Raw genomic sequence first — 227,625 nt, 5'->3', positions numbered from 1 at the left:
GGAGGCGGCCAGAAGATGGTTGCGGGGCGCATTAAATCTCACGCCGGCTTCCTGCGAAACGAGGATTTTTGTTGCCGCTGAGCAACGAAATTTGTGGGCGTGAACCCTCGCGTCGAACAGCACGAGCAGGGGAACGCGGATTTCGCCGAGGAGCGCTCGGCTTGAGGTAACATGTGGCGCCGTCGACCCCTCTGGCCGCCCATGTCCTCCAACGCGCTGTACACCGACCTCTCCGCCTACTACGACCTGATGTGCGCCGACATCGACTACCAGGCGCAGAGCCATTGCGTGCGCCGGCTGCACCAGCTGTTCGGCAACCAGGGGCGCAGGCACCTGGACCTCGCTTGCGGCACCGGCCCACACGTGCGCCACTTCCTCGACTTCGGCTACCGCAGTGCCGGCCTGGACATCAATCAGCCCATGCTGGACATCGCCCAGCAGCGCTGCCCCGAGGCACGTTTCAGTCGGCAGGACATGGCGGACTTCCAGGTGGACGAGCCGCTGGACCTGATCACCTGCTTCCTCTACTCGATCCACTACAACGCAGGGCTTGCGCAGTTGCGGGCGTGCCTGGCCAGCGTGCACGAAGCGCTCGCGGACAACGGCGTGTTCTGCTTCAACAGCGTGGACAAGCGGCAGATCGACAACCGCTCGTTCGTGCGCCATAGCGTGGAGCACGAGGGCAGCCACTTCACCTTCGGTTCCGGCTGGTACTACAGCGGCGAAGGCGAGCGGCAGGCGCTGCGCCTGAGCATCGAGAAGACCACCGCGGGCGTGACCCAGGCCTGGCAGGACGAACACGCCATGGTCGCCCTGAGCTTCACCGAACTGCAGGAGCTGCTGCAGCCGAACTTCGAAGTGCAGGTCTTCGAGCATGACTACGAACGGATCACGCCCTGGGGCGGTACGTCCGGGAATGCGTTGTTTGTCTGCGTGAAGCGCTGAGAACCGGCCCGCACCTCTCCTGCTCGTCAGCCATGCTTGCTGCCCGTGAAGGGGCAGAAGCCGGCTGGAGACGAGCACGATTCCAATGTGCTTGCGCCAAACATATGGAAATTCGTATATTCGATTATCCATATGTGAAGGTGAAGCCATGATCACTCCGCCTGAAGTCTTCAAGAGCCTGGCTGACGAGACCCGCGCCCGCGCCACCCTGCTCATCGCCAGCCTGGGCGAACTCTGCGTCTGCGAGCTGATGTGCGCCCTGGACGACAGCCAGCCGAAGATCAGCCGCCACCTGGCGCAACTGCGCAGCAATGGCCTGCTGCTGGATCGACGCCAGGGCCAGTGGGTGTATTACCGCCTCAATCCGGAGCTGCCCGCCTGGGTACTCGAGATGCTGCAGGTAACCCTGCAGGCCAACGCGCAATGGTTGGCCGACAACACCCTCCGCCTGCAGAACATGGACGGCCGCCCCGTCCGTGATGCCGCCTGCTGCTGATCTTCATCGAGCGAGTTCTTCATGCTGGTCGCCATTGCTGTCTTCGTTTTCACCCTCACTCTGGTCATCTGGCAACCCAAGGGCCTTGGCGTTGGCTGGAGCGCCGCCCTGGGCGCGATCATCGCCCTGGCTGCCGGCGCGGTTTCCCTGCAGGACATCCCGACCGTGTGGGCCATCGTCTGGAACGCCACTGCCACCTTCATCGCGGTCATCATCATCAGCCTGCTGCTGGATGAAGCCGGTTTCTTCGAGTGGGCCGCGCTGCACGTGGCGCGCTGGGCCAACGGCAGCGGCTACCGCTTGTTCGCCTTCTGCGTGTTGCTCGGTGCGGCCGTCTCGGCGCTGTTCGCCAATGATGGTGCGGCGCTGATCCTCACGCCCATCGTCATGTCGATGCTGCTCGCGCTGCGCTTCTCACCCGCCGCGACCCTGGCCTTCGTCATGGCTGCCGGCTTCATCGCCGATACCGCGAGCCTGCCGCTGGTGGTTTCCAATCTCGTGAACATCGTCTCCGCCGACTACTTCGGCCTGGGCTTCGCCGAATACGCCTCGGTGATGGTGCCGGTGAACCTCGCCAGCGTCGCCACCACGCTGCTGGTGCTGTTCCTGTTCTTCCGTCGCGACATCCCACGGCAGTACGCGCTCGATGCGCTGAAGGAGCCGAAAGCGGCCATTCACGATCGCGCGACCTTCATCGTCGGCGGGTGGACGCTGCTGGTGCTGCTGGTCGGCCTGTTTGCGCTGGAACCGCTGGGCATCCCGGTCAGCGCCGTGGCCGCCGTCTGCGCGGCGATTCTCTTTGCCGTCGCCGCTCGCGGCCACCGCATCTCCACCCGCCGCGTGCTGCGCGAGGCTCCCTGGCAGGTGGTGATCTTCTCCCTCGGCATGTACCTGGTGGTGTATGGCCTGAAGAACGCCGGCCTCACGGACTCCCTGACCCAGTTGCTCGATCGCCTCGCCGAGCATGGCCTGTGGAGCGCCGCCATTGGTACGGGCCTGCTGTCGGCGCTGCTGTCCTCGGTGATGAACAACATGCCCAGCGTGCTGGTCGGTGCCCTGTCGATCCAGGCCAGCGGCGCGGAGGGGCTGGTGCGCGAGGCGATGATCTACGCCAACGTGATCGGCTGCGACCTCGGACCGAAGATCACCCCCATCGGCAGCCTCGCCACGCTGCTCTGGCTGCATGTGCTGGATCGCAAGGGCATGCACATTACCTGGGGTTACTACTTCAAGGTCGGCATCCTCCTGACGCTGCCTGTTCTACTGATCACCCTTTCGGCCCTGGCGCTGCGCCTGAGCCTCTGACGTCCGCCAACAAGCGGAGGAGACCTCCATGCGAGTCCTGTTCATGTGCACGGCCAACAGCTGCCGCAGCATCCTTTCCGAAGCGCTGTTCAACCATCTGGCTCCGGAAGGCTTCGAGGCGATCAGCTCCGGCAGCTTTCCCAAGGGCAAGGTGCTGCCGCGCAGCCTCACCACCCTGGAGCAGGCCGGCATTTCCACCGAGGGCCTGAGCAGCAAGGGCAATGAAGCCTTCGAAGGCAATCCGCCGGATATCGTCATCACCGTCTGCGACAAGGCCGCCGGGGAAGCCTGCCCCCTGTACTTCGGCCCCGCGCTGAAGTCCCACTGGGGACTGGAAGACCCATCCGATGTCGTAGGCGACGAGGCGTCCATCGACGCAGCCTTCCGCGCCACGCTGAGCCGGATCGAACTGCGCTGCAAAGCCTTCTTCGCACTTCCCTTCGACACCCTGGGCCGTGACGAACTCAAGCGCGAGCTGGATCGCATTGGCGCTCTCTGAGCAGGAGGACCCCATGTCAGAGCAACTGCCCAATCTCGACCTTTCGCTGTTCGACCTGCCGCCGGCGGCAACCCGTACCAGCGAGCACAAACCGCGCATCCTGTTGCTGTACGGATCGACCCGCGAGCGCTCCTTCAGCCGTCTGCTGGTGGAAGAAGCCGCGCGCCTGCTCGAGCACTTCGGCGCCGAGACGCGCCTCTTCAATCCGTCCGGCCTGCCGCTGCCCGACGACGTGCCCGTGGAGCATCCCAAGGTGCAGGAGCTGCGTGACCTGGTGCAGTGGTCGGAAGGCCAGGTCTGGTGCTCCCCGGAGCGCCACGGTGCCCTTTCCGCTGTCTTCAAGGCGCAGATCGACTGGATTCCCCTGGCACTCGGCGCCGTCCGTCCCACCCAGGGCAAGACCCTGGCGGTGATGCAGGTCTGCGGCGGCTCGCAGTCGTTCAACGTGGTCAACCAGCTGCGCGTGCTCGGCCGCTGGATGCGCATGTTCACCATCCCCAACCAGTCCTCGGTACCCAAGGCCTACCTGGAATTCGACGACGCGGGACGCATGAAGCCGTCGCCGTACTACGATCGAGTGGTCGACGTCATGGAAGAGCTGGTGAAGTTCACCCTGCTGCTGCGTGATCGCCAGGAGTTCCTGGTGGATCGTTATTCGGAGCGCAAGGAAAGCGCCGAACAACTCTCCGCCCGCGTCAATCAACGCTCGATCTGAGGTCTCCATGCCCATCGAAATCAGGGAAGCTCGCCCCGAGGACGCCTCGGCGATCCAGGCCATCTACGCCCCGGTCGTGACCGGCACGGCGATCTCCTTCGAGGAAGTGCCGCCGACCGTGGAAGAGATGCGGCAGAGGATAGTCTCGACCCTGCGGACCTATCCGTATCTCGTTGCCGTGCGGGACGGCCACCTGGTCGGCTACGCCTACGCGAGCCAGCATCGGGCACGGGCCGCCTATCGATGGGCAGTGGACGTCACCGTCTACATCGCGGAGAGCGAGCGCCGCACGGGCGTTGGCCGCAGCCTCTATGCCGAGCTGCTTCCCATCCTCGCCCGGCAAGGATTCAACGCCGCCTATGCCGGCATCGCCCTGCCCAACGCCGGCAGCGTCGGTCTGCACGAGCAGCTGGGCTTCAGGCACATCGGCACCTTCCCGCAGGTTGGCTTCAAGCTGGGCCGCTGGCACGACGTGGGCTACTGGCGCCTGGAGCTCGGTACCCAGAGCAACTCGCCCAGTGAGCCTCGCCTATACGCGGACATCACTGGCTGAACGTTTGCTTTGGGTCGGTAGAGCCGCTCGGAAAATGAGGCCCGCCACGCGCACAACTGCAGGCGAGTCGTCACCAGGCCACTTCGCCCGCTCCAGTCCCGGCGGACCTGCGCACAGGGCCGATCCTTCACAAGCGATCGGCCACCTCGCCTCAGGGCTCCCCGCGTTTACGCCGCGACGATCCACTCCGCGGCGCGCTCCGCGATCATGATGGAGGGAGCGTTGGTGTTGCCTCCGATCAGCGTGGGCATGATGGAGGCGTCAACGACCCGGAGCCCCTCGATCCCGCGTACGCGCAACTGCTGGTCGACCACCGCCATCTCGTCGCTCCCCATCTTGCAGGTGCCGACCGGGTGGTAGACGGTGTCGGTTCGGTTGCGCAGCAGCTCGATCAATTGCTCGTCGCTGGAAAGATCCCGGCTATAGATGTCCTTCAAGCCGTACCTTGCCAACGGGGCCTGGCCGGCAATGTCCCGCACCATGCGGTAGCCCTTGAGCAAGGTGCTGACGTCGTCGTCGTGGCCGAGGAAGTTCGGGTCGATGCGCGGCGCTGCAAAGGGATCTGCCGACAGCAGGCCAACGCTGCCGATGCTTTTCGGCCGCAGCACGCAGACGTGGCAGCTGAAGCCGTGCCCCCAGTGCAGTTTGCGGCCGTGGTCATCGATCGGCCCGATGACGGCGTGCAGTTGAATATCCGGGCGTGACAGGTCCGCAGAGGTCTTCAGGAACCCTCCGCTTTCGGCGCAGTTGCTCGCGAACGTGCCGGTCTTGTGCCGGACATAGTCGCTGAATGCCTTGCCCATCCGCACCGAGCCTCTGGCGGAGATACCCAGCAAGGACGTGTCGTGGCTCTTGTAGCAGGCGATGATGTCCGGGTGATCCTGGAGGTTCTGCCCTACCCCTGGCAGCTCGTGCTGCAGCGCAATGCCGTGAGGCTTGAGCTCCGCCTCCGCGCCGATGCCCGAGAGCATCAGCAAGTGCGGACTTCCGAAGGCTCCGGCGCTCAGCAGAACTTCCTTGCGGGCCTTGATCTCCAGGCGTTCGCCCTTGACGGAGACCTGCATGCCCACGGCACGCTTGCCTTGCAGCAGGATGCGCTGGGCGTGGGCTCCGGTGATGACGGTCAGGTTGCCGCGAAGCTCGCGAATGGGCTTGAGGAACGCGCTGGCAGTGCTCCAGCGGCGGCCGTCTCGGATGGTCACATCGTAGTGCCCCACCCCTTCCTGCTCGATGCCATTGAAGTCCGGGTTACGCGGGTGCCCTGCTTGCTCGGCCGCGTCCAGGAAGGCATTGGTGACCGGATGCGCCTTCACGCGACCGACGTACAGCTCTCCGTCGGCGCCATGAAAGTCGCTCCCGCCCCGATGGTTCCCCTCGCTCTTGCGGAAGTAAGGCAACACATCGTCGTACGACCAGCCGGGGTTTCCGAGGGCTTGCCAGTCGTCATAGTCGCTGCGGTGGCCGCGGATGTAGATCATCCCGTTGATCGAGCTGCTGCCCCCCAGGGTCTTTCCGCGCGGCTGGTATCCGGTGCGGCCATTCAGGCCGGGCTGGGGGACGGTCTGCAGCGCCCAGTTGACGTGCCGGGTCGGGAGGATCGCCGCGACACCAATCGGAGTATGGATGAGCGGCGAGGTATCTTCGCCGCCGGATTCCAGCAGACACACCCGCACCGATGGATCGGCGCTCAGACGATTAGCCAGGACGCAGCCGGCCGAGCCGGCGCCAACGATGATGTAGTCGAATTCCATAATTGTTCTTCTCGGAATGCGCGCCGGGCAGACGGACTCAGCGCAGAGATCTGGAATTCTTCTCCGGCAAGGCGCACATTAATTGATCTTTGACGACTTTATTTTGACTTTCAACGACTGTGACTGCCCTCATCCGTACCACCTCGTTCATTGGTCTGCCGCAACTGGTCGAGCAGTTGGGCGGGGACATCGATCAACTGCTCCGGCGCTTCCAGATCGATCCGCGCGCACTTGAAGACGACGAGGCACGGGTCCCGCTGCGCTCCCTGGTCGATATCCTCGAATGTGCTGCAAACGAGCTGGGCTGCCCCGATCTGGGCCTGCGCATGGCCGAATATCAGGACTTGCAGGTGCTTGGCCCGGTGGCACTGATCGCCCGCAACTCGGCGACGGTCGGCCAGGCGCTGGAGGAGGTTTCCAGGTTCATCGGCTACCACAGCCCTGGCATCGATGTGCAGCTCGAACGCGCCGACCGCGATGCACCGCGGCTCGTGATCGAGATCCGCCTGCCCGGCCCCGCGCGACGGCGGCAGATGCAGGAACTGGCGCTGGGCGTGGGATACAACACCATGAAGCTGCTGTGCGGCAGCCAGTTCGGCGCGCGCTCCGTGCTGCTCACTGGCGCGGGCTCGTTGCCACCGGCGCGATACCGGCGCTACTTCAAGACAGCGGCGTACTTCAGCCAGGAATGCAACGCCCTGGTCCTCAGCGAAGAACAACTCGAAATGCGGGTGCAACAGCAGGATCCACAGTTGCACCGTGTGCTGCTGGACTACCTCCGGCCCTTCGATGCCCAGACTCCGGAGGGCCTGGTGCGCCAGGTGGAGAATCTTGTCCTGCGGACGTTGCCGACCCAGCGCTGCCGCATTGCGCTGATCGCCGAGCAGCTCGGCCTCCACGAGCGGGTACTGCAACGGCGCTTGGCCGAACTGGGAACCGGTTTCGAGGAACTGCTCGAACAGGCTCGGCGCTCATGTGCGGAGCGTTATCTTGCCGAGCGCCACATGCCGATGTCCCAGGTGGCGGGCCTGCTGGGGTACAGCGAACAGAGCGTCTTCAATCGCGCCTGCCGCCGCTGGTTCAACGACACGCCGCGCGCTGTGCGCCGCCGGCTACTCGACGGCACCGACGCACCCAGCTCCCCTCGCCGCTAGCGCACCAGCCCCAGCTCCTTGGCCCGGACGATGGCCTGGGTGCGCCGCATCACGCCCAGCTTGGCGTTGATCTTCTGCGCATGGCTCTTGACCGTGTGCAGCGAGATGAACAATTGCTCGGCGATGTCCTGGTTGGACAGCCCTTGCGCGATCATCTTCAGAACCGACAGCTCGCGCGGGCTGAGCAGCACCGCGCCGGCCTGCTGGTCGTCGGCCCTCAAGGTTTCCTTGCCCCAGCGCACCAGGCCAGGATTGCGGAGGCTGCAGCCATACTCCGCGCTGGCCATGCCGATCTGCCGGGACAGCGCCATGGCGTCGAGCAGCGCTCGCTGCGCGCGGCCCTGCTGGCCTTTGGCGTAGAGCGCCTCCGCCAGACCGAAGCACAGCTCCACGGCCAAGGCGCGACGCTCCTGCCGCTGCGCCTCCCCGAGCATGGCCTCGAAGATTTCGCTGACCTCTTCGCCCGCCGCCAGACGTGCATGGACCAATGCCAGTTGCAGGTGTTGAACCAGTTCGGGATTGCCATAGGGAGGCCGTTTGGGTTCGGCGCCGGAATATTGCAACAGACAGCCCTCCAGCACCGTGCGAGCGCGGCTGGCCTGGCCTTCCTGGATCCACAAGCGGGCGTAGCCAAGCAACAGGAGGCTCTGATACAGCGGCTCGGTGATATTGCGGAATTGCAGCAGCCGTTCGGCATCGGCCAGGCGCAGATGGGCCCGCGCGGGGACATTGTGCATCGCGTCCAGCTCAGCCAGGCCGATGTATCCCCAGGAGGCTGCCGGGTCTTCGCAGTCCAGGCACTCCTGCAGCCCGGCCTCATAGTGTCCACGGGCGTCAGCATAGTGTCCCAGGCGGGTCAGCAAGGCGCCGAGCCGCAGCCGTGTCCGGCCACTCAGGGGGTTGGCCTCCCCCTTGCCTTCCGCGCTCAGTTCCTGGTGCAACTGCTCGGCCAGGCGCAGCGCTTCCCGGAGCTCGCCACGCATTTCCAGCAGCTGTACCTGTTGCAGGAGCAGCACGGCTTCCAGCACGCGGCTGCCGTGGCGGCGAGCCAGCTTGATGGCATTGCGATGGAACTGCTGCGCGGTCTCGATCCTGCCGTCGACTATCTCCACCTCGATCAGCGCCGTCAGCAGGATGACGTGCTGGGCCCAGGCGGACTCCGGCAAGTGCTCCAGGGCCTCGCGCATGTGCGGCGTCTCGAACTTGCCTCGGTGATATTCGAGCTTGCCGGTCAGGGCCTGGCACTGGGCAAGCAGCTCACGCTGACGCCGCGCCGTCGGCTGTGGCAGGAAGCGTTGCAACTGCGCGGCACACACCTCGGCCTCATCGAGCCTGCCGCTGATGAGCAGCGCCCAGGAGTTGAGAATCAGCAGGCGTGGCGTGCTGGAAATCAGCTCGTCGGGCAGCAGGCTCCGCCAACGCAGTACCCGCGCCATCTGGCTGCCGTGCAGCAGCCGGTCGCGGGTGAAGTGCTGCAACAGACTCGCGGCGATCTCCGGCTGGTCGGCGAGCAGCGCATAGTCGATGGCCTGGCGCACCTGCTCACGTCCGGCGGCCCACTGGCAGGCATGGCGGTACAGCGCGCGCTTGAGGCTCTGCGCGACTTCCGCCGCCAGGATGCTGCCCACGGCGGGCCGCACCCGGTGCAGGCCCTGGTCGCCATCCAGGGTTTCGATGAACACGCCGGCATCCAGCAGTTGCAGCAGCAGTTGCTTGCCTTCGCCGACGCCGAGCACGTGCTCGCACAACGACGCATCGAAGTCCTGCAGGCAGGACAGCTTGCACAGCGCCTGGCGCAACTCGTCCGGAAGCTCGGCGAGGACTTCCTGCTCCAGATAGCGACGCACCAGTGCATTGCCCTGGGCGGCTTCCGGCGGCTGGCCGGGGTCGCGCCCGTGCAGGCGCAGGCGAATGCCGGCGAACCAGCCATCGGTCTGCGACATCAATGACTGCACCGTGGCGAGCGGTACCTCGCCGTAGAGACTGCCCAGCAATTCGCTCAGCTCGGTGGCAGTCATGGCGAGGTCGTCGGCGCCCAGCTCGAAGAGTTCCCCTTCCAGCAGGAGCCGCTCCAGCTTGCAGGCGGGACGGCGGCGGCTCGCGATCCACCAGGACACAGCAGGCGGCGAAGCGCGCAAGAGGAGATCGAGGAGCCGGTCGAGCAGTACGTCCGCCACCCGCGACAGGTCATCGAGCATGATCCACAGTGGGCCTTGCTGCCGCGCCAGGCAGGCGAGCACGGCGCTTGTCTCGCTGCTCTCCAGTCCCAGCGCGGTCGCCAGCAGCCTGAGCAGCGCGGGCTCATCCAGCGTCAGCCCCTTCAGGTCGAGCCACAACAGGCGCACGCCCTCGGGACGGGCCAGGGCGCACTCGCGCAGCAGCACGCTCTTGCCGCTACCGGCGGGAGCACAGACCAGCCGCAAACGGCAGGGAGCGAGAAGAAGGGCCTGACTCAGGCGGGGGCGTGGCAGAAAGCCGGAGGGCAACGCGGGAGCGCGGCACGGGTCGGTGTGGAAATTCGCCGTGGGCATGGCGTTACTCGCAGGATTCCGTAAATGCAAAGGCGGCCATGTTACGGCTTGTGTCTGGGGCTGTATCGGGTTTGCCGACGATCTGGCAGAAAAAAGGGCGGCCGACTGGCCGCCCAACACGGAGTTGCTCGGTGAAACAACGGCTCAGCGGACGCCGGTCTGGCGCAGCGCCGCCGGGGTGTAGTCCGCGGCGATGGCCTTGGCGCCGAACACGATGCTCTGTTTCTCTTCGTTCTTCAGGCCCATGACCGAATAGCGGCCGGAGATGATGTCGTAGAGCGCCTCGGCGGTGTAGCCCGGCACCTTTTGGTCGTAGTACTGCTGGGCGTGCCCTTCCCCGACGCGCCACAGCTGGCCGCGGCCATCGTAGTGATCGACTTCCGCCAGTTGCCAGGTGTCCTCGTCGAAGAACATGTGGCGCTTGGCATAGATGTGGCGCTCACCGCTCCTGAGCGTGCCGACCACTTCCCACACGCGGTGCAGCTCGTAGCGGGTCAGGTCCTGGTTGATGTGCCCCGCCTTGATGATGTCGTCGTACTTCAGCGACGGCGAGTCGAGCTTGTAGCTGTTGTAGGGGATATACAGCTCCTTCTTGCCGACCAGTTTCCAGTCGTAACGGTCGGGCGAGCCGTTGTACATGTCGTAGTTGTCGGAGGTGGCCAGGCCGTCGGCCGCGGTTGCCGGGCCGTCGTAGGCGACCTGCGGGGCACGGCGCACACGACGCTGACCGGCGTTGTAGAGCCATGCCTGGCGCGGCTCCTTCACCTGGTCGATGGTTTCGTGCACCAGCAGGACGTTACCCGCCAGGCGCGCCGGCGCTGTTACGCGCTGGATGAAGTAGAAGAGGATGTTGTCGCCCTTGGCCTTGTCGAAGTCCGGCAGGTTCGACGGGTAGGACACCTCGTCCTCGAAGTGAACCATGGAGAACGAGCCGTCGGTCTGCGGCTGTACGCGGGTGATGTAACGGTGGATGTTACCGCCGCGGTAACGCGTCTCGTGGTTCCACACCAGCTCGACACCGGTTTTGGGAATCGGGAAGGCGTAGTAGTGGCTGTCGAAGTTCTGCAGGCCGTTGCCGCCGCCCACCAGTTCGGTGCGCGCCGCGCTGGTCTTGATCGCCGCGTAGATGTCGTCCGGCAGCGCTGCCGTACGGTGCGTCGGATACACCGGAATCCGATAGCTGTCCGGATAGCGCTTGAACATCGCCATCTGGCCATCGGTCAGCTTGGCCTTGTACTGCTCGGCATTGGCCGCGGTGATGATGAACAGCGGTTTCTCGTTGGCGAACGGATCGGCCAGGAAGCCCTTGCCGTCGACTGCGCCGGCATTCACCGGCAGGCCACCGGTCCAGGCCGGAATACTGCCATCGGCGTTGCCCGCCTTTTCCGCGCCCATCGGCGTGAGGGTGCCGCCGAGCTGCGCCACTTCCGCCGCCGGGACTGCGGCCAGCACGCTGCCGGCGAGCAACGACAAGGCCAGCACGCCGGATTTCAAGCCTATTTTCTGAGTCTGCATTGCATGGTCCTCTGCGTTAGAAATTCACGCCAAAGCTGAGTGCGACGAAGTCCCTGTCGACCGACGTGTTGAAGTCGCCGCCAAAGAAGTCCGTATAGGAAAGGCTGGTGGTGTAGGTGTTGGCGTAGTCGGCATCCAGGCCGAAGCTGATGGCCTTGCTGCCCTCGTTGAACAGGCCGTTGGGACCGTAGCCGTCGACGTCGTGCGACCAACTGATGTTCGGCCGCAGGTTCACCCCGGCGAACACGCTGTTGTAGTCCCAGATCGCGCGGGCGCGATAACCCCAGGACGTGGCGGTGACGTAGCCGTCGTCCACGCAGTTGGACGTCAGGTTGGTGTAGTCGTTGTTGCCGACGGCACCGGAGATGGTGGTCTGGTTGAGCGCACGGCAGGTATTGACCGAGCCCGTGGCGGGCAGCGGGCCGGGGCCATACACCGGGTCGCGACCATAACGGGCGTCGCGGGTCGACTCGAGCCCGCCGACATGCACCACGCCGACCTCTCCCACGAGGGTCAGGCGTTCAGCGCCCATGACCTGGTCGAAGAAGTGCGTCAGGGTCGTCTGGAACTGCGTGATCTCCTTGCGGCGGTAGCCGTGCAGATCGCCGCCCGGAGTGGCCTGCAGCACCGACGCATTGCCATATGCCGCATAAGCCTTCGGGTTGATGTCCGCCAGCGGACCAACGCCGGAAAACAGCAGGTCGGTCGTGTTGAGCTGGACCGGCGCATTGGGTCGGTAGCTGATCTCGCCGCTCCACGCCGTTCCGGTGGGCAGCGTCGTCGAGAAGCTCAGGCCATACAGGTGAATGTCTTCCGGGTACTCCATGAAGTAGCTGGAGTTCCCGGCAACCACCAGGGGCGCGGCGGCGCCGGTTCGTCCCGCCACGTTGTAGACGCTCTGCGAGGGAGCGCTGACGCTGAGGAACGGCGCACGGCTGTGATAGTTGATGAAGTAGGCGCCGAACTCGGTGTTCAGCGGGTCGAACATGTAGCGCAGGGCCATGCCCCACTGGCCGCCGTCCCGCGCGTCGCGGTCCGCCCTACGGTGGACGAGAGTGCCTTCGCCGTTCTGGTCGATATCCATCGTCGTACCAGGCAGCGCGGCATTCACCGCCTTGCCTGCGGCGAGGTTGTTGGTGAGCAGGCGCAGATTGTTGCTGCAGCCATCCGCTACGACATCGACCTGGGAGAAGAAGGTGCCGCAGTTATCGACGACGGTCTGGTCCCACTCCAGTTGGTAGAAGGCCTCGGCGGAAAGACTGTCGGTCAGGCTCTGCGACAGATAGAACATGTTCACCGGGATCAGGCCTTCCTTGATCTCGGCTCCGGGGCGCCGGAACGCGGCAACGTCGATCGGGTTGATCGAGTTGATGCTGTTCAGGATGAAGGTGCTCTCCCCCCAGCTGACCACCTGCTTGCCCAGGCGGACCGCTCCCGGTTGGTTGGCGATCGTGTAGTTGTGGTAGATGAACGCGTCCAGCATCTGGGCGCCCGAGGACTTCGCACCTTCCTTGCGTCCACTATCGTCGATGTCCTTGAACGGACGGCTTTCATCCTTGAGTTCGAAGTCATACCAGTACTTGCCGCGCAGGAACACGCCGGTGTCTTCGTACTTGAGTTCGAGGTCGTGGATGCCCTTGAATATCTTCGAGAAGGTTTCGCCCTTCTTGAAGTTGAGGTGGCCGTCATCGGTGGTCTGCGACAGCCCCTTGCCGCCATTGTTGACCCCGATGAGGTCGGGATCGCCACCGCGTAGCGCCCAACTGGCCCCCACGGACAGCGAGGAGTCGAACGTCCCTTCGATCTCTCCGATATTGAATGTTGCGGCCTGGGCCTGAGCGACGCAGCCAAATGCGATGGCCAGCGCAAGAGCATTAGGTCTGAATCCGGCGCGCGCTGTTGTTGTTGTCATGCGGCTTTCCCGTGGTTGGTGTTGGCCCGGGAAAACTAATCAGAGCGCGCGAATCGCGTAAGCGACGAAGTAGGGATTCAAAAACTCATACTTAGGTATGAGCGGCAGTTTTTTCAGTGTCGGAACGCCCCGAAACCGGGGCTGACAGACCGGGGGATCGCGGTGATGAACGGAAGCCGCGCGACTACCTCCCGCCATCAACGGCAGTAACGGTAGTTGCGCAACGACGATCCCGGTAGGCCGCTAAATCGGGTCTCAGTGTCCTGTTCCGTGAACGCCGAATCCGCGCTTTACCGTGGTAAAAACATCGCAATCGACAACGGATATCGCCAGCGAGCGGCCGGCACGAATGCCCATCACGGCGCCGCTGAAGACAACTGGAAAGACATCGAATAGCTGAAGCGGCTCGCCGGATGCACCCCGGTGGTCACTTCGATGACCCGGTCGCGAACGAAATAGGTCCGGACGATACGCAACCCCGGCGAACCGTCGGGCACCTGCAGCACGTCCGCTTCCGCGCCCTCAATCAGCACACCCTGGATCTCCTGTTCGACACGGGTGACCTTGATGCCGTAGCGCTCCTCGATCAGCGTGTAGACCGGCACATCCATGGTCGGGCTGATTCCCGGCAGATCGCGATAAGCCGCATCGACATAGATATCGACCAGCGCAATCGGCTCACCCGCGTCATCAGCGCTCAAGCGCGTGCCGCTCAGGTGCAGCCACTGCCCCCCGGCCGCACCGCGCAGGAGCTGGGCGTGCTCGGCCCCGGCCTTGAGGTCCTGACGGCCAGTCAGGCGAAAACGGGTGCCCTGAGCATAACGAACCAGATCGGAAAGGTTGTCCATCGACTGCGTGTAGCGCGACTGCGGACGGCTCGCCACCACGGTGGTCCCCACCCCGGCCTGCCGCGTCACCAGTCCCAGCGCGCAGAGTTTCTGAATCGCCTGGCGCACCGTGTAGCGGCTCAGCCCCCATTTGGCGCACAACTCCGCCTCGGTCGGCAGCAGTTCGCCGACTGCCGGCTGGCCGTTGCGGATGTCCTGCATCAGCGTGCGGGCAAGGTCGAGGTGGCGTGGCGCGGGCGCGCTCAACACGTCGTCGTCGAGGTCGTGCGAGGTCTTCATGGCGTGGTCATGGCCTTTCGGAGGGCAATCGAATGCCTCCGATGATAACGCGGCAAAAGGGCATTGACATGAATATTCGAATGTTCGAACATTTGAACCAACGAAGCCCTTCCGGCTTTCGCCCTGGGATCACCAGCCGCCACCCGCAGGAGCCCGCATGTACCCGATTCACTTTCTCTGGCGCTCGGCCGAGCGTTTCCCTCACCGCACCGCGCTGATCGGCGCAAGCGGCTCGCTGACCTTTCGCGAACTGGCCGATACCGTGCTGGCCCGTGCTTCGGCGCTGACCGCCCTCGATCCGCTGCCCGGCAGCCGGGTCGGCATTGCCGCGGCCAACAGCGTGGACCATCTGCTCGCCCTGCTCGCCGTACTGGCTGCAGGCAAGGTCTGGGTGCCGCTCAACCCGCGCAATGGCGATCCGGAACTGCGCCGCATCGTCGAGTTCGCCGAGCCGAGCCTGGTACTCGCCGACGAAGCGATGGCCCCACGCCTGACCGGCATCCCGGCACGCCTGGAACTGCTCGATGCGCTGCGCCGCAACACCCCTGCGACCATCGAACCCGCCATGGGGCCGCGCTCGCGGGCCGGGGTTTCCCTGGAATACGCCCAGGCCATCAAGTTCACCGGAGGCACCACCGGCACGCCCAAGGGCGTCATCCAACCGCTACGGGCCTGGAACACCAACATCGTCACGCAGATCCATGAGCTCGGCCTGACGCCGGACGACCGCTATCTGGTCGCCGCGCCGATCACCCACGGCACCGGCACCTACATGCTGCCGCTGCTCGGCGCCGGCGGTGCGCTGGTCTTCCCCGACGGCAGCGGCCCTGCCGCGCTGCTGGATGCGGCGGCGCAGCACCGGGCAACGATCTTCTTCGCTCCGCCAACGCTGATCCAATCCCTGGCCGAGGAGCAGCGCCACGCACCGCGCAACCTTTCCAGCCTGCGCTACCTGGTCTACGGCGGCGCCCCCATGCGGCCGGAACAGATCTGCGCCGCGCAGGCGGTATTCGGGCCGGTGCTGTGCACCTCGTATGGGCAAACCGAAGCACCGCAGATCATCACCTTCATGCCGCCGCAGGAGATGCACGGCGACAACCTCACCTCCATCGGCCGCCCGTCACTGCTGACCCAGGTGGCCATCGTCGATGCCGAGGGCAATCCGCTGCCAGCGGGCGAGGAAGGCGAAATCGCCGTACGTGGCGACCTGGTGATGGGCGGTTACCTCAACGCCGAGGAGGAAACCCGCAAGACCCTGGTGAACGGCTGGCTCCGCACCGGCGACGCCGGAGTGTTCGACGAGCGCGGATTCCTGTTCCTGCGCGACCGCCTGCGCGACGTGATCATCACCGGTGGCTTCAACGTGTATCCCAGCGACGTCGAGGTCGTGCTCTCCTCGCACCCGGCGGTGGCCGACTGCGCGGTGGTGGGCATCGCCGATCCCAAGTGGGGTGAGGCGGTGCACGCAGCGGTCCGCCTGCGCAACGGCATGCAGGCCAGCGCCGAAGAGCTGATCGGCCTGGTCAAGCGCGAACTGGGCTCGGTAAAAACGCCCAAGCACATCCACTTCTTCGACGTGCTGCCGCAGAGCGCCGTTGCCAAGGTACTCAAGCCCGCAGTACGCGAAGCCATCCTGAAAGCGAGCCAGGCATCATGAGCAGCCAGCACACCCCCACCCCACGCACCCGCCTGTGCAGCCACGGACCGGACGCCATCCACTATCGCGACGCCAACCTGGTCACTGAGCTGATCGGCAAGGCCAGCTTCGTTGAAGTGTTCCTGCGCCAGACCTTCGGCCGGCACCCCAGCGCCGCCGAGCTGACCATTGTCGACGCCGTGCTGGTGACCCTGATGGAGCACGGCCTGACGCCCAGCGTAATCGCAGCACGAATGGTCTACTCGAGCTCCCCGGAAAATCTCCAGGCTGGCGTAGCCGCCGGGCTGCTGGCCGTGGCCAGCCGTTTCGTCGGGACCATGGAGCCGGCCGCCGGATTGTTGCGCAGGATCGTGGAAGCCGGCGAGCAGGGGGCCGCCGAAGCTCGGCGCATCGCCGCCGAACACCGTGCCCGGCGCGAGCCCGTCCCCGGCTTCGGCCACCACCTGCACCGGCCGGATGACCCGCGTGCCGTAGCGTTGCTCGAACTGGCCGTCCAGGCCGGTACCTTCGGCCAGCATTGCCAGGCGCTAACGCTACTGGCCAGCGCCATCGACGAGGCCGCCGGGCGACACATCACCATCAATGCCACCGGCGCGGTGGCCGCCCTGCTCGGCGACATCGGCGTGCCAGCGGAACTGATGCGCGGCTTCGCCGTACTCAGCCGCGCCGCCGGACTGGTCGCACACATCGCCGAAGAGCAGCGCGATCCCTCGGGCCGCTTCATCTGGGACCTGGTCGACCAGGCGATGAGCGCCGCAGAACACCCCACCGATCACTGAGGAAAACCGCCAAGCCCTCGTGTGCAGTACCAACCTGACTTGGCCACCGACAACAATAAAATCATGAGGAACCCCATCATGAACCAGGCAATTCAGCGTCATCACCACATCACCCTGAGCGTGGGTACTGCCCAGCAGGACTATGACTTCCACACCAAGGTCCTGTCCCTCAAGAGCGTCAAGAAGACCCTGATCTACGACGGATCCAAACCCTTCTACCACCTCTACTACGGCAACGACGTCGGCGAGGAAAGCACCCTGCTGACCTGCTTCCCGGTCGCCCACTTCGGCCGCAAGGGCCAGCGCGGCAACGGCCAGATCAACACCATCAGCCTGTCGGTTCCGGTATCCAGCATCGGTTTCTGGGCCAAGCGTCTCGCCGATCACGGCTTCGACGTCCAGCGCAGCGAGCGCTTCGGCGAGCAAGTGCTGAGCTTCGCCCACCCCTGTGGCATTCCCTATGAGCTGATCGGCATCGCCGACGATGACCGCAAGCCCTACTCCAACGGCCAGGTCCCGGCCGAACTGGCGATCCGCGGCCTGCACACCATCGTCATCAACGCCCCGGCGATGGAGTCCTCCCAGGAGTTCATGATCGACGCCTGGACTGCCAGAGAAACCGCACGCGACGGCAAGTTCACCCGCTTCCAGTTCGGCGAGGGCGGTTCCGGCCGGTATGTCGACTTCGCCCTGGAGTCCCGCCTTCCGCAGGCCAGTTGGTCCTATGGTGAAGGCACGGTGCACCACTGCGCGTTCCAGGTCGCCGACCATCAGGTGCAGGACAGCGTCAAGCGCCGCCTGGAGGGCCTTGGCTTCACCGACACATCCGAACGCAAGGACCGTGGGTACTTCGAGTCGATCTACGTGCGTACGCCCAGTGGCGCGATGTTCGAAGCCACCGTGTCGAAGCCGGAAGCGTTCCTGATCGACGAGAGCTACGAGAACCTCGGCTCGGAAATCATGATCGCTCCGCAATTCCGCCATCAGCGTGACGAAATCCTCGCCTCGCTGGAATCGCTGAAATACGACTGACGGTCCGACCTGCGGCCGCCGCGCTGGCGGCCATGCCACGGCTGATCGGCAACCCGGAGACGCGCAATGGCACTACCCAACCCTCACCTCGAACCACCCGTCAGGGTCTTTGGCGCCGCACCGCACGAGGCGCGGCTGGCGGTCATCCTCGTGCATGACCGCGGCCAGTCGGCTGAGCTGATGCAGCAACTGGTCGTCGAGCGCTTCGGCCGCGCCGACCTGACCTGGTTCGCCCCTACCGCGGACAGCGGCAGCTGGTACCCGGAGCGCTTCATTGCGCCGCTGGAGGCCAACGAGCCGCGCCTGTCCCAGGCCCTGGAACGCCTCGAACAGCTCTCCGCGCAGTTGGTGGAGCAGGGTTTTCCCTATTCGTCCCAGGTGCTGATGGGCTTCTCCCAGGGCGGCTGCCTGTGCTGCGAGTTCGCCTGGCGCAGCGCTCATCGCTACCGCGCGCTGGTGAGCTTCACCGGCGGCCTGGTCGGCCCGCCCGGCATGCCGCGCGACACCCGGCGACCTGCCCTGCGCGACCTGCCGGTATTGCTGTCGAGCTGGGATGACGACCCGTATGTGCCGCCGGAAAGCGTGCAGGAAAGCGCGGCGCTGCTGCGCGCTGCCGGCGCCGAAGTGCATCTGCATATCGAGCCGGCCTTCGAGCACGGCATTCGTGACACCGAGATCGGCTACGCACGCAACCTGCTGGACGCCGAGCCACTGCATCAGGAAACCAGACCATGAGTATCCAGGCCTTCCTTCATGACGAGCCCGCTTCGCGAGTGATCTTCGGCCGCGGCAGCCGCGAGCAGGTCACCACTGAACTCGAGGCACTCGGCGCTCACCGCGCCCTGGTGCTGACCACCCCGGACCAGACCGCCCTGGGCGATCGTATCGCCGTTCTGCTCGGCGAACGCAGCGCCGGAGTGTATGGCGGCGCAGTGATGCACGTGCCGCTGGACGCCGCCCGCAAGGCCATCGAGGTAGCCCGCGAGATCGGGGCCGATGCCTGCGTGGCGGTCGGTGGCGGCTCCACCATCGGTCTGGCCAAGGCTATCGCCCTGGAGTCGTCGTTGCCGATCCTCGCCCTGCCGACCACCTACGCAGGCTCGGAAATGACCCCGCTGTACGGCATTACCGTCGACGGCGAGAAGAAGACCGGCCGCGACTGGAAGGTCGCTCCGCGCACCGTGATCTACGATCCCGAGCTGAGCGTTGGCCTGCCCCTGGCGATCAGCATCAGCAGCGGCATGAATGCCATCGCCCACGCCGCCGAAGGTCTCTATGCACACAACGCCAGCCCGGTGCACAAGCTGATGGCGGAGGAAGGCATCCGCGCCCTGGCCGCCGCGCTGCCGGCACTGCAGCGCGACCCCGGCGACCTCGACGCGCGCGGCGACGCGCTGTACGGCGCCTGGCTCTGCGGCGCCGTACTCGGCCGGGTACAGATGGGCCTGCACCACAAGCTTTGCCATGTGCTGGGCGGGAGCTTCAACCTGCCCCACGCCGAGCTGCACACGGTGATCCTGCCCCACTCGCTGGCCTACAACGCCGAGGCTGCGCCACAGGCAATGCAGGCGCTGGCCCGCGCGCTGGGCAGCACGGATGGCATCGCCCGACTGGTCACCCTTGGCCGCCAGTTGGAGGCCCCCCGCTCTCTGCGCGAGATCGGCATGCCCGCCGATGGTCTGGACCACGCTGCCGACCTCGCCGTGGCCGCGCCCTACCCCAACCCACGCCCACTCGACCGTACGGCGCTGCGCGCGCTGCTGCAACGCGCCTTCGACGGCGCCGAACCCCGCTGAGTGCAGAGGCTGCCATGCTGATCGAGTACCGTGCCTATACCCTGCACCTGGGTGCCGAGGAGTTGTTCTGGGAGGCCCAACGGGAACGCGGCGAACAGGGCCTGCGACCGATCTTCGAACGGTTGATCGGTGCCTTTGCCACACGCAGCGGCCCCACGGACCAGATCGTCAGCCTGTATCGCTACGACAGTTTCGAGGACTGGCACAGCCGGCTCTACGGCATCTATGGGCAGACTCGCCTGCAGCCGTATTTCCGGGTGATCCGTCCGCTGATCGCGCGCCAGGAGAGCAAGTTCCTGCTCCCCGCGCCGCTGCCGGAGCTGACCCCGCACTGGGGCAACGGTCAGGACTGGTTGCCGGCCCTGGGCGCCTTGTTCCGCGCCGACAACCTCGTCGAGCAGACCACCCTGAGCTTCTCCGCCGGCGGTGTGCCTGCCTGCTGGGATGCATTCCGCCAGCACGCCCTCGGCGATGATCCGGTAGCACTGAACGGCCTGTTCGCCGCCTTCAGCTCCATCGCCGGCACACTCAACGAGGTGCTGATCTACCGCCGATTTCCCAACCTCTCGGCGCTCATGGAACACCGCCAGCAGCTACGTCACTCCCCCGCGTGGACCAGCTTCCTGCGCAGCCTGGCGCCCCTGACCGTCGCCAGTGACGTGCGCCTGCTGGAGCCATCCCCGGTGGCGGACATGTCGCCGCTGTTCACCCACTGACCCAGCCACCACCGCTGCCGCTGCCACCGTACCGGCCGACGCCGTACGGAGGGACGCGCTCGTCCCGAACATCGACCCACCGCCAGGAGACAACAACAATGAAAACCTGCACCCTCGTTCGTTCCACCCTGCTGCTCGGCACCCTCGGCATTGCGCCTCACGTTCTCGCCACTGAAGGCGGCGGCAGCGTCTATGCGCCGGGCGTCAACGGCTTCGGCTGCTGCGCCCTGCCGCCGCCGGGCACCTACATGATGGTCGATGCCCAGCACTACCGCAGTGACGAACTGAAGGGCAACGATGGGCGCAGCGTGCCGGTCCAGGGCTTCAAGGTACGCGCAGAGGCCGTCGCGCCGCGCTTCATCTGGGTCACCCCACAGGAACTGCTGGGCGGAACGCTGGCGCTGCACACCATCGTTCCGGTGGTGTCGCTGGACGTTTCAGCCGGTGGGCGCTCGCAGCGCAAGACGGGCGTCGGCGACATCGTCTTCGGTCCGGCGATCGGCTGGCACCTGTCACCGAACCTGCACACCGTGGCGGCCATCGACTTCTTCGCGCCAACCGGCGAATACGACAAGAACGACCTGGCCAACATCGGCCGCAACTATTGGGCGACTCACCTGGTCGGCGGCATCTCGTACATCAACGCAACGGGGTTCAACGCCGACGCCAAGGTTATGTACGGCATCAACGCGCGCAACCACGACACCGACTACCGCTCCGGCGACGAATTCATCATCGACTATGCCGCGGGCTGGGCCTTCGGCAACGGCTGGACGGTGGGTGTGGGCGGTTACTTCTACCAGCAGATCACCGACGACGAAGTAGACGGCGACCGGTACCCCGACAACAAGGGCGCCTCCCGCGCCCTCGGCCCGGCGCTGCGCTACGACAGCGGCCAGGGCTGGTTCCTCACCGCCAAGGGCTACCACGAGACCGGCGTGCGCAACCGCGCCGAAGGCGACGCGCTGTGGCTGCGCGCAGTCTTCCCGCTCTAGGAGCCGGACCATGCATGACGCCGTGACCCTGCTCATCCGCCACCAGGTGGCGCCGCAATACCAGAGCGACTACGAAGCCTGGATCCGCGACATCTCCAACGCCTCCCGCCAGTATCCCGGACATATGGGCGTGGCGATCATTCGCCCACACGGCACGCAGGCCCCCTATTCCCTGGTTCTGCGTTTCGACACCCACGAGCACCTGAGGGACTGGATCGAATCTCCCACCCGCCAGCGATTGCTGGAGCGCGCGCGGCCGTGGCTGCAGTCCATCGAGGAAGGCGAGATCGAGACGGGCCTGGAGTTCTGGTTCACACCTTCTCGACTGGCGCCGCTGCACGCCAGGCCATTCAAGCAGTTCCTGATAACCCTGTCGGCCATCTACCCGCTGACCCAACTGCTGCACTGGATATTGCATCCGTTGCAGAACTGGATCGCTCCGCTGCGGGAACCCTGGCTGTTCGGCCTGCTGGTCGCGGCGGTGCTGGTTTTCCTGATGGTCTATCTCGTGATGCCCAGATATACGCGGCTAGCCGCAAAGTGGCTGTTCAGTTGACAGGGGGAGCGCAGCTTCGGGCTACTGAAATGTCATGGTGGAAAGTGGTCGGAGATCGTGGCTCGTTTGGGACAACGAACCACGGTCCGCTGCCGCTTGCAAACGGCATCTATCCGTAAGCCCGGACCGCACGCACAGCGGATCCGTCAACGGGATGAGCTGGTAAGGCTTTGCTATGAGTGCGTGCTGGACGCGGGCAAATGGCGCGAGCTGTTGACCAATTTCATGCAGGCATCCGGTCAGCAGCAAGGCGGAATCCTGCATGAATTCGAGCATCCCTCCCGGAGAGATTTCCTTCCTGATTGGCTATCAAGATGCCAACTCGTTTTTACGTGCCTTAAAGGCTGAACGTCCACTTCAGGTCGGACGCGGACGATCGCCGGAACAACCATCAGTCTGACGCACGCTGTCGTCTCCCTTGAGCCCGACGTCAACGCAGCACCCCCAGCATGACCCAGACCCGGCGGGCCTCGGGGTCCGCGTGGACGAGTTCGTCCATCAGCGCGCTCAAGGGCATGGCGCCCCACTCCACGGCACGGCGAATGATGTACGGTACCGGGCTGTGGGGTTCGGTGCGCGCCAGGTACTCCGCAATGGCGGTGAGCTGACGGTAGGCCTCTTCACGGCTCTGCGGAGGACCGCCGGCGGGCAACGGAGCCGGAGCTTCTGCCGCGACGGATGCGGGCTCCGCGTGGGTTTCCGACACGGCAACGGGTGCGAACTCTTGTGGTGCCATGGCCTTGCATCCCTGAATGACGTTGACGAAGGCGTCCATGGACGCAGCGAGTTGATGCAGGCTCGGCGCTGCATCGCCGAGTTGGCGATCGCACCAGGCGTCCAGCCGCTGGAGGTGCCCGGCCGCCACTTCCAGTTGGGCCAGTGTGGCAGCCCAGCCGTTCACCGCACCGCTGCGAACCGACTCATCCAGTCGCTTCTGTTCCTGCCGTGCGTTTTCCGCCGCCACCTTGTCGGTCTTGTTGTCGCTGACCTGAACCTGTCTTCGCTGCAGCTCCTGCCAGCCATGCAGGGTGGTCTGCGGCCAGCCGCTGCATAGCGGCACGCGGGTGAGCAACAGTTCGGTGTAGCGGCGGGCCAGCCACGCCACCGGTGCAGCGCGCCACTCCTGATCACCATCGGCGGCCTGCGGGTGCAGTTGCTCGGGGTAGGCGTCACAGAGATCGGCCAGCAAGCCGAGTGCGGCAGCGAGGCCGGACGGCCCCTCCATGACGATCCAAGCCTCGCCCAGGTAAGCGGCGATGGTCAGGTCCTTGCTGCGTCGCAGCAACAGCTCTTCGGCCAGAGCTGCCAGCGCTACCCAGTCGGCGCGTTTGGGCTCGGCCTGCCAGACCCCGGTCGGCAGTTGCGTATCTTCCTCGCGACGCAGCTCGCGCAAGCGGTCCATCAAGGGGTCGTAGCGCAGCGATTCGCCGCACGGTGCATCACCCGACAAAGGTTGCAACAGCGCCTGTAGCGCCTGCTCTGAAATCATGGCAACTCCTGGGTGCCGGCAACGGTCGCGACACCCATACCGCTGAAGGGCGTGCGCGGCGCACGTACGGGAAGCGGCTGGACCGACAGCGGCTGCTTGGCGTCCTGGGTCATCAGGGAGACGCGCAGGAACATCCGTGCCTCGGGCTCGTGGCTGTTGGGGGCGCGGATAGGCACCTGCAGCGCCAGCGGGAAGTCGGTGTAGTCGGCGCTGGGCTGGCGTTGCAGGATCAGGTGCGAGCGCAGCATGCGTATCAGCGCCCAGGGGCCAGCGTACTCCCAACCCACTTCCAGGTCGGCCACCGCCATGCTTGCCTGCTGCGGGTCGATGTCCGGCCGCTGCGGGCTGTCCTTGGCCCAGCGCAACAGCACCTTCACCGGCTCGCCGACATTCCAGTGCAGGCGCTGGCCATCGCCACCCGGGAAGCTCAGCGGCCGGTCGGCCGCATAGAGCGTCCAGGCGATGACCTGGTCAGCGCCGCGCTCGGCTTCACGGTCGGTGCGCCAGCGCACGTCGAGATCGACGCCCTGCGCCCCGCCCTTGTCGCGCTGGAACAGCGGGCCCATCCAGGCCCGGGCCAGTTGCAGGCGCTGGAGGAAATCCGCTGCGGCAGCGCGATCCACCGACTGGCTGAGTTTCAGGCCCTCCTGCGCCCGCGCGAGGTTCTGGTCGAGCAGCTCGACCAGGTGCTGCACCCGTGCCGGGTCCGCGTCTTCGGCCTGCAGGCTGTAGGCGAAGGGGAAACGATTGGCCAGATACTGGTTGAAATAGTCGGCAATGGCGGACCAGGCCGCGGCGGCATCCTTCTGCTGCAACTCCAGGCAACGCTGCTGCGCCTGGCTGTGCAAGCCGCGAGTGAACCGCGCCACGTCGCCCTGCCCGGGGACCAGCGCCGAGGTGCGCAGGATATTGGCGCAACTTGCCGCGTCCATTTCCACGAAGTCGCGGGTGACCAACTGGTCCAGCAGCATGGGCGAGCTCGTCGGGTTCTGTGCCTTGTACTTGGTCAGCTCATCGCTGAGGTCGGCGAAGCGCCGCACCTTGTCCTGGTCGGCGAAGCCGAGGTTGCCCCGGTCCCTCAGCCAGGTCAGTGCGGGCGCGTGGTCCTCGCTCAGGGCGAGCATGGTCTCGAACTGCTGGGCCAGGTTGCGCTTGAGATCCTGGGTGTCGGTGGAGCGATAGAGCTGCAGGCCGAAATTGCGCGAGCCGTCCCAGCCGGAGGGCTCCGAACGCACGCGGAACAAGGGCAAGGCGTCGATCGACTTCAGCACGGTGTCGACGTCGGCCAGCGCACCACGGGTGAGGTGGATGTCCAGCGCATTGGCCAGATCATTGCGCTGCAGGGTTTCCAGGGCCTGGCGCACCTGCTCCGCCGGCTCCAGCGGGACGTCGAAGGTGATTTGCGCAGCAGCCCCGTTCGATGGCACGGACTGGGTCAGGCTGCTCCACATGGCGCCGGCCGCGGCGGCGGCGGTACTTTCGGCGAGTGCGTCACGGTATTCGGCCGGTATCCGCGCCTGCTCCTGCTCGCTGTACTTGCGATAGCTGTCGTAGTACGCCAGCGCGGCATTCAGCGCGTGGGCGTCGAGGTTGCCCAGACGCCGCGGATCGGCATCCTGCGCCTGCTGGCGCAGGGCGGTACCGGCGAAATCCTGGCGCATCAGCGATTCGATGGCGCTGCCCAGTGCCACCACGTGATCCTGCAAGGCCAGGGTTCCGCCGGGTTGCAGTTGCAGCAGGTTGTCGCGGGAGCCGGCGGCGGCAATCCACTGGTCATGGAAGGCACGCTGCAGCTTGCTCGCCTGACTGGTCACCGCCGCTTCCGCAGTGGGTCCGAGCAGGTAGGACTGGCGCACGTCATCCAGCAACGCACGGTAGCCGGGAACTATCTCCTGGGCATTGCCATGGCTCCAGGCGGCGTTGGTCAGGGCCACCATATTGCGCAGGGCATCGATCTGCGCGGCGGTTTCCTCCAGCTCCTCCAGGCTGTTGCCTTGTCGCGCCTTGAGTTCGTTCAGGTGCAGACGCAGGAAGCCGGCCGGGCGTACGAAGTTATCGGAGAGGAAGAACTGGTCGAGCCAGAGGTTCATCAGGTCGTCGAAATTGCGCGCCAGCGGACCATCCCGCGGGCCGGGATCGACCGGCGCCGGAGCCTCGGGAATGCCCTGGCCGAGTACCGACTGCAGGTAGCCGGCGTTGCGCAGCGCGCCCGGTTCGAGCGTCAGGCCGTAAGCTTGCTCCCCCAGCTTGGCGATGCTTTCCAGGGGATTTTTCGAGGTGCCGGTGCGTAGCTCGTTGTACCAGCGGTTGCGCTGTTCGAACGCCAGGACACCGCCAGCCAGCTCCCGGGCGGCGACGAAATTGGGCCATTGTTCCGGGCTGTCGCTCTGCACGTTGGCGCGACGCTCGCTGCTGCGGATGGCGCGCAGCCGAACCAGGTCAGCCGCTTGCGCCTGCTGCAGGGGTGCCAGCACTTCGCGCCGGGTCAGGTCCCTGAGCAGTTCGTCCATCTGGCCGTCGAAGCCGGAGAACCAGGAGCTGGGGTACACCAGGGACCGGTAATGCCAGCGCGGCGCCCCCTGCAGCAGTGCCCAGTAGGCTTGCAGGCGAAGCCGTGCGCTATCGCCCGGCGCCGCAGAGCTCGCCGCGCCTTCGCCCTGCCCGTGCTGCATGGCCTGGATACGCTGGCCCAGGGCTTGCGCCTCGCGCGAATCCTCGTGCCAGACCCAGAGCATCCCCAGCAGCCAGCAGACCCCGACGACACCGGCGACGGCGCCCAGCAGACGCTGCGAACGCTGGCGCAGGCGCAGCACCCGTGGCACCGCCTGCGCCAGCCCGCGCTCGGCCAGCAGGCGCGATTGCCAGAGGTGCTGGGTGAACAGCAACTGGGCGGGGGCCTCGTCCCGAGCCGAGAGCGACCAATCATCGTCACTGGCCGCCCCCCGGAACGCGCCGCTGAAATACAGACCCCGCAGGCGCGGTGCCTCACCTAGCGCATTGCCCTGGAAGACCGGCTCCAAGCGTTGCCTTAATCCTTCGCGCAGGCTCTCCAGCGTCTGCGGGAAGCGATACAGCTCCTCGCTCAACTGTCCTTTCAGCACGCCGGCTTCGAGAATTGCCGCCTGCAAGGCCTGCAGCACCTGGTCGAAGCCTCGCTCCAGATGTTCGCCCTGCCAGGCCGCATCCGCCTGCAGGGGCGAGGCCCAGCCCAGCGGCCGCTCGCGAACCTCAACCGGCAGCGCGGCACGCAGTTCGGCGAATCCGCCGAGTTCCTCCAAACCGGTGACGACCATGTAGACCGGCAGGCTCAGCCCCAGCCGTTGCAGCAGGTCATTGAAACGCCGGCGCAGCTGGATGCTCTCCTGGGCCAGGCTGGCCGGGTCCAGCAGGCGCTCCGCCGGCACGGCCCAGATCACCCCGTCCAGCGGGCGACGTGGGCGCAGGCGCAACAGCAGGCTAAGCAACCGCCGCCAGGGTTGCAGTGACGATGGCGCGCCCTCTTCCGGCAGGAACAGCCCCTGCGGCACCGCCAGCACGGCGCCATCCTGATCGGCCCACCAGCGGCCGAACCAGGCCGGCCGGCCAGCGGGTGTCAGGCTCCAGTCGGTAGCCAGGCGCTCACCCAACAAGGGATCGCCCAGCAGGAGGAACCAGGGCACGTCGTAGCGATCGGCGACGTCCTGGTCCTGCTCCATCTGCCGTACGGTCAGGTAGAACGCGCGAACCGCCTCGCCGCCTTTGCTGCGCAGCCAGAGAAAGCCCCCCGCTGCCAGCAGCACCAGCAGCAGCAAGAGCAGCGCCAGTACCAGCCAGCCGCTCACCCCGCCAGCTCCGAGACAGTGGCCACACAGGCCAGGTCCAGCAGCGGCGTCAGTTCACCGCGAAGGTCGCTCCACAACCCATGCCCGAGGATGATGAGGAGCAAGGCGCCGGCAGCCACCATCAGCATCAGCCGCAAGCCATCGGGCAAGGTGCGGCGCAACGGCAGGCGCAGGGCCGCGGCGCTTGCCGGGCGCGCCAGGGTATCCAGCAGCGCCTGGACTTCGGCATCGCGCTGCCAGGCATGGGCGAACAGCGCGTGCCGCCACTTCTCATGCAGGGCTTCGCCCTTCGGGCCGCGCAGCCGTCCGTGGAACCCCAGCAGCAGGCATTGCAGGTAAACATTGGCGAGGTCGCGCGTGCCCGGCGCGCGCGTTTCCAGCAAACGGTGGATGGCCTGGGGAACGCGCTCCCCGGCATTGCGCGTGCCGTAAAGGCGGGATTCAAGCGGCCGCTCCTGCCAGGCCGTCTGACCGCTCCAGGGATCGAACAGCAGGCTTTCGTCGAGCAGCGCGACGAAGGCGTAGACCATGCTCTTGACCTGCTCGCCGGCCGCCTCGCCGACGCTACTGAAGGCGCTGCGCCACAGACGGCGAACTACCGCCTGGGCCTCCTCGGAAACCCGCTCGATCACCACGTCCTGCTCGCCGGTCGACTCCCGCAGGTCCTCCCAGCGCTGCCGCCAATCCAGCCAGGCGACCTGGAAGGCCTGGCTCAAGGGGGCTTCGCCGAACGATGGGGGGTAGATCGCCTGATTCCCTTCGGGCATTTCGCTTACCTGCCTCAGGCGCCGCCGGCGCCGTCCACGATGAACAGCACCACCTGCCATGGACTGCCACCACTGCCGCTACCCTGGGCAGCCGCCCGCAGGCACAGGCGCTGCGCGGGATCGAACCAGTCGCCCTCGGCCTGCACGACGAACAGGTGGGTGTCCTCACCCACGCTGTAGGCGATCTGTTCGGCGCGGCTCATGGGCAGGTGTTCGAGCCCCGACATGCGCTGCCGGCCCAGTATCGCCAGGCTCGCTTCGGAAGCGACGATGCAGCGCGACAACCATTCGTGCGCCTGGTCCTCACCGCAGCCCGGCGGCATGCGCAGGCCGATGACCAGGCGCTGGACCGGCGAACGAAGGTCCGGCAAGGCCAGGCTGAAGTCATTACCCGTGCGCTCGAAGGCCAGGCTGCGGTACCCGGCGCGCACTCGCCCGAGGGTGACTTCCAGCCACTCGATCACGGGATTGAAGGTGCGCAGCAGTTCGTTGAAATCGAAGGTCGGGAAGGCCGGCACACCGCCCAGCGGATCAAGCACGCTCCAGCTGCCGGCCATGCCGCACAGCAGACCATGCAACTGCGCCGGGCTCGCCGCGCCGCTGTACAGCGCTGCCTCCAGCTCCGGCAGGCGCGCCCAGAGCGCCGCCAACTGGCGGCGGATTTCCTGGCTGTCCTCGGTATTCTCCGCTTGCTGCGCCTGGCGCAGGCGACCCGCGAGGAACACGCATTTTTCCCGCGCATGGGCGCACAGCGCCACCAGCGCCTGCCCCAGCATCGAGGCTGGAGCGATTCGCGGCGTGGGCGCCACGTAGGGCAGGCAAACGAAGCCGCCGGCATCCTTGCCGATGCGCAACAGCGGCAGGCATACCGAATCGGCACGTTGCGCCTCGGTCACCAGGCGCAATGCCGGGCGCCAAACGACGATGGGTTCGGGATTTTCGCCGCTGGCCAGATCCGGAACGGCCGGCCCGCTGGAGGATTGCAGGCGCCCCTTGAGCGGCAGCACCTGGCCGCCACGGGCGAGCGGGCTGAGCGCGAGGTATAGGGTGATGCTGGCATCCGGAGAGGCGGCGATGGCGGCCGTGGCGTCGATGACCAGGGTATCGCCCTGGCCGAGGCTGACCGGCAAGCCATCGGGCAGGATCGCCTCCAGCGCGAGGACACGCACCACGCCGGTACTCAGGGCGGAAGGGTCCAGCTCCAGGTGCTCGAGCCCCCAGAACCAGGGGTTGGCCGCATGGGCCAGGCGCGCGGACAACACTTCGGCGCGCAGTCCCTGGAGCTGGAAGTGCTGGGGAAGCAGTTGCATCCCTTCGTGCCAACAAACTGCGTCAGGCAGAACTCTCACACCACTCCCCCTTCGACATCCTGGCTTGTCATGGGCCGCCTCGCAGGGCGGTGGTTCAGTGCTCCTCGGCACTCAGCAGGCGCATCTCCCTGCTGTCGAAACGCAGCCATACGCTGGGCTGCTGATCCAGGCGCATGCGATGGGCGCCGGGAGTGTTATAGCCGGCAAAGACCAAAAGTCCAGAAGCCGGCTTGCCGGCCAGGGGGAAGTCCCGGGCCTCCATGAACTGCCCCGGCACCAGCTCCAGGCTCCACACGGAAAGCTGTTTCTGGTAGTCGCGGCGGTACTGTTCACGGTCGCTGAACCACTGCTTGGCGCTCATCGCCGAGAGCAGCTTGAGCAGGTCCGCATCCTGTACCGCGACGAAGTCCACGGCGATGGGCGAATCGCCGTTGGCCTTGCTTGCGACATCGAGGGTCAGACGGTCGACATCGACCTTCGGACCGAACCAGGAACAGCCTCCGAGAACTGCCAGGAGCACAGCACAGAGGCAGGCTTTCGTCGACTTCATGAAACATCCTTGTGAAATGTCTGTCAGAGATTATTTTCCGATTTGCGTTTTTAGCAACCTGATCTAGCGTGCTTGATTAGCTCGTGGACAAACGAGCCAGATGGGATCGCCAAGGACAGGCCTGTATCGCATTTTTCTTTCCCTGTCGCGTGATCCAGCCAAGGAGCGCGACGACAGCGAGCCCCGCTGCGGCGTGCCCGTCTCCTACGCAGTGGAGTTCGCCAGCATGGCAGAAAGCACGCAGCACAAACTGGACCGGGTGCGCCCTCCCCGGGTCCAGATCACCTACGACGTGGAAATCGGTAACGCCATCGAGAAGAAGGAGCTGCCGCTTGTCGTGGGCATCCTCGCCGACCTCTCGGGCAAGCCGGTCACTCCCCTGCCCAAGCTTGGCGAGCGCCGCTTCACCGAGATCGATCGCGACAATTTCAACGACGTGCTCTCATCCATCGGACCGCGCGTGGCGCTGCAGGTCGACAACACCCTGAGCAACGACGGCAGCCGCCTCAACGTCGAGCTGAACTTCAAGCACATCGACGACTTCGACCCGGTGAGTATCGTCAACCAGGTGGTGCCATTGCGCCGACTGTTCGAAGCCCGCCAGCGCCTGCGCGACCTGCTCACCAAGCTCGACGGCAACGATGAGCTGGACCAGTTGCTGCAGGACGTGGTGAGCAACACCGAGGGCCTGCAGGAAATCCGTGCGACCCATCCGGTGACCGCCGACGCCGGCACCGCCAACGACACCGCCCAGGCCGCCGCCGACGAAGGCGAAGCGCCCGCCGAACCACAAGCCTGATCCCGCCGCCAGGAGAGCACAGCAATGGCCAAACCCAGCTCCGCCGCGGCGCAAGGCGCCGAAGGCAGCACCCAGACCCTCGACCTGCTCGATCGCATCATCGCCGACGGCCGCATGGCCCACGACGACAGCCAGCAGGAATACGCCCGCGACATGCTCGCGGAGTTCGCCACCCAGGTCCTCGACGAAGGCATGACCGTCAGCAAGGACACCGTGGCCATGATCAACGAGCGCATCGGTCGCATCGACGAACTGATCAGCGCCCAGCTCAACCAGATCCTGCACCACCCCGAGGTGCAGCAGCTCGAATCCTCCTGGCGCGGTCTGCACCAGTTGGTGCAGAACAGCGAGACCGGCACGCGCCTCAAGCTGCGCCTGCTCAACGTCAGCCAGCAGGACCTGCAGAACGACCTGGAGAAGGCCGTCGAGTTCGACCAAAGCGCACTGTTCAAGAAGATCTACGAAGAGGAGTACGGCACCTTTGGCGGGCACCCCTTCAGCCTGCTGGTGGGCGACTACTCCTTTGGCCGTCACCCGCAGGACATCGCCCTGCTGGAAAAACTCTCCAACGTCGCCGCGGCAGCCCACGCGCCCTTCGTCGCCGCGGCCAGCCCGCGCCTGTTCGACATGGGCAGCTTCACCGAACTGGCGGTGCCCCGCGACCTGAGCAAGGTGTTCGAGAGCCTGGAGCTGATCAAGTGGCGCTCCTTCCGCGAGAGCGAGGATTCCCGCTACGTTTCCCTGGCCCTGCCGCGCTACCTGGTACGCCTGCCGTACGGCCCGGAAACCCTGCCGGTGGAAGGGATGAACTTCATCGAGGACGTGGACGGCACCGACCACGCCAAGTACCTCTGGGGCAACGCCGCGTGGGTCCTGGCCCAGCGCATCACCGAAGCCTTCAGCAAGTACGGCTGGTGCGCGGCGATCCGCGGCAGCGAAGGCGGCGGCGCCGTCGAAGGCCTGCCGGCGCATACCTTCCGCACCCAGGCAGGCGACCTGTCGCTCAAGTGTCCCACCGAAGTGGCGATCACCGACCGCCGCGAGAAAGAGCTCAACGACCTGGGCTTCATCGCCTTGTGCCACAAGAAGAACACCGACCTCGCCGTGTTCTTCGGCGGCCAGTCCACCAACAAGCCGCGCCAGTACAACACCAACGAAGCCAACGCCAACGCGCGGCTCTCGGCGATGCTGCCGTACGTGCTCGCAGCCTCGCGCTTCGCCCACTACCTGAAGGTAATCATGCGCGACAAGGTGGGCAGCTTCATGACCCGCGACAACGTGCAGACCTACCTCAACAACTGGATCGCCGACTACGTGCTGATCAACGACAACGCCCCGCAGGAGATCAAGGCGCAGTACCCACTGCGCGAGGCACGCGTGGATGTCAGCGAGGTTGCCGGCAAGCCCGGAGTCTACCGCGCCACGGTGTTCCTGCGGCCGCACTTCCAGTTGGAAGAGCTGACCGCCTCGATCCGCCTGGTGGCCAGCCTGCCACCGCCGGTCGCCGCCTGACCCAGGGGGCCGCCCTCGCGGGCGGCCCCTTCGACCTCCATTTCTTTTTCATGCAGCGGAGATATCCACCATGGATGCGATACTTCTCGACCTGGGCGACGACATCAAGGGCGACAGCCTGCTGGCCGGCTTCGAAGACAAGATCGAAATCATGTCGTACAGCCACAACGTCGCCATGCAGGTGACCAACGACGTCAGCAACTCGGAGCGCACCTCCGGCAAGCCGCACATCGGCGAGTTCACCCTGACCAAGTTCGTCGACACTGCAACCCCGACGCTCAACGAATACTGCTGCGCCGGCAAGGCCATCCCCACCGCGACACTCACCGTCGGCCGCAACGCCGCCGAGGGCGACGGCAAAGTCATGCCCTTCATCACCTACACCCTGAGCAACGTGGTGCTGTCCAACGTCAGCGTCAGCGGCGGCGCGGGTGGCAAGCCGGTGGAGACCGTCTCGCTGAACTTCACCAAGATCAAATGGGAACTCACGGCGCAGAAGGACGACGGCAGCAAGGAAGGCACCGCCGCCTCGACCTGGGACATGGCCGCCAACAAGCTGGCCAGCTAAGGACACCGGGCCGTGCAAGGCATCGGTCGGCCACCGCTGCTGGACCGCCTCGCCGACGACGGAGAGGCGGAGCCGGTCTTCGACAGCCGCGCATTGGCGGCCTCGGTCGCGCAGGAGCTATCGCGCCTGCTCAACAGCCGCAGCCCGGCCGGCAACGGCGTCGGCATCCTCGCCTACGGCATCGCCGACTGGACGGCCCTGCAGGCCCGCCGCGAAGCCGACCGGCTGCACCTGGCGCGGGAGATCCGCCGCGCGGTGACCCGCTTCGAACCGCGCCTGGGGCTGAGCGAGGTGGTGGTCGACGCCGATCCGCTCCAGCCACAACGCCTGCGCGTCCGCCTGCTCGGCAACCTGCGCCAGGATGCCAGCCGCGCACCGCTGCTGTTCGAACTCATCCCCGTTGGCGGAACACTGGAAGTACGCCATGAGCGACTCGATTGACGCCGAACTGCTGGACTACTACCAGCGCGAGCTGACCTGGCTGCGCCACGCCGGCGCGGGCTTCGCCGCGCGCTATCCCAAGGTGGCGCGGCGGCTGGAACTGGGCCCCGGCGAATGCGGCGACCCCCATGTCGAACGCCTGCTGGAAGGCTTCGCGCTGTTGGCTGCGCGTCTGCAGCGCCGCCTGGACGACGACTACGCACAGTTCAGCGATGCCCTGCTGGAACAGCTCTACCCCCTTGCCCTGCGCCCCCTGCCTTCCTGCGCCGTGGTGCGCTTCGAGCCGGACCCGGCCAAGGGCAACCTGAGCGCCGGCTACCGGCTGCCGCGCGGCACCCCGCTGTTCGTCAGCGTGCCGGGCCAGGAGCGCATCGACCTGCCCGAGGAACTGCGTGGCCAGACCCTGCACTGGCGCACCACCGATGAAGTCACGCTGTGGCCGCTGCGCATCGCCGAAGCCGTGCTGCTGGGGGCCGAAGAAGCCCAGGCCGCCACCGGCGCCGCCGGCATCCGCGCCGCCCTGCGTCTGGACCTGCGCTGCCTCGACAAGGGCGGCTGGGCCGCGCTGGCAATCGACAGTCTGCGCATCCATCTGACCGCCAACGCGGTGGCCAACGCCGCGCTGTTCGACCTGCTCGGCGCCCATGCCTGCGGCCTCATGGCCGAAGCCGAAGGCGCCGAGCCGCAGCGACTGGGAGGCTTGCCGCAACTGGTCGGCTTCGATGCCGAACAGGCCCTGCTGCCCGAGGACGACCGCGTCCACCCCGGCTTGCGTCTGCTCGCCGAGTACTTCGCCTTCCCCGACAAATTCGCCTTCTTCGATCTGCCGCTCCACGGACTGCGCGCCAGCGGCGAGCAACTGTTTCTCTACATCCTCTTCGACCACCCCGCATCCACTCGCCTGAACTTGCAGGCCAGCGACCTGGCCTTGGGCTGCGTACCGGCAATCAACCTGTTTCCGCGCACCTCCGAACCACTACGACCAAATGGCACGTGCAGCGAGTACAGACTGGTCGCCGATGCCCATCGCGAGAATTCGGTGGAGATCCACAGCATCCGCTCTCTGCGCGCCAGCACCCCGCAAGGTGTGGCGGAGGTCGCGGCTTACCACGGCACCCAGCATCGCCCCGGCGCGCCGGGGCTCTACTGGCACGCGCGCCGGGTCGAAGGCATGACGCCCAACCGACGCGGCAGCGACCTGCTGCTGAGTCTGGTCGACGCCGCTCTGCAACCGCTGGAAGACATGCCGCAATACAGCCTGAGCGCCGAGCTGCTGTGCACCAACCGCAGCCTCGCCGAGCGCCTGCCGGCCGGGACTGAACTGTCCTTCGAACGCCCCGGCTCGGTGGCCCGCGCCACCCTGCTGCGTGCGCCGAGCCGGCAATGCCAGCCAGGCCTGGACGGCCCGTCGCGCTGGCAACTGGTCTCGCAACTGACGCTCAACCACCTGTCCCTGGTGGAAGGTCCGCAGGCCCTGGACGCCCTGCGGGAAATCCTCTCGCTGCACGACTTCAGCGAAGACAAGCTCGCCGCCCGCCAGATCGAGGGACTGATTGCGCTGGACTGCGCACGTGTGGTCGACCACGTCGGCAGCGATGCCTGGCGCGGCTGGCGCAACGGCCTGGAGGTTCGCGTGCACCTGGAGCGCCAGGCCTTCGTCGGCGGCAGCGCGGTGCTGTTCAGCGCCGTGCTCGCGCAGTTCTTCTCGTTGTACGCCAACGCCAACCGCTTCGTGCGTACGGTGCTGGTGCAATCGGACCAGGAGACTTGCCGATGGCAACCCCAGGCCGGCCAGCCCATCACTCTCTGAGCCGGCGCCTGCGCGCCGAGCCGCATCGTTTCGAGTGGCTGCAGGCCCTGCTGCTGCTCGAACACGAACAGCCCCAGGCTACGCCCCTGGGCCACGGCAGCCGTCCGGACGCGGAAGCGCTGCGCCTGCGCGGCCCGCTGACGCCGGTGTTCGCCCCCAGCCAGATCGACGCCTTGGAAGACGAGGACGGCCGGCCGCTGCTGCGCACCTCCATCTTTGGCCTGGGCGGTGCCGATGGCGCCCTGCCCTACGCCTACCAGGAGTGGCTGCAGCAACGCGCACGGCAGAAGGATCACGCCCCCGCCGAGTTCCTCGACCTGTTCCAGCACCGCCTGCTCAGCCTGCTCTATCGCGTACTGCGCAAGCACCGTCTGGCCGTGGGCTTCCAGGCACCTTCCGCAGCGCCCGTGCGGCGGCCATTGCGCGCCCTGGTCGGCCTGTTGCCGGCGGGCCTTCAGGAACGCGGCCCGCTGCCCGACGCCAGCGTGCTCGCCCGCAGCGCGCACTTCTCCGGCAATCGCCGCTCGCTGGTCGGCTTCGCCGCCATGCTCCGCGAACAGTTCGGCATCCCCGCCCAGTGCGAAGCCTACGCCGGCGCCTGGCGCGAGATTCCCCCGGCCCGGCGCAGCGTGCTGAAGCGCGGCGGCGCCAACCTCGGGCTCGGCCGCGACGCCATCGCCGGCACCCGCGTCTGGGATGAGCATGCCGGCTTCCACCTGCGCCTCGGCCCGCTGGACGAAGCGACCGCCCGACACTTCCTGCCAGACGGCGTCGCCTATCCGCTGCTGACCCATCTCTGCGCGCTGTACTTCGGTCCCGACCTCGACTGCCGGCTGCGCCTGCTGGTGCGCGCCAGCGGACCGCTCGCCCTGGGGCGAGGCAACGCCCCGCGACTGAACTGGAACACCGGCCTGCGCCGCAAGGGCGGTGCCGTGCAACCCATCGACCTGACCCTGCGCCACGCGGAGATGCCCTGATGGACCTCGCCAGCCTGATCGGCCGCCTCAACCCGGAATCCCGCCGCGCCCTGGAGCGCGCCGCGCAGCGCTGCCTGCAACGCACCCACCACTATGTCGAGATCGAGCACCTGCTGCTGGAGCTGCTGGATATCGACGGCGGCGACCTCGCCCGGCTGCTGCCGCGCTTCGGCCTGGAGCGCGACCAACTGGTGGGCGAGATCAACACGGCGCTGGAGCTGTTCCGCATCGGCAGCACGCGCACCCCGGCGCTCTCGCCGCAGACCATCGGCCTGCTGGAGGACGCAGTGGTACAAGCCAGCGTGCTCGGTCAGCCGGCGATCCGCTCGGGACTGCTGCTGCTCGCCCTGCTCGACCGCGAGGAGCGCCGCGCCCTGCTGCTCAACAGCGCATCCTCGCTGCTGCGCATTCCCCACGAAACGCTGCGGGAAAAGCTTCTGGAATGGACCGAAGGCTCCCGCGAACAGCCACCCGGCGCACGCGCTCCGACCAAGGCCGCAGCCGCCAGCGCAGCGGCCCAGGACAGCCTGCTTGACCAATACACCCAGGACCTCACAGCCGACGCCCACGCCGGGCGCATCGACCCCATCGTCGGGCGCGACGGCGAGATCCGCCAGTGCGTGGACATCCTCCTGCGCCGCCGGCAGAACAACCCGATCCTGGTCGGCGCGCCCGGCGTCGGCAAGACCGCCGTAGTGGAAGGCCTCGCCCTGCGCATCGCCGCCGGAGAAGTGCCGCCGCCCCTGCAAGGCGTGATCCTGCGCGTACTCGACCTCGGATTGCTGCAGGCCGGCGCCGGGGTCAAGGGCGAGTTCGAACAACGCCTGAAGGGCGTGATCGATGCGGTGCGCAGCAGCGAGCAGCCGATCATCCTGTTCATCGACGAGGCCCATACCCTGATCGGCGCCGGCGGCGCGGAAGGCGGCAGCGACGCCGCCAACCTGCTCAAGCCGGCCCTGGCCCGTGGCGAGCTGCGCACCCTGGCCGCCACCACCTGGCTGGAATACAAGAAGTACTTCGAGAAGGACCCCGCGCTGGCCCGGCGCTTCCAACTGGTACAGGTGGAAGAACCCGACGAGGCCACCGCCGTGGACATGCTGCGCGGCGTCGCCGCCAAGCTCGAACAGCACCACGGCGTGCAGGTGCTGGACGTGGCCATCCAGGACGCAGTGAAACTCTCACACCGCTACATCTCCGGCCGTCAGCTGCCGGACAAGGCCATCAGCGTGCTGGACACCGCCTGCGCCCGCGTCGCCCTCGCCCAACACGACGTGCCTCCGGCCCTGGAGAACCTGCGCCACCGTGAACTGGCGGTGGAAGAAGAGCTGCAGCGCCTGCGCCGTGAACAAGCCACCGGCCTGGACCACAGCGCACGCATCACCGGCCTGGAGCAGGAGTCAGCCGGCAACCTGGCGGCCATCCGCGCCCTGGAAAAACGTTGGGGCGAAGAACGCGAGGCGGTACGCGAACTGCTGCAGTCACGCCGCGAACTGCTGACCCTGAGCGAGAGCGCCGACGCCGCCAAACCCGACGAGGAACTCGACGGCCGCATCGATCATCTGGCCGCCGAACTGGCGCGCCTGGAAGCCGGCCTCGACGCCATCCGCGAAGACGACCCGCTGGTACCCGAACAGGTCGACTCCAAGACCGTGGCCGCGGTGATCGCCGGCTGGACCGGCATCCCGGTGGGCAAGATGCTCGCCGACGAAGCCCATGCCATCCGCACCCTGGCCCAGCGCATGGGCCAGCGCGTAATGGGCCAGGAAGCGGCGCTGGGCACCATCGCCCAGCGCATCCAGGCCTACCGCGCCGGCCTCACCGACCCGGCCAAGCCGGTGGGCGTATTCCTCCTGCTCGGCCCCACCGGCGTGGGCAAGACCGAGACCGCCTACGCCCTGGCCGACGCCCTCTATGGCGGCGAGCGCAACCTCATCAGCATCAACCTTTCCGAGTACCAGGAAGCCCACACCGTCAGCCAACTCAAGGGCGCCCCGCCCGGCTACGTCGGCTACGGCAGCGGTGGCGTACTCACCGAAGCCGTGCGCCGCCGCCCCTACTCGGTGGTGCTGCTGGACGAAATCGAAAAGGCCCATCCGGATGTGCTGGAGGCCTTCTACAACGTCTTCGACAAGGGCGTGATGGAAGACGGCACCGGCCTGGTGGTGGACTTCAAGAACACCGTGATCCTCGCCACCAGCAACGTCGGCGCCGAACTGCTGCTGGACACCCCGCCCGAGCAGATCGCCACGCCCGTCTTCGACGAGCGCCTGCGCAAGGTACTGCTGCAAGCCTTCCGCGCCGCCTTCCTCGCGCGCATGACGGTGGTGCCCTACCGGCCGCTGGAGGAAGCGACGCTGGAAGGCATCGTCGTCGCCAAGCTGGAAAAGCTGCGTGAGCGCTACAAGGCGGCCACCGGCAAGCAGTTCGATTTCGATCCGGTGATTGTGAAAGCGGTGCTCGCCAAGTGCAGTTCGGCGGGAGCACGGGATATCGAGAATGTTTTGATGGCGGAAGTGACAGGGAAGTTGGCGGAGTGGGTGCTGGAATGAAAGAGGACGGGCAACCCGACCACTTTCATGCAGCCACAGCCCCGCTCGAATACGGCAACCGAAAGAGCCTGGCGACAGGTCGAACCTTCGCCCCGGCCCCATAACAACAGTAGAGGAGTCGTCATTCATGAAAGACACAATCATCACGTACATAGACAGCGACGGAAAACGCGCGGCAAAAAGCTTGTGGAACAAATACTCCAATATCGCCAGTCTAGTTCCCTTCGATAACCTTAAGTGGATGGAAGACTTTGGCGGAATATTGATCATCATTGGCCACGGAAGCACGATGGTCAAAATGGGAAGATACACTGGCCTGAACAACTCACTGGGTAGATGTGGCAGTTTGTTCATTGTGCTGGCCGCCTGCGAAGTTGGCGAGGTCCACCAGAATATTGGCGAATTGCAATCAATCGCTCAGGGCCTGGCTAATAGCCGCAAGGATTGCATTGTCTGGGGTACGACTAGAGATCTGCCGCAACACGCGGTGGCGGATGGAACCTGCTTCCACAAAAGCCCGATATTCAATTGGCTACAGCCAGCCAACGACAACTTTCCCGGGATGTGGAGACAATTCAGAAAGCAAGCGGAGCAAGACGAAGTCCTTTCCATGATATCGAATCTCAATCTCCGCTCCGTATAGAGCATGCCCTCCAGGCACTATGCACGGTATCGATCGAAACCAACCCGGATGGACACTGATCGGACAAGTAGGGACACTCCTCCCAAGGAGGGAAAAATGAAAATCGGGCGATTCCAATCGGAAGAAGAGTTCTCCGTGGAAGTCATGAAGCAAGCGATCGGACAACGATTATCCGACAGACAAAAATCGGAAAAGGGACGACCTTCGGTTAAATTTCGAAAGCAGTCGGATATGTGTCTGGCGTACAGCATCTCCGACGATCATTTTTATATCGGCTATAGTGCGATCTCAGGCGGTATCATCGGTGGAAAAGGGGCCAGGAAAAAAGTCTATGCCAACTTTGAGGACCCAGACCAACCCAACCGCCGGTTCCAACGCATCAGGAACTTTGTCGGCATCAGCGAACCACTGCAAGTGGGCGTACTGAACAGACCCATTATCAATTGCGCGGAAGCCTGTGCCCTGTCCATTGCAATAAGCTGGGAGCAGTCCGGTTTGAATCTGGTTTTTGTCACCTTCTATCCCGAAGCGGGCGATGGCGCTTCGGTCGGGTCAAAGGGTGAACCCGTACCCAAGCCTCCTTGCGAAAACTGCCAAACCTGGATGAAACAATCCTTTGGTTATTGGGGCGAGCAGGGGCTCGTCTTCAGAGACCCCGGATAAATCCGCTCACTCAACGATAGCCAAGCGTTCACCCGCATCATTAAAACGTTAACTGGCCAGGAGCAGCGATCCAGACTCTTTCAGGCCCTGAGAGCGTATTTCATGCCGCGAGACTCAGCCCCCGATCCCTCCATCTCCCTGACTGCCAGAAAGCTCCTGCTACCTGATCCACAGGCGCTTTCCTCCACGGAGCGCCTGAATGACCTTTGCCTATCGTCGGTCGCCTGTATCTGCAATTCGGCTACTGACCTGGCGGCGGCAATTTGCAGTTCTGCGACGATCAGCCTGATCCACGACAGCTTGCAACGCCCCCTAGACGCCCTGATCTCCGAACTCCACCAACTCCCCGCCGACGCCACCGCCGACCGCTACCAACTCGTACTCAGACCATGGCTCTGGTGGCTGACCCTGGCCAGCAACAACCGGGTATTCCAGAACCTCGCCACCAGCGACATCGTCACGACGATTTTCAAGGCCCACGGTTTCACCGACTTCAATCTGTCGCTGAGCGGCAGCTACGAGCCCCGCGAGTATTGCGTGCAGTACGGCGAAAGCGATTTCGCCTTCGTCTCGCGGCTGCTGGAGGAGGAAGGCATCTTCTGGTTCTTCACCCACGAAGAGGGCAAGCACACGCTGGTGCTGGCGGACAACAACGATGCCTTCCCGCCCATCCCCAACGGGCCGAAGGTGGCTTACCTCGGCCAGGAGATCGGCGTGCGCGAACTGCACGGCATCCGTTCGGCGCAATATTGCCTGCAGGCGGTGGCCGGAACCTACAGCGCCACCGACTACGAGTTCACCACACCCACCACTTCGCTCTATTCCCAGGCGCAGGCGGAGGCCGGGCCGCGCGCGCAGTACGAACACCCCGGCAGCTACACCGCCAAGGCACGGGGTGATGCGCTGACCAAGCAGCGTGTGGACGGTCTGCGCAGCCAGGAGAAGCGGCTGATCGGCGAGAGCGACTGCCGCTGGCTGGTACCGGGGCACTGGTTCACCCTGACCGGGCATGACGACGCCGCGCTGAACATCGACTGGGTGCTCACCTCGGTGACCCACGAGGCCGACCACGAGCATTACCGCAATCGCTTCGAGGCCATCCCCAAAACCACCGCCTACCGCCCTCCCCGCACCACGCCCAAGCCTCGCATGCACACCCAGACCGCCAAGGTGGTGGGCAAGGCCGGCGAGGAAATCTGGACCGACCAGTACGGCCGCATCAAGATCCAGTTCCCCTGGGACCTGCAGGGCAAGAACGACGAGGCATCCTCCTGCTGGGTGCGCGTGGTGCTGCCCTGGAGCGGCAAGGGCTTCGGCATGCAGTTCATCCCGCGCATCGGCCAGGAGGTGATCGTCACCTTCATCGACGGCGACCCGGACCGTCCGCTGGTCACCGGCTGTGTCTACAACGGCGACAACGCCCTGCCCTATGCCCTGCCGGACAACCAGACGCAGTCCGGCATCAAGACCAACTCGTCCAAGGGTGGCGGCGGCTTCAACGAGCTGCGTTTCGAGGACAAGAAGGACGCCGAGGAAGTCTTCCTGCAGGCGCAGAAGGACATGAAGGTGAACGTGCTCAACGACAGCACCGCCACCATCGGCCACGACGAGACGCTCACCGTGCAGAACGCCCGCACGCGTACGGTGAAGGAAGGCGACGAGACCGTCACCCTGGAAAAGGGCAAACGCAGCGTGACCATCCAGACCGGCAGCGACACGCTGGACGTGAAGGACACCCGCACGGTGAAGGTCGGCGCCGACCAGACCCACAGCACCGGCGGCAACTACAGCCACCAGGTCAACGGCAACTTCGAGCTGACGGTGGACGGCAACCTCACCATCAAGGTCAGCGGCACCCTCACCCTGCAGAGCGGCGGCAGCCTGACGCTGAAGACCGACGCCGATCTCGCCGCCCAGGCCGGCACCTCGGTGACCAGCAAGGCGGGCACGTCCCTGACCAACCAGGCGGGAACTTCCCTGACCAACAAGGCAGGCACCACCCTGACCAACGACGCTGGCGTCAGCCTCACCAACAAGGGCGGCGCGGAGCAGACAGTGGATGGCGGCGGCATGCTGACCATCAAGGGCGGCCTGGTGAAGGTCAACTGAGGACAACGACATGGCCAACAGCGGAACCCTGGACCTCAAACGTGGCGACAGCACCCTGCAAGGCCGTCTGCAGGATGGCGCCCTGGAAGGCCCGCTACGCATCAGCGAGCACGGCCGCCCACAAGCCAGCCTCGACTACCGCGATGGCGAACTGCACGGCACCAGCACGCTCTACCACCCCAACGGGCGCATCAGCGCACAGTTGCCCTACGTCCGTGGACGGCTGCATGGCGAGGCGCGCTTCTTCGCCGCCGAGGGCTGGTTGCAACGCAAAGTCAGCTACCGCGATGGGCTGATGCATGGCGAGGCGTCCAGCTACCTTGCCGACGGCACTCTCGCCGAACAGGCCTTCTATCGCGATGGTGTGCAGGAAGGCCCGTTCCGCCGCTTCCACGCCAGCGGTCAGTTGGCCCAGGAAGCGCGATACGCCAAGGGTGTGCCCGTGGAGCAACCACGCGCCTATGCCGAAGACGGTCGACCGCTGGACGAGAACGGCAAGCCGGTCTCGCGACTGCGCTGGTGGCTGGGCAGTCGCGGCGAGCCCAGCGAGGCCTGAGCGGCCTCAGGGAATCAGCATCTGCACCTGGCCGGGCATCAACACCTTGATCACCCCACCCCAGTTGCACATCAACGTTCCATTCGAATCCAGCGCCGGCATGCCGCCCAGCAATACCGTAGGCGGGCCGCCGGGTATCCAGGGCGAGGCCGTGGCCGGCACGCACGGCATGGGCGTCAGCACACCAAGTGCCGCCGCCGTGGCCGCAGCCACCGTCGGGTTGGCCGGACTGCTGCACAGACCAAAAGGCAGGATGTTCACCAACGGAATGTGATCCTGCAGGTTGGCCGCCGGCATGCCACTCGACAGTGTTCGGTTGACCGGCAATACGTTGAGCATCGACGGTGCTACGCCGAAGCTGCACTGCAGGGTTGCACCGCTACAAACCTGGGGACAGCCCATGGAATCACCTCACTCGACGAAGTCCGACGCCAGCTTTCCCGGCCGCCATACCAAGCGCTCCGAACAGGACGTTACTGCCAGGAGTGGATGCTTGAGCACGGACGCGCTGCTGGCAGGATGACCACTCAAACCTTGGCCTCTTCCTTCGCTCCGGCGGCTAGAAGTGCACGCTCCCGGCTCAGGAGTTTCACTATACCGGGGTGACCCGAGATGTATTGATAGAAGTAATACTGCCCCTTGTCGTCATGGAAAATACGGTAAACCTCGGAGACTCTCGTGGAGTGCCCGTGGGACGTTCGCTCGACCAAGACTTCGTAGGAGCCAATCTGGAACTCTTCCAGAACGCTCTGGAAGTCCCGCTTCAAGTCGATCTTCATCTGCTTGCTGGCACGATAGTCTGCCCGCACCGCGAGGTAGATCAGTATCGGTAGAGCAATGATCGTCGCTGCGCAAAGCAACAACAGGAGCATCCCTTTCATGGCGCATCTCCCTGTTACGGGCCTACCGACGATTGAAATCTGTAGCAGTGGGCGCTCAACCAGCTATCCATTCGCCTCACCGCCCCACTATCGTCAAATGTGTGTAGATGGTTTTAAGCAAGGCTGCATAGCGATCTACCGTTAACGTCATACCGGCTGCCCTCGGACGTTACAATGGCACCCGCGCCGATTCCCTCCGATCGGGCACGCCCGGAGCCAGTTTCAGATGTTCACCCTTGTAAACCTCGACACCCCGCCGCCCGAGTCCCTGAAGAGTCAGGTTCTGCAAATGGTGGTGGACTACTTCAGCGACGTCAGCCCGGTGCCGCTGACGCCCAGCAATCCGCTCTATCAGTTGTACCAGTACGTGATCGGCTACGAGGTACATCTGTATCTGCAGGCCATGGACAGCGACGTGGAAAGCACGGCACGGTTGATCCTGGCCCTGGATGATGAGGATCCCTCCCAGGTGCTGGGTTTTGCCCTGTACCTGCCGAGCCAGGACGATGCCGAGGCCTGCACGCTGGCCTATATGGCGGTCAGGGCCAGCCACCGTCGACGCGGGATTGGCCGGGCCCTGGTGCAGCAGATGCTCAAGCATCGTCCCCACGCCGAGTTGGCCTGCGCGGCGAACAAGGTGCCGACCTTCGAGTCGATGGGATTTCAGGTACTGGCAGCGCAGGGGCCGCAGGTGCTGCTGAACACCCGTGATCACCGTTCGGACGGCATGGTGGCGGTGCAGGACCTGGCCCCGATCTACCAATCCAAGGAAGTACGGCAGATCCACGCCTACCTGCTGCAGCAATACGGCAGGAAGGCCATGAGCGAGGCCGAGAAAAAACGCGACCGCCTGCTCGACCAGATGGCCCACCAGGCGCAAGCCTTGGTGAAAGAGCGTTTCCCTACGATTCACTGACGGCCAACTGCCGACGCGATCATCCGGGCATACAGCAGCCGCTCAAGCGATGGTGGTGCCGTGCAAAGGCCTGGCGATCAGGGGCCCAGGCTCTGCCGAATCACTCTGCCGCCATATCCATCTCAGGACTCAATGTGCCAAGCCAGGCAACGATGCTGATAATGGCAACCGCCACCGCAAGTTCCAGGATGATGCTGCGTCGCAGCGCCTTGATGGCAGGCGCATGACGACCCGTTTGCAAGGACCGGTCAAGCAGCGGACTGAGGTGGAAACGATTCGCCGCTGCCAGGATCAGCATTCCCACGAAGAGTGCGATCTTGAGCGCCAGTAACAAGCCGTAGGTGCTTTTCATCACTCCGCTGATTTCCGGGCCAACGATGAGAACGTAGTTGGCGATACCGGTAATGGACAAGCTGATGACGATCAATGCCCCTGCCGACTCGAAACCCGTCAAGGTTCGCGACAGCAAGCGCAGACGCTGCTCCCCATCGAGCCGATTGGAGCGAAGCAGCAGCACGAATGCGATCAATGCTCCGAGCCAGCCACCCGCACCAAGAAGATGTGCGATATCACTGGTGAAGTGGACATAGCGCAAGAGGCCTTCATCCATCGCGCCGTGTCCTGTCCAGGCCAAAGTGGAAAGGGCTGTGGCTCCCAACAGTGAAGACAAGACCAGGCTCAGGGTCGGGGCGCGCCTGCCGAAAATCGCGACCACCGCAATCAGTAGCAGCGCCGCTATTCTGACCATCCAGGTCAGACCTGCATCTGTATCCGTCACGATCATTTGCAGGATGTGGTGATGAAGCTCGAAAAAGCTGGACACTCCACTCATCACCTTCGCCATCTGCAGCATCGCTGCCACAGACAGCAAGGTGCCGATCAAGGCGGCCCATAACAATATCGATTCAAAGTTGAATACAACTCCGCTGACCCGCTCTTGTCCCTTGAGGCTGTATAGCCCGAACAACGCCAGACCAAAAAGCAGAATCAAGTCGATATACAAGGCGAAACGCAGAGCGACAGTTATGGGGTCACCCATGGCTTACTTCACCTTGAAGGTTACAGCGCCAGTAATCGGATGCGTATCAGAGGAAACGGCCCGCCATTGGACCTTATAAGTTCCGGTGGTGAGAGGAGCTGCCGGCGTGATGAGCATCACTTTCGGATCGCTACTGCCTGAGACGGCCGTCTTCACGCCCATGGGCGAGGAATGGGACATGCCCGGCATTTCAGTCATGACGAGCTTGGCGCCGGAGAGCTGTGTCAGCAACGTTTCCGAGAAGTGCAGTTCGATCTTGGCTGGAGCCTCGACGACACTCCCCTCAGCAGGCGAGGAGGAAAGCAGTTTGGGGTGTGCCTGGGCGGCGGCACTCAGCAGCATTCCGGCACCGAGCACCGCCGTGGCGGCAAGCGTTTTCAGGTTTTGCATGCAAGACTCCTCGCGATTCATACCGCTCTACTTGTTTGTTTATCTTGGAAGGAACGAAGAAGGCTGGAAGCGGCCGGTTAGAACCACATGCGCACGCCGAGGACCAGGCGCGTTTCGCTGGAGTCCTCGCCCTCGTCACTGGCGTAGTCCGCTGTCTTTCCATAGAGATGGTTCCAAGTGACGCCGACGTACGGCGCGAACTCTCGGTAGATCTCATAACGCAGCCGCAGTCCAACCTCCGCATCGGAGATGCCGGACCCGGTGCCACGCTGCGGGTCATTCCGGCCATAGAGGTTCACTTCGGCCGTCGGCTGAAGGATCAGGCGATTGGTCAGGAGGATGTCGTAATCCCCTTCGAGCCTGAGAGCGCTTTGGCCGCCCTCCCCCAGGAACGCAGTTGCCTGGGTTTCGAAGTCATACAGGGCCATCCCCTGGACACCAACGGCTGCCCAGGTTTGTGGCGAGCCAGGTTTGAAGTCCTGCCGCACGCCGCCAACCACGTCCCACCAGGGGCCGATGGAGTGCCCCCACAGGGCCTGCAGCTCGGCACTCTCGGTAACCCCATTGAGTCGCTCCCCTTCGGAGCGCAACCACAGGCGATCAACATTGCCGCCAACCCAGCCGTTGGCCTCCCAACTGAGGGCACTACCTTGATCGGCGTCCTGCCACTCCAACTTATCAATGACGAATAGGGAGTTGAGTGCTTGTCCCATATGGTGGTCCATGCCGCCCTTGTACACAGCGGCACGATCAGCATCGGTCAACACAGGAATTGGCGTGCGGCTTTCCGTTGGTGCAGCCGGTTGCATCCCTTGCATGTCGGAGTAGTCCGCATCCTGCATCTGGGAGTGATCCATTCCTTGCATCTGGGAATGATCCATCCCCTGCATCTGGGAGCCATCCATGCCTTGCATCGGCTCTTCAGCGTGGGCACCAGCCAAAGGAAGCAAACTCACCCCAAGGACTGCGATGCGGGCCAAAACGGAGTGACGGGTCTGTTCGAGGTCCATGCTGTTCTCCTATTCCTGCACTCGCACTTCACGGAACATGCCCAGTTCCATGTGATACATCAGGTGGCAGTGATAGGCCCATCGACCAAGCGCATCAGCCGTCACGCGATAGCTGCGCTTCGACCCCGGCGGCATGTCGATGGTGTGCTTTCTCACCATGAAGTTGCCCTGTTCATCCTCCAAATCACTCCACATGCCATGCAAATGGATGGGGTGCGTCATCATGGTGTCGTTAACCAGGGTGATACGAACACGTTCGCCGTACGTGAGGAGCAGCGGCTTGGCATCGGCAAACTCGATACCATCGAACGACCAGGAGAACTTCTCCATGTGGCCGGTCAGGTGGAGCTCGATGGTTCGGGATGGGACTCGTCCGTCAGGATCTTCGAACGTGCTCTTGAGGTCGGCATAGGTCAGCACGCGCCGGCCATTGTTACGCAAGCCAATACCTGGATCGTTGAGCTTCGCCGTAGGGGTCATGGTCTGCATGTCGACCAAGGGGTTATCGGCCTCGGACGCAGGGTGCGATTGCATCTGTGCGCCCATTCCCTGCATCTGGCTGTGATCCATGCCAGTCATGCTGCCATGGTCCATACCGGTCATATCCATGCCGGCCATGTCGCCGTGGTCCATGCCAGACATATCCATGCCCGCCATGCTTCCATGATCCATTCCGCCCATGCCCATATCGTCCATGGTGATTTGCGGACGGGGATCCAGCGCCGGCACTGGAGCACTGACACCTTCCCTTACGGCCAGGGTGCCCCGGGCGTAGCCCGTACGGTCCATGGACTGGGCAAAAATGGTGTACGCGGCCTGGTCTGTCGGCTCGACAATGACGTCATAGGTTTCAGCAACGGCAATGCGGAACTCTTCAACACTCACTGGCTGGACGGGCTGCCCGTCGGCAGCCACCACTGTCATCTTCAGTCCGGGAATCCGAACATCGAAGTAGGTCATAGCAGAGGCATTGATGAAGCGCAGTCGGACCTTCTCGCCCGGCTTGAAGAGGCCGGTCCAGTTGCTATCAGGAGCGTGACCGTTGACGAGGTAGGTATAGGTATAACCACTTACATCAGCGAGATCGGTAGGGCTCATCTTCATTTCTGCCCACATCTTGCGATCTGCAACGGTCTGCGACCACCCCTTCTCGCTTACATCATCAATGAAGTCGCCAACCGTGCGCTTGTGAAAATTATAATAACCAGAGTCTTTCTTCAGTTTCGCAAGGACACGACTGGGACTCTCATCAGACCAATCGCTGAGCATGACGACATAATCACGATCGCAAGAGAATTTCTCTGGTTCCTTGGGATCGATAATCAAAGGCCCGAAAACGCCAAGCTGCTCTTGGAAACCGGAGTGGCTATGGTACCAGTAGGTACCATGCTGATTGACCTTGAATTTGTATTCGTACATTCCATCGGGCGCGATTCCCTGGAAACTTAAACCTGGCACACCATCCATGTTGGCGGGGAGGATAATTCCGTGCCAATGAATGGAGGTATCTTCCTTCAGGCGGTTGCGAACGCGGAGCGTAATCGTGTCACCCTCGCGCCAACGCAAAGTTGGCCCGGGAAGCGATCCATTGATGGTCATTGCCGTACGAACTGCGCCAGTCAGGTTGACTGGAGTTTCACCAATGAACAGATCGAACTCCGTTCCGGCAAGCACTGTCGGTTGCCCCGGACTGGCAAGGGCCCAGACTGGAGTGCGCCACAAACCAAGCCCGCCGAGAATACCTGTCGCCGCAAGGCCCTTAACGAAAGTCCGTCTTGACGTTTTGTTCTGCATTCCGCTACGACCCTGCCAGGAGAGAGTTCTTATGAGCCATTCCGAGCCATTAATGAAATTGACTTCGTTCCGATCCTGATCGATCGGCGACCCAGATGTCGTTGAAAAATTTGCCATATTCAGGCAATCGCGATGATTACATTTCTGTAAGGATGTGATCTTGCCGCTACCAGCCTGGCTTTCCGGGCCGTACAGGCCTGCCGCCATCATCTTGCTCAGCCGCCTGCCGTTGCTGAATCGCTCCCACGAGCCTACGACTCTGGCAAAACAAACAGCACCACTATCACTGGTTTATTTCAATCCGCCCCAACATCCCTCTCTGGTAATGCCTAGGGCATACTGCACGCAAACTGCAACCCCGATACTTTTTCTAAAAGTCCAAACCAGTTCCCTGGCCTCACCTGATTCAATCAGAACACTGCTGGCATCATTGTGATTCATGCCGGCCATATCATGCTCGACACCACTCACTTTCATGGCCGCGAGATAACCACTTCTGAACATCTCAACCATTTCCTTCTGATGTTCCAGGTGCGCCGCTGGTTTACACAGATTGAACTCATGAAGAACCAGCCCTTCATTTTTCAATACAGACCTGACGCTTTCGCCACTCGTCACGTCTCAGCGAGACGGTTCAAAATAGAGATCCCCATCTTGATCTCAATCTTCCGATCTACCTTCTCCGGCGCGCCACGACTTCCAAAATCGAAACCCGATCCAAAGCCAAGAAATCAAAAATCAATCTATTGGCATCAACCAGCCAGGGAACATGGGTAAGGCCTTAAGGGGATATGGCCAATCGATGCACTCGCTCTAACAACCATCTCGACCTTAGCGATACCCGCCTTACCCTCGGCTTATGCCCGGATTACTTTTTTGTCAGCGCTGAAGTATGTAATGACCTGATCGACTTCCATCTGGAGTTCACACATCGCATTCGATGCTGTACGAGCCGACGCAAGCGGCGCGTCTCGCTGAGCTCAATACCTGCCAGTTGAACGCCATCGACAAGGAAATCCGCACGATTATTGGGTCGCCGGGTAGTCGGCGATAACCTCATCGGTGCCGTCCCGGGTAAGTCCAATGACTTGGTATGCCTGCCGGGCGGAGCCCATTTCCATGCCAGGCGAGCCGGCAGGCATACCGGGAGCCGCGATGCCGAGCAGTTCCGGATGCTTTTCCAGCTCACGGATCTGCGCCACCGGAACGTGCCCTTCGACGAATTTTCCACCGATCACCGCGGTATGGCAGGAGGACAGGCGCGGTGCCACGCCAAGGCGCTGCTTGACCGCACTCATGTTCGGCTCGACGTGGTCGTTCACGCTGAAGCCGTTGGCCTCCAGGTATTTGATCCAGCTCTTGCAGCAACCGCAGTTGGGATCGCGGTAGACATCGATGGTTGTGGCGGCCTGGGCGATGGATGCCATGAACAGCCCGGCCAGGGCGGTCAAGCGAAGTGCCTTGCGCATGATGGTCCCTCCTCAGTGACAGCAGCAGGAGTTGCCGCCGCAGCCGCGCGCCTGGCCACCGACCTGGGCCGGAGCCGATGCTTCGACCTTGGCCGGATAACCGGCGCCCTGCAGCGCGACCAGCACTGCCTGGGCATCGGCGTCACCGCTGACGCGCACCCGGCCCGACTCGAGGTCGACCGATACCTCGGCAACCCCGGCAACCGGCGCCAATGCGGCATTCACGTGGCGGACGCAGGACGCGCAACTCATACCTTCAACTCGCAGATCGATACTTTTCATCGTGATGACTCCTCGGCAGGAAAATCTTTCTGCCCGGAACGCTGACTGAACCGCTCCGAGCCCTGGGACCATCCTCAACCTTGCCATCGTGGCAAGGTCAAGCCCATCAAACCTGTCCCTCGAGCGAGGCCTTGCGCAGACGCAAGGCGTTGAAGACAACCGACGCCGAACTCACGCTCATGGCCAGCGCCGCGACCATCGGCGACAGCAGGTGTCCGGTCAGCGGGTAGAACAGCCCGGCGGCCAGGGGGATGCCCATGGCGTTGTAGGCGAAGGCGAAGGTGAGGTTCTGGTGCATGTTGCGCACGGTCGCCATGGACAGGCTGCGGGCGCGCAGGATGCCGAGCAGATCGCCCTTGACCAAGGTGACCTGCGCGCTGTTCATCGCCACATCGGTGCCAGTGCCCATGGCAATGCCAACATCGGCGCGCGCCAGCGCGGGCGCGTCGTTGATGCCGTCGCCGGCCATCGCCACGCGGCGGCCGGCTTGTTGCAGGTCAGCCACCAGGCGCTCCTTGTCCTGCGGCCTGACCTCGCCATGCACTTCCTCGATGCCCAACTGGCGGGCTACTGCGCGCGCCGTCGTCGGCCCGTCACCCGTGGCCATGATGACCCGCACGCCAACGGCCCGCAGGCGTTCCAAGGCTTGCCGGGAGGTCGGCTTGATCGGGTCGGCCACTGCCAGCAGGCCAACTGCGCTGCCGTCCACTGCCAGGTACATGATGCTCGCCCCTTCACTGCGCCACTGTTCGGCCCGCGTCTTCAGGGCTTCGCAGGAGACCCCCGCATCCTCCAGCAGAGCCGTGTTGCCCAATAGCAGGCGACGCCCCTCGACCTGGCCGCGCACACCGATGCCCGAGGCGCTTTCGAACGCCTCCGCCGGACTCAATGCCAGCCCCTGGGCCCTGGCCTGCTCGACGATGGCATGCGCCAGAGGATGCTCGCTGCCCTGGTCCAGGCTGGCAGCCAGCCGCAGCACATCGTCGGTGCTGAAGCCGGGAGCCGCCTCAAGCCCCTGAAAGACAGGCCGACCTTCGGTGAGGGTTCCAGTCTTGTCGACGATCAGCGTGTCGATACGGCGCAGGTTCTCGATGGCCGCCGCATCACGGAACAGCACCCCGCTGCCGGCGGCCTTGCCACTGGCCACCATCACCGACATGGGCGTCGCCAGCCCAAGTGCGCAGGGACAGGCAATGATCAGCACCGCCACCGCATTGATCAGGCCGAACACCCAGCCGGGTTGTGGCCCCCAGAGGCCCCAGCCGAACAAGGTCAGGACCGCGATGGCGATGACGACCAGCACGAAGTAACCGGCGATCACGTCGGCCAGACGCTGCATCGGCGCCTTCGAACGTTGCGCCTGCACGACCATCTGCACGATCTGCGCAAGCACGGTCGCCGAGCCGACCTTCTGCGCCTGCATCACCAGGCTGCCGTGGGTGTTCAGGGTGGCGCCGATCAATGCGTCCCCGGCCCGCTTCAGCACCGGAATGGGCTCGCCGGTCAGCATCGACTCGTCGACGGCGCTTTCCCCCTGTTCGACCAAGCCGTCGACCGGAACCTTCTCGCCGGGACGGACACGCAGTCGGTCGCCCGGATGCACGTGGCTCAGCGGGATGTCCTCCTCGCTGCCATCGGAGTTGATACGTCGCGCCGTCCTGGGCGCCAGGCCAAGCAGGGACTTGATCGCCGCCGAGGTCTGCGAGCGCGCCTTGAGTTCGAGCATCTGGCCCAGCAGGGTGAGCGAGATGATGACCGCCGCAGCTTCGAAGTAGACACCGATGCGACCATCCATCATGAAGTTCGCCGGAAAGGCCCCCGGCGCCAGCGTAGCCACGACGCTGTAGAGATAGGCGGCGGAAGTGCCGAGGCCGATCAGCGTCCACATGTTGGGGCTGCGCTGGAGCACCGAGTGCACCCCGCGCACGTAGAACGGCCAGCCCGCCCAGAGCACGACCGGGCTGGCGATCAGCAGTTCGACCCAGTTCTGCGTGGCGCCATGGAACAGGTTCAGGGCATGGCCGCCCATGGCCAGCAGCGTGACGATGACGGTCAACGGCAGCGTCCACCAGAAGCGGCGGGAGAAGTCCCTGAGCTCGGGGTTCTCTTCCTGTTCCAGTTCCGGGAGCACCGGCTCCAGGGTCATGCCGCACTTCGGACAGTTCCCGGGGCCCAGCTGGCGCACTTCAGGGTGCATCGGGCAGGTGTACCAGGTACCGCTTGCAACCGACGGAGCGTCGGCTGCTTCATCGCGCACGACGTCCTCATAGCGTTCCGGCGCTGCCTTGAACGTCGACAGGCACTTTTCGCTGCAGAACCAGTAGGCCTTCCCCGCGTGCTCCAGGTGGTAGGGACTGTCAGTCCTGATCTTCATCCCACAAACCGGATCTTTCACTTCGCCGAGGGCGGCTTTGTTCCCGGGTGATGGCCGTGCATGTTCGTGACCGTGCATGAGTCAGCCTCTTTCGTCGTCCTTGGGGGCGTTGTTCGTTCCACTCCGATGACCGTGACCGCCGTGGTGATGGCCAAACAGGTGCATCAGAGGGCACAGCAACAGGATTGCGTACGGCAACAGCAACGAGATATGCCCGTAGTGCTCACGAGCAAAATAGAACAGGGCAATCACCAGCAACATGCCCAGGACAATGCCCGGCTTGCTGCGCCAGAAGGACCGCAACGGCTGATGGGATGGATGCGAAGTGTTCATGACCATTCTCCAGGGGCAAACGCGGGCTACCCCGCCAAGGCCTGGTGAGTGCCTGCACCTACCAGGCCAGGACTGAGGCCGCGCCGCGCGATTACTGGGCCGGCTGCTCCATGGGGTGCTGCATGGGCATATCCTTCATGCCCGACTGCGGCCCCATCATGTCGGCCTGCTGATCCATCATCTGCATCATCATTCCCATCATCTTCGAGTCCATCATCTTCATGTGCTGGCCCATGCCCTTGCCGGCGCAGCCGTTCTGCATCATGCCAAGGCCTTCCTTCATCGCCTGCATACCGTCACGCATGGCGGCCTGGCGCTCTTCCGGGGTCTTGGCAACAGCGAGGCGGTCATGAATGGCCTGCATCTTCGTCATCTGTTCGGCCATGGCATTTTCCTGCCCCTGGGCCGGCACCGACTTGCTCTCGGCTTTCACCGGGGCCGGGTCTGGATGATGTTCGTCGACAGCCACGGCAAGGAGGGGGCTGCTGATCAGTAGTGCTGCGACAAGCGATTTGAGGGTGATGTGCATGGCGATCTCCAGGTATTTCAACGGGTGAAATGAAGCGGCGCCGCGCCTGGTCTTGCAGGCGCAGCAGGACTGTGCGCCCGGTGAGCCGGGCGCACGGACGGCGAGTCAATCGTTGAAGCGGACGAAACGCAGGCGTGCCGGCGGCCGGGGCGGCGCAGGCCGGTGCATGACGAGTGCGCCGAAGCGCACGGGGATGACAGCAGGCAGGAAGAGGACGGGAAGCGTAAGCAGGAGAACCCAGAAGACCAGATCAAGCGAAAGGTGGCCCGGCGCCGCATTGAGCGCGGACGCGCTGTCGTCGCAGAACTGCAGACAGCCGCTGGCATGAAGCTGGTGCTCAGGAGCATCCAGGCTGGTCGAAAGGTCGGCATGGGCGAGTGCGGGATCATGCGCAGGGTACGACAGGCAACCATGGCTTGCGGCAACCCCGAACGCCAGCACCCACAGCACCAAGGCCATGCGTAGCAACGCGCGTTGACGGTTCCGGAACCAGATCATCTGCTCAGCCCGTAGCAAAGATAAGCCAGACACTAACGCCGGCAGCGTAGCGGAACTTGATCCGCATCAAGCAAAGCTGCGGGCTTCGCGACAGTCCGGCGACTCGCTCGGACGTCCATCCCGAGATCGGCAGCCGTTGCCCTCCGACGGCCGCAATCAGCCGCCTGCGTTGGTTGAACCTGGTTTCCGGCCTTTCTCCAGACCGGGCATCGATGCGGACTTACTGCCTTCCCCGGCGTCCGCTACATTGACCGTACCATAGAGACAGCGCGGAGCGGACTCGCCGTGAAAGCGGACGCTTGCACGCGACTCAATCCGTCAGCAGGTCCGAACGCCGGCGTCCCGCCAGGCGGGGAAACGGAGGCAAACGATGACACGGGTTCGCGTTGAAGGCTTCACCCTCTCACTCGACGGATACGGGGCAGGCCCGGATCAGGACATCGACAATCCGCTCGGCATTGGCGGGACTGAGCTGCACCAGTGGCTGGTCCCGACCCGCACGTTCCAGCAGGCCTTGTTCGGCAAGGACGACGGTACGACCGGAGTTGACGATGATTTCGCCGCCCGAGGCTTTCGGAATGTCGGCGCCTGGATTCTCGGGCGGAACATGTTCGGGCCCATTCGCGGGGATTGGCCGGACATGAACTGGAAAGGCTGGTGGGGAGACAACCCGCCGTATCACGTTCCCGTCTTCGTCCTGACCCACCATGCCCGTCCCCCCATCGAACTGGAAGGCGGCACGACCTTCCACTTCATCACAGGCGGCATTCACGAGGCGCTCGACCGTGCACGCGCGGCCGCTGCCGGAAAGGACGTGCGAATCGGTGGTGGGCCGGACACGATCCGGCAGTACCTGCGTGAAGGCCTTATCGATGAACTGCACATTGCGATCTCGCCAGTCCTGCTCGGCCGGGGGGAATCCCTGTTCGGAGGGGTCGATTTGCGAACGCTGGGCTACGAGTGCGTTGAATTCGTAGCCACGGAGAAGGCCACGCACATTGTCCTGCGGCGCCAGGGGCGCACGGACGCCTGACGGCCAGCGATCACACGCAGGACCGCTCCACGCCCAGCGCCCGATTGCAACCCATGGCAGGGCCGAGCCAACCTCGGCCCCGGGCTCGTCCCGCTACATCCTGAATCACCGCCCTCCCCGTTTATCCCTCCCGAAATCACGCACGGCCTGCTGAGTACCCATCGGCACGACCTGCCTCGATTTGCGTCGAGACATTTACAGACGATTCGTATTTGCGAATAATTACTATTTATTCTTCACAAAAACAACGAGTCGTAAATAATGGTAAAAAAGTCTGTCGCCCCAGCATCCCTCTCGATGCTGGGTCTGCTGGTCGTTCCCACCGTTCACGCTGAGTCCCAGGACACCCTGGCGCTGCCGGAAACCTCCGTCACCGCCGCTTACGACCAGCAAAGCTACAACCCCGGCGATAGCAAAAGCGCGCTGAAGATCGACGCTCCCCTGCGAGACATCCCCCAGACGGTAAACGTCGTGCCGCAGAGCGTGATCAAGGACCAGGGCGCCCAGTCCATGGAAGACGTGCTGAAGAACGTACCCGGCATCGGCTTCTCCAATGGCGATGGGCAACGCGACCAGGTCACCATCCGTGGCTTCAGCGCCATCGGCGATATGTACATCGACGGCGTCCGCGACGATGCCCTGTACTTCCGCGACCTTTCCAACATCGAGCGCGTCGAGGTCATCAAGGGCCCCGCCGCCGTGCTCTATGGCCGGGGTTCCTCCGGCGGCCTGATCAACAGCATCTCCAAGACCCCGGGCTTCGCACCCAAGCACGAAGTGGGCATGACCGTCGATTCCGAGGGCAAGCGCCGCACGCAGTTCGACACCGGCTGGGCCGACCAGCAGACCAACCAGGCGTATCGCGTCACGGGCGCCTTCGAGGACAGCGACACCTACCGCGACGATGGCTACATCGACCGCAAGGCCATCGCACCCTCCGCCTACTTCCGGCTCACCGACGACCTGGAACTGAACCTCGGCGCCAGCTACCTGTACGACAAGCGCCTGATCGACTTCGGCATCCCCGCCCTGGGTGACCGCCCGGTGGATGTCGACCGGGACAAGCGCTTCGGCTCCGGCGACCCGGATCAGGACTACGCCCGCAGCGAAGTGTTCTCGCTCACCAGCGCCCTGAACTACCAGATCAACGACAACCTCAGCCTGACCAACACCAGCCGCTTCTACCGCTACGACCTGGACCGCAACAACACCCTGGCCGATACCAGCCCGACCCGCTTCGTCACCTCGCCCGACGGCGAACTGCTGGTGAAGCTCAACCGCGGCAACGTGGCACGCGACGAGTACGGCGTGTTCAACCAGACCGAACTCAAGCAGCACGCGCAACTGGCCGGCATGCAGCACAACCTGCTGTATGGCGTCGAGGTGGGCGTCCAGGACAAGCACCAGCGCGTGTTCAGCCAGAACAACGTGGCGCAGGTCCCGGTGTTCAGCGATGGCCTGGTTCCGGTCCCGGAGCACGCCGCCAACCTGTCGTCCAAGGGCACCAACACCCAGGACACCACCGGCTTCTACGTGCAGGACCTGATCGAACTGAATGAGCAGTGGAAAGCGCTGCTGGGCGTGCGCTACGACATCTTCGGCCAGGAGTACGACGACGAGCGCGTGCAGAACGTCGACCTTGACCGCACCGACAAGACCTGGAGCCCGCGCGCCGGCCTGGTCTACCAACCGGACCAGATCCAGTCCTACTACGTGTCCGTCAGCCGCAGCTATCAGCCGTCAGGCGAAGTGTTCGCGGTGAGCCCGTCCAACCAGAACCTCGAACCCGAGGAAACCACCAACTACGAGATCGGTACCAAGTGGGACCTGCTGGACAACCGCCTCTCGATCACCGCCGCGATCTTCCGTCTCGAACGCACCAACATGAAGACCGCCGACCCGACCAACCCGAACCTGACCGTACTGGCCGGCGAGCAACGCACCGACGGCTTCGAGACCACGATCAGCGGGCAGTTGACGGACAAGTGGCAGATCTATGCCGGCTACGCCTACCTCGATGCGGAGATCACCAAGTCCAACAGCAAAACCAACGGCGTGCCCAACGAAGGCCAGGTGCCCACCCTCACCCCGCGCAACAGTGCCAACCTCTGGCTGGTGCGTACCCTCACCCCGCAATGGCGTGCCGCTGCGGGCGCCAACTACGTTGACGACCGCTACACGGCGCTGGACAACAACGTGGTGATGCCGAGCTACACCACCTTCGATACCGCCCTCTTCTACAGCGTGCCGCACTGGGACATGGCACTGCGCCTGAAGAACGTTTTCGATCGTGATTACTACGTCTCCGCACACGGCTCGGTGGACCTCATCACCCCCGGTGCACCACGGACCCTCGAAGCGAGCCTGAACTATCGCTTCTAGGGAAATGCTGGTGACGATCTGAAATAGTGCTCGTCGTCATGACGTGAATGGCTGCTTCTGGTCGACTTCTGTTGGTCACGACTGGCAGAAGTCGGCTAGGAGCGGACGTTTAGAGTACGGAAAATAAATCCCCTTTTTCCCTTTCATGCAATCGGATAACGCTTGAACAGATCGGTCTGTTCCAGGCGGGCCGCATGGGCCTTGATGGCCGGAAAATCGCCGGCCTTGACTACGTCGGGCAGCATCAACTGCATGAACGACCAGGCCACTGCACAAGTGACCTCAGCCTGGTCGGGGCGTACGCCTTGTGACGGTTGTGTCGCCAATTGCTTGTCCAGCTCAGCGCATGCCGCCAGCAGCTGCCGGGTGACGCGCTCGACCCAGGGCTGATGAAGCTTTTCCGCCGGACGAAGATTGTGTTCATAGACGATCTGGACGGTCTTCTCGCATGCCGCCAACGCCAGGCCCAAAGTACGCAAGGCACTGGCCAATGCCTGCGGTTGGGCCGGCAACAGCTTCCTGTCGGGTGCGCTGAGGGTCTCGAAATAATCGATGATCAGCGTCGAGTCCATCAGTACGGACCCGTCATCGAGCAGCAGGGTCGGTGCCTTGACTACCGGGTTGATCCTGGAAAACTCCTCGAAGGTGCTGAACACCGACAGTGGGTCATGTTCGAACTCGATGCCTAGAAGGTCCAGGGATATGGCCACCCGGCGAACATAAGGTGAATCCAGCATGCCAATGAGCTTCATCCATCACTCTCCTTGATTGATATTGATCTCTAATGCGGTAGTCCGGCGCTTGAACACTTGGGGCAAGGGCCAGGGGAGCGGATACGGTTGGCGCTCGTTCCCTGACTTGGCTGGAGCCAATTGCAGAACTCCTTCGCCGTCAATCAGCGCCAGCCCGGCTGACAGTTTCACGCGCTCGCCGGGGCCGATCGAGAAGTCGACACCATTGGCGCTGATCCAATGCGTGCCGCTCACCACACGCGTGTAGATGTCGCAGGCAAAACGCACCGAGAGCAATTGCGCTCTGGTCAATGAAACCTGTAACCACGGGTGATCGTCATCGTCGGAACCGCCCGTGGTCATTTGCCGTGCTCTCCATACATCGCCCATGGCAGCCATCCTCTTGCAGTCCAAGACTTTACCGTTCCTTACATTAGTGAGAGCCTTTGCACTTATATATCGATATTTTTTTTCGCTACCGGTAAGAAATACTTACATGTCGAATATTCCTCCAATCACTTGCCTGCGCAGTTTCGAAGCGGTTGCAAGGCTGGGAAGCGTCACCGCCGCCGCCAGGGAACTGCATGTGACCCATTCGGCCATCAGCCAGCAGATCAAGGTGTTGGAGGAGATGATCGGCGTCATCCTGTTCGTCCGTGAGGGACGGGGGCTGCGGGTGAGCGAGGATGGGCGGCTGTATGCCTTGCAGGTCCGTGAATCATTGAGCCGAATCGCCGAAGCCACACAGCTGATCAAGACCCAACCCAAGTCAACGGAACTGGTGGTCGCTGTTCTCCCTTCGTTCGGCTTCAGCTGGCTGTTGCCGCGCTTGCCACGCTTCCAGCAATTGCAGCCGCACATAAGCATCAGGTTGCAGGCCAACCTGACGGTATCGAACCTGAGCCGGGAATCCGTCGATGTCGGAATCCGCATGGGCAAGGGCGACTGGGAGGGGGTGGAAAAACGTCTGTTGTTCCATGACGAGGCGCTGGTGGTTGCCGCTCCGCACTTCAATGGTGGGGAACTGCCGCGAACCCCGGAAGATATCCTCAGCAGCAGGATCATCTTCAACATGGAGTCATGGCGACCGTGGTGCCAGGCCGCAGGGCTGGATATCGACGTCCCACGCATCGGCCTGTGCAGCAATGACTCCAACCTGGTACTTCAAGCCGTGCGCCTGGGCCAGGGCATAGCCCTGGAGCGCCGCAGCCTCGTGCACGACGCGATCCAACGAGGGGAGTTGGTGCAACTCTCCCCGGTGATCGCTCCCTATCCCTACCCGTATTGGCTGGTATTACCCAACCGCGAGCGTTCGGAAACAAAGCAGCGGGTGTTCTCAAGTTGGCTGACGGATGAGGTCGCTGAATACCTGAACACACTGGATAACGGCAGCAAGGAAACGAAGTGCATATGAACCTGCATCTGGACGGCAAGCGCGTGTTCATCACCGGAGGCATCGAGGTTTTGCCCTGGAGCTCGACGTTCCTGCTTCCAGACGGCTGCCTCTGGCCTGCTTCTGCCTGATGCAATTGGCCGCGTTGAATCGGTCGCTGAGCGGTCGCTCCTACAGGTAGGGATTGGCTTGGTGAATGGCCGCTATGAACAGTCGGCAGAATCGTACGCTGGTGAGACCTGTTTCATTCCGTCAGCAATGTCCTGATGTTCCGTCGCAGCTTTCAAGCGAAAGGTCTTACGTTCCTTTAGCCTTGCGGGCCTACAAGCGCCGTCTCTAGCCTCTTGGTCGCCGCAGCAACATCGCGGCCGGGCGTAGGACCCCGAGCAACGAGCAAACGACAGCGATAGCGCCAAAGCCAAAAATGCGGGAGCAGTCCGTCCTGCAAATATGGTGTTCTATGGCGGTCCGTGTAGGGAGGCTTCGGCCTGCCGGTTCTTGCTCCTCTGTTCCGGGTTCCTACCCCTGCACGGACCGCCTCTCCACCCGTAGGACGGTTGACTGGCGGTTCCTCATCCATAGAGGAGCACAGCCAATGCACAACCCCCCTTTTACCCCCGCGCACCTCCCTTCCCCACCGCCAGTCCCTGCCCTCCATCCGGAGGCACACCATGCTTGAACTGGAGCTCGTTCCACTGGCGACACAGCCCGGCGACGGCGTGTTCTTCATCAACGCCCTGGCGCCGCCCCAGCAGCTGCATGAAGCCGCACTACGGCGCCTGACGGCGGTCGAGGACCTGTTGCGGCTGATGGAAGACGACGCTGATCGCGGCCTGATCCACGCCACCGCGCGGCTCGCGTCGGCGCTCGCTCCACTGGTGGTCGAGGCCCGCCAGCTCTGTGAACTGGCGCTGGAGCATCCACGGAACAGGCCGGATGGGAAGGTCGATGAACGCAGGCCCTGATCCGGCGATGGCGCACTACGCGATCACCCCGCAGGGCTGACCCGGCGACAGGTCGCACGGAGGGCCGGAGGGAGCTGCCCTTCCGGCCTCCGCACGAGCCTTGCCCTCTGGCGCGCGTTACTTGTTCGCGGTCAGCAGGCTGTAGCTGGTGATCAGGTTGCGGTAGTCCGGAATGTGCGCGGAGAACAGCGCGGCCAGGCCTTCGATGTCGTTGCGCCAGTCGCGGTGCAGCTCACAGGCCACGCCGAACCAGGTCATCATCTGCGCGCCGGCGGCTTCCATACGGCGCCAGGCGGCGTCGCGGGTGACTTCGTTGAAGGTGCCCGAAGCATCGGCCACCACGAAGACGTCGAAGCCTTCGGCCAGGGCCGACAGCGCCGGGAAGGCCACGCACACTTCGGTCACTACGCCGGCGATGATCAGTTGCTTCTTGCCGGTGGCCTTGACCGCCTTGACGAAGTCTTCGTTGTCCCAGGCATTGATGTTGCCCGGACGGGCGATGTAGGGCGCGTCGGGGAACAGGTCTTTCAGCTCCGGCACCAGCGGGCCGTTGGGGCCGGTTTCGAAGCTGGTGGTGAGGATGGTCGGCAGCTTGAAATACTTGGCCAGGTCGGCCAGGGCCAGGACGTTGTTCTTGAACTTGTCCGGTTCGATGTCGCGTACCAGCGAGAGCAGACCGGCCTGGTGATCGACCAGCAGTACGGCGGCCTGGGACTTGTCGAGACGGACGTAAGGCTTGCTCATGGCGTTTCCTCGTTTGCAGGTGGAAAGCCCGGCACAGGGCCGGGCTGGGGTGAGTCAGCGTTGCGAGTCCAGTACTTCGTGCTCGGTCACTACCTGCTGCGCCTTGGTGTAGCTTTCGATCAGCAGACGGTAGTGAGGGAAGATTAGGCTATAGGCTTCGGCCCATTGAGCCGCGTCCGGACGATTCCAGGTGCGCTGGATTTCCGAGGCGACCGCGGCGGTGTCCATCGGCACCACGCCGGCCTGTACCACGCGGGCCAGGGTGATTTCCTGGGCCATCTTCGAATAGGTACCGGAGGCGTCGATCACGGCAAATACCCGATAGCCGGCATTGACCGCGGCGATGGCGGGGAACGCCATGCACACGCTGGTGATGGTGCCGGCGATGATCAGGGTCTTCTTGCCGGTCTTCTCCACGGCGGCGACGAACTCGGGGTTGTCCCAGGCATTGATCTCGCCCTTGCGCGCCACGTACTGGGCGTGCGGCGCGGCTTCGTGGATCTCCGGAATCAGCGGGCCGTTGGGGCCCTGCGGCACCGAGGCGGTGGTGATGACTGGGATCTTGGCCAGGGTGGCGATCCGCGCCAGGGTGATGGCGTTGTTGCGCAGCTCGGTCATGGGCATGTCCTTGACCGTCTGGAACAGGCCGCTCTGGTGGTCGATGAGCAGCATGGCGGTGTCGTCGGGATCGATCACCGGACGCTGACCGTTGAAGTTGGCGATCTGAGAGAAGTTGCTCATGGTGGTTCTCCTCGTTAGGGCCGTGTCGGCCCACGCTGACCCACGCACTTCGGCGTGGGAGATGATCCAGACTAGGCACCCGCCAAGTCCGGGATATGACAGTCAGTGACTCAGTTGGCCGAAGCGGCCTTCACGGAAGTCGTCGATGGCTTCGCGGATTTCGCGGTCGCTGTTCATCACGAAGGGGCCATAGCCGACGATCGGCTCGTTCAGCGGTTCGCCGCTGAGCAGCAGGACCAGGGCGTCGCTGTCGGCTTGCAGCAGCAGGCTGTCGCCGCGCCGGTCGAAGAGCGCCAGTTGCCCTTCGCGCAGGCTTTCGCCGCTGCCCAGGCTGAGGTTGCCGCGCAGGACCACCAGGGCGGTGTTGCGCCCCGGGGTGACCCGCAGGTCCAGCGTGTGGCCCGCATTCAGGCGCATGTCCCAGACATCCAGCGGACTGAAGGTGTGGGCCGGCCCTGCCGCGGCGCCGTAGCGGCCGGCAATCACCCGCAGGGTGCCGGCACCGTCGGGCAGCGCGACCTGCGGAATGTCCGCCGCCAGCAACGTCTGGTAGGCCGGCGCGGTGCGCTTGTCGCGCGCCGGCAGGTTCACCCAGAGCTGCGCCATGTGCAGCGTGCCGCCACTGCGGCTGAAGTCCGGCGAGTGGAATTCCTCGTGGAGGATGCCGTCGCCGGCGGTCATCCACTGCACGTCGCCGGGGCCGATGCGCCCGCCGCCGCCACTGGAGTCGCGGTGTTCCAGTTCGCCCTGGTAGACGATGGTCACCGTCTCGAAGCCGCGGTGCGGGTGCTGGCCGACGCCGCGTGGGCTGGTGCTGGGGGTGAAGTCATGGGGACCCGCGTGGTCCAGCAGCAGGAAGGGGCTCAGGTGCTCGCCCAGGTTGTCGTAGGAGAACAGCGAGCGAACCGGGAAGCCATCGCCGACCCAATGCGGCCGAGGTGCGCTGTAGATACCGAGAATCTGTTTCATGGGGTGCCTCCTGTAGTGCATGGAGACACAATAAATCTGCAACACTGAGGCCAGTAGATGGCGATAATTCACCTCAGAGTTCCATCTGGAGAACACTGATATGGAAGACCTCAACGATCTCTATTACTTTGCCCAGGTCGTCGAACACGGCGGCTTCGCCCCCGCCGGGCGCGCCCTGGACCAGCCCAAGTCGAAACTCAGCCGGCGCATCGCCTCGCTGGAGGAACGCCTGGGCGTACGCCTGATCCAGCGCTCCACCCGGCACTTCTCGGTGACCGAGATCGGCCAGGAGTACTACCGCCACTGCCTGGCGATGCTGGTGGAAGCCGAAGGCGCGGCCGAGGTAATCGAACGCCACCGCTCCGAGCCGCAGGGCGTGGTACGGCTGAGCTGCCCCACTGCCCTGCTGAACTTCTGGGTCGGCCCGATGCTGGCGCGCTTCATGGTCGAGCACCCGCTGGTGGCGCTGCACGTGGAGGCGACCAACCGCCATGTGGACCTGATCCAGGAGGGCATCGACGTCGCCTTGCGGGTGCGCTTCCCGCCACTGGAAAGCACTGACCTGGTGATGAAGGTGCTGGGCGAGAGCGGCCAGCGCGTGGTGGGTGCGCCGTCGCTGCGCGAGCGGCTGACGGCGCGGCCGATCCCGGCCGACGTGGCGGCGTTGCCGACGCTGCACTGGGGTTCGGTGCAACGCGAATACCACTGGCAACTGGACGGCCCCAAGGGCGCCAGCGCCCAGGTACGCCACCATCCGCGGCTGGTCACCGACGACCTGATGGCGCTGCGTCAGGCCGCCCTGGCCGGGGTCGGCGCGGTGCACCTGCCGGCGGTGGTAGTGTGCGAGGACCTCAACAACGGCAGCCTGGTCAACCTGCTGCCGGACTGGGCGCCGCGCACCGGGGTGGTCCATGCGGTGTTTCCCTCGCGGCGTGGGCTGCTGCCATCGGTGCGGGCACTGCTGGACTTTCTTGCCGAGGAGTTCGCGCGCAGCGACATGGCCTGAGCGGCGCACCTCTTAAGACTGCATTCAGATTCGCGGCAAATACTCCCCCCAACGAATTATCACCATCGTGGGGGGAGTCATGACGCAATCCGAATGGGAGTCGTTGTTTCCGTTCCGCTTCGGCCCGCGCGGCACGCACCTGGCGAGCCTGTGCCTGATCGGCCGGGACGACCCGCAGCGACAAGAGATCGAAGCCTTCGTGCATGAGCGCTTCGACCGCGTCCACCACGCCGACGTGCACCACTATCTGCCCGAGTTGCTCAGCCTGCGCGACCGCCACGGCGCGCTGGTGGCGGTGGCCGGTATTCGTCTGGCACTGGAGGAGCCGCTGTTCCTCGAACGCTACCTGGATGAGCCGCTGGAGGCCCCGGTCTCACGCATTGCCGGTTATGCCGTGCCGCGCCAGGAACTGGTGGAAGTGGGCAACCTCGCCGCCCGCAATGCCGGCAGCGCACGCCTGATCATCGCCGCGGTGACCTGGCTGCTGGCGGCACGCGGGCTACGCTGGGTCGCGTTCACCGGCGCAGCGACACTGATCAACAGTTTCCATCGCCTGGGCCTGGAGCCGACGGTACTGGCGACGGCCGACCCGACGCGGCTGAATGGCGAACTGGCCGACTGGGGCAGCTACTACGACCAACATCCCCAGGTGTTCACCGGCAGCATCCGCTACGGCCATGAGCAGCTCGAGCACAGCGGGGCTTACCAGCGTCTGGGATTCCCAGTGCTGCTCTACCGCGCGAGGCAAGAAGATGCGGCCTGAGCTGGAAGACTTTCTGCACCATCTGCGCCACCACGCTCGTGACCATGGCGAGCGCCTGGCACTGCGGGGCGCGACCCAGCGCTACAGCTACGCGCAGATGCTGGAAGCCGTGGAGCAGCGCGCCGCGCATCTCGCCGCACAACCCAGCGGCGCCTTTGCCCTGGCACTGGACAATGGTCCGGAGGCGCTGATCTGGGACCTGGCCGCGCTGTTCAGCGAACGCCCCTGCCTGATCCTGCCGCCCTTCTTCAGCCCGTCCCAGCGCGCCCATTGCCTGATGCAGAGCCAGGCCAGCCTGGCCCTGGTGGAACCCAGCATGGAGGGCGAGTTGCGCAGCAACGGCTTCAGCCGTGGCGAAACCTTCTGGTACCGCCCGGCCATAGTAGACGCCGGCCTGCCCCTGGGGACGGCGAAGATCACCTACACCTCCGGCAGCACCGGCGCGCCCAAGGGCGTGTGCCTGGATGCCGGCGCCATGCTGCGCGTTGCCCGCGAGCTGGAAGCCGCCAGCCGGCCCGCCGAGCCCAGCCGCTACCTGGCCATCCTGCCGCTGGCGGTGCTGCTGGAAAACCTTGGCCTGTACGCCGCCCTGTGCGCCGGCGCCACGCTGACCCTGCTGCCCAGCGAGCAGATCGGCCTGGCGGGATCGAGCAGCGTGGACTGGAAGCGACTGCTCGGTGCCATCGCTTTGAGCGGTGCGCAAAGCCTGATCCTGGTGCCGCAGTTGCTGCTCGGCCTGGTCACCGCCATCGAGCGCGGCGTGATGCGCGTCGGCCCGCTGAAGTTCGTCGCCGTGGGCGGCGCGCGGGTGGCGCCCTCGCTGCTGCAGCGCGCCGCCGCCGTCGGGCTGCCGGTGTTCGAGGGCTACGGACTCTCCGAGTGCGCCTCGGTGGTCTGCCTGAATCGCCCTGGCGCGATGCGCCCGGGCAGCGTAGGCAGGCCCCTGCCCCACGTACAGGTGAAGCTGGCCGACGACGGCGAGGTGCTGGTCAGCGGCTCGGCCCTGCTCGGCTACCTCGGCGAGCCACCGCACCTCGGGCAGTGGTGGCCGACCGGCGATATCGGCCGCTTCGACGACGACGGCTACCTGTACCTCGCCGGCCGCAAGAAGAACCAGTTCATCACCAGTTTCGGCCGTAACGTCAATCCGGAATGGATCGAAGCCGAGCTGACGCAGAACGGCGTGGTGCTCCAGGCCTTCGTCCACGGCGAAGGCCTGCACCAGAACCTGGCGCTGCTCTGGCCGGTGGACCCGTCCTGTACCGACCTGGCACTGGAGCAGGCGGTGCAGCAGTGCAACGAGCTGCTGCCGGACTACGCCCGCGTGCACCGCTGGGCGCGCCTGCCCGAGCCCTTCAGCAGCGCCAGCGGCCTGCTCACCGCCAACGGCCGCCCGCGCCGCGCGGCCATCCTTGAGCGATACCGCGAAACCCTTTCCGAAATGGTCACTGAGTGAGGTAGTGCCCTATGTCCTTCTTCGACACCCTGCAATCAGCCACGGCCCAGGAGCGCGAGGCGTTGTTCAACGTCCCTGTGATCCGCGAGGCGCTGGCCGGAAACGTCAGCCTGGAGGGTTACATCGCCTTCCTGAGCCAGGCCTACCATCATGTCCGCCACACCGTGCCGCTGATGATGTCCTGCGGCGCGCGCCTGCCCTCGCGCCTGGAGTGGCTGCGCGGTGCGGTATGCGAGTACATCGACGAGGAGTACGGCCACGAGCGCTGGATTCTCGATGACATCGCGGCCTGCGGTGGAGATGCGGAAGCGGTACGAACCGGCCGCCCATCGCTGCCCATCGAGCTGATGGTGGCTTTCCTTTATGACCTCATCCAGCGCGGCAACCCGGTGGGGCTGTTCGGCATGGTCAACGTGCTCGAAGGCACCAGCATCGCCCTGGCCACCCAGGCCGCCGGCACTATCGCCCATAGCCTCGGCCTGCCCCAGGAGGCCTTCAGCTACCTGAGCTCCCATGGCGCGCTGGACCAGGACCACATGCAGACCTACCGCGGCCTGATGAACCGCCTGGAAGACCCGACCGACCAGGAGGCAGTGATCCACGCGTCGAAAGTCGTCTACCGCCTGTATGCCGACATGTTCCGTGGCCTGCCGCGTGCCCCGGCACAGCAGGACGAGGTGCAGCATGCGCCTCTCTGAGTGCCACGTAGTGCTCACCGGCGCCAGCGGTGGCATCGGCCTGCAGCTTGCCGAGCAGCTCTGCGCGGCCGGCGCCCAGGTTCTGGCGGTGAGCCGTCACGCCGGGGCGCTGGACGAGTTGATGCAGCGCTACCCGGAACACCTGCGCTGGCAGGCCGCCAACCTGCGCAACGGCACCGATCGCCATGCGCTGCTGGACACCGTGCGGCGCGGCGGCGGCATCAACCTGCTGATCAATGCCGCCGGGGTCAACCAGTTCGCCATGCTCGACCAGCTGGAAGAATCGTGCCTGGACGACATGATCGAGCTGAACATCGCCGCCACCCTGCACCTCACCCGCCTGTTGCTGCCGACGCTGCGCGAGCAGCGCCAGGCACTGGTGGTCAACCTCGGATCCACCTACGGCTCCATCGGCTATCCGGGCTACGCGGTCTACTGCGCCAGCAAGTTCGCCCTGCGCGGCTTCTCCGAGGCCTTGCGCCGCGAACTGGCGGACACCTCGGTGGACGTGCTCTATGTCGCCCCGCGCGCCACCCGCACCAGCATGAACAGCGCGGCGGCGATGGCGCTCAACGAAGCGCTGAAGGCCAGCACCGACGATCCCCGCGACGTCGCCCGGTCCGTGCTCGCGGCCATCGAAGGAAGGCGCAGCGAGCTGTACCTGGGCTGGCCGGAAAAACTCTTCGTGCGCATCAACGGCATGCTGCCCGGCATCGTCGACCGCGCGCTGCGCAAGCAACTGCCGCTGATCCGCCGCCACAGCCGCCATGAGGAGCAATCCCGATGAAGCACATACTGGCCTTCGCCGCCCTGCTGCTTGCCGCGCCGCTGAGCTGGGCGCTCGACCCCGCCGCAGCCCAGCGCCTGGCGGACATCCAGCAACGCTGGGCGCAGATCCAGTACCGCACGCCGGAAACCCAGCGCGCCGCCGCCTTCGAAAAGCTGGCAGGAGACAGCGAGCGCTTCACCCGGGAGTCGCCGCAGGCCGCCGAAGCCTGGATCTGGAACGGCATCGTCACCAGCAGCTGGGCCGGCGCCACCGGCGGCCTGGGGGCGCTGAGCAAAGTGAAGGACGCCCGCGCCAGCCTGGAAAAAGCCCTGGCGCTGGACCCGAGCGCACTGCAGGGTTCGGCCTACACCAGCCTCGGTGCACTCTATGATCGCGTGCCGGGCTGGCCGATCGGCTTCGGCGATAGCGACAAGGCGGCCGAGATGCTGCTCAAGGCCCTGCAGCTGAACCCGAACGGCATCGACCCCCTGTATTTCTGGGGCGATCACCTGTTCCGCGAAAAACGCTACGGAGAAGCCCGCGCGGCACTGCAGAAAGCCCTGCAGGCACCCGCGCGCCCCGGTCGCGAAGTGGCCGATCAGGGACGACGCGCCGAGATCGATGCTTTACTCAGGGAAATCCAGGCAAAACAGGACTGAGCATGCGTTTGCTGTTGGTGGAGGATGACCAGGCCCTGGGCGAAGGCGTACGCACCGGCCTGCGCCAGGAGGGCTACACCATCGACTGGTTGCAGGATGGCGCCAGCGCGTTGCACGCTTTGCAGACCGAGGAGTTCGACCTGGTGGTGCTCGACCTCGGGCTGCCCAGGCTCGACGGCCTGCAGGTGCTCGGCCGCGTGCGCGCTTCCGGCTCGACGGTCCCGGTGCTCATCCTCACCGCCCGCGACGCCACCGACGACCGCATCGCCGGGCTGGACGCGGGCGCCGACGATTACCTGGTCAAGCCCTTCGACCTCGACGAACTGCGGGCCCGCCTGCGCGCGCTGCTGCGCCGCAGCAGCGGCCGGGCACGGGTGCTGATCGAGCACGCCGGGGTCAGCCTCGACCCGTCGACCCAGCAAGTCCACTTCCAGGGCCAGCTCGTGGTGCTCACGCCCAAGGAGTACCAGTTGCTGCACGAGCTGCTGGCGCAACCGGGCAAGGTCTTCACCCGCGACCGCCTGACCCAGTTGCTCTACGGCTGGGATGAAAGCGCCGAAAGCAACACCCTGGAAGTGCACATCTCGCACCTGCGCAAGAAGCTGTTCAGCGGCCTGATCCGCACCGTGCGCGGCATCGGTTATCTGGTGGAAGCCTGATGCGATCGTTGCGCAGCCGCACGCTCTGGCGGGTGACGCTCCTGTTGCTGGTGGGCACCGGCCTGCTGGCGCTGTACAACCACCACGACAGCAGCCACGAGATCGCCGAAATCTACGACGCCCACCTGGCGCAGAACGCCCGCCTGCTGCAGGGCGTGATGAGCATGCCGCTGGCCGGCCCCCAGCGGCAGACGCTGTACCGCTCGTTCAATGAGGCACTCAGCCAGTCCGGTGAGGGAGGCCCCGGCCATCCCTACGAGAACAAACTGGCCTTCGCTGTCTGGAGCGATGACGGCGAGCTGCATGTGCGCTCCCCCAGCGCACCGACCTTCGACACACCGCCGAAGGTGCCCGGCTTCAGCAACGAGACCCGCGACGGCCAGCAATGGCGCGGCTTCGTATTGCCGGTGCAGGCGCAGAAGATGGTGATCTGGGTCGGCGAGCGCTACGACGTGCGCGGCGACCTGGTCGGCCGTATCGTGCGGCATACCCTGATGCCCTACCTGGCCGGCAGCCTGGCGCTGGTGCTGCTGGTCTGGCTGGCCATCGGCCGGGGGCTGGAGCCACTGCAGAACATGGCACGGGTGATCCGCGCCCGGCACCCCGACTCGCTGGAACCACTGCAACTGGTGCCGCTGCCGCGCGAGCTGGAACCGATGCAGGCAGCCCTCAACCGCCTGCTCAGCCAGGTGGAGTCCCTGCTCCAGCGCGAGCACCGCTTCATCGCCGACGCCGCCCATGAGATGCGCACGCCCCTGGCGGTGCTACGCCTGCACGCGCAGAACGCCGCCCAGGCGGGCAACGAGCAGGAGCGCCAGCAGGCCCTGGACTTCCTGAGCGATGGGGTCGACCGCCTCAGCCGGGTGGTCAACCAGTTGCTGACCCTGGCGCGCCTGGAGCCGGCGTCCAACCGCAGCCACTGGAAGGTGCTGGATGTACAGGCGCTGGTCACCGACAGCCTCGCCGAGCTGACGCCCTGGATGCTGCGCCAGGAGGTCGAGCCCGACCTCGAGATCGCCAGCGGCGACTACCACACGCGAAGCGATCGCGGCGCACTGGAAGTCGTCCTGCAGAACCTGGTCAGCAACGCGGTGAACTTCTCCCCCGCCGGCGCCAGTGTGCGCATCGCCCTCGAACGCCAGGGCGGCGACCTGCTGCTGACTGTACAGGACAGCGGTCCGGGGATCGAAGAGGCCCGGCTGGAGCGGGCCTTCGAACGCTTCTACAGCGAAGGCAACCCCAACGGCGCGGGCCTGGGCCTGTCTATCGTCAGCCGGGCGGTGCAGCGCCTGGGCGGCGAGGTGCAACTAAGCAACCGTCCCGAAGGCGGCCTCCAGGCACGTGTACGCCTCCCCGTACTGGACGATTCCCATCCCTGATCTTCATCCCGAGTCGAGATCATTGTCCTAACTCATTCGGCCTATGGAGATTTTCTCCCGACGTTTTATGCTTACAGAAAAACGCACCCGCGCTCTGCCGGCAAGGAGAAAGGGTCATGGGGAAAACTCTCAAGGAACGTGAAACGGTCCTCTGCCGTCTGAAGAAAAAATCACCTGGACGTTCTAAAGTCAGGATGTCGATGCAGGATGCTTGGAATTTCCCTACAGACGCCGCCGAAAGCCGGCCCTTACCATCCGCGCACTTCATTTCCGCAACTGACTACCCCACCAAGCAATTCTTCATCCATGGCAACGCGTCCGAGGTTTGCAGAGTTACTGGTTTTGCCGCAGAGGTGCCGTCATGGGTAAATCGCTGAAGGAACGCGCAACGGTCATCTGCCGTCTCGACGACAAGATCCTCTTCGTGCGCAAGGCCAAGTCCAAATGGAACCTGCCCGGCGGGCGCATCGAGCGTGATGAACGTCCGGGCCAGGCCGCCCTGCGCGAACTGAACGAGGAAACCGGTCTGCAAGCGGCGCAGCTCAGCTACCTCGCGCCGCTGGAGCTGTACCAGACGCTGCATTACGTGTTCGAGACGCCCATCGACCCGGCCCAGCAACCGGTACCGCTGAACGAAATCGCCGATTGCCGCTGGTTCGGTCCGGAAGAAGTAGAACGCCGCAAGATCAACAAGTCGGTGCGCCGCCTGCTGCGTACCTGCCTGTCCAGGGCGAGCTGAGCTCCGGCAACCAACTGAGGGGTGCAAGGCGCCGGTGCTTCGCGGTATCTTCGCGCCTTCCGAATGCCCTATCTGACAGGATTCTCCGCCCATGCGCCGCGTCACCCTGCTCTGCGCCACCCTTCTGTGCTCCGCCCCTGCCCTGGCCAAGGTCGAGGTACAGCCGGTGCAGCACAACAAGGTCGGACCGGTGCTGGCGGTGCGCATTTCCGAGGACATCGCGCCGGGGGACTACGAGCGTCTGCTCAAGGGCCTGATGGGCAATCCCGGCAAGTTCGCGCGCAAGGTGGCGCTGCTCGACAGCATCGGCGGCAGCGCCGCGGAGTCGATCAAGATGGGGCGCCTGCTGCGCGAGTCCGGCTTCGAGACCCTGGTGCCGACCAACAGCGTGTGCCAGGGCTCGTGCGTCTACCTGCTGGCCGCCGGCAAGCGCAAGACGGTGCGCGGTTACGTCGGCCTGCACCGCCCCTACTACCCCGCCGGCGACTCGTCCCTGGCCAGCGGTGCCTACAACGCCCGCAGCTACCTGCGCGACATGGATATCCCGCTCGTCCTGGCCGACGACATGCAGGAGATCGAACCGCAGAGAATGCGCGTGCTCTCGCCGCAGGAACTGGAGCGCTACAACCTGGGCGGTACGCCCCGCAACCTCAGCGCTCGCTGACGGAAACTCCCCGACTCCGCTCATGTTGGCCGGCCACTCGCGCAGGCAGACTCAGGCGTTCACGCCCATGGAATGCCGCAGCGCCATGCCCGGCTTGGGCAGATAGAAACGTATTGCGGGTATGCAGGTCCCGGCCGGATCAACGGATCAACGGATCGGCGCGACGGCCGCCCATTGATCAGCGTCCAGGTAGCCGAGCAGCTTGGGTGAGGTGCTGCCATCGCTGATGAGGAACAGCGACGACGCGTAGTCGGGCGTCGCCGGTTCGGCGATGCTGACGGTGGCCTCCAGATCCTCGATGCACTCGCTGTGGGTCACCAGGATCAGGTTGCGGTGGGGGAGCTTGTGTTGCCGGGCATCGTTGAGCATCGAACCCTTGCAGCTGGCCAGCCATTCCTGCTGCGCCGGCGCCTGGCCGAACATCGAGGCGGCGGTCTGTTCAGCGCGGATCTTCGGGCTGCTGAGGATGTCGCTGTCGGCAAGGCCGAGCACGCGGAAGTGTTCGCCCAGCTCATGGGCAGCGGCCCCGGCGCGAACGGTAATGCCCTCGGGCGAAGCCAGGCACGGAGAGCTGGAGCGGTCGCAACGCTCGGCGTGGCGCACCAGGACGATCAGGTCGCCCTTGCGCCAGTGCTCGCGCAGCGCGTCGAGGCTGGCCGGGTCATGCGCGATGTTCTCGGCGGCCGGCGGACGGATGAGCCAGAAGCCGCTGATCAGCCCCAGGACGAGCACCACGAGGGGCAGCACCAGCAAGCGCTTTGCGAGGAGTCGTCGCACGTTCCGGGCGAAGAGAGGCATTGAACATTCATTTCCGCTGGCTGGCATACAAGGCTGCGTCCCTGCCCACCCCGGCCATGCCCTGGGGCACACCGAGACCCGGCCCATCCTTGGGGCCTGCACCGCACTGCTCATCGACAGATGTCGGGCCGGGGGGAAACGTAGCGCCGGGCTTGTGAAGAAGGCGTCATGAATTGCTGAAGATGCCGTTACCAACCGCTATGCCGGCCAGAACGGCACGCGGACGCTGATGCGCGAGCGGGCGACCGCCCGTCGGCAAGGCGCGCAGGGAGAGTCGCGCTGTCGCCCGGCGACATGCGGGCGGACACGGGAGTACGGTATAAACAAGGCACTTTGCTATCAGGCAGCGCAGATACCCATGCAGTACGACGCCCCCACCGACAGCGCGGTTTACAAGACATTGCTCGAATCGACCCGGGCCATTCCCTGGAAGATCGACTGGAAGACCATGACCTTCGCCTACATCGGCCCGCAGATCGAAGCGCTGCTGGGCTGGAGCCAGTCCAGCTGGGTCAGCGCCAACGACTGGGCCGAGCGCATGCACCCCGAGGACCGCGAGCGGGTCGTGGGCTTCTGCGTGTCGCAGTCGCGCGAAGGCACCGACCACGAGGCCGACTACCGCGCCCTCACCGCCGCTGGCGACTACGTGTGGATTCGCGACGTGGTGCACGTGGTGCGCGACGACAACGGCGAGGTGGATTCGCTGGTCGGCTTCATGTTCGACATCAGCGAGCGCAAGCGAGCCGAGGAACAGCTGATCATGCTCCAGCGCCAGTTGGAGGAATACTCCTACAAGGACGGCCTGACCGGCGTGGCCAACCGGCGCATGTTCGACTCGGTGCTGGAAACCGAATGGGCCAGCGCCCAGCGCAGCGGCCAGCCGCTGTCGCTGATCCTCCTGGATATCGACTACTTCAAGCAGTACAACGACCATTACGGCCACGTCCAGGGCGACGACTGCCTGCGCAGCGTCGGCAAGGCACTGGCCGGCGCGCTGCACCGACCGCGCGACTTCATCGCCCGCTTTGGCGGTGAGGAGTTCGTCCTGGTGCTGCCGGAAACCGATAGCGAGGCGGCCAGCCAGATCGCCGAACGCTGCCGCCGCGTCATCCGCGAGCAGCGCATCGCCCATGAACAATCCCGTGTCGCGCCGTTGCTGACCATCAGCCTCGGCGTCGGTACCGCTGTGCCCCACACGGGCGATCGTCCGCTGGACTTCGTAGCGGCAGTGGACCGGCTGCTCTACCAGGCCAAGCAGGGCGGCCGCAATCGACTGGTGGCGGCGCAATGGGCACGGGGCGAGGATCTGAGGTTGGACGGCACACGCTGATACCCGGCGCTGCGACGTCCTGACTCGACGACCTGCGCCGACAGTCGCGCCCGGGCTGTCTAAGCTCTAACCCACGCGCGCGTGCCGGCGGCAGGCAGCGAAGTTCGTTAGCGGACTTCTGCCTTCGCGCCAACCTGGCGGTGGGACTGGCCCCGGAGCCGGCATAGCGTAGAGCCGACCCCGTAACCAGGACCCCTGACCATGCACGATATCGACCCCGTGGAAACCCAGGAATGGCTGGACGCGCTGGAATCCGTACTGGAAAAGGAAGGTGAAGACCGCGCCCGCTACCTGATGACCCGCCTCGGCGAGCTGGCCAGCCGCACCGGCACCCAACTGCCCTACGCCATCACCACCCCCTATCGCAACACCATCCCGGCCGGGCACGAGGCGCGCATGCCCGGCGACCTGTTCATGGAGCGCCGCATCCGTTCGCTGGTGCGCTGGAATGCCCTGGCCATGGTGATGCGCGCCAACCACAAGGACCCGTCGCTGGGCGGCCACATCTCCACCTTCGCCTCCTCGGCGACCCTCTATGACATCGGCTTCAACTACTTCTTCAACGGTCCCACCGAGGAGCACGCCGGAGACCTGATCTACTTCCAGGGCCACGCCTCACCGGGCATCTACGCCCGCGCCTACATCGAGGGGCTGGTCAGCGACGAGCAACTGGTGAACTTCCGCCAGGAGGTGGACGGCAAGGGCCTCTCCTCCTACCCGCACCCGCGCCTGATGTCGCACTTCTGGCAGTTCCCCACGGTGTCCATGGGACTGGGACCGATCCAGGCGATCTACCAGGCGCGCTTCATGAAGTACCTGGAAAGCCGCGGCTTCATTCCCGCCGGCAAGCAGAAGGTCTGGTGCTTCCTGGGCGACGGCGAAACCGACGAACCCGAATCCCTCGGCGCGATCTCCCTGGCCGGGCGCGAGAAGCTCGACAACCTGATCTTCGTGGTGAACTGCAACCTGCAGCGCCTGGACGGCCCGGTGCGCGGCAACGGCAAGATCATCCAGGAGCTGGAAGGCGTGTTCCGTGGCGCCAACTGGAACGTGATCAAGGTGATCTGGGGCCGCTTCTGGGACCCGCTGTTCGCCAAGGACCACGCCGGCCTGCTGCAGGCGCGGATGGACGAGGCGGTGGACGGCGACTACCAGAACTACAAGGCCAAGGACGGGGCCTACGTCCGCGAGCATTTCTTCGGTGCACGGCCGGAGCTGCTGGAGATGGTCAAGGACCTCTCCGACGAGGAAATCTGGAAGCTCAACCGGGGCGGCCATGACCCGTACAAGGTCTACGCCGCCTACCACGCGGCGGTGAACCACAAGGGCCAACCCAGTGTGGTGCTGGCCAAGACCATCAAGGGCTACGGCACCGGCACGGGCGAGGCGAAGAACATCGCCCACAACATCCACGAGATCGACGTCGACAGCCTGCGCGCCTTCCGCGACCGCTTCGACATCCCGATCCGCGACGACGACCTCGCCAAGCTGCCCTTCTACCGCCCCGAGGAAGGCAGCGCCGAAGCGCGCTACCTGAAGGAGCGGCGCACGACCCTCGGCGGCTTCATGCCCCACCGCCACGGCAATAGCCAGCGCATTCCGACTCCGCCACTCGACACCCTCAAGGCCATGCTCGACAGCACCGGCGACCGCGAAATTTCCACCACCATGGCCTTCGTGCGGATCATCTCGCAGCTGGTCAAGGACAAGGAGCTGGGCCCGCGCATCGTGCCCATCATCCCCGACGAGGCGCGCACCTTCGGCATGGAAGGCATGTTCCGCCAGCTCGGCATCTACTCCTCGGTGGGCCAGCTCTACGAACCGGTCGACAAGGAACAGCTGATGTTCTATCGCGAGGACAAGAAGGGCCAGATCCTCGAAGAAGGCATCACCGAGGCCGGCGCCATGTCCTCCTTCATCGCCGCCGGCACCGCCTACAGCAACTACCGCCAGCCGATGCTGCCGTTCTACATCTTCTATTCGATGTTCGGCTTCCAACGCATCGGCGACCTGGCCTGGGCCGCCGGCGACAGCCTGACCCGCGGCTTCCTGCTCGGCGGCACCGCCGGACGCACCACCCTGAACGGCGAAGGCCTGCAGCACGAAGACGGTCACAGCCACGTGCTGGCCTCGGTGGTCCCCAACTGCCGCACCTACGACCCGACCTACTCCTACGAGCTGGCGGTGATCATCCAGGAAGGCGTGCGGCAGATGATGGAAGAGCAGCAGGACGTCTTCTACTACATCACCGTGATGAACGAGAACTACCCCCACCCGGCGCTGCCCGAAGGCGCCGCGGCCGGAATCATCAAGGGCATGTACCTGCTCGACGAGGACCGTCGATCGGCCGCTCACCACGTGCAGTTGCTCGGCTCCGGGACCATCCTGCGCGAGGTCGAGGCAGCAGCGAAGATCCTGCGCGAGGACTTCGGCATCGGCGCCGACGTCTGGTCGGTGCCCAGCTTCAACGAACTGCGCCGCGACGGCCTGGCGGTGGAACGCTGGAACCGCCTGCATCCGGGCCAGAAGCCCAGGTCCAGCTATGTCGAGGAATGCCTGGGCGGGCGCCGGGGGCCGGTGATCGCCTCCACCGACTACATGAAGGTCTACGCCGAGCAGATCCGCCAGTGGGTGCCGAGCAAGGAGTACAAGGTGCTGGGCACCGACGGCTTCGGCCGCAGCGATACCCGCGCCAAGCTCCGCCACTTCTTCGAGGTGGACCGTCACTGGGTGGTGCTGGCCGCCCTGGAAGCCCTGGCCGACCGTGGCGACATCGAACCCAAGGTGGTGGCCGAGGCCATCGCCAGGTTCGGTCTCGATCCCGAGAAACCCAATCCGCTGGACTGCTGAGGAGAGGCACAGTGAGCGAGACTATTCGCGTACCCGACATCGGCAACGGCCAGGGTGAGGTCATCGAACTGCTGGTCAAGGTCGGCGACCGCGTGGAAGCCGAACAGAGCCTGCTGACCCTGGAGTCCGACAAGGCCAGCATGGAAATCCCCTGCCCCCGCGCCGGCGTGGTGAAAGCCATCAAGGTGAAGGTCGGCGACACTCTCAAGGAAGGCGATGACATCCTCGAACTGGAGGCCGAAGGCGGCGCCGCCGAGACCAGGGCCGAGGAACCGGTCAAGCCCGTGGCTGAAGAACCCAAGCCCGCTGCCACAGCGGCGCCGCAACCTGCCCCTTCGGGCGGTGGCGGCGTGGAAACCATCAAGGTGCCGGACATCGGCAACGGCCAAGGCGAGATCATCGAGCTGATGGTCAAGGTCGGCGACAGCATCGCCGCCGACCAGAGCCTGCTGACGCTGGAATCCGACAAGGCCAGCATGGAAATCCCCGCGCCGAAAGCCGGCGTGGTGAAAGCGATCAAGGTGAAGGTCGGCGACACCCTCAAGGAAGGCGACGACATCCTCGAACTGGAAACCGAAGGCGGCGCGTCGGCCGCCAGCGCACCACCCGCCTCCGCCCCGGCGCCGGCAGAAAAACCCGCCGCGCCCGCTGCCGCAACGACTCCGGTCTCCGCCAGTGGCGGCGTGGAAACCATCCGAGTGCCGGATATCGGCAATGGCGAAGGCCAGGTCATCGAACTGATGATCAAGGTCGGCGACAGCATCGCCGCCGACCAGAGCCTGCTGACGCTGGAGTCGGACAAAGCCAGCATGGAGATTCCCGCGCCCAGGGCCGGCGTGGTGAAGGCGATCAAGGTGAAGATCGGCGACACCCTCAAGGAAGGCGATGAAATCCTTGAGCTGGAAGTCGCCGGCAGCACCGCGCCAGCCCAGGCTCCAGCACCGAGCGCCGAGAAACCGGCCGCCCCGCAGAAAGCCGAGCCGCCCAGGGCGCCCGACGTTGCCCCGGTCGGAGCCCCCAGCCGCGACGGCGCCAAGGTCCACGCCGGCCCCGCCGTGCGTATGGTCGCCCGCGAGTTCGGCGTCGAACTGGCACAGGTGAAGGGCACCGGCCCGAAAGGCCGCATCCTCAAGGAAGACGTGCAATTGTTCGTCAAGGAACAGTTGCAGCGCAGCAAATCGGCCCCCGCTGGTGCTACCGGCGGCGCGGGCATTCCGCCAATTCCGGAAGTGGACTTCAGCAAGTTTGGCGACGTGGAAGAAGTCGCCATGACCCGCCTGATGCAGGTCGGCGCCGCCAACCTGCACCGCAGCTGGCTGAACGTGCCGCACGTGACCCAGTTCGAGTCGGCCGATATCACCGAAGCGGAAGCCTTCCGCATCGCGCAGAAGGCTGCAGCGGAAAAGGCGGGAACCAAACTGACCATCCTGCCGATCCTGCTGAAAACCTGTGCTCATCTGCTGCGCGAGCTGCCGGACTTCAACAGCTCGCTGGCCCCCAGCGGCAAGGCGCTGATCCGCAAGAAGTACGTGCACATCGGCTTCGCCGTGGACACGCCGGATGGCCTGCTGGTGCCGGTGATCCGCGATGTCGACCGCAAGGGCCTGCTGCAACTGGCCATCGAAGCCGCCGAACTGGCCGAGAAAGCGCGCACCAAGAAGCTCTCCGCCGACGCCATGCAGGGCGCCTGCTTCACCATCTCCAGCCTGGGGCATATCGGCGGCACCGGCTTCACGCCCATCGTCAACGCCCCGGAAGTGGCGATCCTCGGCGTGAGCAAGGCGACCATGCAGCCGGTCTGGGATGGCAAGGCCTTCCAGCCGAGGCTAATGCTGCCGCTGTCGCTGTCCTACGACCACCGGGTGATCAATGGCGCGGCGGCAGCGCGGTTTACCAGACGATTGGGCGAGTTGCTGGGGGATATTCGCAGTTTGTTGCTATAGCGCTCGTCCCGGCGCTGTTCGCGAGCAAGCTCGCTCCTACACAAGCGGACCCACCGCGCAACGATGCGCTCGAGAGTAGGCTTTCGTAGGAGCAACTGTCTTGTCCCGGCTGAATCTGTGCCAGGGCTTTCCCCCTCACCCCAGCCCTCTCCCTCAGGGAGAGGGAGCCAGATCGTGCCGGCTGACAGAGTGGTTTCATCCTGCTCCGGACGGTCCCCTCTCCCCCTGGGAGAGGGTTACGGTGAGGGCCGACCCGAGCGCAGATGCATCTCGTAGGAGCGGACCCTGTCCGTGATCGGACTCCCGGCAGCGCCGGACTTGGGCGGTTCGCGAGCACGCTCGCTCCTACAGCAAGCGCATACGACCAGCTCTTCGTAGGACCGAGGGGGACGCCCAGTCCTTGCTCGCGAAGCCGTTACATCCGATCCAGCGGAATCCGCAGATAGCGCACGCCGTTGGCTTCCGCTTCCGGCAAAGCTCCACCGCGCATGTTCACCTGGATCGACGGCCAGATCAGCGCTGGCGCGTGGAGCGTCGCATCGCGCTGCTGGCGCATGCTGACGAAGCTCTCCTCGTCCACGCCGTCATGCACGTGCACGTTGTTCTGGCGCTGCCGTGCGACGGTGGTCTGGTGCTCATGCTCCTCCCGATGCGCCGACAGGTAGTCGTGGCACATGAACAGCCGGGTGTCGGCGGGCAACGCGAACAGCCGCTGGATGGAGCGGTACAACTGGCGCGCATCGCCGCCGGGGAAATCGCAGCGGGCGGTGCCGTAGTCGGGCATGAACAGGGTGTCGCCGACGAAGGCGGCATCGCCGATCCGATAGGTCATGCACGCCGGCGTGTGACCCGGCGTGTGCAGCGCCTCGGCCTCCAGTTCGCCGATGAAGAAGCGTTCGCCATCGCTGAACAGGTGATCGAACTGGCTGCCGTCGCAGGGAAACTCCACGCCCAGGTTGAGCAGCCCGGCGAAGGTTCGCTGCACCTGGGAGGTGTTGGAGCCGATGGCCATCCGGCCGCCCAGTTCGCCCTTGAGCCAGGCCGAGGCGGACAGGTGATCGGCGTGCAGGTGGGTCTCCAGCAGCCACTCCAGCGTCAGGCCCTGTTCGCGCACGTAGTCGCGGATGCTCCGGGCATTGGCGTAGCCGATGCGCCCGGCGGCGGCGTCGTAGTCGAGCACCGGGTCGATGATGGCGCAGCGCCCGGTGCCGGAGTCGGCCACCACATAGCTGTAGGTGGACGTCGCAGGATCGAAGAAAGGTTGGATAGTGGCGCTCATGCGGGTCTCCTCTTCGCGTCACGTTGCCATTCGTAGCCGGCATGCAGCCCCATGCCCACCAGCATGGCCAGGCAGAACAGCGCGCCCTGCCAGTAGCCGGCGGCGAAGGTCACCAGGGCCGGCCCCGGGCAGATGCCGGCGATGCCCCAGCCCACGCCGAACAACAGGCTGCCGCCGACCAGTTGGCCATCCAGGTCGCGACGCCTGGGTAACTGCATGGCGCCGCCCAGCAGCGCCCGATCATGCCGCCGCGCCCAGGCGAAGAACGGCAACGCCGTGCCGATGGCGGCGACCATCACCAGCGCCAGCGACGGGTCCCAGTGTCCGGCGAGATCGAGGAAGCCCAGCACCTTCGCCGGGTTTGCCATGCCCGCCAGCAGCAGGCCGATGCCGAACAGCAGTCCGGCCAGAAACGCGACGATCTTGCCCATGTTTCAGGCTCCCAGCAGGTGACGCAGGACGAATACGGTGATGAAGCCGGTGGCCATGAAACACAGCGTCGCCACCAGGGAACGGCCGGACAGCCGCGACAGGCCGCAGACGCCGTGCCCGCTGGTGCAGCCGGAACCGAAACGGCTGCCGACCCCGACCAGCAGCCCAGCCAGCAGCAGGGTCGTCCAACCCGCCTCGAAACGGATCTCCGGCAGCGGCCGCAGCACCGCCCACAGCAGGGGCGCCACCAGCAGGCCAAGCAGGAACAGCGGCCCCTCGCCGCCCCACGCGGCGCGTTTGAACAGGCCTCCGAGCAGACCGCTGATACCGGCGATGCGCCCGTCGAGCACGGCGAAGAGCCCCGCCGACAGTCCGATCAGCGCGCCCCCGGCCAGGGCACTCCAGGGTGTGAAGTTGCTCCAGTCGATCACTTCGCGTCCTCCGCGCAGAACAGCCGATACAGGGTCTCGATCACCGCCAGTGCCTGCTGGCTGGCGATGCGGTAGTAGACCTGCTTGCCCTCGCGACGGGTTTCCACCAGCGCCTCGCGGCGCAGCACCGCCAGTTGTTGCGACAAGGTCGGCTGGGCGATGCCGGTGCAGGCTTCCAGCTCCCCGACGTTCATTTCGCCCTGGGCCAGTTGGCAGAGCAGCATCAGGCGATCCGCATTGGCCAGGGCCTTGAGCAACTGGCAGGCGGATTCGGCGGACTGGTGCAGACGCTGGGCGTCGGCGGGGTCGAGCGTGGTAGCGGTCATGGCAACGATCTACAAATAAACAATCTATATTTTTATAGATTGTTTTACATGCCCTGGCCAGCCCCGCAACGTCCTGTCAGATCAACGGCTTCTCGTAGCGCCAGGCATCGGCGCCATCAGCGTAATAACCCGCCGTGCGCCCGAAACGCCGATACCCGCGCCGCTCGTAAAGACCGATGGCAACGGCGTTGTCGACCCGTACCTCGAGCCGCAATACGGCGCAGCCACGGCTCGCGGCACGCCGCTCCACCTGCTCCAGCAACCCGCTGCCCAGGCCCTGCCCGCGCGCCTGCGAGGAAATTGCCAGGGAATACAGACGCGCCACGCTTGAGCCCTGCCGATACAGCAGCAAGGCATAGCCCAGCAGCTCACCCTCTCCGTCGGCGACCACCAGTTCTGCGCTCGCTGCGCCGATCAACCGGCGGAAGCTGCGCACGCTCAGGCGGTCCTGCTCGAACGTGCATTCTTCCAGTTGCCGCAACCTTGGCAAATCGGCCTGTGTGGCAAGGCGATATAATAGCGACATGGACTCTCCGTAAAACTTTCGTAATGAACCGGGACATTTCCAGAAGTTGATGCTTAATAGAGTCACGGCAACTTCCAGACAGGTCCGTTAACAATGTCTTCGCTACACACCAACTTCCAGCAAAAGTTCAATTCAAGTGCCCTCTCGGTCATCGCCGATGCCACTGCAGAGCCGCCTTCAGCACGCAATTCAAGCCAGATACTGATCATCGTCGAGCGCAAGGAAGACTGGGCTTCCTATATTCCCAGCGAAGATATGTTGAGCGCTCGCGAATACCTTGAAGATTCGCATCAGTTCGAACAAGGCAAGCGTATTCAAGTGATCAACTTGTGCCGCAACTATAAATATCTCGGTCATGGTTATTATTGTTCGTTGCTGGCCGAAGCTCGCGGCCATAAAGTGATTCCCTCGGTGCGCACCCTGAGCGAACTGGCGAAGAAATCGCTCTACGGGCTGGCCCTGGACGACCTGGAAAAGTCCCTGGAAAAAGCCCTCGCCCAGCATCCCTGCGCCAGCACCGACGGCTTCACCCTCAGTCTGTACTTCGGCCGTACTGACCTGGAGCCGCTGCAGGAGATCGCCCGCCAGCTGTTCGAGGCCTTCCCCTGCCCCATCCTGCTGGTGGATTTTCGCCGTACCGATGCCTGGCACATCGCGGGCATCCGCGCCGGCGCCCTGCACAAGCTGCGGGGCAGCCAGGAAGACGCCTTCGCCGATGCCCTTGACGGCTTCAGCCGGCGCATCTGGCGCCAACCCAACTCGCGGCGCCTGGCGCGCTATGACATGGCGATCCTGCACAACCCGGCGGAAACCCTGCCGCCGTCCAACGCCCTCGCGCTGGAGAACTTCATCCGCGTCGGCGGCAAGCTGGGCATCGACATCGAGCTGATCGAGAAGAAGGACTACGCCCGCCTGGCCGAGTACGACGCCCTGCTGATCCGAGAGACCACCCACGTCGACGACCACACCTACCGCTTCGCCAAGAAGGCCGAGAGCGAGGGGCTGATCGTGATGGACGATCCCACCTCGATCCTGCGCTGCACCAACAAGGTCTACCTCACCGACCTGCTGCGCAGCCACGGCCTGGGCATGCCGGATACGGAAATCCTCTACAAGGACAACCCGCAGGAACTGGAGCGCGTCGGGCAGCGCCTGGGCTTTCCGCTGGTGCTGAAGATCCCCGACGGCTGCTTCTCCCGCGGCGTGTACAAGGTGGAGAACGTCCAGCAGCTGCACAGCGTCAGCACGGAACTGTTCGAGCACTCGGTGCTGCTGCTCGCCCAGGAGTTTCTCTACACCGACTACGACTGGCGCATCGGCATCCTCAACCGCAAGCCGATCTATGCCTGCCAGTACTTCATGTCGCGCGGGCACTGGCAGATCGTCAATCACAAGGCCGGCGGCGAGGTGATCGGCGAATGCCGCACGCTGCCGGTGCAGGACGCGCCGCGCGCGGTGGTGGAGTTGGCGCAGAAGACCGCCAGCCTGATCGGAGACGGCCTCTACGGGGTGGACCTCAAGGAGGTCGGCGGCGAGGTGGTGGTGATCGAAGTGAACGACAACCCCAACCTCGACGCCGGCATCGAGGACGCCTGCCTCAGGGACGATCTCTACCGCCAGGTGCTGGAAGAGTTCATCCGCCGCCTGGAGCTCAAGCGGCGCGGCCAGGCGCGCTGACCCCGTCGTTCAAGGAGACACACTCATGGAACCCCTGCACATCGGCCTGACCATCCTCATCGCCATCGTGGTGTTCGGCACCGCGATCAACTACTTCGACCACCGCATGAAGCCACGGGAGGTCCGCGAACAGGAGCGGCGCAAAAATCAGCCGAAGCGCACGCAATAGATCGGCGGCAGGTTGGCCGACAGGCACTGCCAATGGTCGCCGCCGTTCTCCGACAGCCACAGGCCGCCGGTGGTGGAACCCATCGCCACACAGGTGCCCTCGTCGTCCACCGCCAGGCCGTGGCGATACACCAGGTCAAAGGCCGGGCCCTGCGGCAGACCGCTGTCCAGCACCTCGAAGCTGGCACCACCATCGCGGGTGCGGGTGACCACGAAGCGGCCGTCCACCGGCACCCGGCAGACATCCTGCACCGCCGGCACGAACCAGGCGGTATCCGGTTGGGTCGGGTGCACCGCCACGGCGAAACCGAAGCTGGAAGGTTCGGCCTGCACGTCGTGCCAGCGCGCGCCACCATCGGTGGAGGTGAAGATGCCATTGTGGTGCTGCACCCACAGGCGGTCCGGTTGTGCCGGGCACTGCACCAGGCGGTGCGGGTCCTGGATGGCGCCGTCCTCGCGCAGCTCCGGCGGCATGTAGTCGGCGTACATGCCCACCGTGGTGTTGCGCCAGCTGGCGCCACCGTCGTCGCTCTGCCAGACGCCGCCGCAGGACACGCCGACCGTCAGGTGCCGGCTATCGCGCGGGTCGACGCTGACCGAATGGATGCCCGGCCAGTCGTAGCCACCGCCGAACCAGCGGGCGCGCTCGGGGCGGTCCCACAATGGGCGGTTCAGCTCCCAGCTGTCGCCGCCATCCGCGCTGCGGAACAGTCCGCCGGGAATGGTCCCGGCCCAGAGCACGCCCGGCTCGCTGGCGCCACCGGTTTCCAGGCACCAGATCTGCTGCAGGGTCCAGGGCGCGGGGGGAGCGTCGCCCTCCTTCGGCGTTGGCAGCGGGTCGGGCTGCGGCGGGTAGACCGGTACGGCGACTTCCTGCCAGTCCTCGCCGGGCCGCTGGCGCCACAGCTTGCAGCCGAAGTGACCGAGGTTGAGCGCGGCATACAGGGTGTCATCGCGGGGGTCGGCCAGCACCACGCTCAGGGGCTCGCCCAGGAACTCGCGACGCGTTTCCTGCCAGCCATTCACGTCACGCTGAAAGGTGAACAACCCCTTGCGGGTCGCCACCAGCAATCGATCATCCATAGCCGCCTCCTCAGCCGCCGCTCAGGGCCTGCACCACATAGACCTCGCTATCCGCCGCCAGCGCATCGCTCAGGCGGGCGCGATCGCGCAGGCGCAGGCCGTCGATGAAGATCGTCAGGTGCCGGCGCAGCCCGCCCTGGTCGTCCAGCAGGTAGCCGCGCAGGGCCGGCGCCTCGGCGAATACCATCTCCAGCGCCGCCTTCAGCGTCGGCGCCGACAGCTCGCGCTCCTCCAGCGCAACGTGGCGCTGGATCGAGGGGGCGAAGACGATACGGCACATGGGCGAGCCCGGTCCTGACGAAAGATGTTCCCAGTGTAGGGGAGGCTCGATTTCCCATCGACGCACGCGACCGGCTGCATTCAATCATCCGTAGCGCCTCTGGATCGGCGCTCCCGGTGCCAGACCCAGGCATTCAGTTTCGATTTTTAAAATCCAAGCATCTTGAAAATCACATTTAATAAACGCATGAGCCTGTGCGAGGCTGATTGCATCGTCAGCCATCCCGCCCAACATGCACCTGCTCGTTTCGCCCGCACCGCTGGATACCGTCGCCGCCCTCAAGGCCGGCAACGCTACCCGTCTGCCGCGCAAACATGCCCGTTGGCTCGAACTGCAACCGCTGACCCTGCCTCTCGAACTGGCCTTCTGGGCGCTCTGGCACTGCCGCCACGCGCGTCCACCGGATAGCGCCAGCCGCTGACGGGCCACCGCGCCCGGACTCCATCGACGGAACTACGCTCAAGGATGGCCACGCCCTCCTCGAACAAGACGTAGCCCGTTGCATCGCTTGCCCGCCTTTATCCCCGCACACCTGGTGCGGCCCTGGCCTGCAGGTCGTCAGCGCATCCGGCTGGATGCTATCGAGAGCCCCATGAATTTCGCCTCCGTGCAAGAAGCCCAGGATTTCCTGGCCCAGAACCCCGACATCGAAATGGTCGAGCTGTTCATCCTCGACGCCAACGGCGTGCCGCGCGGCAAGCTGCTGCACCGCGAGGAACTGCTCGCCGTGTACCAGTCCGGCCGGCCGCTGCCCAGCACCATCCTCGGCCTCACGATCCATGGCGAGGATGTGGAGGATTCCGGGCTGGTCTGGGACGTCGGCGACATCGACTGCCGCGCCTATCCGCTGGCCGGCAGCCTGGTGCGCCTGCCCTGGCGGCAGATTCCCACGGCGGCGGTGCAGGTCAGCATGCACCCCGAGGAAGGCAAGCCGGCGGACATCGCCGACCCGCGCCACGTGCTGATCCATGTGATCGACGGCCTCAAGGCCGCCGGCTACCACCCGGTGATGGCCTGCGAGTTGGAGTTCTACCTGCTGGACGCCAAGCGCGACGCCAACGGCCGCCCCCAACCGGCGCTGGACGCCGACGGCGGCCGCCCGCGCGCCACCCAGGTCTATGGCCTGCGCGAGCTGGAGCAGATCGAGCCGTTCCTCGCCGACCTCTATGCCGCCTGCAAGGCCCAGGGTATCCCGGCGCGCACGGCGATTTCCGAGTACGCGCCGGGCCAGGTGGAGATCACCCTGGAGCACGGCGACGCCCTCACCGCCATGGACCAGGCCGTGCGCTACAAGCGCCTGGTCAAAGGCGTGGCGCACAAGCACGGCATGCAGGCCTGCTTCATGGCCAAGCCGTTCGACGACCTGGCCGGCACCGGCATGCACATGCATGTTTCCCTGGCCGATGCCGAAGGCAACAACCTGTTCGCCAGCGAAGACCCGGCCGGCACCCCGCTGCTGCGCCAATCCGTGGGCGGCATGCTGAAGAGCCTGCTCGACTCGCTGCTGCTGTTCTGCCCCAACGCCAACTCCTACCGCCGTTTCCAGGCCAACAGCTATGCGCCGCTGGCGCCGACCTGGGGCTGCGACAACCGTACCGTCAGCCTGCGCGTACCGGGCGGCCCGGCGCATACCCGGCATGTGGAGCACCGCATCTGCGGCGCCGATGCGAACCCCTACCTGGCGGCCGCCGCCATTCTCGCCGGCATTCATCGTGGCATCAGCGAGGCCATCGATCCGGGTGCGCCGGTGGAAGGCAACGGCTATGCCCAGGCCAAGGAGCTGCTGCCCACCGACTGGCTCACCTCGCTACGCGCGCTGGAGCGCTCCAGCTGGGCGCGGGATGCGCTGGGGCATGAGTTCCTCGGCGTCTACCTGAAGGTCAAGCAGGCCGAATACCGCCAGTTCATGGGCGAGGTCGGCGAGCAGGATTGGCGCTGGTATCTGACGCAGGCGTGAGGGCTGTGCTGGAAGACTTGAATAGCCCCTCTCCCCAGCCCTTTCCCTGAAGGGAGAGGGAGTATCCGTGCCGCGATAGCGTCTGCATCACTTGATGCGATAAAGCTGCCGGCAAACGACGACTTAACCTCTCGCTCCGAACAGTCCCCTCTCCCTTCAGGGAGAGGGTTAGGGAGAGGGAAAGGAACAACAAGGAAACACGAAAAATGAACGCCGCACTGAACCCCGCCACCCCCGCCCCCGAGCGCGCGAAGTCCTACTACTCCGCCAGCCTCAACGAGGAAACCCACTACCCCACGTTGCAAGGCGAGGTGAACGTCGACATCGCCATCATCGGCGGCGGCTTCACCGGCGTCGCCACCGCCGTGGAGCTGGCCGAGCGTGGCTACAAGGTGGCCATCGTCGAGACCAACAAGGTCGGCTGGGGCGCCAGCGGGCGCAACGGCGGACAGGTCACGGGCAGCCTCTCGGGCGATGCCGCCATGAGCAAGCAGATGCGCCAGTGGCTGGGCGACGACGTCGACGACTTCATCTGGCACCTGCGCTGGCGCGGCCACGAGATCATCAAGAGCCGCGTGGAGAAATACGGCATCCAGTGCGACCTGAAATTCGGCCACCTGCACGCGGCCATGAAGCCCTCGCACATGGACGAACTGAAAGCTTCCTATGAAGAAGCCAAGCGCCGTGGCATGGGCGACGAGATCAGCCTGCTGGACGGCGCCGGCGTGCGTGCGCACCTGGAGTCCGATCTCTACTGCGGCGCCATCAAGAACACCCGCAACATGCACCTGCACCCGCTCAACCTGTGCATCGGCGAGGCCAAGGCCGCCGCCAGCCTGGGCGCGCTGATCTTCGAGCATTCCGAGGTGCTGGACATCATCCACGGCCCACGTCCGGCGGTGGTCACCTCGGGCGGGCGGATCAACGCCGCACAGGTGATGCTGGCCGGCGACGTCTACCACAAGCTCGAACGCAAGCAGCTCAAGGGCATGATCTTCCCTGCCATGGGCGGCATCGTCACCACCAAGCCGCTGGGCGAACTGGCCAAGCGCATCAACCCGCAGGACCTGGCCGTCTACGACTGCCGCTTCGTGCTCGACTACTACCGCATGACCGGCGACGGCCGCCTGCTGTTCGGCGGCGGCGCCAACTACTCCGGTCGCGACTCCCGCGACATCGCCGGTGAACTGCGCCCGTGCATCGAGCGCACCTTCCCGGCGCTCAAGGGCGTGGACATCGAGTTCCAGTGGAGCTGCGCCATGGGCATCGTGATGAATCGCATCCCGCAGTTGGGCAAGCTGTCGGAGAACGTCTGGTACTGCCAGGGCTACTCCGGCCACGGTGTGGCCACCACCCACATCATGGGCGAGATCATGGCCACGGCGATGACCGGCGACCTGGAGAAGTTCGACACCTTCGCCCAGTGCAAGCACATCCGCGTGCCCATGGGCGACGTGTTCGGCAACCCGATGCTGGCGGCGGGGATGTGGTACTACCAGATGATGGAGAAGTTGCGCTGATTGGCTGATCCCGCTCCTACAGAATGACTCCGCGTGACCCGCTGACGTAGGAGCGGACTCCGTCCGCGATGCTCTTGCTTTTCGTTGGGCGAACAACGCCTGAGGCGTTATCCGCCGCTTACGGGGTTGGGTGTTTCTGCGCCGCTTCGGCGTGTGCTGATAGATTTTGTTTCGCCCCCTCGGGCGACCTACTTTGCCAAACGACGCAAAGTAGGCAAAAGTCTCTGCCCCATCATCCGGCCCCGGCTTCGCCGGGGTTCCCTCGTTACATCGAAGTTTCAGGGGCCCGCCGCGAAGGGCCATCCCTGGCCCATCGCGGCTCTCGCGGCATCCATGCCGCTCAACCCCTGAAACTCCGACTCCACTCGGCCTCCTGAAGGGGCGCCCCGGCGCGCGCGGAAATTTCTCTGGAAGCCCTCAAGAGCTGAAGCCAGAGCGGAAGGGCTCTCGTAGGAGCGGACCTTGTCCGCGAAATCCATCGCGGCGGAATTCATCAAAGCAGACCGGCTCCTGAGTATTGCGCCAGCGCGCCACCTCTCCCCCCGTACCCGCCCCCACTCGACACCACCGCCCCACTCAGGGATAAAGGCCTCACTTCGCCGTTTGGAGTGAGCCATGCGTTTCCCCTCGATGACCGCCCTGCGCGTGCTCGACGCCGTCGCCCGCCTGGGCAGCCTGTCGGGCGCTGCCAGCGAGCTGAGCCTGACCCGCAGCGCCGTCAGCCACCAGCTGCACAGCCTGGAAGACTGCCTGGGCATTGCCCTCACCGAACGGGTCGGCCGCGGTATCGCGCTGACCTACCACGGCGAATGCTTCGCCCGTGAAACCCAGCGCGCCCTGGCGATCCTCAACGAGGCGCGGCGCTTCGCCAATGCCGAGGAAGTCTCCGGCCGCCTGTGCGTGAGCTGCACGCCCGGCTTCGCCACCTACTGGCTATGCCACCAGATCGGCAAATTCCAGCGCGCCCACCCACAGGTGGAGCTGAACCTGGTCTCGCCACGGATTCCCGACGACGTCAGCAACCGCGACGTCGACCTGTTCATCGCCTACGGCGTGGGCGACTGGACGGACCTGCACGTCGACCTGATCGCCACCCTCGACACCTTCCCGGTATGCAGCCCGTCGCTGCTCAATTCCATTGGTGGCCTGGACTCGCCGGAAGACCTCGCCAGCCTGCCCTTCCTGCACATGGTCGACCACTCGGACTGGCTGCTCTGGACAGCGGCGGCCGGGGTAAAGGACCTCAACGTGCGCAACGGCATCGTCTTCTCCGACGCGCACCTGGTGCAGTCGGCGGCCATCGCCGGGCAAGGCGTGGCGATGGGGGATGCGCTGGTCAGCGGCGACGCCATGGCCAAGGGGCAGTTGGTGCGCCTGTTCAACGTCGCCATCGAACCGCCCAACCGTTACTACTTCGTCACCGACCCGGCGAAGTCCGAACGCCCCGACATACGGGCCTTCAAGGCCTGGATGAAGGCCGAACTGCGCATGTCCGAACAGTTCCGCCAGGGCGGTCGCAACGCGCTGATTGGTGAATGATTTCGAACAATAAGGGCGAAAAAACGCGATTGAAGCGGAGAGAGATTTAACAATACTGCATTAAAAAAAGGCTGCCGATTTTTACCCTGATCGTCGGTGGTCGCTTCGAACAAGAACAAGAAATCGAGGTAAGTGCAGTGGAGCGACAGCCCCAACTTCGTGCCATGGGCATCGGCAAGAGCTACGGCAGTTTCAACGCGCTGGACTCAGTGTCCATCGATATCCAGCAAGGCGAGTTCCTCACCCTCCTCGGCCCGTCCGGCTCGGGCAAGACCACCTTCCTGATGATCCTCGCCGGCTTCCAGGACCCGTCCCGCGGCAAGCTGGAAGAAGGCGGCATCGACATCACCAAACGCCCCGCCGAAAAGCGCAACTTTGGCATGGTGTTCCAGGGCTACGCCCTGTTCCCGCACATGAGCATCGAGGACAACGTCGCCTTCCCGCTGAAGATTCGCGGCGTGAAACCCGAGGAACGCAACCGCCGCGTGCGCCGCATGCTCGAAGTGGTTGGCCTGGGCGAACACCTGGGCAAGCGCCCCGGCGAACTCTCCGGCGGCCAGCAGCAGCGCGTGGCCATCGCCCGCGCCCTGGTGTTCGAGCCGGACATGCTGCTCCTCGACGAACCCCTCTCCGCCCTGGACAAGAACCTGCGCGAGCAACTGCAGGCGGAACTGCAGCGCATCCACCGCCAGGTCGGCACCACCTTCGTCTTCGTCACCCACGACCAGAACGAAGCCCTCGCCCTGTCCACCCGCATCGCCATCTTCAACCGTGGCCAACTGGCCCAGGTCGACGCACCGGAAACCATCTACAACCAGCCGAACAACCGTTTCGTCGCCGAGTTTCTCGGCAAGATGAACCTGTTCCCGCTGACCCAGGTGGGTCGCGCCGGCGAGCTGGCCTGCGGGCGCTTCGGCGAAGCCGAGCTGCGCGCCGGGTACTCGCCCGCCCTGCAGGCCGCCGCCCCGCTGCTGGCGGTGCGCCCGGAACACATGCAACTGCACAGCGCGCCGCCGACCACCGCCGGTCACAACGTGGTGCAGGCCGTACTCACCGCCAAGACCTACCAGGGCGCCAGCACCGAGCTGGGCCTGGCCACCGCCGCCGAGGGCGCACTGCCCATGAGCCTGGCGGTGCACGCCGACCACCAGGCCTCGCGCCTGGAGCAGGGCTCGAAGGTCTGGCTGAGCTGGCCCATCGAAAAAAGCCTGCTGCTGGCCTGAGAACCACCGAACGCGTTCGTCCCCTCTTCGCCATCCCTATCCGATCGGGAGCTGCATCCATGTTCAATCCGCACCAGCAAGACTGCATCGAAGTCCTCATCGAGAAAGCCCGCCGCGGGCAGATCGACCGCCGCACCTTCCTCAAGGGCATGGGCCTGATGGCCGCCCTGCCACTGGCCCTGCGCAGCGGCGTCAGCTTCGCCGCCGGCGACAAGCCGCTGGTGGTGGTGAACTGGGGCGGTGACGCGATCAAGGCGTTCGGCAAGGCCTGGACCGAAGGCTTCTCCAAGGCCACCGGCATCCCGACCAAGATCGACGGCAGCGGCCCTACCGAAGGCGCCATCCGCACCCAGCTGTCCAGCGGCCGGGTGAGCTGGGACGTGGTCGACGCGGAAAGCTCGGTGCTGCAGATCCTCGGCAAGGAAGGCCTGGTGCAGCCCATCGACTACAACGTCGTCTCCAAGGACAAGGTGCTGCCGGGCTTCGCCTACGAATACGGCATCGCCGACTACATGCTCAGCTACGTGATCGCCTACGACAGCGAGCGCTTCGGCGACAAGGCGCCCAAGACCTGGGCGGACTTCTGGGACGTGAAGACCTTCCCCGGCAAGCGCACCCTCTACAAGTGGATGAACGGCATGCTGGAGGCTGCGCTGCTGGCCGACGGCGTTACCCCGGACAAGCTCTACCCGCTGGACGTGCCGCGCGCGCTGAAGAAGATCGAGGAGCTCAAGCCCCATGTTCTGTCCTTCTGGGGCTCGGGCGCGGAAACCCAGCAACTGCTGATCGAGGGCGAAGTGTCCATGGGCGCCATCTGGAACACCCGTGCCCAGGTGATCACCGAGGACAGCGAAGGCCGCATCAAGTGGACCTTCGACAATGCCCTGCTGGGCTGCAGCAACTGGGGCGTGCTCAAGGGCAACCCGGCAGGCACCGAGGCAGCCATGAAGTTCATCGCCTACGCCCAGGACCCGCAGTCCCAGGTCGAGCTGTTCAAGATGTTCGGCAACGGCCCGGCCAACCCTGCCGCCGCCACGCTGATCCCCGAAGACCGCCGTCACCTGAACTGCACCGATCCTGCGAACCTGCCCAAGCAGGTGATGCTCAGCCACGAGTGGTACACCGACCACTACGGGGCGACCCTGGAGCAGTACCTGACGCATATCTCCAAGTAACGCGGAGTGCAGGACCATGGCCGATAACGCCCCCTCGCGGCTGAAGCTGGGCGCGCTGCTGCTGCCACTGCCGGTCGTACTGATCGTGTTCTACGTACTGCCCTTCCTCGGCGTGCTCGGCTGGAGCTTCACCCTGCCGGAACCTGGGATCGAGCAGTACCAGCGGATCATGACCGACCCGGCGATCCACGACGTGCTCTGGCGGACCTTCCGCCTGTGCCTGACGGTCAGCGTGGTATCGCTGGTGATCGCCTACCTGATGGCCTACTGCTGGGTCTACAGCCCGCCGTTCTGGCAGCGGGTGGTGGAAATCTGCGTGTTCATCCCGTTCTGGCTGTCGGTGCTGGTGCGTGCCTTCGGCTGGCTGATCGCCCTGCGCAGCAACGGCCTGCTCAACGGCTGGCTGCAGAACCTGGGCATCATCAGCGAGCCCTTGCAGCTGACACGCAACGAGCTGGGGGTGGTGATCGGCATGGTCCACTTCATGGTGCCCTTCGCACTGTTCCCGCTGGTGTCCACCATGCGCCGCCTCGACCCGCGCGTGCTGCTGGCCGCCCGCGGGCTGGGCGCCGGGCAGTTGCGCACCTTCTGGAGCATCTTCGTGCCGCAGACCATCCCCGGCATCCTCGGCGCCTTCATCATCGTCTTCGTGTTCTGCCTGGGCTTCTTCATCACCCCGGCGATCCTTGGCGGCGGGCAGACGGTGATGGTGGCCGAGTACGTCTACCTGCAGATGTTCCAGACCAGCAACTGGGGCCTGGGCGCGGCGCTCTCGGTGGTGCTGCTGATGCTGGTGAGCGGGATGATCTGGGCGCTGTTGCGCATGACCCGGGTCGACAAGCTGGTGGGATAAGGAGCCGCAGTCATGAATTCGCACGAAACCAAGGCCCCGAGCCGCCTGCTGGCAACCATGGCGATGATCTTCATGGTCTTCCCGCTGCTGGCGGTGATCCCGGTGTCCTTCACCAGCAAGCGCTTCCTGTCCATGCCCAACGGCAACTGGTCGCTGCGCCACTACCAGGCGCTGCTGGACAGTCCCGAATGGCTCTCGGCGATCAGCCAGAGCCTGATCGTCGCCACCGCCACCTGCATCATCGCGACCGCCCTGGCGGTGAGCTTCAGCCTCGGCATCTGGTACCTGCGTTCGCGCCTGGCGACCCTGCTGATCGGCCTGGTGCTGCTGCCCATGGCTATCCCGCCGATGATCTCGGCAATGGTCCTGTACTTCATGGAGACCAAGGTCAGCCAGTTCGCCCCCGGCCTGGGCTACGACACCCTGTTCGGCCTGACCATCGCCCACATCGTGATGGTGGTGCCCTACGGCGTGGTGACCATGTTGGTGGCGCTCAGCCAACTGGACCGGCGCATCGAACTGGCCGCGCGCAACCTCGGCGCGAGCCTGGGCCAGACCACCTTCATGGTGGTGCTGCCGAACCTCAAGCTGGGCGTGGCGAGTACCGCGCTGCTGTGCTTCGCGCTGAGCTGGGAAGAAATCGCGGTGACCCTGTTCGTCACCAGCACCGAGGTGAACACCCTGCCCCGGCAGATCTGGTCCGGCCTGCGCGACAACATCGACCCGGCGGTGGCGGCCATCTCGGTGGTGCTGATCGGCCTGACCTTCGTCGCGCTGATCGGGCGGATGGTGGCCCAGCGCATCGCGGCGCGGCCGGCGGGAAACTGACCCGACAGACTGTCTGGAACTTCGGCGCGGCTGATTGCCCTCACCCCAGCCCTCTCCCACAGGGAGAGGGAGCAGATCGTGCCGGCTGACACCATGGTTTGCACCTGCACCGACCGGTCCCCTCTCCTTCCGGGAGAGGGTTAGGGTGAGGGGGTTGCATCGCAGAGGAGTATCCCGTTCCTACGCGCCGTCCGACATCGGCGGGGTGATCACTCCGCCTTCTTGCGAATCCAGTACAGGTAGGTCCCCGCCTCTTCCTGCTGCTCCACCAGTTCATGGCCGAGGAAGACGCAGAACTTGGGGATGTCGCGGCGGGTGGAGGGATCGGTGGCGATCACCTTGAGCAGGCCGCCGGCCGGCAGGTCGCGCACCTTGTTGTGCAGCATCATGACCGGCTCGGGGCAGTTCAGGCCGGTAGCGTCGAGAATCGCATCGACAGGCTGGGACATCGCGTAACTCCAGAAAAACCAATGGCGCATTGTCACCCAAAGGGCACCGCGCGGTCACCCCGCGTCCGTCCGGGTCACCGAACCTTGGTTGGGGGTAGGCCGTGCGGGCGCCGGGCATGCTGGTGCATCCGTCCGATCCATCTCGACAGGAGTGTCGATGCGCGCCTTCTTCTGCCTGTGTGCCCTGCTGCTGGCCGGTTGCGCCGCCCGCGACCAGGTTCCCGACTTCAGCGCCAGCGCAGGCAAGGACCTGCCGGCCACCTGGTTCGAGGCCGTCATCACCGCCCGCGACGGCACGAAACTCTCCGCCACGGTCTTCCAGCCGGCGCTGAAGGCCGGCGAAACCGCGCCGCTGATCGTTCACACCCACGGCTGGGGCGGCTGGCGGGTGACCGGTCCGGATGGGTTCTACGGCAAGACCATGATGTCCGGGCGCGCCGCGCTCAAGGCGTGGAAAGCCGGCTACTGGGTGGTCAGCTACGACCAGCGTGGCTGGGGCGGCAGCGACGGGCGCATCGAAATGATGAACCCGCAGTTCGAGGTGCAGGACGCCAGCGCGGTGATCGACTGGTCCGCCACGCACCTGCCGCGCCTGGTGATGGACGGCCCGAACGACCCGCGCGTCGGCATGCTTGGCGAAAGCTACGGCGGCGCAGTGCAACTACTCGCCTCGGCGGAAGACCCGCGCATCGATGCCATCGTGCCCATCGCCACCTGGTACGACCTGGCCGATGCCCTGGCGCCCGACGGCCAACTGAAGATCGGCTGGGGCGGCGTACTGGTCAGCCTGGGCCTGGCCACCGGCTACGACTTGGGCAAGTTCGTCCAGGCCGACTACCTGCACACCGCCGGCGGGCGCATGGCCAAGCCGGTACAGGCCGAACTGCACGACCACAGCCTGGCGCGCTACTGCGCCGAGGGGCGCCGCCCCCACGCCGATGCGCTGCTGATTCAGGGCCTGCGCGATACCCTCTTCCCCCTCGACCAGGGTTTGCAGATCCGCCAGTGCCTCAAGCAGGGCCCGGCCGACGTGCGCCTGCTGGGCATGCAGGGCGGGCATATCCTGCCGCCTCCGTTGCAGGCCTGGAGCGGACTGCCGCCGTTCAACAACGAACCGGTGATCCATTGCGGCCCGCGCGCCATCAATCTCTACCAGGGCATCGTCGCCTGGTACGAAGAGAAACTGCGCAACCGAGCCGGCGCCGCCGACAGCGTACCGGGCCTGTGCATCAGCCTGGACCTGGACCAGGGAGTGGCATTGAGCGAACTGCCGCCGCCGGGTCCCACCGTGGCGCTGCCGGCCACGGCGATCCGCCCGGCGATTAGCGGCCTGCTGCAGCCTTCGAAATTCATCCCCTTGCAGCGCGTGAACGAAACCAGCGCCCTGCTGGGCGCCGCCGAGGTGCGCCTGGGCCAACCGCTGGCCGACCGCCCTGACGCGCAACTCTTCGCCGCCCTGGCGATCCGCAGCGCCGATGGCCGCACGCGTCGGCTGGATGAGCAGGTGAAACCGCTGGCGAATCAGGGCAACACACGCCTGAACGCCGTCAGCGCAGGCCTGGCGCCCGGGGATGAGATCGGATTGCTGGTGAGCGGCTTCAGCGACCAGTACCTGTTCAACAGCTCCTGGCGGATGTCGCCGGTGGAATTGCGGGGTGAGGTGCGTTTGCCAAGTCTGCTGCCATTGCAACCGCGCGTGGCCGAACACCGCTGAGTTGTCGCCGGCGGCTCCTCTGCCGTGCGCTTCGCGAACAAGCTCGCTCCTATAAGTGAAGCCCGCGCGTACATGCTCTTCGTAGGAGCGAGCTTGCTCGCGAACAGCCCCCCGCGCCAAAGCTCGACGTTATACGCCGATTGGCCTCGATCTCCGGGCACTCCGGATTCGGCCCGGGCGCAAGCGACGAAGCGAGGTGAATCGGCGTACAACCGCGAACGGTTGTACGCCCTACGAAAGGATTTCGGAGCTAATCGGGAAGATCAACGCAACGGCCCGTCCGGCGCCTCGTCCAGCTGCGCCAGCAGCATCGGCTCGCCATCCCCCTCGGCTGGCAGTAGCGCCCACTGTTCCTTCTCGCCCAGCCGGCGGTAGCTCTGCTTCACCTGGCTGCCCAGCGGCAACGGCGCCTTGAAGTGCGCATCCAGGCGCACGTTCTCGGCCAGACGACGGCCCGTCAGGCTGCGCGCCAGGCCCCACATGCCGTGGGCGAAAGGTTTGCCGAAGCCGTAGTGAGAAGCCATCAGGCGCGACAGGTGCAGGGGGTTGAAGTCACCGCTCAGGCCGGCATAGCGCCAGCCGACGATCTTCGGTACGCGCCACTGCACGCCGGCGTGGACCGGTGCGTCCAGGGTGTGCCACTGGGCCCGCTCCGGCAGCGGGTCGGGCTCAGCTCCGGGCTCGAGGAAATCGCCTCGACGCAGGTAGGTGGTGATTGACTGCCAGTAGAGCATGTCGTGGTGCCAGGCTTCGGTGAGCACGTCCACTTCCAGCCCCAATGCGCTGCGTCGGCTGGTGAGGATGCGGCAGTCGAACTGCAGCGGTTCGTGCTCATTGAGCAGGCGGTAGCGCTGGATATGACTGCGCAGGTGGATGAGCCCGAGTACCGAGAGCGGCATGCGCGAGCGGCTGAGCAGGCGCAGGTGCAAAGGCAGGCTGATCACCTGCGGATAGAGCAGCGGCACGCCCAGCGCCGGGTCGAGGCCGAAGTGCTGACGATAGGCGCGCAGATGGCGCAGATCGAAATGCAGGGTGCGACTGTCCATCGCCAGGTAGGGAACACGCTCGCCCTGGCCCAGGCCACGGCGCGGCAGCAACATGCGGCTGTAACTGCCCAGCAGGGAGGGCAACTTTCGCTTCACGAAGGTCTCCGGAGGATCTCGCGCCGCACAGCATGGGCCAATGCGGCGCGCCGCGACAAGTCACCAAAGGTCGGGTGGCGCGGCCTGACAGCTCCGGGTCGTCAGCGCTCGCCCTTCTCCAGGCGGCGCAGGTGGCAGGTGACTTCCTCGCGGTCGTGGTAGAGCTGCTTGCAGCCGACCTGTACCTTCAGGCCGCGCTCACGGAAGGACTCGTGCAGGCGGTCGAGGATGCGCCGCACCTCGGCATAGCGCTGCTTCATCGGCAGCTTGAGGTTGACGATGGCCTCGCGGCACAGTCCCTCGCCGATCCAGGTCTCCATCATGGCACCGGTGCGCGCGGGCTTCTCGACGATGTCGCAAACCATCCAGTCCATGCGCTGGCGCGGGCGGAACGCGTAGCCGTCGACGCGCTGGTGCTCGACCAGTCCGGAGTACATCAGGTTCTCCGCCATCGGCCCGTTGTCCACGGCGACGACGCGCATCTCGCGGTTCACCAGTTGCCAGGTCCAGCCGCCGGGCGATGCACCCAGGTCCACAGCAAGCATGTCCGGCGCCAGGCGGCGGTCCCAGTCGGCGCGTGGAATGAAGTGGTGCCAGGCTTCCTCCAGCTTGAGGGTCGAACGACTGGGCGCCTCGCGGGGAAATTTCAGGCGCGGGATGCCCATCGGCCACATGGCGCAGTTGCGCGACTCGGCGATGCCGATGAACGCCTCGCGGCCTGAGCGGAAAGTCAGCAGCAGACGCGGCAGGCTCGGATCGTCCACCAGCTTGCCAGCCTTGACCAGGGCGGCGCGCAGGGGCTTCTCGAACTTGCGGCAGAAGGTCGAAAGCTCCTTGCCATCATTGGTGTCGAACACTTCCAGCCAGAGGCTGCCGCACGCAGGGAAACCCTCCAGCGCTTCGAGGATCGCGCCGATGCGGTCCTGCTCCGGCAACGCGGTGAAACCGTTTCCGCGCGCCCACTGGCGCGGGAAGATCAGCTCGGAAAAGCGCAGCTGGCGCATCAGGCGCTCCGCGCCGTCGGCCTCGGTGCAGATGAATTCGGCGTAGGCGGTAGCCGGCTTGGCTCGGGCGTAACCCGGGATCTCCAGGCGCGCGGCGTGCTCGGACAGCTCGGCGCAGACCTCGTTTTCGAAGCCCGGACGGCAGTGCAGTAACAGGGTATTCATCGGGGTGTCTCCTCGGCCGCGCACTATAGAGGCTGCCCGCGACGGTTTCATTCAGATTCGCAGGAATATTCTGGTAACGATCTTCACTTAGCAGGAACCCCCAGGCCGGGCGACCGGTCCAGAACAGATGGCAAGACCCCGCACAGCGGTCTAGCTTGAGTGTTCTGGTGCAGCGCCCGCCACCTGGCGAGGCGATCACCCTGCATGGCGGAGATCGATGCCAATCGCAACTTTTCTGCGTTGGATCAGGGTAAGTTGCCCGCCCTTCGCCAAGTATCGGCAGCACACTGCCGATCCAAGCCTGAGGAGAATGTCATGCCCGCAGTGGATAGCCTGAACAGCCTGCGCACCCTGGAGGTCGCCGGCAAGACCTATCACTACTACAGCCTGCCCGAAGCGGCGAAAAGCCTGGGAGACCTGGGCAAGCTGCCGATGTCCCTGAAGGTCCTGCTGGAAAACCTGCTGCGCTGGGAAGACGACAACACCGTCACCGGCGACGACCTGAAGGCGCTGGCCGGCTGGCTGAAGACCCGCAGCTCCGACCGCGAGATCCAGTACCGCCCCGCCCGCGTGCTGATGCAGGACTTCACCGGCGTGCCGGCGGTGGTCGACCTGGCTGCCATGCGCGACGCCATGGCCAAGGCCGGCGGCGACCCGCAGAAGATCAACCCGCTCTCCCCCGTCGACCTGGTCATCGACCACTCGGTGATGGTCGACAAGTTCGCCAGCCAGGCCGCCTTCGCCCAGAACGTCGAGATCGAGATGGAGCGCAACGGCGAGCGCTACGCCTTCCTGCGCTGGGGGCAGAACGCCTTCGACAACTTCCGCGTGGTGCCGCCGGGCACCGGCATCTGCCACCAGGTCAACCTGGAGTACCTGGGGCGCACCGTATGGACCAAGGATGAGGACGGCCGCACCTACGCCTTCCCTGACACCCTGGTCGGTACCGACTCGCACACCACCATGATCAATGGCCTGGGCGTACTCGGCTGGGGCGTGGGCGGCATCGAGGCGGAAGCAGCCATGCTCGGCCAGCCGGTGTCGATGCTGATTCCCGAGGTGATCGGCTTCAAGCTCACCGGCAAGCTGAAGGAAGGCATCACCGCCACCGATCTGGTGCTGACGGTCACCCAGATGCTGCGCAAGAAAGGCGTGGTCGGAAAATTCGTCGAATTCTACGGCGACGGCCTGGCCGACCTGCCCCTGGCGGACCGCGCCACCATCGCCAACATGGCCCCGGAATACGGCGCCACCTGCGGCTTCTTCCCGGTGGACGAGATCACCCTGGGCTACCTGCGCCTGTCCGGTCGCCCGGATGATGTCGTCAAGCTGGTGGAAGCCTACTGCAAGGCCCAGGGCCTGTGGCGCGAAAAAGGCCACGAGCCGGTGTTCACCGACAGCCTGCAACTGGACATGGGCGACGTCGAGGCCAGCCTGGCCGGCCCGAAGCGCCCGCAGGACCGCGTCGCACTCGGCCACGTCAGCCAGGCCTTCGACGACTTCCTCGGCCTGCAGATCAAACCGTCCTCCACCGAGGAAGGCCGGCTGCTCAGCGAGGGCGGCGGCGGTGCCGCGGTGGGCGCCTCGACCCCGCCCGGGGAAATCGACTACCAGCAGGACGGCCACACCTACCGGCTGAAGAATGGCGCCGTGGCTATCGCCGCCATCACCTCCTGCACCAACACCTCCAACCCCAGCGTGATGATGGCCGCCGGCCTGCTGGCGAAGAAGGCGCTGGAAAAGGGCCTGCAGCGCAAACCCTGGGTGAAGAGTTCGCTGGCGCCGGGCTCCAAGGTGGTCACCGACTACTTCCGCGCCGCCGGGCTGACCCGCTACCTGGACGAACTGGGCTTCGACCTGGTGGGCTACGGCTGCACCACCTGCATCGGCAACTCCGGCCCACTGCTGGAACCCATCGAGAAAGCCATCCAGCAGGCCGACCTGACCGTCGCTTCGGTGCTCTCCGGCAACCGCAACTTCGAGGGCCGCGTGCACCCGCTGGTGAAAACCAACTGGCTGGCCTCGCCGCCGCTGGTGGTGGCCTACGCCCTGGCCGGCACCGTGCGCACCGACCTGACCAAGGACCCGCTGGGCACCGGCAAGGACGGCAAGCCGGTCTATCTGAAGGACATCTGGCCGACCCAGCAGGAAATTGCCGAGGCCATTCAGAAAGTGGACACGGCAATGTTCCACAAGGAGTACGCCGAAGTCTTCCAGGGCGATGAGAAATGGCGTGCGATCAAGGTGCCGGACGCCAAGACCTACACCTGGCAGGACGACTCCACCTACATCCAGCACCCGCCCTTCTTCGAGCACATCGCCGAGGCACCGCCGAAGGTCGAGGACATCAAGGGCGCCCGTATCCTCGCGGTATTGGGCGACTCGGTGACCACCGACCACATTTCCCCCGCCGGCAACATCAAGAAGGACAGCCCGGCCGGGCGCTACCTCAGCGAGCACGGCGTGGCCTACGCCGATTTCAACTCCTACGGCTCACGGCGTGGGAACCACGAGGTGATGATGCGCGGCACCTTCGCCAACATCCGCATCAAGAACGAGATGCTCGGCGGCGAGGAAGGCGGCAACACGCTTTACGTTCCCAGCGGTGACAAGCTGGCGATCTACGACGCCGCCATGCGCTACCAGCAGGACGGCACGCCGCTGGTCATCGTGGCCGGCAAGGAATACGGCACCGGCTCCTCCCGCGACTGGGCGGCCAAAGGCACCAACCTGCTGGGTGTGAAAGCGGTGATCGCAGAGAGCTTCGAGCGTATCCACCGCTCCAACCTGGTGGGCATGGGCGTGCTGCCGCTGCAGTTCAAGGACGGCCAGGATCGCAAGACGCTGAAGCTGACCGGCAAGGAGGTTCTTAGCATCAGCGGGCTGTCCGGTGAACTGAAGCCGCACATGAGCATCAAGGTCGGGGTGACCCGCGAGGACGGCAGCCAGGACAGCTTCGAGGTGCTCTGCCGCATCGACACCCAGAACGAGGTCGAGTACTTCAAGGCCGGCGGCATCCTGCACTACGTGCTGCGCAGCCTGATCTGAACCTTCACCGCGGCGGCCCGCAACGGGCCGCCCTCGACTTTCGTAGGATTCCGTGACTGATGGCACCCAGCCATCGTCCAGTGCTGCTCTGACTTTTTTCTGAAACAAGCATCAACTTGCCGGTCCGGCGGCCGATAACCTGACCAAGCGATTCGCTTCTGCTGTGGAATTCTCCTCACATGCGTAACAACCAGCCGATCACCCAGCGTGAACGCACCTTCCCCGCTGACCAACGACTGATCTCCACCACCAATGCGCGCGGCGTGATTACCTACGCCAACGATGCTTTCATCAACATCAGTGGCTTCTCGCGAGAAGAACTGGTCGGCGCGCCGCACAACCTGGTGCGCCATCCGGACGTACCGCCGGCGGTGTTCGAGCACATGTGGACCACCCTGAAGAAGGGCCGCCCGTGGATGGGCATCGTCAAGAACCGCTGCAAGAGCGGCGATCACTATTGGGTCAGTGCCTACGTCACGCCGATCTTCGAACGCAACGAGATCGTCGGCTACGAATCGGTGCGGGTAAAACCCACCGCCGAACAGGTTCGCCGCGCCGAGGCGCTGTACGCGCGGATCAACGCCGGCAAGCCGGCCATCCCGGCCCGCGACCGCTGGCTGCCGGTGCTGCTGGACTGGCTGCCGTTCATCCTGATCGGCCAGATCGCCTTCATGATCGGCGTCTGGCTGGATTCCCACTGGGGCTTCCTGCTTGCGGCGCTGCTCTCGATTCCGCTGGGCCTGATCGGTCTGAGCTGGCAACAACGTGGCCTGAAACGCCTGCTGCAACTGGCCGAACAAACCACCTCCGACCCGCTGATCGCGCAGATGTACACCGACAGCCGTGGCGCCCAGGCACGCCTGGAAATGTCCATCCTCAGCCAGGAAGCGCGCCTTAAGACCTGTCTGACCCGACTGCAGGACACCGCCGAATCCCTGACCGACCAGGCCCGCGAAGCCGACACCCTGGCGCATCACAGCTCCGCCGGACTGGATCGCCAGCGCCAGGAGACCGAGCAGGTGGCCACGGCGGTCAACCAGATGGCCGCCACCACCCAGGAAGTGGCCGACAACGTCCAGCGCACTGCCGATGCCACCCGCCAAGCCAACGACCTGACCAGCCAGGGCCGACTGATTGCCGCGGAAACCCGCGAGGCCATGCAGCGCCTGTCCACCTCGGTGGGCGAAACCGGTGAAGCGGTCAGCCAGCTCGCCCGTGACAGCGACGAGATTGGTGGTGTGGTGGACGTGATCAAGGGCATCGCCGACCAGACCAACCTGCTGGCGCTCAACGCCGCCATCGAGGCCGCCCGCGCCGGTGAAATGGGCCGGGGCTTCGCCGTGGTGGCCGACGAGGTCCGCTCGCTGGCCCAACGCACCGCCGAATCCACCGAGCAGATCCACCAATTGATCGCCAACCTGCAGAACACCGCCACCGAGGCCGTGCGCGCCATGGAAGCCGGTCGCCGACAGGCCGACGAAGGAGTGGAGCGCGTGCTGCGCGCCGACAACGCACTGGTAGGCATCAGCGATGCGGTGGCCAACATTACCGAGATGACCACCCAGATCGCCGCCGCAGCGGAAGAGCAGAGCGCGGTGGCTGAAGAGATCAACCGCAACATCAGCACCATCGCCGACCTGGCCGACCAGACCTCCGGCGAAGCCCAACGTACCGCGCAGCTCAGCGAGGAGCTGACCCAGACCGCCCATCGCCAGTATTCGCTGGTGGAGCGGTTCAACCGCTGAGGCCATTGCCGCCCGCGGAGGCAACTGTAGGAGCGAGCTTGCTCGCGAACAGCTCCGCGACGGGACCGGGTTCGCGAGCAAGCTCGCTCCTACAGCGCATACCCACCCGCAGCACTCAGCCGGCTACTTGAAATCCCACTGCATCTGCGCCGGGATGCTCACTTCCTGCGAGGAATGCACGCAGACATCCACATAGTCCGTGAAGCGCGGCGGCGCGGCGATACCCTCGTCCAGCAGGCGCTGGTTGTCGAACAGGTAATTGAGGTCGGCGAAGCCGCTGTACAGGCGCAGCGCCCGCAGTACCAGGCGTGGGTTGGCCTTGCCGATGCGGCTCTCGAAGCTGCCGGCCAGCTCGCGCAGGTCCTCGCTGCTCACCTTGCGGTAGCGCTCCCCCACCGGCGCCTCGCCACGGGCGTCGGCATAGGCACGATCGATCTCGCCGAAGGTGCAGGCCGAACCGCGGCCGGCGGAGATGTGGTAGAGGCTGTGGCTCAGCGTCGGTTTGAGCGCCAGGGCCACCAGCGCTTCGGCGCAGTAGTCCACCGGGATCACGTCGATCTGCTCATCCAGGCCGCAGGTGAAGCTCTCCAGCGCGAAGCCCATGCGGAACACCCAGAAGATGCTCCCCGAGGCGCGGCAACCCAGCTCGCGATGGCCAACGACGATGGATGGCCGCGCCACCACCAGCGGCAGTTGCGGCAACTCCTCACGCATGCGCCGTTCGATCTCGGCCTTGGAGGCGGTGTAGTCCACCAGTTGCTCGCCGCTATCGGGGAAGTCCCATGACTCGCGCACCGGCGACTCGCGCTGCGGCCCGCAGCACATGGCGGTGCCCACATGCAGGAGGCGCTTGAGGTTGCGCGACTGGCTGAGCAGCCGGGCGAAAGCGAAGGTGCCTTCGACGTTCACCGGCCAGATGCTCGGGTTCTTCGAGAACGAAGCCACAGCCGCACAGTTGATCACCTGCTCCACGCGCATCAGGCGGGCACGTTCGCCCTGCATCCACGCGGTATCCAGCAAGTCGCCGCAAAGAATCTGATGGTCCTTCAGAGTGTCCAGCGCACTTTCCGGTACGCAGTGCAGGCGCAGGTTGTCGCGCAAGCGCTCCAGGCCCTGCGCGGGCGTCTCGGCGCGGACGAGGAACAGCAGCGCTTCGCCATGCCCGTCGGCAATCAGGTGAGCAGCGACGGAGCCGCCAAGGAAACCGGTGGCGCCCGTCAGCAGCAGGCTGTGCGCGGCGCCGGGGGAAAATCGGTGGGGTTGGGTGGCAATGCGTTCAGCGTAATCAAGGTTCATGGCAGCCTTCGGCCTGTCCTCTGGAAGCGGGGCGTCGACTGCTGGGAGTCGACGCTGGCGAGGATAGGGGCGCCTGTCTTAAGGGCCGATTAGCGCAATAGAAAAGCTTCGATCCTGGCAGCGGTGCTTTCCAGATGCTGCTCGTGGGTCAGCCCGGAAGCCTTGAGCGGCTTGAGGTCGTGGTCGGCAGCCGCCAGCCAGTGCAGATGGATCTCAGGCGACAATGAATAACCCTCGACCGTTGGGCGATCGCCCAATGCATCGCGCTCGCCCTGAACGATCAGGGTCGGCGTCTTCAACTCGGCCAGGTGCGCCACGCGCGGTTTCTCCGGCTTGCCGGCCGCGTAGAAGGGATAGCCGAGGCAGACCAGCGCATCGGCGCCCAACTCGTCCGCCAGCAGGCTGGCCATGCGCCCGCCCATGGACTTGCCGCCGATGGCCAGCTTGCCGGGCACTTCGGCGCGCAGCTGCGCATAAACCTGCCGCCAGCATTCGAGCAACAGCTTCTGCGGGTTCGGCGGCCGCCGCTTCCCATCCTCCCTGCGCATAGCCATATAGGGGAACTCGAAGCGCACCACCGAGATACCCCGTTCGACCAGGCGCGCGGCAATGTCGTCCATGAACGGGCTGTCCATCGGCGCGCCGGCGCCATGGGCGAGGACCAGCGTAGCCGACAGTTCGCCGCATGCCGGGTTCCGCAGCAGCGACAAAGCACCGCAGGCGCCCGCGACAGGGGTCTCTGGCGGCAATTGACCGGAATCAATATTCCGAGAGGGGCCTTTATCCATCCTTCACTCCGCTAATTCCCAATTAGTACCTATCCCAAGGGGGAGGGGCGGCATCTGCCGTAAAAAACCTGCCGGGATGGGCATAGCCCATAACCGTGGATGGAAGCCCATAAATGAGCACAACCAATCAGACCGCTTATAACTATAAGGTGGTCCGCCAGTTCGCCATTATGACAGTGGTCTGGGGGATCGTCGGCATGGCCGTCGGTGTCCTGATCGCCGCGCAACTGGTGTGGCCCGAACTCAACCTCGGCCTACCCTGGACCAGTTTCGGACGCCTGCGTCCGCTGCACACCAACGCCGTGATCTTCGCCTTCGGCGGCTGCGCACTGTTCGCCACCAGCTATTACGCCGTACAGCGCACCTGCCAGACCCGCCTGTTCTCGGACGCCCTCGCCTCCTTCACCTTCTGGGGTTGGCAGCTGGTGATCCTGCTGGCTGCGATCACCCTGCCGCTGGGCTACACCTCCTCCAAGGAGTACGCCGAACTGGAATGGCCGATCGACATCCTGATCACCATCGTCTGGGTCAGCTACGCGATCGTCTTCTTCGGCACCCTGATCAAGCGCAAGACCAAGCACATCTATGTGGGCAACTGGTTCTTCGGCGGCTTCATCCTGACCGTGGCCCTGCTGCACGTGGTCAACAACATGGAGATCCCGGTCAGCCTGACCAAGTCCTACTCGCTGTACTCGGGCGCCACCGACGCCATGATCCAGTGGTGGTACGGCCACAACGCCGTGGGCTTCTTCCTGACCGCCGGCTTCCTGGGAATGATGTACTACTTCGTACCCAAGCAGGCTGAACGTCCGGTCTATTCCTATCGCCTGTCCATCGTGCACTTCTGGGCACTGATCGCCGTGTACATCTGGGCCGGCCCGCACCACCTGCACTACACCGCGCTGCCGGACTGGGCACAGTCGCTGGGCATGGTGATGTCGCTGATCCTGCTGGCGCCGAGCTGGGGCGGCATGATCAACGGCATGATGACCCTCTCCGGCGCCTGGCATAAGCTGCGCACCGATCCGATCCTGCGCTTCCTGGTGGTTTCCCTGGCCTTCTACGGCATGTCCACCTTCGAAGGCCCGATGATGGCCATCAAGACCGTCAACGCCCTCTCCCACTACACCGACTGGACCATCGGCCACGTGCACGCCGGCGCCCTGGGCTGGGTCGCCATGGTTTCCATCGGCTCCCTGTACCACATGATCCCGAAGGTCTTCGGCCGCGAGCAGATGCACAGCGTGGGGCTGATCAACACCCACTTCTGGCTGGCCACCATCGGCACCGTTCTGTACATCGCCTCCATGTGGGTCAACGGCATCACCCAGGGCCTGATGTGGCGCGCGGTCAATGCCGACGGCACCCTCACCTACTCCTTCGTGGAAGCCCTGGCCGCCGGCCACCCGGGCTACATCGTGCGGATGATCGGTGGCGCGGTGTTCCTGATGGGCATGCTGGTCATGGCCTACAACACCTGGCGCACCGTAGCGGCCGCCAAGCCGGCTGAAATGCAAGCCGCGGCACAGATGGCCTGAGGAGACCGACATGAAACACGAAGTACTCGAGAAGAACGTCGGCCTGCTGGCACTGTGCATGGCGGTTGCCGTGAGCATCGGCGGCCTGACCCAGATCGTTCCGCTGTTCTTCCAGGACGTGACCAACACCCCGGTGGAAGGCATGAAGCCCTACACCGCCCTGCAACTGGAAGGCCGTGACGTGTACATCCGCGAAGGTTGCGTGGGCTGCCACTCGCAGATGATCCGCCCGTTCCGCGCCGAAACCGAGCGCTACGGCCACTACTCCGTTGCTGGCGAAAGCGTCTGGGACCACCCGTTCCTGTGGGGCTCCAAGCGTACCGGCCCGGACCTGGCCCGCGTCGGCGGCCGCTACTCGGACGACTGGCACCGCGCGCACCTGTACAACCCGCGCAACGTGGTACCGGAGTCGAAGATGCCCGCCTACCCCTGGCTGGTCGAGAACAAGCTCGATGGCAAGGACACAGCGAAGAAGCTGGAAGTGATGCGCGTCATGGGCGTGCCCTACACGGACGACGACATCGCCGGCGCCAGCGACGCCGTCAAAGGGAAGACCGAAATGGACGCGGTGGTCGCGTACCTGCAGGTCCTCGGCACCTCCATCAAGAACAAGCGGTGACAGCATGGATATCGGGACCATTCGCGGCCTCGGCACCGTCATCGTGATGGTCGCCTTCGTCGGCGTTCTGCTCTGGGCCTACAGCGGCAAGCGCAAGCAGCGTTTCGACGACGACGCGCTGCTGCCTTTCGCGGATGACCCGGTCGCCAAGCGGCACGCTGAGCAAGAGCAAGCTTCTAGGAGCAACAACGCATGACTACCTTCTGGAGTCTGTACGTCACCGTACTAACAGTCGGCTCGCTGATCGCCCTGCTGTGGCTGGTCTTCGCCACCCGCAGCGGCCAATCCGCGAACACCACCGACCAGACCATGGGCCACGCCTTCGACGGCATCGAGGAATACGACAACCCGCTGCCGAAATGGTGGTTCCTGCTGTTCGTCGGCACCATCGTGTTCGCCGCCGGCTACCTGGTGCTCTACCCGGGCCTGGGCAACTGGAAAGGCGTCCTGCCGGGCTACGACGGCGGCTGGACCCAAGACAAGCAATGGGAGCGTGAAGAAGCCCTGGCCAAGGAAAAATATGGCCCGATCTTCGCCAAATACGCTGCGATGCCCGTGGAAGAAGTCGCCAAGGACCCGCAAGCACTGAAGATGGGCGAGCGCCTGTTCGCTACCTACTGCTCCATCTGCCACGGCTCCGACGCAAAGGGTGCGGTCGGCTTCCCGAACCTGACCGACGAAGACTGGCGCTGGGGCGGCGACGCCAAGAGCATCGAGACCACCATCCTCGGCGGTCGTCACGCGGCCATGCCGGCCTGGGGTGACGTGCTGGGCGACAAAGGCGTGCAGGACGTAGCCGCCTTCGTTACCGCCAAACTGGACGGTCGCAAGCTGCCCGAAGGCGTGACCGAAGAGCAGGTCGACAACGGCGGCAAGGTATTCGCCACCAACTGCGTCGCCTGCCATGGCCCGGAAGGCAAGGGCAATGCACTGATGGGTGCCCCGAACCTGACCCACCCGGGCGCCTTCATCTACGGCTCCAGCTATGCGCAACTGCAGCAGACCATCCGCCACGGCCGCCAGGGCCAGATGCCAGCACAGGAGCAGTACCTGGGTAAGGACAAGGTGCATATCCTCGCGGCCTACATCTACAACATCTCAGGTCAAGCGAAGTAAATCCCTCCTCCACTCGCGCCCTTCACCGGGCGCGAGTTTCTTCCCGCCCCTCGCGACGAAGTGTCGCACCCTCCCAATCGCCTTCCTTCACACCCTCAAAGTTCGCGTCTAAGCTGGTTTCCATTCGCAAACCTGCAATATGACTAACCTGACCCACTTCCCAGGTTGGTACGGGCGACTCGAAACGAGCGGCGAACAACGGCCGAAGGCGCTCTGAAGCAGGCATCGAACCGGCCTTGGGCCCAGGCTTGGCGCGTTGCATTGCCTATCTGCTTTCTCCATACTTGCCGCCGTTTTTTTGTCCATAAATACTCAAAAACCGTGGAACCTTAGAATGAGCACAGCAATCAGTCCGACTGCTTATAACTATAAGGTCGTCCGCCAGTTCGCCATCATGACGGTGGTCTGGGGGATACTTGGAATGGGGCTCGGTGTTTACATCGCCTCACAGTTGGTTTGGCCCCAACTGAACCTGGACCTCCCCTGGACCAGTTTCGGGCGCCTGCGTCCGCTGCACACCAACCTGGTGATCTTCGCCTTCGGCGGCTGTGCTCTGTTCGCCACCTCCTACTACGTCGTACAGCGCACCTGTCAGACCCGTCTGGTTTCTGACAGCCTCGCGGCCTTCACCTTCTGGGGTTGGCAAGCGGTGATCGTGCTGGCCGGCATCACCCTGCCGCTGGGCTACACCTCCTCCAAGGAATACGCCGAGCTGGAATGGCCGATCGACATCCTGCTGGCCGTCGTCTGGGTCACCTACGCCGCGGTGTTCTTCGGCACCGTAATGAAGCGCAAGACCAAGCACATCTATGTGGGCAACTGGTTCTACGGCGCGTTCATCCTGGTGACCGCCATGCTGCACATCGTGAACAGCATGGAAATCCCGGTATCCGCCTTCAAGTCCTACTCGATGTACGCCGGTGCCACCGACGCGATGATCCAGTGGTGGTACGGCCACAACGCCGTGGGCTTCTTCCTGACCACCGGCTTCCTCGGCATGATGTACTACTTCGTTCCGAAGCAGGCCGAGCGTCCGATCTACTCCTACCGCCTGTCCATCGTGCACTTCTGGGCGCTGATCACCCTGTACATCTGGGCCGGTCCGCACCACCTGCACTACACCGCGCTGCCGGACTGGGCGCAGTCTCTGGGTATGGCGATGTCCCTGATCCTGCTGGCACCGAGCTGGGGCGGCATGATCAACGGCATGATGACCCTCTCCGGCGCCTGGCATAAGCTGCGCACCGACCCGATCCTGCGCTTCCTGGTGGTTTCCCTGGCCTTCTACGGCATGTCCACCTTCGAAGGCCCGATGATGGCCATCAAGACCGTCAACTCCCTGTCGCACTACACCGACTGGACCATCGGCCACGTACACGCCGGCGCTCTGGGCTGGGTTGCGATGATCTCCATCGGCTCCCTGTACCACCTGATTCCGAAGGTCTTCGGCCGCGAGCAGATGCACAGCGTTGGCCTGATCAACGCCCACTTCTGGCTGGCCACCATCGGTACCGTGCTGTACATCGCCTCCATGTGGGTCAACGGCATCACCCAGGGTCTGATGTGGCGCGCGGTCAACGCCGACGGCACCCTCACCTACTCCTTCGTGGAAGCCCTGCAGGCCAGCCACCCGGGCTTCATGGTCCGTGCGCTGGGCGGCGCCTTCTTCGCCTCCGGCATGCTGCTGATGGCCTACAACACCTTCCGTACCGTTCGCGGTTTCAAGCAGGCTGACGCCGACGCCGCCGCTCAGATTCCCGCTGTAGGAGCTCACTGATGAAGCACGAAGCAGTCGAGAAGAACATCGGCCTGCTGGCCTTCTTCATGGTCATCGCCGTGAGCGTTGGCGGTCTGACCCAGATCGTCCCGCTGTTCTTCCAGGACGTGACCAACAAGCCGGTGGAAGGCATGAAGCCGCGCACTGCACTTGAGCTCGAAGGCCGCGACATCTACATCCGCGAAGGTTGCGTAGGTTGCCACTCGCAGATGGTCCGTCCGTTCCGCGCCGAAACCGAGCGCTACGGCCACTACTCCGTCGCCGGCGAAAGCGTCTGGGACCACCCGTTCCTGTGGGGCTCCAAGCGTACCGGCCCGGACCTGGCCCGCGTCGGCGGCCGCTACTCGGACGACTGGCACCGCGCGCACCTGTACAACCCGCGCAACGTGGTGCCTGAGTCGAAGATGCCGTCCTACCCGTGGCTGGTCGAGAACAAGCTCGATGGCAAGGACACGGCGAAGAAGATGGAAGTCATGCGCTCCATGGGCGTGCCCTACACCGACGAAGACATCGCCGGTGCACGCGATGCCGTCAAGGGCAAGACCGAGATGGATGCTGTCGTCGCCTACCTGCAAGGCCTCGGCACCATCATCAAGAGCAAACGGTGACAGTGATGGATATCGGGACGATTCGCGGCATCGGCACCGTAGTAGTGATGGTCGCCTTCATTGGCGTACTGCTCTGGGCCTACAGCGGCAAGCGCAAGGGACGCTTCGACGAAGATGCCCTGCTGCCCTTCGCGGACGACCCGGTCGCCAAAAAGCACGTCGAGCAAGAGCAAGCTTCTAGGAGCAACAAAGAATGACAACCTTCTGGAGTCTGTACGTCACCGTACTTACCCTGGGCACCATCTTCGCCCTGGCGTGGCTGCTGTTCGCCACCCGCCGCGGCCAACGCAGCGAAGCCACCGACGAGACCGTCGGCCATGCCTTCGACGGCATCGAGGAGTATGACAACCCGCTGCCGAAGTGGTGGTTCATGCTGTTCGTCGCCACCTTCGTCTTCGCCCTCGCCTACCTCGCCCTGTACCCGGGCCTGGGTAACTGGAAAGGCCTGCTGCCGGGCTACCAGGACAAGAACGAGTTCGCCAACGGTCAGGCCGGCTGGACCGGCGTGCACCAGTGGGAAAAGGAAATGGCCAAGGCCGACGAGAAGTACGGCCCGCTGTACGCCAAGTTCGGCGCCATGCCGATCGAGGACGTGGCCAAGGACGAGCAGGCCCTGAAAATGGGTAACCGCCTGTTCGCTTCCAACTGCTCGGTCTGCCACGGCTCCGACGCCAAGGGCGCCCACGGCTTCCCGAACCTGACCGACGCCGACTGGCGCTGGGGCGGCGAGCCGAAGGACATCGTTGCCACCATCGAAGGCGGTCGCCACGCGGCCATGCCGGCCTGGGGCGAAGTCATCGGCGATGCCGGCGTTCACGACGTAGCTGCTTTCGTCACCACCAAGCTGGACGGCCGCAAGGCTCCCGAAGGCGTGACTGACGAGCAGGTCGCCAACGGTCAGAAGATCTTCCAGACCAACTGCGTGGCTTGCCACGGTCCGGAAGGCAAAGGCACCGCCGCCATGGGCGCGCCGAACCTGACCCACCCGGCCGCGTTCATCTACGGCTCGAGCTTCGCCCAGCTGCAGCAGACCATCCGCTACGGCCGCCAGGGCCAGATGCCGGCTCAGCTGGAGCGTCTGGGCAAGGACCAGGTGCACCTGCTGGCCGCCTACGTGTACAGCCTGTCCCATGGTGAAGGTGAGAAGAGCGCCGAATAAGCCTCCCCTCTCCTACTCCAAAGCAACACCCCAGCGGCGCCGGTTCCTACACCGGCGCCGCTCTATTTCTGGGTCCATAATTCATTGCGCGACCAACTGTCGCACCGTTAGCCCCCCCTCCACGCCGTATCATTGTTAGGCGTGCAAGCATATTTCTGACCCTGCTCGGCATGTATCGACAGGGCGCCCTCCCGCTGCCGTGGAATGCACTGATGAGCAAACAGATTCCCGTCCAAGACGTCACTCCGCCCGCCAAGGGCAAGGGTGAGAGCGTCGACCTCTATGCCTCTCGGGAAAAAATCTACACCCGAGCCTTCACCGGATTCTTCCGAAATCTCCGAATGGCTGGAGGTGCCTTCCTCTTCCTCCTCTACTTCGGCACCGTCTGGTTGACCTGGAACGGTCGCCAGGCAGTCCTCTGGGACCTGCCCGAGCGCAAGTTCTACATCTTCGGCGCGACCTTCTGGCCTCAGGACTTCATCCTCCTCTCCGGCCTACTGATCATTGCGGCCTTCGGCCTGTTCTTCATCACGGTATTCGCCGGCCGCGTCTGGTGCGGCTACACGTGCCCGCAGAGCGTGTGGACCTGGATCTTCATGTGGTGCGAAAAAGTCACCGAGGGTGACCGCAACCAGCGCATGAAGCTCGACAAGGCCAACATGAGCAGCAACAAACTGCTGCGCAAGGCCGCCAAGCACAGCCTGTGGCTGCTGATCGGCCTGGTGACCGGCCTGACCTTCGTCGGTTACTTCGCCTCCATCCGCGAACTGCTGCCGGACCTGGTGACCGGCCAGGCCGACGGTTGGGCCTACTTCTGGGTCGGCTTCTTCACCCTCGCCACCTATGGCAATGCCGGCTGGCTGCGCGAGCAGGTATGCATCTACATGTGCCCTTACGCGCGCTTCCAGAGCGTGATGTTCGACAAGGACACCCTGATCGTCTCCTACGACCCGCGCCGCGGCGAGTCGCGCGGCCCGCGCAAGAAGAACATCGACTACAAGGCCCAGGGCCTGGGCGACTGCATCGATTGCACCATGTGCGTACAGGTCTGCCCCACCGGCATCGACATCCGTGACGGCCTGCAGATCGAGTGCATCGGCTGCGCCGCCTGTATCGACGCCTGCGACAGCATCATGGACAAGATGGGCTATCCGCGCGGACTGATCAGCTACACCACCGAGCACAACCTGTCCGGGCAGAAGACCCACCTGGTACGCCCGCGCCTGATCGGCTACGCCATCGCCCTGTGCCTGATGATCGGCCTGCTGATCACCGCCGTGGTCATTCGCCCGCTGGTGGGCTTCGACGTCAGCAAGGACCGCGTGCTCTACCGCGAGAACGCCGAAGGCCGGATCGAGAACGTGTACAGCCTGAAGATCATGAACAAGGATCAGCAGGACCACACCTACGTACTCGGCGCCAAGGGCCTGGACGGCCTGATCCTGGAAGGCAAGAAGGAAATCTCGGTGGCTGCCGGTGATATCGTCAGCATGCCTGTGGAACTCTCCATCGATCCGGAGAAGCTGCCCTCCACCACCAACGAGATCAGCTTCACCATCCAGTCGGTGGACGACCCGTCCATCAACAAGGAATCCTCCAGCCGCTTCATCGGCCCGCGCGTTCGTTGAACCACAGCTGAACGAATTGGCACCCCATGTTGCACATGGGGTGCCAGTACCGACCGAAGCACGTAGAATCCGCCCGCCCCCGCAGCGGACAGACCGCGCCCTCGCGGGCCATTCCAGCGAGAGAAAAGAGAATGCAATCGGCCATGAAAACGCCCGTGGAACCCTGGTACAAGCACCTCTGGCCATGGATCATCATCGGCATGCTGGCCATCTCGGTGTTCCTCAGCCTGATGATGGTCAACATCGCGGTGAACAACCAGGACTCCCTGGTCAGCGACAACTACTACGAGGCCGGCAAGGGCATCAACCGCTCCCTGGACCGCGAGCACCTGGCGCAACAGCTCAAGCTGCAGGCGAAAATCAGCTTCGATGAACTGACCGGCGAAGTCGACCTGCGCCTTTCCGGCGCCAGCCACCCGGACAAGCTCACCCTGAACCTGCTCTCCCCCACCCTGGAAGCCCAGGACAAGCACCTCGACCTGCTGCCCAGCCCGGTCGAGCCCGGCCGCTACACCGGCAGCCTCGATGCCGCCGTCAAGGGCCGTCGCTTCGTCGAGCTGCTCGGCCAGGAAAACGGCCAGGCCTGGCGTCTGTTCGAAGAAGAGAAAGTCGCCCCCGGCGGTTCGTTCGTCCTTGGCGACGAGCCCCTCAAGGGAGACGAAGCCGAGCGCCCATGAGCGCCCCGCTGCCCTGTTACCACTGCGCCCTGCCGGTTCCCGCCGGCAGCCGTTTCACGGCGCAGGTCCTTGGTGAAACCCGCGAATTCTGCTGCCCGGGCTGCCAGGCCGTGGCCGAAGCCATCGTCGCCGGCGGCCTGGAAGGCTACTACCGCCACCGTACCGAGGCGGCGCCCAATCCCGACGTACTGCCCGAGCAACTGAGCGACGAGCTGAAGCTGTTCGATCGTCCCGACGTGCAGCAGCCCTTCGTTCGACACGAAGGCGAGCTGGCGGAAACCACCCTGCTCCTTGAAGGCATCAGCTGTGCCGCCTGCGGCTGGCTGATCGAGAAACACCTCAAGGGCCTGCCCGCCATTGCCGAGGCCGGCCTCAACCTGTCCAACCATCGCCTTCACGTGCGCTGGTCCGACAGCCAGATGCCCCTGAGCGCCCTGCTCGCCGAGCTGCGCAAGATCGGCTACGCCGCCCACCCCTACCAGCCCGACCGCGCCGCCGAGCAACTGCACGAAGAAAACCGCCGCTCCCTGCGCCAGCTGGGCGTCGCCGGCATGCTGTGGTTCCAGGCGATGATGGCAACCATGGCCACCTGGCCGGAATTCAACATCGACCTGAGCCCCGAACTACACGAAATCCTGCGCTGGGTGGCGATGTTCCTCACCACACCGATTGTCTTCTACTCCTGCCAGCCGTTCTTCCGCGGCGCCCTGCGCGACCTGCGCACCCGCCACCTGACCATGGACGTCTCGGTCTCCCTGGCCATCGGCGGCGCTTACCTGGCCGGCATCTGGACCTCCATCACCGGCAGCGGAGACCTGTATTTCGACGCCGTCGGTATGTTCGCCCTGTTCCTGCTCTCCGGCCGCTACCTGGAGCGCCGCGCCCGCGAACGTACCGCTGCCGCCACCGCACAACTGGTCAACCTGCTGCCCGCCTCCTGCCTGCGCCTGGACAAGAACGGACAGAGCACCCGCGTGCTGCTCAGCGAGCTGAACGTCGGCGACCGCGTGCTGGTGCAGCCCGGCGCAGTGATTCCCGCCGACGGCCAGATCCTCGACGGCCAGTCCAGCGTCGACGAATCCCTGCTCACCGGCGAGTACCTGCCGCAACCGCGCCAGACCGGCGACAGCGTCACCGGCGGCACCCTGAACGTGGAAGGTCCGCTGACCGTGCAGATCAGCGCCCTGGGCAACGACAGCCGGCTCTCCGCCATTGTCCGCCTGCTGGAACGCGCCCAGTCGGACAAGCCGCGCCTGGCCGAACTCGCCGACAAGGCCGCGCAATGGTTCCTCATCGCGCTGCTGGTGCTGGCCGCAGTGGTCGGCCTGTTCTGGTGGCAACACGACGCCCCCCGTGCCTTCTGGGTGGTGCTGGCGATGCTGGTGGCGACCTGCCCCTGCGCCCTCTCCCTGGCTACGCCCACCGCGCTCACCGCCGCCACCGGTAGTCTGCACAAGCTCGGCCTGCTACTGACCCGCGGCCATGTGCTGGAAGGCCTGAACCACATCGACACAGTGATCTTCGACAAGACCGGCACCCTCACCGAAGGCCGCCTGACCCTGCGCGCCGTGCGCCCGCTGGGCGACCTCGACAGCGATACCTGCCTGGCCCTGGCGGCGGCGCTGGAGAACCGCTCCGAACACCCCATCGCCCGCGCCTTCGGCCGTGCGCCGCAGCCTGCCGAGAACGTCGAAAGCCATCCGGGCCTGGGTCTGGAAGGTCAGGTTGGCGAACGCCGCCTGCGCATTGGCGAACCGTCCTTCGTCTGCGCCCTGAGCCACAGCGCAGCGCCGGCGCACCCACAGGAGCCCGGCCAATGGTTGCTGCTCGGGGATGAGCGCAGCGCGCTGGCGTGGCTGGTGCTGGACGACCGCATCCGCGAAGACGCCTCCGCCCTCCTCGACGCCTGCCGCGCCCGTGGCTGGCGCACCCTGCTGCTCTCCGGCGACAGCTCGCCGATGGTCGGCCGGGTTGCCGCCGAACTGGGCATCGACGACTGCCGGGGCGGCCTGCGCCCCGACGACAAACTGGAAGTCCTGCGCCAGTTGCACCAGGAAGGCCGCCGCGTGCTGATGCTCGGCGACGGCGTGAACGACGTGCCGGTGCTGGCTGCCGCCGACATCAGCGTCGCCATGGGTTCCGCAACCGACCTGGCCAAGACCAGCGCCGACGCCGTGCTGCTGTCCAATCGATTGGAAAGCCTGGTGCAGGCCTTCAGCCTGGCGCGCCGCACCCGCCGGGTAATCATCGAGAACCTGGTCTGGGCAGGGTTGTACAATGGGCTCATGCTGCCCTTCGCCGCCCTCGGCTGGATCACGCCCGTGTGGGCGGCGGTGGGCATGTCGATCAGCTCGCTGACCGTGGTGCTCAATGCCCTGCGCCTGACCCGGCTGCCCAAGGCCGTCGACGCCCCCTCAGCGACCACCGCGCGCCCGGCCGTCCTGGAAACGAGCCCGGCGCTGCCACGGAGTTGAAATGCCCGCACTCTACGTCATGATTCCGATCGCCGTACTGATCGTCGGCATCTGTATCTGTATTTTCTTCTGGGCAGTGAACAGCGGCCAGTACGACGACATGGACAGTCCGGCTCACAGCATCCTGTTCGACGACGAAGACCCCAAGCACCAGGCCGGCATCGACGAAGCCGAAGGCGCCGAAGCACCGGGTGAGCAGCCGCAGGACAAGCGCGATGCCTGAGCTGGCGCCCCTGCTGGCGTCGGCACTGATCCTCGGCCTGCTGGGCGGCGGTCACTGCCTGGGCATGTGTGGCGGCCTGATGGGCGCGCTGACCATGGCCATTCCACCGGAGCAACGTGCGCGCCGCCTGCGCCTGCTGCTGGCCTACAACCTCGGACGCATCCTCAGCTACGCCTGCGCGGGGCTGCTGCTCGGTCTCGCCGGCTGGGCCATCGCCCGCACGCCGTTCGCCTCGGCGTTGCGCGTCATCGCCGGGATGCTGCTGATCGCCATGGGCCTGTACCTGGCCGGCTGGTGGAGCGGCCTGACCCGCATCGAAGCGCTCGGACGCGGCCTGTGGAAGCACATCCAGCCCTTCGCCAGCCGCCTGCTGCCGGTCGCCACGGTTCCGCGCGCACTGCTGCTCGGCGCCCTGTGGGGCTGGCTGCCCTGCGGCCTGGTCTACAGCACCCTGCTGTGGGCCACCAGCCAGGGCTCGGCAGTGGACAGCGCGCTGCTGATGCTCGCCTTCGGCCTGGGTACCTGGCCGGTGCTGCTGGCCACGGGCCTGGCGGCGGAGCGCATCACCGCCCTGCTGCGCAAACGCAGCGTGCGCATGACCGGCGGCATCCTGGTCATCCTCTTCGGTCTCTGGACCCTGCCTGGCCCGCACCAGGCATGGATCATGGGCCACGAAATGCACGCCAGCGCCAACCATACGCACCACAAAGCCGCTTGATACAGGTCAACAGGCCATAGTCGGACTCTCCCTAGACTGCGCGGGAAAAGCTCGCCAACCGGGGACCTCGGCATGCTCGACAATATTCGCTGGGACGCAGATCTGATACGCCGCTACGATCTGTCCGGCCCGCGCTACACCTCCTATCCCACAGCCGTGCAGTTCCACGAAGGCGTCGGCCCCTTCGACCTGCTGCACGCGCTGCGCGATAGCCAGAAGGCACAGCGCCCGCTCTCGCTCTACGTGCACATCCCGTTCTGCGCGAACATCTGCTACTACTGCGCCTGCAACAAGGTCATCACCAAGGACCGCGGCCGCAGTGCCCCTTACCTCGCCCGGCTGATCCGCGAGATCGAGATCGTCAGTCGCCACCTGGGCCGGGGGCAACAAGTCGAGCAACTGCACTTCGGCGGCGGTACCCCGACCTTCCTCAGTTCCGGCCAGTTGCGCGAACTGATGAGCCAGTTGCGCACGCACTTCAACCTGCTGGACGACGACTCCGGCGACTACGGCATCGAGATCGACCCGCGCGAAGCCGACTGGTCGACCATGGGCCTGCTCCGCGAACTGGGCTTCAACCGCATCAGCCTCGGCGTGCAGGACTTCAACCTGGAAGTGCAGCAGGCCGTGAACCGCCTGCAGAGCCTCGACGAAACCCGCGCCATCATCGATGCAGCCCGCACCCTGCAGTACCGCTCGATCAACATCGACCTGATCTACGGCCTGCCCAAGCAGAACCCTGAAAGCTTCTCCCACACCGTCGAACAGGTCATCGCCCTGCAACCCAACCGGCTGTCGGTGTTCAACTACGCGCACCTGCCGGAACGCTTCATGCCGCAACGCCGGATCAACGCCGACGACCTGCCCTCCCCCGGCCAGAAGCTGGAAATGCTCCAGCGCACCACCGAGCAACTGGAAGCCGCCGGTTACCGCTACATAGGCATGGACCACTTCGCCCTGCCGGACGACGAGCTATCCATGGCCCAGGAAGACGGCACCCTGCAACGCAACTTCCAGGGCTACACCACCCACGGCCATTGCGACCTGGTCGGGCTCGGCGTCTCGGCCATCAGCCAGATCGGCGACCTCTACAGCCAGAACAGCAGCGACATCGCGGACTACCAGAGTTCCCTGGACCAGAGCCAGCTCGCCACCCGTCGTGGTCTGCACTGCAACAAGGACGACATCATCCGCCGCGCGGTGATCCAGCAGTTGATCTGCCACTTCCAGCTGGACTTCGACGAGATCGAGGAGCTCTACAACATCGATTTCCGCGGCTACTTCAACGAAATCTGGCCGGATCTGGAGCGCTTCGCCACCGACGGCCTGATCAACCTCAGCCCGAGCGGCATCGATGTCAGCGCCTCGGGCCGGCTGCTGGTGCGCAGCCTCTGCATGCTGTTCGACCGCTACCTGCCGACGCAGAACCTGCAACGCTTCTCACGGGTCATCTGACCCGTCCGGCAACGCGACAGACGGCCGAGGCCGACTGTCGCACCCATTGCAACAGGATATGTCGGCCTCTCGAATCCGAGGAAAGCGCCCTGATACGGCCCTTTTCGAACCGTTTCGAACCCTCCCGAACCCCGCTCCACCCCTCGCCTTCCCCGCCGAAACCGGCGATTCAGAGAGGCCGCCAACTGGCGCCCGATCCGCCGTCTGCGGTACCCTTGGTTTTTGTGTGCCTTCCCCACTCAAGGAACTCCCAATGGCCGAAACCATCAAAGTGCGCGCCCTCCCCCAAGCACACTGCAAGGATTGCAGCCTGGCGCCCCTTTGCCTGCCCCTGTCGCTGAACACCAACGACATGGATGCCCTGGATGAAATCGTCAAACGCGGCCGACCGCTGAAGAAAGGCGAATTCCTGTTCCGTCAGGGCGACGCTTTCGGCTCGGTCTTCGCGGTGCGCTCCGGTGCGCTGAAGACGTTCAGCATCACCGACGGTGGTGAAGAGCAGATCACCGGCTTCCACCTGCCCAGCGAGCTGGTCGGCCTGTCCGGCATGGACACCGAGAGCTACCCGGTCTCGGCCCAGGCACTGGAAACCACTTCGGTCTGCGAGATTCCCTTCGAGCGCCTGGACGAACTGTCCGAGCAACTGCCGCAACTGCGCCGCCAGTTGCTGCGGGTGATGAGCCGCGAGATCCGCGACGACCAGCAGATGATGATGCTGCTGTCGAAGAAGACTGCCGACGAGCGCATCGCCACCTTCCTGGTGAACCTCTCCGCGCGCTTCCGCGCCCGTGGTTTCTCGGCCCAGCAGTTCCGCCTGGCCATGTCGCGCAACGAGATCGGCAACTACCTGGGCCTGGCAGTGGAAACCGTCTCCCGCGTTTTCACCCGCTTCCAGCAGAACGGCCTGATCGCCGCCGAAGGCAAGGAAGTGCACATCCTTGATTCCATCGAGCTGTGCGCATTGGCCGGGGGCCAGCTGGAAAGCTGACAGACACGAAAGCTGACCAATTGGTTGACTTTCCGGTCATCGAAAACGGGCTCGCCGACTGGCGGGCCCGTTATACTTTGGCCTCTGCAAAAACCGCATCAGGTGCACAACCAGCATGATCCTCAACCAACTCGACCTGAAGTCCGTCATCCGCGCCGTTCCCGACTTTCCCAAGCCCGGCGTCATGTTCCGTGACATCACCCCGCTGTTCCAGTCGCCGCGAGCCCTGCGCTTCGTCGCCGACAGCTTCATCCAGCGTTATGTCGAGGCCGAGTTCACCCACATCGGCGCCATGGACGCGCGTGGCTTCCTGATCGGCTCGATCATCGCCTACGAACTGAACAAGCCGCTGGTGCTGTTCCGCAAGCGCGGCAAGCTGCCGGCCGACGTGCTCTCCCAGGCCTACGAGACCGAGTACGGCGAAGCCCTGCTGGAAGTCCACGCCGACAGCCTGTGCGAAGGCGACAGCGTGCTGATCTTCGATGACCTGATCGCCACCGGCGGCACCCTGCTGGCTGCCGCGCAACTGGTTCGCCGCATGGGCGCCAGCGTGTTCGAGGCCGCAGCGATCATCGACCTGCCAGAGCTGGGCGGTTCGGCCAAGCTCAACGACGCGCAGATCCCCACCTACAGCCTGACTGCCTTCGCCCTCGACGAGCAGTGACAGACCGCTGTCGGTAAGAAACGGGCGCCTAGGCGCCCGTTTTCGTTTCCACGCCTCCTGCAAACAACTGCCCCATCCAATGGCTGGTCGTGACCGGTTTGGCCTGATCCGACTCGCCAATGACCGGATATGACCTGGCGATTGTCCGACAAGACTTCGAACATGACATCAGCTGATGACACATTCGAAGGTGGCATCACGAACTAACGACAGGGCTTGCCCGGGTCGCCGCCCCTGCCGCGTCGCGCTCCGGAACCCACGCCCGCACAACAAGAAGGAGTTAGTCATGAACGCCAGTACCACGCCAATCCGCGCCAACTTCCCGGTCCGCCGCATGGATTTCACCTTCAGTGAAACGCCTAAATACTGGTGGGACGGGCAGCCCTTCATGACCCACTTCATGAACAACCTGTCCTCGCTGTTCCCCTATGGTGAGAAGTTCTTCGTCGACAGCGTGCGTGCCGTGCGCGAGCGCATCCAGGACCCGCAGCTGCAGAAGGACGTCAGCGCCTTCATCGGCCAGGAAGCCATGCACTCCAAGGAACACGCGGCCTACAACGAGTATGCCGACGAACACGGCATCGACCTGGAAACCCTGGAGCTGCGCATCAAGGTGCTGCTCGAATCGATCAGCAAGGTCACTACCAAGAAGCACCAGCTGGCGATTACCTGCGCCCTGGAGCACTTCACCGCGTCCATGGCCGAGCAGTTGCTCAAGCGCGACGACCTGAGCAGCCAGATGAAGTCGGACAAGATGTACAAGCTGTGGATGTGGCACGCCATCGAGGAAAACGAGCACAAGGCGGTGGCCTATGACGTCTACCAGCAGGTATACGGCGGCTACTTCACCCGCACCGCGGTGATGTTGCTGACCACCGTGATCTTCTTCAGCGTCATCGCCGGCTTCCAGATCAACCTGCTGCGCCGTGACGGCCAACTGTTCAACTGGCGCAGCTGGAAGCATGGCCTGGGCGTACTGCTGCACCCGCGCCGCGGCTACTTCGTCAACCTGATCCGCCCCTGGCTGGACTACTTCCGCCCCGGCTTCCACCCCTTCGACCACGACACCAAGGCGCTGGAAACCCGTTGGAAAGAGCAGCTGGATTTCGCTGGCTGATCTTTACGCCGGAATGAAAAATGCCAGGCATTGCCTGGCGTTTTTCATGACGCAACATGGTCTTCGCGGCAACGCTTTTCGTAGGAGCAACTGTCTTCTACCGGGTTAATCCCTGCCTGCGTTTCCCCCTCACCCCAGCCCTCCGAGCCGGCTGACACTATGGTTTCAACCTGCACCGAACAGTCCCCTCTCCCGCTTGCGGGAGAGGGTTAGGGTGAGGGGCCTTTGATCTTGTAGGAGCGGACCTTGTCCGCGAAGTACCCGCCGCCGCTGAAGAACATCGCGGAGAAGCTCCGCTCCTACGAGGTCCTGAGCGGGAGCGTAGGGCGTATAACGTTCGACGTTATAGGCCGTTTGACCTTGGTTTCCGGTTGCACGGACTGCGACCGGCTGGCGCTTCGAACTCGGCCAATACACCAGCCGATGACCCTGGTGTATCGGCGTACAACCGCGAACGGTTGTACGCCCTACGAATGCGCAGACAGTTGCTCCTACGACATCAAAATCATCAGCCCTCGGGACGACGCGGCAGATCGTCCACCGTGTCGAACCACGACAGCTGCGACGAACACCAGATATGGCATTGCGGCTTCACCCGCTCCGGCTCGTCCAGGGTCACCGTATTGAGTCCCACTGTGTCGCCATCCCGCACACGAAACTCCAGCGGCGTGCCGCACTTCACGCAGAAGCGCCGCTCGCCCTCCGGGCTTGAGCGCCACATCCCCAGCTCACCGGACAGATACTGGAACCCCGTCAGCGGAATCACCGCCCAAGGCACCGCTGGCGCGGCGTTGGATTTCTGGCAGATGCGGCAGTGGCAGTAGCCGGCTTCCGTTGGCTCCACATCCACCCGATAGCGCACCGCGCCGCAGGCGCAGCCGCCTAACAGAGGCAAAGGCGACATGGCAATCTCCCATCCGGTAACGCGAAAGAAGACTCAGAGCCTAGCCAGCATGCCGAAGGTCTGCAGCACGGCGGCACCGGTGAAGAGCAACAGGATTTGTCGCCCGGCCAATGCGCAGACCTCCTCGCGCCGCTCCGGAGGGCGTTCCAGATAGTCCAGCGATTGCTGGAACAACTGCCGGCTGATCGACCGCGACAACTGGTTCAATTCATCCTCGTCGATCTCCGGCAGCAGGTGGAACTGGCGGATGTCCTCGGCCATGTCCTCGCCGAACTCATCCATCACCCGCGCCAGCGCCGCGCGCAGCACGGGCGACGGGCCGTGCAGCTCACGCACGCCGATGATGAAGGCCTCCGGGTGACTCTCGACGAAATCGAAGAACAGTCGCACGGTTTCCCGCGTCACCCGCAGACCGCGCTCCATATCCAGGCCGAAGGGCACGCTGGCGGCGCCCTCCCCTGGCTGCGCGCGCTCGGCGGCTTCGCGGCGCAGGTCACGCAGCGGCTGGCGCAGCTGGGTAGCGATGTCACGAATGATCGCCAAACCCAGGTCGTCCACATCGTCGAAATGCCGGTAGAAGGTGTTCGGATTCAACCCCGCTTCCCGCGCCAGCTCCCGCAGCCCCAGGCTGCTCAAGCTGCGCCGGCTCGATGCCAGGCGCAGTGCCGCATCGATCAGCGCCCGCTTGCCCGCCGCTTCCGCCGGCCGTTCTTCCTGTCCGATTTCCATGTGTTTGGCGCTCGGCCCCACCGAAGGTTGGTTGTTCGCGAAGTATACAGATGTCTACATTCACACCACGTAGACAGTTGTATACGCCAGCAATAATCATAACAGGAGCTTGGCAATGGGTACCCAACCAAAGACTGCCCCCAGACACTGCAAAGTCGCCATCATCGGCACCGGGTTTTCCGGGCTGGGCATGGCGATCCGCTTGAAGCAGGAAGGCGAGAACGACTTCCTGCTGTTCGAGAAGGACGCCGGCGTCGGCGGCACCTGGCGGGTCAACAACTACCCGGGCTGCGCCTGCGACGTGCAATCCCACGTCTACTCCTTCTCCTTCGAGCCGAACCCGGACTGGACGCGCATGTTCGCCCGCCAGCCGGAAATCCGCGCCTACCTGGAGAACTGCTGGAAGAAGTACCGCCTCGAAGACAAGACCCTGCTCAATACCGAGATGGCGCGCTTCGAATGGAACGACCAGCAGCAGCTCTGGCACCTGTTCGACGCCGCCGGCAACCACTACACCGCCAAGGCCGTGGTCTCGGGCATGGGCGCCCTGTCGATCCCGTCGATCCCTGCGCTCAAGGGCCTGGAGGACTTCCAGGGCAAGGCCTTCCACTCCCAGCAGTGGGACCACGACTACGACCTCAAGGGCAAGCGCGTCGCGGTGATCGGCACCGGCGCCTCGGCCATCCAGTTCGTTCCGGAAATCCAGCCGCTGGTGGCCAAGCTCGACCTCTACCAGCGCACCGCGCCGTGGATCCTGCCCAAGCCGGACCGCGCCATCAGCGAGAAGGAGCGCGCACGCTTCCGCCACTTCCCGGCCGTGCAGAAACTCTGGCGCGGCGCGCTCTACAGCATGCTCGAAGGCCGCGTGCTGGGCTTCACCTTCGCGCCCTGGGCGATGAAGCTGGTGGGCAAGCTGGCCGAGCGCTTCATCCGCCAGCAGATCAAGGACCCGGACCTGCGCCGCAAGCTGACCCCCGACTACACCATCGGCTGCAAGCGCGTGCTCATGTCGCACAACTACTACCCGGCGCTGGCCGCCTCCAACTCCTCGGTGATCACCGATGGCATCCGCGAGATCAAGTCGAACAGCATCATCACCAGCGACGGCCGCGAGCGGCAGGTGGACGCCATCATCTTCGGCACCGGCTTCACCGCCAACGACCCGATCCCGCGCGGCGTGGTGTTCGGCAAGGACGGCGTCGACCTGCTCGACACCTGGCAGAACGGCCCGGAAGCCTATAAGGGCACCATGACCCGTGGCTTCCCCAACCTGTTCTTCCTGATGGGCCCGAACACCGGCCTGGGCCACAACTCCATGGTCTACATGATCGAATCGCAGATCGCCTATGTGCTCGGCGCCATCAAGCTGATGGACCGCCGCGAGCTGCAGAGCGTCGAGGTGAAGAGCGAAGTCCAGGACCAGTGGAACGCCAAGCTGCAACGCGGACTCAACCACAGCGTGTGGAACACCGGCGGCTGCAAGAGCTGGTACCTGCACCCGGTAAGCGGGCGCAACTGCACCCTGTGGCCGGGCTTCACCTGGCGCTTCCGCGCGCTGACCAGCCAGTTCGACCCGTCCGCCTATCATCTGAAGGCCAAGCCCCTTAGCAGCCCCGTCGTCCAACCGCAACGCCACGCCGAGGAGGTGCCGGCATGAAGAACTTCGAGAACAAGGTTGCCGCCATTACCGGCGCCGGCTCCGGCATCGGCCGCGCCCTGGCCATCGAACTGGCCTCCCGTGGCTGCCATCTGGCGCTGGCGGACGTGAACGCCGCCGGCCTGGAGGAAACCCGCCAGTTGCTCACCTCCAGCGGCGTACGCGTCTCCATCGACACGGTGAACGTCGCCGACCGCGAGCAGGTGCACGCCTGGGCCGACAAGGCCGCCCGCGAGCACGGCAAGGTCAACCTGGTGTTCAACAACGCCGGCGTCGCCCATGCCGGCACCGTGGAAGCCAGCGACTACGAAGAGTACGAATGGATCACCAACATCAACTTCTGGGGCGTGGTCTACGGCACCAAGGCCTTCCTGCCGTACCTGAAGGCTTCCGGCGACGGCCACGTGGTCAACGTTTCGAGCGTGTTCGGGCTGTTCTCCCAGCCGGGCATGAGTGCCTACAACGCCACCAAGTTCGCGGTGCGCGGCTTCACCGAGTCGCTGCGCCAGGAACTGGACATGGAACGCGGCGGCGTGTCAGCCAGCTGCGTGCATCCGGGCGGGATCAAGACCAACATCGCCAAGACCGCGCGGATGAACGACAGCATGGTCAAGGTCACCGGCCAGAACGCCGAAGCCGCCCGCACCCAGTTCAACGACCAGTTGCTGCGCACCACGCCGCAGAAGGCCGCGCAGGTGATCATCCGTGGTGTGGAGCGTGACTCACGGCGCATCCTGATCGGCCCGGACGCCCACGCCATCGACCTGATGCTGCGCCTGCTGCCGGTCTGGTACCAGAAAGTAGTCACCGGCAGCATGAAGCTGGCCAAGCGCTTCGCCCCCAAGCCCAAGCGCAAGCATGGTGCTGAAGGCGCCGAAGCCAAGTAAGAGTCCCTTTTCCCTCTCGGACCGGCGCCCACCCGCTACCCCTGGGTGGGCGCCGTTTTTTTGTTGTTTCAGCGGCGGGTCAGCACTACCTCCAGATACTCGCTGGGCACCACCAGCGACGCCGGACCGGCGCGATTGCTCGCCTCCAGCAGCTGCGTCAGGTCGCGCTCCAGTCCTTTCGCCTCGGCTTCCGGCAGGTTGGCAAAGGCCTTGTGCAGCGGGCCGTACCAGTCGCGGAAGACCTCGATGAAATGCGCCGCCGAGCGATAGCGGAAGTTGAAGGTCTGCCGCGAGGCGCGCAGCTCGCTGATCGAGTCGCCGAACAGCTCGCGCAGATGCTCCTCCCGCCCCCAGGCCGACGGCGGGCGCACGCCGGCAGCCGGCGGAATGTATCCCGCCAGCACCTTGAACAGCTGACCGATGAAGCCTTCCGGCGTCCAGTTGGCCAGACCGACGCGCCCGCCGGAGCGGCAGACCCGCGCCAGCTCCGCAGCCGCCTTCGGCTGGTCGGGGGTGAACATCACGCCGAAGGTCGAGACGACGGCGTCGAAACTACCCGCGTCGAAGGGCAACGCTTCGGCATCGGCCTCGCGGAACTCCACGTCCAGATGTTCGGCGCGGGCACGTTCGGCGCCCAGCTCCAGCAGGCGCGGCACGTAGTCGGTGGACACGACCTGGCAACCGCGCCGGGCCGCCGCCAGGGTGGCATTACCGTTGCCGGCGGCGACATCCAGCACCCGCTCGTCGCAGAGCAGGTCGCAGGCTTCGGCCAGGCGTTCGCCAACGATCTGCAGGGTCGTGCCGATCACGGCGTAGTCGCCGCTGGCCCAGGTGGCCATCTGGCGTTGTTTCAGGGCATTGAGGTCTACAGCGGTGCTCATCTGTGCATCTCCAGGCGCGCTCATTCGGCGGTGGTCGGATCGATGACGTTGACGACCTGCGATATCCGGTTCGCCGGGAAGCCGCCCAGGCTCGCGTGCTCGCGCACGGTGGCCTCGTCGGGGGCGATGTACAGGCAGTAGATGCGGTCGTCGACCACGTAGCTGTGCAGCCATTGAATCTGCGGTCCCAGCTGATTCAGGACTTTGCAGGACTTCTGTGCGATGGCTTTGAAATCGCGCTCGGACAGGGCTCCAGCGCCGGGGATTTCGCGCTCGATAACGAACTTGGGCATGGCAGTCTCCAGTGAGTAGGAACGGACGGGGACCGCAACCTCCCGCACCTTCATACTGCGCCCGGTACCGGTTGCCGTCCTGCTCCAGCGTCGCCCTTCCCTGCCCGATCGTCCGGCGGTCCGGCGCACCGGCCATATCCCGCCCAGAATTTCTGAAAGCCCCCCGGCGGAGGGACTGTCCATGAGCTCGGAAACCATCCTCGCTGCGCAACAACGACTGGCACGCCTGGTGCGCCAGCGGCCCGCCGTCGCGCAGATCCAGGACGTTCCCGCCACGGCCCTCTGGGAAGGCGCCGGCAGGACACGCACCCTGCATCCGGACGGCAACGCCGTATACACCGACCTGCCTCGGGAGCTGGGCGGCGACGGCGAGCGGGTCAGCCCAGGCTGGCTGCTGCGAGCCGCACTGGCTTCCTGCGCCGTCACACGCATCGCCATGCTGGCCGTCGAACACGGGATGCAGCCTGAACGACTGGAGGTGGAAGTCACCAGCGACACCGACCTGCATGGCTTGCTCGGGCTGGCGCGCGAGGACGGCCAGCGCGCCGTGACCGGGCCGTTGGAGATCCACCTGCGGGTACGCATCAGCGTTCCGGGAGCCTCGGACGCTGATGTGCGCAAACTGGTCGAACAGGGCATCCACCTTTCGCCCATGGTCGGCGCGCTGGCCGAAGCCGTGCCCGTGCGGCTCGATATCGACAACGGCACCGGCTGATGGACGCGCTCTCGGAGACCCTGCGCGTGGTGCGGCTGGTGGGCGCGATCTTCATCAATGCGCGCTTCACCGCCCCCTGGTGCTACCAGTCGCCCCGCGCCGACTCGGTCGTGGAACTGCTGGAACCCGGCGCCGAGCAGTTGGTGATCTTCCACCTGATCACAGAGGGTGAATGCTTCGTCGAGATGGGCAAGGCCGAACCGGAAAAGCTGGTGGCGGGTGATGCGGTGCTGTTCCCCCAGGGCCATGCCCACCGCATGACGTCGCAGCCCGGCGTGCCACCGGCCAGTGGCGCACGGCTGGACGCGGTGCTGGCACGTCGCCCCCGGCAGCTGGCCTACGGCGGCGGCGGCGCGACGACCCGGCTGGTGTGTGGCTACCTGGCCTGCGACGCGCGCCTGGCACGGCTGCTACTGGCCGGCCTGCCGGCGTTGGTGAAGGTCAACGTGCGTGGGTCCGCGGCGGGTGCCTGGTTGGAGTCCTCGGTGCGCTACGCCCTGGCCGAGGCGCGCTCTCCCCGCCCCGGCGGCGCCGGTGTGCTGGCCAAGCTGGCGGAAGTGCTGTTCATCGAAGTGCTGCGCCTGTACATGGCGCAGCAAGGTGAAGAGCGCACGGGCTGGCTGGCCGGACTGCACGATCGCATCGTCGGCAGTGCCCTTGGCGAGCTGCACAAATCACCCGCCCACGCCTGGAGCCTGGAAGAACTGGCCCGCTGCGCCGGCACCTCGCGCTCGGTGCTGGCCGAGCGCTTCCAGTGCCTGGTCGGCTGCCCGCCCATGCAGTACCTGACCCAGTGGCGGATGCTCCTGGCCGCCAACCTCCTGCGCGGCAGCAACGCCCCGCTGGCGCGCATCGCCGAGGATGTCGGCTACCAGACGGATACGGCCTTCAGCCGCGCCTTCCGCCGCGAATATGGCTGTCCGCCGGCCGCGTGGCGACGCAGCCAGGCGGCAAGCGCGCGGCTTTAGCTTTCGTAGGAGCGAGCTTGCTCGCTCCTACGAAAAGCGGTCTGTGCTAGTTACAACCCCATCTGCTTGGCGATGATCTCGTTCATGATCTCCCGCGTGCCGCCGCCGATGGAGAGGATGCGGTTGTCGCGGTACAGCCGCTCCACCAGGCTCTCGCGCATGTAGCCCATGCCGCCCAGGGCCTGCACCGCGTCGTAGGTCACCCGGTCGGCGACATCGGTGGCGAAGTTCTTGGCCATGGAGATTTCCTTGATCACACTCTTGCCGGCGGCCATCTTCGCCGCCTGCCGGTAGGTGAACTCGCGGGAGACCTCCACCTGCGTGGCCATCTCCGCCAAGCGATGCTTGAGCACCTGGAACTTGCCGATCGGCTTGCCGAACGCCTCGCGCTCGCGGCACCAGGCCAACGCCTCTTCCAGCGCCAGCTGCGCGGTCATGTTGGCCATGATCGCCAGGGCCAGGCGCTCGCTCTGGAAGTTCGCCATGATGCAGGCAAAGCCCATGTTCTCGGCACCGATCAGGTTCTGCACCGGCACCTTGCAGTCGTCGAAGAACAGTTCGGCGGTGTCGGAAGCCCACCAGCCCATCTTCTTCAGCTTGCGGCTGACGGTGAAACCCGGCGTGCCCTTCTCCACCAGCAGCAGGCTGACGCCACCGAAACCGTCGCCGCCGGTGCGCACCGCCACGGTGTAATAGTCGGCGCGCACGCCGCTGGTGATGAAGGTCTTGCTGCCGCTCACCCGGTAATGATCGCCGTCGCGCACGGCACGGGTCTTCAGGCTGGCCACATCGGAGCCGCCGGACGGCTCGGTGACCGCCAGCGCCATGATCTTCTCGCCGGCCAGCACCTGCGGCGCAATGCGCTCACGCAGCTCCGGGCTGCCCCACTTGATCAGCGGCGGCAGACCGATATCCAGCGAGCCCAGGCCCGCCACCAATCCTCCGGAGCCACAACGCATCAACTCCTCGCTGGCCGCCACCTTGGCGAACAGGTCGCCCTCGTGACTGCCGCCCAGGGCTTCGGGGTAGCCGATGCCGAGGATGCCGGCCTCGCCGGCCTTGCGGTACAGCTCACGGGGAAACTCTTCGGCTTCCTCCCAGTCGGCGACATGGGGCAGGATTTCCCGTTCGACGAAGCGCCGCACGCTGTCACGGACCAGGCGGTGACTGTCATCGAAGTAATCGGTGAACACGGACATGGCAAGGCTCCAGGCGATCTGCCTGAAAACTTACCGAGCGCTTGCTTGGTTTACAAGGCGAGACACCCGCCATCGACTAGGGCAGATGCGCCGTCCCGAAGCGCTCGCGATACGCCGAGGGCGCCAACCCCGCCGCGCCACGGAAGGCATTGCGGAAGCTTTCCACGGTGCCAAAACCGCATTGCTCGGCGATTCGTTCGATACTGTCGGAACTGCTCTCCAGCAGCTCGCGGGCGCGGGCCATGCGCTCGTGCTGCAGCCAAGCCTTGGGCGTCATGCCGGTGGCTTCGCTGAAACGCCGCAGGAAGGTGCGTTCGCTCATCGCCACGCGGCTCGCCAGTTCACCTACGGAAATCGAGCGGTCCAATCGCTGCCGGGCCCAGTCCAGCAGCCCAGCGAGATCGTGACGCGGCGCCTTGGCCACGGGCGCGGGAATGAACTGGGCCTGCCCGCCTCCGCGCTGCGGCGACATCACCAGCCGGCGCGCGACGGTGTTGGCGACCTGCGCGCCGAAGTCCCGCGCCACCAGATGCAGGCAGGCGTCGATACCGGCCGCGCTGCCGGCGGAAGTGATCACCCGCCCGGCATCCACGTAGAGCACCTGGGCATCGACCTCGATGGCGGGAAATCGCGAGGCCAACTCCCCGGCATAGCGCCAGTGCGTGGTCGCTCGCAGGCCATCGAGCAGTCCAGTGGCGGCCAGGACAAAGACACCGGAGCAGATCGACAGCAACCGTGCGCCTTCGGCATGCGCCCTTTGCAGCGCCGCGACCAGCTCGGCCGGAGGCGCCTCGGCACGATTGCGCCAGCCGGGAACGATGATGGTGCCGGCCGTCACCATCGCTTCCAGGCCAGCGTCGGCCAGCACCCGCACGCCGCCCAGCGCGCGCATCGGCCCCTCGTCCACGGCAACGATGCGTTGGCGGTACCAGGGAAAATCGAACTCCGGACGAGGCAGTCCGAACATCTCCACGGCGATGCCGAATTCGAAGGTGCACAGGCCGTCGTAGGCGAGAACGGCGACGTCCAGGGGATCACGCTGCATTTGGCGGAAAACTTCCGATCACTGTCCAGAGCGCCACTGTAACGGGCTTTTGCCCCGCCTTACAGTGGCTCCTGTCTTCCACAGGAGCCTCGCCATGCCCAGCCTTGTCAGCCAGATCCCCGCCGCCCTGCCCGCCGATGCCCTCGCCCACTTCAGCCGTCGACTGGCCTTCGAGACCGATTGCTCGGACGTGAACGCCGCGTGGCAGGACGGCGACGTCGACTTCGTCCTGCTCGACGTGCGCAACGCCGCCGCCTACGCCCGCGGCCACGTGCCCGGCGCGCTGAACCTGCCAACGCGGGAGATCGACACGCGGCGCATGGCGCAATTTCCGTCTGGCACCCTGTTCGTGGTCTATTGCGCCGGTCCGCACTGCAACGGCGTGCACCGCGCGGCCGCGAAGCTCGCCGCACTGGGTCTGCCGGTGAAGGAGATGATCGGCGGCGTGACCGGCTGGCTGGATGAGGGCCTGCCCCTGGTCGGCGTAGCCGGTGAGCCGCTGCGTCAGGACGGCGAAGGCATCGCCTGCGCATGCTGAAGATCCGTGCGGCAAGACCGGAGGATGTTCCGACCCTGCTCGAACTGATGCGCGAGCTGGCGGCGTTCGAGGGCTATATCGACGAGTTCGCGGTGGACGCCGACGCATTGCGCATCCGGGCTTTCGGGCCGGCAGCGCAATGCCAGGTGTTTGTCGCCGAATCGGACACGCTCCAGGGCTATGCCGTCGCGCTGAGCATTCCTTTCACCTACGACCTGCGCCCGACTGTGCGGCTGAAGGAGCTGTATGTCGTGGAGAATGGACGCAATCGCGGCATCGGCGAGCGGCTCATGCAATGTGTGGCGAGCTGGGCACGGGACCAGGGCGCTGGACGGCTGCTCTGGGACGTCCTGGCCGGCAACGATGCGGCCGGGCGCTTCTACGGCCGCCTGGGCGGCCGGCGCGAAAGGAAATGGATAGCCTACGAAATGGACGCACCGGCGCTGGACTGCCTGGCGCGAACTTAATTACTGATGGGGCGGCGGCCCGCCAGAGCGTGGGCCAGGGTGCCGCCGTCCACCAGTTCCAATTCGCCCCCCAGCGGCACACCGTGGGCGATGCGCGACAGGACCAGGCCGCTGCCACCGAGCAGTTGGGCGATGTAATGGGCGGTCGCCTCGCCTTCCACCGTCGGGTTGGTGGCGAGGATGACTTCGCTGAAGCTGCCGGCCTTGATCCGCGCTTCCAGCTCGGGAATGCCGATGGCTTCCGGGCCGAGGCCGTCCAGCGGCGAAAGATGGCCCTTGAGCACGAAATAGCGCCCGCGATAGCCGGTCTGCTCGACGGCGAACACGTCCAGCGGGCCTTCCACCACGCACAACAGGCTGTCGTCGCGGCGCGGATCGGAACACTGCGGGCAGAATTCATCTTCGGACAACGTGCGGCACTGCTTGCAGTGGCCGACGCCTTCCATCGCCTGGGTCAGCGCCTGGGCCAGGCGCAGGCCGCCGCTGCGGTCACGCTCCAGCAGCTGCAGCGCCATGCGCTGGGCACTCTTCTGCCCCACTCCGGGCAGGGTGCGCAGGGCGTCGATCAGTTGGCGGATCAGCGGGCTGAAGCTCATGGGGCGGTCTCGGGTTTTAGGAGGGTCAGAACGACTGTAGGAGCGAGCTTGCTCGCGAACCCTGCCCAACCGCGAGGGCCGGTAGAGCGTTCGCGAGCAAGCTCGCTCCTACAGGGGAAAAGCCTGGATCAGAAAGGCATCTTGAAGCCGGGCGGGAGCTGCATGCCAGCGGTCATGCCCGCCATCTTTTCCTGGTTGTTCTGCTCGATCTTGCGTACGGCGTCGTTCACCGCGGCGGCGATCAGGTCTTCGAGGATTTCCTTGTCTTCCTGCATCAGGCTGTCATCCAGGGAGACGCGCTTGACGTCGTGGCGACCGGTCATCACCACGCTCACCAAGCCGGCGCCGGATTGACCGGTCACTTCGGCGTTGGCCAGCTCTTCCTGCATCTTCTGCATCTTTTCCTGCATCTGCTGGGCCTGCTTCATCAGGCCGGCCATGCCACCTTTCATCATGTCGAGTTCCTCGATTCGTTCAGTTGTCGGCGCCGGCACTCAAGCCTTCGCCTCCAGGGGTTCGATGGTACCGTCGCGGACGACCGCGGCGAACTGTTGTTTCATCTGCAGCACGTAGGGGTCGGCGGCAATGGACGCCTCGGCCTGGCGCTGACGCTCGGCGCGCTTGCGCGCGGCGGCCTGGGCCGGGGTTTCCTGTTCGGGCTTCTGCAGGGTCACCTGCAGGGTCAGGGTGCGGCCGTGGAACTGGTTCAGCGCATCGTTGAGGCGACGCTGCTGGTTGGGGTTGAACAGCGCGCTCTGCCCCGGGTCCAGGTGCAGGTGCCAATTGTCGCCGTCTACCGCCACCAGGGTGCAGTTGGCGCCGATGCTGGCGGTCATGCCTGCCAGGCCCAGGCGCGGGAACAGGTCCAGCCATTCGGCGGCAAGACCGGTCGCCGGCATGGCGGCAGGCTCGGGTTCCGGCTCGGAGGCTTCCTGCTGCGCTTCGCTCTCCAGATAGCCATAGGACTCCATGTCGACTTCGTAGTAGTCCTCGGCGGGCGGCGGCTCTTCGTCGCGATCGTCGTCCTCGGCCGGGGCTTCGGCTACGACCGGAGCAGGCGCTTCTACCGGTGCCGGGGCAGACACAGCTACCGCAGGTGCAGGTGCAGGTGCAGGTGCAGGTGCAGGTGCAGGTGCAGCAGGCTCGACTGGCGCGGGAGCGGCGGCAACTGGCGCAGCGGGTTCGTCCCACGGCAGGTCGACCGGCGCTTCGGCAACGGGCGGTTCCGGTTCCACGGCAGGAGCAAGAGGCTCGGCCACGGCAGCCACTTCCGGCTGCGGTTCAACCGGGACGGGAGCCGATTCGATCACCGGCGCAGACGCAGCAACGGGCGCAGCTTCCACGACTGGAGCCGGAGCCGGAGCCGGAGTCGTTTGAGGCTGGGGCGCGGCAACGGGCGGCGGCGCAATGGATGCAACCGGCGCCGCAACGGCGGCGCCGGCCACTGGGTTCGGGTTGGAATCAGCCGTGGCCTTGCTGATCCCCAGGTCCTTTAGTGGCGACCTCGGTGCGCCCTCGGCATCGGCCGGGCGGAAGGCCAGCATGCGCAACAGCACCATCTCGAAGCCGCCACGGGGATCGGGCGCCAACGGCAGGTCGCGGCGGCCGATCAAGCCCATCTGGTAGTAGAACTGCACGTCCTCGGCAGGCAGCGCCTGGGCCAGCGCCAATACGCGGTCACGGTCGCCCTGACCGTTGTCCACCGCCTCGGGCAGCGCCTGGGCGATGGCCACGCGGTGCAGCACGTTGAGCATTTCAGCCAGCACACCACCCCAGTCCGGGCCTTGCTCGGCCAGATGGCGCACTGCTTCGAGCAGCGCGCGGGCGTCGCCCTCCAGCAAGGCATGGAGCACGCCGTAGACCTGGCCGTGGTCCAGGGTTCCGAGCATGGCGCGCACATCGGCGGCCAGCACCTTGCCTTCACCAAAGGCAATCGCCTGGTCGGTGAGGCTCATGGCATCGCGCATGGAGCCGTCGGCCGCGCGACCGAGCAGCCACAGGGCATCTTCCTCGAAGGGCACGTTCTCGGCGCCCAGTACGTGGGTCAGGTGCTCCACCACCCGCTCCGGCGGCATGTTCTTCAGGGAGAACTGCAGGCAGCGCGAGAGAATGGTGACCGGCAGCTTCTGCGGGTCGGTGGTGGCGAGCAGGAACTTCACGTGGGGCGGCGGCTCCTCCAGAGTCTTCAACAGGGCGTTGAAGCTGTGGCTGGAGAGCATGTGCACTTCGTCGATCAGGTAGACCTTGTAGCGCCCGCGGGTCGGCGAGTACTGCACGTTGTCGAGCAGTTCGCGGGTGTCCTCGACCTTGGTGCGGCTGGCGGCGTCGACTTCGATCAGGTCGACGAAGCGGCCTTCATCGATCTCGCGGCAGACCGAGCACTGGCCACACGGAGTGGAGCTGACGCCGGTCTCGCAATTCAGGCACTTGGCCAGGATGCGGGCGATGGTGGTCTTGCCCACGCCGCGGGTACCGGTGAACAGGTAGGCGTGGTGCAGGCGCTGATTGTCCAGTGCGTTGATCAGGGCCTTGAGCACATGGGTCTGGCCGACCATTTCGCGGAACGAACGCGGACGCCATTTGCGGGCAAGAACCTGATAACTCATTGATATCCATCGCGACAGGTGAGCAGAAGTGGGCTAATCCTAGCGAAGCGGACCGTAAATTGCACCCGATGTCCGCTCTGGCCGTTAGTACATCTTGGCAACCCCTGATCCGTACAGGCATTGTGTCGCCACCACGCCGCCATCGGAGTCTAGATGCGCCTGCTCGCCATCGTCCTGCTGTTCAGCTCTGCCGTCGCCCTTGCCGAGGATCGCCCACTGCGCTTCTCGGTAGTCGACAGTTGGGCGATGCCCCTGGCACGAATCGAAGACGGCAAGCTGACCGGCGGTATTCTCCTCGAACTGTTCACCGAGGTCGCCCGCCAGGTACATCGGCCGCCGGTCTTCCATATCCTGCCCCGCGCCCGCGTAGAGCAGGCGTTGCTCAGCCATACGGTGGACGTACGCTGCTACGTCGCCCCGGCCTGGACCGAGCACGATTTCCACGATTACCGCTGGAGCGTACCGCTGATGGTCCAGCGCGACCTGCTGGTCAGCCGCGCCGGACTCAAGGGCGACTTGCAGAGCCTTTCCGGCCAGGCCATCGGCACCGTGCTCGGCTACCACTACCCGCGCCTGCAGCCGGTACTGGATAGCGGCCGGGCAACCCGCGACGAAGCGCGCAATCAGGAACTGGTACTCAAGAAGCTGCAAATTGGTCGCTACCAGTACGCGATCAGCAGCGAAATCGCCCTGGACTGGTTCAACCGCTCGCTCCCCCAGGACCAGCGTCTGACGCCCGCCAGCATCATCGAGGAAACCCCTCTGTCGTGCCTGGTACTGGACAGCCCGGAAGAGCCCGCCGACGATGTGCTTTCGGCGCTGGCGGCATTGAAGGCTTCTGGAGAGATCGAGCGGATCCTCAGCCACTATCGCTGAGGTGATACGGCGCGGAGCGAGGGCCTGGGCTCGACGTCCGGAACGGCGGAGCGATTTTCCTGGCCCTGAAATGGAGGCGGCCCCGCCAGCCACACCCCGGCACACGATGTTCCCGCTGTGGCTGCTTCCTTCCGGACCTGACCAGGTTAACAGGTAATCGTTGCGGGGGGACCGACAGGGCCACCATCGCGAATCTCGCCAGATCGACGAGCCGCGCCATTGTAGCGGCTTGTTCGCAAGTTACAAGCACTTCAAGCACTTAGGTGCGTCCGTCAGGCAATTCCTGATGCGATTCACGAATCGACGCAATAAGTCGAAGAATTGCCCTACAAAAATCTTCACCAGCGCCGAAGCTTTGGGAACGGCGCGCCCATCCGTGGCGGCCATTACCGAGCGAGGAATGCCGACATGCCTGTTGCCCTGCGATCCACCACCCTCCTGGCCACGTTGTTCAGCAGCCAACTCATGGCCGCCGATGCCGTGATCCATTTCACCGGCGCCATTGTCGAAGACAGCTGCCAGGTCCAACTGCGGGACGCCACCGCCGGCAGCGCCCAGGTGCAGGTACGCCAATGCAACCAGGCGATGTTCCTGCAATTGAACGAGCCACGCGACGCGCTACCCAGCAAGCACTACCGGCTGACGGACACCAAAGGACAGCCACTGGGGCCAGGCTTCACGGCCACTGGCGGAACCGACAGCGTCATTCGCAGCATGTCGGCAGGCGGCGCCACCGGCGCCGAGCGCAACCTGGTGCTGGTGGCGGAGTACCTGTAACGGGCGTTACTGCGCCTGAATCAGCCCTTCGGGCCGAGGCTGGGTGGAGACTTCCAGGTTCGGCCCGATGAACAGGTCCATCTTGCTGTAGCCCGGACGGGTGCTGAAGGTGGAGTAGCGCTCCGCGCCCTGGTGGAACTGGAAGGCCACGCGGTATTCACCCGAACGCAGCAGGCGCAGCGGGAAGGTGCGCGCCTCGCCCGGCTTGATCTCGCCCGCGAGGGTTTCCTCGCCATTTTCCTTGTAGCTGTAGCTCACCGCCGCCCCACCCTGAGCGTCATAGTGCAGGACGATCTGCGGGCGCTCGGTCCAGGCCACGTAGGCCCCGAACAGCAACACCAGCGCCGCCACGCCGATCAGGCGCTGCTTTCTTGCCTTGTCCATCTCGCTCTCCGCTAACGGACGACCCGCCCCGCCCTATATCACAACGCAGGGGCCGGAGCGGGCCTGCCGATCAGTTCAGGCTGTCGACCAGAGCCTTGGCCGGGACCAGGCGAACCGACTTCTTCGCGGCGATCTGGATGGCCTTGCCGGTCTGCGGGTTGCGGCCGGTACGGGCGGCGCGCTCGCTGACCTTGAGCTTGCCGATCCCCGGCAGGGTCAGTTCGCCATCGTTCTCCAGGGAATCCTGGGCGATCTGCGCCAGTTGCTCGAACACACCGCGCACGGCGGCCTGGGTCAGGTCGAGGGATTCGGCGATGTCGCGAACCAGTTGGTCCTTGGTCATGGGCATGGAATAGCTCCTTGATGCATTGATCGTGATTCTTTGATCGGAAGAAAGGCGTGTCAGGCGCCGATGCCGTGGTCGGCCAGCAGCTTGACCAGCTGCTCTTCGTCCATCACGGCGACATTAAGTTCATGGGCTTTGGCCAGTTTTGACCCAGCAGATTCTCCCGCCACCACGCAATGTGTCTTTGTCGAAACTGAATTGGAAACTTTGGCCCCCAAGCTTTCGAGCCTTGCCTTAGCTATATCGCGACTCATTCTCTCCAGCGTACCGGTGAGAACCCAGGTCTGGCCGGCTAGCGGCAGCCCTTCCACACTCTTACGCGCGCTGTTCCAGTGCATACCGAACTCCAATAGCTGCGCCTCAATCTCACGGGCCAGCTTTCGATTTGCCTCGACCTTGAAGAACTCACGCACAGCATCAGCTTGCTTGCTACTAAGCACCTGCCGCAAATCAATGCCGTCAGCTGCGATGATTTTGTCTAAACTATCCAGCTTGGCCACAAGCTTTCGGGCGCTAGTCGGGCCAATTGAGGTGATATTGAGCTTTACGAGCATCCCATCCAGAGTTGCGCAGGCGGCAAGTTCTGCAGACACATCTCCTTCATCCTGGAGCAGCACCCCATGCTGGGGATCTCGAAGCTCGGCGATCACCTTGCAGTTGTGCTCGTCCTCGAAGAAGTTGTGGATCTCGTAAGCCACTTCAGCCCCCACATCCGGCAAGTAGGTCAATACTTCCGGCAGTGCCTCCTGAATGCGATCCAACTTGCCTAGGGAGCGCGCCAGCAGCTTAGCGGTCTCCTCTCCCACATCCGGGATACCCAAGGCAAAGACAAAGCGCGCTAGGCTCGGCTTGCGGCTATTGGCGATGGAGCCCAGCAGATTGCGGGTGGAAACCTCGGCAAAGCCTTCCAGCTCAATAATCTGGTCGTAGATCAGGGTGTAGAGGTCGGCCGGGGATTTCACCAAGCCCTTGTCCACCAACTGCTCCACGATCTTGTCGCCAAGACCGTCGATGTCCATGGCACGACGCGAGACGAAGTGGATAATTGCCTGCTTCAGTTGTGCTTGGCAGAACAACCGCCCGACACAACGGTAGATGGCACCTTCGCTGACAGACTCCTTGCCCTTGCTGCGCTTAACCAACTGCGTTCGCTCGACCTGCGAGCCGCATACCGGGCACTGGGTGGGAATATCCACCGGACGCGCATCATCCGGACGGCGTTCGGCCACTACCTGCATGACTTGCGGGATTACGTCGCCGGCACGACGAATGATTACAGTGTCACCGATCATCAACCCCAGACGCGCCACTTCATCCATGTTGTGCAGCGTGGCGTTGGACACAGTCACACCGGCCACCTGAACTGGCTTTAAACGCGCCACCGGAGTCACAGCCCCGGTACGGCCGACCTGGAACTCCACGTCAAGCAGCTCAGTGAGCTCCTCACGCGCTGGGAACTTATGGGCAATGGCCCAACGCGGCTCACGGGCACGGAAGCCCAGCTCAAGCTGGAAGTCGATGCGATTGACCTTGAACACGACTCCGTCGATTTCATAAGGCAACTCATCACGCTTTATTGCAATGTCTTGGTAGTATGCGAGACACGCCTGCACGCCAACTGCCTTCTTAAGCTCACGATTTAGAGGGAATCCCCAAGACCTCAAAAGAGCCAGCCGATCCAGCTGCGTTCCAGGCAAATCCCCCTCAGCAAAGCCCACTCCGTACGTGAAGAAGGAAAGTCGGCGCATTTCAGTAACCGACGGATCTAACTGGCGAATGCTCCCAGCAGCGGCATTGCGTGGATTTGCAAAAGTTTTCCCCCCTTCAGCAATCGCCTCTGCATTCAGCCGCTCAAACTCTACCTTAGGCATGTAGACCTCACCACGCACCTCAAGAGATGCAGGCCATCCATCACCTCGCAGGCGTAGAGGGATGCTGCGCACCGTGCGCACGTTAGCAGTGATGTCCTCGCCCACCGAGCCATCTCCGCGAGTAGCACCTCGCACCAAAAAACCATTCTCGTAGAGGAGACTGACCGCTAGACCATCAAGCTTTAGTTCACAGCTGTACTCCACCTCAGGCCCATTACCGAACAGGTCTCCGGGAGGTAGCTCCTCTGCAAGCCCCTCACGCACACGACGATCAAACTCAAGCATGGCTTGCTCATCAAATGCGTTATCCAAGCTGAGCATTGGAATCAGGTGTCGAACTGGCGCGAACGCAACATTGGGGCGTGGCAAAACCGCAGATAATGCCTTACTACCAACGCGCTGGGTCGGCGACTCGGGGGTGATCAGCTCGGGATGCTCGGTTTCCAGCGCCTTCAGCTCGCGGAACAGGCGGTCGTACTCGGCATCCGGCACGCTGGGCTCGTCGAGCACGTAGTAGCGATAGTTGTGGTCGTCGAGCTCGCTGCGCAGCTGGGCAATGCGTTCGGCAGCGGTCTGGGAGTCGGTCATGCGGGAATCTCGGGCGGCTGTTTCTTCTTGAGAGGGTGGCGGCTAGAAACGCAAAGCCCCAAGGGTGGCTTGGGGCTTGTGTGGTCGGCGTGCGGAAAGCTTAGCGCTTCTGGGTCAGCGCGCGCCGCTCGAAGTCGATGATGCGCTGGCGGTAGTGCTCGATGGTCTGAGCGGTCATCACGCTGCGCTGCTCGTCCTTCAGCTCGCCATTGAGCTCCTGGGCCAGCTTGCGGGCGGCGGCGATCATCACGTCGAACGCCTGCTTGGGATGGCGCGGCCCCGGCAGGCCGAGGAAGAAGCTCACGGCGCGGGTGCTGAACTGGTCGATGTTGTCCAGATCGAAGGTGCCCGGCTTGACCGCGTTGGCCATGGAGAACAGCACTTCGCCGTTGCCGGCCATGCTCTCGTGGCGGTGGAAGATGTCCATCTCGCCGTAGCGCAGGCCGCTTTCCAGGATGTTCTGCAGCAGAGCCGGGCCCTTGAAACCGTTTTCGTCGCGGCTGATGACGTTGATGATCAGCACTTCCTCGACCGGTGCCAGAGGCGCGGAGGAAGCAGCAGCGGCCGGGGCTGCGGCGCGCTCCTTGTCCTTCTTGCGTTCCTTCCTGGGCTTTTCCTTTTCCTGCGGGGCTTCGTCCAGCGGGTTGGGGAAATCTTCCTCGTCCAGCGGGCCGAGCAGGTTCGGCGCCGGGTCGTCCAGGTTCAGGTCGCCCTGGCGCGGCTCACCGCGACGCTTGCCTCGGGAGTCCTTGGCGCTGACCTTGGGCAGGTCTTCCTCGTCAAGCGCCGGCTCGCGATGCTCGACCACGCGGGACGGCCCGAGCAGTTCGGGGTTGCTGTCATCCCCATCGTCAGGCTGGTTGGCGAAGTGGCGATCCAGTTTGAAGCGCAACTTGCCCTTGCCACCCCGCATACGACGCCAGCCGTCGAACAGAATGCCGGCGATCACGATAAGCCCAATGACGATCAGCCATTCGCGCAGACCGATATCCATCTAATCCCGTAGCCCCTGAACAAAAAATGATGATGAAAAAAAGGACATCCTATCCCTTGAAAACGTGGAGCCAACTTCATGTTCTGAATGATGTTTTCCACGCGATACAAAAGTGGGCGTTAAGCTAACACGCTCGCACGCAACTTTACACTGCTTGTGGCGACACTCCGCCTGGTCTTTGCAACTTTTCATAGCCTATCGCGAGTTCGTCCCTGGCGCGATGGCTACCTCAATATAATCAATGCCTTACAAGCGTAGCCCAGTATTCCGAACTTGCCTGGCAAGTTGTATCCGGATCAGGCTTCGGCCAGCGCCACGGCCTCCTCGACATCCACTGCCACCAGTCGCGAACATCCCGGTTCGTGCATCGTCACACCCATCAATTGATCGGCCATCTCCATCGCGATCTTGTTGTGGGTGATATAGATGAACTGCACTTTCTCCGACATCTCCTTCACCAGCCGCGCATAACGGCCGACGTTGGCATCGTCCAGCGGCGCATCGACTTCATCGAGCATACAGAACGGTGCCGGGTTCAGCTGGAAGATCGCAAACACCAGCGCCAGGGCGGTCAGAGCCTTCTCGCCGCCGGACAGCAGATGGATGGTGCTGTTCTTCTTGCCCGGCGGGCGCGCCATGATCGCCACCCCGGTATCGAGTAGATCCTCGCCGGTAAGTTCCAGATAAGCATGACCACCGCCGAAAACCTTGGGGAACAATGCCTGAAGGCCAGCATTGATCTGGTCGAAGGTTTCCTTGAAGCGGTTGCGGGTTTCCTTGTCGATCTTGCGGATCACGTTTTCCAGGGTGTCCAGCGCTTCCACCAGGTCGTCGTTCTGGTCATCCAGGTAGCGCTTGCGCTCGGATTGCTGCTGGTATTCCTCGATCGCCGCGAGGTTGATCGGGCCCAGGCGACCGATGCGCGCGGCCAGCTCTTCCAGGCGGGTTTCCCAGACCTTTTCGGCGGCGTCGTGCGGCAAGGTGCCGAGCACGCCATGCAGGTCGTAGCCGTCTTCGTGGAGCTGCTCCTGCAGCGACTTGCGCCGCACGCTCAGGGCCTGCCATTCCATGCGCTGCTGCTCAAGCTGGCCACGCAGCAGTTGCGACTGCTGCTCGGCCTGGGTGCGGCGCTTCTCCGCATCACGCAGTTGGCGGTCGGCGTCTTCCAGCGCGAGGCGCGCGTGCTTGAGCTCGTCCTCGACGGCCATGCGCCGGTCGAGCAGTTCTTCCAGGCGCATGCGCAGCTCTTCCAGCGGTGCGGCGCCCTCCTCCAGATTGAGGTTGAGCTGCTCGCAGCGCTCGACCAGGCGCACCGCCTGGCTGTCCAGGCGTTCCAGCGCCTGGCGAGTAGATTCGTGCTGGGCGCGCAGGGAACCGACGCGCACCGCTAATTGGTGGGCATGATCCTTGTGCTGGCGGGACTCCTGGCGGATGCGGTCGAGCTTCTCGCGCATGCCGTCGCGCTCGGCCAGCAGGGCTTCGCGGCGCTCAGTGTCGACCGCCATGGCGTCCAGCGCTTCCTGCAGGCTCAGGCGGGCCTCACCCAACTGCTCCTGCTCGATGGCGTGCTGCTCGGCCAGCTCGGCCAGTTCCTCGTCCAGACGGCGACGGCGCAGGGTCAGCTGTTCGACCTTGGCCTGCTGCGCGGACAGCTGCGCCTTCAGCTCGCCCTGGCGGCGGCCTTCGTCCTGCAGACGGCGGCGCACCTGGTCGCGGCCTTCCTCGGACTGACGCTGCTCATCACGCAGGCGCACCAGTTGTTCTTCAACTTCCGCCAGGCGCTGCTCCAGCGTCTCGCGTTCGGCGTACAGGCGCTCCAGCTCCTGGCCGCGCGCCAGCACGCCGCCATCGGCGGACTCGCCACGGCGCACGCGCAGGAAGTTGCGACCGACCCAGTAGCCATCACGGCTGATCAGGCTTTCGCCATCACCCAGCGAAGCGCGCTGCGCCAGCGCCTGGTCGAGGCTCTCCACCGGGCACACGCGGCCCAGCCAGTAGCTCAGGTCAACATTGGTCTCGACCTTTTCCAGCAGGCTGCCGGGACGGGAAACGGCGCCGGCGGCCAGATCAAGCAGGCGCAGCTCGCCCTTTTCCAGCGCGTCGAACGGCAAGCCTTTCACGTCATCCAGCAGCACGCCGTGCAGGTCGGCGCCGAGCACGGTTTCCACCGCCAGCTCCCAGCCCGGCTGCACGCGCAGGCCTTCGGCGAGACGCGGACGCTGCTCCAGACCCTGCTGACGCAGCCATTGCGCGGTGCCATCGCCCGGATCGAGCGCGGCCTGCTGCAACGCCTCCAGCGAGGAGATGCGGCCGTTCAGGCGCTGCAATTCGCCCTGCGCCTGGTGCTGCGCGGCGGTGCTTTCCTGCAGGGACTGACGTACGCTCTCCAGGCGCTCGGCCAGCTCCTGCTCTTCGATCTGCAACTCTTCCAGCAGCAGCTCGATGGCGGCGACCTGCTCACCCAGTTCGAGAATCGCGGCATCTTCCGGATCGGCGGCCAATTGCGCGCGCTCGTCGTTCAGACGGCGCTGGCGCTCACCCTGGCGCTCCAGGCTCAGTTCCAGGTGCTGGATGCGCGACTGCTGCACTTCCGCTTCGCGGCGCGGCTCGGCGCTCTGCTGGTTGAAGGCATCCCAGCGCTGCTGCCAATCGTGCATGCGCTGTTCGGCTTCTTCCAGGCCAACGGTCGCCTCTTCGGCGGCGGCGGCGCTGATTTCCTGTTCCGGGGCCAGACGCTCCAGTTCCTCGACCAGCGTGGACAGCAGCGTGCGGTCGTGGCCCAGGTGGGATTCGGTTTCCTGGCGGGACTTTTCAGCCTCGCGCAGGTCGTCCTGCAACTGGCGCAGGCGCTGCTGGCCGTGCTGGATGCTCTGCTCGACACGGGCGATGTCGCCGCCCACGGAGTAGAAGCGGCCCTGGACCTGATTGAAGCTTTCCGACAGCTCGTGATGGCCGTCGCGCAGGCGCTCGATGCTGGCGTCGGCGCTGCGCTGCTCGGCCACCAGGGCCTCGAAGGCCACCTCCTGATCGCCGATCACCCGCTCCTTCTGCCCGACCTGTTCGTTCAGGTCGCGCCAACGCAGGGCGCCGAGCTGAGCCTTGAGCGTACGCTCCTCGGCCTTGAACTCCTGGTACTTCTCCGCCGACTGGGCCTGGCGGTGCAAGCGTTCCAGCTGGCGCTCCAGCTCTTCGCGCAGGTCGGTCAGGCGCGCCAGGTTTTCCTGGGTGCGGCGGATGCGGTTCTCGGTCTCGCGGCGGCGCTCCTTGTACTTGGAGATGCCGGCGGCTTCCTCGATGAAGTTGCGCAGGTCCTCCGGCTTGGCCTCGATCAGCTTGGAGATCATGCCCTGTTCGATGATCGAGTAGCTGCGCGGGCCCAGGCCGGTGCCGAGGAAGATATCCGTGATATCGCGGCGCCGGCACTTGGTGCCGTTGAGGAAGTAGGTGTTCTGGCCGTCGCGGGTGACGCGGCGGCGAATGGAAATCTCGGTGTAGCTGGCGTACTCGCCCAGCAGGGTCTGGTCGGAGTTGTCGAACACCAGTTCGATGGACGCCTGGGTCACCGGCTTGCGGGTGTTGGAGCCATTGAAGATGACGTCGGTCATCGACTCGCCACGGAGGTTCTTCGCCGAACTTTCACCCATTACCCAGCGAACGGCGTCGATGATGTTGGACTTGCCGCAACCGTTGGGGCCGACCACCGCCGCCATGTTGCTCGGGAAACTGACCGTCGTCGGGTCGACGAAGGACTTGAAGCCCGCCAGCTTGATGCACTTGAGCCGCATGCGCCCTCCCCCGGATGCTTATCGTTCGGCCAGCGCGGCCAGGACCAGTTGGCTGTTGCGCCGACTGTAATCGAGCAGCACCTCGCGGATCGCCGCCTCGTCACGTCCGACCACGGCGCGGAGCAATTGCTCGAAGCTGCCGATGAACTGGCTCATTTCGCCTTTGCGGCGCTCCAGGGCCAGATGATAGGTGCGACTGATGGCCGGCAGGAGGTTTTCCACGGTTTCCTGCAGGTAGGGGTTGGCGGCGAACGGGAAGGCGGCGCGCATGATGTCGAAGCTGGATTCGACGAAGGCGTTGATATCGCCGCGTTCGAGGTTGTCGAGCAGGCGCTGCTGGATCGCCATGAACGGCTGCAGGTCGCCCTCTTCGCGCCAGCGCCGGGCCACGCTGCTGGCAAGCATGATGTACAGCTCGGTGACCAATGAATACAGGCTTTCCACGTGGCTGGCAGAGAGTTCGGAGACCTGCGCCCCCCGGCGCGGCAGGATCACCACCAGATGGCGGCGCTCAAGGATCAGCAGCGCCTCGCGCACCGAGCCACGGCTGACGTTGAGGGTCTGGGTGACCTTCTGTTCCTGGATGCGCTCACGCTCCTTGAGTTCGCCCCGGATGATGCGTTCGGCAAGGTGGTGCGCGATCTGCTCAGCCAGGCTGTCCGGGGCCTTGAACGTCATGGTTGTCCTTAATGGTCGGGGCGCTTTCGAGGGGGTAATGCGGTCGCGAAGTGTAACACAGGGTGTTACCGCGCCATCCCCTCCGGCGGGTGGACGACAGAACGAAGGTTGGTGCGTCCGACGGGAAGAACGGGCGCACGATTGTCGGACAATCCTACATAAAGACTGTTCGGGAGTCGCCCATGCTCGCCTTCCTTTCCCCCGCCTGGATGCTGCGCCTGAAAAAGGCCGGTTACTGGATCTGGCTGGTGCCGGTCTTCGGCATCCCCGTCAGCTATTGGTGGTCGTATGGCAGCGACCACCCCAACGCTTGGGCCTGGCTGGTGATCACCGTGGTGTTCGGGGTGATCCCGCTGCTGGACTTCGTGGTCGGCCGCGATCCGGCCAACCCGGACGAGATCGACGACGTGCCGCCCATGGAGCGCGAGGGCTACTACCGTTTCCTCAGCCTGGCGACGGTGCCGCTGCTGCTGGGCATGCTGATCTACGGCGGCTGGGTGCTGGCCACCTATGACGCCTGGAACTGGGTCGGCCAGTTGGGCTGGGTTCTCTCGGTGGGCACCGTGATGGGCGCCATCGGCATCACCGTGTCCCATGAGCTGATCCACAAGGACCCGGAGCTTGAGCAGAACGCCGGCGGCCTGCTGCTGGCAGCGGTGTGCTACGCGGGCTTCAAGGTCGAGCATGTGCGCGGGCATCACGTGCATGTCTCCACGCCGGAAGACGCCTCGTCATCGCGCTACGGCCAGAGCCTGTATGCCTTCCTGCCCCACGCCTACAAGCACAACTTCCTCAACGCCTGGAAGCTGGAGAGCGAGCGTCTGAAGCGCAAGGGGCTGCCGGCGCTGCACTGGCGCAACGAGCTGATCGGGTGGTACGTGATCAGCGCGCTGTTCCTGGCCGGCTTCAGCGTCGCCTTCGGCTGGATCGGCGCGATCTATTTCATCGGCCAGTCGGTGATGGCCTTCACCCTGCTGGAGATCGTCAACTACGTCGAGCATTACGGTCTGCACCGCCGCCGACTGGATAGCGGGCGCTACGAGCGAACCACCCACGAGCACTCCTGGAACAGCAATTTCCTGCTGACCAACCTGTTCCTCTTCCATCTGCAGCGGCATTCCGACCACCACGCCAACGCCAAACGGCGCTACCAAGTGCTGCGACACTTCGACGAAAGCCCGCAGTTGCCCAATGGCTATGCCGGGATGATCGTCCTCGCCCTGTTCCCGCCGCTCTGGCGCGCCGTGATGAATCCGCGGGTGCGGGCTTATTACGCTGGCGAGGAATACCAGCTGAGCGCTTCCCAGCAAGCCTGACCCCGCGTTCCACGCCTTGGCGGCAAGCCCTACCCCGGCTTGCCGCCTTTTTTCTTTCTGCCGCCCCTGTAGGAGCGAGCTTGCTCGCGAAGCTCTTCGCCCCTCAGAAGAGCCAACAACACACCCTACTGGCACGGTGCAGGCCGCTGATTTCAGCGGTTCGCGAGCAAGTTCGCTCCTACAAAAAGCAGCCTCGCTCGCACCGCTTATCAGCTGCGGAAAAATTTTCTGACCATTTGGACAGAATTTTTATTGACTCAAAAGTCAGCTTTTCATAGATTCATGCTCCAGTGCCCTACCAAAAACAAGAACCAGCCTGGAGGCAAGCCTTGATCAGGTTCCTGCTCAACCGCGAGCTGCGCGTCGAAGACCGCCTCGACCCCAATCTCACCGTGCTCAACTACCTGCGCCAGACCCTGGGCAAGACCGGCACCAAGGAGGGCTGCGCCTCCGGTGACTGCGGCGCCTGCACCGTGGTGGTCGGCGAGCTGGTCGGCGAGGAAGGCGCCGAGCGCATCCGCTACCGCACCCTCAACTCCTGTCTCACCTTCGTTTCCTCGTTGCACGGCAAGCAGCTGATCAGCGTCGATGACCTCAAGCACCGTGGCGAACTGCACGGCGTGCAGCAGGCCATGGTCGACTGCCACGGCTCGCAGTGCGGCTTCTGCACCCCCGGCTTCGTCATGTCGCTGTTTGCCCTGCAGAAGAACAGCGCAGGCGTTACTGCCGAGGAGCGCAAGGCCGAGGCCCACGAAGCGCTGGCCGGCAACCTGTGCCGCTGCACCGGTTACCGCCCTATCCTCGATGCTGCCGAGCAATCCTGCTGCCAGAAGCAGCCGGACCAGTTCGACGTCGCCGAGGCCGACATCATCGCCCAGCTCAAAGCCATCGCCCCGAACGAAACCGCCGAGCTCAACAGCGGTGACAAGCGCTGCCTGCTGCCGCTGACCATCGCCGACCTGGCCGACATCTACACCGCCAACCCGCAGGCGCGCCTGCTCGCCGGTGGCACCGACCTGGCCCTGGAAGTCACCCAGTTCCATCGCGAACTGCCGGTGATGATCTACGTCGGCCATGTCGAAGAAATGAAGCGTGTCGAAGTCTTCGACGACCGCATCGAGATCGGCGCCGCGACTCCGCTGACCGACTGCTACGAAGCGCTGTCCCGCGACTACCCGGACTTCGGCGAGCTGCTGCATCGTTTCGCCTCGCTGCAGATCCGCAACCAGGGTACCCTGGGCGGCAACATCGGCAACGCCTCCCCCATCGGCGACTCGCCGCCGCTGCTGATCGCCCTGGGTGCACGCCTGGTGCTGCGCAAGGGCAGCGAGCGCCGCGAGCTGCCGATCGATGAATACTTCATCGACTACAAGGTCACCGCGCGCCAGGAAGGCGAGTTCATCGAGCAGGTGATCATTCCGCGTCCGCAGGCCAACCAGATGTTCCGCGCCTACAAGGTGTCCAAGCGCCTGGACGACGACATCTCCGCCGTCTGCGCCGCGTTCCAGCTCACCGTGGAAGACTGCAAGATCACCGCCGTGCGCACCGGTTTCGGCGGCATGGCCGCCATCCCGAAACGCGCCAAGGCCTGCGAAGCCGCGCTGTTGGGCCAGACCTTCAACAGCGCCACCTTCGAACGTGCGGCGCTTGCGCTGAGCGAAGACTTCACCCCGCTCACCGACTTCCGTGCGAGCAAGGAATACCGCCTGCTCACCGCACAGAACCTGCTGCGCAAGTGCTTCCTGGAACTGGAAGCTCCCCAGGCCGTTACTCGGGTGACCTCTTATGCATAAGCCACACAAGACCCAGGAAGAACTCGCCGATCTGTTCCGCGCCGACCTGACCACCGGCGTTGGCCGCAGCGTCAAGCACGAGAGCGCGCCCAAGCACGTCAGCGGCGAGGCAATCTACATCGACGACCGCCTGGAATTCCCCAACCAGCTGCACGTCTATGCCCGCATGAGCGACCGCGCCCACGCGCGCATCACCCGGCTGGACGTCAGCCCCTGCTACCAGTTCCCCGGTGTGGCCATCGCCATCACCAAGGACGACGTGCCCGGCCAGCTGGACATCGGCCCGGTGGTCGCGGGTGACCCGCTGCTGGCGGACGGCAAGGTCGAGTACGTCGGCCAGATGGTCATCGCCGTCGCCGCTGACAGCCTGGAAACCGCGCGCAAGGCGGCCATGGCCGCGATCATCGAGTATGAAGACCTGGAGCCGGTGCTCGACGTAGTCGAGGCACTGCGCAAGAAGCACTTCGTGCTCGAAAGCCACCAGCACAAGATCGGCGACTCCGAGGCCAAGCTCGCCACCGCGCCGAACCGCATCCAGGGTACCCTGCACATCGGCGGCCAGGAGCACTTCTACCTGGAGACCCAGATTTCCTCGGTGATGCCCACCGAAGATGGCGGCGTGATCGTCTACACCTCGACCCAGAACCCCACCGAAGTGCAGAAGCTCGTCGCCGAAGTGCTGGGCATCTCCTTCAACAAGGTGGTCATCGACATGCGCCGCATGGGCGGAGGCTTCGGCGGCAAGGAAACCCAGGCTGCCGCTCCGGCCTGCCTGTGCGCCGTGATCGCGCGCCTCACCGGCCGCCCGGCGAAGATGCGCCTGCCGCGCACGGAAGACATGCAGATGACCGGCAAGCGCCACCCGTTCTACGTCGAGTACGACGTGGGCTTCGAGGATGACGGCCTGCTGCACGGCATCAACATCGAGCTGGCCGGCAACTGCGGTTACTCGCCGGACCTCTCCGGCTCCATCGTCGACCGCGCGATGTTCCACTCCGACAACGCCTACTTCCTCGGCAACGCCACGGTGAACGGTCACCGCTGCAAGACCAACACCGCGTCGAACACCGCCTACCGCGGCTTCGGCGGTCCGCAGGGCATGGTCGCCATCGAGGAGATCATGGACGCCGTCGCGCGCCACCTCGGCAAGGACCCGCTGGAGGTGCGCAAGCGCAACTACTACGGCAAGGATGAGCGCAACGTCACCCATTACTACCAGCAGGTGGAACACAACCTGCTGCAGGAGATGACCGAGGAGCTGGAAGCCAGCGCCGAGTACGCCAAGCGCCGCGCCGAAATCCGCGAGTTCAACGCCAATAGTCCGGTGCTGAAGAAAGGCCTGTCGCTGACCCCGGTGAAATTCGGCATCAGCTTCACCGCCACCTTCCTCAACCAGGCCGGCGCGCTGATCCACATCTACACCGACGGCAGCATCCACCTGAACCACGGCGGCACCGAGATGGGCCAGGGCCTGAACACCAAGGTCGCCCAGGTGGTGGCCGAGGTCTTCCAGGTAGACATCGACCGTGTGCAGATCACCGCGACCAACACCGACAAGGTGCCCAACACCTCGCCGACCGCCGCCTCTTCCGGCGCCGACCTGAACGGCAAGGCCGCGCAGAACGCCGCCGAGACCATCAAGCAGCGCCTGGTGGAGTTCGCCGCCAAGCACTGGAAGGTGACCGAGGAAGACATCGAGTTCCGCAACAACCAGGTGCGCGTGCGCGACCTCATCCTGCCGTTCGAGGAGCTGATCCAGCAGGCCTACTTCGGCCAGGTGTCGCTCTCCTCCACCGGCTTCTACCGCACGCCGAAGATCTACTACGACCGCAGCCAGGCCCGCGGCCGGCCGTTCTACTACTTCGCCTACGGCGTGTCCTGCTCGGAAGTGATAGTCGACACCCTCACCGGCGAGTACAAGATGCTGCGCAGCGACATCCTGCATGACGTCGGCGCCTCGCTGAACCCGGCCATCGACATCGGCCAGGTGGAAGGCGGCTTCGTCCAGGGCATGGGCTGGCTGACCATGGAAGAACTGGTGTGGAACGCCAAGGGCAAGCTGATGACCAACGGCCCGGCGAGCTACAAGATCCCGGCCATTGCGGACATGCCCATCGACCTGCGGGTGAAGCTGGTGGAAAACCGCAAGAACCCGGAGCAGACGGTGTTCCATTCCAAGGCCGTCGGCGAGCCGCCGTTCATGCTGGGCATCTCGGTGTTCTGCGCGATCAAGGACGCCGTGGCCAGCCTGGCCGACTACCGCGCCCAGCCGCAGATCGACGCCCCGGCCACCCCGGAGCGCGTGCTCTGGGGCGTGGAGCAGATGCGTAAGCTGAAGCTGGCCCAGGCGGAGAAGGCACAGGCTCAGGTCGAGCCGGCGTGATGTAACCATGGGGGGCCGCTGGCACGGGAAGACGTCCCCAATCCCGTCCTCCCCCGGGTCAGCGGCGCCCCACCCTTACCAAGAACCGTAGGGCGCATAAAGCGGAGCGCTTTATCCGCCGCCGCCATTTCGGCGGATAACGCCCGAGGCGTTATTCGCCCTACGACCAGCCCAGCTTTGAGGTTCGTAACGATGAACTGGATCAGTGCCCTCGCCGACCTGCAACAGCGCGCCGAAGCCAGCGTGCTGGTGACCATCATCGAAGAGCGCGGCTCCACCCCGCGCAATGCCGGCTCCAAGATGGTCATCAGTGCCGACAAGGCCTACGACACCATCGGCGGCGGCCACCTCGAATTCAAGGCCATGGCCATCGCCCGCGAGATGCTGCAGAACCGCGAGCGCGAGCCGAAGCTCGAGCGCTTCAGCCTCGGCGCCAGCCTCGGCCAGTGCTGCGGCGGCGCCACCGTGCTGCTGTTCGAACCCATGGGCCAGCCCCAGGCGCACATCGCCGTGTTCGGTGCCGGCCACGTCGGCCGTGCCCTGGTGCCGCTGCTCGCCAGCCTGCCGTGCAAGGTGCGCTGGATCGACTCGCGGGAAGCCGAGTTCCCCGATCACATCCCCGAAGGCGTGACCCGCGTGATCAACGAGGACGTGATCGACGAGATCGACGAAATGCCCGCCGGCAGCTACTTCATCGTCATGACCCACAATCACGCGCTGGACCTGGAGCTGACCGCGAAGATCCTCGAACGCAATGATTTCACCTACTTCGGCCTGATCGGCTCGGACACCAAGCGCGCCAAGTTCGAACACCGCCTGCGCGACCGCGGTTTCGCCGCCGACACCGTGCAGCGCATGCGCTGCCCCATGGGCATCAGCGAGGTGAAGGGCAAGCTGCCGGTGGAGATCGCCGTGTCCATCGCCGGCGAAGTCATCGCCACCTACAACGCCACCTTCGGTCAGGAGACCGGCAAGGGCGAGAACACCGTGGCCAAACTGTTACCCACGAGCCGCCGCGCACGCACCGCCGAAAGCGGCGCCTGATTTCCAGAATTCCAGACTTCATGATGGGTATCGCTCCGCTCCACCCATCCTACGAATAGCCGGGTCAGTTTACGTAGGATGGGTGGAGCGCCAGCGATACCCATCGAATAGCGTCCGAAGACGCGCTAATTCCGATTTGCGAGAGATTGATGAGCACTCAAGCCAAAGCCTACCGCGCCAGTATCCTGCACAGCGTCGCCGACCCCGCCGAAGTCGGCGTGGAGAAGTCCTACCAGTACTTCGAAGACGGCATCCTGCTGGTGGAAGACGGCAAGGTCGCCCGCCTCGGCCACGCCGCCGAGCTGCTGCCGCAACTGGGCGGTGTGGAAGTGGTCGAGTACCGCGACGCGCTGATCACCCCCGGCTTCATCGACACCCACATCCACTACCCGCAGACCGGCATGATCGCCTCCTACGGCGAGCAGCTACTGGACTGGCTGAATACCTACACCTTCCCCACCGAGAAGCAGTTCGCCGACCCGGCCCACGCCGCCGACGTCGCCGGCATCTTCCTCAAGGAACTGCTGCGCGCCGGCACCACCACCGCACTGGTGTTCGGCACCGTGCACCCGCAGTCGGTGGACGCGCTGTTCGGCGCCGCCGAAAAGCTCGACCTGCGCCTGATCGCCGGCAAGGTGATGATGGACCGCAACGCGCCGGACTACCTGACCGACACCGCCGAAAGCAGCTACGCCGACAGCAAGGCGCTGATCGAGCGCTGGCACGGCAAGGGCCGCCTGCTCTACGCGGTGACCCCGCGCTTCGCCCCGACCAGCACGCCGGAACAGCTCGACGCCGCTGGCCGCCTGCTCAAGGAGCACCCGGGCGTGTACATGCACACGCACCTGTCGGAAAACCTCAAGGAAATCGAGTGGGTCAAGGAACTGTTCCCGGAGCGCAAGGGCTACCTGGACGTCTACGACCACCACGGCCTGCTCGGCCCGCGCTCGGTCTTCGCCCATGGCGTACACCTGTGCGACGGCGAGTGCCAGCGCCTGTCGGAAACCGGTTCGGCCGTGGCCTTCTGCCCGACTTCGAACCTGTTCCTGGGCAGCGGCCTGTTCGACCTGGCCAAGCTTGAGAAGCACAAGGTGAAAGTTGGCCTGGGCACCGATGTCGGCGCCGGCACCAGCTTCTCCCAGCTGCAATCGCTGAACGAAGCCTACAAGGTGATGCAGCTGCAGGGCATCAAGCTCGACCCGTTCAAGTCGCTGTACCTGGCCACCCTCGGCGGCGCGCGCGCGCTGGAACTGGAAGACAAGGTTGGCAGCTTCGCCCAGGGCAACGAGGCCGACTTCGTGGTCCTCGACTACAAGGCCACCCCGCTGCTGGATTACCGCCTGCAGCAGGCCAAGACTCTGGAGGAGAAACTCTTCGCACTGGTCATCCTCGGCGACGACCGTACCGTGAAGGAAACCTTCGCGCACGGCCGCAACGTGCATCGTCGCGGTTGACCCCTTACGGCTCCGACGCCGGGTCCTCGCTCAGGACCAACCCGGCGCCGGGGCCGCTTTTCTTTCTGTTTCGCCCACCCTCTCCTGCAGGGATGCCGCCCTCCCAGGCCAGCGCAGGAGCGGACGCTGTCCGCAATTGGTCTGTCGAGCGCTGCGTTGGGCGGGTTCGCGAGCAAGCTCGCTCCTACAGGTTCGTACTGCGCTCTTCGTAGGAGCGAGCTTGCTCGCGAACCGCACGGCACCGGACCAACAGGCGCCCTACTCCCGAACCTCGACCAGTACCGGACACGGCGCCCGCTCGATCACTCGCTGCCCCACCGAAGGATCCAGCAAGCGCTCGATGCGCCCCAGGTGCCGATGGCCGATCACGATCAGGTCGCACTCCTGGCGCTCCGCCTCACGCAGGATCGCCCGGGCCGGATCGCCCGCCACCACCGCCCCCGAAGCCACGCACGGCCGCAATTGCACCACGGCGTCATCCACCAGCGCCTGGGCCTCATGCTGCTCCTGCTCCGCCGGCGGATACTCCAGCGCGTCCTGACGCGGCATGGCGAAGGCGCGGTCCACGGCGCACACCACGTGCACCGCCGCGCCATTGCAGCGCGCCAGCTCCGCCGCCGTGGCGATGATGCGCGGCGACTGCGCCGCGCCGTCGACGGCCAGCAGAATCCGTTTGAACATGCCTTTCTCCTCGCGAAACGAAATCCGCCACCATTCTTCGGGCCAGGGCAGCGACCGTAAAGACACGCAAAACGTAATGAACCATTGCGCCAAACGCACGCTTGCCCATCGGGTCCGTCACAATGGAACATGAATGGCACCGCGCCAACCTATCCGGAGTCGCCATGGCCCTGCCCGATCTCAACCTGCTGGTCGCCCTCAACATCCTGCTCGATGAAGGCAGCGTGGTCGGCGCCGCGCGGCGCATGCACCTGAGCGCGCCCGCCATGAGCCGCACCCTGGCGCGCATTCGCGAGGCAGTGGGCGACCCGATCATGGTCCGCGCCGGGCGCAACCTGGTGCCGACGCCCCGCGCCCTGCAACTGCGCGACGAGGTCAGCGAGCTGGTGGAACACGCCATGCGCCTGTTCAACGCCAAGGAAAACCTGCGCATGGACCAGCTCGAACGCTGCTTCGTACTGCGCTCCAACAACGTGCTGGTCGGCGGTTTCGCCTCGCGCATGCTGGCGGTGATGAAGGAAGAAGCGCCGCGCTGCAGCCTGCGCATGGCTCCGGAGGCAGACTTCGACGACGAAGCCCTGCGGCAGAACCGCATCGATCTCTACATTGGCGGTACCTCGACCCTGGAACCGGAAATCCGCACGCAGACGCTGTTCACCACCAACTTCGTCGGCCTGGCGCGGCGCGACCACCCGATTTTCGACGATGAGATCACTCAGGAGCGCTTCGCCAGCTTCCCGCAGATCAGCGTGTCACGGCGCGGCCGCGCCGCAGGTCCTATCGACGAGGAACTGGCGAAACTCGGCCTGCGCCGTGAAGTCCGCCTGATCGCGCCGACCTTCCATTCCTCGATCTTCGCCCTGCTGGAGTCCGACCTGGTGCTGCCCATTCCCGAGCATTCGCTGTGGCGTCTGGACCGCCTGGGCTTCGCCCTGCGCCAGTTCGATATTCCGCTGCCACTCAAGTCGGTGGTGATCATCCAGGCCTGGCATCCGCGCTTCGACAACGACCCGGCGCACAGCTGGCTGCGGCAGACGGTGAAGCGCGTGTGCACCGAACTGCGCGAGAGCTCCGGCCTGCTGAGCTGACGGCCCAACAAGTGCATCAGGCGCACTGATTAGCTGCAATCATTTCAATTTTCACAGCTATTGGCCTTCCCTAGACTCGGTGGCAAATACCCGAGTTGATTCCTATGCCTTGCACCTTACCGCTCACCGGCGGCGGCGTCGGCCATCCCCATGGAGGCCGGCCATGACCGCGCTCGCCCCGATTTCCGCGGCCACCCCGCAGCCGGCCACACCATCGGCCGCGCAGCCCGCCAAGCCCGTGGCGCAGCCGTTCGGCCTGCGCATCGTGGTCGGCATGATTGGCGTACTGATCGCGTCGCTCAGCGCCGGCCTCAACGAGAAGGTCACCGACCTGGCCATGACCGATGTGCGCGGCGCGCTGTCGATCGGCCACGACGAAGGTACCTGGCTGCTCGCCCTGTACTCGGCGGCGCAGGTCGCCGCCATGGCCTTCGCGCCCTGGTTCTCGGTCACCGTGTCGCTGCGCCGCTTTACCCTTGGCGCCATCGCCGTGTTCGCCTTGCTGGCGCTGCTCTGCCCGTTCGCGCCGAACGTCGAGACGCTCTACCTGCTGCGCCTGCTGCAAGGCTTCGCCGGCGGCTGCATGCCGCCAATGCTGATGACCGTGGCGCTGCGCTTCCTGCCGCCGGGCATCAAGCTCTACGGCCTGGGCGCCTACGCGCTGACCGCCACTTTTGCGCCCAACCTGGGCATGCCGCTGGCGGCGTTGTGGACCGAGTTCGTCGGCTGGCAATGGGTGTTCTGGCAGGTCATTCCACTCTGCGCCGTGGCGCTGGCCGCCGTCGCCTGGGGCATTCCGCAGGACCCGCTGCGCCTGGAGCGCTTCCGCCAGTTCGACCACATCGGCCTCGCCCTCGGCCTGCCGGGCGTCCTGATGCTGGTGATCGGCCTGCTGCAGGGCGAGCGCCTGGACTGGTTCGAGTCGGACCTGATCACCCTGCTGGTGATCGGCGGCGCCGGGCTGCTGGTGGCGTTCTTCGTCAACGAATGGACGCACCCGTTGCCATTCTTCCGCCTGGACATCCTCAAACGGCGCAACTTCACCCACTCGCTGATCACCCTGGCCGGCGTTCTGGTGGTGCTAGGTGCCTGCTCAGGCGTGCCGGCGTCGTACCTGGCCTCGGCCCACGGTTACCGCCCGCTGCAATCGGCGCCCATGGCGCTGCTGGTGGCTCTGCCGCAGCTGATCTCGCTGCCGCTGGTGGCGGCACTGTGCAACATCCCGCGGGTGGATTGCCGCTGGGTCCTGGCTATCGGCATCAGCCTGTGCGGGCTTTCTGCCTTCGGCATGAGCCAACTGACCAGCGAGTGGACGCGGGAGAACTTCTATTGGCTCCTGGCACTGCAGATCATCGGCCAGCCGATGGCCGTGGTGCCGCTGCTGATGTCCGCCACCAGCGTCGTCGCGGCCATCGAAGGGCCGTTCGCCTCGGCCTGGTTCAACAGCGTGCGCGCCTTCTCGGCGGTGATGGGCAGCGCCATCGTCTCGTTCCTCATGACCTGGCGCGAGCACTACCACTCCAACCGCCTGGTCGATCACCTGGGCAACGCCTCGCAAGCCCTGGGCCTGCGCCTGGAACAGCTGGGCGGCGCCGAGAACATGGGCCGCCTGGCCAGCCAGGTACGCGGCCAGGCCGGCGTGCTCGCCGCCTCCGACACCCTGCTGGCGATGGCCTGGCTGGCCGCCGCCCTGCTCATCCTGATTCCCCTGATACCGCTGCGGGTCTACCCGCCGCGCCCGGTCATTCCCACTAACTGATTCAAAGGTCTGCCCATGTCGAAACTGAGCTCCCGTCGCGGCAGTCTGGCCCTGGTTGCCGTGCTGCTGTTCGCCCTTGTCGTCTACCTGCTGCTGCGCCTGCTGGGCCCCACCCGCGAACAGAGCACCGACGACGCCTACGTCCACGCCGACTTCACCCTGGTGGCGCCGAAGGTCGCCGGCTTCATCGAGGAAGTGCTGGTGGAGGACAACCAGTCGGTGAAGGCCGGACAGGTCCTGGCACGCATCGACGCCCGCGACTACCGCGCCGCGCTGGCCGCCGCCGAGGCCGATGTGCTGGCCGCCGAGGCGCGCCATCACCACGTCGCCGCCAACCTGGAACGCCAGCAGGCGGTGATCGCCCAGACCGCCGCCCAGGTGCAGGCCGACCAGGCCGCGCTGACCTTCGCTTCGCAGGAACTGAACCGCTACCAGCACCTCGCCAGCCAGGGCGCCGGCACCCTGCAGAACGCTCAGCAGGCACGCTCCCGCGTCGACTCGGCGAAGGCCCTGCTGGACAAGGACAAGGCCGCCGCCCTCGCCGCCCGCAAGCAGCTCGACGTGCTGCTGGCCCAGCAGGCCGAAGCCCTCGGCGCATTGAAGCGTGGCCAGGCCCAGCTGCAACAGGCGCAACTGAACCTCTCCTACACGGAAATCCGCGCGCCCTTCGACGGCATGGTCGGTCGCCGTGCCGTGCGCGTCGGCGCCTACACCACGCCGGGCAATGCGCTGCTGGCGGTGGTACCGCTGCAGGACGCCTACGTGGTCGGCAATTTCCAGGAAACCCAGCTCACCGACGTGCAACCCGGCCAGGCCGTGGAAATCAGCATCGATACCTTCCCCGGCGAGAAGCTGCGCGGCCACGTCGACAGCATCGCCCCGGCCACCGGCCTGAGCTTCGCGCCCATCGCCCCGGACAACGCCACCGGCAACTTCACCAAGATCGTCCAGCGCATCCCGGTGAAGATCGTCCTCGACGCTGACCAGCCGCTGCGCGACAAGCTGCGTGTGGGTATGTCGGTCATCGCGCGTATCGACACTGCCCAGCACGCAGCGAACGAGCAGAAGGTAGCCGTGCAATGATCGCCGCCCGTACACCTCTGTTCCTCGCCTTGCTTGCGCTTGGCGCTTGCAGCGTCGGTCCGGACTTCCAGCGCCCGAAGGATGCCGACGCGGTGAACTGGACCGCTCAGCGTGGCGATGCCCCGAGCCGGACGCTCAACGCTCCGCTGGAAGCCCAGTGGTGGACACTGCTGGGCGACCCACAGCTCAACGACCTGCAACGCCGCGTGGCAGATGCCAACCTCGACCTGCGCGAAGCCGACGCGCGCCTGCAGCAGAGCCGGGCGATCCGCCAGGCGCTGGGCGGCGACGCCGTGCCCAACGTCGGCGCGGACCTGGGCTACCAGCGCAGGCGCAACAGCGAAGTCGGCCTGAACGATCCGTCCGGCAAGGCGGGCAAGGACAGCTTCAACCAGCTCGATGGCGGCTTCGACCTGTCCTGGGAGCTGGACTTCTGGGGCCGCGTGCGCCGCGAACTGGAGGCCGCCGACGCCAACGTGCAGGCCACCGAGGAGAGCCGTCGCGACGTACTGGTCTCGGTGCTCGCCGAGACCGCGCGCAACTACTTGCAACTGCGCGCCGAACAGGACCTGGAAGCCATCATCCGGAGCAACCTGGAGATAGCCCAGCGCAGCCTGGAGCTGACCCGCTTGCGCCGCGCCGATGGTGTCGCCACCGAACTGGATGTCGCCGAAGCCCTGACCCAAGTCGCCAGCATCGAAGCGCGCCTGCCCGACAGCCAGAAGCGCCAGGCACGGCTGATCAACGCCCTGGGCTATCTGCTTGGCGAGGCTCCCGGCGCGCTGCAGGCCGAACTCGCTCAGGCCAAGCCCGTGCCGCAGCCGCCCCGTGGCGTGCCGGTCGGACTGCCCTCGGAGCTGGCCCAGCGCCGCCCGGATATCCGCCGCGCCGAAGCCGCGCTGCACGCCGCCACCGCCAGCATCGGGGTGGCCAAGGCAGACTTCTACCCGCGCATCAGCCTGAACGGCAGCTTCGGCTTCCAGGCACTGCAACTGTCGAATTTCGGCGACTGGAACAGCCGCACCTTCGGCATCGGCCCGAGCCTGTCACTGCCGATCTTCGAAGGCGGCCGGCTGAAGGGCATGCTCGCCCTGCGCGAGGCGCAGCAGAAGGAGTCGGCCATCGCCTATCGCCGCACCGTGCTCAACGCCTGGCGCGAGGTGGACGACGCCCTCACCGACTACGCCGCCGACCAGCGCCGCCTGGCCAGTCTCGATACCGCCGCCGAACATGGCCGTACCGCCCTGGCCAACGCCCGCGAGCAGTACAAGGCCGGCGCCGTGGACTTCCTCAACGTGCTCAGTGCCCAGCGCGAACTGCTGGCTACCGAGGAGCAACAGGTGCGCGGCCGCGAAGCCGTGACGACCACGCTGGTGCTGCTTTACAAATCCCTGGGTGGAGGCTGGCAGCAAACCCCGAATTCCACAGCCTCCCTGTAGGAGCGAGCTTGCTCGCTCCTACAAAAAGCCGTCAGTGCTGAAACGAAAAAGCCCCGCAGATGCGGGGCTTTTTTTCCAGTTCGTCGATCAGGCCGCGGAGTCGGCGTCCGCCTTGCTGCGGCGCGGCTTCTTCTTGCCTGCCAGCAGGTGCGAGAACACCGCGTGCAGGTCGCCGGAAGCGCCGTCGACATCCAGGTTCAGCTTGTCATCGATGTGCGCCATGTGGTGCATCATCAGGGTCACGGCCTTTTCCTTGTCGCCCTTCTCGATGGCGTCGAGGATTTCGTTGTGTTCGTCGAAGGAGCAGTGCGAACGGCCGCCGCTTTCGTACTGGGCGATGATCAGCGAGGTCTGCGACACCAGGCTGCGCTGGAAGCTCACCAGAGGCGCGTTCTTCGCCATCTCGGCAAGCTTGAGGTGGAACTCGCCGGAAAGACGGATGCCGGCGCCACGGTCGCCACGGGCGAAGCTGGACTGCTCCTGCTTCACCATGTCGCGCAGCTCGGACAGCGTATCGCTGCTGGCGTTGTCCACGGCCAGCTCGGTGATCGCGCGCTCGACGGTGCGGCGGGCGAAGAGGATCTGCCGGGCCTCGTCGATGCTCGGGCTGGCGACGACGGCGCCACGGTTGGGGCGCAGCAGCACGACCTGCTCATGGGCCAGTCGCGACAGGGCGCGGCGGATGATGGTGCGGCTGACGCCGAAGATTTCACCAAGGGCCTCTTCGCTCAACTTGGTGCCAGGAGCGAGGCGCTGCTCAAGGATCGCGTCGAAGATGTGCGCGTAAACGATTTCATCCTGGGTGCCGCTGCGGCTCTTGCCATTGCGCGGCTGCTTCCTGATCTGTTGCAACTGGTCGGTCATTGGTGTCGAACCCTGATCAGCCGGAGTGGGACCGGCGCGAAATCCGTGGGGGCTGGCGAGGAGCTGGCGTCGGCCAGGTATTGGGCAACAGTGTACACAAAATGGCCACTATCGTGCAGCCATCGCGAGCGAGTAGTGATTGACGCCAATGGCGTGTCGCCCAGCGGATGCATCCGACGTCGTCCTGCGACCATTCCGAGCCTTTTCTTGTAAAAAACTTTCACTCAGGCACTAAACATTATTTGAAGTTTTTGTACACAACTGCATAATCGCGGCGTGACTTCCTGACCCAAGGGTCAACTAATCACACCCTCACAACTCTTTCCGTTAGCGCAAGGGACGCAGGTGAACCAGCCGACGGCAAAGGGACCAACAACAAGAGCGTTGAGGAGTACCGCTGTGGAAAGCACCAAACAAGAACAACAAGCCTTTGCTTCAAGCCCGCCTGCTACCGGCCTGCTGGAACGTCTGTTCAAGCTCAGCCAGCATGGCACGACCGTGAAGACCGAACTCGCCGCGGGCCTCACGACCTTCATCACCATGGCGTACATCATCTTCGTCAACCCCAACATCATGGCCGACGCCGGTATCGACCACGGCGCCGCATTCGTCGCAACGTGCCTTGCCGCGGCGCTGGGCTGCTTCCTGATGGGGCTGTACGCCAACTGGCCGGTGGGCCTGGCGCCGGGCATGGGCCTCAACGCCTTCTTCACCTACACCGTGGTCAAGACCATGAACTACAGCTGGGAGATCGCACTGGGCGCGGTGTTCATCTCCGGCATCGCCTTCATGATCCTGACCTTCTCGCGCATTCGCGAATGGCTGCTCAACAGCATCCCGGTCAGCCTGCGCTTCGCCATGGGCGCCGGTGTGGGCCTGTTCCTCGGGCTGATCGGCCTGAAGACCGCCGGCATCGTGGTCGCCAGCCCTGCCACCCTGGTGCACCTGGGTGACCTGACCAGCCCCGGCCCCCTGCTCGCCGCCATCTGCTTCCTGATGATCGCAGTGCTGGAATACCGCCGCGTATTCGGTGGCATCCTGATCAGCATCCTGACCGTCACCGTGGCCGGCATCGCCCTGGGCATCGTCCAGTTCGGTGGCGTGTTCTCCATGCCGCCGAGCCTGGCGCCGACCTTCATGGCGATGGACATCGCCGGCGCCTTCAACGTAACCATGATCAGCGTGATCCTGGCCTTCCTCTTCGTGCACATGTTCGACACCGCCGGCACCCTGATGGGGGTGGCCCAGCGTGCGCACCTGGTGCGTGAAGATGGCCGTATCGAGAACCTGTCCAAGGCAATGAAGGCCGACAGCACCTCCAGCGCCTTCGGCGCGGTGCTCGGCGTACCGCCGGTCACCAGCTACGTGGAAAGCGCCGCGGGCGTCGCCGCGGGTGGCCGCACCGGCCTGACCGCCGTGGTAGTCGGCGTGCTATTCGTCGCGGCGATGTTCTTCGCTCCGCTGGCCGGCATGATCCCCGCCTACGCCACCGCCGGCGCGCTGATCTACGTCGCCATGCTGATGATGGGCGGCATGGCCCACATCGACTGGAACGAGCACACCGAGACCATCCCGGCCATCGTCACCGTGATCATGATGCCGCTGACCTTCTCGGTCGCCGATGGCATCGCGCTGGGCTTCGTGACCTATGTGGCCATGAAGGTCTTCACCGGCCGCCACAAGGACGTGACCGTCAGCCTCTATGCGCTGTGCGCGATCTTCGTGGCCAAGTTCATCTTCCTGTAAATTCGCTGTCCGTCCAGAACAAAAGGCCCCGGCATTGCCGGGGCCTTTTGCATTTCGGCTGGCGCCGCTACTGGACGACGGCAGGAAATGACAGCTTCACGTTGAACTCCGACCCAACACCCGGCTGGCTTTTCATCCCGATGCTCCCCTCCATGAGCTCCACAAGGCTGCGGCATAGCGCCAGCCCCAGGCCGGTGCCACCGCTGCGCACCCGAAGGTCATCCAGGGGGAAGGAAAAGGGTTCGAACAGATGCTGCTGGTCCTCGGGAGAGATCCCCGGCCCCGTGTCGATCACGTCGACTTCGACGTCGACCATTGCCGCGCCCCGTCCACGCGCGCGCAGGCGCACCAGCACCGAACCCACCTCGGTACGCTTCACCGCATTATCCAGCAGGTTGAAGACGATCTTGCGCAGCCACTGGGGATCGCACCAGACCCGTGTCTGCAGCGCCAGATCGAAGTCGCTTTCAATGCGAACCCCCTTGCTTCGGGCCGTCTCGCCGATGAGCGCCAGTTGCCGTTCAAGCAGGATCCGCACATCGATGTCTTCGGACGCCAGCGGCAAGCGCCGGGACCTGGCGCGGCTGAGCAGCTGCAAGTCATCGAGCAACGCCAGCAGATTGCCGGTGAGCTTCAGGGCCACCGCCAGGGGCTCGTCGCGCCGCGTCGGATCACTCTGGTTCCGCGCCAGTTCCAGCATCGCCATGACATTCTGCAACGGCCCCTGCAACTCGCTGCCCATCCCGGCGAGGTACTGGCTCTTGCCACGACTGATCGCATCGATCCGCGCGTTCGCGCTGCGCAGCTCGCGCACCAGCTCGTCGCGGCCGGTGACATTGATCGAACCGCAGAGGGCGCCAATCAGCGTCCCGTCACTGTCGCGGTAGGGCCTGACCCAATGCTGGTAAACCTCACGCCCCCTCTTCGAGCGGAACTCCACGTCAGCGTCGAATGGCTCACCGCGCGCGATCGCCTCCGTCAATTGCTGGGTCAGCAAAGCCGCTTCATGCGAATTGGCGAACAGCCCCAGCTCCGCCACCGTCTTGCCCACCACATCCTCGAGGCGCAGGCCGAACAGCTCTGCCGTATGGCGGTTGCAGAACAGGATGCGGCCATCGAGCCCCCGGACGGTCATCGGGTGCGGCACGGAGTCGAGCATGCTGCGCAGCAACGCCAGCTCCTTCGTCTGCTCCGGCGTCATGGGCGCCTGCTGCGGCTCGGCATCGGGCTGGTCGCCCTCCACCAGCCCATGGCGGCGCGCGATATCCACCAGCTCGACCAGCGATTTGGCGTGCAGTTTCTGCATCAGGCGGACCTTGTAGGTACTGACCGTCTTGTCGCTGATTGACAGCTGATCGGCGATGGCCACATTGCTGAACCCATTCGCCAGCAGTTGCAGCACGGTCAACTCCCGCACCGACAGGTCCTTGAGCAACTCGCCATGCCCCGCCTCTTCCGCCGCAGCGACACTGCCCAGCGCATGACTGGGGAAATAGCTGTGCCCCTGGGCGATCGCCCGCACCGCTTCGCGCACCGCCTGCGGATTCTCCTGCTTGCTGACGAAACCGGCGGCGCCCGCCGTCAGGCAACGCCCGGCGAAATACTCCGAGTCGCGGGAGGTCAGTACCAGAACCTTCACAGAAGCCCCCTGGGCCACCAATCTCTGAATGACTTCCAGGCCGCCGAGACGCGGAATCGACAGCTCCAGGATCATCAGGTCGGGACGGCAGACGCGCACCTGCTGTAGCGCTTCCGGGCCGTTGTCGGCCTCACCGACCACTTCATGGCGGTCGGCTTCCATCATCAAGCGTAAGGCATGTCGCGTAACCGGCTGTTCGTCGACGATAAGGATTCTGCTCATACCACCCTCGAAATAATGACTGCCTGTTTTTTAGTCCAAATGCACCGCTCCTGCCCGCCATAAACCCAGGAAAGAAAATCGCGGGCAAAAAAAAGCCCGCAGTGTGGGCGGGCTGAGGAAGACTCCACGAAGAGTCCGGGAAGGTCTTGCAGATAACTAGCTACCGCGATAGGTGGAGTAGCTATAAGGGGAGATCAGCAGCGGCACGTGGTAGTGGTCGGCCTCGGAGGCAATGCCGAAACGCAGTACGACCTGGTCGAGGAACGCCGGCTTCGGCAGCTCGACACCACGGGCGCGGTAATAGTCGCCGGCATTGAACAGCAGCTGGTAGACGCCGGCGCGGAAGTCCTCGCCCTGCAGCAGCGGCTCGTCGCAACGGCCATCGTCATTGGTCACGCGGGTGGCGATCAGTTCCAGCTGCTGGCCTTCGACGCGGTACAGCTCGATCTTGATGCCATGGCCAGGGCAGCCGTGGGCGGAATCCAGTACGTGAGTGGTCAAGCGTCCCATGGGCTTATCGATGTCTCCGGCGCCGCCGGCGGACACCTTCCTCCTCTGTCTTGTTGATTCGAATTCGGTGGGCTGTCGAACGGACAGCCGGCAAGTGCGCTTGCGCGGAATCGAATATACCCAGCCACACGAGCAATTGTATACAAAAAAGTGATCGGTCGTTGCAAAATCAGCCTGAACCGCCCCCAGCACTCGGGTGGCAGAAGCCTCTCAACAGTACCTGTAACCTACGTAAGACGCGGCCGGGCGGGGTCGTTGCGGCAATTCACGCATCTATAGGAAAGAGAAACGACTGTTGTGCAGATTGTATTTACAGATAGCCAAACATTTTGTATACAATGCACGCATCAACGGCAGCGCCCGATCCATCGACTCCGCGCAGACCGCCAACCACAAGAAGGAACACTGCAGTGAGCGCCGACTACCCACGCGACCTGATCGGTTACGGCAACAACATTCCCCACCCCCACTGGCCGAACGATGCCCGCATCGCCCTGTCCTTCGTCCTCAACTACGAGGAAGGCGGCGAGCGTTGCATCCTGCACGGAGACAAGGAGTCCGAAGCCTTCCTCTCCGAGATGGTGGCCGCACAGCCGCTCAAGGGTGAGCGCAACATGTGCATGGAATCGCTGTACGAGTACGGTAGCCGCGCTGGCGTATGGCGCCTGCTGAAGCTGTTCAAGAAATACGACCTGCCGATGACCATCTTCGCCGTCGCCATGGCCGCCCAGCGCCATCCCGAGGCCATCCGCCAGATGGTCGCCGACGGCCACGAGATCTGCAGCCACGGCTACCGCTGGATCGACTACCAGTACATGGACGAGGCACAGGAGCGCGAGCACATGCTCGAAGCCATCCGCATCCTCACCGATCTGACCGGCCAGCGCCCGCAGGGCTGGTACACCGGCCGCCTGGGCCCGAACACCCGTCGCATCGTGCGCGAGGAAGGCGGCTTCCTCTACGACTCCGACACCTACGATGACGACCTGCCCTACTGGGACCCGGCGAGCACCGCCGAGAAGCCGCACCTGGTAATCCCCTACACCCTGGACACCAACGATATGCGCTTCACCCAGGTACAGGGCTTCAACAAGGGCGACGACTTCTTCGAATACCTCAAGGACGCCTTCGACGTGCTCTACGCCGAGGGTGCCGAAGGCGCGCCGAAGATGCTCTCCATCGGCATGCACTGCCGCCTGCTCGGCCGTCCGGCGCGCATGGCCTCGCTGGAGCGCTTCCTGCAGTACGTGAAGGGCCACGAGAAAGTGTGGGTAGCCCGCCGCGTCGACATCGCCAAGCACTGGCACGAGAAACACCCGTTCCAAGCCCAGGAGAACAAGGCATGAGCCGCTTCCAGACCCTGACCCCGGCCAGCCTCGACCGCGCCGCCTTCGTCGCCGCCTTCGCCGACATCTACGAGCACTCGCCGTGGGTTGCCGAGAAGGCCTATGACCTGGGCGTCGACGACAGCCTGAACGACATCGAACTGCTGCAGCAGCGCATGGCCGACATCCTCCTGTCCGCCAGCCACGAGGCGCAGTTGGCGCTGATCAACGCGCACCCGGACCTGGCCGGCAAAGCCGCCATCCGTGGCGAGCTGACCGCCTCCAGCACCGCTGAACAGGCCGGCGCCGGTATCCAGGACTGCACCGCCGAGGAGTTCGCCCGCTTCACCGAACTCAACGACGCCTACAAGGCCAAGTTCGGCTTCCCCTTCATCAAGGCCGTGAAGGGCAGCAACCGCCACCAGATCCTGGCTGCGTTCGAAGAACGCATCCACAACACGCCGGAGCAGGAATTCCAGACCGCCCTGGCGGAGATCAACAAGATCGCGATGTTCCGCCTGCAGCAACTCTGAGCACGCGGATGTTCATGCCCTCTCCCCTGTGGAGAGGGGTCCATGCGAACAACGAATAAGTAGACCAGCCATGCGTACCCTGAAGATCGAGCCGTTGACCAAGGAAGCCTTCGCACCGTTCGGTGATGTCATCGAAACCGAAGGCAGCGACTTTTTCATGATCAACAACGGCTCCACCCGCCGTTATCACAAGCTCGCCACCGTCGAAACGGCGCAGCCCGATGACAAGGCGATCATCAGCATCTTCAGCGCCGAATCCCTGGAGATGCCGTTGCGCATCCGCATGCTGGAGCGCCATCCGCAGGGCAGCCAGGCGTTCATTCCGCTGCTCGGCAACCCATTTCTGATCGTGGTCGCGCCACTTGGCGATGTACCTGTATCGGGCCTCGTCCGCGCTTTCCTGTCCAACGGCAAGCAGGGCGTCAATTACCACCGCGGCGTCTGGCACCACCCGGTGCTGACGATCGAAAAGCGGGATGACTTCCTGGTGGTCGATCGCAGCGGTTCTGGCAACAACTGCGACGAGCATTTCTTCACCGAGGACGAACAGCTCCTCCTCGACCCCCAACTAAACTAATAAGAGTGGCCCGACTGCCGCGACGGCGGCACCTGGGCAAGAGGTAAAGACAGTGGAAGCACATCTCATCGAATGGGCGAACCTGCTGGTTCGCTGGGTACACATGATCGTCGGCATCGCCTGGATCGGTGCCTCGTTCTATTTCGTCTGGCTGGAGAACAACCTCAATCGCGCCAACCCGCGTGAAGGGCTCTCTGGTGATCTCTGGGCGATCCACGGTGGCGGTATCTACCACCTGGAGAAGTACAAGCTCGCACCGCCGAAAATGCCGGACAACCTGCACTGGTTCAAATGGGAGGCCTACTCCACCTGGTTGTCGGGCGTCTGCCTGCTGACCATCGTGTTCTACCTGAACCCGACCCTGTACCTGATCGCTCCGGGCAGTGATCTGGCCCCGGCCGCCGCCATTGCCATCGGCATCGGCTCGCTGATCGCAGGCTGGTTCATCTACAGCACCCTGTGCGACTCCCCGCTGGGCAAGACCCCTGCCCTGCTCGGCGCCATCCTGTTCGCCCTGATCGTCCTCGCCGCCTACCTGCTCAGCCAGGTGTTCAGCGGCCGCGGCGCGTACCTGCACGTTGGCGCCATCATCGGCACCATCATGGTGGGCAACGTGTTCCGCGTGATCATGCCGGCCCAGCGCGCGCTGGTTAAGGCCATCGAGGAAAACCGCGAGCCCGATCCGGTGCTGCCGGCCAAGGGTCTGCTGCGTTCGCGCCACAACAACTACTTCACCCTGCCGGTGCTGTTCATCATGATCAGCAACCACTTCCCGAGCACCTACGGCAGCCACTACAACTGGCTGATCCTGGCGTGCATCGCGGGTCTGGCGGTGATCGTGCGTCACTACTTCAACACCCGCCACGAAGGCAACGGCATGGCCTGGGCCCTGCCCGCCGGCGCTGTCGGCATGATCGCCCTGGCCTTTGTCACCGGCCCGAACTTCCCCAGCAGCGACAGCGCCACCAGCGCCCAAGCCGCCAAGGTGGAGTACCAGCCGCTGCCGGAAACCGCCATCGGTGGCAAGACCCCGGCCGAGCGCGCCAAGGAAGAAGCCGCGAAACCCGCCACTGCCGAGCAGGCACCCGCCCAGGCTCCGGCTGCGACGCAAGCCTCCACTGGCGGTGACGCGAACTTCGACAAGGTCCACCACGTGATCCAGGAACGCTGCGCTGTCTGCCACTCGGCCAAGCCGACCAGCAACATGTTCAGCACCGCTCCGGCTGGCGTTATGTTCGACACCCCGCAGCAGATCCAGCAGCTCGCCCCGCGCATCCAGGCGCAGGCTGTAGCCTCGCAGGTCATGCCGCTGGGCAACATCACCCAGATGACCCCGGAAGAGCGCAAGCTCGTTGGCGACTGGATCGCCAAGGGTGCCCAGGTTAATTGAGCCTGCGGCACGGCCAGAAAAACCGCACCTTCGGGTGCGGTTTTTTTATGCCCGCAGGAAAGCCAGAAGCCTGACCTGCAGGAGCGAGCTTGCTCGCGAACGGATTCACCGGCAGCTCCCTCACTGGAGCGGTTTGCGAGCAAGCTCGCTCCTACAAGGGCCCTCACAGCGCCGAAATAAAAGATGTAGGGCGCATAACGTTCGACGTTATACGCCACTTGGCCTCGGGTTCGGTTCACTCCGAGCCCCACTCCGAAGCCGGCGGATGGGCCAGGCGAATCGGCGTACAACCGCGAACGGTTGTACGCCCTACGACACTTCCGAAGCAAAAATGTAGTCCATTCGACGTATGGCTACATTTTCCTACAGGCCAGTACACACGCGGCCTAGAGCCTTCCGACACCGCCAAGACGAAACGTGACCGACGAGTTGTATACAAAAATCGATTGAACCTAATACACATCGCAAGTATAAAGTCCCGCACCGCTTCACCCGCTCGGCCCCGGGGGTGAGATCGGCCAGTACTTCCCGGTTGTCGTGCCCGTCCGGCAACCAGCGACTGACAACAATAAAAACCGAGGTGTTGCATGTCCGTGGTATCTGAGCGCTCCCATACCGGCTCGCCTGTCGACCAGCGTTTGCCCTTGCTGCAGCTGCTGCTGGTCGGGTTCCAGCACGTTCTCCTGATGTATGGCGGCGCCGTCGCCGTCCCCCTGATCGTCGGCCAGGCCGCCGGTCTCTCCCGCGAGGAAATCGCCTTCCTGATCAACGCCGACCTGCTGGTCGCCGGCATCGCCACGCTCGTGCAATCGCTGGGCATCGGCCCGGTGGGCATCCGCATGCCGGTGATGATGGGCGCCAGCTTCGCCGCAGTAGGCAGCATGGTGGCCATGGCCGGGATGCCCGGCGTGGGCCTGAACGGCATCTTCGGCGCGACCATCGCTGGTGGCTTCTTCGGCATGCTCATCGCGCCGTTCATGAGCCGCATCGTGCGCTTCTTCCCACCGCTGGTGACCGGCACCGTGATCACCTCCATCGGCATGTGCCTGTTCCCGGTGGCGATCAACTGGGCCGGTGGCGGCGAAGGCGCAGCCAATTTCGGCGCGATCGAGTACCTCGCCCTGTCCTCCTTCGTGCTGGCCGTCATCCTGCTGATCAACCGCTTCCTGCGCGGCTTCTGGGTCAACGTCTCGGTGCTGATCGGCATGCTGTTGGGCTACATCATCGGCGCCAGCATGGGCATGGTCAGCCTGGACGGCATCGAGCAGCGTCCCTGGTTCGACGTGGTCACCCCGCTGCACTTCGGCGTGCCGGAGTTCCACCTGGCTCCGGTGCTGTCCATGTGCCTGGTGGTGGTGATCATCTTCGTCGAGTCCACCGGCATGTTCCTCGCGCTGGGCAAGGTCACCGAGACCGAGATCTGCCCCAACCGCCTGCGCCGTGGCCTGCTGTGCGACGCCAGCGCGTCGTTCTTCGCCGGCTTCATGAACACCTTCACCCACTCGTCGTTCGCCCAGAACATCGGCCTGGTGCAGATGACCGGCGTGCGCAGCCGCTACGTCACCGCTGCCGCCGCGGTGTTCCTGATCATCCTGAGCCTGCTGCCCAAGGCCGCCTTCCTGGTCGCCTCGATTCCGCCGGCGGTACTGGGCGGCGCCGGCATCGCCATGTTCGGCATGGTCGCCGCCAGTGGCATCCGCATCCTCCACGAGGCGGACATCGTCGACCGCCGCAACCAGTTGCTGGTGGCGGTGAGCATCGGCATGGGCATGGTGCCAGTGGTACGTCCGGACTTCTTCGCCGCCCTGCCCCAGTGGATGGAGCCGATCACCCACAGCGGTATCGCCATGACCTCGATCTGGGCAGTGGTGCTGAACATTCTGTTCAACATCCTCGGCGAACATGGCCGGGATGCCCTCTGCGGGCATCACTGAGTCCCTTTCGCGGGCGCTTCCCGGGCGCCCGCTTCTGAAGCCGCGCCCACTCCTGCGCGGCTTTTTTTCGTCTGCGCGGGGACCTCTCTGTTTTGTAGGAGCGAGCTCGCTCGCGAACCGCCTGAACATCGGAGTCATGGGGAAGTACAGTTCGCGAGCAAGCTCGCTCCTACACGGTAAGCAGGCCCCGGGGACTCCACTTCGACCGCTCAGTCGAAACCGAGCCCGGCACCAGCCCCGCCATCAGCCACAGACGGCCCCGTGGAGCGCACCCGCCTTACTGCGCAGCAGATCGCGGACAGGCCGCTCAGGACTCCGGGCGATAACCCAGGCGCAATCCACCCCACTGCCGGCCGCCCACCACGATCGGCACCGACAGGTCATGCATCAGTTCCCCGGTATCGCGACAGTAGGTCTGCAGCAACATCGGCTGGCTGTGACTGCCGCAGCGCAGGCCGGTACGATCGTTGAACAGGCGCTTGCTGCGGCTCTTGAGCATGTCGACCTGGACATCCCCGGTGGGCGGATGATTGAACGCCTGGTTGTGGGTCGGCACGTAGCCTTCGGCGGTGCAGGCAATCGCGAACACCAACCCCTCATGGCGCTGCAGCAGGTTTTCCTGGATGCGCGGCAGGACCTCGTCGGTATAGCGGTCGAAGCGCGTGCGGTACTTCTGCGGATGGGTGCCCGGCACCGGCTGGTAATCGCGGTCGAACAGGTCGCCGAGGCTGATGCGACCGGCATCGAGATCGGACTCGAAACGCGCAGCGATGGCCTGCGCGCCCTCGCGGGCCAGGTCGTAGGCGCGCTGGTGGTAATCGTCCAGGGCAACCTCGGCCAGGCGCTCGCTGACCGTCTCGGCCTGGGTTTCCAGCTGCAGCGCCGCTTCCGCCAGGCGATGGGTCTGCTCGTCACTCACGCGCAGGTCGCCGCGCACCTGCTCGACGGCGGCGAACAGGCTGTCCAGTTGGCTGCGGTTGATCTCAGCCCCCTCGGCGATCTCGGTGATCTGGGTTTCCACGGTGGCGGCCAGGCCGGCGATGTCCTGCAACTGCCGGCCGGTGCCTTCCACCTGGCCGACACCCTGGACCAGGTCGTCGGCCAACTGGCGGATCTGCTCCACCACCTCGCTGGTCTGGCGCTGGATGTCTTCGACCATCTGCCCCACTTCATCGGTCGCCTCGGCGGTGCGCCCGGCCAGCCCGCGCACCTCCTCCGCCACCACCGCGAAGCCGCGCCCGTGCTCGCCGGCACGCGCCGCCTCGATGGCCGCATTGAGCGCCAGCAGGTTGGTCTGGCTGGCGATGGACTGGATCACCTGGGTGACCCGTGCAATCTCTTCGCTGCGCGCATTCAGCGTCTCGATCAGCGCGCGGCTGGCATTGGCGCGCTCACTGAGCTGGTGCATGCAGTCGATGGCAGCCTGCAATTCGCCACGTCCCAGGTCGCTGCCGGCCCGCGCACGGGTTGCGGCGTCCATCGCCTGGCGGGCCAGGTTGGAAGTGGCGCGCTCGGTGTGGATCATGACTTCGGCACTGCCGACAATCTGCTCGGCGGCCACCAACTGGGATTCGAGCTTCTCCACCAGACGCTGCACCGAATAGGACACGCCGGCGGCGGACAAGGCATTGCGGCTGGTCCCCCGCGACAGCTCGCGGGTCAGCTCGGCGACATCCGGCAACACCGCCAGCGCGCTGGCCGGTACAGCGCCCCGCCGGATGAACCACGGCCCCCAGAGCAAGGCTGCAGCCAGCAACAGGCACAGCGACAGCGGCCAGCCGCCCAGCGCTTGCGCGATGAACAACAGCACCAGGCCACAGGTTTGCAGGGAAAGGATGAGGACGATACGCGGACGCGCGGTATCCATGACGGCAGCTCTCTTCTGGCGGGCGCTCGGCCGGGACTCATGGGAACCGGCCGGGAACCCTGATTATTCTTGTCAGGGCCATTAGGCCGTCTACGCCGGCCTGCGGCTATCGTCCCTTAGTAGCACGGAATGCACACACATCGACCGTCTGCCAGTTTCCGTGCGCTCGGCCGGCAAGACCGGTAAAATCTCCGCCCTTTCCGCCGGCGCGAGCGATTTCGCGCCCCCAGCGACTCCCGATCCGACGTACCGATGACCACTGCCACGATGACCGCCCCCGCCCGTCCCGAGCCTTCCCGCCGCTTCAGCGTCGCGCCCATGATGGACTGGACTGACCGTCACTGTCGCTTCTTCCTGCGCCAGCTGTCCAGCCACGCCCTGCTCTACACGGAGATGGTCACCACCGGCGCGCTGCTGCATGGCGACGCCGCACGCTTCCTGCGCCATGACGAGTGCGAGCACCCGCTGGCGCTGCAATTGGGCGGAAGCAATCCGGCAGACCTGGCGGCGGCGGCAAAGCTGGCCGAGGAGGCCGGCTACGACGAGGTCAACCTGAACGTCGGCTGCCCCAGCGACCGCGTGCAGAACAACATGATCGGCGCCTGCCTGATGGGGCATCCGGCACTGGTAGCCGATTGCGTGAAGGCCATGCGCGATGCCGTGTCGATCCCGGTGACGGTCAAGCACCGCATCGGCATCAATGGCCGTGACAGCTATGAAGAACTGTGCGACTTCGTCGGCCAGGTGCGCGACGCCGGCTGCCGCAGCTTCACCGTGCACGCGCGCATCGCCATTCTCGAAGGCCTGTCACCCAAGGAGAACCGCGAGATTCCGCCGCTGCGCTACGACATCGCCGCGCAGGTCAAACGTGACTTCCCCGACCTGGAAATCATCCTCAACGGCGGCATCAAGACCCTGGAGGAATGCCGCGCGCACCTGCAGGTGTTCGACGGCGTCATGCTCGGCCGCGAGGCGTACCACAACCCCTATCTGCTGGCCCAGGTGGATGCGGCGCTGTACGGCTCGGACGTACCGGCGATCAGCCGCGCCGACGCCCTCGCGCGCCTGCGCCCGTATATCGAGCGGCACATCGCCGAAGGCGGCGCGATGCACCACGTGACCCGCCATATCCTCGGCCTGGCCCAGGGTTTCCCCGGCGCGCGACGCTTCCGCCAGTTGCTTTCGGTGGACGTGCACAAGGCCGCCGATCCACTGGCACTACTCGACCAGGCGGGCGAACTTCTCAGAGGTCATTGAGTCCCGTTGAGCGGCGCATCGGCCTCGGGTAAGGTCGATGCATCCTCCACGGAAAACTCGCCATGACCTCCAAGCTCGAACAACTCAAGCAATACACCACGGTCGTCGCTGATACCGGCGATTTCGACGCCATTGCCCGCCTGAAGCCGGTGGATGCCACCACCAACCCCTCGCTACTGCTGAAAGCCGCCGCCCTGCCCCGTTACGCCGAGCACCTGGCCCGCGCCACCGAGGGCGCCCGTGGCGATGCAGGCCTGGCCTGCGACCGCTTTGCCGTTGCCGTGGGCAAGGACATTCTTGGCGTGATTCCGGGGCGCATTTCCACTGAAGTGGACGCCCGCCTGTCCTTCGATACCGAAGCCACCCTGGAGCGCGCCCGCCGCCTGATCGGCCTGTACGACGAGCATGGCGTGGGCCGCGACCGCGTGCTGATCAAGATCGCCTCCACCTGGGAAGGCATCCGCGCCGCCGAACAGCTGGAACGCGAAGGCATCCAGACCAACCTGACCCTGCTGTTCTCCTTCGCCCAGGCCGCCGCCTGCGCCGATGCCGGCGTGTTCCTGATCTCGCCCTTCGTCGGCCGCATCTACGACTGGTACAAGAAGGCCAACGGCCGCGACTACGTCGGCGCCGAAGATCCGGGTGTGCAGTCGGTCTCGCGCATCTACCGCTACTACAAGGCCAACGGTTACGCGACCGTGGTGATGGGCGCCAGCTTCCGCAACCTCGGCCAGATCGAGCAGCTCGCCGGCTGCGACCGCCTGACCATCAGCCCGGACCTGCTGCAACAACTGGCCGACGCCCAGGGCGAACTGCCCCGCGTGCTGCAGCCCGGCGGCGGCGAAGCGCGCCAAGTGCTGGACGAAAGCGCCTTCCGCTGGCAGATGAACGAGGACGCCATGGGCACCGAGAAGCTGGCCGAAGGCATCCGCCTGTTCGCCCGCGACCAGGAAAAGCTCGAAGCGCTGCTCTCCGGCCGTTAAGTCAGGCACGCGAAAACGCAAACCGGCGCCCAGGGCGCCGGTTTTCATTCAAGGGCTGAAATCAGTGACGCTCGAGGGCGCTCACCAGATCGTGGAAAGCTTCGCGATTGGACTCGTTGAGCCCCATCAGGATGCGGTGGGCTTCCAGCACCTTGCTGCGCACCACGTCCTCGGACTGGTCCTGCGGCGGCAGATCAGTGAGGCAATCCGTACACGGAATCGGACGATCGACGATGTTGAACACCTGATCGAAGCCCATCGACTGCAATAGACGAGTGATGTCCGGGTTGGTGGTCACCAGCGTAGGCAACAACCCGACCTTCTGCCGCGACAGAATCGACAACTTGGCCAGGAGGCCCAGCGTAGTGCTGTCGATGCTCTGGGTTTCCGTGAGATCAATGATGATCGCCGAGAAATTCAGCGCAGCGAAGATTTTTTCAATGGTGGCATCCAGCGCCGAACACAGGGTCAGTCGGACGTCGCCCACGAACTTCAGGACAAATGAGCCATCCTGCTCGGCGAACTGGATTTTACCGGTACTCATGCAAGGTTCCTGCTCAACACCAGCAAGGCAATATCATCCGGCATCTCGGACAACTTGGCCAGTCCGAAGACCTGGCGCAGGCCATCCAGCGTTCCGCCGGCGGCGACGACCTGCTCTGGCAGGGCCGTCTCCTTTTCTTTCAGGGTAGCTCCCGGCAGCACATCGAGAATGCCGTCGGAGAACAACGAAAGGCTGAAGGACTTGGGAAGATCCATTACATGATCCTCGTAAGTCGCTTCGTCGAACAGCCCCACCGGCAGGCCACGACCTTCCAGGTAACGGGCGTCGCCGTCGACATAGAGTACCGGCAGCGGCAAGTGGCCGCCGATGCTGTAGGTCAGGCGATCGGTTTCCAGGTCGATCACACCGCCGAGCATGGTCACGTGCTTACCCAGCTTGCAGTTGATCAGGCCACGGTTGATGTGCGCGAGCACATCGGACGGCTTGAACTCCGGCAGCATGCCGTTGCGCCGCGACTCGTAGAGCAGGCGCGTGGTCATGAACTTCAGCAGCACGGTGACGAACGCCGAGGAGGCGCCGTGACCGGACACGTCGGCCAGGTAGAAGCCGATGCGGCGGGAATCGACGCGGAAGTAGTCGACGAAATCACCCGACAGGTACAGCGACGGGATGATCTGGTGGGTAAACGCCAGACCGTCGGACTCCCACGGGGTTTCCGGCAGCATGTTCATCTGCACCTGGCGACCGGCGTTCTGGTCTTCCTGCAGCAGGTTCAGGCTGGCCTGCAACTCGCGGTTGGCGGCTTCGAGCTTCTCGCGGTAGCGGCGGTTTTCCGAGCGCAGGTAGGCACGGTCCAGGGCGCGGCGAACCGAATGCTCCAGAACGGCGAGGTCTTCCAGCGGCTTGATCAGGTAGTCGGCGGCGCCCAGGCGCAGGGCCTCGACCGCATCGCTCATGACGCCGGCACCGGAAAGCACGATGACCGGGGTTTCCACCGCCATCTCGCTGACGCGACGGATCAGCTCCAGGCCGTCCATCTGCGGCATGCGCAGGTCGCAGATCACAAGGTCGGGCAGCTCATGCTCGAATACTTGCAGGCCCTGCTGGCCATTGGTGGCCTGCAGGACGGTGAATCCGCTGTCTTCCAGGTAGGCGGCGAGGCTTTCTCGAACGACGTCGTCGTCATCGATGATCAGCAGCGAGGCACTGGGTTTGTGCATGGGTCATCCAGGCAAACGGCGCCGGAGGTAGTGGTGATGGCGCTCATTCAAGGGAACAACGGCGCGGGTCGGGTGCGACAAGGCGCAGACACTACTCCCATCCGCCCGAGGGTTCAAGCGGACGCCGCCCGCGACCGGGTCTGCCGGACGCGGGGGCCTGTGCCTGCCGGACGGAAGGGCCGGATCAGAAGTCGTCTTCGACCTGGCCGTCCTTGACCTTGAACTCGCGGTTCTGCAGGTAGGCGTTGCGGATGAAGTTGTACTTGTCGCCGCTGATCAGCTTCTCGGACTTCAGCAGGTCGGCACGGGTATCGACGATGTCAACGCCACGCATGGTGTTACGCACCGGCACATTGTCGATGTACGGATAGGGGCCGGTGTAGGCATCCGGAATCAGCGACGGCGCATCGCGCAGGGTGCTCGGGCCCAGCAGCGGCAGCATCACGTAGGGGCCGCTGCCCACGCCGTAATGGCCGAGGGTCTGGCCGAAGTCTTCGTCGTTGCGGCGCAGGCCCATGTGGGTAGCGACGTCAAAGAAGCCGGCGAGGCCAAAGGTGGTGTTGAACAGCAGGCGGCTGGTGTCGACGCCGGCGTCGCGCACTTTCAGCTGCAGCAGGTCGTTGACCAGGTTCTTCACGTCGCCGATGTTGCTGAAGAAGTTGTGCACACCGTCCTGGACGAAGTTCGGGGTGACGTACTGGTAACCCTGTGCCAGCGGCTTGAGCGCATAGGTGTCCAGGGTGTCATTGAAAGTGAAGATCGGGCGGTTGATGCTCTCCCACGGATCATCCTCGCTCTCGGCCTGGGCCAGGAAAGGAATCGTCGCCAGGCAAGTAGCAGCGAGCAGGCTGAGGCAGCGTTTCGTCCTTTGGACGCCTAGTGGGCGCATCGGTAATTCTCCAGTGAATGACATTCCGGGCCGACCTGAGCAGGCCCGCTACGCGGGCGGATTATATAGGTCTGCGAGTGTTTTGATGAACAGGAAGCCCCTCGCGGGAGTTCGAAACAGGGCTCCCGCGAGGGTGATCTGCCACCTCTCAGGGCAAAGCATAGTGCCACTTCAGTCCGGAAAGCGTGCATCGATGACAATTTCCAGCGCATCGGAGCGCCAGAACTCCTGGTCCCATTCCACCAGACGCCCATCTTCGACGTAGCTGCAGCGCTCCACATACAGGCCTGGCGAGCCGGGCGTGAGCTGCAGCGGCACGGCCTGGGGCTCGACCAGCGCCGTGGGATGCATCGCCAGCTCGCAGCGCGACAGCGTCAGCCCCAGGCGTTCGCGCAGAACCTGGGTCAACGACCGGTCCAGCGCCTCGTCGAGCAGACCGGGACACCAACTGGCGTCGAGCGTGATCTCCTCCAGCATCACCGGGCGCTCATCGACCCAGCGGCGACGGCGGACCCGGAACACCTCGGCGTCATCCGCCAACCCCATCCGCCGAGCCAGCACAGGGCCGGCGGAACAGCGCTCGGCCGACAAGACCTCGGTGCGCGGCGTGCGCCCCTGGGCCTGGACGTAATCCATGAACCCCGTGGCGCGCGTCGGGTTGTAGCGAATCCGCGGCGGGGATACGAACCAGCCACGGCGATTCTCGCGGTACAGCACGCCTTCGGTTTCCAGCTGCTGCAGCGCCTCGCGCAGGGTCACGCGGGTGCAACCGAAACGCTCGGCCAACTCGCGCTCGGGCGGCAGGCGCGGCCCCAGGGCCGAATCGGCGACGTCCCGGGCCAACTGGTCGCGGATGCGCAGGTAATGGGGAACGGGTTCGACCGGCATGCGGCTGTCTCCAGAAAATGCGCGGCGATTATAACGACAGCGGCGACCACTTCATCGGACCGTCACATTGGCCCGGTAGCCTGGCCTAGACCAATTATCAGAAAACCCCACCATGCCTGCCACTGCCGAGCTCCCGCGCTTCACCTCCCTGCTGTTCGGACTGTCCGGCGATCTGGTGGACTTCGGCGCAAGGACGCTGCCGGTCGCCCTGCAGCGCACCTGTCCCGACTGTCCGCCAGAACGCCTGGCCGACGCCCTCGCCCTGCCACCTCAGGACGCCCTCAACCACGCGCTGGGCCGCAGCGCCGATGGGCAGGAGCGCAGCCGCTTCCAGTCCGCCCTGGACGAAGCCGCCCAGGCCCACGCCGAAGCCACTCCCAGCGCCCTGGATACCTTGCAGGCGCTGAACAAGCAGGGCGTGCCCTGTGCCTGGCTCGACGAACTGCCAAGCGCCACCACGCTGCACCTGGCCACCGCGCTGGACGGACAGTTGGCCGCCGGACTGGACGTCGGCGGCCGCCAATGGCCGGCGCCGGATGCCTGCTGGCAGGCGCTGATGCAGCTGGGCAGCCCGCACCTGGACGGCTGCGTGCTGGTCAGCGGCCAGCCACGGCTGTTGCAGGCGGGCCTGAATGCCGGGCTGTGGACCATCGGCCTGGCCGCCAGCGGTCCGCTGTGCGGCCATGCACCGGGCGACTGGGACGCCCTGACGAACCTGGAGCGCGATCGCCTGCGCGCCCAGGCGACCCTCGGCCTGTACCGCCTCGGTGTGCATTCGGTCATCGATCACCTGGGCGAGCTGGATTCCTGCCTGCAGGACATCGCCAGCCGCCGCCTGAAAGGAGAAAAGCCATGAAGCACGCTCGCCACCGCTTCATCGATGAACTGGCCGAGCGCTTCGCCAGCCACGGCGCGGAGCCCTACGGCGAGGCCATCAGCCAGGCCGAACACGCCCTCCAATGCGCGACCCTGGCCGAACGCGCCGGCTGCGCTGACAGCCTGGTGATCGCCGCCCTGCTCCACGACATCGGCCATCTTTACGAAGACCCGGCCGTGCTGGAAACCCAGGACCTGCGCCACGAAGAGTTCGGCGCCAACCTGCTGCGCGAACTGCTCCCCGAGTCGGTCTGGCAGCCCGTGCGCCTGCACGTCGCCGCCAAGCGCTACCTGTGCGCGGTGGACCCGGCCTATCACGCCAGCCTGTCCTGGGCCTCGCGGCAGAGCCTGGCGCTGCAGGGCGGCGCCTTCGACGAGCGCGGCGCAACCGCCTTCATCAGCGCGCCCTACGCGCAGGACGCCATCACCCTCCGCCGTCTGGACGACCTGGGCAAGGACCCGTCCATGCGTACCCCGGAGCTGGAACACTTCTTCCCACTGCTCGAACGCCTGCTGCGGGTTGATCGGTATCAGGCAGGGGCGCGCGCGGCGAGTTAAGCTCAAAGGCATGGCGATGGACCTTCCTCCACCCGGCAAGGTCCATCATGGGTACGCACCGCAGAAGGACACCACCATGCCGACACAACGCCTCCAGCAAGAACTCCAGGCCCTGCGCGAGCAACTGGAGCGCCAGCCACCGCTGACCGAAGATGACCGCGCCGCGTTACGGGCACTGATCAAGGACATCGAGATGCAGCTGGCCAACGAAGAGGCGCTGGCCGATGAGACCCTGACTGACAGCATCAACCTGGCGGTGGAGCGCTTCGAGGCAAGCCACCCGACCCTGGCCGGCGCCCTACGCTCGATCATGCAGAGTCTGGCGAACATGGGCATCTGAGCCCTGAACCCCCAGGCCCAGATGTGAAAAACCCGGCGCAGGCCGGGTTTTTCGTATCCGCGTTTTACTGAACCACTGATTTTTACTGGCGAACCAGCCGGCGGTTGTCCGGCTGCACGGCAGCGCTGCTGCGGTAGGGATTGATGTCCAGTCCGCCGCGGCGCACATAGCGCGCATAGACGGTCAGGTGGGCCGGCTGCAACAGGCGCAGCAGGTCGAGGTAAATGCGCTCCACGCACTGCTCGTGGAAGTCCTGATGCTGGCGGAAGGAAACCACGTAGGCCAGCAGGCTCGCGGCGTCCAGCGCCGGGCCGCTGTACTCGACCACCAGAGTGCCCCAGTCCGGCTGGCCGGTGACCGGGCAGTTGGATTTCAGCAGGTGGCTGTAGAGCACTTCGTCGACACGGCGGGTGTCGTCGCAGCGCAGCAGCTCCGGGCGCGGATGGTCGTAGCTGTCGACGGCCAGGTCCAGGTCGTCGATGCAGGTGCCTTCGAGCGTCGCCACGCCCTCGCCCGCCACCTCGTCCAGGCTGCGCACGCGCACGCCCACTGGCGCGCCGGCTGCGGCGGACAGGTCCCGCTCCATCACCGCGCGTACGGCTTCAGCACTGTCGAAGGCGGTCTGGTTCAGCGAGTTGAGGTAGAGCTTGAAGGACTTGGACTCGATGATGTTCGGCGATTGCGCAGGAATGGCGAACTCGCCGATGGCCACCACCGGCTTGCCCGAAGCGGTCAGCCAGGACAGCTCGTAGCAGTTCCAGATGTCCACGCCCTGGTACGGCAAGGTTTGCGCAGTCAGGCCCAGCTCGGCCCACTTGGTGGTCCGGGAAATCGGGAACAGCAGTTCCGGCGCGTAGGTGGAGACGTATTGGCTGGATTTGCCCAGGGGCGAGTGTTCGGCGGGATGGTGCATGTGGGGAACCTGCTGGATCGGCAATGCGGGCGGTGACGCGAGGCGGCGAGTGTATACAAATCCGCCTCGCCTTTCAGCAGCCAGCGGACGAGTCGGATGCCGCACCCGTCGGAGCGTTCGATGATTTCCCCCGTAGGAGCGGACTCTGTCCGCGATCAGCTCCGGCACAAGGTCTATCGCGGACGGAGTCCGCTCCTACGAGATGCATCTGCGCTCGGGTTGGCCCTCACCCCAGCCCTCTCCCAGGGGGAGAGGGCTGGGGTGAGGGAGAAAGCCCTGGCACAGATTCAGCCGGGACAAGACAGTTGTTCCTACAAGAGCAATGCCCTGCGAGCGCCCCTGAACGAACGCGCCTGGGCGTGCAAGTCCCTGTTCGCGAATGGGTTTGCCGGCGGCTCCAGCGTTGGGGCGGTTCGCGAGCGAGGACTGGGCGCCCCTCGGTCCTATGAAGAGCGGATCAGATCCAGATGTTTGCCCAGGAGCGAAGTCCGTGAGCGGTCGCTGGGAGACCAGTGCGTCAGAAGCCCATCCTCACACAGGCGCACCCGCTCGCCCGCCTCAGGGCTTGACGGTCAGCTTGCCGACCATACCGGCCTGGTAGTGCCCGGGGATGTTGCAGGCGAACTCCAGGCTGGTGGCCTTGCTGAAGGTCCAGGTGAGTTCGGCGGTCTTGCCCGGTTCGACCAGTACGGTGTTGGGGTCATCGTGCTTCATCATCTGGCCCATCGGCATGTTGCCGTGGCCCATCTTGCTGTGGTCCATCTTGCTCATGTCGTGCTGCATGCCGGTGGGCGTGAGCATCCCGGCGTCCATCATCTGCTGCATTTCCTTCTGGTGGGCGGCGTGCATCGCCGCGCTGCCCAGGTTGAATTCATGCAGCAGGCTGCCGGTGTTGTGGATGAGGAAACGCACGGTTTCACCCGTCTTGACCTCGAAGCTGTTCGGCTCGAAGTACATATCTCCCAGCTTGATCTCCACGGTGCGGGTGGCCTGCGCGGCCTTGGCCGGTTTGCCGAAGTCATCGCCATGTCCGGCAGCAGCCAGGACCGGCAGGCTGAAGCTCGCGGCGATGGCCAGGGCGGAAGCACAGAACAGATGACGCAGGGACATATCACAACTCCTCGATTGGGTTTTGTTCATCCTCGCGCTCCGCGCCTGCCGCCTGGCTGTCAGGAAGATTACAGTTCTGTCAGCTTCGTACCCGTCCCGCCTGAGGGGGTTATAAAGGCGACGAAAAAAAGCCCGCCAGATGGCGGGCGAGGACCTCACGATGAACAGGTTTCAGCCATCACGTCCGGCTTCGGCGGCACGCTCCTGCATGCGCTGGAAGGTGATGTCCCCCCATCGGCCAACGCCGGTGCGGCAGGGAACAACAGAACGGAGAACAGCGTGGCGATGAGCAGGTGCATGGTGGGCCTCCACGAAGAATGTATCGGCAGTCTGCGCGGCCCCGGCTGTCAGTGCGCTGACCCAGTGATTACCCTATCGACAGCTGCGCCGCTGGCGCCTGAATGGATACCCCCGAGATGAAACTCCTGATCGTCGAAGACGAACCCCGCATCGGCCAATACCTGCAACAGGGCCTGAGCGAAGCCGGTTTCGCCGTGGATCTCTGCACGGACGGCGACGACGGCCTGCAACTGGCCCTCTCCGGCGAGCATGACCTGCTGATCCTCGATGTGATGTTGCCCGGCCGCGACGGCTGGCAGATCCTTCAGGCCGTGCGCAAGACCGGCAGCGCGGTGCCGGTGCTGTTCCTCACCGCGCGCGATGCGGTGGAAGACCGCGTGCGCGGCCTGGAGCAAGGCGCCGACGACTACCTGGTGAAACCCTTCGCCTTCGTCGAACTGCTCGCGCGGGTGCGTACCCTGCTGCGTCGGGGCGGTCAGCAGTTGCAGGACACCACTCTGCAACTGGCCGACCTGGAACTGGACCTGCTGCGCCGCCGGGTGCAGCGCGCCGGCAAGCGCATCGACCTGACCGCCAAGGAGTTCGCCCTGCTGGAACTGCTGCTGCGCCGCAGCGGCGAAGTGTTGCCCAAGTCGCTGATCGCCTCCCAGGTATGGGACATGAACTTCGACAGCGACACCAACGTCATCGAAGTCGCCATCCGCCGCCTGCGCGCCAAGGTCGACGACGACTTCCCGCAGCGCCTGATCCACACCGTGCGCGGCATGGGCTACGTGCTGGAAGAACGCGACCCATGCTGAGCGCCCGCCTCTCCCTGGGCGCACGCCTGAGCCTGCTGTTCGCCGCCTGCACCGCCGCCGTCTCGCTGCTGGCCGGTATCGTCTTCAGCCGCGCCAGCGAGGCGCACTTCGTCGAACTGGACCTCCAGGTGATGGCCGGCAAGCTGGCGATCTTCCGCGACACGCTCACGGATGTCGCCAGCCCCGCCCAGTTGCAGCCGCACGTTGCCCAACTGCGCCAGGAACTGGAGCGCCACCCTGACCTGGGCCTGCGCCTTGCAGGCGCCGACGGCCAGTCCTGGTTCGAGCAGATGCCGGCGATGGTCACGCCCGGCAGTCCGCCCGCCTTCCGCGAGTTGCAGGCACCGCTGGATGCCCAGTTGCCGAACGGCCCCCAACTGACCCTGGTGCTGGACATCACTCATCACCAGCACTTCCTGCAACGCATGCAGCAGTTGATCTGGCTGACCATGAGCCTCTCGGCGCTGGCCACCGCGCTGCTCGGCGCCTGGGCCGCGCGCAGCAGCCTGCGTCCGCTGCGGCGCATGAGCGAGGTGGCGGCGAAGGTCTCGGCGCACTCGCTGACCACCCGCCTGGACGCCGAACAGATGCCCCAGGAACTGCGCGGCCTGGCCGCGGAGCTGAATGCCATGCTGGCGCGCCTGGAGGAGGCCTTCCAGCGCTTGTCGGCGTTTTCCGCCGATATCGCCCATGAGCTGCGCACCCCGCTCACCGGGCTGTTGACCCAGACCCAGGTGGTGCTGTCGCGCTCACGCGGCCTGGAGGATTACCGCGAGGCGCTGCATGGCAACCTGGAGGAGCTGGAGCGGCTGACCGCGATGGTCAACGACATGCTGTTCCTGGCCAAGGCCGACCACGGCCTGCTCACCCCGAACAGCCAGCCGCTGGAGCTGGCCGCTGAAGTGGACGAGCTGCTGGAGTTCTACGGACCGCTGGCGGAGGAAAAGGCGATTCGCCTGGAGCGCAACGGCGAGCTGCGGGTGCAAGGCGACCGCGCCCTGCTGCGCCGCGTGCTGGCCAACCTGCTGGACAACGCGCTGCGCTTCACCGCCGACGGCGGCATTGTGCTCGTGCGGCTGGGGCCGGGGCGCCTGAGCGTGGAAAACCCCGGCCAGGAGATTCCCGCGGAACGCCTGGCGCGGCTGTTCGACCGTTTCTACCGCGCCGACCCGGCCCGCCGCGAGGGCCAGGGCGAGCACGCGGGGTTGGGCCTGGCGATCTGCCGGTCGATCGTGCGGGCTCATGGCGGGGAGATTCGTTGCGAGTCGGCTGATGGCTGGACGCGGTTCGTCATCGAATTCCCGCAGTAGCGCTTTTCGTAGGAGCGAGCTTGCTCGCGAACGGACTCACCGACAGCTCCGGCGTTGGGCGGTTCGCGAGCAAGCTCGCTCCTAAAGAGGGACTCAGCCGCCGCGAAACGCCAGAAAAACAAAAGGCCCCAACCGGGGCCTTTTTCATCAGCGCAACACGGCAGTCACTGCCGCATCCCCCGTCCACTCACCAGCAGGCGCACGCAGAAGAAATACAGCGCCACGGTCGCCACCAGCATGAAGATCACCGCCGTGCCGATGCGGATGTCGGACACACCGAGGATGCCGTAGCGGAAGGCGTTGACCATGTGCAGGATCGGGTTGGCCAGCGACACCGTCTGCCAGAACGGCGGCAGCAGGGTGATCGAGTAGAACACCCCGCCCAGGTAGGTCAGCGGGGTCAGCACGAAGGTCGGGATGATCGAGATGTCGTCGAAGTTGCGCGCGAACACCGCGTTGACGAAGCCGCCCATGGAGAAGATGGTCGCCGTCAGCAGAACCACCAGTACGGTGATGCCGATGTGATGGATCTGCAGGCTGGTGAAGAACAGCGACAACAGGGTGACGATCAGCCCCACCGCCAGTCCGCGCAGCACGCCGCCGGCGACGAAGCCCAGGAGGATGGTGTGCGGCGATACCGGCGACACCAGCAGCTCCTCGATGTTGCGCTGGAACTTGCTGCCGAAGAAGCTCGACACCACGTTGCCGTAGGAGTTGGTGATCACCGACATCATGATCAGCCCCGGCACGATGTACTGCATGTAGGTGAAGCCACCCATGTCGCCGATCTGCCGGCCGATCAGGTTGCCGAAGATGACGAAGTACAGAACCATGGTGATCGCTGGCGGCAGCAGGGTCTGCGGCCAGATGCGCAGGAAGCGGCGAACCTCGCGGTAGACGATGGTGCCCAAGGCAACCCAGTTGGCGCGCAGTTCGCTGCTCATACGGCCACCTTCGACAGATTCTTCTCCACCAGCGACACGAACAGCTCCTCCAGGCGATTGCTCTTGTTGCGCAGGCTCAGCACTTCCAGGCCCTGGGCGTTGAGCTGGGCGAACAGACCATTGATGCCCATGGACTTGTCCACCTGTACCTCCAGGGTGTGGTCATCCACCAGGCGCACAGGATAGCCGTCGAGCCTCGGCGCCTCGGTCAACGTCGCCTTCAGGTCGAGGTAGAAGGTCTCCACGTGCAGCTTGTTCAGCAGCTTGCGCATGCTGGTGTTCTCCACGATGGTGCCGTGGTCGATGATCGCGATGTTGCGGCACAGCTGCTCGGCTTCCTCCAGGTAGTGCGTGGTGAGGATGATGCTGATGCCTTCGCCGTTGAGCTCGGTGAGGAAGTTCCACATCGAGCGGCGCAATTCGATGTCCACGCCGGCGGTGGGTTCGTCGAGGATCAAGAGGCGCGGCTCGTGGACCAGCGCGCGGGCGATCATCAGGCGGCGCTTCATGCCGCCGGAGAGCTCGCGGGAGGCGGAATTGCGCTTGTCCCAGAGGCCCAGCTGAGTCAGGTACTTCTCGGCGCGCCCCTTGGCCACGCTCATCGGGATGCCGTAGTAGCCGGCCTGGGTGACGACGATGTCGAACACCTTCTCGAACTGGTTGAAGTTGAATTCCTGGGGCACCACGCCCAGGCAGCGCTTCAAGCCGTACGGGTCCTTGTCCAGGTCATGGCCGAACACGTTGACCGTGCCGCTGGTCTTGTTCACCAGGGTGGAGAGGATGCCGATGGTGGTGGATTTGCCGGCGCCGTTGGGGCCCAGCAGGGCGAAGAAATCGCCTTCGGCAACGTCCAGGTCGATGCCCTTGAGGGCCTGGAAGCCGTTGCCGTAAGTCTTCGTCAGTTGACGGATGGACAGCGCGGAACTCATGGGGATTCCCGTTGCAAGTCTTTGGAATGTGCAGGTCTTTGGAAAAAGGCCTGCTTGATAATGGTCCGCCGCGAGGATTGCAACCTCCGCGACACGCGGCAAAGCCTCAGGTGAGCTCGGTCATCACGGCGTCACGGTAGGCCGGGCGCGCCTTCAGGCGTGCGTACCAGGCCTCCAGATGCGGCTGTGACGGGCGCTCGATGGGCATTTCGAACCAAGCATAGATGAAGCTGCCCAGCGGAATGTCACCGATCCCCAATTGTTCACCGGAGAGATACGGCTGCTTGGCCAGCGTCTGCTCGGGGATATCCAGCAGGCGCGCGCAGGTGTCGAGGGCGGCCTGGATGGCAGCGGGGTCGCGTTGCTCCGGCGGGGTGCGCAGGGTGCCCCAGAACAGCGTGCGGAAGGGGCCGGCGAGGGTCGAAGTGGTCCAGTCCATCCACTTCTCCGCGCTGGCGCGCTGCTGCAGGTCCTGCGGGTAGAGCGCCGGCGCGTAGCGCGCGGCCAGGTAGCGGACGATGCTGTTGGACTCCCAGAGGATGAAGCCGTCGTCGTCCAGGGTCGGCACCACGCCGTTGGGGTTCAGCGCGCGGTACGGCGCCTCGTTGACCACGCCGAAGGCGCCGCCGGCGTCGATCCGCTCGTAGGCCAGCCCCGCCTCTTCCGCGCACCAGAGCGCCTTGCGCACGTTGGAGGAATTCTTCCGGCCCCAGATCTTGAGCATGCTGCGCCTCTCTTGTTGTCGTCATGCGATGGCGTCGCGCCCGCCGGGCGCGACTTCGGATGACGGCACCCTACCGGCAACGGCGCCAGGAAAAAAGTCGCATGCACTGATGGTGACTATCGATTGCTTTCATGTTGCGCGGCCTCACTGCGCATATCGCCGGCCAGCGGGGTCTCGTTGCCGGCGAACAGGTGCGGGTAACACTGCTGCAGGTAGCCGAAGAAAAACTCCTCGGGCACGTCGGCGAACTGGCCGTGGTCGCGCAGGTATTCCATGTGCCGCTCGCCCTCGCGATTGAACGGGTGGAACACGCTGTCCGTGCGTCCATCGAACTCCAGCGGCAACACGCCGAACGCCTCGCACAGGCCGATATCGAAGGCCGGCGTGGCCTTGACCCAGCGGCCTTCGAGAAAGAGCTCGGTGTAGCCGTGCATGGCGAACACCTCGCTACGCAGCAACTCCAGCAGGCGCGGCGTGGCCAGGTGGTTCTTCACGTCGGCCAGGCCGATCCGCGCGGGAATCCCGCAATGCCGGGCGCAAGCCGCCAGCAGGGTGGCCTTGGGCACGCAGTAGGACTGCCCGGCCTGCAGCGCGTGGCTGCCGCACAGGGTCTGCGGGTCGAGGCTGAACACGTAGGGGTTGTAGCGAATCCGGTCGCGCACCGCGTAGTAGAGCGCTACCGCCTGCTCCAGCGGGGTGCCGCCCTGGCCCCGGTGACTTTCCGCGAACTCGACCACCGCGGGGTGGTCACTATCCACGAAGCGGCTGGGCTTCAAGTATTGCTGCATGGCGCTGTCTCCGCGATCCCTGTCGTTGATGGCGCCGCCAGTCTAACCAGCCGGCGCGCCCGGCAGGCACGGCGATCCGGCCAAGCTGTCCGGCCATGCGGCCAATGGTCATGTTCGGCGGTCTAAGCTTGCGGGGCATAGCGGCAGACGCCCGCCGCCCTGCCCGCGCACCATTCGTCACCAAGCCCGTCGCGGCCGGTTGCCGTCGCGGCGGACTGTCATGGAGGAATCCCCATGCTGCTCATCTGGTTGCTCGTCCTGATTCTCGGCGTCGCCTGGCTCGCGCACCGCCGCACTTCGCCGCTCAAGGCCCTCGGCCTGGTCGCCGTCTACCTCGTGCTGATGAGCCTGTTCAGCCGGGCCCATGGCTGGATGGTGCTGTTCTGGCTGCTCTGGGCGGTGGTGGCGATGACCATCCTCGCCGCCGACCTGCGTCGCGGCCTGTTCACCTCGCGGCTGTTCGCCTGGTTCAAGAAAACCCTGCCGCCAATGTCGGACACCGAGCGCGAAGCCATCGAAGCCGGCACCGTCTGGTGGGACGGCCAACTGTTCAGCGGCCGCCCGGACTGGAACACCCTGCTCGGCTACCCCAAGGCGCAATTGACCGAGGAAGAACAGGCCTTCGTCGACGGCCCCACCGAGCAACTGTGCGCCATGGTCAGCGACCACGACATCGGCCAGCGCATGGACCTGCCGCCCGAAGCCTGGGCCTTCATCAAGGCCCAGGGCTTCTTCGGCCTGATCATTCCGAAGGAATACGGCGGCAAGGGCTTCTCCGCCTTCGCCCACTCGCAGGTGGTGATGAAGCTCGCCAGCCGCAGCGGCGATCTGGCCTCCACCGTGATGGTGCCCAACTCCCTGGGCCCAGCCGAACTGCTGCTGCACTACGGCACCGACGCCCAACGCCAGCGCTACCTGCCACGCCTGGCGACTGGCGAAGAAATCCCCTGCTTCGCCCTCACCAGCCCGCAGGCCGGCTCAGATGCCGGCGGCATGACCGACATCGGCATCGTCTGCAAGGGCCAGTGGAACGGCGAGGAAGTCCTCGGCCTGCGCCTGACCTGGGAGAAGCGCTACATCACCCTCGGCCCGGTGGCCACCCTCCTCGGCCTGGCCTTCAAGTGCCATGACCCGGAGCACCTGCTGGGCGAGGAAGAGGACCTGGGCATCACCCTGGCGCTGATCCCCACCGACACCCCCGGCGTGCAGATCGGCCGCCGCCACGTGCCGCTGGGCGCGGCCTTCATGAACGGCCCCAACTCCGGCCGGGACGTGTTCGTGCCGCTGGACGCCATCATCGGCGGCCAGGAGATGATCGGCAAAGGCTGGATGATGCTGATGAACTGCCTGTCGGTGGGCCGCTCGATCTCCCTGCCGGCGGTGGGCACCAGCGTGGCCAAGACCGGCAGCTACGTCAGCGGCCGCTACGCGCGCATCCGCGAGCAGTTCAACGTGCCGCTGGCGGCCTTCGAAGGCATCCAGGAGGCCCTGGCGCGCATCGGCGGCAACGCCTGGATGATGGACAGCGCGCGCATCCTCACCGCCAGCGCGGTGGACCTGGGCGAGAAGCCCTCGGTGCTCTCGGCCATCCTCAAGTACCACCTCACCGAACGCGGCCGTGAGTGCATCGGCCATGCCATGGACATCCATGGCGGCAAGGGCATCATCATGGGCCCGAATAACTACCTGGGGCGTGCCTGGCAGTCCGCGCCGATCTTCATCACCGTCGAGGGTGCCAACATCCTCTCGCGCAACCTGATGATCTTCGGCCAGGGCGCCATCCGCTGCCATCCGTACGTCCTGAAGGAAATGGAACTGGCGCGGCGCGATGACCATGACCAGGCCGAACGCGAGTTCGACCAGCTGCTGCTGAGCCACATCGGCTTCGCCGTCGGCAACGCCGCCAGCAGCCTGCTATTGGGTCTCGGCCTGGGCAGCTTCGACCAGGTGCCGGGGGACCGCGTCAGCCGCCCGTACTACCGCGCGCTCAACCGCCTGGCCGCCGCCTTCGCGCTGCTCGCCGATGTCAGCATGATGCTGCTCGGCGGCGAACTGAAGCGCCGCGAGCGCCTCTCGGCGCGCCTGGGCGATGCGCTCAGCCATCTCTACCTGGGCTCGGCGGCGCTCAAGCGCTACCACGACCTGGACAACCCGGAGCACCTGCAACCGCTGCTGCGCTGGGCGCTGGAGGAAAACCTGTGCAAGGCCGAGGCGGCGCTGGCCGGGCTGATCGACAATTTCCCCAACCGCCCCTTCGCCTGCCTGCTGCGCGTGCTGGTGCTGCCGCGAGGCCGCCGCCATCGTGGCCCGGGCGACGCGCTGGATGCCGAGATCGCCGCCATCCTTGGCCGCCCGCTGGAGGACCAGGCGTTGCAGGCGATCCTTGCCGGCGCCTTCCTGTCCAGCGACCCGCAGGACCCGATCGGCAAGCTCGGCGTAGCCTACGAGCGCCTCGCCGAAACGGCACCTCTGCAGGAAAGACTGCGCCAGGCCCTGCGTGACGGCCAGATCGCCCCCACCGCCGGCCAGTCGCCCGTCGACGCCGCGCGCGATGCCGGCGTGCTCGATGGCAACGAAGCAGAAGCCCTGCACGAAGCCGAACGCGCACGCCGCGCGGTGATCGACGTGGACGACTTCGCACCGGAGGAACTGGGCGACAAGGCCGGCTGAAGCATCCGGCGATCGTTCGAGGGCGCCTGTGGGCGCCCTTTCATTTGCGGCTTTACCGACGCACAGCAGTGCTACTCACAGCCGCAGGGTGCACACTGCACCTATCCCGTCATGGAGAACGCGCCATGCACCGAAGCCTTGCCCTGCTGCTGACGATACTGCTCGCCGGCGCCGCCCACGCCGATCCCTGGCTCTACCCCAGTCGACCACGGCCGATAGCGCCGCCCACGCCGGTCATCGACCCCATCCAGCAACAGCAGGACAGCCTGCGCCGGCAAAGCGAGATGCGCCAGAACGAGATGGAGCGTCAACGCCTGCAGTACGAAAGCCAGCGCCTGCAGATACAGCAGGACAACCTCCAGCGCCAGCAGGACAGCCAGCGGCTGCGCGACATGCAGCGCCAGCAGAGCGACCAGATGATCCAGCGGCAGCAGAACGAACTGCAGCAACAGCAATTGCAGCAACAGCAACGCCTGCTCGACCAGCAGCAACAGCGGATCGACAACCGCCTGAGGCAGATTCAGTCGCGACCGCGACGCCCCTAGGGTGGCAAACCCGATATACTCCGCAGCCGTTTCGACGCTGTCCCAGAGGAAGCACCATGGCCAACGCCTATCTCGACCACCACCTCGCCCTGCTCAACCACCTGCGCATGATCCTCGGTGCCCTGGGCGAAGCCGAGCAGGTGCCGGAAGACAACCACGGCCTGTTCCTCGAACGCTTCGACGAACTGATGGCCGAACTGCCGCGCGACCCGGAAGGCGCCCAGTACCTGGGCCAGGACCTGATCAGCCAGGTCTTCCACCGCTACCCGCAGATCGCCCACCTGGTCCCGCGCGACCTGCTGTGGTTCTTCGGCGGCGACTGCCTGCACTTCATGCCCGACGAAGAACTGCAGATGTACCAGCAACTCGACGAGCGCCGCTTCGAAGCCGAAGAGAACGGCGAGCCCTTCGACTGGAACCGCGAAAAGCAGTTGCTCGCCCTGCCGGACGACACGCCCAAGCACTGACACCGGCCATAGACGCAAAAAGCCCGCACGATGCGGGCTTTTTCATGGGCGGCGACCAGGCGTTTCCGGCAGCCGTGGCCGCCGCACCCGCTTTCATTCAGAAACGAAATAACCAGCGCATCCCCTGCCAATCCTCCCCTCCCACGTAGTCTGAAACTCCTATCCCGCCTGGGAGTATCCGCCGATGCGCGCCATCCCGGCGCTTCCCCATAGTAGTGGCATCTAGCCGTACAGGGCCAACGGCCCGCCCCAACGATGGAAACTGCGCGGGAGAACGTCATGACTACCCATAAGAAAAATGCATCGCCCATGAGCGACGCATCTGTCAGCACTGATCAGCAGGACTACGCACCCGGTAGCACGGCCACCATAACGGCCAGCGGCTTCGCAGCCGGCAGCACCGTGACGTTCCAGGTGCAGCACGTCACGGACGCCGGCCCGGATGGCATCTGGGGCACGCCCGACGACGTGATCGAAATAACCTCTGGCGCGGGACACGATCCGTGGTCCGTGACCGATGGCGGCCCCGGCGATCTCGACGGCGAGGTCAACGGCAGCGTCACCACGTCCTGGTACGTGAACCCCGACGACTCGGCCGGCGCGACTTTCCTGCTCACCGCGGCGTCCGGTGACATCATGGCAACAGCCTCCTTCACCGACAGTCCGCTCATCGAGTCGACCGGTGTGACCGTTACCGTGGACGAAACCGCCGGGCTGCAGAACCACACCGCCACACCATCTCCTGCGGAAGATGATAATGACAATGACACTCTGCTGACCTTGCCCACGGCCTTCTCCACCCGCTTGATCGCGCTAGGGGCCAGTACCGTCACGGGCGAAGCCTTGAGTGGCTATACGGGTGAGGTGGGCAATACCGGCAGCAATGCGTTCACCATCAACGCTGCCGACGGAGGAACCATCCAGGATGTCAGCTTCACCGACAGCACCGGCGCGGCGCTCGATGGCGTGGACAGCGGACTGCTGACCCTCGACGGCGCCCACATCTATCTGTATACGGATTCGACCGACAACAACGTCCTCCTGGGCCGAGTAGGGGACGCAAACGGCGCGGACGAAAACGGTGCAATCGTATTCGCGGCCTACATCGAACAAGTCCCACCCACACCGGAGCAACCCTCGGGCGGCAAGATCTGGATCGTTGAGTACCAGCCGCTCCAGCATCCGGACGCCACAGACCCCGACGATGCGCTTGATCTGAGCGACATAGTATTCATCGGAACCAGCCAGGACGTGACCTTCAGCCTGGCCAATGCCCCCTCCGGGCAGAACCTGTTCCTGATGTTCACCACAGCGTCCCAGCAAACGTTCACCGATGACCAAAACGTCGTACGTATTTCGGGGCCCACCATCATCGCCACCGGCAAGGACCCTGCGGACCAGTCGAGCGGCGCCAACATCACGACGGGCGACACGATCAATACCAGCCAGGCGGGTGGACCGACCACCTTCGGTACCAACAACCAGATGATCGTGGAGCAGGAAGGCATCCGGTTTACGTTCGTCACCGGTGCCCGGCAGGACGTGACCATCCCCAACCTGGATCAGAACGAAGCGGACCTGGAATCCAATATCGACTTTACCGACATGTTCAATGCGAGGTCGGCCAGTTTCGATGTCGTGCAATTGCAAAGCGGCAAGAGCGCCGTCGTAACGATCAGCGCCTTCAGTACCGCCAAGGAAACCGGCAATGACTTCATCAACGGTTATGCCAGCGACGACACGGTCGACATTACAAACGTTAAAGTCTTCAACAGCACCGGACAGCTGATCGAGAACTACAGTGGTCCGGAGAATGATTCGACCATTTTCATCACCATTACTGACGGCGTTGCAACGCTCACCGGCATCAAGGCCGGCTACAAGATCGAATACACCACCACGGATGACCACAACCGCGTCCTGGTCCAGAACGGCGCAGCCGTCGACGCCAAGGGTAACAACCACGCCGACTTCGATATCGGCGGCTTCAAGCTGCTCCAGGTCTCCACTGCGACCGCTGAAATCGGCTCCAAGATGATCTTCGAGGATGACGGACCGTCGATCAGTGCCAGCCAGGCCACGGTGCCCACGCTGACCACCGACGATACCGACATCCCGGACACCGCCGGCCCCACCAGCTTTGCCAACCTGTTCACCGCGGCCTTCGGCCAGGATGGCTTCAAGGATTCCGATCACAACCATGTGCAGGACGCCGACGCGATCACCTACACGCTCGGCGTGAGCGCCTCGGGTGGTGTGGACAGCGGCCTGGTCGACACCCTCTCGGGCGACAAGATCTACCTGTTCCTGGAAAGCGGCTCGGTCGTCGGCCGGGTCGGAACCGCCGGCGGCCTGGCCGACCCGCTCGGAGCCACAGCACTCACGATCTCGGTCAACGCCAGTACCGGCGCCGTGACCTTGGTCCAGAGCCACTCAGTGGTGCACAACGACTCGTCCGATCCGGTTGAAAGCGGCGCCTCCGCGGCAGGTCTCGCCGCGGCTAACCTGGTCACCCTGACCGCCACCGCCACCGACGGCGACGGCGACACCGCCTCGGCAACCCGCAATATCGGCAACGCCTTCAAGTTCGAAGACGACGGCCCGACGATCAGTGGCAACCAGACGGCAGTACCCCCGATGGTCACCGACGATACCGACATCCCGGATACCGCCGGCCCCACCAGCTTTGCCGGCCTGTTCGACTCGAACTTCGGCAAGGACGGCTTCAAGGATGCCAACGACAATGACGTCCAGGATGGCGACGCGATCACCTACGCACTCGGCGTCAGCGCCACCGGCGGCGTGGACAGCGGCCTGGTCGACACCCTCTCGGGCGACAAGATCTACCTGTTCCTGGAAAGCGGCTCGGTCGTGGGGCGGGTCGGCACTGCCGGCGGCCTGGCCGATCCGGCCGGGGCCATCGCGCTGACGATCTCGGTCGCCGCCAATACCGGCGCCGTGACCCTGGTCCAGAGCCATTCGGTGGTACACAACGATTCGACCGATCCGGTTGAGAGTGGCGCCTCTGCGGCAGGTCTGGCAGCGGCCAACCTGGTCACCCTGACCGCCACCATCACCGACGGCGACGGCGACACTGCCTCGGCAACCCGTAACATCGGCAACGCCTTCAAGTTCGAAGACGACGGCCCGTCGATCAGCGGGAACCAGACGGCGGCACCCACGCTGACCACCGATGACACCGACATCCCGGACACCGCAGGCCCAACCAGCTTTGCCGGCCTGTTCAACGCACCGGTCTTCGGCAACGACGGATTCAAGGACAGCAACGACGATAACGTCCAGGATGCGGACGCGGTCGTCTATACGCTCGGTGTGAGCGCCTCCGGCGGGGTGGACAGCGGGCTGGTGGACACCCTGTCGGGCGACAAGATCTACCTGTTCCTGGAAAGCGGCTCGGTCGTCGGCCGGGTTGGCACCGCCGGCGGCCTGGCCGATCCGCTCGGAGCCACAGCACTCACGATCTCGGTCAACGCCAGTACCGGCGCCGTGACCCTGGTCCAGAGCCACTCGGTGGTACACAACGATTCGACCGATCCGGTTGAGAGCGGCGCGTCCGCGGCTACCCTGGCGGCAGCCAACCTGGTGACCCTGACCGCCACCGTCACCGACGGCGATGGCGACACCGCCTCGGCAACCCGCAACATCGGCAACGCCTTCAAGTTCGAGGACGACGGTCCGACGATCAGTGGCAACCAGACGGCAGTACCCCCGATGGTCACCGACGATACCGATATTCCGGACACCGCCGGCCCGACCAGCTTTGCCGGCTTGTTCGACTCGAACTTCGGCAAGGATGGCTTCAAGGACACCGACGACAACAACGTCCAGGACGCCAACGCAATCACCTACGCGCTCGGCGTCAGCGCCTCCGGCGGTGTGGACAGCGGCCTGGTGGACACCCTCTCGGGCGACAAGATCTACCTGTTCCTGGAAAGCGGCTCGGTCGTCGGCCGGGTCGGAACTGCCGGCGGCCTGGCCGATGCGGCTGGGGCCATCGCGCTGACGATCTCGGTCGCCGCCAATACCGGCGCCGTGACCCTGGTCCAGAGCCATTCGGTGGTACACAACGATTCGACCGATCCGGTTGAGAGCGGCGCCTCTGCGGCAGGTCTGGCAGCGGCCAACCTGGTCACCCTGACGGCCACCATCACCGACGGCGACGGCGACACTGCCTCGGCAACCCGCAATATCGGCAACGCCTTCAAGTTCGAAGACGACGGTCCGACGATCAGTGGCAACCAGACGGCAGTACCCCCGATGGTCACCGACGATACCGACATCCCGGATACCGCCGGCCCCACCAGCTTTGCCGGCCTGTTCGACTCGAACTTCGGCAAGGACGGCTTCAAGGATGCCAACGACAATGACGTCCAGGATGGCGATGCAATCACCTACGCACTCGGCGTCAGCGCCACCGGCGGCGTGGACAGTGGCCTGGTGGACACCCTGTCGGGCGACAAGATCTTCCTGTTCCTGGAAAGCGGCTCGGTCGTGGGCCGGGTCGGCACTGCCGGCGGCCTGGCCGATGCGGCTGGAGCCATCGCGCTGACGATCTCGGTCGTCGCCAATACCGGCGCCGTGACCCTGGTCCAGAGCCACTCGGTGGTACACAACGATCCAACCGATCCGGTTGAGAGCGGTGCCTCGGCAGCCGGGCTGGCTGCGGCCAACCTGGTCACCCTGACCGCCACCATCACCGATGGCGACGGTGACACCGCCTCGGCAACCCGCAATATCGGCGCCGCCTTCAAGTTCGAGGACGACGGCCCGTCGATCAGCGGGAACCAGACTGCAGTACCTCCGATGGTCACCGACGATACCGATATTCCGGACACCGCCGGCCCGACCAGCTTTGCCAGCCTGTTCGATTCGAATTTCGGCAAGGACGGCTTCAAGGATGCCAACGACGACAACGTCCAGGATGCCGATGCAATCACCTACGCACTGGGCGTGAGCGCCCCCGGCGGCGTGGACAGTGGCCTGGTGGATTCGCTGACAGGCAACAAGATCTTCCTGTTCCTGCAAGGCGGCTCGGTCCTGGGCCGGGTTGGCACTGCCGGCGGTCTTGCTGATGCAGCCGGGGCCATCGCGCTGACGATCTCGGTTGCCGCCAATACCGGCGCCGTGACCCTGGTCCAGAGCCACTCGGTGATACACAACGACCCGACCGACCCGGTTGAGAGCGGCGCCTCCGCGGCTACCCTGGCGGCAGCCAACCTGGTGACGCTGACCGCCACCATCACCGATGGCGACGGCGACACCGCCTCGGCAAGCCGGGATATCGGTAGCGCCTTCAAGTTCGAGGACGACGGCCCGAGCCTGGCGTTCGGCAACCTGGTCGGCACCGGTAGCATCCTTCCGCAGACCGGGTACTGGGACCACTCGTTCGGAACCGACGGAATGGGAACGGCCGGCCTGGATATTTCGTTAACGTCGTTCAATCTGGTCAGGCCGGACGCGGGCGGCACGATCGTCTCCGGAATCGGTACCCTCAACGAGCAGTCGCCGTCACCGGATGCCAATGGCGCGTTCCACTTCGCCGGGACCCTGACCGGTGACTTTGACAACAACGCATCAACAGCCAATACCAGTGTCGACTACACACTGACCGCCTTTGCCGACGGCAGCTACACGCTGGATCTGGTGCAGGGCTTCAGCTCGACGCTTGTCCTCAGCAGTGCCAACGGCTCGCTGGATGCCGGCGGCCCGGACCCGGTACGCACTCTGACGATCGGCACCGAGCAGATCGTCTTCTTCAACGCAGTTCCGACAGCTCCGCAGATCGGTAACCCGCCGAATCCGGATCCAGACCCGGCCTCCATTCTGAGCGGCGTAGGGATCGGGGCGCCTGACCCCACCGAAGCGCAACTGCAGACCAATCCTCTGCCGTCGTACATCGGTACGGGTGCCTTGAACGTCAGCACCTCGGGCATCGGCATCAACAACAACAATCTGGATGGCAATACCACAGCGGGAATCAATACCGGTGACGAGAGCTTCGTCATCAATCCCAAGACCTTGTTGACGGGCATGAAGGTCTACATCGACAACTCGGTGGGCGGCTACGACCCCGCCTCGGAAGAGCTGTACTTCACGATCTACTACGACAATGGCACGACCTCGGGAGCGCCCACCAAAGTGCTGGCCTCTGACCTGCACACGGAAGCCGGGGGGCAGAAGTCCTTCACGGTCAGCTGGGACGGCACGCATCTGATTGACGCGGTCCAGCTCACGATGGGCAAGGGCACGGTCAAGATCCCGGTAATCGAGTTCATCAAGCAGACCGAAAACCTGGCCAGCGACGTCCAGCTGTCGTTCAACGCCACGGTGACCGACAAGGATGGTGACACGGCGACCAGCGCATTTACCGCCAACCTGTTCGCCAACAAGGCTGCCGGCTCGACCTTCGACTACCAGCTGGTTGGCGTGACCGGTGCGCGCGATGCCTTCAACGTCGACCTGTCACGGCCCGAGAACAAGTACCAGGTCACCGGCTTCGATGTGACCGCCGGCCACCACGACGCCATCGTGCTCAATGGCGACCCGGCCTCCACGTTCTCGATCAACAACAGTACCAACGACAGTGTCGTGACGATCAACGAGAGCGGAGGACAGGTCACGACCATCACCGTGGTCGGCGTCGACCTGCTCAATACCGATATCGTGCACGGCGCCGTCTGACCAACGGGCAACGGACTGAATGCGAGGGTGGTGTGGAAACCACCCTCGCTTTCCACCGCCCCAGCCGCTTTGCAATCAACGCTCGAGCGCCGCAAGGCATGAAGAGCGTGCCTTCGCTCGCCCCTGGCAAATAGGCCGAATCTCCCATCCCGCCTGGGAGTATCAGCCTCTGCCCAATCTCCGGCACATCTCCATAGTGGTGGTATGTGGCAGTCAAGGGCCATCGCTCCGGCCTGCCTGACAGGTACTGCCCGGGAGAGAGCCATGACCACCCGCACGAAACACACGTCCCCCACCGTCATCACCGACCAGCAAGACTATGCCCCTGGTAGCACCGCCACCATCACGGCCAGCGGCTTCGCCGCCGGCAGCACGCTGATGTTCCAGGTACAGCACGTCACGGGAGGAAGCCCCGACGGCGCGGGGCACGATCCGTGGTCCGTGACCGACGGCGGCCCCGGTGACCTCGACGGCAAGGTCAATGGCAGCGTCACCACCTCCTGGTACGTGAATCCCGACGACTCGGCCGGCGCGACGTTCCTGCTCACCGCGGCGTCCGGTGACACGGTGGCCACAGCCTCCTTTACCGACTCACCGGTCGTAGCGGCCACCGGCGTGACCGTTACCGAGGACGAGACCGCCGGGCTGCAGAATGCCACGGCCACGCCAATTCTTCCGAGCGATGCCGACGACAACGACATCCTGCTGGAAGCCCTGCCCTCGGTCTTCTCTGACCGGCTAACCGCCCTGGGAGCAGGCACCGCCATCGGCGCCGCCCTGAGCGGTTATACCGGCGCAATCGGAGACACCGGCAGCGATGCTTTCACCCTCAGTCCCTTGCCCGGCGGAAACATTACCGATGTCCGCTTCACCGACAGCGGCGGTGCGTTGCTCAATGGCCTGGACAGCGGGCTGCAGACCCTCGATGGCACCCACATCCTTCTCTATACGGATACGGACAACAACAACATCCTCGTGGGGCGAGCCGGTAGCGCGGACGGCGCGATAGTACTGGCGGCCTATATCCAGGAAACCGGATCGCCACCCACGGGCGGCAAAATCTGGACCGTGGCATACCAGCCACTCAAGCACCCGGACGCCACTGATCCCGACGATGCCCTCAACCTGGACGGCAAAGTGTTCGTCGGAACCAGCCAGGACCTGGCCTTCAGCCTGGACCATGCCCCTTCAGGACAGAACCTTTTCCTGATGTTCACCTCGGCGAATCCGACGGTAGTTGACGACGGTGGAGTTCTGCGGATCAGCGATCCCACCATCATCGCCACCGGCAAGGACCCCGCGGACCAGTCGTCGGGCGCCAACATCAACACCGGTGACACCATCAACACCAGCCAGGGTGGCGGCCCGACCACCTTTGGCACCAACAACCAGATGATCGTCGAGCAGGAAGGCATTCGCTTTACCTTCGTCACCGGCGCCCGGCAGGATGTGACCATCCCGAACCTGGATCAGAACGAAGCGGATGTTGAGGCCAACATCGACTTTACCAACGTCTTCAATACGAAGACGGCTGGTTTCGACGTCGTCCAGCTGCAAAGCGGCAAGAGTGCCGTCGTGAAGGTCAGCGCCTTCAGCACTGCGGTTGAAACTGGCGTGAACTTCATCAACGGCTATGCCGGAGACACGGCAGTTGCGATCACCAGTGTTCGCGTCATCAACATCAGCACCGGTCAGGTGATCGAGAACTCGGACGGTTCGGTGAACGACCCGACCATTGCCATCAACTTCTCGGGCGGGGTTGCCACCATCACCGGCGTCAAGGCCGGCTACAACATCGAATACACGACGACAACGAATCACAATCGCGTGCTGGTCGAGAACGGGGCGCCCATCAACGCCACGGGCAATGATCACGCCGACTTCGATATCGGTGGCTTCAAGCTGCTCAAGGTCGCCACGGCGACCGGCGAAATCGGCTCCAAGATGATCTTTGAAGACGACGGACCGTCAGCGGCAGGCACTCCCGCGACCGGCACCGTCGACGAAGATGGCCTGCCCAATGGCATCGCCGGCGGTGTCGGCGACGTGGCCGGTGAAGCCACCGTCGCCACCGGCAGCGTGAGCGGCATCTTCCAGTCCGGCGCCGATGCGCCGTTGAGCTATTCGCTGTCCACTGACACCAGCGGCTTGCAGGCACTGAGTTCCGGCGGCACGGCGCTGGTCTACAGCGTCCTGGGCAACACCCTTACCGCCACGGCCGGTGTGGGTGGCGCCACCGTCTTAACCTTCAGCCTGACCGCAACGGGTGACTACACCTTCACCCTGCTAGGCCCACTGGACCATCCGGCGGGCAATGATGAGAACGACCTCACCATCAACCTCGGCACGCTGTTGCAGGCCACCGACAAGGATGGCGATACGGTGACCGCCGCGGCCGAGAAACTGGTCATCACGGTTGACGACGACACGCCGACCGCGACCGGGTCGCCTGCGACCGGTACCGTCGACGAAGATGGCCTTCCCAATGGCATCGCCGGCGGTGTCGGCGACGTGGCCGGCGAAGCCACCGTGGCCACCGGCAGCGTGAGCGGTATCTTCCAGTCCGGCGCCGATGTGCCGCTAAGCTATGGCTTGTCCAGTGACACCAGTGCCCTCCAGGCACTGAGTTCCGGCGGTACGGCGTTAGTCTACAGCGTCGTGGGTAATACCCTCACCGCCACGGCCGGTGCGGGCGGTGCCACCGTCTTTACCTTCAGCCTCACTGCGACGGGTGATTACACCTTTACGCTGCTCGGCCCGCTGGACCACCCGGCTGGCAATGACGAGAACGACCTCACCATCAACCTCGGCACGCTGTTGCAGGCCACCGACAAGGACGGCGATACGGTCACCGCCGCAGCCGAGAAACTGGTGATCACCGTCGATGACGACACCCCGACCGCAACCGGGTCGCCTGCGACCGGTACCGTCGACGAAGACGGCCTGCCCAATGGCATCGCCGGTGGTGTCGGCGACATAGCTGGCGAAGCCACCGTTGCCAGCGGAAGCGTGACCGGCATATTCCAGTCCGGTGCCGATGTGCCGTTGAGCTATTCGCTGTCCACTGACACCAGCGGCTTGCAGGCACTGAGTTCCGGCGGCACGGCGCTGGTCTACAGCGTCCTGGGCAACACCCTTACCGCCACGGCCGGTGTGGGTGGCGCCACCGTCTTAACCTTCAGCCTGACCGCAACGGGTGACTACACCTTCACCCTGCTAGGCCCACTGGACCATCCGGCGGGCAATGATGAGAACGACCTCACCATCAACCTCGGCACGCTGTTGCAGGCCACCGACAAGGATGGCGATACGGTGACCGCCGCGGCCGAGAAACTGGTCATCACGGTTGACGACGACACGCCGACCGCGACCGGGTCGCCTGCGACCGGTACCGTCGACGAAGATGGCCTGCCCAATGGCATCGCCGGCGGTGTCGGCGACGTGGCCGGCGAAGCCACCGTGGCCACCGGCAGCGTGAGCGGTATCTTCCAGTCCGGCGCCGATGTGCCGCTAAGCTATGGCTTGTCCAGTGACACCAGTGCCCTCCAGGCACTGAGTTCCGGCGGTACGGCGTTAGTCTACAGCGTCGTGGGTAATACCCTCACCGCCACGGCCGGTGCGGGCGGTGCCACCGTCTTTACCTTCAGCCTCACTGCGACGGGTGATTACACCTTTACGCTGCTCGGCCCGCTGGACCACCCGGCTGGCAATGACGAGAACGACCTCACCATCAACCTCGGCACGCTGTTGCAGGCCACCGACAAGGACGGCGATACGGTCACCGCCGCAGCCGAGAAACTGGTGATCACCGTCGATGACGACACCCCGACCGCAACCGGGTCGCCTGCGACCGGTACCGTCGACGAAGACGGCCTGCCCAATGGCATCGCCGGTGGCGTCGGTGACGTGGCCGGTGAAGCCACCGTAGCCACCGGCAGCGTGACCGGCATCTTCCACTCCGGCGCCGATGTGCCGCTGAGCTACTCGATGTCCAGCGACACCAGCAGCTTGCAGGCACTGAGTTCCGGCGGCACCGCCCTGGTCTATGGCGTCTCGGGCAACACCCTCACCGCCACGGCCGGCGTGGGCGGCGCAACGGTGTTCACCTTCAGCCTGACCGCAGCGGGGGACTACACCTTCACCCTGCTGGGCTCGCTGGATCACCCGGCTGGCAATAACGAGAACGACATCGCCATCAACCTGGGGACGCTGCTGAAAGCCACTGACAAGGATGGCGACACGGTGACCGCCGCGGCCGAAAAACTGGTGATCACCGTCGATGACGACACCCCAACCGCCAACGGAAGTGCGGCAACCGGCACCGTCGACGAAGATGGCCTGCCCAATGGCATCGCTGGCGGAGTCGGCGACGTCCCCGGCACGGCCACCGTCGCCACCGGCAGCGTGACTGGCATCTTCCACTCCGGCGCAGATGCACCCTTGACCTACTCCCTGGGCACCGACACCAGCGGCTTGCCGGCACTGAACTCCGGCGGGGTAGCGTTGACCTACAGCGTCTCGGGCAACCTGCTCACCGCCTCGGCCGGTGCGGCCACCGTGTTCACCTTCAGCCTGAACGCGACGACAGGCGCCTACACCTTCACCCTGCTCGGCCCGCTGGATCACCCGGCCGGTAACAACGAAAACGACATCACCATCAACCTCGGCACGTTGCTCAAAGCCACCGACTTCGACGGTGATACCGTGACGGCCTCGGCGGAGAAACTGGTCATCACGGTTGACGACGACACACCGACTGCCACCGGATCTCCGGTGACCGGCACCGTCGACGAAGACGGCCTGCCGGGCGGCATCCCTGGCGGCATCGGCGACGTGGCTGGCGAGGCCACCGCGGCCAGCGGCAGCGTGACCGGCATATTCCAGTCCGGCGCCGACGTGCCGCTGACCTATGGCTTATCCAGTGACACCAGCGCCCTGCAAGCACTGAGCTCCGGCGGGGTTGCGTTGACCTACAGTGTCTCGGGCAACACCCTGACCGCCAAGGCCGGCGCAGTCGACGTGTTCACGTTGGCCCTTACCGCGGCGGGTGCCTACACCTTCACCCTGCTCGGCCCACTGGATCACCCGACCGGCAACAACGAGAACGACATCAACATCAACCTCGGCACGCTACTGCAAGCCACTGACAAGGATGGCGACACGGTAACCGCAGCGGCCGAAAAACTGGTCATCACCGTCGACGACGACACGCCGACACTGGCCTTTGGCAACCTGATCGGCACCGGCAGCATCCTTCCGCAGACCGGGTACTGGGACAAGGCGTACGGCGCCGATGGACTGGGCGCGGCCGGCCTGGACATTTCGTTGACCGGGTTCACCCTCGTCAGGCCGGACAACACGACCACCACCGGAACCGGTACGCTCGTCGAGCAGTCGCCATCGCCGGACGTCAATGGCGCGTTCCACTTCGCCGGGACCCTGACCGGTGACTTCGACAACAACGCATCAACGGCCAATACCACCGTCGACTACACGCTGACCGCCTTTGCCGACGGCAGCTACACCTTGGACCTGGTGCAGGGCTTCAGCTCGACGCTCGTGCTCAGCAGTGCTGACGGCTCGCTGGATGCCGGTGGCCCGGACCCGGTGCGCACGCTGACCATCGGCACCGAGCATGTCGTCTTCTTCGGCGCCAACCCGTTGGCTCCGCAGACCGGCGCCAACAGCATCCTGACCGGTATCGGGCTCGGGGCGACCGACCCCACCGAAGCGCAACTGCAGACCAACCCCCTGCCGTCATTCATCGGCTCGAGCGCCATGAACGTCAGCACCTCAGGCATCGGCATCGCCAACAACCTCCTGCAGGGCAACGGCACAGCCGGCATCAACGCCGGTGACGAGAGCTTCGTCGTCAACCCCGAGAGCTTGCTGACCGCCGTGAAGGTCTACATCGACAACTCGGTGCAGGGCTACAACCCCGCCACGGAAGAGCTGTACTACACCGCCTACTACGATGACGGCACGACGTCCGGTGCACCGATCAAGGTGCAAGCCGCTGACCTGCACGCGGAGGCCGGCGGACAGACGTCCTTCACCGTGCAGACGGTGGGCACCAAGCTGATCGATGCGGTACAACTCACCATGGGCAAGGGCGAAGTCAAGATCCCAACGATCGAGTTCATCAAGCAGGTCGAAAGCCTGGCCAGCGACGTCAAGCTGTCGTTCGACGCCACAGTGACCGACAAGGACGGAGATACCGCGAGCAGTTCGTTCGCCGCCAACCTGTTCGCCAACGACGGCGCCGGCGCAACCTTCCAGTACACGCTGGCGGGCACCAGCGGTGCGCGTGATGCCTTCAACGTCGATCTGTCACGCATCGAAAATACGTACCAGGTCACCGGTTTCGACGTAGCCGCCGGCCACCGGGACGCGATCGTGCTCAATGGCGACCAGGCCTCCACCTTCACGATCGACAATACCGGCGCCAACAGTGTCGTCGCGGTTCATGAGACGGGCGGACAAACCACGACCATCACCGTGGTCGGGGTCGACCTGCTCAATACCGACATCGTGCACGGCAGCGCCTGATCCATCGAGCGCACATAAAAAAAGCGAGGGTGGCGTGGAAACCACCCTCGCTTTTTTCATGACTGCAGAACGAGATTCGCGCGACGGGAACAACGTTGACCGGCGACAGGGAAGCGTCCTAGGCCCCCCGAAGGAGCTGGGTGTCCTGCCGTGAACCGCGATCCAGCTCCACCCAGGTGGACTCAGGTGACTCCTCGCCATCGGTGAGCCCGTGCTTCAACGCATACATCAGCAAGTCCATGCGATTGATCAGGTTCAGCTTCTGATAAATGCTGCTGAGGTGGTTGTGCACGGTGTGCTCGCTGATGCCCAGGTGCTCGGCGATGCTCATGTACTTGGCGGACGGGTCCTCCACGATGGCGCGAATCAGCTCCCTTTCGCGGACCGTCAGCCGTGCCTGTTTCGGCTGCTCCGGATTGCATTTCAAGTGTACGTGCCCGCTAGCGGCATAGTTCGAAAGCCCGCCAGCCCAGGCCCTGTTCAGCCCGATGTCGCGGTGGTGAACGTTGATGATGGCCTGGACGATCGACTCAGTCGGGTCTTCCGCCAGCACCACGCCACGTGCGCCCGCCTCTATCGCCTGGGCGACGGGGACCGATTCGTACAGCCCCTTGAGCACCAGCAGTTTCATTTCGGCACTGCGGGCAAGCTCCGCGACGACCTCCAGCGGGCTCAGCGCATCCGGAAAGAAGCTGAAGAAGACGACATCGGGACGCAACTGGTCGGCCAGATCCAGTGCGTAGGCATAGGTGCTGGCCTGGCCGCCGACCTCCATCTGCGGCCTTCTGGCATCGATCAGCTCATGAAGGCCCATGAGAACGAGCGGACGACAGTCGATCAGCATCACGCGTATGGTTTTCTTATGGTCAGGCATTTTCTTTCTGACCTCCTGAATGATGAATCATGGCCTCCACCCGCGAACCTTTCTGAATCAGCGATTCGTCCACCCGCCCACCGCGATTGGTGGACAGGTGCGAGCGCCGACAAGCCTTGACGATGCTCGCTCGGGTGTGGACAGCAAGGGGTTGGTGGCTCTGGGGGGCGTATCCGTCCGCTGCACCGGCGGAGGTTGCGGACGTATCCAGAGGGAGGGGGGTGCCGTCGAGACAACTTAAATGGGAATGGCTACCGCAGGCCCAGGATGTTGTTCTCCCTCGACCGGTCAACTCAGTCTAGGTCAGAGAATTCGCTTATCACTGACTCAGGCTACACGCGGGCATTCGGCCGAATGCCTCCAAGAGATGAAAAATAGAGCCTAAATATCAATGGCTTACGAATGCGTCAAGCGACCGACGGGCGCATTCTCGCACCAAGCGGAACGTCAACTAACCGACGAAAGGCGCGTCAGGAAAGAAAAATGATAATTACGTCAAATTATCGCTGAGACCTACTTCGTCGGGCCATGAGCCGCCAGGCCTGGCCAAATTCGCGAATCGTCTCCGCTGCTGAAACCTGATGGAATCAGGGGCTCATGATGTCCTGGACGGAGCGGCTGGGACTCAGCCAGCCATTCACGCTTTCGACGCTTTCGACCGGCGCTCGTCCCGCCCAGCGATTGAGGGTGAACACATTGCTGAGGAATTCGTATTGCGTCTTGAGCAGGTCACGCCGAGCGCGGAATTCGTTGCGTACCGCGGCCAGCACATCGACGGCGTTGACCATGCCGTAGGTCAGCCCCTTTTCCGCCGCCACCCGGGACAACTGCGCGGAAGACAGGGCCAAACGGCTCGCCTCGATCTTCTCGCCATTCGAATTGGCGGTCAGGTAAGCACTGGTGATCTCCTTGACCACCCGGCGTCGAATCTCTTCCCGTTGCTCCTCGGCGACCACCTGGTCCTGGTACAAGCCACGGACCCGCGCCGAGGTCGACCCGCCGCTGTATATCGGCACCTGAACGCCGACGCCGGCGACATAACTGTCCGTACGCGGCGCCAGGGCGTTGTTGTAGCCCTCGTTGGTCTGTTGCGCGCTCAGGTTCAGGCTCACGGTCGGGTAGTGCCCGCCCTTGCCACTGCGCAACGCCGCTTCCGCGGCTTCGACGCCGCTTTCGCTGGCCTTGAGCGCCGGGTTTTGCGCTATCCCCTCGCGGACCCAGGTTTCCAGGCTCTGTGCCGAAACCTGCATATGCACGTCATCGCGAACCCGGCTGAGCCGTTCCTTGACGGGCCGGCCGACGATCTCCGCCAGCGACTCGCGGCTGATGATGGCCTGGTTGCTGGCTTCCAGTTCCTGCGCCGCGAGCAGGTCCACGCGGGCCTTGAGATCGAGCTGGTCGGTCACCAGTGCTAGCTGCTTTTCGTACAACGCGGTGACCCGGTCCAGGCTTTCCTGCGTGGTCCGGCGCTCTGCCTTCACCAACTCCAGTTCATCCTCGGCCGCCAGGGCCGTGAAGTAACGCCGCGCCAACTCCACGGTGGCCTCCGCCTGGGCATCCTGGGCCGCGGATTCGGTCTGTTTGGCAAGGCTTTTGAATTTCTTGTAGTTCTCCCACGCGGCCTTGTTGTAGAGGTACTGACGCACCACCAGGCTGTAGCTCTCGGCGTCGTAACTGTCCTGCACCACATCGCTTTCCTGGCGAATCTGGTTCACCCCGGCGTTCAGCGACACCTGCGGCAGCAACGCCCCCAGGGCCTCGCGCTGGTGTTCCTGCCCCGCCTTGGCCTGCGCGAAGGAGGCCAATACCTTCGGGTCCTCCAGACGCGCCTCGCGATACAACTGCATGAGATCGGTGGAAAGCGCCGAAGCGCTGACCCCGCTCGAGGTTGCCGCAGCCGATTGCGCCAGGGCGCCGCCCGCCGCCAGCATGAACGCCCCCGCCAACAGAACTGCCGACGTGTCCATGGTCATTCCTCGATCATCGATTGAGCCAGAGCGTTGCGGGCCGGCTGCATCAGGTACTGCAGCAACGTGCGCTGTCCCGTGATGATCAACACGTCCGCCGGCATCCCCGGAACCAACTTGCGCTCACCCAAGGTGCGCACCCCGTGTTCGGTTACCCGGACCCGCGCCAGGTAGTAGGGTGTCCCGCTCTTTTCATTGACCAGGCGGTCCGCCGAGACGCTGGCGACCTCCCCTTCGATCACCGGCGTGGTCGCGGCGTTGAAGGCGCTGAAGCGGATATCGGCGCGCTTGCCGATGGCGATGCGGTCGATATCCACCGGCGGCACCTGGGCCTCGATGATCAGCTCGGAAATCGATGGAACGATGTCCAGCAGCGGCGTCCCCGGGTGCACCACACCGCCCACGGTATGCACCGTCATGCCGATCACCATGCCCGACTCGGGGGCGCGGATGACGATACGGCTGAGCCGGTCCTCCAGGGAGGAGGATTTCTCGCGCAGGTCGTAGATCTTGGTCTGGACCTCGGCCAACTGCTTGGCGACCTCGGAATTGAAGTCCTTGTCGACCTGCAGAATCTGCAACTGCGTTTCGTTGATCTGCAGGCGCGCCCGGTTGATCGTGGCGCGGTGATCGGCCACCTCGGACTTGAGCATCCCCAGCTTGCGTTCCTGCTCGACCAGGCGCTGCTTGTCGACGAACCCTTGCTTGAGCAGGTCGGACAGTTCGCTGATTTCACCGCTGTAGGATTTCTCCAGCTGGAGCTTGGCGTCGATCACCGCTTCCAACCCGCCGATCTGCTGGTTCAGCTGACCGATACGTTCGCGCAACACCGCTATCTGCCCCTGCCGCGACCCCTGCCGGGCGTTGAATACCTGGGTCTCGCTCTGGCGTGCCTCCTTGCCCCGCGTACTGGCCAGATCGGCGATCTCGCCGAAGTCGATGGCCGGCAGCGCGTCACGCTCGGCCTTGAGCCTGGCCTCCATGGCCTTGGCCGCGATCAGCTGGCTGCGGGTCATCTCGTATTCGAAGCGCAGTTGGGCATCATCGAGCACGATCAGCGGATCATCCCGTTTGACGATGTCGCCGTCATGCACCAGCACTTCCTTGACGATGCCGCCTTCAAGGTGCTGGACCGTCTTGCGGTAGGTCTGCACGGTGACCACGCCGGGCGCGTAAACGGCCCCGTCGAGCGGCGCGAGGGCCGCCCAGGTGCCGAACAGGCCGAAAGTCACCCCGACGATGACAAGGCCCAGGCGGCGGATCTTGCGATCCGATGTCGGCAGGTCGGCGAAGCTTTCAATTTGACGACTGGGCATCGTGGTCGTCCTTGCCGGTATCAACCGGAGCAATGCTGGCGCCCGCGGGCATGACGCGCTGATGGACCTGCTGAACCTGTTGCTGCGCTTGTTGCTGAGCCTGCTGCTGCGCTTGCTGCGCCTGCTGTTGCACCTGCAACTGCTTTGCGTTGAGTTCGGCCAGCACTTGGTCGCGCGCCCCATAGAGCGTGATGATTCCATCGTTCATCAGCATGAGCCGGTCGAGTTGCGAGACGATGTTGGTACGGTGGGTAATGACGAACAGGGTCGCGCCGGTCTGCTTGAGCTGCTGGATGGCCGCGGCCAGAGCGCGGTCGCCGACATCGTCGAGATTGGAGTTGGGCTCATCGAGTACGATCAGCCGCGGGTTGCCATACAGGGCCCGGGCAAGCCCGATGCGCTGGCGCTGCCCTCCCGACAGCATGAGACCCTCGCTGCCGATGACGGTGTCGTAGCCATCGGGCAGCAGCAGGATCATTTCGTGAACCCCCGCCATCCTGGCCGCCTGGATGACCTTCTCGGAATCGACGTCGGCGAAGCGGGCGATGTTCTCGCCAACGCTGCCTTCGAACAGCTCGATGTCCTGGGGCAGGTAGCCGATATGCGGCCCGAGCGCGTGTTTGTCCCAGGTGCTGATGTCCGCGCCATCGAGCCGGACCACCCCATGCTGCGGCGCCCATACCCCCATGAGCGCCCTGACCAGGGTCGACTTGCCGGCGGCGCTGGGGCCGATGATGCCCACCACGCAACCGGCGGGCACGCTGAAACTGATGTTCTTGATGATCGGGGTTTTCGAGCCGGGCGCCGTGACAACCAGATTCTCGACCTGCATATGGCCCTGCGGCGCCGGCAGCGGCATCCGCTCGGGTTGCGCCTGCAGTCTTTCGAGCACACCGTTCAGGCGGCTGTACTGCGAGCGCGCCGAAATGAAGCCCTTCCAACTGCCGATGAGCAGATCGATGGGGGCCAGCGCGCGCCCCAGCAGCACGGCCCCGGCGAACACCATGCCCGCCCCCACCTGATGGTCCACCGCCAGGTAGGCCCCCAGCCCCAGCACCAGGGATTGCACGAGGAGCCGGAAGGTCCGGGAAAGCGTACTGACCATGGCGCCCTTGTCGCTCGCCAGGGACTGCAGCAGCAGAACGTTTCTTTGCCGCTGCCCCCAACGGTCCATCAGGGTTTCCAGCATGCCCATGGACTCGATGACTTCGGCGTTGCGCAAGTTCTTGGTGGTATAGAGCGTCGCCCCGATGTGCTCCTTGTTGGCCTGGGCCAGCGCAGGGGCCGTCAGCTTTTCATTGACGTAGGCGAGCACCAGCAGCAGCAAGGCGCTGGCCGTCGCCACCCAGCCAAACCAGGGATGGAACAGGAACATCACCGCGATATAGATCGGCAGCCAGGGCGCGTCGAAAAAGGCGAACAGGCCACTGCCGGTGAGGAACTGGCGCAAGCCCGTCAAATCATTGAGCGACTGCGCCGAGGCATCCATGCCACCGCTGTCCAGGGCCCGTCTGAAACTGGCCTTGTAGACCTGGCGGCTGAGCAGCACGTCCAGCCGGGTACTGACCCGGACCATGATGCGCGAACGAACCCACTCCAAAGAGCCCAGCGTGATCACCAGCACGGTCATGATCAGCGTCAGCATGGCCAGAGTCGTCAGGCTGCCGCTGGTGATCACCCGCCCATACACCTGGAGCATATAGAAGGTGGGAACGAGCATCAGCGCATTGATGAACAGGCTGAAAAAGCCAACGGAAAGGAAGCTCTCGCGACAGGCTTTCAATGCGCTCTTGAGATTTTCTTCGGGGGTGCTTCGCATGGAAACCTCTGCTCGCGAGAGGCCAACGTTTGTGGAGCTTAGATCACGCTGGAAGACTCCGTACGGCAAATGGCCATTTGCCATGGATCACACGAACGTCCCGCCATCACAGAGCGCTCAAATGACCGCAGGAGCGCCGACGCCCAGGCGACGAGCGGTAACGAAAAAGCCCGCGTAATGCGGGCTTTTTCATGGGGAATCGCGAATTAATTTTCGGACGCACAAACGAAAACACCGCCCCATAAGGGCGGTGTTTCGATTTTGGAGCGGGAAACGAGACTCGAACTCGCGACCCCGACCTTGGCAAGGTCGTGCTCTACCAACTGAGCTATTCCCGCATCAACTTTTTGCAACCTTCAGCTTTCGCCGAAGGGTAACGCCATTTCATCTTTCGGTTACCGCCGTTGGGCGATAATCGAGAATTTGGAGCGGGAAACGAGACTCGAACTCGCGACCCCGACCTTGGCAAGGTCGTGCTCTACCAACTGAGCTATTCCCGCAATGGCGTCCCCTAGGGGACTCGAACCCCTGTTACCGCCGTGAAAGGGCGGTGTCCTAGGCCACTAGACGAAGGGGACGCGGCCCGGAACTTACAACATCTTTCCGACTTCTTCGCTTTGCGTTTCCGCGTTTCGCGTCGAAGTGGCGCGCATTCTATGGACCCTTTGAGGGGTCGTCAACCCTCAGAAGAAAATATTTTTAAATCAAAGACTTCTGGGTAAAAAGCGAGCAGCTGCTATCAGCGCTAGCACTAAGACATTACACTCGCGAAAAAACCCTCGGGAGCTTTCCAGGTGTCGCCACTCGTCATTACCGTCCTGGTCCTCGTCGGCATCGCCCTGCTGATTGCCATCGGCTACATCAACCATCTGGTCGAGAACCGCAAGCTGGAACAGGCCCGGCAGAAAGCCGACCTGCTCGACCGCTCCCGGCGCTGCGCCGATATCTCCGAGTCCATGCCCGGCCAGTTCATGTCCCCGGCGCTGAAACTGCTGCTCAGCCGTATGGAGCTGAGCCTGGGCGAACGCCTGCTGGCGGTGGACAAGCAGAATACCCAGATAAAGGAGCGCATCGCCGAACTGCGACCGCTCATCGCCCAGGGCGAGTCGATTGCCGTGCGCAATGCGCCGCAGGCCATCCTCACCGAAGCCAAGGCCAAGGACGTCCGCTTCCTCTTCGAAGCCCTGCACGCGCAGATTACCCGCAGCGCCCAGGACGGCCTGCTGGCACGCAACGATGCCCAGCAGTGGGTGAAGGAAATCCGCCACCTGCTCGCCCTTCTGCATATCGAGTTCTTCGGCAACCTCGGCCAACAGGCCCTGCAACAGGGTCAACCGGGCCAGGCACGGCTGGCCTTCGAGCGCGGCGTCCAGTATCTGCGCAAGCAGCAGGACGTCGGCCGCTACCAGGCGCAACTGCAACAGCTGGAGAACCAGTTGGCCCGCGCCAACGCAATGGTGCTGGAGAACACCCGGCCCGCCGTCGACGACGACAGCGCGTTGAACGATGGCCTCAAGGCCCTCGACGACGACGATCTGTGGAAGAAGAAGAACCTTTACGACGATTGATGCGTCGAACCTGCATATCCGGCCACCTACGCCCCAGGAGCCCTCCATGAGTCTCGTAGTCTTCGGCGCCCCGCTCTCCCCCTTCGTCCGCAAGGTCCGCCTGTTCTGTGCCGAGAAAGGCCTGGACTACCAGCTGGAGAACGTCAATCCGTTCAACCAGCCCGACTGGTACCGCGAACTCAACCCGCTGCGCCGCGTGCCGGCGATCCGCGACGGCGACTTCACCCTCGCCGACTCCAGCGTCATCTGCCATTACCTGGAAGACCGCGACCCGCAGCGCGCCCCGCTGTGCGGCGAGACTCCGCAGGCCAAGGCGCGCATCCGCTGGCTGGAAAAGTACGCCGACTACGAAGTCGCGCCGCTCGCCACCTTCACCGTGTTCCGCAACCGCCTGCTCAAACCGCTGATGGGCAAGCTGTGCGACGAAGCGGCGGTCAAGGGTGCGATGCAGGAGAAGCTACCGGAGCATTTCGACTACCTGGAAAAATGCCTGGGCGCGAACGATTTCTTCGTCGACAACCGTTTCAGCCTCGCCGACATCGCCATCGCCAGCCAGCTGGTGAACATGCGCCACGGCGGAGAGGAGCTGGACACCCAGCGCTGGCCGGTCCTGGCCGCGCACTTCCAGCGCATCGCCAGCCGCCCCACCCTGGCCGCCATCCTCCAGGGCGAGCAGCAGATCATTGCCAAGATCCTGGCCAAGCGCTGATCGGCCTGCCAGATGAGCAGGTGATGGGCTCCTGTAGGAGCGGATTCATCCGCGATCCGGCCGGCGGACCGGTAGAAGAGCATCGCGGACAGAGTCCCCCCTACGAACGCTCATGAAAAAGCCCCGCAAATGCGGGGCTTTTTCATGAGGCTGCGAATCAGCAGTCGGTCAGGCGCAGGAAGATCGCTACCAGGCGCTCGATGCCAGCCTGGTCGACTTCACTGAAGCGGCCGACGCTGGGGCTGTCCAGGTCCAGCACTCCGATCAGGCGGCCGTCCTTCACCAGCGGCACCACCAACTCGCTGTTGGAGGCACTGTCGCAGGCGATATGGCCGGGGAAAGCATGCACATCCTCGACCCGCTGGGTCTCGCGGGTACGCGCCGCCGCACCGCACACGCCCTTGCTGAAGGGAATGCGCACACAGGCAACCTTGCCCTGGAACGGGCCGAGCACCAGTTCCTCGTTGCGATTGAGGTAGAAGCCGGCCCAGTTCAGGTCCGGCAGTTCGTTGAACAGGAATGCCGAGAACTGTGCGGCATTGGCGATGAAGTCGCGCTCGTCGGCGAACAGCGACTCCGCCTGCGCGGCCAGCAATTCATAGCCATCCAGGCCGGCACCGGCCTGTTGCAGATCGATCATGGGGTATCTCCTTCCAGCAGTTGGCGGCCCACCCAGTAGCGGGCGAATTGGTAGGCGCAGCGGCCATTGCGATTGCCGCGCCCGAGAGCCCAGCGGATGGCCTCTTTCTCCAGCGCTTCGTCCCAGCTCCAGCGGGTCAGACCGGATTTGCGCGCCAACGCCTCGATCCAGTGGCGGACCACGCTGAGGAAGTGTTCCTGGGTGAAGGGATAGAAAGAGAGCCACAGGCCGAAGCGGTCGGACAGGGCGATCTTGTCCTCCACCGCTTCGTTGGGATGCAGTTCGCCGTCGACCATCTGCCAGTTCTCGTTGTCACTCTGTTTTTCCGAGACCAGATGGCGGCGATTGGAGGTGGCGTACAGCAGCACGTTGTCCGGCGCCTGCTCCAGCGAACCGTCGAGCACGCTCTTGAGCACGCGGTAGTCGCCCTCGCCGGCATCGAACGAGAGGTCGTCGCAGAACAGCACGAAGCGCTGCGGCAGGCCATGCAGTTGCTCGACCACGCGCGGCAAGTCAGCCAGGTGATCGCGTTCGATCTCGATCAGGCGCAGCCCGTCGCCGGCCAGTTCGGCCAGCAACGCGCGCACCAGCGAGGACTTGCCCGTGCCCCGCGCGCCCCACAGCAAGGCGTGGTTGGCGGGCTTGCCGGCGACGAACTGGCGGGTGTTGCGCGCCAACTGGTCGCGCTGCGTGTCGACGCCCAGCAGGTCGTCCAGGCGCAGGTCGAGGCTGACTTCCAGCGGCTGCAGGTAACCGCTGCGCCCATCGCGGTGCCAGCGCGCGGCCAGGCTGCGCGGCCAGTCGACGGGTGCGCGCAATGCCGGCAGCAATGGCTCCAGGCGCGCCAGCACCGACTCGGCGCGCGCGAGAAAATCATTCAGACGAGAATCCATGCGGGTCTCCACGGATCATTCGGGGTTCGGCCACAGGCTATGCCGACAGACGGTTCCGATGGGCTATGCTACGGCGCAGAAAAGCTTTCGCGAGGCGATGCTCCGCACTCCATGGATATTGCGCTCACCCATCGCCTCTCGTTCAAGCAGGCCAGCCTGACCGTGCTGGTGGCCTTCCTGCTGGGGACGCTGCTCAGCCTTATCCAGGTTGGCGTCGATTATGCCAGCCAGGACGCCTCCATCAACCGCGAAGTTCGCGCCCTGCTGGACGTCAGCCACAACCCCGCCGCCCGCATCGCCTACAACATTGACGCCGAACTGGCCCAGGAACTGGTGGTCGGCCTGTTGCGCTCGCCGGCGGTGATCCGCGCCGAGATCATCGACAACGCCGGTACGCCCCTGGCCAGTGCCAACCGGCCGCTCGCGCAGAGCCATCTGCGTGGTCTGAGCGACTTTCTCTTCGGTGAGCAGCGCAGCTACGAAGAGCCGCTGTTCGTCGATCACGCGCCGACCGAGTCGCTCGGCGTGCTGCGCCTGGAGATCGACACCTTCGTGTTCGGCAACGACTTCCTGCGTCGGGCCGGCATGACCTTCATCTCCGGCTTCATCCGCAGCCTGCTGCTGTCACTGATCCTGCTGGTGCTGTTCTACGGGCTGCTGACCAAGCCGCTGGTGAGCCTGATCGACGCCCTCAGCCGTCACGATCCCCGCTCGCCCTCGCGTCTGCGTCTGCCCTGCCCGAGCGGCCATGAGCACGACGAGATCGGTGTGCTGGTGGAGGTCACCAACCGCCAGCTCAATCGCATCTCGGTGGAAATGGAACAGCGGCGCGAAGCCGAGGACCGCCTCACCCAGTACCTGGAAGAACTGGAAAGCATCGTCGCGGCGCGCACCGCCGAGCTGAAGGCCGCGAACGCACGCCTCACCCTGTCCAACCAGGAGCTGGAACAGGCCCGGCAGACCGCGCTGGCCATGGCCCAGGCCCGCGGCAGCTTCCTGGCCAATATGAGCCACGAGATCCGCACCCCTCTCAACGGCCTGCTGGGGATGCTCGGTCTGGCCCTGGACGGCCCGCTGACCACCGAACAGCGCCAGCAGCTGTCCATCGCCCACGACTCGGGCAAGGTGCTGCTGGAGCTGCTCAACGACGTGCTCGACCTGTCCAAGTTCGAGGCCGGCCAACTGGAGCTGGAGCGAATCCCCTTCGACCTGGGCACCCTGGTGGAAGACACCGCCAGCCTGCTGTCGCAGAATGCCGCGCCCGCCGTGGAGCTCACCTGCCTGATCAGCTCGAAGTTGCCGGCACAACACGCAGGGGACCCGACGCGGGTGCGCCAGGTGGTGAGCAACCTGCTGTCCAATGCCCTGAAGTTCACCCGCCTGGGGCGCGTCGACATCTGCGTCGAGCCCCAAGGCAACGGCGTACGCATCAGCGTGCGCGACACCGGCATCGGCATCGCCCCCGAAGCCCTGCAGAAGATCTTCCAGCCCTTCACCCAGGCCGACGCTGGCATCGCCCGCCAGTACGGCGGCACGGGCCTGGGCCTGGCGCTGACGCGCAAGCTGTGCGAGGCGATGAAGGGCGAACTGGTGGTGAAGTCCGAGCCCGGATTCGGCAGCGAATTCATCGCCACCCTTCCGCTGCCGGCGCTGGAACCCGCCCAGTCGCTGCCCCCGCTGAATGGCCGGCTGATCGTGCAATGCGCCGCCAGCAGCGGCCTGGCGACATTACTGGAACACTGGCTGCCGCACTGGAATGTCGAGTACCAGCGCCTGGACATCGACGCGAGCCTGGCCGGCATGACGCTGGACGCGCTGCTCTCGGATTGCCCGGACTGCCTGATCACCCTGCGCCGGCACGTGGCCAAGCCCGTCCTGCTGGTCACCGCCTACGGCAACTTCCTCGAACAGCCGCTGGCCCAGAGCCTGGCGCCCTTGCGCCAGCTGGCCCGGCCGTTATCGCGGGAAGTGCTGTACCAGGCCCTCAAGCAGGCGTTCGAACATCAACCGCTGCCGGTTCCTTCCGACGCCGGCACCACGCCGGCGGAGCGCTTCTCGGCGCGGGTGCTGCTGGTGGAGGACAACCCAGTCAACCAGTTGGTGGCCAAGGGCTTGCTGCAGAAACTCGGCTGCATCGTGGCCGTCGCCACTAACGGTGAAGAGGCACTGGCACAACTGGGCGATGGTACCTTCGACCTGGTGCTGATGGACTGCAACATGCCCGTGATGGATGGCTACCAGGCCACCCAGGCAATTCGCGAAAGCGGACGCTGGCCGGGCCTGCCGGTCATCGCCCTGACCGCCAACGTCCTGCCGGACGAGCGCGAGCGCTGCCGCGCCGCCGGCATGGACGACTACCTGGCCAAGCCTTTCCACCGCGACGAACTGGCGGCGATCCTGGAGCGCTGGGTGGATCACCGCCCGCGCAGCTGAGTTCAGCCTTCCAGCTTCATCAGCTGCGCCAGCAGCGAATCCAGTTGGTGGCGCAGGCCGTCGGTGACGCTCAGGTCCAGGCCGCTGCGGCACAACAGGTCCTCGCGCAGCGGCAGTACCTTGTCGCGCAGGGCGATGCCCGGCAGGGTCAGCCCGAGATGCACTTCCCGCTCGTCATGCCGGGCCCGGCGCCGCTCGACCAGACCCAGTTGCTCCAGGCGCTTGAGCAATGGCGTCAGGGTGCCGGAATCGAGCATCAGCCGCTCTCCCAGCGCCTTCACCGACGGCTGCTCCGGCGGTTCGGCCTGCCATTCCCAGAGCACCAGCATGGCCAGGTACTGCGGGTAGGTCAGGCCGAGGGCGTCGAGCATCGGCCGGTAGCCGCGGATCACCGCGCGGGACACGGCATACAGGCGGAAGCACAGCTGGTTGTCCAGCTGCAGCTCCACCGGCAGGGATACAGCGTCTTTCATCACAGCAGCGCTTCGATCTCGGCGGACAGTTGCTCGGGCTTGGTGGTCGGGGCAAAACGCTTGACCACCTTGCCGTCCTTGCCGATCAGGAACTTGGTGAAGTTCCACTTAATGCCCTGGCTGCCCAGCAGCCCCGGCGCGCGCTTCTTCAGTTGCACGTAGAGCGGGTGGGCGTCGGCGCCGTTGACGTCGATCTTCTTGAACAGCGGGAAGCTGACGCCGAAGTTCAGCTCGCAGAACTGGGTAATCTCCCCTTCATTGCCCGGCTCCTGCTTGCCGAACTGGTTGCAGGGGAAGCCGAGCACCACCAGGCCCTTGTCCTTGTACTGTCGCCACAGGGATTCCAGGCCCTTGTACTGCGGGGTAAAGCCGCACTGGCTGGCGGTGTTCACCACCAGCAGCGCCTTGCCGCCGAAATCGGCGAGGGTCTTCTGTTCGCCCTTGATGGTGGTCACGGGAATGTTCAGCAGTGCGTCGCTCATCAGGTGTGGCTCCGGCGGGAAGTGGGAAATTAAAGGATAGTGATCAATTAAATTGCATGCAATTCAATTGATCACGAATCATCTAGCGAATGACCTGCTATCAGATCCGCACCGATGCCACTTGTAGGAGCGAGCTTGCTCGCGAACGGTCTTTCTGGCGGCAATGGTGCTGGGCGGGTTCGCGAGCAAGCTCGCTCCTACGAAGAGCCCCAAAAAAGAAAAGGCCCGCCGGATGGCGGGCCTTGGGGTCACTCTTTCGGCACCAGTTTCAAGGACGCCGAATTGATGCAGTAACGCAGCCCGGTCGGCCGCGGGCCATCGGGGAAGACATGGCCCAGGTGCGCGTCGCACTTGCCGCAGCGCACTTCGATGCGATGCATGCCATGGCTGAAGTCCTCCAGCTCGCGCACCACCTCGCCGTTCACCGGCTGGAAGTAGCTCGGCCAGCCGCTGCCCGAATCGTACTTGGCGTCGGAGTCGAACAGCGCCGTACCGCAGCAAACGCAGTGGTAGATGCCGGGCGTCTTGGTGTCGTGGTATTCGCCGGTGAAGGCACGCTCGGTGCCACCCAGCCGGCAGATGTGGAACTGCTCGTCGGTGAGTTCGTCGCGCCAGGATTCCAGGGGCTTTTCCAGCTTTTCCATCGATCTGCCTCCATTAATGGAAAAAATGCCCGATGCCTCCTTTTCCGGGAATCGGGCCGCACGTATGATGCGCGTGGTTAACGTCAGGTTCAGAATCTGCCGCACAGAGACATTCTCGCGATAGAAAAGCCTTAAAAACTCTACTTTTTCGAGAAATCCACTGTTTTCCTGTCGATTTTCAGGGTCGACACCAGGGAAAAGCACTTCCGAACCGCTCATTTGACGCCAGTCTGTCACCCGCGTTACAGCCTGCCAAGTTGCTGGCCGCGGACTATTTCGGAATCCCAGATCATGCAGGTCACCAAATCGAACAAGCTCGCCAACGTCTGCTACGACATTCGCGGGCCCGTGCTCAAGCACGCCAAACGCCTGGAAGAGGAAGGCCACCGCATCCTCAAGCTGAACATCGGCAACCCGGCGCCGTTCGGTTTCGAGGCACCGGACGAAATCCTCCAGGACGTGATCCGCAACCTGCCTACCGCCCAGGGCTACAGCGACTCCAAGGGCCTGTTCAGCGCGCGCAAGGCGGTGATGCAGTACTACCAGCAGAAGCAGGTGGAAGGTGTCGGCATCGAGGACATCTACCTGGGCAACGGCGTCTCCGAGCTGATCGTGATGGCCCTGCAGGCGCTGCTCAACAACGGTGACGAGGTGCTGATCCCGGCGCCGGACTACCCGCTGTGGACCGCCTCCGTGGCTCTCGCTGGCGGCAAGCCGGTGCACTACCTGTGCGACGAGCAGGCCGGCTGGTTCCCCGACATCGCCGACATGAAGGCCAAGATCACCAGCAACACCAAGGCCCTGGTGCTGATCAACCCGAACAACCCAACCGGCGCGGTATACTCCCGCGAAGTGCTGCTGGACATCGTCGAACTGGCGCGCCAGCACAACCTGGTGATCTTCTCCGACGAGATCTACGACAAGATCCTCTATGACGAGGCCCAGCACATTTCCACCGCCTCGCTGGCGCCGGACGTGCTCTGCCTGACCTTCAACGGCCTGTCCAAGTCCTACCGCGTGGCCGGCTTCCGCTCCGGCTGGATCGCCATTTCCGGTCCCAAGCACAAGGCGCAGAGCTACATCGAGGGCCTGGATATCCTGGCCAACATGCGCCTGTGCGCCAACGTGCCGAGCCAGCACGCGATCCAGACCGCGCTGGGCGGCTACCAGAGCATCAACGACCTGGTCCTGCCCGGCGGGCGCCTGCTGGAGCAGCGCAACCGCGCCTGGGAACTGCTCAACGACATCCCCGGCGTCAGCTGCGTGAAACCCATGGGCGCGCTCTACGCCTTCCCGCGCATCGACCCCAAGGTCTGCCCGATCCACAACGACGAGAAATTCGTCCTCGACCTGCTGCTTTCCGAGAAGCTGCTCATCGTTCAGGGCACCGCCTTCAACTGGCCCTGGCCGGATCACTTCCGGGTGGTTACCCTGCCCCGTGTCGATGACCTGGAACAGGCCATTGGCCGTATCGGCAACTTCCTGAAAAGCTATCGCCAATAAATCATCGCCAGTGACTCCCAGCGCATAATAAATGGACCTGCAGATCGACGACTTCTACAAGGATGCCGCTTCCGGCCTGCTGACCCTCTACCAGGCCTTCCCGCGCAAGATCGCCCTCTACGTCGAGGATCTGATCGGCCGGGAAGAGCCTGACGAGTTCGGCCTGCCCAGCACTCGCCACCAGAGTTGCCTGGGCGCGCTGCTGTGGCTGGCCGAGGAAGGCTACGTGCGCTTCGACGCAACCATTCGTTACGAAGCATTGGACCAGGCGGTGCTCAGCGAAAAGGCCTTCCTGCGCCTGACCCGCATCGTCCCCCACGCGGTACGCAGCGACGAGAACTTGCCGCCCAGTGTGCGCCGCGACCAGGCCTCGCTGGCCAACCAGCTGCGCGAGGCCCTCGCCAGCCGTCACAGTGACCGCATCGCACGCTTGACCCGTCTACTCTTCGAGAGTGATCTCGGACGCCCAAGCGACACAGTTTGAAATAGTCCCCGAGTTGAATCGCCTCGGGGGCAACCGTATATACCCCGCATACTATTCAGTGATCCTGGGTCCTGCTGTGCCCGGCGATCCGGAAAGCCGCGCTCCCAAGCGGTTTTCCCCTAATCCAGCCGTGAGGAGAAGCTTTACGCCATGATGCGCATCCTGTTGTTCCTGGCCACCAACCTGGCAGTTCTGGTGATCGCCAGCATCACCCTGAAACTGCTCGGCGTGGACCGATTCACCGGCCAGAATTACGGTAGCCTTCTGATTTTCTGTGCCGTCTTCGGCTTCGCCGGCTCCCTGGTTTCGCTGTTCATCTCCAAGTGGATGGCGAAGATGAGCACCGGCACCGAGATCATCAGCCAGCCGCGCACCCGCCACGAACAGTGGCTGCTGCAGACTGTGGAAGAGCTGTCCCGCGAAGCCGGCATCAAGATGCCGGAAGTGGGCATCTTCCCCGCCTACGAAGCCAACGCCTTCGCCACCGGCTGGAACCGCAACGACGCGCTGGTCGCGGTCAGCCAGGGCCTGCTGGAGCGCTTCTCGCCTGAAGAAGTCAAAGCCGTGCTGGCTCACGAGATCGGCCACGTGGCCAATGGCGACATGGTGACCCTGGCGCTGATCCAGGGCGTGGTGAACACCTTCGTGATGTTCTTCGCGCGCATCTTCGGCAACTTCGTCGACAAGGCCATCCTGAAGAACGAAGACGGCCCGGGCATTGGCTACTTCGTTGCGACCATCTTCGCCGAACTGGTCCTGGGTATCCTCGCCAGCATCATCGTCATGTGGTTCTCGCGCAAACGCGAATACCGCGCCGACGAGGCCGGCGCCCGCCTGGCCAGCAGTGGCGCGATGATTGCCGCCCTGCAACGCCTGCGCGCCGAACAAGGTGTGCCGGTGCAGATGCCCGACTCGCTGCAGGCCTTCGGCATCAACGGCAACCTCAAGCACGGCCTCGCCGGCCTGTTCATGAGCCACCCGCCGCTGGAAGACCGCATCGAAGCCCTGCGCGCCGCCGCTCGCTAAGGCTCGACATGAAACGAAAAAGGGCGACCCTCGGGTCGCCCTTTTTCATGCCGGCGAGTCAGCCGCGACGCAGCGCGAACACCACCTCATCCAGTTGGCTGACGCCGCTCTTGATGAACTTGGGGCTCTCGGCCAGTACGTCGACGCGCTCCAGCTCCTCAACCTGCCAGGTCTGGGCGAAGTGCCGACGCACCTCATCACCCAATACCGCGAACGGCGGGCCGTCCATCTCCGCCTGCGGGTACTCCAGGGTGATCAGCAGTCCGCGCACCTGGTGCGGCAGGATGCGCTGCAGATGAGCCACATAGTCGACACGCATGTCCTCCGGCAGCGCGATCAGCGCCGCACGGTCATACAGGGCGCAACAGTCGGCCACCTGCTCGGCGGTCACGTCGAAGATGTCGCCCTGGAGGATCTCCAGCCGCTCGAAACGGTAACGGCGCAGCGACCCTTCCTCGGTGATCTCGGGCTCCACGCCCAACCCCGCGAAGAAGTCGACGGCCGCACGCTCGGCCAGCTCGACGCCCAGCACGCGGTAGCCCCATTGCGCCAGCCAGAGCATGTCCAGGCTCTTGCCGCACATCGGCACCAGCACCTGCGACTCCGCGGGAACGCCCAGGGTCGCCCATTGGCGATCCAGGCCAGGATTCACCTTCTGCTGGTGGAAGCCGATCTCATTGCGCGCCCAGCGCGCCTGCCAGAATTCATGTTGCATGAAACACCCGTTCAAACACTGCACGCCGCGAGAAAGCCACCAGCACCGCCCGGCACTGCACCTCTCGCACTCTCTGTCTTCCGAAGCGACACCCTTCATTCGTACCGGCTCGGGCCGTTACGCGACTGAACACGACATCTGATTCGGAAATTTCCACAAACTCTATCGCATTAGCTGACAGACATCCCTTTAAAGCGCCCTACAACTACCCTTCCACCCGATCTGTAACTCAGTTGGCATTTCAACTCCGCGCCACCGGCGACCCAGCCGCAACGCATCTCTTAAGCCGATCATTCTGGTCGAAAACCTATACTGGTTTTCGATCTTTACCCGCGTGAACATAGGGCTATTCATGTAGCGAGGTTCACCATGCTCCCTACCCTGTTCATCTCCCACGGTTCCCCCATGCTGGCCCTGGACCCCGGCGCCAGCGACGCCCCGCTCAAGCGCCTGGCTCACGAGCTGCCCAGGCCAAAGGCGATCCTGGTGGTTTCCGCCCACTGGGAAACCCCGGACCTGCGCGTCACCGCCGCCACTCAGCCGGAGACCTGGCACGACTTCTACGGTTTCCCGGCGGAACTCTACGCCGTGCAATACCCTGCTCCCGGCTCGCCGGAGCTGGCGGCACGCGTCGTCGAGCTGCTGGCGAAGGACGGCCTGCCCGCCACCCTCGACGCCGAACGCCCCCTGGATCACGGCACCTGGGTTCCATTGAGCCTGATGTACCCGCAGGCGGACATTCCGGTGGTGCAACTGTCGCTTCCCAGCCGCCTCGGCCCGCAGACGCAGGACCGCGTCGGCAAGGCACTGCAAGCCCTGCGCGAGGAAGGCATCCTGCTGATCGGTTCGGGCAGCATCACCCACAACCTGGGCGAGCTGGACTGGCGTGCCGGACCGGACGTCATCGAGCCCTGGGCCAAGGCCTTCCGCGACTGGATGGCCGAACGCCTGGCCGCCAACGACGAGACCGCACTGTTCGACTACCGCCGGCAGGCACCCTGGGCCGCGCGCAATCATCCCAGTGATGAACACCTGCTGCCGCTGTACTTCGCCCGCGCCGCCGGTGGCACGCCGATGACGGTGGAGCACGCCGGCTTCACCCTTGGCGCGCTGGGGATGGATATCTACCGCTTCGGGTAAGGGATCGGCTTTTCGTAGGAGCGAGCTTGCTCGCGAACGCTCTCCCGGCAACACCTGTGTTGTGCGGTTCGCGAGCAAGCTCGCTCCTACAAGGGCAAACCTGCAACGCCTCCCTTCGGCAATTTTGGTCGTGATGCCGGAAACGAAAAAGCCCCGCCAAGGCGGGGCTTTTTCATGTGCGAATGACCGAAGGATCAGTCTTCGCGGTAACGACGCAGGCGCAGGGCCTTGCCAGCGACGCGGGTGTCCTTGAGCTTGGTCAGCAGGCGGTCGAGGTTCTCTTCCGGCAGCTCGATCAGGCTGAAGGTCTCGCGGATCTGGATACGGCCGATGGCCTCGCGGGACAGGCCGCCCTCGTTGAGGATAGCGCCCAGCAGGTTCTTCGCCTGCACGCCATCGCGGGCGCCCAGGGCGGTACGGCAGCGGGACTTGCCTTCCGACGGCGGAGCCATCGGACGACGCTCGCCGCTGCGCTCCGGACGGTCGCCGCGCTCGGGGCGATCGCCACGCTCACCGCGCTCGTAACGATCGCTGCGCTCGCGCGGGGCGGCCGGGGTCAGCGGCTGTTCGCGGCGGACCGATTCCAGGTCCAGCGCCTTGCCTTCGGTCAGCTTGGCCAGCAGCACGGCGGCCAGGGTGTCCATGTCGGTACCCAGGCGGCGGCACAGCTCGTCACGCACGGCGCCACGGCTGGCGACGGCGTTGGCCAGCAGCGGTTGCAGGCCAGTGGCCAGGCGGTTCAGGCGTGCTTCGAGGACGGTGTCGGCGTCCGGCAGACGAACTTCGCCGACCTTCTGGCCGGTCACACGCTCGATCACCTGCAGCATGCGGCGCTCACGCGGAGTTACCAGCAGCAGGGCGCGGCCTTCGCGACCGGCACGGCCGGTACGGCCGATGCGGTGCACGTAGGATTCCGGATCGTAGGGCATGTCCACGTTCAGTACGTGGGTGATGCGCGCCACGTCGAGGCCGCGGGCGGCGACGTCGGTGGCGATGACGATGTCCAGCGAGCCGTCCTTCAGCGACTCGATCACGCGCTCACGCTGGGCCTGCGGCATGTCGCCGTTCAGCGCGGCGGCGCGGTAGCCCTGGCGCTCGAGCAGCTCGGCGATGTCCAGGGTGGCCTGCTTGGTGCGGACGAAGCCGATCAGCGCGTCGAACTGCTCGACTTCCAGCAGACGCAGGATCGAGGCCGGCTTCTGGTCGGCGTGGACCATCAGGTGCACCTGCTCGATGCGGGCGACGGTCTGGGTCTTGGCGGCGATGCGAACGTGCTTGGGCTCTTTCAGGTGGCGTTCGGCGATGCTGCGGATCGAGGCCGGCAGGGTCGCGGAGAACAGCACGGTCTGGCGGCTGGCCGGCATGGCTTCGAAGATCACTTCGAGGTCGTCCATGAAGCCGAGCTTGAGCATTTCGTCCGCTTCGTCGAGGACCAGGCGCTCGACGGTGGAGAGCAGGTTCTCGTCGCGGCGCAGGTGGTCGCACAGGCGGCCCGGAGTGGCTACCAGGACCTGGGCGCCCTGGCGCAGAGCTTTCAGCTGCGGGCCCATGGGCGCGCCGCCGTACACGGCAACGACGCCAACGCCCGGCATCTGCTTGGAGTAGGTTTCGCACGCGGTAGCGACCTGCAGGGCCAGCTCACGGGTCGGAACCAGTACCAGTACCTGCGGAACGCGGCGCGCCGGGTCGATCTTCGACAGCAGCGGCAGCGCGAAGGCCGCGGTCTTGCCGGTGCCGGTCTGGGCCTGGCCGATCATGTCGTGGCCTTCGAGGATCACCGGGATCGACTGGGCCTGGATCGGCGACGGCTCTTCATAACCGACAGCGGCGATGGCAGCGAGAATACTGGGGTGAATACCGAGCGCGGCGAAGCCGGCGGTTTCCTGGGTCATGGGTTTTGCCTCTAAGTACATCCGCAAAGACCCAATAGCCGAGCTGCGCATGCCCTGTACGACAATGAAGTCACCCAGGCAGCTGGAAGCGGGGATTTGCGAAATGAAGATTGGAAGAATACGTCAAGGAAGTCCGCACAGCGGACGCACGACAGAGCGTGAAAGCACCGAAAAATGCGAGATCCAAAACGGGGCCTTAGCTTGGCCGGCGCGCATCATACCGGAAAATCCTCCGTCATGTGCGTCTTTTCAGACAAGGACCGGCGAACGGTCGCGCCTGGACGAGCCCGGCAAGGCCGGCTATACCGAGCAGGCCCTCCCCCGCCGGATGCCACCGATGAAGCCGAGCAGCACGCCCCGCATCACCCGTGAACGTCATGATCATGTCCTGCTGCTTGGCCTGAACCGGGTCGAAAAGCGCAATGCATTCGACTTGGAAATGCTCAACCAGCTGGTGCTCGCCCTGGGCGAGTACGAACGTGACGATCAACTGCGCTGCGCCCTGGTATTCGCCCACGGCGATCACTTCACCGCCGGGCTCGACCTGGGCGATGTCAGCGAAACCTTCCGCACGGGCTGGCAGTTACCCGACGGCGCGGTAGACCCCTGGGGCACCTTTGGCGGACCACGCCTGACCAAGCCGCTGATGGTCGCGGCCCAGGGCTACTGCTTCACCCTTGGCATCGAATTGATGCTGGCGGCGGACATCAACCTCTGCGCCAGCAACGCGCGCTTCGCCCAGTTGGAAGTGCAGCGCGGCATCTTCCCCTTCGGCGGCGCAACACTGCGACTTCACCAGGTGGCCGGCTGGGGCAACGCCATGCGCTGGCTGCTCACCGGCGACCAATTCGACGCCCACGAGGCCTGCCGCCTGGGGCTGGTGCAGGAAGTCACCGCGCCCGAGGAACTGATGCCTCGCGCGCTGTGGATGGCCCAGCGGGTCGCAGCTCAGGCGCCGCTGGGCATTCGCGCCACCCTGGCGTCAGCCCGCCAATGCCTGGATGAGGGCGAGTTGGCCGCCGCCCGCGAACTGCCGGCAATGGCCAGCCGCCTGTTGTCCAGCGAGGACGCCCAGGAAGGCTTCAGGGCCATGCAGGAAAAACGCGAAGGACGCTTCCGCGGAAAATGAGCGAGCACCGATTCACCCTCGGCCTCGCATAAAAAGCGCTATATCCAAGGTATTAAGAACGCTCGAAATACGGCTATAACTCTAAATATTCACCTTTAAAATCATCAACTTACAATCAACAAAACGACTATATACAAGTTCCAATTACGCGTTCAAAAACAAATCTCTACAACTGACATCGAGCGCAGCGCAGTGACTCGCCGGAAGTACCGCCCGAGCCGCGCTGGATCTAGTCCTTCATGGAGGAACTCGTATGTCAGGCCCGATTCGCGTCTTCGCACTTTCTCTTCTGGTCGTTGCTCTGTCGCTGCAGGGATGCAGCAGTCACGGCGGCGGCAGTCATCATAGTTCCGGCAGCAGCAGCGACGGCGGAGCAGGCACTGGCGACGGCGGTACTGGTGGTACTGACGGTGGCACCGGTGGCACCGGCGGAACCGACGGCGGCACGGGAGGTACGGGCGGTACCGGTGGCACTGACGGCGGCACAGGAGGCACAGGTGGCACGGGCGGTGGTACTGGCGGCACTGGTGGAACTGGCGGCACCGGCGGCGGCACGGGCGGCACCGGAGGAGGTACTGGCGGCACCGGCGGTGGCACTGGAGGCACTGGTGGCGGAGACGGCGGTACCGGCGGCGGCACTACTGTCCCCAACCCCGCCACCAGCAACATCCTGAGCGAGACCGGCCAGGTGGTCTCCAGCGTCGGCGGCACCCTCGGCACCGTCGGCGGTGTGGTGCAGAACGTCGACGTCCCATTGCTCGGCAGCGGCGTAACCGACGGTACCGGCGGCGTCATCCAGCAGGTTGCCGCAGGCGTGGATCACGTCGGCGACGGAATCACCGACGGCCTGGGCAACCTGGCCAACAATCCCAATGCCATCGGCACCACCCTGGCCGGCCCAACCAACCTGGTGAGCCACACCGGCGAGGCAGTCAGCAGTCTCGGCGGCACCGTGGCCGCCGTCGGCGACGGCCCGCTGCTGGCCAGCACCCCGCTCAACGGCGTCACCGGCCAACTCGGTGGCGTG

At 64.8% G+C, this 227,625-nt stretch carries 202 protein-coding genes, 3 tRNA genes, 1 other RNA gene and 1 pseudogene (1 of these 207 running past the window's edge); 119 read left to right on the top strand and 88 right to left on the bottom strand.

What is annotated here, in order from left to right; all coding sequences use genetic code 11:
• Positions 1–201: 201 nt before the first annotated feature.
• The 6 genes from O6P39_RS10585 (at position 202) to O6P39_RS10560 (ending at position 4,513) form a co-directional block, all read left to right on the top strand.
• Positions 202–945 (top strand): class I SAM-dependent methyltransferase, encoded by a 744-nt coding sequence (locus tag O6P39_RS10585; RefSeq protein ID WP_275611930.1) that lies wholly within the window; start codon positions 202–204, stop codon positions 943–945.
• Positions 946–1,093: 148 nt separating this feature from the next.
• Positions 1,094–1,441 (top strand): metalloregulator ArsR/SmtB family transcription factor, encoded by a 348-nt coding sequence (locus tag O6P39_RS10580; RefSeq protein WP_275611291.1) that lies wholly within the window; start codon positions 1,094–1,096, stop codon positions 1,439–1,441.
• 21 nt (positions 1,442–1,462) lie between these two features.
• The gene (locus O6P39_RS10575) at positions 1,463–2,746 is read left to right on the top strand and encodes an arsenic transporter (RefSeq protein WP_275611290.1); all 1,284 of its coding nucleotides are present in this window, start codon (positions 1,463–1,465) and stop codon (positions 2,744–2,746) included.
• A gap of 28 nt (positions 2,747–2,774) precedes the next feature.
• Complete coding sequence (locus tag O6P39_RS10570) at positions 2,775–3,245, top strand: arsenate reductase ArsC (protein ID WP_275611289.1); 471 nt, start codon at positions 2,775–2,777, stop codon at positions 3,243–3,245.
• 13 nt (positions 3,246–3,258) lie between these two features.
• Positions 3,259–3,960, top strand: coding sequence for an arsenical resistance protein ArsH (gene arsH, locus O6P39_RS10565; protein WP_275611288.1), 702 nt, complete (start codon positions 3,259–3,261; stop codon positions 3,958–3,960).
• A 7-nt stretch (positions 3,961–3,967) separates the two neighbouring features.
• Positions 3,968–4,513 carry an arsinothricin resistance N-acetyltransferase ArsN1 family B gene (locus O6P39_RS10560; RefSeq protein WP_275611287.1) on the top strand — a complete coding sequence of 182 codons (546 nt, stop codon included), beginning with the start codon at positions 3,968–3,970 and terminating at the stop codon, positions 4,511–4,513.
• A 167-nt stretch (positions 4,514–4,680) separates the two neighbouring features.
• Here the strand turns inward: O6P39_RS10560 and O6P39_RS10555 are convergent, their stop codons facing one another.
• Positions 4,681–6,264, bottom strand: coding sequence for a choline dehydrogenase (locus O6P39_RS10555; protein ID WP_275611286.1), 1,584 nt, complete (start codon positions 6,262–6,264; stop codon positions 4,681–4,683).
• Positions 6,265–6,383: 119 nt separating this feature from the next.
• On the opposite strand from O6P39_RS10555, the gene O6P39_RS10550 reads away from it, so the two are divergent.
• Positions 6,384–7,418, top strand: a complete 1,035-nt coding sequence (locus O6P39_RS10550) for an AraC family transcriptional regulator (protein WP_275611285.1) — start codon at positions 6,384–6,386, stop codon at positions 7,416–7,418.
• Here the strand turns inward: O6P39_RS10550 and O6P39_RS10545 are convergent.
• From O6P39_RS10545 to O6P39_RS10530, 4 genes are all read right to left on the bottom strand, one after another.
• On the bottom strand, positions 7,415–9,949 hold the full coding sequence (locus tag O6P39_RS10545; protein WP_275611284.1) for a LuxR C-terminal-related transcriptional regulator: 2,535 nt from the start codon (positions 9,947–9,949) through the stop codon (positions 7,415–7,417). The two genes, O6P39_RS10550 and O6P39_RS10545, sit on opposite strands and share 4 nt — an antisense overlap.
• Positions 9,950–10,093: 144 nt before the next feature.
• Positions 10,094–11,464: a DUF1329 domain-containing protein gene (locus tag O6P39_RS10540; protein WP_275611283.1), complete on the bottom strand. Its 1,371-nt coding sequence runs from the start codon at positions 11,462–11,464 to the stop codon at positions 10,094–10,096.
• A 16-nt stretch (positions 11,465–11,480) separates the two neighbouring features.
• Positions 11,481–13,376: a DUF1302 domain-containing protein gene (locus O6P39_RS10535; protein WP_275611282.1), complete on the bottom strand. Its 1,896-nt coding sequence runs from the start codon at positions 13,374–13,376 to the stop codon at positions 11,481–11,483.
• Positions 13,377–13,732: 356 nt separating this feature from the next.
• Positions 13,733–14,503 carry a GntR family transcriptional regulator gene (locus O6P39_RS10530; protein WP_275611281.1) on the bottom strand — a complete coding sequence of 257 codons (771 nt, stop codon included), beginning with the start codon at positions 14,501–14,503 and terminating at the stop codon, positions 13,733–13,735.
• Between the two features lie 157 nt (positions 14,504–14,660).
• On the opposite strand from O6P39_RS10530, the gene O6P39_RS10525 reads away from it, so the two are divergent.
• The 8 genes from O6P39_RS10525 to O6P39_RS10490 all read left to right on the top strand — a co-directional run bounded on the left by O6P39_RS10525 (position 14,661) and on the right by O6P39_RS10490 (position 22,034).
• Entirely contained in the window at positions 14,661–16,160 is a 1,500-nt protein-coding gene (locus tag O6P39_RS10525; protein WP_275611280.1) for an AMP-binding protein, read from the top strand.
• On the top strand, positions 16,157–16,939 hold the full coding sequence (locus tag O6P39_RS10520; RefSeq protein WP_275611279.1) for a citryl-CoA lyase: 783 nt from the start codon (positions 16,157–16,159) through the stop codon (positions 16,937–16,939). The genes O6P39_RS10525 and O6P39_RS10520 overlap by 4 nt, the downstream gene beginning before the upstream one ends.
• A 78-nt stretch (positions 16,940–17,017) precedes the next feature.
• Positions 17,018–17,971 carry a VOC family protein gene (locus O6P39_RS10515; RefSeq protein ID WP_275611278.1) on the top strand — a complete coding sequence of 318 codons (954 nt, stop codon included), beginning with the start codon at positions 17,018–17,020 and terminating at the stop codon, positions 17,969–17,971.
• A 66-nt stretch (positions 17,972–18,037) separates the two neighbouring features.
• Positions 18,038–18,706: a dienelactone hydrolase family protein gene (locus tag O6P39_RS10510; RefSeq protein WP_275611277.1), complete on the top strand. Its 669-nt coding sequence runs from the start codon at positions 18,038–18,040 to the stop codon at positions 18,704–18,706.
• Positions 18,703–19,767 carry a maleylacetate reductase gene (locus tag O6P39_RS10505; RefSeq protein WP_275611276.1) on the top strand — a complete coding sequence of 355 codons (1,065 nt, stop codon included), beginning with the start codon at positions 18,703–18,705 and terminating at the stop codon, positions 19,765–19,767. The genes O6P39_RS10510 and O6P39_RS10505 overlap by 4 nt, the downstream gene beginning before the upstream one ends.
• A gap of 14 nt (positions 19,768–19,781) precedes the next feature.
• Complete coding sequence (locus O6P39_RS10500; RefSeq protein ID WP_275611275.1) at positions 19,782–20,483, top strand: NIPSNAP family protein; 702 nt, start codon at positions 19,782–19,784, stop codon at positions 20,481–20,483.
• A gap of 98 nt (positions 20,484–20,581) precedes the next feature.
• The gene (locus tag O6P39_RS10495; protein WP_275611274.1) at positions 20,582–21,478 is read left to right on the top strand and encodes a transporter; all 897 of its coding nucleotides are present in this window, start codon (positions 20,582–20,584) and stop codon (positions 21,476–21,478) included.
• 10 nt (positions 21,479–21,488) lie between these two features.
• A complete protein-coding gene (locus tag O6P39_RS10490; protein ID WP_275611273.1) occupies positions 21,489–22,034 on the top strand; it encodes an antibiotic biosynthesis monooxygenase in 546 nt (181 codons plus the stop codon).
• A gap of 430 nt (positions 22,035–22,464) precedes the next feature.
• Here O6P39_RS10490 and tssA read toward each other — a convergent pair whose 3' ends face one another.
• Genes tssA through O6P39_RS10465 form a run of 5 tightly spaced genes read right to left on the bottom strand, consistent with a single transcriptional unit; the run spans position 22,465 to position 29,971 of the window.
• A complete protein-coding gene (tssA, locus tag O6P39_RS10485) occupies positions 22,465–23,523 on the bottom strand; it encodes a type VI secretion system protein TssA (RefSeq protein WP_275611272.1) in 1,059 nt (352 codons plus the stop codon).
• Positions 23,520–27,344: a type VI secretion protein IcmF/TssM N-terminal domain-containing protein gene (locus tag O6P39_RS10480; protein ID WP_275611271.1), complete on the bottom strand. Its 3,825-nt coding sequence runs from the start codon at positions 27,342–27,344 to the stop codon at positions 23,520–23,522. Before O6P39_RS10480 ends, tssA begins: the two co-directional genes overlap by 4 nt.
• The gene (locus tag O6P39_RS10475; protein ID WP_275611270.1) at positions 27,341–28,111 is read right to left on the bottom strand and encodes a DotU/TssL family secretion system protein; all 771 of its coding nucleotides are present in this window, start codon (positions 28,109–28,111) and stop codon (positions 27,341–27,343) included. Before O6P39_RS10475 ends, O6P39_RS10480 begins: the two co-directional genes overlap by 4 nt.
• Before the next feature lie 14 nt (positions 28,112–28,125).
• Positions 28,126–29,460: a type VI secretion system baseplate subunit TssK gene (tssK, locus tag O6P39_RS10470; protein WP_275611269.1), complete on the bottom strand. Its 1,335-nt coding sequence runs from the start codon at positions 29,458–29,460 to the stop codon at positions 28,126–28,128.
• Positions 29,461–29,515: 55 nt separating this feature from the next.
• Positions 29,516–29,971 carry a type VI secretion protein gene (locus O6P39_RS10465; protein WP_275611268.1) on the bottom strand — a complete coding sequence of 152 codons (456 nt, stop codon included), beginning with the start codon at positions 29,969–29,971 and terminating at the stop codon, positions 29,516–29,518.
• Between the two features lie 226 nt (positions 29,972–30,197).
• Here O6P39_RS10465 and tssB point away from each other — a divergent pair, with 226 nt between their 5' ends.
• The 11 genes from tssB (at position 30,198) to O6P39_RS10410 (ending at position 42,598) form a co-directional block, all read left to right on the top strand.
• Positions 30,198–30,770, top strand: a complete 573-nt coding sequence (gene tssB / locus O6P39_RS10460) for a type VI secretion system contractile sheath small subunit (protein ID WP_275611267.1) — start codon at positions 30,198–30,200, stop codon at positions 30,768–30,770.
• A gap of 24 nt (positions 30,771–30,794) precedes the next feature.
• Entirely contained in the window at positions 30,795–32,282 is a 1,488-nt protein-coding gene (gene tssC, locus O6P39_RS10455) for a type VI secretion system contractile sheath large subunit (RefSeq protein WP_275611266.1), read from the top strand.
• Positions 32,283–32,352: 70 nt separating this feature from the next.
• On the top strand, positions 32,353–32,850 hold the full coding sequence (locus tag O6P39_RS10450; protein ID WP_275611265.1) for an Hcp family type VI secretion system effector: 498 nt from the start codon (positions 32,353–32,355) through the stop codon (positions 32,848–32,850).
• 12 nt (positions 32,851–32,862) lie between these two features.
• Positions 32,863–33,291 (top strand): type VI secretion system baseplate subunit TssE, encoded by a 429-nt coding sequence (gene tssE, locus O6P39_RS10445; protein WP_275611264.1) that lies wholly within the window; start codon positions 32,863–32,865, stop codon positions 33,289–33,291.
• The gene (gene tssF / locus O6P39_RS10440; RefSeq protein WP_275611263.1) at positions 33,275–35,101 is read left to right on the top strand and encodes a type VI secretion system baseplate subunit TssF; all 1,827 of its coding nucleotides are present in this window, start codon (positions 33,275–33,277) and stop codon (positions 35,099–35,101) included. Before tssE ends, tssF begins: the two co-directional genes overlap by 17 nt.
• Complete coding sequence (tssG, locus tag O6P39_RS10435) at positions 35,065–36,078, top strand: type VI secretion system baseplate subunit TssG (RefSeq protein ID WP_275611262.1); 1,014 nt, start codon at positions 35,065–35,067, stop codon at positions 36,076–36,078. Before tssF ends, tssG begins: the two co-directional genes overlap by 37 nt.
• Positions 36,078–38,627, top strand: coding sequence for a type VI secretion system ATPase TssH (gene tssH / locus O6P39_RS10430; RefSeq protein ID WP_275611261.1), 2,550 nt, complete (start codon positions 36,078–36,080; stop codon positions 38,625–38,627). Before tssG ends, tssH begins: the two co-directional genes overlap by 1 nt.
• A gap of 127 nt (positions 38,628–38,754) precedes the next feature.
• Entirely contained in the window at positions 38,755–39,270 is a 516-nt protein-coding gene (locus O6P39_RS10425) for a hypothetical protein (RefSeq protein ID WP_275611260.1), read from the top strand.
• Between the two features lie 96 nt (positions 39,271–39,366).
• Positions 39,367–39,933, top strand: coding sequence for a hypothetical protein (locus O6P39_RS10420; protein WP_275611259.1), 567 nt, complete (start codon positions 39,367–39,369; stop codon positions 39,931–39,933).
• A 102-nt stretch (positions 39,934–40,035) separates the two neighbouring features.
• Entirely contained in the window at positions 40,036–42,042 is a 2,007-nt protein-coding gene (gene tssI / locus O6P39_RS10415; RefSeq protein WP_275611258.1) for a type VI secretion system tip protein VgrG, read from the top strand.
• A gap of 10 nt (positions 42,043–42,052) precedes the next feature.
• Positions 42,053–42,598 (top strand): toxin-antitoxin system YwqK family antitoxin, encoded by a 546-nt coding sequence (locus tag O6P39_RS10410; RefSeq protein ID WP_275611257.1) that lies wholly within the window; start codon positions 42,053–42,055, stop codon positions 42,596–42,598.
• Positions 42,599–42,604: 6 nt separating this feature from the next.
• Here the strand turns inward: O6P39_RS10410 and O6P39_RS10405 are convergent, their stop codons facing one another.
• Both O6P39_RS10405 and O6P39_RS10400 read right to left on the bottom strand, forming a co-directional pair.
• Positions 42,605–43,000 (bottom strand): DUF4280 domain-containing protein, encoded by a 396-nt coding sequence (locus tag O6P39_RS10405; protein WP_275611256.1) that lies wholly within the window; start codon positions 42,998–43,000, stop codon positions 42,605–42,607.
• 125 nt (positions 43,001–43,125) lie between these two features.
• The gene (locus tag O6P39_RS10400) at positions 43,126–43,479 is read right to left on the bottom strand and encodes a hypothetical protein (RefSeq protein ID WP_275611255.1); all 354 of its coding nucleotides are present in this window, start codon (positions 43,477–43,479) and stop codon (positions 43,126–43,128) included.
• A 226-nt stretch (positions 43,480–43,705) separates the two neighbouring features.
• Between O6P39_RS10400 and O6P39_RS10395 the strand changes: the two genes are divergently transcribed.
• Positions 43,706–44,395 (top strand): GNAT family N-acetyltransferase, encoded by a 690-nt coding sequence (locus O6P39_RS10395; RefSeq protein ID WP_275611254.1) that lies wholly within the window; start codon positions 43,706–43,708, stop codon positions 44,393–44,395.
• A 100-nt stretch (positions 44,396–44,495) separates the two neighbouring features.
• On the opposite strand, the gene copD is transcribed toward O6P39_RS10395, so the two are convergent.
• From copD to O6P39_RS10340, 11 genes are all read right to left on the bottom strand, one after another.
• Entirely contained in the window at positions 44,496–45,434 is a 939-nt protein-coding gene (gene copD / locus O6P39_RS10390; protein WP_275611253.1) for a copper homeostasis membrane protein CopD, read from the bottom strand.
• A 3-nt stretch (positions 45,435–45,437) separates the two neighbouring features.
• Complete coding sequence (gene copC / locus O6P39_RS10385) at positions 45,438–45,824, bottom strand: copper homeostasis periplasmic binding protein CopC (protein WP_275611252.1); 387 nt, start codon at positions 45,822–45,824, stop codon at positions 45,438–45,440.
• A 77-nt stretch (positions 45,825–45,901) separates the two neighbouring features.
• Positions 45,902–46,834: a copper resistance protein B gene (locus O6P39_RS10380; protein ID WP_275611251.1), complete on the bottom strand. Its 933-nt coding sequence runs from the start codon at positions 46,832–46,834 to the stop codon at positions 45,902–45,904.
• 9 nt (positions 46,835–46,843) lie between these two features.
• Complete coding sequence (locus tag O6P39_RS10375) at positions 46,844–48,628, bottom strand: copper resistance system multicopper oxidase (protein ID WP_275611929.1); 1,785 nt, start codon at positions 48,626–48,628, stop codon at positions 46,844–46,846.
• 291 nt (positions 48,629–48,919) lie between these two features.
• Positions 48,920–49,132 carry a hypothetical protein gene (locus tag O6P39_RS10370; protein ID WP_275611250.1) on the bottom strand — a complete coding sequence of 71 codons (213 nt, stop codon included), beginning with the start codon at positions 49,130–49,132 and terminating at the stop codon, positions 48,920–48,922.
• 521 nt (positions 49,133–49,653) lie between these two features.
• Positions 49,654–50,097 (bottom strand): DUF411 domain-containing protein, encoded by a 444-nt coding sequence (locus tag O6P39_RS10365; protein ID WP_275611249.1) that lies wholly within the window; start codon positions 50,095–50,097, stop codon positions 49,654–49,656.
• 12 nt (positions 50,098–50,109) lie between these two features.
• A complete protein-coding gene (locus O6P39_RS10360; protein WP_275611248.1) occupies positions 50,110–50,379 on the bottom strand; it encodes a heavy-metal-associated domain-containing protein in 270 nt (89 codons plus the stop codon).
• A gap of 106 nt (positions 50,380–50,485) precedes the next feature.
• Positions 50,486–52,753, bottom strand: a complete 2,268-nt coding sequence (locus O6P39_RS10355; RefSeq protein WP_275611247.1) for a heavy metal translocating P-type ATPase — start codon at positions 52,751–52,753, stop codon at positions 50,486–50,488.
• An 81-nt stretch (positions 52,754–52,834) separates the two neighbouring features.
• Complete coding sequence (locus O6P39_RS10350; RefSeq protein ID WP_275611246.1) at positions 52,835–53,086, bottom strand: DUF2933 domain-containing protein; 252 nt, start codon at positions 53,084–53,086, stop codon at positions 52,835–52,837.
• A gap of 91 nt (positions 53,087–53,177) precedes the next feature.
• Positions 53,178–53,615, bottom strand: a complete 438-nt coding sequence (locus O6P39_RS10345; RefSeq protein WP_275611245.1) for a hypothetical protein — start codon at positions 53,613–53,615, stop codon at positions 53,178–53,180.
• Between the two features lie 105 nt (positions 53,616–53,720).
• On the bottom strand, positions 53,721–54,074 hold the full coding sequence (locus O6P39_RS10340; RefSeq protein WP_275611244.1) for a hypothetical protein: 354 nt from the start codon (positions 54,072–54,074) through the stop codon (positions 53,721–53,723).
• A 409-nt stretch (positions 54,075–54,483) separates the two neighbouring features.
• Between O6P39_RS10340 and O6P39_RS10335 the strand changes: the two genes are divergently transcribed.
• Together O6P39_RS10335 and O6P39_RS10330 are read left to right on the top strand one after the other, a co-directional pair.
• Positions 54,484–55,146, top strand: a complete 663-nt coding sequence (locus O6P39_RS10335; RefSeq protein ID WP_275611243.1) for a dihydrofolate reductase family protein — start codon at positions 54,484–54,486, stop codon at positions 55,144–55,146.
• A gap of 261 nt (positions 55,147–55,407) precedes the next feature.
• On the top strand, positions 55,408–57,528 hold the full coding sequence (locus O6P39_RS10330) for a TonB-dependent siderophore receptor (protein WP_275611242.1): 2,121 nt from the start codon (positions 55,408–55,410) through the stop codon (positions 57,526–57,528).
• Positions 57,529–57,671: 143 nt separating this feature from the next.
• Here O6P39_RS10330 and O6P39_RS10325 read toward each other — a convergent pair whose 3' ends face one another.
• Positions 57,672–58,280 (bottom strand): glutathione S-transferase, encoded by a 609-nt coding sequence (locus O6P39_RS10325; protein WP_275611241.1) that lies wholly within the window; start codon positions 58,278–58,280, stop codon positions 57,672–57,674.
• A gap of 3 nt (positions 58,281–58,283) precedes the next feature.
• Positions 58,284–58,649, bottom strand: coding sequence for a hypothetical protein (locus tag O6P39_RS10320; RefSeq protein WP_275611240.1), 366 nt, complete (start codon positions 58,647–58,649; stop codon positions 58,284–58,286).
• A gap of 106 nt (positions 58,650–58,755) precedes the next feature.
• Here O6P39_RS10320 and O6P39_RS10315 point away from each other — a divergent pair, with 106 nt between their 5' ends.
• Both O6P39_RS10315 and O6P39_RS10310 read left to right on the top strand, forming a co-directional pair.
• Positions 58,756–59,673, top strand: coding sequence for a LysR substrate-binding domain-containing protein (locus O6P39_RS10315; protein WP_275611239.1), 918 nt, complete (start codon positions 58,756–58,758; stop codon positions 59,671–59,673).
• Between the two features lie 650 nt (positions 59,674–60,323).
• Positions 60,324–60,617 carry a hypothetical protein gene (locus O6P39_RS10310; protein ID WP_275611238.1) on the top strand — a complete coding sequence of 98 codons (294 nt, stop codon included), beginning with the start codon at positions 60,324–60,326 and terminating at the stop codon, positions 60,615–60,617.
• A gap of 117 nt (positions 60,618–60,734) precedes the next feature.
• Here the strand turns inward: O6P39_RS10310 and ycaC are convergent, their stop codons facing one another.
• From ycaC to O6P39_RS10295, 3 genes are all read right to left on the bottom strand, one after another.
• A complete protein-coding gene (ycaC, locus tag O6P39_RS10305) occupies positions 60,735–61,361 on the bottom strand; it encodes an isochorismate family cysteine hydrolase YcaC (protein ID WP_275611237.1) in 627 nt (208 codons plus the stop codon).
• A 54-nt stretch (positions 61,362–61,415) separates the two neighbouring features.
• Positions 61,416–62,102: a hydrolase gene (locus O6P39_RS10300; RefSeq protein ID WP_275611236.1), complete on the bottom strand. Its 687-nt coding sequence runs from the start codon at positions 62,100–62,102 to the stop codon at positions 61,416–61,418.
• Between the two features lie 102 nt (positions 62,103–62,204).
• Positions 62,205–63,071 carry a pirin family protein gene (locus tag O6P39_RS10295; RefSeq protein WP_275611235.1) on the bottom strand — a complete coding sequence of 289 codons (867 nt, stop codon included), beginning with the start codon at positions 63,069–63,071 and terminating at the stop codon, positions 62,205–62,207.
• A 100-nt stretch (positions 63,072–63,171) separates the two neighbouring features.
• Between O6P39_RS10295 and O6P39_RS10290 the strand changes: the two genes are divergently transcribed.
• The 11 genes from O6P39_RS10290 (at position 63,172) to O6P39_RS10240 (ending at position 71,863) form a co-directional block, all read left to right on the top strand.
• Positions 63,172–64,077 carry a LysR family transcriptional regulator gene (locus O6P39_RS10290; RefSeq protein WP_275611234.1) on the top strand — a complete coding sequence of 302 codons (906 nt, stop codon included), beginning with the start codon at positions 63,172–63,174 and terminating at the stop codon, positions 64,075–64,077.
• Positions 64,078–64,156: 79 nt separating this feature from the next.
• Positions 64,157–64,840, top strand: coding sequence for a thermostable hemolysin (locus O6P39_RS10285; protein WP_275611233.1), 684 nt, complete (start codon positions 64,157–64,159; stop codon positions 64,838–64,840).
• Entirely contained in the window at positions 64,830–66,296 is a 1,467-nt protein-coding gene (locus O6P39_RS10280) for an AMP-binding protein (protein ID WP_275611232.1), read from the top strand. The genes O6P39_RS10285 and O6P39_RS10280 overlap by 11 nt, the downstream gene beginning before the upstream one ends.
• 11 nt (positions 66,297–66,307) lie before the next feature.
• Positions 66,308–66,994, top strand: a complete 687-nt coding sequence (locus tag O6P39_RS10275; RefSeq protein ID WP_275611231.1) for an iron-containing redox enzyme family protein — start codon at positions 66,308–66,310, stop codon at positions 66,992–66,994.
• A complete protein-coding gene (locus tag O6P39_RS10270; protein ID WP_275611230.1) occupies positions 66,981–67,781 on the top strand; it encodes an SDR family oxidoreductase in 801 nt (266 codons plus the stop codon). Before O6P39_RS10275 ends, O6P39_RS10270 begins: the two co-directional genes overlap by 14 nt.
• The gene (locus O6P39_RS10265; RefSeq protein ID WP_275611229.1) at positions 67,778–68,422 is read left to right on the top strand and encodes a hypothetical protein; all 645 of its coding nucleotides are present in this window, start codon (positions 67,778–67,780) and stop codon (positions 68,420–68,422) included. The genes O6P39_RS10270 and O6P39_RS10265 overlap by 4 nt, the downstream gene beginning before the upstream one ends.
• Before the next feature lie 2 nt (positions 68,423–68,424).
• Positions 68,425–69,081, top strand: coding sequence for a response regulator (locus O6P39_RS10260; protein ID WP_275611228.1), 657 nt, complete (start codon positions 68,425–68,427; stop codon positions 69,079–69,081).
• A complete protein-coding gene (locus O6P39_RS10255; protein ID WP_275611227.1) occupies positions 69,081–70,460 on the top strand; it encodes an ATP-binding protein in 1,380 nt (459 codons plus the stop codon). The genes O6P39_RS10260 and O6P39_RS10255 overlap by 1 nt, the downstream gene beginning before the upstream one ends.
• A gap of 116 nt (positions 70,461–70,576) precedes the next feature.
• Positions 70,577–70,837, top strand: coding sequence for a hypothetical protein (locus O6P39_RS10250; protein ID WP_275611226.1), 261 nt, complete (start codon positions 70,577–70,579; stop codon positions 70,835–70,837).
• Positions 70,822–71,199 (top strand): NUDIX domain-containing protein, encoded by a 378-nt coding sequence (locus O6P39_RS10245; RefSeq protein ID WP_275611225.1) that lies wholly within the window; start codon positions 70,822–70,824, stop codon positions 71,197–71,199. The genes O6P39_RS10250 and O6P39_RS10245 overlap by 16 nt, the downstream gene beginning before the upstream one ends.
• A gap of 91 nt (positions 71,200–71,290) precedes the next feature.
• Positions 71,291–71,863 (top strand): hypothetical protein, encoded by a 573-nt coding sequence (locus tag O6P39_RS10240; RefSeq protein WP_275611224.1) that lies wholly within the window; start codon positions 71,291–71,293, stop codon positions 71,861–71,863.
• A 147-nt stretch (positions 71,864–72,010) separates the two neighbouring features.
• Here the strand turns inward: O6P39_RS10240 and O6P39_RS10235 are convergent, their stop codons facing one another.
• The gene (locus O6P39_RS10235) at positions 72,011–72,610 is read right to left on the bottom strand and encodes a histidine phosphatase family protein (RefSeq protein WP_275611223.1); all 600 of its coding nucleotides are present in this window, start codon (positions 72,608–72,610) and stop codon (positions 72,011–72,013) included.
• Between the two features lie 409 nt (positions 72,611–73,019).
• Between O6P39_RS10235 and O6P39_RS10230 the strand changes: the two genes are divergently transcribed.
• The 3 genes from O6P39_RS10230 (at position 73,020) to aceF (ending at position 78,784) form a co-directional block, all read left to right on the top strand.
• A complete protein-coding gene (locus tag O6P39_RS10230) occupies positions 73,020–73,991 on the top strand; it encodes a sensor domain-containing diguanylate cyclase (protein ID WP_275611222.1) in 972 nt (323 codons plus the stop codon).
• A gap of 201 nt (positions 73,992–74,192) precedes the next feature.
• Positions 74,193–76,841 carry a pyruvate dehydrogenase (acetyl-transferring), homodimeric type gene (gene aceE, locus O6P39_RS10225; RefSeq protein ID WP_275611221.1) on the top strand — a complete coding sequence of 883 codons (2,649 nt, stop codon included), beginning with the start codon at positions 74,193–74,195 and terminating at the stop codon, positions 76,839–76,841.
• 11 nt (positions 76,842–76,852) lie between these two features.
• Complete coding sequence (gene aceF / locus O6P39_RS10220) at positions 76,853–78,784, top strand: dihydrolipoyllysine-residue acetyltransferase (protein WP_275611220.1); 1,932 nt, start codon at positions 76,853–76,855, stop codon at positions 78,782–78,784.
• 415 nt (positions 78,785–79,199) lie between these two features.
• On the opposite strand, the gene O6P39_RS10215 is transcribed toward aceF, so the two are convergent.
• The 5 genes from O6P39_RS10215 to O6P39_RS10195 all read right to left on the bottom strand — a co-directional run bounded on the left by O6P39_RS10215 (position 79,200) and on the right by O6P39_RS10195 (position 81,844).
• Entirely contained in the window at positions 79,200–80,063 is an 864-nt protein-coding gene (locus tag O6P39_RS10215) for an MBL fold metallo-hydrolase (RefSeq protein WP_275611219.1), read from the bottom strand.
• A complete protein-coding gene (locus tag O6P39_RS10210) occupies positions 80,060–80,494 on the bottom strand; it encodes a DUF6691 family protein (protein ID WP_275611218.1) in 435 nt (144 codons plus the stop codon). Before O6P39_RS10210 ends, O6P39_RS10215 begins: the two co-directional genes overlap by 4 nt.
• Positions 80,495–80,497: 3 nt before the next feature.
• Entirely contained in the window at positions 80,498–80,926 is a 429-nt protein-coding gene (locus O6P39_RS10205) for a YeeE/YedE thiosulfate transporter family protein (RefSeq protein ID WP_275611217.1), read from the bottom strand.
• On the bottom strand, positions 80,923–81,252 hold the full coding sequence (locus O6P39_RS10200) for a metalloregulator ArsR/SmtB family transcription factor (protein ID WP_275611216.1): 330 nt from the start codon (positions 81,250–81,252) through the stop codon (positions 80,923–80,925). The genes O6P39_RS10205 and O6P39_RS10200 overlap by 4 nt, the downstream gene beginning before the upstream one ends.
• Positions 81,253–81,328: 76 nt before the next feature.
• A complete protein-coding gene (locus tag O6P39_RS10195) occupies positions 81,329–81,844 on the bottom strand; it encodes a GNAT family N-acetyltransferase (RefSeq protein WP_275611215.1) in 516 nt (171 codons plus the stop codon).
• A gap of 27 nt (positions 81,845–81,871) precedes the next feature.
• Between O6P39_RS10195 and O6P39_RS10190 the strand changes: the two genes are divergently transcribed.
• A complete protein-coding gene (locus O6P39_RS10190) occupies positions 81,872–83,455 on the top strand; it encodes a RimK family protein (RefSeq protein ID WP_275611214.1) in 1,584 nt (527 codons plus the stop codon).
• A gap of 25 nt (positions 83,456–83,480) precedes the next feature.
• Positions 83,481–83,624, top strand: coding sequence for a hypothetical protein (locus O6P39_RS10185; RefSeq protein WP_275611213.1), 144 nt, complete (start codon positions 83,481–83,483; stop codon positions 83,622–83,624).
• Here the strand turns inward: O6P39_RS10185 and O6P39_RS10180 are convergent.
• Positions 83,603–84,706, bottom strand: a complete 1,104-nt coding sequence (locus O6P39_RS10180; RefSeq protein WP_275611212.1) for an exo-alpha-sialidase — start codon at positions 84,704–84,706, stop codon at positions 83,603–83,605. The two genes, O6P39_RS10185 and O6P39_RS10180, sit on opposite strands and share 22 nt — an antisense overlap.
• Before the next feature lie 10 nt (positions 84,707–84,716).
• Positions 84,717–84,986, bottom strand: coding sequence for a MoaD/ThiS family protein (locus O6P39_RS10175; RefSeq protein ID WP_275611211.1), 270 nt, complete (start codon positions 84,984–84,986; stop codon positions 84,717–84,719).
• Between the two features lie 232 nt (positions 84,987–85,218).
• On the opposite strand from O6P39_RS10175, the gene O6P39_RS10170 reads away from it, so the two are divergent.
• The 8 genes from O6P39_RS10170 (at position 85,219) to O6P39_RS10135 (ending at position 94,081) form a co-directional block, all read left to right on the top strand.
• Positions 85,219–85,407 (top strand): hypothetical protein, encoded by a 189-nt coding sequence (locus tag O6P39_RS10170; protein ID WP_275611210.1) that lies wholly within the window; start codon positions 85,219–85,221, stop codon positions 85,405–85,407.
• Between the two features lie 171 nt (positions 85,408–85,578).
• Positions 85,579–86,943: a glutamine synthetase family protein gene (locus tag O6P39_RS10165; RefSeq protein ID WP_275611209.1), complete on the top strand. Its 1,365-nt coding sequence runs from the start codon at positions 85,579–85,581 to the stop codon at positions 86,941–86,943.
• Between the two features lie 206 nt (positions 86,944–87,149).
• A complete protein-coding gene (locus O6P39_RS10160) occupies positions 87,150–88,463 on the top strand; it encodes an FAD-binding oxidoreductase (protein ID WP_275611208.1) in 1,314 nt (437 codons plus the stop codon).
• A gap of 615 nt (positions 88,464–89,078) precedes the next feature.
• Positions 89,079–90,002: a LysR substrate-binding domain-containing protein gene (locus tag O6P39_RS10155; RefSeq protein WP_275611207.1), complete on the top strand. Its 924-nt coding sequence runs from the start codon at positions 89,079–89,081 to the stop codon at positions 90,000–90,002.
• A 137-nt stretch (positions 90,003–90,139) separates the two neighbouring features.
• Entirely contained in the window at positions 90,140–91,225 is a 1,086-nt protein-coding gene (locus O6P39_RS10150; RefSeq protein ID WP_275611206.1) for an ABC transporter ATP-binding protein, read from the top strand.
• A gap of 59 nt (positions 91,226–91,284) precedes the next feature.
• Positions 91,285–92,400 carry an ABC transporter substrate-binding protein gene (locus tag O6P39_RS10145; protein ID WP_275611205.1) on the top strand — a complete coding sequence of 372 codons (1,116 nt, stop codon included), beginning with the start codon at positions 91,285–91,287 and terminating at the stop codon, positions 92,398–92,400.
• Between the two features lie 16 nt (positions 92,401–92,416).
• Entirely contained in the window at positions 92,417–93,253 is an 837-nt protein-coding gene (locus O6P39_RS10140) for an ABC transporter permease (RefSeq protein WP_275611204.1), read from the top strand.
• Positions 93,254–93,265: 12 nt separating this feature from the next.
• A complete protein-coding gene (locus O6P39_RS10135) occupies positions 93,266–94,081 on the top strand; it encodes an ABC transporter permease (RefSeq protein ID WP_275611203.1) in 816 nt (271 codons plus the stop codon).
• Between the two features lie 209 nt (positions 94,082–94,290).
• Here O6P39_RS10135 and tusA read toward each other — a convergent pair whose 3' ends face one another.
• Complete coding sequence (gene tusA / locus O6P39_RS10130; protein ID WP_015477744.1) at positions 94,291–94,530, bottom strand: sulfurtransferase TusA; 240 nt, start codon at positions 94,528–94,530, stop codon at positions 94,291–94,293.
• 157 nt (positions 94,531–94,687) lie between these two features.
• Here tusA and O6P39_RS10125 point away from each other — a divergent pair, with 157 nt between their 5' ends.
• Positions 94,688–96,244 (top strand): CocE/NonD family hydrolase, encoded by a 1,557-nt coding sequence (locus O6P39_RS10125; RefSeq protein ID WP_275611202.1) that lies wholly within the window; start codon positions 94,688–94,690, stop codon positions 96,242–96,244.
• 263 nt (positions 96,245–96,507) lie between these two features.
• Here O6P39_RS10125 and O6P39_RS10120 read toward each other — a convergent pair whose 3' ends face one another.
• Both O6P39_RS10120 and rlmM read right to left on the bottom strand, forming a co-directional pair.
• A complete protein-coding gene (locus O6P39_RS10120) occupies positions 96,508–97,386 on the bottom strand; it encodes a MaoC family dehydratase (RefSeq protein ID WP_275611201.1) in 879 nt (292 codons plus the stop codon).
• A gap of 101 nt (positions 97,387–97,487) precedes the next feature.
• Entirely contained in the window at positions 97,488–98,555 is a 1,068-nt protein-coding gene (gene rlmM / locus O6P39_RS10115; protein WP_275611200.1) for a 23S rRNA (cytidine(2498)-2'-O)-methyltransferase RlmM, read from the bottom strand.
• Between the two features lie 315 nt (positions 98,556–98,870).
• On the opposite strand from rlmM, the gene acnA reads away from it, so the two are divergent.
• Both acnA and O6P39_RS10105 read left to right on the top strand, forming a co-directional pair.
• Positions 98,871–101,603 carry an aconitate hydratase AcnA gene (gene acnA / locus O6P39_RS10110; RefSeq protein ID WP_275611199.1) on the top strand — a complete coding sequence of 911 codons (2,733 nt, stop codon included), beginning with the start codon at positions 98,871–98,873 and terminating at the stop codon, positions 101,601–101,603.
• Positions 101,604–101,782: 179 nt separating this feature from the next.
• Positions 101,783–103,348, top strand: coding sequence for a PAS domain-containing methyl-accepting chemotaxis protein (locus O6P39_RS10105; RefSeq protein WP_275611198.1), 1,566 nt, complete (start codon positions 101,783–101,785; stop codon positions 103,346–103,348).
• A 123-nt stretch (positions 103,349–103,471) separates the two neighbouring features.
• Here the strand turns inward: O6P39_RS10105 and cprA are convergent, their stop codons facing one another.
• On the bottom strand, positions 103,472–104,644 hold the full coding sequence (cprA, locus tag O6P39_RS10100) for a cationic peptide resistance protein CprA (protein WP_275611197.1): 1,173 nt from the start codon (positions 104,642–104,644) through the stop codon (positions 103,472–103,474).
• Between the two features lie 89 nt (positions 104,645–104,733).
• Positions 104,734–105,432 (bottom strand): alpha/beta family hydrolase, encoded by a 699-nt coding sequence (locus tag O6P39_RS10095; RefSeq protein ID WP_275611196.1) that lies wholly within the window; start codon positions 105,430–105,432, stop codon positions 104,734–104,736.
• 113 nt (positions 105,433–105,545) lie between these two features.
• On the opposite strand from O6P39_RS10095, the gene ccoN (O6P39_RS10090) reads away from it, so the two are divergent.
• From ccoN (O6P39_RS10090) to O6P39_RS10010, 17 genes are all read left to right on the top strand, one after another.
• Positions 105,546–106,970 carry a cytochrome-c oxidase, cbb3-type subunit I gene (ccoN, locus tag O6P39_RS10090; RefSeq protein ID WP_275611195.1) on the top strand — a complete coding sequence of 475 codons (1,425 nt, stop codon included), beginning with the start codon at positions 105,546–105,548 and terminating at the stop codon, positions 106,968–106,970.
• 10 nt (positions 106,971–106,980) lie between these two features.
• A complete protein-coding gene (gene ccoO / locus O6P39_RS10085; RefSeq protein ID WP_015477751.1) occupies positions 106,981–107,589 on the top strand; it encodes a cytochrome-c oxidase, cbb3-type subunit II in 609 nt (202 codons plus the stop codon).
• A 4-nt stretch (positions 107,590–107,593) separates the two neighbouring features.
• Complete coding sequence (locus O6P39_RS10080; protein ID WP_275611194.1) at positions 107,594–107,785, top strand: cbb3-type cytochrome c oxidase subunit 3; 192 nt, start codon at positions 107,594–107,596, stop codon at positions 107,783–107,785.
• Positions 107,782–108,705, top strand: a complete 924-nt coding sequence (gene ccoP / locus O6P39_RS10075) for a cytochrome-c oxidase, cbb3-type subunit III (RefSeq protein WP_275611193.1) — start codon at positions 107,782–107,784, stop codon at positions 108,703–108,705. Before O6P39_RS10080 ends, ccoP (O6P39_RS10075) begins: the two co-directional genes overlap by 4 nt.
• A 334-nt stretch (positions 108,706–109,039) precedes the next feature.
• Positions 109,040–110,482 (top strand): cytochrome-c oxidase, cbb3-type subunit I, encoded by a 1,443-nt coding sequence (gene ccoN, locus O6P39_RS10070; protein ID WP_275611192.1) that lies wholly within the window; start codon positions 109,040–109,042, stop codon positions 110,480–110,482.
• On the top strand, positions 110,482–111,090 hold the full coding sequence (gene ccoO, locus O6P39_RS10065) for a cytochrome-c oxidase, cbb3-type subunit II (protein ID WP_275611191.1): 609 nt from the start codon (positions 110,482–110,484) through the stop codon (positions 111,088–111,090). The genes ccoN (O6P39_RS10070) and ccoO (O6P39_RS10065) overlap by 1 nt, the downstream gene beginning before the upstream one ends.
• 5 nt (positions 111,091–111,095) lie before the next feature.
• Positions 111,096–111,287: a cbb3-type cytochrome c oxidase subunit 3 gene (locus O6P39_RS10060; RefSeq protein ID WP_275611190.1), complete on the top strand. Its 192-nt coding sequence runs from the start codon at positions 111,096–111,098 to the stop codon at positions 111,285–111,287.
• The gene (ccoP, locus tag O6P39_RS10055) at positions 111,284–112,249 is read left to right on the top strand and encodes a cytochrome-c oxidase, cbb3-type subunit III (RefSeq protein WP_275611189.1); all 966 of its coding nucleotides are present in this window, start codon (positions 111,284–111,286) and stop codon (positions 112,247–112,249) included. Before O6P39_RS10060 ends, ccoP (O6P39_RS10055) begins: the two co-directional genes overlap by 4 nt.
• A gap of 212 nt (positions 112,250–112,461) precedes the next feature.
• On the top strand, positions 112,462–113,877 hold the full coding sequence (gene ccoG / locus O6P39_RS10050) for a cytochrome c oxidase accessory protein CcoG (RefSeq protein WP_275611188.1): 1,416 nt from the start codon (positions 112,462–112,464) through the stop codon (positions 113,875–113,877).
• Between the two features lie 131 nt (positions 113,878–114,008).
• Positions 114,009–114,554, top strand: coding sequence for a FixH family protein (locus tag O6P39_RS10045; RefSeq protein ID WP_275611187.1), 546 nt, complete (start codon positions 114,009–114,011; stop codon positions 114,552–114,554).
• Positions 114,551–117,028, top strand: coding sequence for a heavy metal translocating P-type ATPase (locus tag O6P39_RS10040; RefSeq protein WP_275611186.1), 2,478 nt, complete (start codon positions 114,551–114,553; stop codon positions 117,026–117,028). The genes O6P39_RS10045 and O6P39_RS10040 overlap by 4 nt, the downstream gene beginning before the upstream one ends.
• A 1-nt stretch (position 117,029) precedes the next feature.
• On the top strand, positions 117,030–117,251 hold the full coding sequence (gene ccoS / locus O6P39_RS10035) for a cbb3-type cytochrome oxidase assembly protein CcoS (protein ID WP_275611185.1): 222 nt from the start codon (positions 117,030–117,032) through the stop codon (positions 117,249–117,251).
• Positions 117,244–117,969: a sulfite exporter TauE/SafE family protein gene (locus tag O6P39_RS10030; RefSeq protein WP_275611184.1), complete on the top strand. Its 726-nt coding sequence runs from the start codon at positions 117,244–117,246 to the stop codon at positions 117,967–117,969. Before ccoS ends, O6P39_RS10030 begins: the two co-directional genes overlap by 8 nt.
• Before the next feature lie 72 nt (positions 117,970–118,041).
• Positions 118,042–119,424: an oxygen-independent coproporphyrinogen III oxidase gene (gene hemN, locus O6P39_RS10025; RefSeq protein ID WP_275611183.1), complete on the top strand. Its 1,383-nt coding sequence runs from the start codon at positions 118,042–118,044 to the stop codon at positions 119,422–119,424.
• 253 nt (positions 119,425–119,677) lie between these two features.
• Positions 119,678–120,412 carry a transcriptional regulator Anr gene (gene anr / locus O6P39_RS10020; RefSeq protein WP_015477764.1) on the top strand — a complete coding sequence of 245 codons (735 nt, stop codon included), beginning with the start codon at positions 119,678–119,680 and terminating at the stop codon, positions 120,410–120,412.
• 115 nt (positions 120,413–120,527) lie between these two features.
• On the top strand, positions 120,528–121,076 hold the full coding sequence (locus O6P39_RS10015; RefSeq protein WP_207886509.1) for an adenine phosphoribosyltransferase: 549 nt from the start codon (positions 120,528–120,530) through the stop codon (positions 121,074–121,076).
• Between the two features lie 286 nt (positions 121,077–121,362).
• A complete protein-coding gene (locus O6P39_RS10010; protein ID WP_275611182.1) occupies positions 121,363–122,193 on the top strand; it encodes a metal-dependent hydrolase in 831 nt (276 codons plus the stop codon).
• Between the two features lie 508 nt (positions 122,194–122,701).
• Here the strand turns inward: O6P39_RS10010 and O6P39_RS10005 are convergent.
• Both O6P39_RS10005 and O6P39_RS10000 read right to left on the bottom strand, forming a co-directional pair.
• Positions 122,702–123,097: a GFA family protein gene (locus tag O6P39_RS10005; protein ID WP_275611181.1), complete on the bottom strand. Its 396-nt coding sequence runs from the start codon at positions 123,095–123,097 to the stop codon at positions 122,702–122,704.
• Positions 123,098–123,130: 33 nt separating this feature from the next.
• Positions 123,131–123,826, bottom strand: a complete 696-nt coding sequence (locus tag O6P39_RS10000) for a TetR family transcriptional regulator (protein WP_275611180.1) — start codon at positions 123,824–123,826, stop codon at positions 123,131–123,133.
• Positions 123,827–123,941: 115 nt separating this feature from the next.
• On the opposite strand from O6P39_RS10000, the gene O6P39_RS09995 reads away from it, so the two are divergent.
• Together O6P39_RS09995 and O6P39_RS09990 are read left to right on the top strand one after the other, a co-directional pair.
• Positions 123,942–125,483 carry an NAD(P)/FAD-dependent oxidoreductase gene (locus tag O6P39_RS09995; protein WP_275611179.1) on the top strand — a complete coding sequence of 514 codons (1,542 nt, stop codon included), beginning with the start codon at positions 123,942–123,944 and terminating at the stop codon, positions 125,481–125,483.
• Positions 125,480–126,370, top strand: a complete 891-nt coding sequence (locus O6P39_RS09990; RefSeq protein ID WP_275611178.1) for an SDR family NAD(P)-dependent oxidoreductase — start codon at positions 125,480–125,482, stop codon at positions 126,368–126,370. The genes O6P39_RS09995 and O6P39_RS09990 overlap by 4 nt, the downstream gene beginning before the upstream one ends.
• A gap of 68 nt (positions 126,371–126,438) precedes the next feature.
• On the opposite strand, the gene O6P39_RS09985 is transcribed toward O6P39_RS09990, so the two are convergent.
• Both O6P39_RS09985 and O6P39_RS09980 read right to left on the bottom strand, forming a co-directional pair.
• On the bottom strand, positions 126,439–127,251 hold the full coding sequence (locus O6P39_RS09985) for a class I SAM-dependent methyltransferase (protein WP_275611177.1): 813 nt from the start codon (positions 127,249–127,251) through the stop codon (positions 126,439–126,441).
• 20 nt (positions 127,252–127,271) lie between these two features.
• Positions 127,272–127,544: a DUF4242 domain-containing protein gene (locus tag O6P39_RS09980; protein ID WP_275611176.1), complete on the bottom strand. Its 273-nt coding sequence runs from the start codon at positions 127,542–127,544 to the stop codon at positions 127,272–127,274.
• A gap of 181 nt (positions 127,545–127,725) precedes the next feature.
• Between O6P39_RS09980 and O6P39_RS09975 the strand changes: the two genes are divergently transcribed.
• Entirely contained in the window at positions 127,726–128,259 is a 534-nt protein-coding gene (locus tag O6P39_RS09975) for an OsmC family protein (protein WP_275611175.1), read from the top strand.
• On the top strand, positions 128,259–129,227 hold the full coding sequence (locus O6P39_RS09970; RefSeq protein ID WP_275611174.1) for an AraC family transcriptional regulator: 969 nt from the start codon (positions 128,259–128,261) through the stop codon (positions 129,225–129,227). The genes O6P39_RS09975 and O6P39_RS09970 overlap by 1 nt, the downstream gene beginning before the upstream one ends.
• Positions 129,228–129,277: 50 nt before the next feature.
• Here the strand turns inward: O6P39_RS09970 and O6P39_RS09965 are convergent, their stop codons facing one another.
• Entirely contained in the window at positions 129,278–130,426 is a 1,149-nt protein-coding gene (locus tag O6P39_RS09965) for an acyl-CoA dehydrogenase family protein (RefSeq protein ID WP_275611173.1), read from the bottom strand.
• Positions 130,427–130,502: 76 nt separating this feature from the next.
• Positions 130,503–131,471: a transcriptional regulator FtrA gene (ftrA, locus tag O6P39_RS09960; protein WP_275611172.1), complete on the bottom strand. Its 969-nt coding sequence runs from the start codon at positions 131,469–131,471 to the stop codon at positions 130,503–130,505.
• 94 nt (positions 131,472–131,565) lie between these two features.
• Between ftrA and O6P39_RS09955 the strand changes: the two genes are divergently transcribed.
• Entirely contained in the window at positions 131,566–132,009 is a 444-nt protein-coding gene (locus tag O6P39_RS09955) for a rhodanese-like domain-containing protein (RefSeq protein ID WP_275611171.1), read from the top strand.
• The gene (locus tag O6P39_RS09950; RefSeq protein WP_275611170.1) at positions 132,003–132,476 is read left to right on the top strand and encodes a GNAT family N-acetyltransferase; all 474 of its coding nucleotides are present in this window, start codon (positions 132,003–132,005) and stop codon (positions 132,474–132,476) included. Before O6P39_RS09955 ends, O6P39_RS09950 begins: the two co-directional genes overlap by 7 nt.
• Here O6P39_RS09950 and recR read toward each other — a convergent pair.
• From recR to dnaX, 3 genes are all read right to left on the bottom strand, one after another.
• The gene (gene recR / locus O6P39_RS09945) at positions 132,473–133,072 is read right to left on the bottom strand and encodes a recombination mediator RecR (RefSeq protein ID WP_275611169.1); all 600 of its coding nucleotides are present in this window, start codon (positions 133,070–133,072) and stop codon (positions 132,473–132,475) included. The genes O6P39_RS09950 and recR overlap by 4 nt on opposite strands.
• A gap of 128 nt (positions 133,073–133,200) precedes the next feature.
• A complete protein-coding gene (locus O6P39_RS09940) occupies positions 133,201–133,527 on the bottom strand; it encodes a YbaB/EbfC family nucleoid-associated protein (protein ID WP_009619439.1) in 327 nt (108 codons plus the stop codon).
• Positions 133,528–133,566: 39 nt separating this feature from the next.
• On the bottom strand, positions 133,567–135,678 hold the full coding sequence (gene dnaX / locus O6P39_RS09935; protein ID WP_275611168.1) for a DNA polymerase III subunit gamma/tau: 2,112 nt from the start codon (positions 135,676–135,678) through the stop codon (positions 133,567–133,569).
• Between the two features lie 153 nt (positions 135,679–135,831).
• Between dnaX and O6P39_RS09930 the strand changes: the two genes are divergently transcribed.
• Positions 135,832–136,554: a transporter substrate-binding domain-containing protein gene (locus O6P39_RS09930; protein ID WP_275611167.1), complete on the top strand. Its 723-nt coding sequence runs from the start codon at positions 135,832–135,834 to the stop codon at positions 136,552–136,554.
• A gap of 80 nt (positions 136,555–136,634) precedes the next feature.
• Here the strand turns inward: O6P39_RS09930 and ffs are convergent.
• Positions 136,635–136,731: signal recognition particle sRNA small type (gene ffs / locus O6P39_RS09925), an RNA gene on the bottom strand.
• A 231-nt stretch (positions 136,732–136,962) separates the two neighbouring features.
• Between ffs and O6P39_RS09920 the strand changes: the two genes are divergently transcribed.
• Positions 136,963–137,331 carry a hypothetical protein gene (locus tag O6P39_RS09920; RefSeq protein ID WP_275611166.1) on the top strand — a complete coding sequence of 123 codons (369 nt, stop codon included), beginning with the start codon at positions 136,963–136,965 and terminating at the stop codon, positions 137,329–137,331.
• 6 nt (positions 137,332–137,337) lie between these two features.
• Here O6P39_RS09920 and O6P39_RS09915 read toward each other — a convergent pair whose 3' ends face one another.
• The 6 genes from O6P39_RS09915 to O6P39_RS09890 form a co-directional block, all read right to left on the bottom strand.
• A complete protein-coding gene (locus tag O6P39_RS09915) occupies positions 137,338–137,715 on the bottom strand; it encodes a hypothetical protein (protein WP_275611165.1) in 378 nt (125 codons plus the stop codon).
• Between the two features lie 70 nt (positions 137,716–137,785).
• Positions 137,786–138,064, bottom strand: coding sequence for an HU family DNA-binding protein (locus tag O6P39_RS09910; RefSeq protein ID WP_254475838.1), 279 nt, complete (start codon positions 138,062–138,064; stop codon positions 137,786–137,788).
• Between the two features lie 53 nt (positions 138,065–138,117).
• Entirely contained in the window at positions 138,118–140,520 is a 2,403-nt protein-coding gene (gene ligA, locus O6P39_RS09905) for an NAD-dependent DNA ligase LigA (RefSeq protein ID WP_275611164.1), read from the bottom strand.
• 100 nt (positions 140,521–140,620) lie between these two features.
• Entirely contained in the window at positions 140,621–141,514 is an 894-nt protein-coding gene (gene zipA, locus O6P39_RS09900; RefSeq protein WP_275611163.1) for a cell division protein ZipA, read from the bottom strand.
• Positions 141,515–141,810: 296 nt separating this feature from the next.
• Positions 141,811–145,299 carry a chromosome segregation protein SMC gene (gene smc / locus O6P39_RS09895; protein ID WP_275611162.1) on the bottom strand — a complete coding sequence of 1,163 codons (3,489 nt, stop codon included), beginning with the start codon at positions 145,297–145,299 and terminating at the stop codon, positions 141,811–141,813.
• A gap of 18 nt (positions 145,300–145,317) precedes the next feature.
• Positions 145,318–145,977 (bottom strand): GntR family transcriptional regulator, encoded by a 660-nt coding sequence (locus tag O6P39_RS09890; RefSeq protein ID WP_275611161.1) that lies wholly within the window; start codon positions 145,975–145,977, stop codon positions 145,318–145,320.
• Positions 145,978–146,159: 182 nt separating this feature from the next.
• Between O6P39_RS09890 and O6P39_RS09885 the strand changes: the two genes are divergently transcribed.
• The 5 genes from O6P39_RS09885 (at position 146,160) to guaD (ending at position 153,967) form a co-directional block, all read left to right on the top strand.
• On the top strand, positions 146,160–147,293 hold the full coding sequence (locus O6P39_RS09885) for an alkane 1-monooxygenase (protein WP_275611160.1): 1,134 nt from the start codon (positions 146,160–146,162) through the stop codon (positions 147,291–147,293).
• 329 nt (positions 147,294–147,622) lie between these two features.
• Positions 147,623–149,086, top strand: coding sequence for a xanthine dehydrogenase small subunit (gene xdhA / locus O6P39_RS09880; protein ID WP_275611159.1), 1,464 nt, complete (start codon positions 147,623–147,625; stop codon positions 149,084–149,086).
• The gene (gene xdhB / locus O6P39_RS09875; protein WP_275611158.1) at positions 149,079–151,469 is read left to right on the top strand and encodes a xanthine dehydrogenase molybdopterin binding subunit; all 2,391 of its coding nucleotides are present in this window, start codon (positions 149,079–149,081) and stop codon (positions 151,467–151,469) included. The genes xdhA and xdhB overlap by 8 nt, the downstream gene beginning before the upstream one ends.
• Before the next feature lie 192 nt (positions 151,470–151,661).
• Positions 151,662–152,513: a xanthine dehydrogenase accessory protein XdhC gene (gene xdhC / locus O6P39_RS09870; RefSeq protein ID WP_275611157.1), complete on the top strand. Its 852-nt coding sequence runs from the start codon at positions 151,662–151,664 to the stop codon at positions 152,511–152,513.
• 149 nt (positions 152,514–152,662) lie between these two features.
• Positions 152,663–153,967, top strand: coding sequence for a guanine deaminase (gene guaD, locus O6P39_RS09865; protein WP_275611156.1), 1,305 nt, complete (start codon positions 152,663–152,665; stop codon positions 153,965–153,967).
• Positions 153,968–154,225: 258 nt separating this feature from the next.
• Here guaD and O6P39_RS09860 read toward each other — a convergent pair whose 3' ends face one another.
• Positions 154,226–154,648, bottom strand: a complete 423-nt coding sequence (locus O6P39_RS09860; RefSeq protein ID WP_275611155.1) for a universal stress protein — start codon at positions 154,646–154,648, stop codon at positions 154,226–154,228.
• Between the two features lie 164 nt (positions 154,649–154,812).
• Between O6P39_RS09860 and O6P39_RS09855 the strand changes: the two genes are divergently transcribed.
• From O6P39_RS09855 to O6P39_RS09840, 4 genes are all read left to right on the top strand, one after another.
• Positions 154,813–155,736, top strand: coding sequence for a LysR family transcriptional regulator (locus tag O6P39_RS09855; RefSeq protein ID WP_275611154.1), 924 nt, complete (start codon positions 154,813–154,815; stop codon positions 155,734–155,736).
• A 163-nt stretch (positions 155,737–155,899) separates the two neighbouring features.
• Positions 155,900–157,495 (top strand): MFS transporter, encoded by a 1,596-nt coding sequence (locus O6P39_RS09850; RefSeq protein WP_275611153.1) that lies wholly within the window; start codon positions 155,900–155,902, stop codon positions 157,493–157,495.
• 15 nt (positions 157,496–157,510) lie between these two features.
• Positions 157,511–158,578, top strand: coding sequence for an HlyD family secretion protein (locus O6P39_RS09845; RefSeq protein WP_275611152.1), 1,068 nt, complete (start codon positions 157,511–157,513; stop codon positions 158,576–158,578).
• Positions 158,575–160,017 (top strand): efflux transporter outer membrane subunit, encoded by a 1,443-nt coding sequence (locus tag O6P39_RS09840; protein ID WP_275611151.1) that lies wholly within the window; start codon positions 158,575–158,577, stop codon positions 160,015–160,017. Before O6P39_RS09845 ends, O6P39_RS09840 begins: the two co-directional genes overlap by 4 nt.
• 87 nt (positions 160,018–160,104) lie before the next feature.
• Here the strand turns inward: O6P39_RS09840 and O6P39_RS09835 are convergent, their stop codons facing one another.
• Positions 160,105–160,881 (bottom strand): GntR family transcriptional regulator, encoded by a 777-nt coding sequence (locus tag O6P39_RS09835; RefSeq protein ID WP_275611150.1) that lies wholly within the window; start codon positions 160,879–160,881, stop codon positions 160,105–160,107.
• A 399-nt stretch (positions 160,882–161,280) separates the two neighbouring features.
• Between O6P39_RS09835 and O6P39_RS09830 the strand changes: the two genes are divergently transcribed.
• Positions 161,281–162,627, top strand: a complete 1,347-nt coding sequence (locus O6P39_RS09830; protein WP_275611149.1) for an NCS2 family permease — start codon at positions 161,281–161,283, stop codon at positions 162,625–162,627.
• A 67-nt stretch (positions 162,628–162,694) separates the two neighbouring features.
• On the opposite strand, the gene O6P39_RS09825 is transcribed toward O6P39_RS09830, so the two are convergent.
• A complete protein-coding gene (locus O6P39_RS09825) occupies positions 162,695–164,488 on the bottom strand; it encodes an ATP-binding protein (RefSeq protein WP_275611148.1) in 1,794 nt (597 codons plus the stop codon).
• A gap of 156 nt (positions 164,489–164,644) precedes the next feature.
• Positions 164,645–164,998, bottom strand: a complete 354-nt coding sequence (gene uraH / locus O6P39_RS09820; protein WP_152224418.1) for a hydroxyisourate hydrolase — start codon at positions 164,996–164,998, stop codon at positions 164,645–164,647.
• 410 nt (positions 164,999–165,408) lie between these two features.
• On the opposite strand from uraH, the gene puuE reads away from it, so the two are divergent.
• The 5 genes from puuE to O6P39_RS09795 all read left to right on the top strand — a co-directional run bounded on the left by puuE (position 165,409) and on the right by O6P39_RS09795 (position 170,757).
• Positions 165,409–166,344 (top strand): allantoinase PuuE, encoded by a 936-nt coding sequence (gene puuE, locus O6P39_RS09815; protein WP_275611147.1) that lies wholly within the window; start codon positions 165,409–165,411, stop codon positions 166,342–166,344.
• Positions 166,341–166,856: a 2-oxo-4-hydroxy-4-carboxy-5-ureidoimidazoline decarboxylase gene (uraD, locus tag O6P39_RS09810; RefSeq protein ID WP_243804989.1), complete on the top strand. Its 516-nt coding sequence runs from the start codon at positions 166,341–166,343 to the stop codon at positions 166,854–166,856. Before puuE ends, uraD begins: the two co-directional genes overlap by 4 nt.
• Before the next feature lie 70 nt (positions 166,857–166,926).
• Positions 166,927–167,433: an ureidoglycolate lyase gene (locus O6P39_RS09805; RefSeq protein WP_275611146.1), complete on the top strand. Its 507-nt coding sequence runs from the start codon at positions 166,927–166,929 to the stop codon at positions 167,431–167,433.
• A 52-nt stretch (positions 167,434–167,485) separates the two neighbouring features.
• Positions 167,486–168,823, top strand: coding sequence for a urate hydroxylase PuuD (locus O6P39_RS09800; RefSeq protein WP_275611145.1), 1,338 nt, complete (start codon positions 167,486–167,488; stop codon positions 168,821–168,823).
• Between the two features lie 587 nt (positions 168,824–169,410).
• Complete coding sequence (locus O6P39_RS09795) at positions 169,411–170,757, top strand: nucleobase:cation symporter-2 family protein (protein WP_275611144.1); 1,347 nt, start codon at positions 169,411–169,413, stop codon at positions 170,755–170,757.
• A 307-nt stretch (positions 170,758–171,064) separates the two neighbouring features.
• Here the strand turns inward: O6P39_RS09795 and O6P39_RS09790 are convergent, their stop codons facing one another.
• Positions 171,065–172,624, bottom strand: a complete 1,560-nt coding sequence (locus tag O6P39_RS09790) for a methyl-accepting chemotaxis protein (RefSeq protein ID WP_275611143.1) — start codon at positions 172,622–172,624, stop codon at positions 171,065–171,067.
• A gap of 267 nt (positions 172,625–172,891) precedes the next feature.
• On the opposite strand from O6P39_RS09790, the gene dusA reads away from it, so the two are divergent.
• On the top strand, positions 172,892–173,881 hold the full coding sequence (gene dusA, locus O6P39_RS09785; RefSeq protein ID WP_275611928.1) for a tRNA dihydrouridine(20/20a) synthase DusA: 990 nt from the start codon (positions 172,892–172,894) through the stop codon (positions 173,879–173,881).
• 62 nt (positions 173,882–173,943) lie between these two features.
• Positions 173,944–174,864: a transaldolase gene (gene tal / locus O6P39_RS09780; protein ID WP_275611142.1), complete on the top strand. Its 921-nt coding sequence runs from the start codon at positions 173,944–173,946 to the stop codon at positions 174,862–174,864.
• Positions 174,865–174,925: 61 nt separating this feature from the next.
• On the opposite strand, the gene rssC is transcribed toward tal, so the two are convergent.
• The 4 genes from rssC to O6P39_RS09760 form a co-directional block, all read right to left on the bottom strand.
• Positions 174,926–175,408 carry an anti-sigma factor antagonist RssC gene (gene rssC / locus O6P39_RS09775; RefSeq protein WP_275611141.1) on the bottom strand — a complete coding sequence of 161 codons (483 nt, stop codon included), beginning with the start codon at positions 175,406–175,408 and terminating at the stop codon, positions 174,926–174,928.
• Entirely contained in the window at positions 175,405–176,589 is a 1,185-nt protein-coding gene (rssB, locus tag O6P39_RS09770) for a two-component system response regulator RssB (RefSeq protein ID WP_275611140.1), read from the bottom strand. Before rssB ends, rssC begins: the two co-directional genes overlap by 4 nt.
• Positions 176,590–176,773: 184 nt before the next feature.
• Positions 176,774–177,478 carry a VacJ family lipoprotein gene (locus tag O6P39_RS09765; RefSeq protein ID WP_275611139.1) on the bottom strand — a complete coding sequence of 235 codons (705 nt, stop codon included), beginning with the start codon at positions 177,476–177,478 and terminating at the stop codon, positions 176,774–176,776.
• Positions 177,479–177,649: 171 nt separating this feature from the next.
• The gene (locus O6P39_RS09760; RefSeq protein WP_275611138.1) at positions 177,650–178,366 is read right to left on the bottom strand and encodes a UTRA domain-containing protein; all 717 of its coding nucleotides are present in this window, start codon (positions 178,364–178,366) and stop codon (positions 177,650–177,652) included.
• Between the two features lie 112 nt (positions 178,367–178,478).
• Between O6P39_RS09760 and O6P39_RS09755 the strand changes: the two genes are divergently transcribed.
• The 3 genes from O6P39_RS09755 to O6P39_RS09745 all read left to right on the top strand — a co-directional run bounded on the left by O6P39_RS09755 (position 178,479) and on the right by O6P39_RS09745 (position 180,140).
• Positions 178,479–179,222, top strand: coding sequence for an HAD family phosphatase (locus tag O6P39_RS09755; RefSeq protein WP_275611137.1), 744 nt, complete (start codon positions 178,479–178,481; stop codon positions 179,220–179,222).
• Positions 179,219–179,800 (top strand): phosphonate degradation HD-domain oxygenase, encoded by a 582-nt coding sequence (locus O6P39_RS09750; RefSeq protein ID WP_275611136.1) that lies wholly within the window; start codon positions 179,219–179,221, stop codon positions 179,798–179,800. Before O6P39_RS09755 ends, O6P39_RS09750 begins: the two co-directional genes overlap by 4 nt.
• Before the next feature lie 76 nt (positions 179,801–179,876).
• Positions 179,877–180,140: a DUF4404 family protein gene (locus tag O6P39_RS09745; protein WP_275611135.1), complete on the top strand. Its 264-nt coding sequence runs from the start codon at positions 179,877–179,879 to the stop codon at positions 180,138–180,140.
• A gap of 82 nt (positions 180,141–180,222) precedes the next feature.
• Here O6P39_RS09745 and queF read toward each other — a convergent pair whose 3' ends face one another.
• From queF to O6P39_RS09730, 3 genes are all read right to left on the bottom strand, one after another.
• On the bottom strand, positions 180,223–181,053 hold the full coding sequence (queF, locus tag O6P39_RS09740; RefSeq protein ID WP_275611134.1) for an NADPH-dependent 7-cyano-7-deazaguanine reductase QueF: 831 nt from the start codon (positions 181,051–181,053) through the stop codon (positions 180,223–180,225).
• A gap of 558 nt (positions 181,054–181,611) precedes the next feature.
• Positions 181,612–182,163: a cupredoxin family protein gene (locus O6P39_RS09735; protein WP_275611133.1), complete on the bottom strand. Its 552-nt coding sequence runs from the start codon at positions 182,161–182,163 to the stop codon at positions 181,612–181,614.
• A 155-nt stretch (positions 182,164–182,318) separates the two neighbouring features.
• Entirely contained in the window at positions 182,319–182,462 is a 144-nt protein-coding gene (locus O6P39_RS09730; protein WP_275611132.1) for a hypothetical protein, read from the bottom strand.
• A gap of 117 nt (positions 182,463–182,579) precedes the next feature.
• On the opposite strand from O6P39_RS09730, the gene O6P39_RS09725 reads away from it, so the two are divergent.
• Together O6P39_RS09725 and O6P39_RS09720 are read left to right on the top strand one after the other, a co-directional pair.
• Positions 182,580–183,263, top strand: coding sequence for a heavy metal response regulator transcription factor (locus O6P39_RS09725; RefSeq protein WP_275611131.1), 684 nt, complete (start codon positions 182,580–182,582; stop codon positions 183,261–183,263).
• Entirely contained in the window at positions 183,257–184,573 is a 1,317-nt protein-coding gene (locus O6P39_RS09720) for a heavy metal sensor histidine kinase (RefSeq protein ID WP_275611130.1), read from the top strand. Before O6P39_RS09725 ends, O6P39_RS09720 begins: the two co-directional genes overlap by 7 nt.
• Before the next feature lie 164 nt (positions 184,574–184,737).
• Here O6P39_RS09720 and O6P39_RS09715 read toward each other — a convergent pair whose 3' ends face one another.
• The 4 genes from O6P39_RS09715 to O6P39_RS09700 all read right to left on the bottom strand — a co-directional run bounded on the left by O6P39_RS09715 (position 184,738) and on the right by O6P39_RS09700 (position 187,958).
• Positions 184,738–185,517 carry an ABC transporter permease gene (locus O6P39_RS09715; RefSeq protein WP_275611129.1) on the bottom strand — a complete coding sequence of 260 codons (780 nt, stop codon included), beginning with the start codon at positions 185,515–185,517 and terminating at the stop codon, positions 184,738–184,740.
• Positions 185,514–186,446 (bottom strand): ABC transporter ATP-binding protein, encoded by a 933-nt coding sequence (locus O6P39_RS09710; RefSeq protein ID WP_275611128.1) that lies wholly within the window; start codon positions 186,444–186,446, stop codon positions 185,514–185,516. Before O6P39_RS09710 ends, O6P39_RS09715 begins: the two co-directional genes overlap by 4 nt.
• Positions 186,447–186,552: 106 nt before the next feature.
• Entirely contained in the window at positions 186,553–187,170 is a 618-nt protein-coding gene (locus O6P39_RS09705; protein WP_275611127.1) for a glutathione S-transferase, read from the bottom strand.
• A gap of 116 nt (positions 187,171–187,286) precedes the next feature.
• A complete protein-coding gene (locus O6P39_RS09700) occupies positions 187,287–187,958 on the bottom strand; it encodes a transglutaminase family protein (RefSeq protein ID WP_275611126.1) in 672 nt (223 codons plus the stop codon).
• Positions 187,959–188,192: 234 nt separating this feature from the next.
• On the opposite strand from O6P39_RS09700, the gene O6P39_RS09695 reads away from it, so the two are divergent.
• The 5 genes from O6P39_RS09695 (at position 188,193) to O6P39_RS09675 (ending at position 204,891) form a co-directional block, all read left to right on the top strand.
• Positions 188,193–190,628 (top strand): acyl-CoA dehydrogenase, encoded by a 2,436-nt coding sequence (locus O6P39_RS09695; protein ID WP_275611125.1) that lies wholly within the window; start codon positions 188,193–188,195, stop codon positions 190,626–190,628.
• 125 nt (positions 190,629–190,753) lie between these two features.
• Positions 190,754–191,173, top strand: a complete 420-nt coding sequence (locus O6P39_RS09690; protein WP_275611124.1) for a PA2816 family glutamine-rich protein — start codon at positions 190,754–190,756, stop codon at positions 191,171–191,173.
• Positions 191,174–191,229: 56 nt separating this feature from the next.
• Positions 191,230–191,640: a PA2817 family protein gene (locus O6P39_RS09685; protein ID WP_243805006.1), complete on the top strand. Its 411-nt coding sequence runs from the start codon at positions 191,230–191,232 to the stop codon at positions 191,638–191,640.
• 279 nt (positions 191,641–191,919) lie between these two features.
• Entirely contained in the window at positions 191,920–198,342 is a 6,423-nt protein-coding gene (locus O6P39_RS09680; protein WP_275611123.1) for a DUF5801 repeats-in-toxin domain-containing protein, read from the top strand.
• A 264-nt stretch (positions 198,343–198,606) separates the two neighbouring features.
• A complete protein-coding gene (locus tag O6P39_RS09675; RefSeq protein ID WP_275611122.1) occupies positions 198,607–204,891 on the top strand; it encodes a DUF5801 repeats-in-toxin domain-containing protein in 6,285 nt (2,094 codons plus the stop codon).
• A gap of 118 nt (positions 204,892–205,009) precedes the next feature.
• Here O6P39_RS09675 and O6P39_RS09670 read toward each other — a convergent pair whose 3' ends face one another.
• From O6P39_RS09670 to O6P39_RS09640, 7 genes are all read right to left on the bottom strand, one after another.
• Positions 205,010–205,765, bottom strand: a complete 756-nt coding sequence (locus tag O6P39_RS09670) for a response regulator transcription factor (protein ID WP_275611121.1) — start codon at positions 205,763–205,765, stop codon at positions 205,010–205,012.
• 587 nt (positions 205,766–206,352) lie between these two features.
• Positions 206,353–207,732, bottom strand: a complete 1,380-nt coding sequence (locus O6P39_RS09665; RefSeq protein ID WP_275611120.1) for a TolC family protein — start codon at positions 207,730–207,732, stop codon at positions 206,353–206,355.
• A 2-nt stretch (positions 207,733–207,734) separates the two neighbouring features.
• Positions 207,735–209,048: an HlyD family type I secretion periplasmic adaptor subunit gene (locus O6P39_RS09660; RefSeq protein WP_275611119.1), complete on the bottom strand. Its 1,314-nt coding sequence runs from the start codon at positions 209,046–209,048 to the stop codon at positions 207,735–207,737.
• A complete protein-coding gene (locus O6P39_RS09655) occupies positions 209,029–210,867 on the bottom strand; it encodes a type I secretion system permease/ATPase (RefSeq protein WP_275611118.1) in 1,839 nt (612 codons plus the stop codon). Before O6P39_RS09655 ends, O6P39_RS09660 begins: the two co-directional genes overlap by 20 nt.
• Positions 210,868–211,129: 262 nt before the next feature.
• Positions 211,130–211,205, bottom strand: a tRNA-Gly gene (locus O6P39_RS09650).
• Between the two features lie 86 nt (positions 211,206–211,291).
• A tRNA-Gly gene (locus O6P39_RS09645) sits at positions 211,292–211,367 on the bottom strand.
• 2 nt (positions 211,368–211,369) lie between these two features.
• Positions 211,370–211,445, bottom strand: a tRNA-Glu gene (locus tag O6P39_RS09640).
• A 216-nt stretch (positions 211,446–211,661) separates the two neighbouring features.
• On the opposite strand from O6P39_RS09640, the gene O6P39_RS09635 reads away from it, so the two are divergent.
• Positions 211,662–212,435, top strand: coding sequence for a hypothetical protein (locus tag O6P39_RS09635; protein ID WP_275611117.1), 774 nt, complete (start codon positions 211,662–211,664; stop codon positions 212,433–212,435).
• A gap of 46 nt (positions 212,436–212,481) precedes the next feature.
• Positions 212,482–213,144, top strand: coding sequence for a glutathione S-transferase family protein (locus O6P39_RS09630; RefSeq protein WP_275611116.1), 663 nt, complete (start codon positions 212,482–212,484; stop codon positions 213,142–213,144).
• A 157-nt stretch (positions 213,145–213,301) separates the two neighbouring features.
• Here O6P39_RS09630 and O6P39_RS09625 read toward each other — a convergent pair whose 3' ends face one another.
• Positions 213,302–213,784 (bottom strand): GAF domain-containing protein, encoded by a 483-nt coding sequence (locus O6P39_RS09625; protein ID WP_275611115.1) that lies wholly within the window; start codon positions 213,782–213,784, stop codon positions 213,302–213,304.
• The gene (locus O6P39_RS09620; RefSeq protein ID WP_275611114.1) at positions 213,781–214,677 is read right to left on the bottom strand and encodes an ATP-binding protein; all 897 of its coding nucleotides are present in this window, start codon (positions 214,675–214,677) and stop codon (positions 213,781–213,783) included. The genes O6P39_RS09625 and O6P39_RS09620 overlap by 4 nt, the downstream gene beginning before the upstream one ends.
• A gap of 111 nt (positions 214,678–214,788) precedes the next feature.
• Here O6P39_RS09620 and O6P39_RS09615 point away from each other — a divergent pair, with 111 nt between their 5' ends.
• On the top strand, positions 214,789–217,110 hold the full coding sequence (locus O6P39_RS09615) for an ATP-binding protein (protein WP_275611113.1): 2,322 nt from the start codon (positions 214,789–214,791) through the stop codon (positions 217,108–217,110).
• Positions 217,111–217,112: 2 nt separating this feature from the next.
• On the opposite strand, the gene O6P39_RS09610 is transcribed toward O6P39_RS09615, so the two are convergent.
• The 3 genes from O6P39_RS09610 to msrB all read right to left on the bottom strand — a co-directional run bounded on the left by O6P39_RS09610 (position 217,113) and on the right by msrB (position 218,709).
• Positions 217,113–217,583 carry a MarR family transcriptional regulator gene (locus tag O6P39_RS09610; RefSeq protein WP_275611112.1) on the bottom strand — a complete coding sequence of 157 codons (471 nt, stop codon included), beginning with the start codon at positions 217,581–217,583 and terminating at the stop codon, positions 217,113–217,115.
• Entirely contained in the window at positions 217,583–218,065 is a 483-nt protein-coding gene (locus O6P39_RS09605) for a glutathione peroxidase (protein ID WP_275611111.1), read from the bottom strand. The genes O6P39_RS09610 and O6P39_RS09605 overlap by 1 nt, the downstream gene beginning before the upstream one ends.
• A gap of 248 nt (positions 218,066–218,313) precedes the next feature.
• Positions 218,314–218,709 (bottom strand): peptide-methionine (R)-S-oxide reductase MsrB, encoded by a 396-nt coding sequence (gene msrB, locus O6P39_RS09600; protein ID WP_275611110.1) that lies wholly within the window; start codon positions 218,707–218,709, stop codon positions 218,314–218,316.
• A 291-nt stretch (positions 218,710–219,000) separates the two neighbouring features.
• Between msrB and O6P39_RS09595 the strand changes: the two genes are divergently transcribed.
• The 3 genes from O6P39_RS09595 to htpX all read left to right on the top strand — a co-directional run bounded on the left by O6P39_RS09595 (position 219,001) and on the right by htpX (position 221,722).
• Positions 219,001–220,212 carry a pyridoxal phosphate-dependent aminotransferase gene (locus tag O6P39_RS09595; protein ID WP_275611109.1) on the top strand — a complete coding sequence of 404 codons (1,212 nt, stop codon included), beginning with the start codon at positions 219,001–219,003 and terminating at the stop codon, positions 220,210–220,212.
• Positions 220,213–220,243: 31 nt separating this feature from the next.
• Positions 220,244–220,696: a hypothetical protein gene (locus O6P39_RS09590; RefSeq protein WP_275611108.1), complete on the top strand. Its 453-nt coding sequence runs from the start codon at positions 220,244–220,246 to the stop codon at positions 220,694–220,696.
• Positions 220,697–220,846: 150 nt separating this feature from the next.
• Positions 220,847–221,722 (top strand): protease HtpX, encoded by an 876-nt coding sequence (gene htpX / locus O6P39_RS09585; protein WP_275611107.1) that lies wholly within the window; start codon positions 220,847–220,849, stop codon positions 221,720–221,722.
• 58 nt (positions 221,723–221,780) lie between these two features.
• Here the strand turns inward: htpX and O6P39_RS09580 are convergent, their stop codons facing one another.
• Positions 221,781–222,437 carry a thiopurine S-methyltransferase gene (locus O6P39_RS09580; RefSeq protein ID WP_275611106.1) on the bottom strand — a complete coding sequence of 219 codons (657 nt, stop codon included), beginning with the start codon at positions 222,435–222,437 and terminating at the stop codon, positions 221,781–221,783.
• A gap of 369 nt (positions 222,438–222,806) precedes the next feature.
• On the opposite strand from O6P39_RS09580, the gene O6P39_RS09575 reads away from it, so the two are divergent.
• Positions 222,807–223,577 (top strand): class III extradiol ring-cleavage dioxygenase, encoded by a 771-nt coding sequence (locus O6P39_RS09575; RefSeq protein ID WP_275611105.1) that lies wholly within the window; start codon positions 222,807–222,809, stop codon positions 223,575–223,577.
• A 194-nt stretch (positions 223,578–223,771) separates the two neighbouring features.
• On the opposite strand, the pseudogene O6P39_RS09570 reads toward O6P39_RS09575, so the two are convergent.
• A pseudogene (locus O6P39_RS09570) lies at positions 223,772–225,504 on the bottom strand (DEAD/DEAH box helicase).
• 302 nt (positions 225,505–225,806) lie between these two features.
• Between O6P39_RS09570 and O6P39_RS09565 the strand changes: the two are divergent.
• Positions 225,807–226,598, top strand: coding sequence for a crotonase/enoyl-CoA hydratase family protein (locus tag O6P39_RS09565; RefSeq protein ID WP_275611104.1), 792 nt, complete (start codon positions 225,807–225,809; stop codon positions 226,596–226,598).
• Positions 226,599–226,854: 256 nt separating this feature from the next.
• Here the strand turns inward: O6P39_RS09565 and O6P39_RS09560 are convergent, their stop codons facing one another.
• Positions 226,855–227,421 carry a hypothetical protein gene (locus O6P39_RS09560; RefSeq protein WP_275612060.1) on the bottom strand — a complete coding sequence of 189 codons (567 nt, stop codon included), beginning with the start codon at positions 227,419–227,421 and terminating at the stop codon, positions 226,855–226,857.
• Between O6P39_RS09560 and O6P39_RS09555 the strand changes: the two genes are divergently transcribed.
• A protein-coding gene (locus O6P39_RS09555) for a collagen-like triple helix repeat-containing protein (protein WP_275611927.1) crosses the window boundary here: on the top strand, positions 227,329–227,625 show its 5' portion. Its footprint extends 741 nt past the window's final position; the window shows 297 of its 1,038 coding nt (coding positions 1–297); the start codon lies at positions 227,329–227,331; its stop codon lies off the right edge, out of view. The two genes, O6P39_RS09560 and O6P39_RS09555, sit on opposite strands and share 93 nt — an antisense overlap.

Origin of the sequence: Pseudomonas sp. PSE14 (genome assembly GCF_029203285.1) — a bacterium.
Classification (GTDB): Bacteria; Pseudomonadota; Gammaproteobacteria; order Pseudomonadales; family Pseudomonadaceae; genus Pseudomonas.
The sequence above is the reverse complement of the archived record's forward strand: the minus strand, read 5'-3'. Positions and strand labels throughout refer to the sequence as shown.

What these genes read in the sequence shown, in the direction of transcription:
- O6P39_RS10585 (WP_275611930.1), top strand. Translation starts at nt 202, where the DNA reads ATGTCCTCCAACGCGCTGTACACCGACCTCTCCGCCTACTACGACCTG.
- O6P39_RS10580 (WP_275611291.1), top strand. Translation starts at nt 1,094, where the DNA reads ATGATCACTCCGCCTGAAGTCTTCAAGAGCCTGGCTGACGAGACCCGC.
- O6P39_RS10575 (WP_275611290.1), top strand. Translation starts at nt 1,463, where the DNA reads ATGCTGGTCGCCATTGCTGTCTTCGTTTTCACCCTCACTCTGGTCATC.
- O6P39_RS10570 (WP_275611289.1), top strand. Translation starts at nt 2,775, where the DNA reads ATGCGAGTCCTGTTCATGTGCACGGCCAACAGCTGCCGCAGCATCCTT.
- arsH (WP_275611288.1), top strand. Translation starts at nt 3,259, where the DNA reads ATGTCAGAGCAACTGCCCAATCTCGACCTTTCGCTGTTCGACCTGCCG.
- O6P39_RS10560 (WP_275611287.1), top strand. Translation starts at nt 3,968, where the DNA reads ATGCCCATCGAAATCAGGGAAGCTCGCCCCGAGGACGCCTCGGCGATC.
- O6P39_RS10555 (WP_275611286.1), bottom strand. Translation starts at nt 6,264, where the DNA reads ATGGAATTCGACTACATCATCGTTGGCGCCGGCTCGGCCGGCTGCGTC.
- O6P39_RS10545 (WP_275611284.1), bottom strand. Translation starts at nt 9,949, where the DNA reads ATGCCCACGGCGAATTTCCACACCGACCCGTGCCGCGCTCCCGCGTTG.
- O6P39_RS10540 (WP_275611283.1), bottom strand. Translation starts at nt 11,464, where the DNA reads ATGCAGACTCAGAAAATAGGCTTGAAATCCGGCGTGCTGGCCTTGTCG.
- O6P39_RS10535 (WP_275611282.1), bottom strand. Translation starts at nt 13,376, where the DNA reads ATGACAACAACAACAGCGCGCGCCGGATTCAGACCTAATGCTCTTGCG.
- O6P39_RS10530 (WP_275611281.1), bottom strand. Translation starts at nt 14,503, where the DNA reads ATGAAGACCTCGCACGACCTCGACGACGACGTGTTGAGCGCGCCCGCG.
- O6P39_RS10525 (WP_275611280.1), top strand. Translation starts at nt 14,661, where the DNA reads ATGTACCCGATTCACTTTCTCTGGCGCTCGGCCGAGCGTTTCCCTCAC.
- O6P39_RS10520 (WP_275611279.1), top strand. Translation starts at nt 16,157, where the DNA reads ATGAGCAGCCAGCACACCCCCACCCCACGCACCCGCCTGTGCAGCCAC.
- O6P39_RS10515 (WP_275611278.1), top strand. Translation starts at nt 17,018, where the DNA reads ATGAACCAGGCAATTCAGCGTCATCACCACATCACCCTGAGCGTGGGT.
- O6P39_RS10510 (WP_275611277.1), top strand. Translation starts at nt 18,038, where the DNA reads ATGGCACTACCCAACCCTCACCTCGAACCACCCGTCAGGGTCTTTGGC.
- O6P39_RS10505 (WP_275611276.1), top strand. Translation starts at nt 18,703, where the DNA reads ATGAGTATCCAGGCCTTCCTTCATGACGAGCCCGCTTCGCGAGTGATC.
- O6P39_RS10500 (WP_275611275.1), top strand. Translation starts at nt 19,782, where the DNA reads ATGCTGATCGAGTACCGTGCCTATACCCTGCACCTGGGTGCCGAGGAG.
- O6P39_RS10495 (WP_275611274.1), top strand. Translation starts at nt 20,582, where the DNA reads ATGAAAACCTGCACCCTCGTTCGTTCCACCCTGCTGCTCGGCACCCTC.
- O6P39_RS10490 (WP_275611273.1), top strand. Translation starts at nt 21,489, where the DNA reads ATGCATGACGCCGTGACCCTGCTCATCCGCCACCAGGTGGCGCCGCAA.
- tssA (WP_275611272.1), bottom strand. Translation starts at nt 23,523, where the DNA reads ATGATTTCAGAGCAGGCGCTACAGGCGCTGTTGCAACCTTTGTCGGGT.
- O6P39_RS10475 (WP_275611270.1), bottom strand. Translation starts at nt 28,111, where the DNA reads ATGCCCGAAGGGAATCAGGCGATCTACCCCCCATCGTTCGGCGAAGCC.
- O6P39_RS10465 (WP_275611268.1), bottom strand. Translation starts at nt 29,971, where the DNA reads ATGAAGTCGACGAAAGCCTGCCTCTGTGCTGTGCTCCTGGCAGTTCTC.
- tssB (WP_275611267.1), top strand. Translation starts at nt 30,198, where the DNA reads ATGGCAGAAAGCACGCAGCACAAACTGGACCGGGTGCGCCCTCCCCGG.
- tssC (WP_275611266.1), top strand. Translation starts at nt 30,795, where the DNA reads ATGGCCAAACCCAGCTCCGCCGCGGCGCAAGGCGCCGAAGGCAGCACC.
- O6P39_RS10450 (WP_275611265.1), top strand. Translation starts at nt 32,353, where the DNA reads ATGGATGCGATACTTCTCGACCTGGGCGACGACATCAAGGGCGACAGC.
- tssF (WP_275611263.1), top strand. Translation starts at nt 33,275, where the DNA reads ATGAGCGACTCGATTGACGCCGAACTGCTGGACTACTACCAGCGCGAG.
- tssG (WP_275611262.1), top strand. Translation starts at nt 35,065, where the DNA reads ATGGCAACCCCAGGCCGGCCAGCCCATCACTCTCTGAGCCGGCGCCTG.
- tssH (WP_275611261.1), top strand. Translation starts at nt 36,078, where the DNA reads ATGGACCTCGCCAGCCTGATCGGCCGCCTCAACCCGGAATCCCGCCGC.
- O6P39_RS10425 (WP_275611260.1), top strand. Translation starts at nt 38,755, where the DNA reads ATGAAAGACACAATCATCACGTACATAGACAGCGACGGAAAACGCGCG.
- O6P39_RS10420 (WP_275611259.1), top strand. Translation starts at nt 39,367, where the DNA reads ATGAAAATCGGGCGATTCCAATCGGAAGAAGAGTTCTCCGTGGAAGTC.
- tssI (WP_275611258.1), top strand. Translation starts at nt 40,036, where the DNA reads ATGCCGCGAGACTCAGCCCCCGATCCCTCCATCTCCCTGACTGCCAGA.
- O6P39_RS10410 (WP_275611257.1), top strand. Translation starts at nt 42,053, where the DNA reads ATGGCCAACAGCGGAACCCTGGACCTCAAACGTGGCGACAGCACCCTG.
- O6P39_RS10405 (WP_275611256.1), bottom strand. Translation starts at nt 43,000, where the DNA reads ATGGGCTGTCCCCAGGTTTGTAGCGGTGCAACCCTGCAGTGCAGCTTC.
- O6P39_RS10400 (WP_275611255.1), bottom strand. Translation starts at nt 43,479, where the DNA reads ATGAAAGGGATGCTCCTGTTGTTGCTTTGCGCAGCGACGATCATTGCT.
- O6P39_RS10395 (WP_275611254.1), top strand. Translation starts at nt 43,706, where the DNA reads ATGTTCACCCTTGTAAACCTCGACACCCCGCCGCCCGAGTCCCTGAAG.
- copD (WP_275611253.1), bottom strand. Translation starts at nt 45,434, where the DNA reads ATGGGTGACCCCATAACTGTCGCTCTGCGTTTCGCCTTGTATATCGAC.
- copC (WP_275611252.1), bottom strand. Translation starts at nt 45,824, where the DNA reads ATGCAAAACCTGAAAACGCTTGCCGCCACGGCGGTGCTCGGTGCCGGA.
- O6P39_RS10380 (WP_275611251.1), bottom strand. Translation starts at nt 46,834, where the DNA reads ATGGACCTCGAACAGACCCGTCACTCCGTTTTGGCCCGCATCGCAGTC.
- O6P39_RS10375 (WP_275611929.1), bottom strand. Translation starts at nt 48,628, where the DNA reads ATGCAGAACAAAACGTCAAGACGGACTTTCGTTAAGGGCCTTGCGGCG.
- O6P39_RS10370 (WP_275611250.1), bottom strand. Translation starts at nt 49,132, where the DNA reads ATGTTCAGAAGTGGTTATCTCGCGGCCATGAAAGTGAGTGGTGTCGAG.
- O6P39_RS10365 (WP_275611249.1), bottom strand. Translation starts at nt 50,097, where the DNA reads ATGCGCAAGGCACTTCGCTTGACCGCCCTGGCCGGGCTGTTCATGGCA.
- O6P39_RS10360 (WP_275611248.1), bottom strand. Translation starts at nt 50,379, where the DNA reads ATGAAAAGTATCGATCTGCGAGTTGAAGGTATGAGTTGCGCGTCCTGC.
- O6P39_RS10355 (WP_275611247.1), bottom strand. Translation starts at nt 52,753, where the DNA reads ATGAAGATCAGGACTGACAGTCCCTACCACCTGGAGCACGCGGGGAAG.
- O6P39_RS10350 (WP_275611246.1), bottom strand. Translation starts at nt 53,086, where the DNA reads ATGAACACTTCGCATCCATCCCATCAGCCGTTGCGGTCCTTCTGGCGC.
- O6P39_RS10345 (WP_275611245.1), bottom strand. Translation starts at nt 53,615, where the DNA reads ATGCACATCACCCTCAAATCGCTTGTCGCAGCACTACTGATCAGCAGC.
- O6P39_RS10340 (WP_275611244.1), bottom strand. Translation starts at nt 54,074, where the DNA reads ATGGCCTTGGTGCTGTGGGTGCTGGCGTTCGGGGTTGCCGCAAGCCAT.
- O6P39_RS10335 (WP_275611243.1), top strand. Translation starts at nt 54,484, where the DNA reads ATGACACGGGTTCGCGTTGAAGGCTTCACCCTCTCACTCGACGGATAC.
- O6P39_RS10330 (WP_275611242.1), top strand. Translation starts at nt 55,408, where the DNA reads ATGGTAAAAAAGTCTGTCGCCCCAGCATCCCTCTCGATGCTGGGTCTG.
- O6P39_RS10325 (WP_275611241.1), bottom strand. Translation starts at nt 58,280, where the DNA reads ATGAAGCTCATTGGCATGCTGGATTCACCTTATGTTCGCCGGGTGGCC.
- O6P39_RS10320 (WP_275611240.1), bottom strand. Translation starts at nt 58,649, where the DNA reads ATGGGCGATGTATGGAGAGCACGGCAAATGACCACGGGCGGTTCCGAC.
- O6P39_RS10315 (WP_275611239.1), top strand. Translation starts at nt 58,756, where the DNA reads ATGTCGAATATTCCTCCAATCACTTGCCTGCGCAGTTTCGAAGCGGTT.
- O6P39_RS10310 (WP_275611238.1), top strand. Translation starts at nt 60,324, where the DNA reads ATGCTTGAACTGGAGCTCGTTCCACTGGCGACACAGCCCGGCGACGGC.
- ycaC (WP_275611237.1), bottom strand. Translation starts at nt 61,361, where the DNA reads ATGAGCAAGCCTTACGTCCGTCTCGACAAGTCCCAGGCCGCCGTACTG.
- O6P39_RS10300 (WP_275611236.1), bottom strand. Translation starts at nt 62,102, where the DNA reads ATGAGCAACTTCTCTCAGATCGCCAACTTCAACGGTCAGCGTCCGGTG.
- O6P39_RS10295 (WP_275611235.1), bottom strand. Translation starts at nt 63,071, where the DNA reads ATGAAACAGATTCTCGGTATCTACAGCGCACCTCGGCCGCATTGGGTC.
- O6P39_RS10290 (WP_275611234.1), top strand. Translation starts at nt 63,172, where the DNA reads ATGGAAGACCTCAACGATCTCTATTACTTTGCCCAGGTCGTCGAACAC.
- O6P39_RS10285 (WP_275611233.1), top strand. Translation starts at nt 64,157, where the DNA reads ATGACGCAATCCGAATGGGAGTCGTTGTTTCCGTTCCGCTTCGGCCCG.
- O6P39_RS10280 (WP_275611232.1), top strand. Translation starts at nt 64,830, where the DNA reads ATGCGGCCTGAGCTGGAAGACTTTCTGCACCATCTGCGCCACCACGCT.
- O6P39_RS10275 (WP_275611231.1), top strand. Translation starts at nt 66,308, where the DNA reads ATGTCCTTCTTCGACACCCTGCAATCAGCCACGGCCCAGGAGCGCGAG.
- O6P39_RS10270 (WP_275611230.1), top strand. Translation starts at nt 66,981, where the DNA reads ATGCGCCTCTCTGAGTGCCACGTAGTGCTCACCGGCGCCAGCGGTGGC.
- O6P39_RS10265 (WP_275611229.1), top strand. Translation starts at nt 67,778, where the DNA reads ATGAAGCACATACTGGCCTTCGCCGCCCTGCTGCTTGCCGCGCCGCTG.
- O6P39_RS10260 (WP_275611228.1), top strand. Translation starts at nt 68,425, where the DNA reads ATGCGTTTGCTGTTGGTGGAGGATGACCAGGCCCTGGGCGAAGGCGTA.
- O6P39_RS10255 (WP_275611227.1), top strand. Translation starts at nt 69,081, where the DNA reads ATGCGATCGTTGCGCAGCCGCACGCTCTGGCGGGTGACGCTCCTGTTG.
- O6P39_RS10250 (WP_275611226.1), top strand. Translation starts at nt 70,577, where the DNA reads ATGGGGAAAACTCTCAAGGAACGTGAAACGGTCCTCTGCCGTCTGAAG.
- O6P39_RS10245 (WP_275611225.1), top strand. Translation starts at nt 70,822, where the DNA reads ATGGGTAAATCGCTGAAGGAACGCGCAACGGTCATCTGCCGTCTCGAC.
- O6P39_RS10240 (WP_275611224.1), top strand. Translation starts at nt 71,291, where the DNA reads ATGCGCCGCGTCACCCTGCTCTGCGCCACCCTTCTGTGCTCCGCCCCT.
- O6P39_RS10230 (WP_275611222.1), top strand. Translation starts at nt 73,020, where the DNA reads ATGCAGTACGACGCCCCCACCGACAGCGCGGTTTACAAGACATTGCTC.
- aceE (WP_275611221.1), top strand. Translation starts at nt 74,193, where the DNA reads ATGCACGATATCGACCCCGTGGAAACCCAGGAATGGCTGGACGCGCTG.
- O6P39_RS10215 (WP_275611219.1), bottom strand. Translation starts at nt 80,063, where the DNA reads ATGAGCGCCACTATCCAACCTTTCTTCGATCCTGCGACGTCCACCTAC.
- O6P39_RS10210 (WP_275611218.1), bottom strand. Translation starts at nt 80,494, where the DNA reads ATGGGCAAGATCGTCGCGTTTCTGGCCGGACTGCTGTTCGGCATCGGC.
- O6P39_RS10200 (WP_275611216.1), bottom strand. Translation starts at nt 81,252, where the DNA reads ATGACCGCTACCACGCTCGACCCCGCCGACGCCCAGCGTCTGCACCAG.
- O6P39_RS10190 (WP_275611214.1), top strand. Translation starts at nt 81,872, where the DNA reads ATGTCTTCGCTACACACCAACTTCCAGCAAAAGTTCAATTCAAGTGCC.
- O6P39_RS10185 (WP_275611213.1), top strand. Translation starts at nt 83,481, where the DNA reads ATGGAACCCCTGCACATCGGCCTGACCATCCTCATCGCCATCGTGGTG.
- O6P39_RS10180 (WP_275611212.1), bottom strand. Translation starts at nt 84,706, where the DNA reads ATGGATGATCGATTGCTGGTGGCGACCCGCAAGGGGTTGTTCACCTTT.
- O6P39_RS10175 (WP_275611211.1), bottom strand. Translation starts at nt 84,986, where the DNA reads ATGTGCCGTATCGTCTTCGCCCCCTCGATCCAGCGCCACGTTGCGCTG.
- O6P39_RS10170 (WP_275611210.1), top strand. Translation starts at nt 85,219, where the DNA reads ATGCACCTGCTCGTTTCGCCCGCACCGCTGGATACCGTCGCCGCCCTC.
- O6P39_RS10165 (WP_275611209.1), top strand. Translation starts at nt 85,579, where the DNA reads ATGAATTTCGCCTCCGTGCAAGAAGCCCAGGATTTCCTGGCCCAGAAC.
- O6P39_RS10160 (WP_275611208.1), top strand. Translation starts at nt 87,150, where the DNA reads ATGAACGCCGCACTGAACCCCGCCACCCCCGCCCCCGAGCGCGCGAAG.
- O6P39_RS10155 (WP_275611207.1), top strand. Translation starts at nt 89,079, where the DNA reads ATGCGTTTCCCCTCGATGACCGCCCTGCGCGTGCTCGACGCCGTCGCC.
- O6P39_RS10145 (WP_275611205.1), top strand. Translation starts at nt 91,285, where the DNA reads ATGTTCAATCCGCACCAGCAAGACTGCATCGAAGTCCTCATCGAGAAA.
- O6P39_RS10140 (WP_275611204.1), top strand. Translation starts at nt 92,417, where the DNA reads ATGGCCGATAACGCCCCCTCGCGGCTGAAGCTGGGCGCGCTGCTGCTG.
- O6P39_RS10135 (WP_275611203.1), top strand. Translation starts at nt 93,266, where the DNA reads ATGAATTCGCACGAAACCAAGGCCCCGAGCCGCCTGCTGGCAACCATG.
- tusA (WP_015477744.1), bottom strand. Translation starts at nt 94,530, where the DNA reads ATGTCCCAGCCTGTCGATGCGATTCTCGACGCTACCGGCCTGAACTGC.
- O6P39_RS10125 (WP_275611202.1), top strand. Translation starts at nt 94,688, where the DNA reads ATGCGCGCCTTCTTCTGCCTGTGTGCCCTGCTGCTGGCCGGTTGCGCC.
- rlmM (WP_275611200.1), bottom strand. Translation starts at nt 98,555, where the DNA reads ATGAATACCCTGTTACTGCACTGCCGTCCGGGCTTCGAAAACGAGGTC.
- acnA (WP_275611199.1), top strand. Translation starts at nt 98,871, where the DNA reads ATGCCCGCAGTGGATAGCCTGAACAGCCTGCGCACCCTGGAGGTCGCC.
- O6P39_RS10105 (WP_275611198.1), top strand. Translation starts at nt 101,783, where the DNA reads ATGCGTAACAACCAGCCGATCACCCAGCGTGAACGCACCTTCCCCGCT.
- cprA (WP_275611197.1), bottom strand. Translation starts at nt 104,644, where the DNA reads ATGAACCTTGATTACGCTGAACGCATTGCCACCCAACCCCACCGATTT.
- O6P39_RS10095 (WP_275611196.1), bottom strand. Translation starts at nt 105,432, where the DNA reads ATGGATAAAGGCCCCTCTCGGAATATTGATTCCGGTCAATTGCCGCCA.
- ccoN (WP_275611195.1), top strand. Translation starts at nt 105,546, where the DNA reads ATGAGCACAACCAATCAGACCGCTTATAACTATAAGGTGGTCCGCCAG.
- ccoO (WP_015477751.1), top strand. Translation starts at nt 106,981, where the DNA reads ATGAAACACGAAGTACTCGAGAAGAACGTCGGCCTGCTGGCACTGTGC.
- O6P39_RS10080 (WP_275611194.1), top strand. Translation starts at nt 107,594, where the DNA reads ATGGATATCGGGACCATTCGCGGCCTCGGCACCGTCATCGTGATGGTC.
- ccoP (WP_275611193.1), top strand. Translation starts at nt 107,782, where the DNA reads ATGACTACCTTCTGGAGTCTGTACGTCACCGTACTAACAGTCGGCTCG.
- ccoN (WP_275611192.1), top strand. Translation starts at nt 109,040, where the DNA reads ATGAGCACAGCAATCAGTCCGACTGCTTATAACTATAAGGTCGTCCGC.
- ccoO (WP_275611191.1), top strand. Translation starts at nt 110,482, where the DNA reads ATGAAGCACGAAGCAGTCGAGAAGAACATCGGCCTGCTGGCCTTCTTC.
- O6P39_RS10060 (WP_275611190.1), top strand. Translation starts at nt 111,096, where the DNA reads ATGGATATCGGGACGATTCGCGGCATCGGCACCGTAGTAGTGATGGTC.
- ccoP (WP_275611189.1), top strand. Translation starts at nt 111,284, where the DNA reads ATGACAACCTTCTGGAGTCTGTACGTCACCGTACTTACCCTGGGCACC.
- ccoG (WP_275611188.1), top strand. Translation starts at nt 112,462, where the DNA reads ATGAGCAAACAGATTCCCGTCCAAGACGTCACTCCGCCCGCCAAGGGC.
- O6P39_RS10045 (WP_275611187.1), top strand. Translation starts at nt 114,009, where the DNA reads ATGCAATCGGCCATGAAAACGCCCGTGGAACCCTGGTACAAGCACCTC.
- O6P39_RS10040 (WP_275611186.1), top strand. Translation starts at nt 114,551, where the DNA reads ATGAGCGCCCCGCTGCCCTGTTACCACTGCGCCCTGCCGGTTCCCGCC.
- ccoS (WP_275611185.1), top strand. Translation starts at nt 117,030, where the DNA reads ATGCCCGCACTCTACGTCATGATTCCGATCGCCGTACTGATCGTCGGC.
- O6P39_RS10030 (WP_275611184.1), top strand. Translation starts at nt 117,244, where the DNA reads ATGCCTGAGCTGGCGCCCCTGCTGGCGTCGGCACTGATCCTCGGCCTG.
- hemN (WP_275611183.1), top strand. Translation starts at nt 118,042, where the DNA reads ATGCTCGACAATATTCGCTGGGACGCAGATCTGATACGCCGCTACGAT.
- anr (WP_015477764.1), top strand. Translation starts at nt 119,678, where the DNA reads ATGGCCGAAACCATCAAAGTGCGCGCCCTCCCCCAAGCACACTGCAAG.
- O6P39_RS10015 (WP_207886509.1), top strand. Translation starts at nt 120,528, where the DNA reads ATGATCCTCAACCAACTCGACCTGAAGTCCGTCATCCGCGCCGTTCCC.
- O6P39_RS10010 (WP_275611182.1), top strand. Translation starts at nt 121,363, where the DNA reads ATGAACGCCAGTACCACGCCAATCCGCGCCAACTTCCCGGTCCGCCGC.
- O6P39_RS10005 (WP_275611181.1), bottom strand. Translation starts at nt 123,097, where the DNA reads ATGTCGCCTTTGCCTCTGTTAGGCGGCTGCGCCTGCGGCGCGGTGCGC.
- O6P39_RS10000 (WP_275611180.1), bottom strand. Translation starts at nt 123,826, where the DNA reads ATGGAAATCGGACAGGAAGAACGGCCGGCGGAAGCGGCGGGCAAGCGG.
- O6P39_RS09995 (WP_275611179.1), top strand. Translation starts at nt 123,942, where the DNA reads ATGGGTACCCAACCAAAGACTGCCCCCAGACACTGCAAAGTCGCCATC.
- O6P39_RS09990 (WP_275611178.1), top strand. Translation starts at nt 125,480, where the DNA reads ATGAAGAACTTCGAGAACAAGGTTGCCGCCATTACCGGCGCCGGCTCC.
- O6P39_RS09985 (WP_275611177.1), bottom strand. Translation starts at nt 127,251, where the DNA reads ATGAGCACCGCTGTAGACCTCAATGCCCTGAAACAACGCCAGATGGCC.
- O6P39_RS09980 (WP_275611176.1), bottom strand. Translation starts at nt 127,544, where the DNA reads ATGCCCAAGTTCGTTATCGAGCGCGAAATCCCCGGCGCTGGAGCCCTG.
- O6P39_RS09975 (WP_275611175.1), top strand. Translation starts at nt 127,726, where the DNA reads ATGAGCTCGGAAACCATCCTCGCTGCGCAACAACGACTGGCACGCCTG.
- O6P39_RS09970 (WP_275611174.1), top strand. Translation starts at nt 128,259, where the DNA reads ATGGACGCGCTCTCGGAGACCCTGCGCGTGGTGCGGCTGGTGGGCGCG.
- O6P39_RS09965 (WP_275611173.1), bottom strand. Translation starts at nt 130,426, where the DNA reads ATGTCCGTGTTCACCGATTACTTCGATGACAGTCACCGCCTGGTCCGT.
- ftrA (WP_275611172.1), bottom strand. Translation starts at nt 131,471, where the DNA reads ATGCAGCGTGATCCCCTGGACGTCGCCGTTCTCGCCTACGACGGCCTG.
- O6P39_RS09955 (WP_275611171.1), top strand. Translation starts at nt 131,566, where the DNA reads ATGCCCAGCCTTGTCAGCCAGATCCCCGCCGCCCTGCCCGCCGATGCC.
- O6P39_RS09950 (WP_275611170.1), top strand. Translation starts at nt 132,003, where the DNA reads ATGCTGAAGATCCGTGCGGCAAGACCGGAGGATGTTCCGACCCTGCTC.
- recR (WP_275611169.1), bottom strand. Translation starts at nt 133,072, where the DNA reads ATGAGCTTCAGCCCGCTGATCCGCCAACTGATCGACGCCCTGCGCACC.
- O6P39_RS09940 (WP_009619439.1), bottom strand. Translation starts at nt 133,527, where the DNA reads ATGATGAAAGGTGGCATGGCCGGCCTGATGAAGCAGGCCCAGCAGATG.
- dnaX (WP_275611168.1), bottom strand. Translation starts at nt 135,678, where the DNA reads ATGAGTTATCAGGTTCTTGCCCGCAAATGGCGTCCGCGTTCGTTCCGC.
- O6P39_RS09930 (WP_275611167.1), top strand. Translation starts at nt 135,832, where the DNA reads ATGCGCCTGCTCGCCATCGTCCTGCTGTTCAGCTCTGCCGTCGCCCTT.
- O6P39_RS09920 (WP_275611166.1), top strand. Translation starts at nt 136,963, where the DNA reads ATGCCTGTTGCCCTGCGATCCACCACCCTCCTGGCCACGTTGTTCAGC.
- O6P39_RS09915 (WP_275611165.1), bottom strand. Translation starts at nt 137,715, where the DNA reads ATGGACAAGGCAAGAAAGCAGCGCCTGATCGGCGTGGCGGCGCTGGTG.
- O6P39_RS09910 (WP_254475838.1), bottom strand. Translation starts at nt 138,064, where the DNA reads ATGCCCATGACCAAGGACCAACTGGTTCGCGACATCGCCGAATCCCTC.
- ligA (WP_275611164.1), bottom strand. Translation starts at nt 140,520, where the DNA reads ATGACCGACTCCCAGACCGCTGCCGAACGCATTGCCCAGCTGCGCAGC.
- zipA (WP_275611163.1), bottom strand. Translation starts at nt 141,514, where the DNA reads ATGGATATCGGTCTGCGCGAATGGCTGATCGTCATTGGGCTTATCGTG.
- smc (WP_275611162.1), bottom strand. Translation starts at nt 145,299, where the DNA reads ATGCGGCTCAAGTGCATCAAGCTGGCGGGCTTCAAGTCCTTCGTCGAC.
- O6P39_RS09890 (WP_275611161.1), bottom strand. Translation starts at nt 145,977, where the DNA reads ATGACGTTCAAGGCCCCGGACAGCCTGGCTGAGCAGATCGCGCACCAC.
- O6P39_RS09885 (WP_275611160.1), top strand. Translation starts at nt 146,160, where the DNA reads ATGCTCGCCTTCCTTTCCCCCGCCTGGATGCTGCGCCTGAAAAAGGCC.
- xdhB (WP_275611158.1), top strand. Translation starts at nt 149,079, where the DNA reads ATGCATAAGCCACACAAGACCCAGGAAGAACTCGCCGATCTGTTCCGC.
- xdhC (WP_275611157.1), top strand. Translation starts at nt 151,662, where the DNA reads ATGAACTGGATCAGTGCCCTCGCCGACCTGCAACAGCGCGCCGAAGCC.
- guaD (WP_275611156.1), top strand. Translation starts at nt 152,663, where the DNA reads ATGAGCACTCAAGCCAAAGCCTACCGCGCCAGTATCCTGCACAGCGTC.
- O6P39_RS09860 (WP_275611155.1), bottom strand. Translation starts at nt 154,648, where the DNA reads ATGTTCAAACGGATTCTGCTGGCCGTCGACGGCGCGGCGCAGTCGCCG.
- O6P39_RS09855 (WP_275611154.1), top strand. Translation starts at nt 154,813, where the DNA reads ATGGCCCTGCCCGATCTCAACCTGCTGGTCGCCCTCAACATCCTGCTC.
- O6P39_RS09850 (WP_275611153.1), top strand. Translation starts at nt 155,900, where the DNA reads ATGACCGCGCTCGCCCCGATTTCCGCGGCCACCCCGCAGCCGGCCACA.
- O6P39_RS09845 (WP_275611152.1), top strand. Translation starts at nt 157,511, where the DNA reads ATGTCGAAACTGAGCTCCCGTCGCGGCAGTCTGGCCCTGGTTGCCGTG.
- O6P39_RS09840 (WP_275611151.1), top strand. Translation starts at nt 158,575, where the DNA reads ATGATCGCCGCCCGTACACCTCTGTTCCTCGCCTTGCTTGCGCTTGGC.
- O6P39_RS09835 (WP_275611150.1), bottom strand. Translation starts at nt 160,881, where the DNA reads ATGACCGACCAGTTGCAACAGATCAGGAAGCAGCCGCGCAATGGCAAG.
- O6P39_RS09825 (WP_275611148.1), bottom strand. Translation starts at nt 164,488, where the DNA reads ATGAGCAGAATCCTTATCGTCGACGAACAGCCGGTTACGCGACATGCC.
- uraH (WP_152224418.1), bottom strand. Translation starts at nt 164,998, where the DNA reads ATGGGACGCTTGACCACTCACGTACTGGATTCCGCCCACGGCTGCCCT.
- uraD (WP_243804989.1), top strand. Translation starts at nt 166,341, where the DNA reads ATGAGCCGCTTCCAGACCCTGACCCCGGCCAGCCTCGACCGCGCCGCC.
- O6P39_RS09805 (WP_275611146.1), top strand. Translation starts at nt 166,927, where the DNA reads ATGCGTACCCTGAAGATCGAGCCGTTGACCAAGGAAGCCTTCGCACCG.
- O6P39_RS09795 (WP_275611144.1), top strand. Translation starts at nt 169,411, where the DNA reads ATGTCCGTGGTATCTGAGCGCTCCCATACCGGCTCGCCTGTCGACCAG.
- O6P39_RS09790 (WP_275611143.1), bottom strand. Translation starts at nt 172,624, where the DNA reads ATGGATACCGCGCGTCCGCGTATCGTCCTCATCCTTTCCCTGCAAACC.
- dusA (WP_275611928.1), top strand. Translation starts at nt 172,892, where the DNA reads ATGACCGCCCCCGCCCGTCCCGAGCCTTCCCGCCGCTTCAGCGTCGCG.
- tal (WP_275611142.1), top strand. Translation starts at nt 173,944, where the DNA reads ATGACCTCCAAGCTCGAACAACTCAAGCAATACACCACGGTCGTCGCT.
- rssC (WP_275611141.1), bottom strand. Translation starts at nt 175,408, where the DNA reads ATGAGTACCGGTAAAATCCAGTTCGCCGAGCAGGATGGCTCATTTGTC.
- rssB (WP_275611140.1), bottom strand. Translation starts at nt 176,589, where the DNA reads ATGCACAAACCCAGTGCCTCGCTGCTGATCATCGATGACGACGACGTC.
- O6P39_RS09765 (WP_275611139.1), bottom strand. Translation starts at nt 177,478, where the DNA reads ATGCGCCCACTAGGCGTCCAAAGGACGAAACGCTGCCTCAGCCTGCTC.
- O6P39_RS09760 (WP_275611138.1), bottom strand. Translation starts at nt 178,366, where the DNA reads ATGCCGGTCGAACCCGTTCCCCATTACCTGCGCATCCGCGACCAGTTG.
- O6P39_RS09755 (WP_275611137.1), top strand. Translation starts at nt 178,479, where the DNA reads ATGCCTGCCACTGCCGAGCTCCCGCGCTTCACCTCCCTGCTGTTCGGA.
- O6P39_RS09750 (WP_275611136.1), top strand. Translation starts at nt 179,219, where the DNA reads ATGAAGCACGCTCGCCACCGCTTCATCGATGAACTGGCCGAGCGCTTC.
- O6P39_RS09745 (WP_275611135.1), top strand. Translation starts at nt 179,877, where the DNA reads ATGCCGACACAACGCCTCCAGCAAGAACTCCAGGCCCTGCGCGAGCAA.
- queF (WP_275611134.1), bottom strand. Translation starts at nt 181,053, where the DNA reads ATGCACCATCCCGCCGAACACTCGCCCCTGGGCAAATCCAGCCAATAC.
- O6P39_RS09735 (WP_275611133.1), bottom strand. Translation starts at nt 182,163, where the DNA reads ATGTCCCTGCGTCATCTGTTCTGTGCTTCCGCCCTGGCCATCGCCGCG.
- O6P39_RS09730 (WP_275611132.1), bottom strand. Translation starts at nt 182,462, where the DNA reads ATGCACCTGCTCATCGCCACGCTGTTCTCCGTTCTGTTGTTCCCTGCC.
- O6P39_RS09725 (WP_275611131.1), top strand. Translation starts at nt 182,580, where the DNA reads ATGAAACTCCTGATCGTCGAAGACGAACCCCGCATCGGCCAATACCTG.
- O6P39_RS09720 (WP_275611130.1), top strand. Translation starts at nt 183,257, where the DNA reads ATGCTGAGCGCCCGCCTCTCCCTGGGCGCACGCCTGAGCCTGCTGTTC.
- O6P39_RS09715 (WP_275611129.1), bottom strand. Translation starts at nt 185,517, where the DNA reads ATGAGCAGCGAACTGCGCGCCAACTGGGTTGCCTTGGGCACCATCGTC.
- O6P39_RS09710 (WP_275611128.1), bottom strand. Translation starts at nt 186,446, where the DNA reads ATGAGTTCCGCGCTGTCCATCCGTCAACTGACGAAGACTTACGGCAAC.
- O6P39_RS09705 (WP_275611127.1), bottom strand. Translation starts at nt 187,170, where the DNA reads ATGCTCAAGATCTGGGGCCGGAAGAATTCCTCCAACGTGCGCAAGGCG.
- O6P39_RS09700 (WP_275611126.1), bottom strand. Translation starts at nt 187,958, where the DNA reads ATGCAGCAATACTTGAAGCCCAGCCGCTTCGTGGATAGTGACCACCCC.
- O6P39_RS09695 (WP_275611125.1), top strand. Translation starts at nt 188,193, where the DNA reads ATGCTGCTCATCTGGTTGCTCGTCCTGATTCTCGGCGTCGCCTGGCTC.
- O6P39_RS09690 (WP_275611124.1), top strand. Translation starts at nt 190,754, where the DNA reads ATGCACCGAAGCCTTGCCCTGCTGCTGACGATACTGCTCGCCGGCGCC.
- O6P39_RS09685 (WP_243805006.1), top strand. Translation starts at nt 191,230, where the DNA reads ATGGCCAACGCCTATCTCGACCACCACCTCGCCCTGCTCAACCACCTG.
- O6P39_RS09680 (WP_275611123.1), top strand. Translation starts at nt 191,920, where the DNA reads ATGACTACCCATAAGAAAAATGCATCGCCCATGAGCGACGCATCTGTC.
- O6P39_RS09675 (WP_275611122.1), top strand. Translation starts at nt 198,607, where the DNA reads ATGACCACCCGCACGAAACACACGTCCCCCACCGTCATCACCGACCAG.
- O6P39_RS09670 (WP_275611121.1), bottom strand. Translation starts at nt 205,765, where the DNA reads ATGCCTGACCATAAGAAAACCATACGCGTGATGCTGATCGACTGTCGT.
- O6P39_RS09665 (WP_275611120.1), bottom strand. Translation starts at nt 207,732, where the DNA reads ATGGACACGTCGGCAGTTCTGTTGGCGGGGGCGTTCATGCTGGCGGCG.
- O6P39_RS09660 (WP_275611119.1), bottom strand. Translation starts at nt 209,048, where the DNA reads ATGCCCAGTCGTCAAATTGAAAGCTTCGCCGACCTGCCGACATCGGAT.
- O6P39_RS09655 (WP_275611118.1), bottom strand. Translation starts at nt 210,867, where the DNA reads ATGCGAAGCACCCCCGAAGAAAATCTCAAGAGCGCATTGAAAGCCTGT.
- O6P39_RS09630 (WP_275611116.1), top strand. Translation starts at nt 212,482, where the DNA reads ATGAGTCTCGTAGTCTTCGGCGCCCCGCTCTCCCCCTTCGTCCGCAAG.
- O6P39_RS09625 (WP_275611115.1), bottom strand. Translation starts at nt 213,784, where the DNA reads ATGATCGATCTGCAACAGGCCGGTGCCGGCCTGGATGGCTATGAATTG.
- O6P39_RS09620 (WP_275611114.1), bottom strand. Translation starts at nt 214,677, where the DNA reads ATGGATTCTCGTCTGAATGATTTTCTCGCGCGCGCCGAGTCGGTGCTG.
- O6P39_RS09615 (WP_275611113.1), top strand. Translation starts at nt 214,789, where the DNA reads ATGGATATTGCGCTCACCCATCGCCTCTCGTTCAAGCAGGCCAGCCTG.
- O6P39_RS09610 (WP_275611112.1), bottom strand. Translation starts at nt 217,583, where the DNA reads ATGAAAGACGCTGTATCCCTGCCGGTGGAGCTGCAGCTGGACAACCAG.
- O6P39_RS09605 (WP_275611111.1), bottom strand. Translation starts at nt 218,065, where the DNA reads ATGAGCGACGCACTGCTGAACATTCCCGTGACCACCATCAAGGGCGAA.
- msrB (WP_275611110.1), bottom strand. Translation starts at nt 218,709, where the DNA reads ATGGAAAAGCTGGAAAAGCCCCTGGAATCCTGGCGCGACGAACTCACC.
- O6P39_RS09595 (WP_275611109.1), top strand. Translation starts at nt 219,001, where the DNA reads ATGCAGGTCACCAAATCGAACAAGCTCGCCAACGTCTGCTACGACATT.
- O6P39_RS09590 (WP_275611108.1), top strand. Translation starts at nt 220,244, where the DNA reads ATGGACCTGCAGATCGACGACTTCTACAAGGATGCCGCTTCCGGCCTG.
- htpX (WP_275611107.1), top strand. Translation starts at nt 220,847, where the DNA reads ATGATGCGCATCCTGTTGTTCCTGGCCACCAACCTGGCAGTTCTGGTG.
- O6P39_RS09580 (WP_275611106.1), bottom strand. Translation starts at nt 222,437, where the DNA reads ATGCAACATGAATTCTGGCAGGCGCGCTGGGCGCGCAATGAGATCGGC.
- O6P39_RS09575 (WP_275611105.1), top strand. Translation starts at nt 222,807, where the DNA reads ATGCTCCCTACCCTGTTCATCTCCCACGGTTCCCCCATGCTGGCCCTG.
- O6P39_RS09565 (WP_275611104.1), top strand. Translation starts at nt 225,807, where the DNA reads ATGAAGCCGAGCAGCACGCCCCGCATCACCCGTGAACGTCATGATCAT.